The 230,686-nt window shown below is 66.1% G+C and carries 204 protein-coding genes, 4 tRNA genes and 1 riboswitch (2 of these 209 cut by a window edge); of the genes, 103 read left to right on the top strand and 105 right to left on the bottom strand.

Annotation, left to right across the window (positions count from 1 at the left end):
* The 6 genes from LZ586_RS16495 to LZ586_RS16470 all read right to left on the bottom strand — a co-directional run.
* Positions 1-375: the 5' portion of an extensin family protein gene (locus LZ586_RS16495; protein ID WP_235077403.1), read on the bottom strand. Its footprint begins 357 nt before the window's first position; the window shows 375 of its 732 coding nt (coding positions 1-375); its start codon is at positions 373-375; the stop codon falls past the left edge of the window.
* Complete coding sequence (locus LZ586_RS16490; RefSeq protein ID WP_235077402.1) at positions 372-1,118, bottom strand: NUDIX hydrolase; 747 nt, start codon at positions 1,116-1,118, stop codon at positions 372-374. Before LZ586_RS16490 ends, LZ586_RS16495 begins: the two co-directional genes overlap by 4 nt.
* Positions 1,119-1,188: 70 nt before the next feature.
* On the bottom strand, positions 1,189-2,145 hold the full coding sequence (locus LZ586_RS16485; protein ID WP_235077401.1) for an SMP-30/gluconolactonase/LRE family protein: 957 nt from the start codon (positions 2,143-2,145) through the stop codon (positions 1,189-1,191).
* 91 nt (positions 2,146-2,236) lie between these two features.
* Positions 2,237-3,571 carry an ATP-binding protein gene (locus tag LZ586_RS16480; RefSeq protein ID WP_235077400.1) on the bottom strand — a complete coding sequence of 445 codons (1,335 nt, stop codon included), beginning with the start codon at positions 3,569-3,571 and terminating at the stop codon, positions 2,237-2,239.
* A complete protein-coding gene (locus LZ586_RS16475) occupies positions 3,568-4,290 on the bottom strand; it encodes a response regulator (RefSeq protein ID WP_235077399.1) in 723 nt (240 codons plus the stop codon). The genes LZ586_RS16480 and LZ586_RS16475 overlap by 4 nt, the downstream gene beginning before the upstream one ends.
* A 161-nt stretch (positions 4,291-4,451) precedes the next feature.
* Positions 4,452-4,527: transfer RNA gene (locus LZ586_RS16470), tRNA-Ala, on the bottom strand.
* A 216-nt stretch (positions 4,528-4,743) separates the two neighbouring features.
* Here LZ586_RS16470 and LZ586_RS16465 point away from each other — a divergent pair.
* Positions 4,744-5,781, top strand: a complete 1,038-nt coding sequence (locus tag LZ586_RS16465; protein ID WP_235077398.1) for a DUF2171 domain-containing protein — start codon at positions 4,744-4,746, stop codon at positions 5,779-5,781.
* A gap of 58 nt (positions 5,782-5,839) precedes the next feature.
* Here LZ586_RS16465 and LZ586_RS16460 read toward each other — a convergent pair whose 3' ends face one another.
* The 4 genes from LZ586_RS16460 to LZ586_RS16445 all read right to left on the bottom strand — a co-directional run bounded on the left by LZ586_RS16460 (position 5,840) and on the right by LZ586_RS16445 (position 9,212).
* Positions 5,840-6,811, bottom strand: coding sequence for an alpha/beta fold hydrolase (locus LZ586_RS16460; protein WP_235077397.1), 972 nt, complete (start codon positions 6,809-6,811; stop codon positions 5,840-5,842).
* Positions 6,808-7,017, bottom strand: a complete 210-nt coding sequence (locus LZ586_RS16455) for a helix-turn-helix transcriptional regulator (protein WP_235077396.1) — start codon at positions 7,015-7,017, stop codon at positions 6,808-6,810. The genes LZ586_RS16460 and LZ586_RS16455 overlap by 4 nt, the downstream gene beginning before the upstream one ends.
* A complete protein-coding gene (locus LZ586_RS16450) occupies positions 7,014-7,421 on the bottom strand; it encodes a hypothetical protein (protein WP_235077395.1) in 408 nt (135 codons plus the stop codon). The genes LZ586_RS16455 and LZ586_RS16450 overlap by 4 nt, the downstream gene beginning before the upstream one ends.
* 366 nt (positions 7,422-7,787) lie before the next feature.
* The gene (locus LZ586_RS16445) at positions 7,788-9,212 is read right to left on the bottom strand and encodes a UDP-N-acetylmuramate--L-alanine ligase (protein WP_235077394.1); all 1,425 of its coding nucleotides are present in this window, start codon (positions 9,210-9,212) and stop codon (positions 7,788-7,790) included.
* Between the two features lie 39 nt (positions 9,213-9,251).
* Between LZ586_RS16445 and LZ586_RS16440 the strand changes: the two genes are divergently transcribed.
* The 8 genes from LZ586_RS16440 to LZ586_RS16405 all read left to right on the top strand — a co-directional run bounded on the left by LZ586_RS16440 (position 9,252) and on the right by LZ586_RS16405 (position 17,448).
* A complete protein-coding gene (locus LZ586_RS16440; protein ID WP_235077393.1) occupies positions 9,252-10,070 on the top strand; it encodes an LD-carboxypeptidase in 819 nt (272 codons plus the stop codon).
* A gap of 62 nt (positions 10,071-10,132) precedes the next feature.
* Positions 10,133-12,217, top strand: a complete 2,085-nt coding sequence (locus LZ586_RS16435) for a putative bifunctional diguanylate cyclase/phosphodiesterase (protein WP_235077392.1) — start codon at positions 10,133-10,135, stop codon at positions 12,215-12,217.
* 140 nt (positions 12,218-12,357) lie between these two features.
* The gene (gene thrS, locus LZ586_RS16430; RefSeq protein WP_413777347.1) at positions 12,358-14,352 is read left to right on the top strand and encodes a threonine--tRNA ligase; all 1,995 of its coding nucleotides are present in this window, start codon (positions 12,358-12,360) and stop codon (positions 14,350-14,352) included.
* Between the two features lie 24 nt (positions 14,353-14,376).
* The gene (locus LZ586_RS16425) at positions 14,377-14,946 is read left to right on the top strand and encodes a Uma2 family endonuclease (RefSeq protein WP_235077390.1); all 570 of its coding nucleotides are present in this window, start codon (positions 14,377-14,379) and stop codon (positions 14,944-14,946) included.
* Entirely contained in the window at positions 14,946-15,269 is a 324-nt protein-coding gene (locus LZ586_RS16420; protein ID WP_235077389.1) for a YnfA family protein, read from the top strand. The genes LZ586_RS16425 and LZ586_RS16420 overlap by 1 nt, the downstream gene beginning before the upstream one ends.
* Before the next feature lie 124 nt (positions 15,270-15,393).
* On the top strand, positions 15,394-15,930 hold the full coding sequence (gene infC, locus LZ586_RS16415) for a translation initiation factor IF-3 (protein WP_235077388.1): 537 nt from the start codon (positions 15,394-15,396) through the stop codon (positions 15,928-15,930).
* The gene (locus tag LZ586_RS16410; RefSeq protein WP_235077387.1) at positions 15,927-16,796 is read left to right on the top strand and encodes a family 16 glycosylhydrolase; all 870 of its coding nucleotides are present in this window, start codon (positions 15,927-15,929) and stop codon (positions 16,794-16,796) included. Before infC ends, LZ586_RS16410 begins: the two co-directional genes overlap by 4 nt.
* Before the next feature lie 139 nt (positions 16,797-16,935).
* On the top strand, positions 16,936-17,448 hold the full coding sequence (locus LZ586_RS16405) for a hypothetical protein (RefSeq protein ID WP_235077386.1): 513 nt from the start codon (positions 16,936-16,938) through the stop codon (positions 17,446-17,448).
* A 111-nt stretch (positions 17,449-17,559) separates the two neighbouring features.
* On the opposite strand, the gene LZ586_RS16400 is transcribed toward LZ586_RS16405, so the two are convergent.
* Genes LZ586_RS16400 through LZ586_RS16390 form a run of 3 tightly spaced genes read right to left on the bottom strand, consistent with a single transcriptional unit; the run spans position 17,560 to position 21,210 of the window.
* A complete protein-coding gene (locus LZ586_RS16400; RefSeq protein WP_235077385.1) occupies positions 17,560-18,027 on the bottom strand; it encodes a DUF1579 domain-containing protein in 468 nt (155 codons plus the stop codon).
* A gap of 38 nt (positions 18,028-18,065) precedes the next feature.
* Positions 18,066-18,449 carry a VOC family protein gene (locus tag LZ586_RS16395; RefSeq protein WP_235077384.1) on the bottom strand — a complete coding sequence of 128 codons (384 nt, stop codon included), beginning with the start codon at positions 18,447-18,449 and terminating at the stop codon, positions 18,066-18,068.
* Positions 18,450-18,462: 13 nt separating this feature from the next.
* Positions 18,463-21,210, bottom strand: a complete 2,748-nt coding sequence (locus LZ586_RS16390) for a [protein-PII] uridylyltransferase (protein WP_235077383.1) — start codon at positions 21,208-21,210, stop codon at positions 18,463-18,465.
* 114 nt (positions 21,211-21,324) lie between these two features.
* On the opposite strand from LZ586_RS16390, the gene LZ586_RS16385 reads away from it, so the two are divergent.
* Positions 21,325-21,804 (top strand): endonuclease domain-containing protein, encoded by a 480-nt coding sequence (locus LZ586_RS16385; protein ID WP_235077382.1) that lies wholly within the window; start codon positions 21,325-21,327, stop codon positions 21,802-21,804.
* Here LZ586_RS16385 and grpE read toward each other — a convergent pair.
* The 3 genes from grpE to LZ586_RS16370 all read right to left on the bottom strand — a co-directional run bounded on the left by grpE (position 21,749) and on the right by LZ586_RS16370 (position 23,999).
* On the bottom strand, positions 21,749-22,312 hold the full coding sequence (grpE, locus tag LZ586_RS16380; RefSeq protein ID WP_235077381.1) for a nucleotide exchange factor GrpE: 564 nt from the start codon (positions 22,310-22,312) through the stop codon (positions 21,749-21,751). The genes LZ586_RS16385 and grpE overlap by 56 nt on opposite strands.
* Positions 22,313-22,328: 16 nt before the next feature.
* Positions 22,329-23,372 carry a heat-inducible transcriptional repressor HrcA gene (gene hrcA, locus LZ586_RS16375; protein WP_235077380.1) on the bottom strand — a complete coding sequence of 348 codons (1,044 nt, stop codon included), beginning with the start codon at positions 23,370-23,372 and terminating at the stop codon, positions 22,329-22,331.
* 120 nt (positions 23,373-23,492) lie between these two features.
* A complete protein-coding gene (locus LZ586_RS16370; RefSeq protein ID WP_235077379.1) occupies positions 23,493-23,999 on the bottom strand; it encodes a DUF6438 domain-containing protein in 507 nt (168 codons plus the stop codon).
* Between the two features lie 92 nt (positions 24,000-24,091).
* Between LZ586_RS16370 and rph the strand changes: the two genes are divergently transcribed.
* Together rph and rdgB are read left to right on the top strand one after the other, a co-directional pair.
* Complete coding sequence (rph, locus tag LZ586_RS16365) at positions 24,092-24,805, top strand: ribonuclease PH (protein WP_235077378.1); 714 nt, start codon at positions 24,092-24,094, stop codon at positions 24,803-24,805.
* On the top strand, positions 24,802-25,446 hold the full coding sequence (rdgB, locus tag LZ586_RS16360) for an RdgB/HAM1 family non-canonical purine NTP pyrophosphatase (protein WP_235077377.1): 645 nt from the start codon (positions 24,802-24,804) through the stop codon (positions 25,444-25,446). Before rph ends, rdgB begins: the two co-directional genes overlap by 4 nt.
* A gap of 121 nt (positions 25,447-25,567) precedes the next feature.
* Here rdgB and LZ586_RS16355 read toward each other — a convergent pair whose 3' ends face one another.
* Positions 25,568-26,620, bottom strand: a complete 1,053-nt coding sequence (locus LZ586_RS16355; RefSeq protein WP_235077376.1) for a threonine aldolase family protein — start codon at positions 26,618-26,620, stop codon at positions 25,568-25,570.
* A gap of 53 nt (positions 26,621-26,673) precedes the next feature.
* Positions 26,674-26,786, bottom strand: a riboswitch (SAM-I-IV-variant riboswitch).
* 126 nt (positions 26,787-26,912) lie between these two features.
* Here LZ586_RS16355 and asd point away from each other — a divergent pair.
* Positions 26,913-27,776 (top strand): archaetidylserine decarboxylase, encoded by an 864-nt coding sequence (gene asd / locus LZ586_RS16350; RefSeq protein ID WP_235077375.1) that lies wholly within the window; start codon positions 26,913-26,915, stop codon positions 27,774-27,776.
* A gap of 50 nt (positions 27,777-27,826) precedes the next feature.
* Here asd and LZ586_RS16345 read toward each other — a convergent pair.
* A tRNA-Tyr gene (locus tag LZ586_RS16345) sits at positions 27,827-27,913 on the bottom strand.
* Positions 27,914-28,037: 124 nt separating this feature from the next.
* Here LZ586_RS16345 and LZ586_RS16340 point away from each other — a divergent pair.
* Together LZ586_RS16340 and rlmB are read left to right on the top strand one after the other, a co-directional pair.
* The gene (locus LZ586_RS16340) at positions 28,038-29,651 is read left to right on the top strand and encodes a M20/M25/M40 family metallo-hydrolase (RefSeq protein ID WP_235077374.1); all 1,614 of its coding nucleotides are present in this window, start codon (positions 28,038-28,040) and stop codon (positions 29,649-29,651) included.
* Entirely contained in the window at positions 29,651-30,400 is a 750-nt protein-coding gene (gene rlmB / locus LZ586_RS16335; RefSeq protein ID WP_235077373.1) for a 23S rRNA (guanosine(2251)-2'-O)-methyltransferase RlmB, read from the top strand. Before LZ586_RS16340 ends, rlmB begins: the two co-directional genes overlap by 1 nt.
* 105 nt (positions 30,401-30,505) lie before the next feature.
* Here the strand turns inward: rlmB and LZ586_RS16330 are convergent, their stop codons facing one another.
* On the bottom strand, positions 30,506-30,823 hold the full coding sequence (locus LZ586_RS16330) for a 2Fe-2S iron-sulfur cluster-binding protein (protein WP_235077372.1): 318 nt from the start codon (positions 30,821-30,823) through the stop codon (positions 30,506-30,508).
* A 63-nt stretch (positions 30,824-30,886) separates the two neighbouring features.
* Between LZ586_RS16330 and LZ586_RS16325 the strand changes: the two genes are divergently transcribed.
* Positions 30,887-31,510, top strand: coding sequence for a DNA-3-methyladenine glycosylase family protein (locus LZ586_RS16325; protein ID WP_235077371.1), 624 nt, complete (start codon positions 30,887-30,889; stop codon positions 31,508-31,510).
* Between the two features lie 5 nt (positions 31,511-31,515).
* On the opposite strand, the gene LZ586_RS16320 is transcribed toward LZ586_RS16325, so the two are convergent.
* From LZ586_RS16320 to LZ586_RS16300, 5 genes are all read right to left on the bottom strand, one after another.
* The gene (locus LZ586_RS16320; RefSeq protein ID WP_235077370.1) at positions 31,516-31,947 is read right to left on the bottom strand and encodes a hypothetical protein; all 432 of its coding nucleotides are present in this window, start codon (positions 31,945-31,947) and stop codon (positions 31,516-31,518) included.
* Positions 31,948-32,045: 98 nt separating this feature from the next.
* Positions 32,046-32,942 carry an ROK family protein gene (locus tag LZ586_RS16315; protein ID WP_235077369.1) on the bottom strand — a complete coding sequence of 299 codons (897 nt, stop codon included), beginning with the start codon at positions 32,940-32,942 and terminating at the stop codon, positions 32,046-32,048.
* Positions 32,943-33,338: 396 nt separating this feature from the next.
* Complete coding sequence (locus LZ586_RS16310; protein ID WP_235077368.1) at positions 33,339-34,580, bottom strand: cytochrome P450; 1,242 nt, start codon at positions 34,578-34,580, stop codon at positions 33,339-33,341.
* Positions 34,577-36,211: a Dyp-type peroxidase gene (locus LZ586_RS16305; RefSeq protein WP_235077367.1), complete on the bottom strand. Its 1,635-nt coding sequence runs from the start codon at positions 36,209-36,211 to the stop codon at positions 34,577-34,579. Before LZ586_RS16305 ends, LZ586_RS16310 begins: the two co-directional genes overlap by 4 nt.
* Entirely contained in the window at positions 36,193-37,818 is a 1,626-nt protein-coding gene (locus LZ586_RS16300) for a hypothetical protein (RefSeq protein ID WP_235077366.1), read from the bottom strand. Before LZ586_RS16300 ends, LZ586_RS16305 begins: the two co-directional genes overlap by 19 nt.
* Positions 37,819-38,121: 303 nt before the next feature.
* Here LZ586_RS16300 and LZ586_RS16295 point away from each other — a divergent pair, with 303 nt between their 5' ends.
* Positions 38,122-40,527, top strand: a complete 2,406-nt coding sequence (locus LZ586_RS16295; RefSeq protein WP_235077365.1) for a DUF3772 domain-containing protein — start codon at positions 38,122-38,124, stop codon at positions 40,525-40,527.
* Between the two features lie 86 nt (positions 40,528-40,613).
* Here LZ586_RS16295 and LZ586_RS16290 read toward each other — a convergent pair whose 3' ends face one another.
* Positions 40,614-41,633 carry an SDR family NAD(P)-dependent oxidoreductase gene (locus LZ586_RS16290; RefSeq protein ID WP_235077364.1) on the bottom strand — a complete coding sequence of 340 codons (1,020 nt, stop codon included), beginning with the start codon at positions 41,631-41,633 and terminating at the stop codon, positions 40,614-40,616.
* Positions 41,634-41,805: 172 nt separating this feature from the next.
* On the opposite strand from LZ586_RS16290, the gene LZ586_RS16285 reads away from it, so the two are divergent.
* A complete protein-coding gene (locus LZ586_RS16285) occupies positions 41,806-42,333 on the top strand; it encodes a DUF4142 domain-containing protein (RefSeq protein WP_235077363.1) in 528 nt (175 codons plus the stop codon).
* Positions 42,334-42,474: 141 nt separating this feature from the next.
* On the opposite strand, the gene LZ586_RS16280 is transcribed toward LZ586_RS16285, so the two are convergent.
* Together LZ586_RS16280 and LZ586_RS16275 are read right to left on the bottom strand one after the other, a co-directional pair.
* Positions 42,475-42,999, bottom strand: coding sequence for a ferritin-like domain-containing protein (locus LZ586_RS16280; protein WP_235077362.1), 525 nt, complete (start codon positions 42,997-42,999; stop codon positions 42,475-42,477).
* Positions 43,000-43,012: 13 nt separating this feature from the next.
* Positions 43,013-43,918, bottom strand: a complete 906-nt coding sequence (locus LZ586_RS16275; RefSeq protein ID WP_235077361.1) for a manganese catalase family protein — start codon at positions 43,916-43,918, stop codon at positions 43,013-43,015.
* Positions 43,919-44,152: 234 nt separating this feature from the next.
* Here LZ586_RS16275 and LZ586_RS16270 point away from each other — a divergent pair, with 234 nt between their 5' ends.
* Entirely contained in the window at positions 44,153-44,881 is a 729-nt protein-coding gene (locus LZ586_RS16270; RefSeq protein WP_235077360.1) for an SDR family oxidoreductase, read from the top strand.
* Positions 44,881-45,921, top strand: coding sequence for a patatin-like phospholipase family protein (locus LZ586_RS16265; protein ID WP_235077359.1), 1,041 nt, complete (start codon positions 44,881-44,883; stop codon positions 45,919-45,921). Before LZ586_RS16270 ends, LZ586_RS16265 begins: the two co-directional genes overlap by 1 nt.
* A gap of 40 nt (positions 45,922-45,961) precedes the next feature.
* On the opposite strand, the gene LZ586_RS16260 is transcribed toward LZ586_RS16265, so the two are convergent.
* Positions 45,962-46,900, bottom strand: coding sequence for a DUF808 domain-containing protein (locus LZ586_RS16260; protein ID WP_235077358.1), 939 nt, complete (start codon positions 46,898-46,900; stop codon positions 45,962-45,964).
* A 268-nt stretch (positions 46,901-47,168) separates the two neighbouring features.
* Here LZ586_RS16260 and LZ586_RS16255 point away from each other — a divergent pair, with 268 nt between their 5' ends.
* Positions 47,169-47,909 carry a hypothetical protein gene (locus LZ586_RS16255; protein WP_235077357.1) on the top strand — a complete coding sequence of 247 codons (741 nt, stop codon included), beginning with the start codon at positions 47,169-47,171 and terminating at the stop codon, positions 47,907-47,909.
* A gap of 33 nt (positions 47,910-47,942) precedes the next feature.
* Here LZ586_RS16255 and dacB read toward each other — a convergent pair whose 3' ends face one another.
* A complete protein-coding gene (gene dacB / locus LZ586_RS16250; protein WP_235077356.1) occupies positions 47,943-49,370 on the bottom strand; it encodes a D-alanyl-D-alanine carboxypeptidase/D-alanyl-D-alanine-endopeptidase in 1,428 nt (475 codons plus the stop codon).
* A gap of 69 nt (positions 49,371-49,439) precedes the next feature.
* On the opposite strand from dacB, the gene LZ586_RS16245 reads away from it, so the two are divergent.
* The gene (locus tag LZ586_RS16245; RefSeq protein WP_235077355.1) at positions 49,440-51,017 is read left to right on the top strand and encodes a class I SAM-dependent methyltransferase; all 1,578 of its coding nucleotides are present in this window, start codon (positions 49,440-49,442) and stop codon (positions 51,015-51,017) included.
* Here the strand turns inward: LZ586_RS16245 and LZ586_RS16240 are convergent.
* From LZ586_RS16240 to LZ586_RS16225, 4 genes are all read right to left on the bottom strand, one after another.
* The gene (locus LZ586_RS16240) at positions 51,014-51,652 is read right to left on the bottom strand and encodes a peptidylprolyl isomerase (protein ID WP_235077354.1); all 639 of its coding nucleotides are present in this window, start codon (positions 51,650-51,652) and stop codon (positions 51,014-51,016) included. The genes LZ586_RS16245 and LZ586_RS16240 overlap by 4 nt on opposite strands.
* A 46-nt stretch (positions 51,653-51,698) precedes the next feature.
* Positions 51,699-52,067 carry a hypothetical protein gene (locus tag LZ586_RS16235; protein WP_235077353.1) on the bottom strand — a complete coding sequence of 123 codons (369 nt, stop codon included), beginning with the start codon at positions 52,065-52,067 and terminating at the stop codon, positions 51,699-51,701.
* A 128-nt stretch (positions 52,068-52,195) separates the two neighbouring features.
* Positions 52,196-52,807, bottom strand: a complete 612-nt coding sequence (locus LZ586_RS16230; protein ID WP_235077352.1) for a TetR/AcrR family transcriptional regulator — start codon at positions 52,805-52,807, stop codon at positions 52,196-52,198.
* Positions 52,808-52,847: 40 nt separating this feature from the next.
* Positions 52,848-53,324, bottom strand: coding sequence for a MarR family winged helix-turn-helix transcriptional regulator (locus LZ586_RS16225; protein ID WP_235077351.1), 477 nt, complete (start codon positions 53,322-53,324; stop codon positions 52,848-52,850).
* Positions 53,325-53,421: 97 nt separating this feature from the next.
* On the opposite strand from LZ586_RS16225, the gene LZ586_RS16220 reads away from it, so the two are divergent.
* From LZ586_RS16220 to LZ586_RS16210, 3 genes are read left to right on the top strand one after another with little or no spacing between them, the layout of a single operon-like run.
* Positions 53,422-54,612 (top strand): HlyD family secretion protein, encoded by a 1,191-nt coding sequence (locus tag LZ586_RS16220; protein WP_235077350.1) that lies wholly within the window; start codon positions 53,422-53,424, stop codon positions 54,610-54,612.
* Positions 54,609-56,204, top strand: coding sequence for an MDR family MFS transporter (locus LZ586_RS16215; protein ID WP_235077349.1), 1,596 nt, complete (start codon positions 54,609-54,611; stop codon positions 56,202-56,204). Before LZ586_RS16220 ends, LZ586_RS16215 begins: the two co-directional genes overlap by 4 nt.
* Positions 56,205-56,213: 9 nt before the next feature.
* Positions 56,214-57,740, top strand: a complete 1,527-nt coding sequence (locus LZ586_RS16210; RefSeq protein ID WP_235077348.1) for an efflux transporter outer membrane subunit — start codon at positions 56,214-56,216, stop codon at positions 57,738-57,740.
* Positions 57,741-57,913: 173 nt separating this feature from the next.
* On the opposite strand, the gene LZ586_RS16205 is transcribed toward LZ586_RS16210, so the two are convergent.
* From LZ586_RS16205 to LZ586_RS16195, 3 genes are read right to left on the bottom strand one after another with little or no spacing between them, the layout of a single operon-like run.
* Positions 57,914-59,365, bottom strand: a complete 1,452-nt coding sequence (locus LZ586_RS16205) for an efflux transporter outer membrane subunit (RefSeq protein ID WP_235077347.1) — start codon at positions 59,363-59,365, stop codon at positions 57,914-57,916.
* 5 nt (positions 59,366-59,370) lie between these two features.
* On the bottom strand, positions 59,371-62,562 hold the full coding sequence (locus LZ586_RS16200; RefSeq protein ID WP_235077346.1) for an efflux RND transporter permease subunit: 3,192 nt from the start codon (positions 62,560-62,562) through the stop codon (positions 59,371-59,373).
* Between the two features lie 6 nt (positions 62,563-62,568).
* On the bottom strand, positions 62,569-63,762 hold the full coding sequence (locus LZ586_RS16195; protein ID WP_235077345.1) for an efflux RND transporter periplasmic adaptor subunit: 1,194 nt from the start codon (positions 63,760-63,762) through the stop codon (positions 62,569-62,571).
* A 103-nt stretch (positions 63,763-63,865) separates the two neighbouring features.
* Between LZ586_RS16195 and LZ586_RS16190 the strand changes: the two genes are divergently transcribed.
* The 6 genes from LZ586_RS16190 to nagE all read left to right on the top strand — a co-directional run bounded on the left by LZ586_RS16190 (position 63,866) and on the right by nagE (position 71,846).
* Positions 63,866-64,471: a TetR/AcrR family transcriptional regulator gene (locus LZ586_RS16190; RefSeq protein WP_235077344.1), complete on the top strand. Its 606-nt coding sequence runs from the start codon at positions 63,866-63,868 to the stop codon at positions 64,469-64,471.
* Positions 64,472-64,583: 112 nt separating this feature from the next.
* Positions 64,584-65,342 carry a copper homeostasis protein CutC gene (locus LZ586_RS16185; RefSeq protein ID WP_235077343.1) on the top strand — a complete coding sequence of 253 codons (759 nt, stop codon included), beginning with the start codon at positions 64,584-64,586 and terminating at the stop codon, positions 65,340-65,342.
* A gap of 38 nt (positions 65,343-65,380) precedes the next feature.
* A complete protein-coding gene (locus tag LZ586_RS16180; RefSeq protein ID WP_235077342.1) occupies positions 65,381-66,430 on the top strand; it encodes an SIS domain-containing protein in 1,050 nt (349 codons plus the stop codon).
* Positions 66,427-67,557 carry an N-acetylglucosamine-6-phosphate deacetylase gene (gene nagA, locus LZ586_RS16175; RefSeq protein ID WP_235077341.1) on the top strand — a complete coding sequence of 377 codons (1,131 nt, stop codon included), beginning with the start codon at positions 66,427-66,429 and terminating at the stop codon, positions 67,555-67,557. Before LZ586_RS16180 ends, nagA begins: the two co-directional genes overlap by 4 nt.
* 27 nt (positions 67,558-67,584) lie before the next feature.
* Positions 67,585-70,128, top strand: a complete 2,544-nt coding sequence (ptsP, locus tag LZ586_RS16170; protein WP_235077340.1) for a phosphoenolpyruvate--protein phosphotransferase — start codon at positions 67,585-67,587, stop codon at positions 70,126-70,128.
* On the top strand, positions 70,125-71,846 hold the full coding sequence (nagE, locus tag LZ586_RS16165) for an N-acetylglucosamine-specific PTS transporter subunit IIBC (RefSeq protein WP_235077339.1): 1,722 nt from the start codon (positions 70,125-70,127) through the stop codon (positions 71,844-71,846). Before ptsP ends, nagE begins: the two co-directional genes overlap by 4 nt.
* Positions 71,847-71,879: 33 nt before the next feature.
* On the opposite strand, the gene galA is transcribed toward nagE, so the two are convergent.
* The gene (galA, locus tag LZ586_RS16160) at positions 71,880-74,777 is read right to left on the bottom strand and encodes a beta-galactosidase GalA (protein ID WP_235077338.1); all 2,898 of its coding nucleotides are present in this window, start codon (positions 74,775-74,777) and stop codon (positions 71,880-71,882) included.
* A gap of 64 nt (positions 74,778-74,841) precedes the next feature.
* Positions 74,842-75,579, bottom strand: a complete 738-nt coding sequence (locus LZ586_RS16155) for a GntR family transcriptional regulator (RefSeq protein WP_235077337.1) — start codon at positions 75,577-75,579, stop codon at positions 74,842-74,844.
* 249 nt (positions 75,580-75,828) lie between these two features.
* Between LZ586_RS16155 and LZ586_RS16150 the strand changes: the two genes are divergently transcribed.
* From LZ586_RS16150 to LZ586_RS16115, 8 genes are all read left to right on the top strand, one after another.
* The gene (locus tag LZ586_RS16150) at positions 75,829-78,162 is read left to right on the top strand and encodes a beta-N-acetylhexosaminidase (protein ID WP_235077336.1); all 2,334 of its coding nucleotides are present in this window, start codon (positions 75,829-75,831) and stop codon (positions 78,160-78,162) included.
* Complete coding sequence (locus tag LZ586_RS16145) at positions 78,159-80,798, top strand: beta-mannosidase (RefSeq protein ID WP_235077335.1); 2,640 nt, start codon at positions 78,159-78,161, stop codon at positions 80,796-80,798. Before LZ586_RS16150 ends, LZ586_RS16145 begins: the two co-directional genes overlap by 4 nt.
* A complete protein-coding gene (locus tag LZ586_RS16140) occupies positions 80,795-83,356 on the top strand; it encodes a glycoside hydrolase family 3 C-terminal domain-containing protein (protein WP_235077334.1) in 2,562 nt (853 codons plus the stop codon). Before LZ586_RS16145 ends, LZ586_RS16140 begins: the two co-directional genes overlap by 4 nt.
* Positions 83,353-84,774, top strand: coding sequence for a glycoside hydrolase family 125 protein (locus tag LZ586_RS16135; RefSeq protein WP_413777300.1), 1,422 nt, complete (start codon positions 83,353-83,355; stop codon positions 84,772-84,774). The genes LZ586_RS16140 and LZ586_RS16135 overlap by 4 nt, the downstream gene beginning before the upstream one ends.
* Positions 84,771-87,089, top strand: coding sequence for a GH92 family glycosyl hydrolase (locus tag LZ586_RS16130; protein ID WP_235077333.1), 2,319 nt, complete (start codon positions 84,771-84,773; stop codon positions 87,087-87,089). The genes LZ586_RS16135 and LZ586_RS16130 overlap by 4 nt, the downstream gene beginning before the upstream one ends.
* 14 nt (positions 87,090-87,103) lie before the next feature.
* Positions 87,104-89,017 carry an alpha-L-fucosidase gene (locus tag LZ586_RS16125; protein WP_235077332.1) on the top strand — a complete coding sequence of 638 codons (1,914 nt, stop codon included), beginning with the start codon at positions 87,104-87,106 and terminating at the stop codon, positions 89,015-89,017.
* A 267-nt stretch (positions 89,018-89,284) separates the two neighbouring features.
* Complete coding sequence (locus LZ586_RS16120) at positions 89,285-90,307, top strand: N(4)-(beta-N-acetylglucosaminyl)-L-asparaginase (protein WP_235077331.1); 1,023 nt, start codon at positions 89,285-89,287, stop codon at positions 90,305-90,307.
* Positions 90,308-90,371: 64 nt separating this feature from the next.
* The gene (locus LZ586_RS16115; protein ID WP_235077330.1) at positions 90,372-93,374 is read left to right on the top strand and encodes a TonB-dependent receptor domain-containing protein; all 3,003 of its coding nucleotides are present in this window, start codon (positions 90,372-90,374) and stop codon (positions 93,372-93,374) included.
* Between the two features lie 112 nt (positions 93,375-93,486).
* On the opposite strand, the gene LZ586_RS16110 is transcribed toward LZ586_RS16115, so the two are convergent.
* On the bottom strand, positions 93,487-93,747 hold the full coding sequence (locus LZ586_RS16110; RefSeq protein ID WP_235077329.1) for a hypothetical protein: 261 nt from the start codon (positions 93,745-93,747) through the stop codon (positions 93,487-93,489).
* A gap of 91 nt (positions 93,748-93,838) precedes the next feature.
* The gene (locus tag LZ586_RS16105) at positions 93,839-94,048 is read right to left on the bottom strand and encodes a hypothetical protein (RefSeq protein WP_235077328.1); all 210 of its coding nucleotides are present in this window, start codon (positions 94,046-94,048) and stop codon (positions 93,839-93,841) included.
* 222 nt (positions 94,049-94,270) lie between these two features.
* On the opposite strand from LZ586_RS16105, the gene LZ586_RS16100 reads away from it, so the two are divergent.
* Positions 94,271-95,422: an alpha/beta hydrolase family esterase gene (locus LZ586_RS16100; RefSeq protein ID WP_235077327.1), complete on the top strand. Its 1,152-nt coding sequence runs from the start codon at positions 94,271-94,273 to the stop codon at positions 95,420-95,422.
* A gap of 101 nt (positions 95,423-95,523) precedes the next feature.
* Positions 95,524-96,372, top strand: coding sequence for a transglutaminase-like domain-containing protein (locus LZ586_RS16095; RefSeq protein WP_235077326.1), 849 nt, complete (start codon positions 95,524-95,526; stop codon positions 96,370-96,372).
* Positions 96,373-96,423: 51 nt separating this feature from the next.
* Here the strand turns inward: LZ586_RS16095 and LZ586_RS16090 are convergent, their stop codons facing one another.
* From LZ586_RS16090 to LZ586_RS16060, 7 genes are all read right to left on the bottom strand, one after another.
* On the bottom strand, positions 96,424-98,055 hold the full coding sequence (locus tag LZ586_RS16090) for an alkaline phosphatase D family protein (protein WP_235077325.1): 1,632 nt from the start codon (positions 98,053-98,055) through the stop codon (positions 96,424-96,426).
* An 11-nt stretch (positions 98,056-98,066) separates the two neighbouring features.
* Positions 98,067-100,442 (bottom strand): TonB-dependent receptor, encoded by a 2,376-nt coding sequence (locus LZ586_RS16085; RefSeq protein WP_235077324.1) that lies wholly within the window; start codon positions 100,440-100,442, stop codon positions 98,067-98,069.
* Between the two features lie 135 nt (positions 100,443-100,577).
* Complete coding sequence (locus tag LZ586_RS16080) at positions 100,578-101,930, bottom strand: Gfo/Idh/MocA family protein (RefSeq protein ID WP_235077323.1); 1,353 nt, start codon at positions 101,928-101,930, stop codon at positions 100,578-100,580.
* A 13-nt stretch (positions 101,931-101,943) separates the two neighbouring features.
* Positions 101,944-103,101 (bottom strand): Gfo/Idh/MocA family protein, encoded by a 1,158-nt coding sequence (locus LZ586_RS16075; RefSeq protein ID WP_235077322.1) that lies wholly within the window; start codon positions 103,099-103,101, stop codon positions 101,944-101,946.
* A gap of 9 nt (positions 103,102-103,110) precedes the next feature.
* Positions 103,111-103,557: a cupin domain-containing protein gene (locus LZ586_RS16070; protein ID WP_235077321.1), complete on the bottom strand. Its 447-nt coding sequence runs from the start codon at positions 103,555-103,557 to the stop codon at positions 103,111-103,113.
* Between the two features lie 85 nt (positions 103,558-103,642).
* Positions 103,643-103,930: a hexameric tyrosine-coordinated heme protein gene (locus LZ586_RS16065; RefSeq protein ID WP_235077320.1), complete on the bottom strand. Its 288-nt coding sequence runs from the start codon at positions 103,928-103,930 to the stop codon at positions 103,643-103,645.
* Positions 103,931-103,956: 26 nt separating this feature from the next.
* A complete protein-coding gene (locus tag LZ586_RS16060; RefSeq protein WP_235077319.1) occupies positions 103,957-104,877 on the bottom strand; it encodes an NADP-dependent oxidoreductase in 921 nt (306 codons plus the stop codon).
* Positions 104,878-104,946: 69 nt separating this feature from the next.
* On the opposite strand from LZ586_RS16060, the gene LZ586_RS16055 reads away from it, so the two are divergent.
* Positions 104,947-105,981 carry an AraC family transcriptional regulator gene (locus LZ586_RS16055; RefSeq protein WP_235077318.1) on the top strand — a complete coding sequence of 345 codons (1,035 nt, stop codon included), beginning with the start codon at positions 104,947-104,949 and terminating at the stop codon, positions 105,979-105,981.
* A 128-nt stretch (positions 105,982-106,109) separates the two neighbouring features.
* On the opposite strand, the gene LZ586_RS16050 is transcribed toward LZ586_RS16055, so the two are convergent.
* On the bottom strand, positions 106,110-106,667 hold the full coding sequence (locus LZ586_RS16050) for a TetR/AcrR family transcriptional regulator (RefSeq protein WP_235077317.1): 558 nt from the start codon (positions 106,665-106,667) through the stop codon (positions 106,110-106,112).
* Between the two features lie 168 nt (positions 106,668-106,835).
* Here LZ586_RS16050 and LZ586_RS16045 point away from each other — a divergent pair, with 168 nt between their 5' ends.
* The 4 genes from LZ586_RS16045 to LZ586_RS16030 all read left to right on the top strand — a co-directional run bounded on the left by LZ586_RS16045 (position 106,836) and on the right by LZ586_RS16030 (position 110,194).
* Complete coding sequence (locus LZ586_RS16045) at positions 106,836-107,870, top strand: aldo/keto reductase (protein WP_235077316.1); 1,035 nt, start codon at positions 106,836-106,838, stop codon at positions 107,868-107,870.
* Positions 107,871-108,392: 522 nt separating this feature from the next.
* A complete protein-coding gene (locus LZ586_RS16040; protein WP_413777299.1) occupies positions 108,393-108,647 on the top strand; it encodes a DUF3253 domain-containing protein in 255 nt (84 codons plus the stop codon).
* Between the two features lie 46 nt (positions 108,648-108,693).
* Complete coding sequence (locus LZ586_RS16035; RefSeq protein ID WP_235077315.1) at positions 108,694-108,948, top strand: hypothetical protein; 255 nt, start codon at positions 108,694-108,696, stop codon at positions 108,946-108,948.
* Between the two features lie 292 nt (positions 108,949-109,240).
* Positions 109,241-110,194 carry a DMT family transporter gene (locus LZ586_RS16030; protein ID WP_319938006.1) on the top strand — a complete coding sequence of 318 codons (954 nt, stop codon included), beginning with the start codon at positions 109,241-109,243 and terminating at the stop codon, positions 110,192-110,194.
* An 82-nt stretch (positions 110,195-110,276) separates the two neighbouring features.
* Here LZ586_RS16030 and LZ586_RS16025 read toward each other — a convergent pair whose 3' ends face one another.
* From LZ586_RS16025 to LZ586_RS15995, 7 genes are all read right to left on the bottom strand, one after another.
* Positions 110,277-111,173, bottom strand: coding sequence for a hypothetical protein (locus tag LZ586_RS16025; RefSeq protein ID WP_235077313.1), 897 nt, complete (start codon positions 111,171-111,173; stop codon positions 110,277-110,279).
* 29 nt (positions 111,174-111,202) lie between these two features.
* Entirely contained in the window at positions 111,203-112,570 is a 1,368-nt protein-coding gene (locus tag LZ586_RS16020) for a PQQ-dependent sugar dehydrogenase (protein WP_235077312.1), read from the bottom strand.
* Positions 112,567-112,986 (bottom strand): DUF2231 domain-containing protein, encoded by a 420-nt coding sequence (locus LZ586_RS16015; protein WP_235077311.1) that lies wholly within the window; start codon positions 112,984-112,986, stop codon positions 112,567-112,569. Before LZ586_RS16015 ends, LZ586_RS16020 begins: the two co-directional genes overlap by 4 nt.
* A gap of 218 nt (positions 112,987-113,204) precedes the next feature.
* Positions 113,205-115,730, bottom strand: coding sequence for a TonB-dependent receptor domain-containing protein (locus tag LZ586_RS16010; RefSeq protein ID WP_235077310.1), 2,526 nt, complete (start codon positions 115,728-115,730; stop codon positions 113,205-113,207).
* Between the two features lie 329 nt (positions 115,731-116,059).
* Positions 116,060-116,806, bottom strand: a complete 747-nt coding sequence (locus LZ586_RS16005) for a FadR/GntR family transcriptional regulator (protein ID WP_235077309.1) — start codon at positions 116,804-116,806, stop codon at positions 116,060-116,062.
* An 83-nt stretch (positions 116,807-116,889) separates the two neighbouring features.
* Entirely contained in the window at positions 116,890-119,775 is a 2,886-nt protein-coding gene (locus LZ586_RS16000) for a TonB-dependent receptor (RefSeq protein ID WP_235077308.1), read from the bottom strand.
* 54 nt (positions 119,776-119,829) lie between these two features.
* Positions 119,830-120,033, bottom strand: coding sequence for a hypothetical protein (locus LZ586_RS15995; protein ID WP_235079865.1), 204 nt, complete (start codon positions 120,031-120,033; stop codon positions 119,830-119,832).
* Between LZ586_RS15995 and LZ586_RS15990 the strand changes: the two genes are divergently transcribed.
* The 3 genes from LZ586_RS15990 (at position 119,947) to LZ586_RS15980 (ending at position 120,911) form a co-directional block, all read left to right on the top strand.
* Positions 119,947-120,177 (top strand): PfkB family carbohydrate kinase, encoded by a 231-nt coding sequence (locus tag LZ586_RS15990; protein WP_235079832.1) that lies wholly within the window; start codon positions 119,947-119,949, stop codon positions 120,175-120,177. The two genes, LZ586_RS15995 and LZ586_RS15990, sit on opposite strands and share 87 nt — an antisense overlap.
* Positions 120,105-120,293: a hypothetical protein gene (locus LZ586_RS15985; RefSeq protein WP_235079864.1), complete on the top strand. Its 189-nt coding sequence runs from the start codon at positions 120,105-120,107 to the stop codon at positions 120,291-120,293. The genes LZ586_RS15990 and LZ586_RS15985 overlap by 73 nt, the downstream gene beginning before the upstream one ends.
* Before the next feature lie 63 nt (positions 120,294-120,356).
* Entirely contained in the window at positions 120,357-120,911 is a 555-nt protein-coding gene (locus LZ586_RS15980) for a PfkB family carbohydrate kinase (RefSeq protein ID WP_235077307.1), read from the top strand.
* A gap of 40 nt (positions 120,912-120,951) precedes the next feature.
* On the opposite strand, the gene LZ586_RS15975 is transcribed toward LZ586_RS15980, so the two are convergent.
* The 17 genes from LZ586_RS15975 to LZ586_RS15895 form a co-directional block, all read right to left on the bottom strand.
* The gene (locus LZ586_RS15975) at positions 120,952-121,842 is read right to left on the bottom strand and encodes a rhamnogalacturonan acetylesterase (RefSeq protein WP_235077306.1); all 891 of its coding nucleotides are present in this window, start codon (positions 121,840-121,842) and stop codon (positions 120,952-120,954) included.
* 19 nt (positions 121,843-121,861) lie between these two features.
* Positions 121,862-122,614: an SDR family NAD(P)-dependent oxidoreductase gene (locus tag LZ586_RS15970; protein ID WP_235077305.1), complete on the bottom strand. Its 753-nt coding sequence runs from the start codon at positions 122,612-122,614 to the stop codon at positions 121,862-121,864.
* A gap of 1 nt (position 122,615) precedes the next feature.
* Positions 122,616-123,911: an MFS transporter gene (locus LZ586_RS15965; RefSeq protein WP_235077304.1), complete on the bottom strand. Its 1,296-nt coding sequence runs from the start codon at positions 123,909-123,911 to the stop codon at positions 122,616-122,618.
* On the bottom strand, positions 123,908-126,091 hold the full coding sequence (locus LZ586_RS15960; RefSeq protein ID WP_235077303.1) for an alginate lyase family protein: 2,184 nt from the start codon (positions 126,089-126,091) through the stop codon (positions 123,908-123,910). The genes LZ586_RS15965 and LZ586_RS15960 overlap by 4 nt, the downstream gene beginning before the upstream one ends.
* Positions 126,088-128,229, bottom strand: a complete 2,142-nt coding sequence (locus LZ586_RS15955) for a polysaccharide lyase 6 family protein (protein WP_235077302.1) — start codon at positions 128,227-128,229, stop codon at positions 126,088-126,090. The genes LZ586_RS15960 and LZ586_RS15955 overlap by 4 nt, the downstream gene beginning before the upstream one ends.
* A 401-nt stretch (positions 128,230-128,630) precedes the next feature.
* Entirely contained in the window at positions 128,631-129,680 is a 1,050-nt protein-coding gene (locus LZ586_RS15950; RefSeq protein ID WP_235077301.1) for a LacI family DNA-binding transcriptional regulator, read from the bottom strand.
* 83 nt (positions 129,681-129,763) lie between these two features.
* Complete coding sequence (locus LZ586_RS15945; protein WP_235077300.1) at positions 129,764-131,332, bottom strand: carboxylesterase/lipase family protein; 1,569 nt, start codon at positions 131,330-131,332, stop codon at positions 129,764-129,766.
* A 14-nt stretch (positions 131,333-131,346) separates the two neighbouring features.
* The gene (locus LZ586_RS15940) at positions 131,347-132,762 is read right to left on the bottom strand and encodes a glycoside hydrolase family 28 protein (RefSeq protein WP_235077299.1); all 1,416 of its coding nucleotides are present in this window, start codon (positions 132,760-132,762) and stop codon (positions 131,347-131,349) included.
* Positions 132,763-132,770: 8 nt separating this feature from the next.
* A complete protein-coding gene (locus tag LZ586_RS15935; protein ID WP_235077298.1) occupies positions 132,771-134,861 on the bottom strand; it encodes an acetylxylan esterase in 2,091 nt (696 codons plus the stop codon).
* Between the two features lie 13 nt (positions 134,862-134,874).
* Positions 134,875-136,317, bottom strand: a complete 1,443-nt coding sequence (locus LZ586_RS15930) for a glycoside hydrolase family 28 protein (protein ID WP_235077297.1) — start codon at positions 136,315-136,317, stop codon at positions 134,875-134,877.
* A gap of 59 nt (positions 136,318-136,376) precedes the next feature.
* A complete protein-coding gene (locus LZ586_RS15925) occupies positions 136,377-139,322 on the bottom strand; it encodes a TonB-dependent receptor (RefSeq protein WP_235077296.1) in 2,946 nt (981 codons plus the stop codon).
* A gap of 200 nt (positions 139,323-139,522) precedes the next feature.
* Complete coding sequence (locus LZ586_RS15920; RefSeq protein WP_235077295.1) at positions 139,523-140,584, bottom strand: fatty acid desaturase; 1,062 nt, start codon at positions 140,582-140,584, stop codon at positions 139,523-139,525.
* A gap of 250 nt (positions 140,585-140,834) precedes the next feature.
* Entirely contained in the window at positions 140,835-141,035 is a 201-nt protein-coding gene (locus LZ586_RS15915; protein WP_235077294.1) for a hypothetical protein, read from the bottom strand.
* On the bottom strand, positions 141,032-142,330 hold the full coding sequence (locus LZ586_RS15910; protein WP_235077293.1) for an Hsp70 family protein: 1,299 nt from the start codon (positions 142,328-142,330) through the stop codon (positions 141,032-141,034). Before LZ586_RS15910 ends, LZ586_RS15915 begins: the two co-directional genes overlap by 4 nt.
* 153 nt (positions 142,331-142,483) lie before the next feature.
* A complete protein-coding gene (locus tag LZ586_RS15905) occupies positions 142,484-142,876 on the bottom strand; it encodes an STAS/SEC14 domain-containing protein (RefSeq protein WP_235077292.1) in 393 nt (130 codons plus the stop codon).
* Between the two features lie 185 nt (positions 142,877-143,061).
* On the bottom strand, positions 143,062-143,289 hold the full coding sequence (locus LZ586_RS15900; protein WP_235077291.1) for an Arm DNA-binding domain-containing protein: 228 nt from the start codon (positions 143,287-143,289) through the stop codon (positions 143,062-143,064).
* 149 nt (positions 143,290-143,438) lie between these two features.
* Positions 143,439-143,514 (bottom strand) — tRNA-Thr (locus LZ586_RS15895).
* Between the two features lie 185 nt (positions 143,515-143,699).
* On the opposite strand from LZ586_RS15895, the gene LZ586_RS15890 reads away from it, so the two are divergent.
* The 6 genes from LZ586_RS15890 (at position 143,700) to LZ586_RS15865 (ending at position 152,891) form a co-directional block, all read left to right on the top strand.
* Positions 143,700-144,962 (top strand): hypothetical protein, encoded by a 1,263-nt coding sequence (locus LZ586_RS15890; protein ID WP_235077290.1) that lies wholly within the window; start codon positions 143,700-143,702, stop codon positions 144,960-144,962.
* Positions 144,963-145,034: 72 nt separating this feature from the next.
* On the top strand, positions 145,035-149,642 hold the full coding sequence (locus LZ586_RS15885) for an NAD-glutamate dehydrogenase (RefSeq protein WP_235077289.1): 4,608 nt from the start codon (positions 145,035-145,037) through the stop codon (positions 149,640-149,642).
* A 134-nt stretch (positions 149,643-149,776) separates the two neighbouring features.
* Positions 149,777-150,418, top strand: a complete 642-nt coding sequence (locus LZ586_RS15880; RefSeq protein ID WP_235077288.1) for a PepSY-associated TM helix domain-containing protein — start codon at positions 149,777-149,779, stop codon at positions 150,416-150,418.
* 13 nt (positions 150,419-150,431) lie between these two features.
* The gene (locus LZ586_RS15875; RefSeq protein WP_235077287.1) at positions 150,432-150,956 is read left to right on the top strand and encodes a DUF2271 domain-containing protein; all 525 of its coding nucleotides are present in this window, start codon (positions 150,432-150,434) and stop codon (positions 150,954-150,956) included.
* A gap of 19 nt (positions 150,957-150,975) precedes the next feature.
* A complete protein-coding gene (locus LZ586_RS15870; protein ID WP_235077286.1) occupies positions 150,976-151,872 on the top strand; it encodes a DUF4198 domain-containing protein in 897 nt (298 codons plus the stop codon).
* Positions 151,873-151,970: 98 nt separating this feature from the next.
* Positions 151,971-152,891 carry an FAD:protein FMN transferase gene (locus LZ586_RS15865; protein ID WP_235077285.1) on the top strand — a complete coding sequence of 307 codons (921 nt, stop codon included), beginning with the start codon at positions 151,971-151,973 and terminating at the stop codon, positions 152,889-152,891.
* Between the two features lie 81 nt (positions 152,892-152,972).
* Here the strand turns inward: LZ586_RS15865 and LZ586_RS15860 are convergent, their stop codons facing one another.
* The 7 genes from LZ586_RS15860 to LZ586_RS15830 all read right to left on the bottom strand — a co-directional run bounded on the left by LZ586_RS15860 (position 152,973) and on the right by LZ586_RS15830 (position 160,509).
* On the bottom strand, positions 152,973-153,212 hold the full coding sequence (locus tag LZ586_RS15860; protein WP_235077284.1) for a hypothetical protein: 240 nt from the start codon (positions 153,210-153,212) through the stop codon (positions 152,973-152,975).
* A gap of 116 nt (positions 153,213-153,328) precedes the next feature.
* Positions 153,329-154,012: a Fe2+-dependent dioxygenase gene (locus LZ586_RS15855; RefSeq protein ID WP_235077283.1), complete on the bottom strand. Its 684-nt coding sequence runs from the start codon at positions 154,010-154,012 to the stop codon at positions 153,329-153,331.
* Positions 154,013-154,104: 92 nt separating this feature from the next.
* Complete coding sequence (locus LZ586_RS15850; RefSeq protein ID WP_235077282.1) at positions 154,105-156,552, bottom strand: TonB-dependent receptor; 2,448 nt, start codon at positions 156,550-156,552, stop codon at positions 154,105-154,107.
* Positions 156,553-156,658: 106 nt separating this feature from the next.
* Positions 156,659-156,904 carry a ribbon-helix-helix domain-containing protein gene (locus tag LZ586_RS15845; RefSeq protein ID WP_235077281.1) on the bottom strand — a complete coding sequence of 82 codons (246 nt, stop codon included), beginning with the start codon at positions 156,902-156,904 and terminating at the stop codon, positions 156,659-156,661.
* Positions 156,901-158,727, bottom strand: a complete 1,827-nt coding sequence (gene cobT / locus LZ586_RS15840) for a cobaltochelatase subunit CobT (protein ID WP_235077280.1) — start codon at positions 158,725-158,727, stop codon at positions 156,901-156,903. The genes LZ586_RS15845 and cobT overlap by 4 nt, the downstream gene beginning before the upstream one ends.
* A gap of 8 nt (positions 158,728-158,735) precedes the next feature.
* Positions 158,736-159,740 (bottom strand): cobaltochelatase subunit CobS, encoded by a 1,005-nt coding sequence (gene cobS, locus LZ586_RS15835; RefSeq protein ID WP_235077279.1) that lies wholly within the window; start codon positions 159,738-159,740, stop codon positions 158,736-158,738.
* A gap of 73 nt (positions 159,741-159,813) precedes the next feature.
* Positions 159,814-160,509 (bottom strand): winged helix-turn-helix transcriptional regulator, encoded by a 696-nt coding sequence (locus tag LZ586_RS15830; protein ID WP_235077278.1) that lies wholly within the window; start codon positions 160,507-160,509, stop codon positions 159,814-159,816.
* Positions 160,510-160,592: 83 nt separating this feature from the next.
* On the opposite strand from LZ586_RS15830, the gene LZ586_RS15825 reads away from it, so the two are divergent.
* The 7 genes from LZ586_RS15825 (at position 160,593) to LZ586_RS15795 (ending at position 164,320) form a co-directional block, all read left to right on the top strand.
* Positions 160,593-161,030, top strand: coding sequence for a VOC family protein (locus LZ586_RS15825; RefSeq protein WP_235077277.1), 438 nt, complete (start codon positions 160,593-160,595; stop codon positions 161,028-161,030).
* A gap of 72 nt (positions 161,031-161,102) precedes the next feature.
* Positions 161,103-161,468: a DoxX family protein gene (locus tag LZ586_RS15820; protein ID WP_235077276.1), complete on the top strand. Its 366-nt coding sequence runs from the start codon at positions 161,103-161,105 to the stop codon at positions 161,466-161,468.
* An 11-nt stretch (positions 161,469-161,479) separates the two neighbouring features.
* On the top strand, positions 161,480-161,962 hold the full coding sequence (locus LZ586_RS15815) for a VOC family protein (RefSeq protein WP_235077275.1): 483 nt from the start codon (positions 161,480-161,482) through the stop codon (positions 161,960-161,962).
* A gap of 10 nt (positions 161,963-161,972) precedes the next feature.
* Complete coding sequence (locus LZ586_RS15810; RefSeq protein WP_235077274.1) at positions 161,973-162,644, top strand: glutathione S-transferase family protein; 672 nt, start codon at positions 161,973-161,975, stop codon at positions 162,642-162,644.
* Between the two features lie 12 nt (positions 162,645-162,656).
* Positions 162,657-163,007 carry a DUF1428 domain-containing protein gene (locus LZ586_RS15805; RefSeq protein WP_235077273.1) on the top strand — a complete coding sequence of 117 codons (351 nt, stop codon included), beginning with the start codon at positions 162,657-162,659 and terminating at the stop codon, positions 163,005-163,007.
* An 11-nt stretch (positions 163,008-163,018) separates the two neighbouring features.
* Positions 163,019-163,795 carry a VOC family protein gene (locus LZ586_RS15800; protein WP_235077272.1) on the top strand — a complete coding sequence of 259 codons (777 nt, stop codon included), beginning with the start codon at positions 163,019-163,021 and terminating at the stop codon, positions 163,793-163,795.
* Positions 163,796-163,837: 42 nt separating this feature from the next.
* Positions 163,838-164,320, top strand: coding sequence for an SRPBCC family protein (locus LZ586_RS15795; protein ID WP_235077271.1), 483 nt, complete (start codon positions 163,838-163,840; stop codon positions 164,318-164,320).
* Here the strand turns inward: LZ586_RS15795 and LZ586_RS15790 are convergent.
* Positions 164,317-164,934: a J domain-containing protein gene (locus tag LZ586_RS15790; protein ID WP_413777298.1), complete on the bottom strand. Its 618-nt coding sequence runs from the start codon at positions 164,932-164,934 to the stop codon at positions 164,317-164,319. The genes LZ586_RS15795 and LZ586_RS15790 overlap by 4 nt on opposite strands.
* Positions 164,935-164,969: 35 nt before the next feature.
* On the opposite strand from LZ586_RS15790, the gene LZ586_RS15785 reads away from it, so the two are divergent.
* The 5 genes from LZ586_RS15785 to LZ586_RS15765 are packed head-to-tail and all read left to right on the top strand — an operon-like array spanning position 164,970 to position 167,982.
* Positions 164,970-165,257 carry a BolA family protein gene (locus LZ586_RS15785; RefSeq protein ID WP_235077270.1) on the top strand — a complete coding sequence of 96 codons (288 nt, stop codon included), beginning with the start codon at positions 164,970-164,972 and terminating at the stop codon, positions 165,255-165,257.
* Positions 165,258-165,965, top strand: coding sequence for a glutathione S-transferase (locus LZ586_RS15780; protein ID WP_235077269.1), 708 nt, complete (start codon positions 165,258-165,260; stop codon positions 165,963-165,965).
* Positions 165,962-166,873 carry a pirin family protein gene (locus LZ586_RS15775; protein ID WP_235077268.1) on the top strand — a complete coding sequence of 304 codons (912 nt, stop codon included), beginning with the start codon at positions 165,962-165,964 and terminating at the stop codon, positions 166,871-166,873. The genes LZ586_RS15780 and LZ586_RS15775 overlap by 4 nt, the downstream gene beginning before the upstream one ends.
* A 3-nt stretch (positions 166,874-166,876) precedes the next feature.
* On the top strand, positions 166,877-167,074 hold the full coding sequence (locus LZ586_RS15770; RefSeq protein ID WP_235077267.1) for a hypothetical protein: 198 nt from the start codon (positions 166,877-166,879) through the stop codon (positions 167,072-167,074).
* A 20-nt stretch (positions 167,075-167,094) separates the two neighbouring features.
* On the top strand, positions 167,095-167,982 hold the full coding sequence (locus LZ586_RS15765; RefSeq protein ID WP_235077266.1) for an alpha/beta fold hydrolase: 888 nt from the start codon (positions 167,095-167,097) through the stop codon (positions 167,980-167,982).
* 15 nt (positions 167,983-167,997) lie between these two features.
* On the opposite strand, the gene LZ586_RS15760 is transcribed toward LZ586_RS15765, so the two are convergent.
* Both LZ586_RS15760 and LZ586_RS15755 read right to left on the bottom strand, forming a co-directional pair.
* Positions 167,998-168,375 carry a DUF6157 family protein gene (locus tag LZ586_RS15760; RefSeq protein ID WP_235077265.1) on the bottom strand — a complete coding sequence of 126 codons (378 nt, stop codon included), beginning with the start codon at positions 168,373-168,375 and terminating at the stop codon, positions 167,998-168,000.
* Positions 168,376-168,377: 2 nt separating this feature from the next.
* On the bottom strand, positions 168,378-169,460 hold the full coding sequence (locus LZ586_RS15755) for a DUF2332 domain-containing protein (RefSeq protein WP_235077264.1): 1,083 nt from the start codon (positions 169,458-169,460) through the stop codon (positions 168,378-168,380).
* A 48-nt stretch (positions 169,461-169,508) separates the two neighbouring features.
* On the opposite strand from LZ586_RS15755, the gene hisG reads away from it, so the two are divergent.
* From hisG to LZ586_RS15705, 10 genes are all read left to right on the top strand, one after another.
* The gene (gene hisG, locus LZ586_RS15750) at positions 169,509-170,159 is read left to right on the top strand and encodes an ATP phosphoribosyltransferase (RefSeq protein ID WP_235077263.1); all 651 of its coding nucleotides are present in this window, start codon (positions 169,509-169,511) and stop codon (positions 170,157-170,159) included.
* Positions 170,156-171,442, top strand: coding sequence for a histidinol dehydrogenase (gene hisD, locus LZ586_RS15745; protein ID WP_235077262.1), 1,287 nt, complete (start codon positions 170,156-170,158; stop codon positions 171,440-171,442). The genes hisG and hisD overlap by 4 nt, the downstream gene beginning before the upstream one ends.
* A 50-nt stretch (positions 171,443-171,492) precedes the next feature.
* Positions 171,493-171,954, top strand: a complete 462-nt coding sequence (nusB, locus tag LZ586_RS15740; RefSeq protein ID WP_235077261.1) for a transcription antitermination factor NusB — start codon at positions 171,493-171,495, stop codon at positions 171,952-171,954.
* Positions 171,955-172,099: 145 nt separating this feature from the next.
* The gene (gene thiL / locus LZ586_RS15735; RefSeq protein ID WP_235077260.1) at positions 172,100-172,954 is read left to right on the top strand and encodes a thiamine-phosphate kinase; all 855 of its coding nucleotides are present in this window, start codon (positions 172,100-172,102) and stop codon (positions 172,952-172,954) included.
* A 98-nt stretch (positions 172,955-173,052) separates the two neighbouring features.
* Entirely contained in the window at positions 173,053-175,233 is a 2,181-nt protein-coding gene (locus LZ586_RS15730; RefSeq protein ID WP_235077259.1) for a sodium-translocating pyrophosphatase, read from the top strand.
* 170 nt (positions 175,234-175,403) lie between these two features.
* Complete coding sequence (infA, locus tag LZ586_RS15725) at positions 175,404-175,622, top strand: translation initiation factor IF-1 (protein WP_184085582.1); 219 nt, start codon at positions 175,404-175,406, stop codon at positions 175,620-175,622.
* A 10-nt stretch (positions 175,623-175,632) separates the two neighbouring features.
* Positions 175,633-176,202 (top strand): Maf family protein, encoded by a 570-nt coding sequence (locus LZ586_RS15720; protein ID WP_235077258.1) that lies wholly within the window; start codon positions 175,633-175,635, stop codon positions 176,200-176,202.
* Positions 176,195-177,145 (top strand): ribonuclease, encoded by a 951-nt coding sequence (locus tag LZ586_RS15715; RefSeq protein ID WP_235077257.1) that lies wholly within the window; start codon positions 176,195-176,197, stop codon positions 177,143-177,145. The genes LZ586_RS15720 and LZ586_RS15715 overlap by 8 nt, the downstream gene beginning before the upstream one ends.
* A gap of 3 nt (positions 177,146-177,148) precedes the next feature.
* The gene (locus LZ586_RS15710; RefSeq protein WP_235077256.1) at positions 177,149-177,334 is read left to right on the top strand and encodes a DNA gyrase inhibitor YacG; all 186 of its coding nucleotides are present in this window, start codon (positions 177,149-177,151) and stop codon (positions 177,332-177,334) included.
* 30 nt (positions 177,335-177,364) lie between these two features.
* A tRNA-Phe gene (locus LZ586_RS15705) sits at positions 177,365-177,440 on the top strand.
* Between the two features lie 224 nt (positions 177,441-177,664).
* Here LZ586_RS15705 and LZ586_RS15700 read toward each other — a convergent pair.
* From LZ586_RS15700 to rclC, 5 genes are all read right to left on the bottom strand, one after another.
* Entirely contained in the window at positions 177,665-178,063 is a 399-nt protein-coding gene (locus LZ586_RS15700) for a hypothetical protein (RefSeq protein WP_235077255.1), read from the bottom strand.
* Positions 178,064-178,623: 560 nt separating this feature from the next.
* Positions 178,624-179,046: a GFA family protein gene (locus LZ586_RS15695; protein ID WP_261346014.1), complete on the bottom strand. Its 423-nt coding sequence runs from the start codon at positions 179,044-179,046 to the stop codon at positions 178,624-178,626.
* Between the two features lie 171 nt (positions 179,047-179,217).
* The gene (locus LZ586_RS15690) at positions 179,218-180,129 is read right to left on the bottom strand and encodes an SDR family NAD(P)-dependent oxidoreductase (RefSeq protein ID WP_261346013.1); all 912 of its coding nucleotides are present in this window, start codon (positions 180,127-180,129) and stop codon (positions 179,218-179,220) included.
* Positions 180,130-180,271: 142 nt separating this feature from the next.
* Positions 180,272-181,471: a YncE family protein gene (locus LZ586_RS15685; protein ID WP_235077252.1), complete on the bottom strand. Its 1,200-nt coding sequence runs from the start codon at positions 181,469-181,471 to the stop codon at positions 180,272-180,274.
* A gap of 333 nt (positions 181,472-181,804) precedes the next feature.
* On the bottom strand, positions 181,805-182,443 hold the full coding sequence (gene rclC, locus LZ586_RS15680) for a reactive chlorine resistance membrane protein RclC (RefSeq protein WP_235077251.1): 639 nt from the start codon (positions 182,441-182,443) through the stop codon (positions 181,805-181,807).
* Positions 182,444-182,756: 313 nt separating this feature from the next.
* Between rclC and LZ586_RS15675 the strand changes: the two genes are divergently transcribed.
* Positions 182,757-183,779, top strand: coding sequence for an AraC family transcriptional regulator (locus LZ586_RS15675; RefSeq protein WP_319938003.1), 1,023 nt, complete (start codon positions 182,757-182,759; stop codon positions 183,777-183,779).
* A gap of 54 nt (positions 183,780-183,833) precedes the next feature.
* Positions 183,834-184,553: a hypothetical protein gene (locus LZ586_RS15670; RefSeq protein ID WP_235077250.1), complete on the top strand. Its 720-nt coding sequence runs from the start codon at positions 183,834-183,836 to the stop codon at positions 184,551-184,553.
* Positions 184,554-184,677: 124 nt separating this feature from the next.
* Here the strand turns inward: LZ586_RS15670 and LZ586_RS15665 are convergent, their stop codons facing one another.
* Complete coding sequence (locus LZ586_RS15665; RefSeq protein WP_235077249.1) at positions 184,678-185,466, bottom strand: MBL fold metallo-hydrolase; 789 nt, start codon at positions 185,464-185,466, stop codon at positions 184,678-184,680.
* Positions 185,467-185,667: 201 nt separating this feature from the next.
* Between LZ586_RS15665 and LZ586_RS15660 the strand changes: the two genes are divergently transcribed.
* Together LZ586_RS15660 and LZ586_RS15655 are read left to right on the top strand one after the other, a co-directional pair.
* Positions 185,668-186,042, top strand: a complete 375-nt coding sequence (locus tag LZ586_RS15660; protein ID WP_235077248.1) for a winged helix-turn-helix transcriptional regulator — start codon at positions 185,668-185,670, stop codon at positions 186,040-186,042.
* Positions 186,043-186,168: 126 nt separating this feature from the next.
* Positions 186,169-186,873, top strand: coding sequence for a sensor histidine kinase (locus tag LZ586_RS15655; protein WP_235077247.1), 705 nt, complete (start codon positions 186,169-186,171; stop codon positions 186,871-186,873).
* A 27-nt stretch (positions 186,874-186,900) separates the two neighbouring features.
* On the opposite strand, the gene LZ586_RS15650 is transcribed toward LZ586_RS15655, so the two are convergent.
* A complete protein-coding gene (locus LZ586_RS15650; protein ID WP_235077246.1) occupies positions 186,901-188,517 on the bottom strand; it encodes an FAD-dependent oxidoreductase in 1,617 nt (538 codons plus the stop codon).
* 175 nt (positions 188,518-188,692) lie between these two features.
* Between LZ586_RS15650 and LZ586_RS15645 the strand changes: the two genes are divergently transcribed.
* The gene (locus tag LZ586_RS15645; RefSeq protein ID WP_235077245.1) at positions 188,693-189,127 is read left to right on the top strand and encodes a response regulator transcription factor; all 435 of its coding nucleotides are present in this window, start codon (positions 188,693-188,695) and stop codon (positions 189,125-189,127) included.
* A gap of 133 nt (positions 189,128-189,260) precedes the next feature.
* The gene (locus LZ586_RS15640; protein ID WP_235077244.1) at positions 189,261-190,583 is read left to right on the top strand and encodes an MFS transporter; all 1,323 of its coding nucleotides are present in this window, start codon (positions 189,261-189,263) and stop codon (positions 190,581-190,583) included.
* On the opposite strand, the gene LZ586_RS15635 is transcribed toward LZ586_RS15640, so the two are convergent.
* Entirely contained in the window at positions 190,560-191,762 is a 1,203-nt protein-coding gene (locus LZ586_RS15635; RefSeq protein ID WP_235077243.1) for a sensor histidine kinase, read from the bottom strand. The genes LZ586_RS15640 and LZ586_RS15635 overlap by 24 nt on opposite strands.
* 202 nt (positions 191,763-191,964) lie before the next feature.
* On the opposite strand from LZ586_RS15635, the gene LZ586_RS15630 reads away from it, so the two are divergent.
* Entirely contained in the window at positions 191,965-194,916 is a 2,952-nt protein-coding gene (locus LZ586_RS15630; protein WP_235077242.1) for a TonB-dependent receptor domain-containing protein, read from the top strand.
* A gap of 105 nt (positions 194,917-195,021) precedes the next feature.
* Here the strand turns inward: LZ586_RS15630 and LZ586_RS15625 are convergent, their stop codons facing one another.
* Positions 195,022-196,131 carry a phthiocerol/phthiodiolone dimycocerosyl transferase family protein gene (locus LZ586_RS15625; RefSeq protein WP_235077241.1) on the bottom strand — a complete coding sequence of 370 codons (1,110 nt, stop codon included), beginning with the start codon at positions 196,129-196,131 and terminating at the stop codon, positions 195,022-195,024.
* A gap of 526 nt (positions 196,132-196,657) precedes the next feature.
* On the opposite strand from LZ586_RS15625, the gene LZ586_RS15620 reads away from it, so the two are divergent.
* The 3 genes from LZ586_RS15620 (at position 196,658) to LZ586_RS15610 (ending at position 200,381) form a co-directional block, all read left to right on the top strand.
* Positions 196,658-198,370 (top strand): thiamine pyrophosphate-dependent enzyme, encoded by a 1,713-nt coding sequence (locus tag LZ586_RS15620; protein ID WP_235077240.1) that lies wholly within the window; start codon positions 196,658-196,660, stop codon positions 198,368-198,370.
* Between the two features lie 266 nt (positions 198,371-198,636).
* A complete protein-coding gene (locus LZ586_RS15615) occupies positions 198,637-199,689 on the top strand; it encodes a bifunctional helix-turn-helix transcriptional regulator/GNAT family N-acetyltransferase (protein ID WP_235077239.1) in 1,053 nt (350 codons plus the stop codon).
* Positions 199,686-200,381 carry an aspartate/glutamate racemase family protein gene (locus LZ586_RS15610; RefSeq protein ID WP_235077238.1) on the top strand — a complete coding sequence of 232 codons (696 nt, stop codon included), beginning with the start codon at positions 199,686-199,688 and terminating at the stop codon, positions 200,379-200,381. The genes LZ586_RS15615 and LZ586_RS15610 overlap by 4 nt, the downstream gene beginning before the upstream one ends.
* 561 nt (positions 200,382-200,942) lie before the next feature.
* Here LZ586_RS15610 and LZ586_RS15605 read toward each other — a convergent pair.
* From LZ586_RS15605 to LZ586_RS15595, 3 genes are all read right to left on the bottom strand, one after another.
* Positions 200,943-201,410, bottom strand: coding sequence for a DUF2721 domain-containing protein (locus LZ586_RS15605; protein WP_261346012.1), 468 nt, complete (start codon positions 201,408-201,410; stop codon positions 200,943-200,945).
* Between the two features lie 297 nt (positions 201,411-201,707).
* The gene (locus tag LZ586_RS15600; protein ID WP_235079829.1) at positions 201,708-202,538 is read right to left on the bottom strand and encodes an alpha/beta fold hydrolase; all 831 of its coding nucleotides are present in this window, start codon (positions 202,536-202,538) and stop codon (positions 201,708-201,710) included.
* Between the two features lie 143 nt (positions 202,539-202,681).
* On the bottom strand, positions 202,682-203,401 hold the full coding sequence (locus tag LZ586_RS15595) for a cysteine hydrolase (RefSeq protein WP_235077236.1): 720 nt from the start codon (positions 203,399-203,401) through the stop codon (positions 202,682-202,684).
* A 368-nt stretch (positions 203,402-203,769) separates the two neighbouring features.
* On the opposite strand from LZ586_RS15595, the gene LZ586_RS15590 reads away from it, so the two are divergent.
* A complete protein-coding gene (locus LZ586_RS15590; protein WP_235077235.1) occupies positions 203,770-204,195 on the top strand; it encodes a hypothetical protein in 426 nt (141 codons plus the stop codon).
* Between the two features lie 216 nt (positions 204,196-204,411).
* On the opposite strand, the gene LZ586_RS15585 is transcribed toward LZ586_RS15590, so the two are convergent.
* Positions 204,412-207,156, bottom strand: a complete 2,745-nt coding sequence (locus LZ586_RS15585) for a PAS domain-containing protein (RefSeq protein ID WP_235077234.1) — start codon at positions 207,154-207,156, stop codon at positions 204,412-204,414.
* 136 nt (positions 207,157-207,292) lie between these two features.
* Between LZ586_RS15585 and LZ586_RS15580 the strand changes: the two genes are divergently transcribed.
* Complete coding sequence (locus tag LZ586_RS15580; RefSeq protein ID WP_235077233.1) at positions 207,293-208,126, top strand: alpha/beta fold hydrolase; 834 nt, start codon at positions 207,293-207,295, stop codon at positions 208,124-208,126.
* A 2-nt stretch (positions 208,127-208,128) separates the two neighbouring features.
* Here LZ586_RS15580 and LZ586_RS15575 read toward each other — a convergent pair whose 3' ends face one another.
* The 3 genes from LZ586_RS15575 to LZ586_RS15565 all read right to left on the bottom strand — a co-directional run bounded on the left by LZ586_RS15575 (position 208,129) and on the right by LZ586_RS15565 (position 211,304).
* Positions 208,129-208,857 carry a glycine betaine ABC transporter substrate-binding protein gene (locus LZ586_RS15575; RefSeq protein WP_235077232.1) on the bottom strand — a complete coding sequence of 243 codons (729 nt, stop codon included), beginning with the start codon at positions 208,855-208,857 and terminating at the stop codon, positions 208,129-208,131.
* The gene (locus LZ586_RS15570; RefSeq protein ID WP_235077231.1) at positions 208,854-210,014 is read right to left on the bottom strand and encodes a major royal jelly family protein; all 1,161 of its coding nucleotides are present in this window, start codon (positions 210,012-210,014) and stop codon (positions 208,854-208,856) included. Before LZ586_RS15570 ends, LZ586_RS15575 begins: the two co-directional genes overlap by 4 nt.
* 336 nt (positions 210,015-210,350) lie before the next feature.
* The gene (locus tag LZ586_RS15565) at positions 210,351-211,304 is read right to left on the bottom strand and encodes a GlxA family transcriptional regulator (RefSeq protein ID WP_235077230.1); all 954 of its coding nucleotides are present in this window, start codon (positions 211,302-211,304) and stop codon (positions 210,351-210,353) included.
* Positions 211,305-211,414: 110 nt separating this feature from the next.
* On the opposite strand from LZ586_RS15565, the gene LZ586_RS15560 reads away from it, so the two are divergent.
* The 10 genes from LZ586_RS15560 to LZ586_RS15515 all read left to right on the top strand — a co-directional run bounded on the left by LZ586_RS15560 (position 211,415) and on the right by LZ586_RS15515 (position 218,793).
* Complete coding sequence (locus LZ586_RS15560; protein WP_235077228.1) at positions 211,415-212,209, top strand: SDR family NAD(P)-dependent oxidoreductase; 795 nt, start codon at positions 211,415-211,417, stop codon at positions 212,207-212,209.
* Positions 212,206-213,060 carry an alpha/beta fold hydrolase gene (locus LZ586_RS15555; RefSeq protein ID WP_235077227.1) on the top strand — a complete coding sequence of 285 codons (855 nt, stop codon included), beginning with the start codon at positions 212,206-212,208 and terminating at the stop codon, positions 213,058-213,060. Before LZ586_RS15560 ends, LZ586_RS15555 begins: the two co-directional genes overlap by 4 nt.
* A 40-nt stretch (positions 213,061-213,100) precedes the next feature.
* Positions 213,101-213,871, top strand: a complete 771-nt coding sequence (locus tag LZ586_RS15550; RefSeq protein WP_235077226.1) for an SDR family oxidoreductase — start codon at positions 213,101-213,103, stop codon at positions 213,869-213,871.
* Between the two features lie 61 nt (positions 213,872-213,932).
* Complete coding sequence (locus LZ586_RS15545; RefSeq protein ID WP_235077225.1) at positions 213,933-214,142, top strand: hypothetical protein; 210 nt, start codon at positions 213,933-213,935, stop codon at positions 214,140-214,142.
* A 106-nt stretch (positions 214,143-214,248) separates the two neighbouring features.
* Positions 214,249-214,959, top strand: a complete 711-nt coding sequence (locus LZ586_RS15540) for an SDR family oxidoreductase (RefSeq protein WP_235077224.1) — start codon at positions 214,249-214,251, stop codon at positions 214,957-214,959.
* A 15-nt stretch (positions 214,960-214,974) separates the two neighbouring features.
* Positions 214,975-215,526 (top strand): ester cyclase, encoded by a 552-nt coding sequence (locus LZ586_RS15535; protein ID WP_235077223.1) that lies wholly within the window; start codon positions 214,975-214,977, stop codon positions 215,524-215,526.
* A 23-nt stretch (positions 215,527-215,549) separates the two neighbouring features.
* Entirely contained in the window at positions 215,550-216,689 is a 1,140-nt protein-coding gene (locus LZ586_RS15530; protein WP_235077222.1) for a major royal jelly family protein, read from the top strand.
* A gap of 8 nt (positions 216,690-216,697) precedes the next feature.
* The gene (locus tag LZ586_RS15525; RefSeq protein WP_235077221.1) at positions 216,698-217,000 is read left to right on the top strand and encodes a putative quinol monooxygenase; all 303 of its coding nucleotides are present in this window, start codon (positions 216,698-216,700) and stop codon (positions 216,998-217,000) included.
* A gap of 374 nt (positions 217,001-217,374) precedes the next feature.
* The gene (locus LZ586_RS15520) at positions 217,375-218,205 is read left to right on the top strand and encodes a CPBP family intramembrane glutamic endopeptidase (protein WP_235077220.1); all 831 of its coding nucleotides are present in this window, start codon (positions 217,375-217,377) and stop codon (positions 218,203-218,205) included.
* A gap of 87 nt (positions 218,206-218,292) precedes the next feature.
* Positions 218,293-218,793: a cupin domain-containing protein gene (locus LZ586_RS15515; RefSeq protein WP_235077219.1), complete on the top strand. Its 501-nt coding sequence runs from the start codon at positions 218,293-218,295 to the stop codon at positions 218,791-218,793.
* A gap of 233 nt (positions 218,794-219,026) precedes the next feature.
* Here the strand turns inward: LZ586_RS15515 and LZ586_RS15510 are convergent, their stop codons facing one another.
* The 6 genes from LZ586_RS15510 to LZ586_RS15485 all read right to left on the bottom strand — a co-directional run bounded on the left by LZ586_RS15510 (position 219,027) and on the right by LZ586_RS15485 (position 225,903).
* Positions 219,027-220,769 carry a sensor histidine kinase gene (locus LZ586_RS15510; RefSeq protein ID WP_235077218.1) on the bottom strand — a complete coding sequence of 581 codons (1,743 nt, stop codon included), beginning with the start codon at positions 220,767-220,769 and terminating at the stop codon, positions 219,027-219,029.
* A 3-nt stretch (positions 220,770-220,772) separates the two neighbouring features.
* Positions 220,773-221,438, bottom strand: a complete 666-nt coding sequence (locus tag LZ586_RS15505; RefSeq protein ID WP_235077217.1) for an MEDS domain-containing protein — start codon at positions 221,436-221,438, stop codon at positions 220,773-220,775.
* A gap of 153 nt (positions 221,439-221,591) precedes the next feature.
* Complete coding sequence (locus LZ586_RS15500; RefSeq protein ID WP_235077216.1) at positions 221,592-221,939, bottom strand: carboxymuconolactone decarboxylase family protein; 348 nt, start codon at positions 221,937-221,939, stop codon at positions 221,592-221,594.
* Between the two features lie 31 nt (positions 221,940-221,970).
* Complete coding sequence (locus LZ586_RS15495; RefSeq protein WP_235077215.1) at positions 221,971-223,302, bottom strand: c-type cytochrome; 1,332 nt, start codon at positions 223,300-223,302, stop codon at positions 221,971-221,973.
* Positions 223,299-225,455, bottom strand: coding sequence for a xanthine dehydrogenase family protein molybdopterin-binding subunit (locus tag LZ586_RS15490; protein ID WP_235077214.1), 2,157 nt, complete (start codon positions 225,453-225,455; stop codon positions 223,299-223,301). The genes LZ586_RS15495 and LZ586_RS15490 overlap by 4 nt, the downstream gene beginning before the upstream one ends.
* Positions 225,448-225,903: a (2Fe-2S)-binding protein gene (locus LZ586_RS15485; RefSeq protein WP_235077213.1), complete on the bottom strand. Its 456-nt coding sequence runs from the start codon at positions 225,901-225,903 to the stop codon at positions 225,448-225,450. Before LZ586_RS15485 ends, LZ586_RS15490 begins: the two co-directional genes overlap by 8 nt.
* Before the next feature lie 188 nt (positions 225,904-226,091).
* On the opposite strand from LZ586_RS15485, the gene LZ586_RS15480 reads away from it, so the two are divergent.
* On the top strand, positions 226,092-227,498 hold the full coding sequence (locus tag LZ586_RS15480) for an NAD-dependent succinate-semialdehyde dehydrogenase (protein ID WP_235077212.1): 1,407 nt from the start codon (positions 226,092-226,094) through the stop codon (positions 227,496-227,498).
* 34 nt (positions 227,499-227,532) lie between these two features.
* Here LZ586_RS15480 and LZ586_RS15475 read toward each other — a convergent pair whose 3' ends face one another.
* Positions 227,533-228,189: a response regulator transcription factor gene (locus LZ586_RS15475; protein WP_235077211.1), complete on the bottom strand. Its 657-nt coding sequence runs from the start codon at positions 228,187-228,189 to the stop codon at positions 227,533-227,535.
* A 243-nt stretch (positions 228,190-228,432) separates the two neighbouring features.
* Between LZ586_RS15475 and LZ586_RS15470 the strand changes: the two genes are divergently transcribed.
* The 3 genes in view from LZ586_RS15470 to LZ586_RS15460 are tightly spaced (at most 9 nt apart) and all read left to right on the top strand, a layout consistent with a single transcriptional unit that may run on beyond the window.
* On the top strand, positions 228,433-229,527 hold the full coding sequence (locus LZ586_RS15470; RefSeq protein ID WP_235077209.1) for a Zn-dependent alcohol dehydrogenase: 1,095 nt from the start codon (positions 228,433-228,435) through the stop codon (positions 229,525-229,527).
* Between the two features lie 9 nt (positions 229,528-229,536).
* Positions 229,537-230,169 (top strand): glutathione S-transferase N-terminal domain-containing protein, encoded by a 633-nt coding sequence (locus LZ586_RS15465; RefSeq protein ID WP_235077206.1) that lies wholly within the window; start codon positions 229,537-229,539, stop codon positions 230,167-230,169.
* 8 nt (positions 230,170-230,177) lie between these two features.
* Positions 230,178-230,686, top strand: partial view of an alpha/beta fold hydrolase gene (locus tag LZ586_RS15460; RefSeq protein WP_235077205.1) — the 5' portion only. It continues 382 nt past the right edge of the window; 509 of the gene's 891 nt are visible here — the first part of the coding sequence; its start codon is at positions 230,178-230,180; its stop codon lies off the right edge, out of view.

Raw genomic sequence — 230,686 nt, 5'->3', positions numbered from 1 at the left:
CCATTCCCATTTCGCGAGCCCAGCGGCCACCGGGCAGGACGTGCCAAGCCGCGCCGGACTATAGTCGATCGTCTGGGCGCCACCGGTCTGGAAGCGCACCGCATCGTCATAGCCGCAGCGTTTCCCCGAACGCACCGCCGGCAACCGGGTATAACGCACCCCGGCGGCATGCAGCAGCGCCCGGCATTCCCCCGAATGGCCGGCAAGTCCCGCCAGCTTGCGTCCGGTAAACGCGCCGATCGGCTCGCTCAGGTCGAGCCTGGTCCAGGGCACATCCTGCGGTCGATTGCGCAGGACGGCGTACAACGCAAAGGCGATGCCCAGCAGCACGGCGAGCGTGACCAGCACGCGCAGCAGCCGGCGCACCGCTTTCATGCACGAACCGCCTGGTCGAGCCGCTCGGCGGTCATGGGATAGCCCGCGTCATCGGGAATGCAGAGATAATCGCCATCATCGCGCGTCTCGATCCAGGGCGTGATGGTGCGGACCGGGTGGGCCTGGGCGCTAGCGACGGCGTCATCATACGAAGCGAATGTCGCCAGCCGTTCCAGGTTTCGCCGGGTCGGAAAGATCAGCATCGCCTCGCCGGCGTCCGCCGCGGCAAGCACCTCACGCGCGGTGGCCCAAAAGGCGCGAACATTCTCGCTGCCATCGACCATCGGCTCGACGCCCTCGGGCGCGCGGGCGAGATAGAAGCGCGTGTCGAAGATGCGGTGCGGAACCCCCTGCGGCAGCCACCGCGCGAACGCCACCAGCGCGTCCAAGCGCAACGCGCCGTCATGTTCCTTTAGAAGTCCGCTCAGCCCTTCCCCGGCATGAAGCCGCTCGCGCACTGGCGACGCGGCGCCGAGACCAAGGTCCAGCCCGACGATGATCCCCGCTTCCTCCAGCGTTTCGCGGATCGCCGCGATCCGCGCGGCCATGTCCTCCGCGTCACCCTTGAGCAGCGCGGCGGCGGCACGATCCGCCGGGTCCACGCGCCCGCCCGGAAACACCAGCGCGCCGCCCGCAAAGACCATCGCGCGCGCTCGCTCGACCATCAATATCTCGGGCGGGCCTGATCGCCCCTCGCGCATCACGATGAGAGTGGCGGCGGGGATAGGCTCGGGCTCAGGCATGCCACCGATCTAGGATGCCGCGTGCGGGAAAGGAACCGGTGCGATCCCCTGCCCCACTGCGGATCTTCACTCACCAGCCCGAGATGTTCAGCCTGATGCGCGCCACGCTGTCGCTCGAGGTCAGGAACAGCGTCCGGCCATCCTCGCCGAAGCAGCAATTGGCGATCGCCTTGCCGGTCGAGATCAGCCCCAGCCGGCGCCCGTCCGGCGCCAGGATATGGATGCCGCCAGGCCCGCTGGCGAACAGGTGGCCGCTTGCCCCCACCTTCATGCCGTCGGGGAGCCCCGGGAGCTTCGCGTCCACACCGCTTCGGAAATCCGCGAGCACGCGCGAACCCTGCGGCAGGCCCGCGGGGTCGAGAGCATATGCCAGGATCACCGGGTGCTGCTCATCGGACTGCGCAATGTAAAGCGTGCGCTGGTCGGGCGAGAGGCCGACGCCATTGGGCCGCGTCAGGCTGCCGTCGATCTGCACGACGCTACCGTCAGGGTTCAGCCGATACACGCCGTTCGCCTTCATCTCCTTGAGCGGCGAAGCATCCCCTTCGGTCAGCCCATAAGGCGGATCGGTGAAATAGATCGCCCCCGAGCGCGCGATCACCAGGTCGTTGCAGCTGTTGAACCGCTTGCCTTGATAGCGGTCGGCCAGGATCGTCTTGCGCTTGGTCTTCAGGTCGACGCGCGCGATCGCGCGGGTGCCGCTGTCGGCCATCACAAGCCGTCCTCGTCCGTCGATCACCAGGCCGTTCGAACCGGCCTCGCGGATCGACGCCGGGATCGGCCCGGCCAATCCCGAGGGCGACAGGAAGGGCGACGCCCCGCTTGCGCGACTCCAGCGATGCACGACATTCGCCGGCACATCGGAGAACAGCAGATAGTCGCCGTCGCGCACCCAGGCGGGGCCCTCCGTCCAGCGATAACCGCTCGCGATCACCTCGAGCTTGGCGTCGACCGACACGATGCGGTCGAGTTCGGGATCGAAGCGCTGTACTGCCGGCGCAGCGAACGCCGCGGCCCGGGTTGCCACCGGAATGGCTGCGGCCGCTGCAAGGCAGGCCCGACGCGTCAGTTGCACATCCTCTCCTCTTCTCGTTGCCGACGCTTGTCGCGGCTATCGGTCAGCCGGGCAAGGTCACGCGTGCGCAAAGGCCCCCTGTCTCGACATTTTCCACGACGATGTCGCCGCCATGCGCGCGGGCGACCGCACGCGCGCTGGCTAGGCCCAGCCCGATTCCCCCGGTGTCGCGGTTGCGTGACCGCTCCCCGCGAAAAAACGGCTCGAAAACATGATCGATGTCTTCCGGCGGGATACCGGGGCCGCGGTCGCGCACTTCCACCCGCACCTCGCCGTTATGGCGTTCGAGCGAGACATCGGCGCAACCGCCATATTTGAGCGCGTTGGAAACCAGATTGGTGATCATCGCCTTGAGCGCCGCCGAGTCGCCCTCGATCACCACAGGGTCTCCGAGCGCGAGCGTAACAGGCTCGCCGCGGTCGCTCAGGTCATCGGTCACCGTCTCGGCCAGCGACCGCAGGTCGAGCGGGCGGCGCGCCGCGGGTTGGCCGCTCTCGCGCACATAAGCCAGGGTGGAGGTGATCAGCGCCTGCATGTCGCGTATGTCGTTCTCACACGCGCTGCGGACGCCATCCGGCACCGCCTCCAGGCGAAGCGCCATGCGCATCAGCGGCGTGCGAAGGTCGTGCGCCAGCGCACCGATCACCGTGGTGCGATCATCGACATAGCGGTTCAACCGCGCCTGCATCTGGTTGAAGGCGGCGGCCGCCTCGGCGATCTCCGATGGCCCGCTCAGCGCCAGCGGCTCGGTATGGGGATTGCGGCCAAGCCGCTCGGCCGCGGCGGCGAACGCGCCGAATGGCTTGGCGATGCGGTGGGCGAGCGCCCAGGCGAAGGGCGCGACGGCCAGCACTGACATCAACAGCCACAGCATGCCGAACCAGCGCCAGGGCTCGACCACGCCGGCGGGCTCGACGCGCAGCCAACGCCCATCGGTGCGCTGCACCCACACACGAAAGGTGCCGAACACGTACACCGCGCGGGCGGCGGTTGAATCGGCGAACGGCAAGGCGCGCGGCAGGTTGCGGCTCTCGTACACCGGTCGGCGCGCCAGCAATCCCGGTGGAAAGTCGAACCGCACACGCGAAGGATCGACTTGCAGCACCATGCTGAGCGCCAGCCCGAGCCGCTCGGCCCGGGGATTGGCCGGCACCGTGGGTATCTTGGAAGCCGGGGCGACGGTGAGCGCGTCGGGCTCTCCGGGCCCCTGCCGGACGGCGTCGGCAATCTGGCCGATCGTATGCAGCTTCTGCTCGGGCGTCTGCGCGGCCACGACCAGGATCAGGTTCATCAGCTGGACCACGCCGACGCACAGCAGCATGAACACGAAAACCCGCAGGAACAGCGGCGACCCGGCCGCGCTCCGCGGTTCGTTCACAGCCGCGTCACGCGCGGCACGAACAGATACCCTTCGTTGCGGACGGTGCGGATGATCTCGTCCGCGCCCGAGCGAAGCTTGCGCCGCAAGCGGCTGACCTGGACGTCGATCGCACGATCATATGCGTCGGAGTCCGGCCCACGCGCGGCCTGGAGCAGCACTTCGCGCGACAGCACCCGCCGCGGCCGCTCGATAAACACGCGCAGCACCGCGAACTCCCCGTCGGTGAGGCCGACCAACACGCCTTCGGGATCGAAGAGTTCGTGACTGCCGAGGTCGATGTGCCACCCCTCGAAGGCGAACATCTCGTTCTTCGGCGCGGCGATCGAGCCGCGCCGCCGCAACGCCGCGCGCACCGTCGCCAGGATCTCGCGCGAACTGCACGGCTTCGCCAGATAATGCCCCGCGCCGCCTTCCAGCCCCAGGATGCGGTCGGCCTCTTCGCCGAGCGCGCTGAGCATGATGATCTCGGGACCATCGGCGCGGGCTATCCGCCGGCACGCGGACAGGCCGTCCTCGCCGGGCATCATCACGTCGAGGATCACCAGGTCCACCGGCGTGCTGGCCAGGATCTCGTCCATGTCGCGCGTGTTGGCGGCGGTTTCGACACGGTAGCCACGCCCGCCCAGGCTGTTGGCCAGCAGGAGGCGGATGTCGCGGTCATCATCGACGACCAGCAGCGTGGCGGTGTTCTCGGCGGTTTCGGCAAGCTGGAGCATGGGTGCACTGATACGCCAAAAAGGTCTGCAATACTTCCCTATTTTTTCTTGCACTTAGGCAAGTGGCCATAGGCGCTGTCCCCGTGCCGGCCAGGGTCTTCTAGGCCTTCCGAATGCGGCGGCGACTGGATGCAGGATGTTGAGACGTTCGTTCCGGCGGCTGGTGGAGCTGAGGGGAATCGAACCCCTGACCTCTGCAGTGCGATTGCAGCGCTCTCCCATCTGAGCTACAGCCCCGCCGGCGCGTCCTGCTAGTCCAGAACGGCGAACCCCTTAACCACGCTCGCACGGCAATGCAACCGTTCGCCCGATCGGTGGAGCGACGCGCCCGCGCGCCGGGTTCCCTCACCTGGCGGAACCGCATTCCTTCCAAATCGCTGAAGCATCCGGAAGGCGCGACCAGCCGCGTTCTGCGCGGTGCCGTGCCTGCCCAGACGAGCAGGAGAGACGAACATGGACGATCGCAACAACCGCTACGGCCGTGGCGGCGCGAATTATGGCCAGGATAGCTCCGATCGCGACCACCGCTATTCCAGCGCGCGCGACTATGCCGCAGCCGGCATCCGCGGTGACGAGGGACGCGGCCGCGGCGACTATGCCGGGCGCGGCAACCGCGACGACGACCGTTGGAACGAACGCTCCGGCCAAGGCGGCCAGACCCGCGACTGGAGCGGCGACCACGGCTATTCGGGCGGGCCGCAGAACACCGGATATGGCGCCTATCAGGGCAGCAACTACAGTCCGTATCAAGGCGGCGGCTATGGCTCCTATCAGGGTAGCAGCTATGGCGCGCACCGCGATCGCGGCCAAGCGTTCGGCGGCGCGCCGCGCGACTACGGCCAGGGTCAAGGCGGGCGCGACTATGGATGCGGCCGGGACGATGACCGCGGCTTCTTCGAGCGTGCCGGCGACGAAGTGCGCTCATGGTTCGGCGACGAGGAGGCCGAGCGCCGCCGCGAGCAGGACCAGCGCTATGACGAGCGCCAGAGCGGCCAGGAGCGCTGGGCCGACCGTGGCCCCAGCGACACCCATTATCACCAGTGGCGCCGCCAGCGCATCTCCGAGCTGGACCGCGACTATGACGAATATCGCCGCGAGAACGCGCAGCGCTTCCACAACGAATTCTCCAACTGGCGCAGCGAACGCCAGGGGCAGCGCGACTCGCTCGGCCGCGTGACCGAGCACATGGAAGTGCTCGGCTCGGACGCCACCCATGTCGGCACCGTCGACAAGGTGCGCGGCGACCGCATCATTCTGACCAAGAGCGACGCCGCGGCCGGCGGTCATCATCACTCGATCCCGTCACGCTGGATCCAGACCGTCGATGACAAGGTGACGCTGCGCAAGACCGCCGACGAGGCGAAGGCGCATTGGAAGGATGAAGAGGATTCCGGCGCGGCGTTCGGCGAAGGCCGCAGCGAAGACCGCGACGCCGGTGAGAATTGGCGCGGCGGCGGCAACCTGAACCGGAGCTTCTCCGGTACCTACTGAGCCGACTCGGCGCAGGTGAGCGAACCGGGCCCGGGAATCATCCCGGGCCCCTTTCCTGTCAGCCGGCGAATGCCGCCAGTGCTCGCGCGAACGCCTCGGGCTGGTCGAGCATGATGAAGTGGCCGCTGTCGCCGATCGCGACGAAGCGAGCGCCCGCCGCCCCAGCATATTGTGCCCGAAAGAACGCCTCTGCCTGCGCCCCACGCGGATAGACGTCATTCCATGCATAAGCGATCGTCAGCGGCGCGCGTATCCTGGTCAGTTCAGGCCGCATATCGGTCGTAAGATCCTCGTACATCGCTTGTGCGCTGACGCGAGGGTCGGCAGCCATCGCCCACGCCTTCATCTTCGCCAGGCTGCGCTCGGGCTTGCGCGTCAGCCCGGCAACATTGGCTTCAGCCGCGGCGGGATCGGGCGCCTTGCCATAGCCCGCGGCTACCGCGTCGCGCATCTGCGCCGCGCGCGGCTCGACCATCGCGACGCTGACCTCGCTTCCTGGAGGTGCCATCATCACCGAGAAAAACGGCAGCGCGTCGACGACCATCAGCTTGCCAACGCTTTCAGGATGCCGCGCGGCGAGCATCATTCCCGCCAGGCCGCCCATCGAATGCCCGACGACCGCCGGCTTGCGCAGCTTCCGCTCCGCGATCAACGTCCGCAGGTCGGCCACGATTCCATCCAGGATGCCAGGCCGAAGGTTCGCCCGAGGATCGTCGCCGCCAAAGCCGTTCACCTGGACAAGATACACCGTGTGATTGCGCGCCAGTTCGGGCGTCACCCCCTCCCACGCCGCACGCGGGCTCGACAGGCCCGGGATCAGGATCACCGGGCTGCCCTTGCCCACTATCTGCACGGAAATGTGATCCATCTGGATGAGGCCGGTCGGAGCCGAGGCCGCCGCCTGCTGCGCAGGCAGGATCGGCGCGCCGACTCCGGGCGAGCCGTTCGCCGCCCAGATCGCCACCAGAATGGCGAACAACGGAAGCCGGCCGCCGCGGCGGCACGCAATTGTGCGGAAGAAACGAGTCATTGGTCCTGCTCCTTGGCGGGATTGACGAAGATGTTCTCGATGGCGAGATCGAACAGGTCGGCGATCTTGAAGGCCAGCGGCAGCGACGGATCGTAGCGGCCGGTCTCGATGGCGTTCACGCTCTGGCGCGACACTGTCAGGCGGTCGGCCAGGTCCTGCTGGCTCCAGCCACGCTCGGCACGCAACTCGCGAAGGCGATTGTTCATGCCGCCCGCCGCTCGATCAGCCGGTTGATGCAGTCGCCGAGCCCCAGCCCGCCGAACCACACGACGACGATCCAATAGCTGTCGACGTGCGGCGCCAGATCGGAGCTTTCAAGGAAGCCCCAGACGGTCGCCAGGCTGAGCGCCAGTCCGGACGCGACCAGCGTCTGGCGAACCATCAGCATCCGCAAATACTCGTCCGTCTCCTCGACCAGATAGCGCCCGATCACGAAGAACATCGCGAGGACCGGCAACGCCGGCGCGATTGCCGCGGCATAGGCGGTCGCATGATGCGCGCCCGGATGATTGTGGAGATACGCCTTCCCGCCGAACAGCGCCAAGGCGTATCCGGCCGAACAGAAAAGTACCGCGATATTGTAGCGACGTAGTGCTGCGCTGGCGGCCATGGTTGCTCTCCCTTGTTTGTAAAGGGAGCTTTACGTAAAGCACCCTTTACGTGTCAAGAGTGCTTTACTTCGCTTAGGAACGTCACTCCGGGCTCGCTTCCCCCTCCGTCAGCTCTTCCCGATGGTGCCCCTCTGGCGGTTTCCGCACATGCGCCTCGACGCGCCAGCCTGAATAGTGCCGCCGCAACTCGCATCCGCAGCCCGTGCACCAGGAGGCGTACCGGTCTCCGTCACGCCAGGCGAGTTTGCGGTCGCGGCGATGCCGGCCGATAGCGCAGCTGAAGAGTTGCAGGACGTTCATGGCCGCCTCCATTGCCTCAGGACGAGTCCCGGCATGGTGGAGAGTGCCAGTTCGGTACGGCGAGTCTAGCTGCTATCTCGCGAAGCCGTTGCGCGTTCGCGCAACTGGCTGACCATATGCGCCGCCAGCAGGCTGAGCGTGTCGTCGCGCGCGCCCATCACCACGATGCGGTCGCCAGGCCGAGCCCGCGCCACCAGGTGCGCGGCGGCGGCGTCGCGTTCTGGAACGTGAACCGCCGTCTTTCCTGTCACCGCGATATCGGCGACGATGTCGGCGCTGGTGACTTCGCGCGCGACCGTGCCGCCATGATATACCGGGTCCGGCAGCACCAGCATATCGTCGGCGTGCAGCTTGTCGGCGAACATTGCCACCAATTCGCGCCGCATCACCTTCAGCGGACCATAGCCATGCGGCTGGAACAGCAGGAGCAACCGTCCCGGAAAAGCATGCAGGGTGTCGAGCGTGGCGGCGATCTTGTCGGGATTGTGCCCGAAATCGTCGATCACCGCGACGCCGCTTGCCTCGCCCACCAGTTCGAAGCGGCGTTTCAGTCCGGCAAAGCCTTCGATCGCCCGTGCCGCTTGCGCGATCGGCACGCCGGCAGCCCGCGCGGCGCCGATCGCCGCGAGCGCGTTGGCGACGTTGTGCCGGCCAGGCACTTGCAGGGTCGTGCGGATCGGCTCCTCGCCGCGCGCGATCAGATCGAAGGCGATGCCGAACGGCGTCGGTGCCAGGTCGCGCGCCACCAAATCGGCTTCGCCGTCGATCGCGAAACTGGTCACGCGCTCCGGCGGCACCGTCATCGCCAGCGCCGCGCCCTCGCCATTGTCGAGGTTGACCACCGCCGTGGCGGCCTTGGCGATGAAGCCGCCGAACAATTCGCGCAGCGCTTCCATCGACAGGTGGTCCAGGCTGACATTGTTCAGCACCGCGATCCGGGGCCGGTACAAGGCGATCGATCCGTCGCTTTCGTCCACTTCGCTGACGAACGCGTCGCCCTGCCCCACCAGCGCGCTCGCAAACGGCGCCTCCGCGCTGGCGAAGTTCTTCATCACCGCGCCGTTCATCACGGTCGGATCGCGCCCGCAGGCGTGCAGGATCCAGCCGATCATGCCGGTCACCGTCGATTTTCCGCTGGTCCCGGCCACGCCGATCGACAGCGGTGCGGCGTTGAACAGCTGCGACAGCAGCTGCGGCCGGCTCATCCGCTCGGCGCCGACCCGCTGCGCGGCGATCATGTCGGGCACGCTGGCTTCGATCGCGGCGGAGGCCACCACCACTTGCTCCGGCGAGGTGATGCCGCTCCCGTCCTGCGGAAACAGTGCGACGCCCTTGGCCCGAAGGTCGTCGAACTTGGCGGGCAGGCGGCCGGAGTCCAGGCTGCGGTCCGATCCCGCGACGCGGGCGCCCTGCCCGGCCAGGATCATCGCCAGCGGCATCATGCCCGAGCCACCGATGCCGACGAAGAAGTAAGATTTGCCGTGCTGCATGGCTGCGCGCTATCGACGTTTCGGCAAAAAGGGGCAAGCATGCGCATCGGAGTGGTGGCACCGGCACGGCCGGTTCGTCGGGAGGGTTCGGCCCGCATGGCGGCGCTGATGGCGCTGACCTACCCCGCGCACGAGATCGTGTTCCACCCGCAATGCTATCTGGAGGATGGCCATTTCGCCGGACCGGACGATGTACGGGCGGCCGCGTTCCTGGAATTCGCCAACGATCCCGGGTTCGACGCGATCTGGTTCGCACGCGGGGGCTATGGCGCCAACCGCATTCTCCAGCGCGTCGTCCCGCAGCTCGGCCCGGCGGCCAACCACAAGATCTATATGGGCTTTTCCGACATGGGGTTCCTGCTCGGCGCGCTTTATGCCCGGCGGATCGGCAAGGTATGCCACGGGCCCATGGCGAGCAGCCTGGGGATGAACGACGCCGGCGAGTCCACCGGCTGGGCGCTGGGCTGGATGATCGACAAGGATCGCCGCGGGCTCGAGCCGAGCCTGGCCGACGGCAAGCCCGCGGTCGCGTTCAACCTGGCGATCCTGGCGGCGTTGATCGGCACGCCCTGGCTCCCGGACCTGACCGACCATGTGCTGATGATCGAGGAAGTCGGCGAGCCGCTGTACCGGATCGATCGCATGCTGTTCCAGATGGCGCACGCCACGCAGCTGAAGGGCATCGCCGGCGTCCGCCTGGGCACGATCAGCGAAGTCGTGCCCAACACCCCCGAATTCGCCGAGGGCCCGGAACAGATGATCGTGCGCTGGTGCGCGGAGATGCGCGTGCCCTATCTCGGCCGCGCCGAAATCGGCCATGTGGAACGCAACCGGGTGGTTCCGTTCGGCGTCGCGTGAACCGCGCATCATACTAACGTTGCAGTAACTCTTGGCGCCTAACCCGGCTTCCGGAGGTGCCGGTGCGACTGTCGATTGCTACCCGCGTGACGCTCGCTTGTGCGGCGCTCATCGGGGTTTCTTTCCTGTTGCTCCTGCTTGGCTTGCGCGTCGCCGACGGCATCCACGATGCCAACGCGCGCGTCGCAGGGCTCAGCCATGAGCTGCAAATCGAGGGCGAACGGAACGCCGCACAACAAAAGCTCCGGCTCGCCGTCGGCGATCTCACCCGCCGGCGCGAACAAGGCGTGCCGGTGTCGGACGCCGAATGGACCAGGTTGTCGCATCAGATCGACGGGTTCGCGTCGCTCAATATCCGCCTCGACCTGCCCGATGAAGGCAGCGCTGCCGCAGCCGACGCCGCGTCGCGCGATGCGTCCTTTGACTTGGTACGGGCCTCGCGGTCGCTGGCCGCGGTTGCACGCACCGATCCTCGCCAGATCAAGAGGGCGATGCCGGACTATCTCACCGCGCTGAAGCGGCTCGAAAGCATGCAGTTCGTCGAACAGGAAAGGCTCGCGCTCGAGATCAGCGAGGCGGTGGGCCAAGCGGCGGAGATGAGCCACCGCGACATCAAACGCGTGCTCGGTGGCGGGCTGCTGATCGTCCTGATCGTCATGGCGATGGCGACGTGGCTACGCACGCACTTGCTGTCGCCGATGGTCGGGATCGCGGCGCGCCTGCGCGAATTCAATGCCGACGCGCCGATCGGGCCCATTCCCGGGCTGACGCGCGACGACGAGCTCGGCGACCTCGCCCGCGGACTGGCGGAGTACCGCTCGGCGGTGGAGGAACGCAGAGTGGCCGAGCGCAAGGCCGACTATCTCGCCCGCCACGACGTGCTGACAGGGCTCGCCAACCGGCTGCAGTTCGAGGATCGGATAGATCGCGAACTGGCTCATGGCCGCGCCAGCGGCACCGCGCTCGCCCTACTCGCCATCGATCTCGACAACTTCAAGGCGATCAACGACCGCCACGGCCATGCCGGCGGCGACCGGGCGCTGAAACGCGCCGCGGACATTCTAGAATCCTGCGCCGGCGACAACGATCTGGTCGCCCGCCTCGGCGGCGACGAGTTCGCGATACTCCAGATCGGTGCCCCGCAACCCGCCTCCGCCGAGGCGCTGGCACAGCGCCTCCTCAAGCACGCCGCGGCGACCGCGCAGGAACCGATCGAAATCGGGATGAGCATCGGCATGGCGGTGGCCAGCGGCGATCTCGGCCGCGAAGACCTGCACAACGCCGCCGATCTGGCTTTGTATCGCGCCAAGTCCGACGGGCGCAGCCGCGCGCGGCTCTTCGACGCTGCGCTGCGGGAGCAGGAACGGATGCGCGTTCGCCTGGCCCGCGACCTCGAGCATGCGATCGCCAGGCGCGAGCTTCATCTGGTTTATCAGCCGATCGCCGATGGCGCCACGCTGCGGGTGATCGGATATGAGGCACTGCTGCGCTGGCGCCACCCGGTCATCGGCGAGATCTCGCCGAACCTGTTCGTTCCCGTCGCGGAAAGCGCCGGACTCATCGAGGAGATCGGGCTTTGGGTGGTGGACCAGGCGTTCGCCGCCGCCGCCGCTTGGGACGATCCCCTGTGGCTGTCGCTCAATCTTTCGCCACTGCAATTCCGCAAACCCGGATTCGCCAAGGCGGTGTTGATGCGCGCGCGGCACCATGGCCTCCCGCTGGACCGGCTGGAGTTCGAAGTGACCGAAAGCGCGATGCTGCTGGGCGTCCAGCGCGGCGAGGTGCTGCAGGCGCTCCAGGTGTTGCAGGCCGCCGGCGCCCGGATCGTGATGGACGATTTCGGCACCGGCCACTCCACGCTCAGCAACCTCAAGGATTTCAACTTCGACAAGCTCAAGATCGACCGGAGCTTCATCGCCGAGCTGCACGATCACGAATCCTCCGCGCTGATCGTCAAGACCACGATCGCCTTGGCCAAGAGCCTGGGGCAGATCGTCGTCGCCGAAGGCGTGGAAACCCCCGCGCAGCTCGCCGAGTTGAAGCTGTGGGGCTGCGATCAGGTCCAGGGCTATCTGATCGGGCGTCCCCAGTCCCGGCCAGAGCCCGGGGAACCGACCCAGCTCGCGGCTTTGTCGCTCGCGCGCTGAGCCGGTTCGCGCGCATCGGCGCGGCGCGGGTCAGAAACCCTCCAGCGGCTGCACTTTCGCGGGCGCTTGCCTATATCGCACCCGCGCGGGCATAAGCCCGCGCCTATACCTTTCATAAAGCGAGTGTCCCCGTGTCCGAGATGTTCCGTATCACGCTGCCCGACGGTTCCGTCCGCGAGGTAGCCCCGGGGACTACCCCGGCGGACATCGCCGCGGCGATCGGGCCGGGGCTGGCCAAGGCGGCGATCGCCGCGCGGGTCGATGGCGAGCTGCGCGACATCATGCGCCCGCTCGAAGGCGACGCCCAGCTGGCGCTGGTCACGTCGAAGGACGAGAAGGACGCGCTCGAGCTCGCCCGCCACGATTACGCGCACATCCTCGCCGAAGCGGTGCAGCACCTGTTCCCCGGCACCCAGATCACCTTTGGACCGTCGACCGACGACGGCTTCTACTACGACTTCGCGCCCAAGGACCGCCCCTTCACCGAGGAGGACTTGCCGGCGATCGAGGAGGAGATGCGCCGCATCATTGCTCGCGACGAGCCGCTGATCCGCGAAGTGTGGAGCCGCGCCGACCTGATCGCGCGCTGGGAAAAGGAAGGCGAGACCTTCAAGGCGCAATGGGCGGCCGAACTGCCCGAGGGCGAGGAACTGACCGTATACCGCGCCGGCAAGGGCGAGGACGCCTGGCTCGACATGTGCCGCGGGCCGCATCTGGCCTCGACCGGCAAGGTCGCGCCGGACGCCTTCAAGCTTACCCGCGTTTCGGGTGCCTATTGGCGCGGCGACCAGAAGAACGCGATGCTGTCGCGCATCTACGGCACGGGCTGGCTCAACAAGAAGCAACTCGCCGAGCATCTCACCCGGCTCGAGGAAGCCGCCAAGCGCGACCACCGCAAGCTGGGCCAGGAAATGGACCTGTTCCACTTGCAGGCCGAAGCGCATGGCTCGGTGTTCTGGCACCCCAACGGCTTCGTGATCTGGCGTGCGCTCGAGGCGTATATGCGCCGCGCGATCGACGCCGCCGGCTATCAGGAGGTCAAGACCCCGCAGGTCATGGACGCGCGCCAGTGGGAGCAGTCGGGCCATTGGGGCAAGTATCGCGAGAACATGTTCGTGATCCCCGACGAAGTCCCCAATGTCGAGGATGAGGGCCCGATCGTCTCGAACGACGCGCAGTGGATGGCGCTCAAGCCGATGAACTGCCCGGCGCACGTGCTGATCTTCCGCCAGGGGATCAAGTCGTACCGCGACTTGCCGCTGCGCCTCTACGAGAATGGCTGCTGCCATCGCAACGAGCCGCACGGCGCGCTGCACGGGCTGATGCGCGTGCGCCAGTTCACCCAGGACGACGCCCATATCTTCTGTCGTGAGGACCAGATCGTCGAGGAAGTGCAGGCCTTCTGCCGCCTCGCCGACCGCATCTATCGCGACTTCGGCTTCACCTACGCGATCAAGCTGGCGCTGCGCCCCGACAAGCGCTTCGGCACCGACGAGATGTGGGACAAGGCCGAAACCGAATTGCGCGACGCCGTCGTCCGCGCCGGCCTTGCGACCGAGGAATATGGCTGGGAGGAACTTCCCGGCGAAGGCGCCTTCTATGCGCCCAAGCTCGAATGGCACCTCACCGACGCGATCGGCCGCACTTGGCAGGTGGGCACGATCCAGTCGGACCGCGTCCTCCCCGAACGCCTGGACGCCAGCTATGTCGGCGAGGATGGCGAGCGCCATCGCCCGGTGATGCTCCACCGGGCGATCTTCGGCTCGTACGAGCGCTTCATCGGCATTCTGGTCGAGCATTTCGCCGGCAAGCTGCCGGTGTGGCTCGCCCCGACTCAGGCGGTGGTGGCGACGATCGTCTCGGATGCCGACGGCTATGCCCAGGAAGTGGCCGCCAAGCTACGCGCCGCGGGCATCCGCGTCGAAAGCGACCTGCGCAACGAGAAGATCAACTACAAGGTGCGCGAGCACTCGGTCGCCAAGGTCCCCAACCTGCTGGTGGTCGGCAAGCGCGAAGCCGAGGAAGGCACCGTCGCGCTCCGCGTTCTCGGCAGCCAGGGCCAGCAGATGCTGACGCTGGACGAAGCGATCGCCAAGCTGAAGGCCGAGGCCACGCCTCCCGACTTGGTGCACTGACGCCAGCATGGTAGTTCAGCAGGCATGACGCTGTTCCAGAACATGCGCAAAGGCCTGCTCCCCGCCCGCCTGACGGTGGCTGAGATCTACGATCTCACCGCCGCGGGCGTGCTGGCGGAAAATGAGCCTATCGAGTTGATCGAGGGAGAGGTGATACCCATGGCGGCTGCCAAGGTGGACTGGCACTCGATCATGGTGTCACGCCTCATGCACGGCATCATCCCGCGCTTGTCAGGTGACCCGCGCTTGTACGCCGAAGCCTCGGTAACGCTTTCCCTAGACACGCTGGTCGAGCCCGACTTGGCGATTTGGAGCCGGCGAATCCTGCCGCGTCAGGTGCGCGGGCCCGATCTGTTGCTGTTGATCGAAGTCTCCGACAGCTCGATTGCCTACGACCTTCACGTAAAAGCCCCGCTCTACGCGGCGCACGGCGTCCGCGAATATTGGGTCGTCGATGCGGTCCGCCAGACGATCCGCGTGCATCGCGCGCCACAGGGCGGCGTCTATAGCGACGTCGAGGAATATGAGGCACACGACTCGGTAACCGCGCTGCTGCTGCCAGAGGTCTGCGTCCGTCTCGACACGCTGGACTGATGCCGGCGACACTCGCGATCTACGCCGCCGCCGCGTTGGCGGAGATCGCCGGCTGTTTCGCTGTCTGGTCGGTACTGCGCCTCGCCAGATCGCCCTGGTGGCTGGTCCCCGGCGGCCTCTCGCTCGCGCTGTTCGCCTGGCTGCTCACCCTCAGCAGCGCCGACGCGGCGGGCCGCGCCTATGCGGCCTATGGCGGCATCTACATCCTCGCCTCGCTGGGCTGGATGATCGTGGTGGAACGCGTGCCGCCGACGCGCTGGGACCTGCTCGGCGCCGCGCTGGCGGTGCTCGGCTGTGTCGTCATCTTGGCCGGGCGGCGGTAATCATGTCACAGCGCCACGATTTCATGACGCCGCGGAACCTCTGCGCCTTCCAAATCTTACCGCGAAAGCCTATATTGGCGGCTGCAAGCTAAACGATTCAGGAGCAAGTCTTATACGTCCTCCCATGGCCCGGCGCCCGAACGCGCCCCCGATGCCGACGAATGGGCCTCGGTTCAACGAATTCATTCAGTCCCCGAAGGTCCGGGTGATTGATCAGGACGGCGAGAATCTCGGCGTGATGTACACGCGCGAGGCGATGGAGCAGGCGCGCGAGGTCGGTCTCGACCTGGTCGAAGTGTCGCCCAACGCCGATCCGCCCGTCGCGAAGTTCCTCGACGTGGGCAAGTTCAAGTACGAAGCCCAGAAGAAGGCGAACATCGCCCGCAAGTCGCAGAAGACGCAGGAGATCAAGGAGATCAAGATGCGTCCGAACATCGACGATCATGATTATGATACGAAGATGAAGGCGATCCACAAGTTCATCGGCGAAGGCGACAAGGTCAAGGTGACCCTGCGCTTCCGCGGCCGCGAGCTTTCGCACGGCCAGCTCGGCATGGCGCTGCTCAAGCGCGTCCAGGAGGACACGGTCGAGATCGCCAAGATCGAGAGCTATCCGCGCATGGAAGGCCGTCAGATGCTGATGGTCATCGCCCCCAAATGACGCTTTGGCGAGGGCTGCTGCCAGCGGCCCTCGCCGTGCTGTTCCCGGCCGGCGCCGCTGCGCAGACGACGCACAATCCGCCGATCACCGCCGGCACCGACGAGCCGCTCGTCCTGCCCCAGGGGTACACCAAGGCTTGGTCCGACGAGTTCGACCGTCCCGGCCTGCCCGATCCCGCCAAGTGGCGCTACGACACCGCCTTCAACAAGCAGGGCTGGTTCAACGACGAACTGCAATATTATGCCGACGCCCGGCGCGAGAACACGCGCGTCGAGGGTGGCCGCCTCATCATCGAGGCACGCCGCGAGCGGCTGTCCGACAAACCGGATTTCGGCGGCCAGGATTATGCGTCGGGCAAGCTGGTCACGCGCGGCGTTGCCGACTGGCAATATGGCTTCATCGAAGTGCGCGCCAAGCTCGCCTGCGGCGGCGGCGTGTGGCCGGCGATCTGGATGCTCGCCTCGGACGGCAAGAGCGGCTGGCCGGCGATGGGCGAGATCGACATCATGGAGCATGTCGGCTGGGATCCCGGACGCGTCCACGGCACGATCCACACCAAGGCATATAACCACAGCATCGGCACTCAGAAGGGGTCCAACCGCATCGTGCCCGATGCCTGCACCGCCTTCCACAACTACCAGCTAGACTGGACGCCCGAGCGCATCCTGATCGGCATCGACGGCCGCGCGCACATGCGCTTCGACAATGACGGCAAGGCCGACGCAGCAACCTGGCCCTTCGCCGCGCCGCAATACCTGATCCTCAATGTCGCTATCGGCGGCTGGGGTGGCCAGAAGGGCATCGACCCCACCGCCTTCCCGGCCCGCATGGAAGTCGACTATGTCCGGGTGTGGCAGAAGCACTGAGGGATCGTCCGCGGTTGGTGGAGAGCGGCTGGTCCGCTTTCGAGTTTCCCTCGATTTGACAACCAAGACCTCACCTTTGCGGCAAGCGGGATCGTCACTACACCCATTACGGCGAGCAGCGGAATCTGAGGAGAGCGTGATGCGTCATTGGACTCTGTCGGCGGCGATCGGAGCTGCCTTGATCTCTGGCTCAGGCTCAGCGAGCCCGGCGCAAGATGTGGTTTCAGGCAGCTATGTCCGGGACGAAAAACATAGCGACGACGCCTTTCAAGCGATCGAGAGCGCTATTGCCGACGTTTCCAACGCCAAGCGCCCTCTCGCTCGCATGAGGCTGCGCAAGTCCATTGCTACAACTAGATTCAGAATCTCGAGTTCAGGCAGTCGATTCTCGATCAAATACGATGACAAAACACCTATCGTCGTCTGGATCGGCGGAGAGCCGATCAAGTGGAAGCTCGTGGAAGGGCTCGTTTTCGATGTGTCGGCAAAAGGGAATGGTGAAGCCGTTTCGCTAACATTCCGTGGGGACGACATCGAGCGGACCACAGTGTATCGTAGCATTGGGCAGCAGTTGGTGGAGGAGACTACCATCATCAGTCCACTGCTCTCTACACCGATTGTCTATAAGCTCGTCTATAATCGAGCGAACTGACAGGATCGACGAGTCGGACCTTCCGGTGAGAAGCCGTTGAACGATCTTCGTTTCGTAGATGAGGATGCCGGTTCAGATGAAACGGCTCGACCCGGTTTCGATGCGATCCCCTCAGTCACATACGCGTTCGAACTGCATGATCCAGTTCACTTCCCATGTCGTGCCGTCGAGCGAGAAGGCCTGCTCCCACCGCGCTTGCGTCGCGCTGATTTCCGACCAGAGGAAACGCACCTGAACTTCGCGCCGGCCCTCGATCGCGACGCCCAGGAACATGCCCACTCCATCCTCGAACCGGCCGCGCATCGGCGGATCGAGCCCCTCGCGGCGGGAGTCGGCCCAGAATATCGACCAGTCGCCGTCGGGCTCCCGGCGCCGGAACGTCGCTGCCCGATAGGAGCCGGCGGGATCGTCGATGACGAAGTCGTCGACATTGCCCGCGCCGCCAAGCAGGGGATACGCCCGGCAGCTTCCGTCGAACTCGATCCAGTGCGTGTCGCCGAGAAGACGGCGGCTGAGCCGTCGATGCCGGACGCGCCAGGTCCCGGTCTGGAATGCAAAGGCGGAAAGCGGATCGTCCATGCGTTGTCCTGTCAGCCCAGGCGTTCTCGAAAGCGATGTCACTCCAGCGGCGGTTCCCAAAGCTCGATCGGATTACCCTCGGGATCTTGGATGCGCGCAAAGCGGCCCGTCTCGGGCGTATCCCATTCCGCCTTGGTGACCACCGCGACACCGGCGGCGTGCAGCTGTTCCAGCAGTCCGTCGAGATCGCGCACCCGAAAGTTGAGCATGCATGCCTTGTCCGCGGCGAAATAGTCGCTGTCGGCCTTGAACGGCGCGAACATCACCGGTCCGGGCTCGGGGTGCCAGAACCAGTCGCTCGACTGGCCCTGCTCGTCCTTGCCGCAACCTGCCCCGACGCCGAGCATGTCGCGGTACCAGGCACCCAGCTCTTCGGGGTCCCGCGCGCGAAAGAAGAAACCGCCCCACCCGATCACCGGCATACCATCCCTCCGTTTACGCGGCCTGGGCGATGTCCTGCCCCGCAGCCGCTTCCAGCAGGCGCCGCTCGATCGTCTTGAGCCGACCCGCGCTCTCGATCTTATCACCGATCAAATCGGTCAGATAGAAGGTGTCGACCGCGCGCTCGCCATAGGTCGCGACATGCGCCGAATGGATCGTCACCTTCGACTGGAACAGCGCGTGGGCGAGGTGGAACAGCAGCGCTGGCCGGTCGCGCGCGTTCACTTCAATGACGGTGAAGCGGTTGGAGGCGTGGTTGTCGATCAGCACATTGGGCTCGATGTGGAAGGCGTCGGCGCGCAGCCGGGGCAGCGGCCGCGCCTTCAGCCGCTCCTGCAGCTTGGCGCGGTTGGCGAGCGCGTCGGCGATGCCGGTCTTGATCCGCGCGAGCCGGGTTTCCTCGTCGAAAGGCTGCCCCAGCGGATCCTGGATCAGGAAATTGTCGAGCGCCATCCCGTCGCGGGTGGTGTGGATCCGCGCGTCGATGATGTTGCCCCCCGCCAGGTGGATCGCCCCGGCGATGCGGTAGAACAGCCCCGGATGGTCGGAGGCATAGACCGTGACGAGCGTGGCGCCGCGCTCGGGATAGACCTGCGCCGCGATCGACAGCTGCGAAAGGCCGGCCGCGTCGACTTGCCGCGCGTTACGCTCGAGCACGTCCAGCGGCTCGGCGATCCAATATGCATCGGTCTGCCGACCGGCGAAGGCGGCGAAGCGCTCCGCTTCCCAGCCCAGCAGTTCGGCCAGGGCCTGTTGCTTCGCGACGATGCGCTCGCCCCGCCCCTTCTGCTTGTGCCCGAGCTGGAGCACTTCCTCGGCGGCATCGTACAGGTTGGTGAGCAGCTGGCGCTTCCAGCTGTTCCACACGTTGGGACCCACCGCGCGGATGTCGACGATGGTCAGCACCAGCAGCAGGCGCAGCCGTTCGGGACTCTGCACCCGCTCGGCGAAATCCAGGATCGTCTTGAAGTCGCTCAGGTCGCGCTTGAACGCCGTGTCCGACATCAGCAGATGCCAGCGCACCAGCCATGCCACCGTCTCGGTCTCCGCCGCAGTCAGCCCCAGGCGCGGGCACAGCCGCTCGGCCACTTGCGCGCCCAGGATCGAGTGATCGCCGTGGCGCCCCTTGGCGATGTCGTGGAGCAGCACCGCGACATATAGCGCGCGCCGCGACACGATCCGCGGGAACAGCGCGGTGGCAAGCGGATGATCGTCGCTCAGCGCGCCGCGCTCGATCCGGCTGAGCAGGCCGATGGCGCGGATCGTGTGTTCGTCCACCGTGTAGTGGTGGTACATGTCGAACTGCATCTGCGCGACGACCCTGCCGAAGTCGGGCATGAACCGGCCGAAGACGCCGGCCTCGTTCATCCAGCGCAGCACCGTCTCGGGGTGGCGTGGGCTGGTCAGCACGTCGAGGAACAGCGCGTTGGCACGCGCATCGCCGCGAACCTCGTCGACCAGCTTGGCGTCCCTGGCGGCGGCGCGCATCGCCAGCGGATGCACCTCCAGCCCGTGCAGGTCGGCCAGCTGGAACAGCTCGATCAACCGCGTCGGATCCGCCTGGAAGAACCCGTCGCCGGGCAGCGCCAGCCGTCCACGGTCCAGCACGAAGCCATGCAGCTTGCGCGGCCGCCGGCGCATCGTCGGCAGGCCGAAGCGGCTGCCCCGCGCGGCGAACTTCTCGTCCAGATGCGCCAGGAACACGCCGGTCAGGTCGCCGACCTTCTTGGCCTGCAGGAAATAGAATTGCATGAAGCGCTCGACCTTGGACTTGCCCGGCCGGTCGGCAAAGCGCATCCGCTCGGCGATCTCGCGCTGCACGTCGAAGGTCAGCCGGTCCTCCGCCCGCCTCGTCAGCACATGCAGGTGGCAGCGCACCGCCCACAGGAAGTTCTCGGCACGACGGAACTGGCGGAACTCCAGCTTGGTCAGCAGCCCCTTTTCGACCAGCTCGGAAGGCTCGCCGACATTGTAGGCATATTTGCCGATCCAGAAGAGCGTGTGGAGGTCGCGCAGCCCGCCTTTGCCTTCCTTGACGTTGGGCTCGACGACATAGCGGCTGTCGCCCATCCGGCGGTGGCGCGCGTTCCGCTCGTCCAGCTTCTGGGCGATGAAGGTGCGCGCGGTGTCGTGCTGTATCTCCGCCTTGAAGCGCCGCGCCGCCTCGTCATACAGGGCGGTGTCGCCCCACACATAGCGCGCCTCCAGCAGCGCGGTGCGCACCGTCACATCGTCCTTGGCCTGGCGCACCATGTCGTCGAGCGAGCGCGACGAATGCCCCACCTTCAGCTGCAGGTCCCACAGCGAATAGAGCATCGATTCGATCACCTGCTCGCTCCAGCCGGTGACCTTCACCGGCGTGAGGAAGCCGATGTCGATGTCCGAATGCGGCGCCATCTCGCCGCGCCCATAGCCGCCCACCGCGATCAGCGTCATGCGCTGGGCGGTGGTAGGATTGGGATTGGGGTGCAGCCGTTCGACTGCAAAGTCCCACAACAACCGCAGCAGCTGGTCGATCAGGAACGCCCCCGCCGCCGCCGCCTCCAGCCCGCGCGAAGGATGCTCCTCCAGCCGCCGCGCGATCTCGGCACGACCGCCGGCAAGCGCGGCCTTGAGCTCGGCAGTCGCGGCCTTGCGCATCGCCGAGGCTTCGCCCTGGGGAATGGCGGCCAGCCGCTCGGCAACGGCCCGCCGCTCGATCAGCGCGCGGCGGTTCGGGACAGAGTCAAAGCGGCCAGACATGCGCGTGAGATAGAGAGGTTATGCGCGGCACGCCACACCTCCCCTTATTCTTAGCCCTCTCCCGCATCGCGGGAGAGGGTTGGGTGAGGGCCCTTATTCTTGTACCTTCGCGAAATGCTAGATCCGATCCACCGCCGGACCAGCCCTCACGCCGCAACTCTGCGCAAGAACGCAACGGACGCCGAACGCTTGCTGTGGCGCCATCTACGCAATCGCCAGCTCGGCAACTTCAAATTTCGCTTCCAAGCCTCGATCGGCACCTACATCGCCGACTTCCTCTGCAAAGAATCGGCTCTGATCGTAGAATTGGATGGAAGCCAGCATTCGGAAACCACCGATGCCATCCGCACACGCTTCTTGGAAAGCGAGGGCTACCAAGTCCTACGCTTCTGGAACACCGAGGTGCTCGAAAATCTCGACGGCGTGTTGCTCACCATCAAGGCAGCCGCCGAGGCGAGAACCTGGCGAAAACCAGAAGAAGAAGACGCCCCTCACCCAACCCTCTCCCGCGATGCGGGAGAGGGTAAAGAAGCAGAACTCAGTCCGGCTTCTTCGCCACGCCGACCAGCGCAGGGCGCAGCAGCCGGTCCTTGATCATGTAGCCGGTCTGGATTTCCTGCACGACCGTACCGGGCTCGGCATCCGCGCTCGGCATTTCCATCATCGCCTGGTGGCGGTTGGGATCCAGCGCCTCGCCAACGGCAGAGATCTTGGTGATGCCGTGCCGGCCGAACACCGACTCCAGCTCGCGGCCGGTGGCTTCGAGCCCGACGACCAGCCCCTTCAGCCTGTCGTCCTCGCGCAGGTCCGAGGGGATAGCCGCCAGCGCGCGCGACAGATTGTCGGCCACCGACAGCACGTCGCGGGCAAAGCCAGTCGCGGCATAAGCGCGCGCGTCCTGCGCTTCCTTCTCGGCGCGGCGGCGGACATTCTGCGTCTCGGCCTGCGCGTACAGCACCTGCTGCCGGGCTTCGGCGAGCTGCGATTCCAGCTCGGCGGTGCGGTCATGCTCCGCCACTTCGGGTGCCGCCTCCGCGGTTTCCTCGCGAAGGTTGGTGTCCGCGTCCTGCACGTCCGCGTGGTTGTTGTCGTTCTCGGTCATAATTCCCTGTACGTCTTCAAGCGAGCAATCGGGCCAAGGTCGCGGCCGTGAAATCCACCATGGGCACGACGCGGGCATAGTTCAACCGGGTGGGGCCGATCACGCCCACCACGCCGACCACGCGTCCGTCGAGCGAACGCACCGGCTTGGCGATCACCGACGACCCCGACAACGCGAACAGCTTGTTCTCGGATCCGATGAAGATCCGCGTCGCCTCGCCCTCGCGCGCGCTGTCGAGCAGCCGGGCGATCTCCTCCTTGCCCTCAAGCTCGTCGAGCAGCTGGCGCACGCGGTCCAGATCCTCGGTCGCGGTGGTGTCGATCAGCCGCGCCTGGCCGCGCACGATCAGCACCGGGCGATGGTCGCCATCCTCGCTCCACACCGCCAGCCCGCGCTCGACCAGCGCGGTGGCCGCGCTGTCCAGCGCCGCGCGGTGCTGGTTCAAGTCGCGCTCGATCCGGGTGCGCGCCTGGGCGAGCGTCAGTCCGGCCAGCATGCTGCTCATGTAATTGGCCGCCTGCTGGAGCGCGTGCGAGTCGATCCCGCCCGGCAAATGAACCACGCGGTTCTCGACCGATCCGTCCTCGCCCACCAGCACCGCCAGCGCGCGGTCCTGGCTCAGCGGCACGAAGCCGAACTGGCGCAGCACCGGCTCGGCCTTGGGCACCAGCACCAGCCCGGCACAGGCCGACAGCCCCGACAGCGCGGCGGTGGTCCGCGCCACCGCCTCCTCCACTGGCCCGCCCTGCCCGGCCCGCCCCTCGATCGCCGCGCGTTCCTCGGCCGAGGGTTCGTTCGCCTGCATCATCCCGTCGACGAACAGCCGCAGCCCGCTTTCGGTCGGCATCCGCCCCGCGCTGGTGTGCGGCGCGGCGAGCAGCCCGAACTCCTCCAGGTCCTGCATCACGTTGCGGATCGATGCCGGCGACAGATTGAGCGCCGAGATCTTCGAGATCGTCCGCGACCCCACCGGCGCCCCGGTGTCGAGATAGGATTCCACCACGATCCGGAACACGTCCCGCGCACGATCGGTCAATTCGGAGATCGGGGGGATGGTCATGCACCGTATGTAGCGCAGCGAAGCCGCGTCTCAACCTGCCAAAAAGATCCTCCTCTGGAAGGAGCACGGGGTTGGATCGTCCGGGGGACGATCCAACCTACCACTCCCTCCGGGGGGATTTCAGCGCCCCTTCCCGATCATCGCGCCGATCGGCAGCAGCCCCGGCGCGTCGCGCAGCGCCTGCGCCAGCGCGGCATTCTCGCTCCGGCATCCGTGATAGAAATGCAGCTTCTGCCCGTCGCCGATCGCGCGGGTCCAGCGCACCTCGGTGCTCGGCATGTCGGTCGGCGCATTGCCGCAATTGGGCGAACCCATCTCATAGCGGACGTCGCCGCTGGCGGGCCGGTAGGGCGCCAATGCGCCGGCGAACGCGTCATACTGCGCCCTGCTCAGCCTGAAGCTGCGCTCGCCGCTCACCGCAGTGAAGCGCTTGCCCTCGAACACCCCGGTCCCGTCGGGCTTCACCGTCACTGCATAGACCGGGCACGCGCCGAAGCACGGCCCGGTTTCGAGCGTGATCGAATCGCCTTCGATCGCGACCGGCGTGCCACCCGGCCGCGCCTGATCGCTCGCGCATCCCGCCAGCACCAGCGCCGCCGCGCCCATCGCCATCCACTGCTTGCCCATCTCGCACTCCCTGTTCGGATCACCCGCCGCCACTGGCGCGTTTCCCACGCACGGTCTACTTGGCGCGACCAAGTTTGCAGGAGAATGAACCGATGCGCCCATCCGGCCGCGCCCCCGACGAAATGCGTGCGATCACGATTACGCCCAACTTCACCCGCCACGCAGAGGGTTCGGTGCTGATCGGCTTCGGCGACACCCGCGTGCTGGTGACCGCCAGCATCGAGGAGCGCATTCCGCCCTGGCTGCGCGGCAAGGGCGAAGGCTGGGTCACCGCCGAATATGGCATGCTCCCCCGCGCCACCCACACCCGCGGCCAGCGCGAAGCCGCCAAGGGCAAGCAGTCTGGCCGCACCCAGGAAATCCAGCGCCTCATCGGCCGCTCGCTGCGCTCGGTCACCGACCTGAAGCTGCTCGGCGAGCGTCAGATCACCCTCGACTGCGACGTGCTCCAGGCCGATGGCGGCACCCGCACCGCCGCGATCTCCGGCGCCTGGGTCGCGCTGCGCCTCGCGGTCAACAAGCTGATGGCAGAGGGCAAGCTGACCGCCGACCCGATCACGCAGCAGGTCGCGGCGGTGAGCTGCGGCATCTTCCAGGGCAACCCGGTGCTCGACCTCGACTATGACGAGGATTCGAACGCCGACGCCGACGCCAATTTCGTGCTCCTGTCCGACGGCAAGATCGCCGAAGCCCAGGCCACCGCGGAAGGCGCGACCTATGACGAGGAAGGCCTGCTCCGCCTGCTCCGCCTCGCCCGCATCGGCTGCAACCAGATCTTCGCCGAACAGCTAAAGGCCGTGCAATGACCGGACCCAATGAAGGTGTGGGCGGCGACGCCCCCCAGGCCATCCGCAAGCTCAAGCCCGGCAAGCTGGTGATCGCCAGCCACAATCCGGGCAAGGTGCGCGAGATACGCGCGCTGCTCGGGCCCTATGGCATCGAGCCGGTCTCCGCCGCCGAACTCGACTTGCCCGAGCCCGAAGAGACCGGCACCACTTTCGTCGCCAATGCCGAGCTCAAGGCGCTCCAGGCCGCCGACCTCTCAGGCCTGCCCGCGCTGTCCGACGATTCCGGGCTGTGCGTCGAAGCCCTCAACAACGAACCCGGCATCTTCTCCGCCCGCTGGGGCGGCGAAGCCAAGGACTTCGACCTGGCGATGCGCAAGGTCGAGGACCGCCTTGCCGCGCTCCCGCCCGAGACCAGCCGCGCCGCGCACTTCATCTGCGCGCTCGCGCTCGCCTGGCCCGATGGCCATGTCGAATGGTTCGAAGGCCGCGTCGACGGCACCCTCGTCTGGCCCCCGCGCGGCGACAAGGGTTTCGGCTACGACCCGATGTTCGTCGCCGAGGGCAAGGACGAAACCTTCGGCGAGATGGACCCCGAAGCCAAACACGCCATGAGCCACCGCGCGCATGCGTTCCGGCAACTGGTGGCCGCGGTGTTCTGAGCTGAGCCGGCCACTCGAACCACTCCCTTCGTCATCCCGGCCTAGAGCCGGGATCCCGCTTCTTCTTCTGTCCTGGAAAGGCAGCGGGACCCCGGCTCAAGGCCGGGGTGACGAAAGGGCCTCAAGCCCCAACCAGCTCCGCCGAAGCCACCTCGCGCACATCGCGCACCAGCGCGTCCACCCGCGCCACATCTGCGTCCCAGGCGAACATGAACCGCGCGCCGCCACCGATGAAGGTGTAGAACCGCCACCCCCGCGCCCGCAGTCCCTCCAGCACCGCCTCGGGCGCGCGCAGGAACACCGCGTTGGCCTCCACCGGGAACATCAGCTCGATCCCGGGCAGCCCCGCCACCGCCTGCGCCACCCGCTGCGCGCAGTCATTGCCATGCTCGGCGTTGCGCAGCCACGCGCCGCTCTCCAGCAGCCCGACCCACGGTGCCGACAGGAAGCGCATCTTGGACGCCAGCTGCCCGGCCTGCTTGCAGCGATAATCGAAATCCTCCGCCAGCGCGGCGTCGAAGAACAGCACCGCCTCGCCCACCGCCATGCCGTTCTTGGTGCCGCCAAAGCACAGCACGTCGACGCCCGCCTTCCAGGTGATCTCGGCGGGCGAACAGCCCAAAGTCGCACAGGCATGCGCGAACCGCGCGCCGTCCATGTGCAGCCGCAGCCCCAGTTCGCGGCAGGTCGCCGACAGCGCCTGCACTTCGCCAATGGTGTATACCTGGCCCGTCTCGGTCGGCTGGGTGATCGTCACCACCCGCGGCTTGGGGAAATGGATGTCCGACCGGCTCGTCGCCAGCGCGCGCACCGCCTCGGGGGTCAGCTTGCCGCCCGCGGTCTGCGCCACCAGCAGCTTGGATCCGTTGGAAAAGAACTCCGGCGCGCCGCACTCGTCGGTCTCGACATGCGCCGAGGAGGAACAGATCACGCTGTGATAGGATTGCCCAAGCGATGCCAGCGCCAGCGAATTGGCCGCCGTTCCGTTGAACGCGAAGAACACCTCGCACCGCGTCTCGAACAGCGCGCGGAACGCGTCGGAAGCCCGCTGCGTCCAATCGTCATCGCCATAGGCCGTGGCAGAGCCCGTATTCGCCTGCGCCATCGCGTCCCACGCTTCGGGGCAGATCCCGGCATAATTGTCGCTGGCGAATTGCTGAGCTTGATCGGTCACGCGTGCTGCCTCTTCAACTGGTTACAGCACCAGAAGACAGGTCGACACGTGGCTTGGAACCCGATGGTTGCCGGTCCGGCCACATCCCTCCGCTTGGTTAGCGGAGGCACCACCTTGCTCGGGAGCAGGTTGGTGCCAGGCGTCGGCCCGACTCTTGATGCGCGGCCCCGTTAGCGCGGGGAGGCGAGCGGTTCAACCCGCTGCGGTGCAGCAAACGACAAGCGGTGTCGCAATCAGTCGACCTATCCGTTCATGCCATTAAAAGACCGATTCAGGGGAGGATCAAGGTTCCATGTCCGATCGTGTGAAGGTGCTGCTGCAATATGTCCTGCCCAAACAGGGCATCAGCACCCTCGCGGGCCGCTTCGCCGGCGCAAAGGCAGGCGGCCTGACGACCCGGGCGATCCGCTGGTTCGTCGGCGCTTACGCCGTCGACATGGCCGAAGCCGCGGATCCGGACATCGGCAGCTACCAAAGCTTCAACGAATTCTTTTCCCGCGCGCTGCGGCCCGGTGCCCGTCCCCTCGCCGACACCGCTTTCGTCAGCCCGGTCGACGGCGCGATCAGCCAGTTCGGCGCCATCGACGATCACCACATGCTCCAAGCCAAGGGCCACCGATTCACCACGACCGACCTGGTGGGCGGCGATCACACGCTTGCCGCGCAGTTTCGCCACGGCAGCTTCGCCAACCTCTATTTGTCGCCAAAGGACTATCACCGCCTGCACATGCCGTGCCGCGGTACGCTCAAACGCATGATCTACGTGCCGGGCACATTGTTCTCGGTGAACCCCGTCACCGCGCGCGGCGTGCCGAACCTGTTCGCCAGAAACGAACGCGTCGTGTGCGTGTTCGAATCGCCGGAACACGGCCCGTTCGTCATGGTGCTCGTCGGGGCGACCATCGTCGGCAGCATCGCGACGGTGTGGCACGGCGTCGTCAATCCGAAGCGCACCGGGAAGCCGTTCGAATGGAGTTATGCCGAACAGGACATCACGCTGGCAAAGGGCGACGAGATGGGCCGCTTCCTTCTTGGCTCCACGATCGTCATGCTGTTCAGACAGGGCGCCATCCGCTTCAACGAACACTGGGCGCCGGAAAGGTCCGTCCGCTTGGGTGAGGCTATGGGCGACCGGCCGTCCTCGCCATCGCCATGACCCGCTCTGCGTGAAAGCGCCTGGATGGAGGTTTCCGCTCGACGCGGCGGTGGTGGACAGGGCTGGATTCGAACCAGCGTACGGGAAACCCGGGCAGATTTACAGTCTGCTGCCTTTAACCACTCGGCCACCTGTCCAAACAGGCGCCGCGTCGAGCGAGGGCGGTCCAATGCCGAAGCGGGCCCGCCCTGTCAACGCCTTGCGTAGCGCTTCCTTGCCGCATAGCGTCGCCGCCACCCTTTCTCCGTTCCAAGGCTCTCAATGCGCAAAGCACTTGCCCTCTCCGCCGTCGCTCTCGTCGCCACGCCGCTCGCGGCCCAGCAGGTCGACCGTTCGGAGATCGCCCGCATCATCGATGAAGGTATGAACCGTTCCGAAGTGATGCTGACCGCCGAGCACATGACCGACCGCATCGGGTCGCGCCTGACCAACTCGCCCGGCATGCGCGCCGCCGAGGAATGGACGCTGTCGCGCTTCCGCGGCTGGGGCCTCAAGAACGCGCACAAGGAGGGCTTCGATTTCGGCCGCGGCTGGTGGGCCGAGCGCCAGAGCGCGCGGATGATCAGCCCGCGCCCGATCGATCTCACGGCGATGGCGATCACCTGGACGCCGGGCACCGCGGGCAGGATCAGCGCGCCGGTCGTCGTCGCGCCGATGACCGACGAGGATCATTTCGCCCGCTACCGAGGCAAGCTCGCCGGCAAGATCGTCCTGGTGACTTTGCCCAATGACGGCTCGGAGCCCGGCGAAGCGCCGTTCCGCCGGCTGAACGGCGACGATCTTGCCAAGCTCGACGTCTATCAGCAGCAGAATTACGATCCCGAAGGCGCCGACCGCCGGCTCAAGCGGCTCGACTTCTCCAAGAAGCTCGACAGCTTTCTAAAGGCCGAAGGCGCCGTCGCCTATGGCACGATGAGCCCGCGCGACGGCAAGCTGCTCCACGGCAGCGGCTATCTGTTCGGCGTCGGCGAGACCCAGCAGGTTCCCGGCTTCGAATTCGCCGCCGAGGATTATCGCCGCCTCGCCCGCCTCGCCAAGATCGGCCCGGCCCCGGTGGTCGAGCTCGAAAGCGTCGTCCATTTCGAGGATGCCGATACCAAGGCGTACAACATCCTCGCCGAAATCCCCGGCAGCGACCCGAGCGGCAGCTATGTCATGGCCGGCGCCCATCTCGACAGCTGGACCGCGGGCGACGGCGCGGCCGACAATGTCGCGGGCAGCGCGGTGGTGATGGAAGCCGCGCGCATCCTCCAGCGCATGGGCGTGAAGCCCCGCCGCACCATCCGCTTCGCATTGTGGTCCGGCGAGGAGCAGGGCCTGCTCGGCTCGATGGCTTATGTCGAACAGCATATCGCCACCCGCCAGCCCAAGCCCGGCGCGCCGGCTACCGGTCTCGCGCGTTTCTATGGCTGGGCCAATCGCTGGCCGATCGTCCGCCAGCCGGGCTGGGACAAGCTCACCGCCTATTTCAATCTCGATAACGGCTCGGGCAAGATCCGCGGCATCTATTCGGAGAACAACGTCGCCGCGGTGCCGACGCTGCGCGAATGGATGGCGCCTTTTTCGGCATTGGGCGCGAACACCGTGGCGCTGCGCACCACCGGCGGCACCGACCATGTGTTCTTCTCGGCCGTCGGCATCCCGGCATTCCAGTTCATCCAGGACCCGCTGGACTATGGCAGCCGCCTCCACCATACGAGCGCCGACACCTTCGACCACCTCAAGCCCGCCGACATGCGCCAGGCCTCGGTGATCCTGGCGGCATTCCTGCTCCAGGCCGCCAATTCCGAAAAGCCGCTGGCGCGCGCACCCTTCCCCACCGAGCCGACGGTTACCGACCCGTTCGCCTACCCCGATCCGGATGATCTCGACTGATGGCACGCAAAGGACACCGACCCAGCAAGGCACCCGCGTCGCGGCCCCGTTTCTACGGCCGCCACGCAGTGCTCGCCGCGCTGGACAACCCCGAACGCAAGATCCGCAAGATCTGGGGCACGCATGAGGTGCTGGCCGGCATCGTCATTCCCCCCGAGATCCAGGTGACCTTCGCCGAGGCCGCCGATCTCGGCCGGCTGGTGCCGAACGACGCGCCGCACCAGGGCATCGTCGCCGAAGTCGACCCGCTCGAGGAAATCTGGCTCGGCGACCTGCTCGAACAGGGCAAGGGCGACAATCGTCCGCTGATCATCCTCGACCAGGTCACCGATCCGCACAATGTCGGCGCGATCCTGCGCTCGGCAGCGGCGTTCGACGCGCTCGGCATCATCACCCAGGACCGCCACGCCCCGCCCGAATCGGGCTCGCTCGCCCGCTCGGCCTCCGGCACGCTGGAAACCGTGCCGTGGGTGCGCGTCGTCAACCTAGCCCGCGCGCTCGACGAGATCGGCGAGGCCGGCTTCTGGCGCATCGGCCTGACCGGCCATGCCGAAGGCACGCTGGCGCAAGTGATCGGCGACGCCGCCAAGGTCGCGCTCGTCCTCGGCGCGGAAGGCGAAGGCATGCGCCAGAACACCGAACAGCATTGCGATCAGCTCGCCAAGCTGCCGATCTCGTCCAAGGTCGAAAGCCTGAACGTCTCCAACGCCGCCGCAGTCGCGCTCTACGCGGTGACCGTCCGCGGTTAGGTCGAAGCACCTCGTCACCCCGGCCTTGAGCCGGGATCCCGCTTCTTCTTCAGCTTCGAGGTAGCGTCACCCCGGCTCAGGGCCGGGGAGCGCCGTGCCCCCCCCTCAATCCTCTTCGGCGATCCGCACGCGCAGCCCGTCCAGCGCGTCGCCGAACGGGATCTGGCACGACAGCCGCGAAGTTTCGTCCCGCGTCAGCGCGCTGTCGAGCAGGTCGTTCTCGTCTTCGCTGATCGGCGGGAGTTTGGCCGCAAATTCCGGGTCGACATGGACGTGGCAGGTGGCGCAGCTGCAGCAGCCGCCGCAAATCGCCAGCAGCTCGTCGAAGCCGTTGTCGCGGATCACTTCCATCACGCTGAGGCCCGCATCGCCCGTGACCGTACGTTCTTCCCCATTCCTGGTCACGACGGTAAGCTTCGGCATGGCAATCTCCTTTGTCGGCGGCGTCCATGCCGCGCAACTTGGCGCTCTGCAAGGATCGACGCGATGGGCTTAGGTGCCGAACAGTTGAAGGCATCGATCGATGCATTGGCGCAGCTCGAGCCCGGCTTTGCCGCCGCCCTGAAGCGCGCCGGCTACCCCGCCCCGCGCCTGCGCGATCCCGGCTACGAAACGCTGCTGCGCACCATCGTCGGCCAACAGGTCAGCGTCGCCGCCGCGGCCTCGATCTGGAACAAGCTGTCCGCCGCGCTGGGCGACCCGGCCGATCCCGCCACCGTCGCCCGAGCCTCGGACGAAACCCTGCGCGCGGTAGGCCTGTCACGCCAGAAAGCCAGCTACGCCCGCAGCCTGGCCGAGGAAGTCGCCACCGGCCGCCTGGACCTTCACAACCTGCCCGCCGACGACGAGGAAGCCATCGCCGCGCTCACCCGCATCAAGGGCATCGGCCGCTGGTCCGCCGAAATCTACTTGCTCTTCGCCGAGGGCCGCCCCGACGTCTGGCCCGCCGGCGACCTGGCCGTCCAGATCGAGATCGCCCGCATCCTCGGCCACCCAGAACGCCCGTCCGAAAAGCTCCTGCGCAGCTGGGCCGAACCCTGGCGCCCCCACCGCGGCGCCGCGGCGATCTTCGCCTGGCACCATTACAAGACCGACATGGACGTGATCTGACGCAATCAGCGTACGCTGACGATCTGGCTTTCCAACAGGATCTTCACGGTGTGCTGCCAGCGGTTGAAGTCGACGACCCGGCCGTTCTTTGTGTTGACGATCATCTGGCGCGCGACGGTACCCTTCACCACCACATGCTTGCCCCGCAAATAGGTTTCCGGGGAGGCTCCATAGCGCCGTTCCAGCGCCTTCCGAACATTGGGAGCAATGCGGAACGTCAAGGCGTCCGGCGAACGATAGTCCGCTTCGGAGTTCAGAAACACGACGCTGCCGATTCGGCCGGTGCCCTTGACGTCCATCTCGAAGACGCCTTGCTTGCCGCGCTTGCTTGCGTCGGCGAGCGCGACCGCTTCGGCGGCAGAATACACCTTGTCATTGGAATGGGCGGCAAGCGGGGAAACCAGCAAAGTCACGGCAGCAACAAATCGCAAGAACATAATACCTCCCTACAGGCACGTTCTTACTATCATCGCCATCTATACTGAACAAGCGACCACTATTGTCATGAAACTGCAAGACAAAGGCGTGGCCGCTATCAGCCCCCCAATGCCTCCAGCCCCATCGCCACCGCGCCCAGCGGCCCGGCCATCGTCCCCAGCCCCGGCGCGCCCAGCCGTCGGTCCAGCTCGCCGGCATAGCTCGCGATCGAGCCATAGCCGCCCAAACTCTCCGCCAGCCGCGTCCGCAGCCGGCCGAACAGATGCTCGCGCGCCGCGATCACGCCGCCGCCGATCGCAATCCGCTCGGGCGCGAAGCCCATCACCAGATTGTGCAGCAGGCCGGTAAGGTCGTGCACGAACAGGTCCCATTGCGGCCCGTCCTGCGGCAGCTCCTGCCCCGGGCAGCCGAACCGCTCGGCCAGCGCCGGGCCGGAGATCAGCCCCTCGACGCAGTCGCCATGAAAGCGGCACCAGCCCGGAAAAATATCGCCCGGCGCACGCGGCACCCGCATGTGCCCGGCCTCGGCATGGGTAACGCCCTGCACCGGCTTGCCGTCGACCACCAGCCCCACGCCCACGCCGGTGCCGATCGTGATATAGGCATGGCTGTGCAGCCCGCGCGACGCGCCCCAGCGCGCCTCGGCGATCGCCGCGCCGTTGACGTCGGTCTGGATCGCCAGCGGCTTCGAATAACGCGCGCGCAGCCGCTGCACCAGGTCGGTGCCGGTCCAGCCCGGCTTGGTCGTCGCGGTGATCGATCCGAAGTCGGGCGCGGCGGGATCGAGCTGCACCGGCCCGAAGCTGCCGATGCCGATCGCATCGAATCCCCACCCGTCGAGCACCCGCTCGATCGCGGCGAGCGTCGCATCGGGGTCCGAGCCCGTCGGGATCGTCTGGGTTTCGCGCACGTCGTCCGGCCCGGTGGCCAGAAGCGCGATGCATTTGGTGCCACCCAGTTCCAGGCCGGCGATCAGTGGTGCGGTCGAGGTCATGGCGCCCGGCTAGCCCAAGCTTCCGCCAAACGCCACTGGTTGCGCTACCGTAACCCCCCGGAGCCGCGCACCGCCTTTCGAAATATCCTCCGAAGGGAGGGTAGACCCAAGCTTCATAGGCTGGCCCGTCGGATACCGCTCCAACAGCGACCATTCGCCTCCCCCCGCCTTCACCCCGGCGAAGGCCGGAGCTCAGCTGCCAGGGTGCCGAGACGGCAGGACGCCGCCTTGCGTCGAAACTTGCGCCCGCCGGCTTCAAGATCCTCCCCCGGAGGGGGAGGTGGCACGCGCAGCGTGACGGAGGGGTATTCTCCTCAGGGGACATAGCTCGCGGAGACTACCCCTCCACCAGCTTCGCTGGTCCCCCTCCCCCGCCGGGGGGAGGATCTAGGCTCCTCAGCCCCCGCCAAACTCTACCACCAGCCGCTCGGCGAAGGCGCCGTTCTTCGACAGCTGGCCCGCGCTCCCCGGCGCCCGCTTCAGCCCCGGCTGGCGCAGCAACGGCTTCAGCATCAGGTGCAGCGTCGCCAGGTTGATGTGCAGCCCGAAGCATTGGTGCAGCCCATAGCCGAAGTGGATATAGTCGCTCGCCGGCCGCGCCGGATCGAACCGCCTGGGGTCCGCCACCCGCCGCGGGTCCATCATCGCCGACGCGAACGCCGCGAGCACGGTCTCCCCCGCTGTAACCTTCGCCTCATGCGGGGTTCCCCGCGCGATCACGCCGTCCTGCAACACGGTGCGCGGCAGCCCGGGCGCCAGCGGATCGAACCGCATCGCCTCCAGCACATAGCCGCGCAGCCGCGCATCGTCGTCGGCCAGCGCCGCGGCCCGCGCCCCGGCCAGCGCCTCGGGGCGGCGCAACAATTGCTCCATCGCCTGGGGCACCACCATCGGCGGCTGCGGCGGCCCGCCGACGATCATCCCCATCAGCGCGGTGCGGATCTCGACATCGCAGAACCCGCTTTCCCCCGCCGCCTGCATCGCCAGCGACCGCGACAGCACGTCGTCCTTGCCCGGCGCGCTTTTGCGCAGCGCGATCTGCGCGTCGATATGCGCCCGCAGCGCCGGCGCGATCACGTCCACCTCCGCGCGCAACGCCGGGTCGTTGCCCCCATCGGCGAACTGGAACTCGAACAGCCGCGTCGCCCATACGCGCAGGTCGCCGCTTGCGGGCCAGGGCACGCCCAGATAGTCGCTGAACAGGTCGAACGTGACTTGGCGGACCAGGCCGTCGACCACGTCGATCCGCCCGCCACAGCCCGCGACGATCACGCCCGCCCGCCGCTCCGCCTGCTCGGCCAGCATGCCCAGGTCGCCCGCGCGCACCACCTTGCGCATCGCCGCCACATCATGCCGGTATCGCGGCGTGTCGCCCATACCCAGGAAGAACGGCTCGCCGCCCATGATCACGTCGAGCTTGGACGCGTAGGTGACTCCGAACACCGGATCGGTCAGGAACACCTCGCGGACATCGTCATAGCGCGAGGTCAGCACCATCTTCCCCACCCGCGCCACCGGCTTCCACCGCCGCAGGAACGCGAAGACATAGGGCATGCCGGCAAAGAACAGCTGCTGCGTCCACCGCTTGAACCCCTTGGGGCCGGGCCGCAGCACATCGTTCGAAGTGAGCGGGTTCACAGCGCCTCCAGATACCGCAGCGCCGGCATGCTCGGCAGGAAGAAATACTCGCCCCCCGCCATCTGCACGAAGGTCTCGACCTCGACGATCCGCCGCAACGGCGTTTCCGGAATGGTCAGCTGCCCCTTGGGCCCGATCAGCGGATCGGTCTCGTCATACAGCGTCGCGAAGTTCGGATTGAGCACCCAGGTCTGCTGCACGAACTCGAATTGCCGGGTGATGTCGGTGTTGAGGCAGATGAACAGCAATCCACGGTCGACGCCGTCGTCCTGCATCGGATCGGCGATCGTCGGCCCGAATTTCCGCGCCCGGCGCAGGATGCGGTGGTTCTTGGACGCGTCGAGCAGCGTCTGCTTGTCGGCCACGGTCGGCGCCAGCCCGTCGCGCGGGTTCCCGCGCCGGACATGGCTCCCCATCGGGCACCCCTGCCCCACCCGGTCGCGGTCCCAGAATCCGAACGCATTGTCCGGCTGGTCATATTGGTTCGGCGGCAGCGCGCCTTGCGGGCACAACAGATTGCCGTCCAGATCGCGCCCCACCACGCGCGACGCGATCCAGTTCTGGTCGATATGCGCGCTCTTCTCGGGATCTTCCTCGGCGATCCGCGCCGCGTTGTCGCGCATCGACGTCCAGAACGCCGCGACATCCTGCTTCAGCTCGCGCACGACCATGTAGCTGCCGTCCAACCCCAGATCGAGGAACCCCTCGCCGCGCGGATGCTCGGCCAGCCCGGCGGCGCGCCCCTGGGGCGTATCGGGCACCACCGGCCCCGCCGCGACTTCGTTATGCCCGTTCCTGTGGCCCATCAGGACCTCGCCCAGCGGCACGCCGTTCCAGAAGTCGTTGGGCGCGTCCTGCCCGCTGATCGTCACCACGCCCGGTTCGAACGGCTGGGGCTGCGACACCCCGTCGGCGAAACCGAAATGCTCGCGCGCGATCCCGCGCGCGTCGAGCCGCAATTCCAGCGGCAGGCGGTGCACCACGCGCACGCCATGCTGGTCCAACACCGCGCTCACCGACGCGCACCAGGCGTCCGCCGTCGCCTCGTCGGCCTCGTACAACAGCAACAGCGCGTGCACGGTGATCGGCGTCGCGATCCGCTGCTCGGGCACGTCGGTCCCGTCTTCGGCGAACGCCCGTGCATCATCGTCGGCGGCCGCGCCGTCCAGCGGCGTGTTCCCGCCCCATTTCGGCCCGCCGGGGATCACCGTCTCCAGCCATGCGCCTTCGCGCCGGTCGCCCAGCCGCCGCAGCCGGTCTTCCTGGAACATGCCCTCCTGAAAGGCGCGGTCGAACGAGGCGAGCGTGTTGGCGCCCAGCCCCATCTTGCGCAGGCCTTGGCAGGTAAAGCCGATCGCCGCCGATCGCGGATCCCTGCCGTCGGCGTCGGTGATCGGCGCGATCGCCTGCAGCGCCTTCAGCCATTCGCCGCCGCCCGTCTGCGGCGCCCCCGCCCAGCCGAACTCCAGGAACAGCGCGCGCCCGGTCGGCAACGTTCCGAAGCCGCTCACCACCAGCCCCTGCGTCATCGCGTCGTGCGGCGCCGCCAGCTTCCAGCTTGGCGGCCCCCCGCCGGCCCCCGCGCCATCTCCCGCGCTGCCCGGCCCCACGCTCACAGGTCCTCGATCCACAGCGCGGCCTCCTTGTCGGTGAGGGTGGGTTTCCGGAGCCCCAAAGCGATCCGGTAATTGCGTTCGATCTGGTCGGCGGTCAGGTCCTTATACGCCGAATACCAGAAGCGGCTGACCGTCATCGAATGCCGCGCCCATTGCTTGAACTGGCTGCCATGGCTCGCCCCGTCCTTGACCAGGAAGCGAGTCGGCGGAAACCCCACGCCGCAGCACCACGCCAGCGTCAGCCCGGCATGCGCCTTCTCGATGAAGTCATCCAGATAGCTTTCCCAGGTCTGGTCGAAGTTGGAAAAGAACATCAGCCGGCTGCCGTTGTTCACGCGTGCCCAATGCGCGAAATGGATGGTGCGCATCGATCCCAGATAGCCGTTCCGCGCGATGATCCGCAGCAGCAGGCCCAATCCCAGATGCCCCACGCGGATCAGGATCGCGCGCAGGATGCCGGGCTTGATCAGCACGATCGATCCCATGTGGTTCTGCGGGATCCAGTCCTCGCGCCGCGCCATCTCGCGCAGCATCTTGGGGTCGACCGGCGGCGCGTCCTGCGACGAATCGCCGCGCTCCAGCACCCGTAGCCAGAACACGACCGCCGCGACCGTCACCGGCAGGCTCACCAGCCCCCAGCCCAGCCATTCCAGCATGCCGCGCCACGCGGCGCCCGGTTCCCTGCCGGTCAGCAGGATCGACAGCGGCGTGCCCGCCGCGCCCACCACGATCAGGTAGGCAAGCAGGAACAGGCCCAGCGGCAACAATTGCTTGAAGAACAGCCTCAGGAAGCTGAACCGGGTCGGCGTCGCGGTGCCCGGCAGCGCCACGCCGATGCGCTTCAGTGCCGCCGCGAACCCGGCGAACAGCACCGCCATCAGGATCAGGTAGCGCGGCCACGGCATCTCCAGCACCAGGATCAGCCCCGGCAGCGACAGCGCGAATACGGTTGCCAGCACGAAACCGGTCATCCGCGCCCAGTCGCCGACATTCTCGGCGGTGGTGATCCGCGGCGGCGCCTTGTCGGCCAGCCAGCCGAAACCGGGCAGCAGCGCGGACCGCAGCCGCTGGTGTATCTGCGCCGGGGTCATCCGCCGGTACGGGTTCGGCCCCGCGCCCGGGGTGCCGGCCAGTTCCACGCGCGTCGCGCCGAACAGCGCCGCCTCGCGCAGGATGCGGTCGCGCGGCATGCCGCGATTGCCATGGTGGTACACGCTGGGCGTCAACGTCCGCGCTTCCAGATAGGGCGCGATCGGCGCGCGCGACCCGGGATCGGTGATCGCCTTGAACAGCGCGCCCGCCCCGGTCAGCGGCTGCTTGCAGCAGCGCAGCATGACACGCAGGTCCTCGCCGATCGCCGCTTCCAACTGGCTCCAGAACGGCCCGCGCTCGCCGTCGAAATTGGCTTCGATCACGAACAGCGGGTCATAGTCGAAGCCCGGAAACACGCTCAGCGACAGGAAATGGAGCGCCGGCACCCGCGTCAGGAAGTCGGCGAACGGCCCCACCCCGCCCACCGGATCGGTGCTGCGCTTGTCCCGCAACTGGTCCAGCAGGCTCGATAGATGGTCGTAACTCTCGGGCTTAACCTCGAGCGCCACCGACAGCGTCGTCTGCCGCATGTGCCTGTCCCCCCTGGCGCCGGCGGTCCCCACCACCCGCGATCCGACGCAACTGTTCCACGTCAAATCCTACAAGAAAAGGACCAATCGCAAGTCCCGGCCAAAAAAGCCAAAGATGCCGCCACGCCGCTCGAAATACGACGCCGCGGCGTCAACTATAAGATCAACTAGCCACGCACTTGGCAGGATCGCGCACCATGTCTGGATCGTCCCCGCCGTTCGACGGTCCACAAGGACCGTTCCGCCGCGCCGGAACCGCTTTGGGACTTGCGGGCGCATGCCCAACCCGTTCACTCCGGAACCATGACCACCTTGCTCAGCCTCATACTGGCTCTCCTGTTCCTCGCGGGCAGCCCTGCGGCATTTGCCCAGAGCACGCCCATCGCGGCGCTCTCCAATCAGATCGCGCAGGCCGAAACCGATCTGCGCAGCGTCGACCGCGCGCTCGACCAGCGAGTCGAGGATGACGAACGCTCGGCACTGCGCGCCAAGGCGCTTGCGGCGCAGCAGGCGGCCCGCGCCTCAGCCGGCCAGCTGGAGGAACAACTCGACCTGATCGACGCCCGCATCGACGGCTTGGGGCCGGTCGCCGCCGGGACGACCGAAGCGCCCGAGATCCAGCGCGAGCGCGCCCGCCTCGGCCGCGAGCGCGCCGCCATCGATGCCGCCGCCAAACGCGGCCGCCTCGTCGATGTCGAGGCCCAGCAGCTGATCGACGAGATGGAGCGCAGCCAAGCCGAACAGCTCAACGAGCGACTGTCCACGCGCATCGCCTCGCCCACCACGCCGACCTTCTGGCGCGCGGTGGTGACGGCGGTTCCGCGCGACCTGCGCCGTATCGACCTGTTCCTCTCGCAGGGTGCGGACCAGATCCGCACGCAGTGGCGCGGCGGCCTGCCATGGCAGGCGGTGCTGGGCGCGGTGCTCGCGTTCCTGTTCTTCCTCCCGCTGCGGGTGCTTCTCCGCCATCTGGGTCAGCGATACCTGATCGGCAGCGCGCCCGGTCACCGCGTGCGCCGCTCGGCATTCGCGCTTTGGCGGGTGCTGGTCGGCACGGTGATGCCGCTGCTCGGCGCGCTGTTACTCGTACAGGGCTTCCGCTGGGCGGGGCTGTTCCCCGAGCGGTGGAGCACGCTGCTCGATGGGCTGGTCATGGCCACCGGGTTCAGCGCCTTCACCGCGGCGCTCGCCGGCGCGTTGCTGATGCGCCGCCAGCCTTCGTGGCGCGTCGCGCCGATCGCCGACGAGACCGCCGACCGGGTGCGCCCGCTATCCTGGGTGCTGGCGGCGCTCTCCTTTGCCAGCATCCTGATCGAGACCTTCAACCAGACCGTCGGGGCCAGCCACGCCGCGATCGCCGCGACCCAGGCGCTCGAAGCGCTGCTCCACATCCTTCTGATCGGCGCGTTCCTGTTCCTGCTCGGGCGGCTGCGTGCCGAACGCGCCGGGCAGGAAGACGCGAACAGCCTGTCCACCAGCGCGGGGCTGGGCATCGTCACTCTGGTCGCGTGGATGCTCGTCGCCGTCGCCGTGGTCGCATTGCTCACCGGCTATGTCAGCCTCAGCCTGTTCGTCGCCCGGCTGATCATCTGGATGGTGGTGCTGGGCGCCGCGCTCTACCTGCTGATGGGCGCGGCCGACGACATGGCGACCACCGTCTTCACGCGCAACAGCCGCCTGGGCATGACGATGATCCGCAGCATCGGCCTGCGCGGCAGCGTCGTCGACCAGTTCGGTGTGCTGCTTTCCGGTGCGCTCCGGCTGGCGCTGGTTCTCGTCGCGCTCGGCCTGTTGATGACGCCGTTCGGCGGCGGCGACGGGCTCGGCAGCGTGTTCGGCCGGCTCGGGACCTTCGCCCAGGGGATAGAGGTTGCGGGCATCGCGATCTCCCCGGGTGCCATCCTCCGCTCGATCGTCGTCCTCGTGATCGGCCTGGCGCTCGTCCGTGCGTTCATGAGCTGGCTGGAGGGGCGCTATCTGCCCGCCACCGATCTTGACGGCTCCGGCCGCAACTCGGTCGGGCTGGTCGCGCGCTATGTCGGCGTCGCGCTCGCGATCATCTGGGCCCTCGCCTCGCTCGGCATCGGCGTCGAGCGCATCGCCCTGCTGCTCTCCGCCCTCTCGGTCGGCATCGGCTTCGGCCTCCAGGCGATCACGTCGAACTTCGTGTCCGGCCTCATCCTGCTCGCCGAGCGCCCGATCAAGATCGGCGACTGGATCCGTGTCGGCACCGACGAAGGCGATGTGAAGCGGATCAGCGTGCGCTCGACCGAGATCACGCTTGCCGATCACTCGACGTTGATCGTCCCCAATTCCGAGCTGATCACCAAGTCGGTGCTCAACAAGACCCTGTCCAGCCCGCTCGGGCGCATCCAGATCCAGTTCTCGGTGCTGCTGGGCACCGACGTCGAGCGCGTTCTCCGTATCGTCCTGGACGCCTTCGCCGCCGAAGCCGCCATCCTCGACGACCCCGCGCCCGTGGCGTTCGTCGACGCGATCCTGGACGGGCGCATCCTGTTCAACTGCTTCGCCCACGTCGCCTCGCCCCGCGATGCCTATGGCGCACGCAGCAACATCTTCCTGGTTCTGCTCAAGCAGTTCCGCGACGAGGGCATTGACATCGGCACCGTCCCCCAACGCCTCGAACTCGCGCCCGGCGAGCCCTCGCCCTTCTCTCCGCCAACGCTGCAAGACCAGCCGAAACCCTAAGCCCTTCTCCCTCTCCCGCATGCGGGAGAGGGCCGGGGTGAGGGTTTGGCGCAATGCACGCCGAGAGAGGAGCTTGGGACCAAACCTTACTTCGGCGCCCTCTCGCGAGCCTCGTCCTCGGCCTTCATCCGCGCCCGAACACCCCCATCCACGCTACGCCCGGCGGCCATTGGCTCATGCATCGCCCCGGGCCCCGGCGCTTGCGGCCCCGCTTTCCGCATCTGCTCGGCATGGGCGATGTTGCCGGAAACCTCCTCCACCAGGTCGGGCATGATCGTGTGAAAGGTCGACACCGCCTGCGCTTTCCACCCCACCGGCACTTCCTCGCGCGGGTGAAGCGATGCCCAGACGATCGCCTGCACGACCTTTTCGGGCGGATCCAGGGCCGCCATCCGCCCTGCACGGCCGCTGTAATTGGCGGCGTGATCCCAGAACGGCGTGTCCGCGGCCCAGGGCATGATCGTAACCACCTGGATCTTCTTCTTGTAACCGGCCTTGCGCAGTTCCTCGTTCATCGCGCGTCCCAGCGCCCAGATGCCCGCCTTGGTCGCGGCATAGCTGGCGTGATAGGCCAGCGGCACCTGGCTCTCCACCGATCCCAGGTTGATCAGCACGCCCCGCCCCTGCGCCTTGAACTGGCGCACCGCGTGATGGCTGCCATAGATCACGCCCTTCAGGTTCACGTCCACTGCGCGGGCGTGGTCGGCGATCGGGATCTCCTCGAACCGCCCGATCGTGCCCACCGCGGCATCGTTGATCCACACGTCGATCCGCCCGAACCGCGCCACCGTCTCGCGCGCCAGCCGCTCGACCTGCGCGGGATCGGACACATCGGTGGGCATCACCAATGCCTGGCCGCCCGAGGCGCGGATCACCGCCGCCACTTCCTCCAGCACGTCCGCCCGCCGCGCGGCGACTACCACGTTCGCTCGCTCGCGCCCCAGCATCTCGGCCACGCCGCGCCCGAAGCCGCTCGACGCACCGGTCACGACATAGGTCTTGCCCGCGATCCGCTGCAGGTCGCGGGTGCCGAGATGGGTGTTCACCGCGCAGCCGGACAGCGCCGGCACCAACAGCATTAGGAGCAGGATGAAAACCTTGCGCATAAGGCAGATCCGCACAGTTAGAGGATGTCCTCGTCACAAGAAATCGACCAATCGAATGTTCCAGCATTCCTACCTATGTTGGCAGCATTCCAAGTTGATACAAACATAAGTCAACATGCGGAACCATGCCGGCAAGTTGCCGTTGGCCCCGGGTACAGCATGGAGTACCACGATGAAGCATCTTCTTTTATGTTCCAGCCTCTTGGCTGCTGCCGTGGCCGGCCCTGCATTCGTCGGCGCACCGGCCGCTGAGGCTCAGTCCAGCCGCACCCCGACCAGGGCCGCACAGTTCGTCCCGATGGCCGCCTCCAGCGACATGTACGAGATCGAGTCGTCCCGCCTCGCTTTGGAACGGTCGCAGAGCCCGGCGATCAAGCAATTCGCCCAGATGATGATCGACCACCACACCATGACGACGCAGCAGGTGACGCAAGCCGCCCAGGCCTCGGGCATGACCCCGCCGCCGCCGGCGCTCTTGCCGCCGCACCGCGCGCTGCTCGACAAGCTCCAGCGGGCGCAGGGCCGCGACTTCGACCGCATGTATCTCGACCAGCAGCGTACCGCGCATCGCCAGGCGCTGGCGCTCCACCAGACCTATGCGCGCCGCGGCGACAAGGAACCGCTGCGTCAGGCCGCGAGCGGCGCCGTGCCGGTCGTTCAGCGCCACATCGACCAGCTCAAGACTCTCTCCCCGGCCTGAGCCGTCTCCTGGCCTCCAGGCCGACCTGAAGGGCGGGCGCTGTTCCCTCCGGCGCCCGCCCTTCTCTTGTGCGCGCCGCGGAAGCCGGACACGAAAAAGGGCGAGGCCGTCAGGCCCCGCCCTTTCGCAATTCCCCAAGCCTTAGTGGCTCGCGGTTTCCCCCGACTGGCGCAGCGCCAGGAACTTGCGGATCACCAGCGGCTGGGTGTCGATCACCCATTGCTGCATCGCAATCTCCTCGCGCAACGTCTCCTCGAGCAGCGGCACCGCCTCGCTGAAGCCGGCCGCCTGCGCCATGGTGATCAGCGCTTCATAGCTCGCCCGTTCGAAGCTCTCGAACGCGTAGTTGGCGAAGCTGTTCTTGATCACCTCGTCCGGCGCGAAGGTGTGCGCCAGCGCCGCCATATTGCCGGTAAAGGTCAAGGCGGCGTCCTTCAGTCCCGACGGGCTCTCGCCCAGATTGGTCAGGATGGTCTCGAGCCGCTGGATCTGGCCTTCGGTCTCGCCGCGATGGGCGCGCAGCTGCGCTTCCACTTCGGCATAGTTCGCCAGATGCTCGATCTGCCGGTCCATCAGCGCCATCGCCTGATGCTCCAGCGCGTGGGCGTTCTTCAGTCCCGTCACGAACACTTCGCGCGCGGCATTGTCGTCGATGTTGGTCGCCATGAAGCTGGGTTCCTTATTCCGCCGATTCGAGGTGCTTGGTGCGGCCAGCGCCCGGTCCTGCGCCCAGGTCGGTGCCGGTGGTCGGGTCCTTGGTCACGTCGGACTTCAGGCGCGTAGCCATCTTGCCCAAAGCCGCCATGTCGCTGCTGCTCAGCTCGACACTCGCCTTGCCGTCGCCCTCGTCGATCGGCATCGACTGTTCCAGGTCGTCGATCCGCTCCCATTGGTCGCCCGAGTTCCACGGCCCGGTCATGTCGCCTTCGCCCTGCGAGGCGTTGACGTACACGCTGGCATATTGCTCCATCCCCGGCAGCTTGCCCGGCGGGAAGTTGTTCTCGATCGAATACAGCGCCTTTTCGAACGACTTCTGGTGCGCCACTTCGCGCGTCATCAGGAAGTTCAGCGCATCCTTGATGCCGGGATCGTCGGTGATGTTGATCAACCGCTCATAGACGATCTTGGCCCGGCTCTCGGCGGCGATGTTGGAGCGAAGGTCCACTGTCGGCTCGGAACGCGTGTCGACATAGGCCGCCGTCCACGGAACGCCCGCCGAATCGATCAGCGCGGGCCCGCCGCCGAACAGGATCGACTCCTTGGCGCTCGTACCGGTCTGGCCGACCATCGCGAACAATTCGGCTTCGGACTGCTGCGCTTCGGAAAGCTGCGCCTTCACGCCCTTGTTGAGCATGGTGACGATCGTGCCGATCACTTCCAGGTGGCTCAATTCCTCGGTGGCGATGTCGAGCAACAGGTCCTTGCGGCCCGGATCCTCTTCGCCCAGCCCTTGCGTGAAATAGCGCATCGCTGCCGCCAACTCGCCGTCCGCGCCGCCGAACTGCTCGAGCATGAGGCAGGCGAGCCGCGGATTTGGCTCCGACACGCGAACCGTATATTGCAGGCGTTTATTGTGCATGAACATGCGGGGGCACTCCTTCTTCTCTCTGCAGCCAACCGATCGTCCGGGCTTGGAGTTGCGCAACGTGCCCGCCGCTTCATAATACAAATATACATCTGTGTTATCGTCGGTCCGAAAGCCGCCTCTCGTGCGGGTCGTTACGGCATCATCCGGGGGGTCACGCCGCGCCATTGATCGATTGTCCCGATCACGGGGACCAAGTCGGGAGTCGGGCGTTTGGGGCCGCGGAGGCTCGACATGATTGATCTCAAAGGAAAACGCATCCTCGTCACCGGCGGCACGACGGGCATCGGCCGGGAAACGGTGAAGCTGCTCGCCGCCCAGGGCGCCCGAGTTCTGACCTTCGGCCGCAGCCAGGAACCGCTGGACGAAGTGGTGGCGCAGGCGGGCAGCGGCGACGGCGAAGTTTTCGGCATAACCGCCGACGCCGGCACGCGCGAAGGTCTGGACGCGGTGTTCGCCGCGGTAGACGAGAAGCTGGCCGGGCTCGACATGCTGGTCGCGTGCGCCGCGCTCGGCGCCGATCCGCTCACCGAAATGGCCGAGGACGATTGGCGCTACGTCATCGAAACCAACCTGGTCGGCTATCTCGCCAGCGCCCAGCGCGCCATCCAGCGGCTGGACCAGGCCGGCGGCGGCCACCTCCTCTTCGTCGGATCGATCAGCACCGAGATCAAGGCCGCCGGCGAAAGCGTGTACTCCGCCACCAAGGCGGGCATCCAGGCCTTTGCCGAGACGCTGCGCAAGGAGATCTCGGCGCAAAAGAACATCAAGGTCTCGGTGATCCAGCCCGGTTCGGTCGAAACCGACATGCAGGAATGCAGCGACGACGAGAAAGCCGAAGCGGTCGAAAAGCAGCAGATGCTCCACGCTCAGGAGGTCGCCGACGCGATCATCTGGACCCTCACGCGCTCGGCGAACATCGTTAACCTGCGCATCGAACCGCTCGACCAGAAGACGAGTTGATGCCGACCGGAACCGCACTGATCCTGGGGGGCGGCGTCGGCCTCGGCGCCTATCAGCTCGGCGCCTATGCCGCCCTGGAAGCCAGCGGCGCGATCGAGCTTCAGGCCGTCGCGGGCTCGTCGATCGGCGCCATCAACGGCGCGATCCTCGCCGGAAATCCGCCCGAGCAGCGCCTCCCCAGGCTGCGCAGCTTCTGGAAACGCGTCGAGCGAGAGGCCGCACCGGACGAATGGGTCGATCCGCTCGCCCTAGCGCGCACCGGCCCGCTGCGCCACTTGCGCAACTGGGGCAACATCCTCGCGACCCGGACCACCGGCACGCCCGGGCTGTTCCAGCCGCGTCTGCCAGGCATGGGCCGCAGCCGCGTGCCGAGCCTCTATGATGCCGGCCCTCTCGCCGAGTCCTTGACCGAGCTGGTCGACTTCGACCTTCTCAACCAAGGCCCGGTGCGGTTCGCGATCGCAACCACCGATGTGGAAACCGGCGAGACCATCCTGTTCGACACTGCGCTTGGCGACCGCATCACCCCGGACCATATCCTGGCCTCCAGCGCGCTGCTGCCCGCGTTCGAGCCGGTGCAGATCGACGGCCGCTGGCTGGGCGATGGCGGCTTCTCCGCGAACGTGCCGCTCGAACCCGTGCTGTGCTCGGAACGGCCGTGCCCGGCACCGCCGCTGTGCGTGATACTCGATCTGTTCCCCCCCGATGGCCCGCTCCCCGTCGGCCTGGAAGCCACGGTCGAGCGCGCCACCGACCTGAAATTCGCCACCCAGACCACGCTGCGCCTCGCGGGCTTGCGCCGCGAGCGCGCGCTGGAAGCCCGGCTCGAAAGCGCGGAAGCCAGCACCGTCCTGCACCTGAGCTATCGAGGGCCGGCGCACGAGGCGGGTCAGGAAAAGACCTACGACTTTTCGCCCGCTACCTTGCGTGATCGCGAGCAAAGCGGCGCGGACGACGCCCAGGCCGCTCTGGCGCTGTTGCGGACGCTTCCTGAAGAAAGCGCCCCGGGACTGCACATCCACCGCGTCCGCCGCCCATAAGGGCCAAGGGCGCATCTACCCGGGAAGCATGCGGGCGACTTCAGCCATGGGCAGCCTTGCGCGGCACCAGGTGCAGCAACCCGACGATGATGCCCCCGACGATCAGGCCCAGTATCGCCGCTGCGATTGCGTTCACCAGCCAGACGACCACGCCCTGCCCCGCGGGCACGCCGTGCGCCACTTGCTCGGCGAAATGCTCCACGGCGTGCGGGATCGCGCCCAAGCCAAAAATGTCCAGCCCGTGCAGCAGGATGCCGCCGCCGACCCACACCATCGCCGCCACGCCGATATGCGACAGCGCCTTCAGCAGCACCGGCATCGCCTTCACCAGCCCGCGGCCCAACGCCCGGACGCCCGACGACGCCCGCCGGCTCAGATGCAGTCCGATATCATCCATCTTCACGATCAAGGCGACGACGCCATACACGCCGATCGTGATCGCCACTGCGACCACCGCCAGCACCAGCGCGCGCGTCCCCAGCGACATTGCCGGAAGATCGGACAGCGCGATCGCCATGATCTCGGCCGAGAGGATGAAGTCGGTCCGCACCGCCCCGCTCACTTGCCGCGCTTCGAGTTCCTTGGGGTCGGAGATCGTCTCGACTTCCTCGGCATGGTGGTGCCCGCTCAATGCCTCGACGATCTTCTCGGCTGCCTCGAAACAGAGATAGGCGCCGCCCACCATCAGGATCGGGGTGATCGCCCACGGCGCCAAGGCGCTCAGTGCCAGCGCGGCCGGCAGGATGAAGAGCAATTTGTTGCGCAGCGATCCCAGCGCGATCTTCCAGATGATCGGCAGCTCGCGGTCGGGCGACAGCCCGACGACGTAGCGCGGCGTCACCGCGGTATCGTCGATCACCACGCCGGCCGCCTTTGCGCTTGCCCGTCCCGCAGCAGCGGTCACGTCGTCCACCGACGCTGCGGCCAGCTTCGCAAGTGCCGCGATATCGTCCAGCAGCGCGACCAAACCACCTGCCATTGGCATTCCCCTTTTCCGATGTGGCGCTCTCGCTAGCGCGCTGCGGGGGAATATGCACGGCGCGATCGTCCTGTTCCCGCGCTCCTGCTGCGGCGCCGGGCGCATGCCGCGCTCTGGCGCCTGGGAATCCAATCGCTGAACGCCGGAGGGAGGCAGTCTTGCCTCGCTCCGGCCGATCGGCCTCGGAAGAGCAACGCACGGCAGCTTATGAAATCTCGGACGCGAACTATCGTTTCTTTGATGACGATAGAACATGCCATCTATTTACTTGTCCGTAGCGTTTCTGAGTTATCGCCGGGCAATGGCAAACTCCATCCTGAATCGTCTGCAAGGCCGCTCGCCGACAGAGATCTGGCGATTGGCGATCCTCAACATCCGCCATCGGATCTTTCAACTGTCTCCGGCGGCCAGATCGGCGATCGCGTCCGACCGCGCTTTCGATCGACGCTGGGGGACGGACACCAGCGAGGGGCAGAGCACGCGCGACCTGGGGTATACCGGCGATCTACTGGAACATTCCAAGCGCTATGACCCCAGCAGCGAAGAGATGCTTCGCACTCCGGTGAAGGCGCTGGGGCTCGATCCCGGCGAACACGACTTCATCGACTATGGCGCAGGCAAGGGCCGCGTTTTGATGATGGCGATGGAGATGGGGTTCCGCTCGGTCACCGGGATCGAGCTTTCCCAGCGGCTATGCGACGTGGCCGAGGCCAACCTTGCCCGTTTTTCAGCCCAAAATCCCGGGTTGAAGCCGGCCCGCATCATTGCCGCGAACGCGGCCACCCATCAGCCGGCAGGCACCTCGATCGTCGCTTATTTCTACAATCCGTTTGACGCGTCGGTCATGGAGCAGGTCCGCACCTGCCTGGAGCAGGCGGTGGATACCGGCAACGCCCGTGTCACCGTGATTTACGTCAATCCAGAGCATGAAACGGTGTTTTCCGACGCACCGCGCTGGATTCGCGGCCCGAAATTGCGCGGTATCGCCACGTTCAGCCTTCCGCACTGACCAAATCGGACCAGTCTTTGCCGGGCGCCGATCTCAGCTCCCCTCCGCCACGGTGAGCAGCGCCGCCTCCATCACGCGCGACACGTCGCCGTCCTGCGGAATGTCGTTTGCGATCAACGAAAAGCTCAACGTCCTGCCGCTTCGCGCCACCAGATAGCCCGACAGCGCACTCGTGCCGTTCAGCGTCCCGGTCTTGGCGAACACCCGCCCCTCCAGCGCCGTGCCCTTGAACCGCCGCGCGAGCGTGCCGTCGACGCCGCCGATCGGCAGCGTCGCCCGCCATGCGCCGCCCCAGGGCTGCGCCGCGATCCAGCGCAGGAGCGTCACCATGCCACGCGGCGCGATCCGGTTGTACGTGGACATCCCCGATCCGTCGGAAAAGTCATAGGCCGTGCGCGGCAGCCCCGCGCCGCTCAGCATCGCGTCGATGCGCACCTGCCCGTCGGCAATCGACCCGGATCCCGTTTGGAGCGCGATGCGCCGCAGCAGCAGTTCGGCATGGAGGTTCTGGCTCGTCTTGTTGGTCGTCGCCACGTCGCCCGCCAACGGCGGCGGAGTCAGCCTTGCCAGCACCGGCAGCGTTTGTCCCCGGACCGGCAGCGCGTTGCCGCGGACGGCGGGGTCATCCTGTGGCGTCAGCGCACGGTGCCGCACGGTCACTTGCCCCGTCACTCGCACGCCGCGAGCCTCCAGCAGCGTCTTCAGCCGCCACGCGGCATAGTGCGCGGGATCGTCCAGCCCCAGCCGCAGCGTCCTGGGCGGTGCGGTGACTGCGATCTGCCCCGAGACGCGAAGCAGCTTGCCGTTCAGATCCCGGTCGTAGCTTATCGTGGTGGGCCCGGATGCGACGGTCACCGCGCGGTTCTCGACCTGGTAATAAGGCAGCATCTCCACCACCGGCTGCCGTCCTGCCGGCCCTGGCGACACCTTCAGCCGCACTTCGTTGTCATCCAGCGTCAGGGCCGACACGCCCGTTCCGGACCCGCCTGGGATGTTGTTCCAACTCATCCCTGGGCTCCACCGCTGGTCGGGAAGCGCCGTGTCGTCGCCGATGACATTGCGAACGGACCTGGTTCGTTTGGCAACCGCATCCGCAAGCACCGACAGGCAGTCGGTCATGCAATCGGGGGTGCTCGACAGCCGCGCATCGCCATTGCCCTGCAGCACGACATCCTGTCCTTCCAACCGCACCGCCGCGCCGCCCGTCGTGTCCGGCCGATCGATGCCAGCCAGCACCCAATACGCGGCGGCGGTGGTGACGATCTTGGTGTTGGACGCCGGCATGAAGCGCCCGTCGGGGTTCACGGCAACGATCTCGCGCCCCTTTTCGTCCACCACGACGAACCCGAAGCGCGTGCCGCGCGGCGCCTCCGCCAGCGCCGCCTCGGCCTTGCGCTGAAGGCTCTGGGCAACGGCGGGGGTGGCGAAGAGCAGCGCGAGCGCGAAGGCGATACGGATCATGGTTACTTCTACGGGCGCCGGCCGTTCGCGGCAATTGTCCAGGATCACCGCTGCGCTTATCGTGCCGCGATGCACGCTCCCGCGCTCTATCTTCAGGCTCAGGCTCATCTTCGCGCCGATCGCCCGCAGCAGGCGCTCGACGCGCTCACCGCCTGCGTCGATCGCCATCCGGCGTTCGGCCCGGCCTTTCTGACGCTCGCCGAGTTGGTGGAACCGACGCAGCCGGGCGTCACAATACAGCTGTTGACGCACGCATTGGACAAATTTCCCGAATTTCGAGCGCAAATCACGCCGATTTTGCGTGCAACGCTACCAAAACTCACGCCGAAAACGTGGCATTTGAGCCTGGAGCGGGCCGTGCTCGCCTGCATGGACGACCCACAGCCGCTCGCCCGCTTCGCGGCCCGCCTGCTCCTGCTAAAGCATTCTGAACCCGACATAATGTTGGCGGAACAGGATCCGCTCTGGCACGCCTTCCTGACGCGCTGCATCAATGTCGATCCGGCAATGGAGGCGCGAATTCAACAACTTAGGCAAAAGGTCGGCGCAGCCTCGCCCCTCCTCCCCGCCCTCGCCTTGCAGGCCTTCTCAAATGAGTATCTCCAGCGTCAACAAGAGCGTCCAGCAACCCCCCTCCACCAACTCCTCGACACCCCCCTCATCGACCTTCCAAACCTAGAGTTTCCAGATGGCGAACCATGGAACGAACTAGCCCGCCGCACGCGCGAAGACCTGATCGAGGAGCGTCGGCTCGCAGCCGCGCTCCCCAGCCTGGCACCGCTCGCCGACGCAACCTCCCTGGCAGTCGCCGCGCAGTACGAGGCCAATCCCTATCCGCGCTGGCAAGCCCCGCCGGCGCCTGCGCCACGCGACCTTCGTGCCTTCGTTCAGAGCTTCGGCGCGAAACTCTCGGCCACGTTCCAGGTCCTCGTCGCCGGCTGCGGCACGGGGTTCGAAGCGATCGATCTGGCTCGCACCGATCCGACCGTCACCGTCACTGCCCTCGACCTCAGCCGCGCCAGCCTCGCCTACGCCCAGCGGATGGCGAATGAACTTGGCGTAACAAACCTCCGCTTCCTGCATGGCGACCTGCTCGATCTGCACTTGCTCGACGAACGCTTCGACTTCGTCACCAGCACCGGTGTCCTCCACCACATAGCCGATCCGGCGGCCGGCCTTGCCGCGTTGGTCGCGGTGACCCGCCCCGGGGGGCTGTTACGTCTGTCGCTCTACAGTCACCGCGCAAGGGAGTTGGTCCGGACCGCCCATCGCCTGATCCTCGACCGCGGCTGGCAGCCCGTACCTGACGACATCCGCGCTTTTCGCCGCCACGTGCTCAGCCTGCCCTTGGAGGCCCCGCTCGCCCTCCTGCGCGAAAGCGACGACTTCTACACGCTCAGCGGATGCCGCGACCTCGTCTTCCACGTCCACGAGCGCCAGTTCACGTTACCCGAGGTAGCAGCGCTTACTGGCGCGTTGAACCTCGTCGGGTTTGATGCCTCGCAGGACGCGCTGTCGATGTTCCGAGACCGCTTCGGCGATGCTGACCGACTGGACCTGAGGCTCTGGGGTCAATTGGAGCAGGAGCACCCAGCACTTTTTGCCGGCATGTACCAACTCCTGGTTCGGGCGCCGAGCAGCACCTAGCGTAAGCCCAGCGTCCAAGGCTTGGGCAAGCCGGTAGGTCGGGGTGTGCCGTCCAGACGCTGCACGCGGATCAACTTCACGGGAGGCTGGATCATCTGGCCGCGCATCGCGTCGCGTCCGCAGCAGGTCGACTTGCCGAGAATACGCTTCACCACATCCATTCCGGACACCACATGCCCGAAGGCGGCGAACCCTCGCGAACCGGGTTTCGCGTCCAGCCCCGGATTGTCGCCCACCATGATCGAGAAATTGCCCGTGGCGGAATCCGGGTTGCTGCCATGTGCCATCGAAATGGCGCCACTCAAGTGGCGTATGCCGGTCTTATCGGTGGGCTCGAGCGGCGGCGACGGCAGGATGCGGCGCGCATCGGTTCCGATCCCGCCCTGGATGAAGCCGAACTTGGGATCCGCTTTTCGGCGGGCGGAGCGATAGATGGAAGTGCCGTCGAAGCGCCCGTCATCGACATAGGCGAGGAAATTCGCGGTGGTCTTGGGCGCGCGGCCAGCCTCCAGCGCCACGACAATCGGACCTTCCGAGGTCACGATCCTCACGCGAACAAAGGCCGACGGCGGCGGAGAGGCGGATGCCGTAAGGCAGAACAGCAGGAGGGTAGCAGAGGCAAACAAATGGCGCATGGCCGGCCTGCTACCGAAAGCTAGGTCGGCATGCGAGTGCTTTAGATCAGTTGGCGCGACCGCGGCTGATGCTGGCGAGCAGCGTGTCATACTGCTCGGGCGTGAAGCCCGCTTTGTGAAAGGCGCGGACTTCATGCGGTGGAAGCGCCGGGCCGCGGCGCCAGGCGATCACGGCGGCGCGGCGGAGTGCTTCGAGCCGTTCGTCGGCGAGGCGGGGGCTGGTGCGCTGGCCGCCGAACACGACGCCGAGCGCCATCGACAAACGACCGGGGCGGCGGAGCGACGAGAGGCCGTCGCGCTGCGCGATGGCGACTACTTGCCACTCGAGTGCCGAGAAGCCGGTTGCGGCGCGCTTGGTCGGAATCGCGTCGGCGAGGGGTTGGCCCTGGAGGGGGCTGAAATTCAGATAGGCCATGAAAACCTGCCATTTTGGAAGTTGGCGAAAGTTGTGCGGAATGCTGGTCTTCCAGCTTCCATACCGGGCGGTATATTAACCGCGGATTACCGGGTCAAGCAGGTTTTTGTACCGTCCGGTATTTTTATCTAGCGCGTGGGCCAGACCGCCAGGCTGGTTTCCACCAAGCCCGACAATTCGGCGCGGCTGGCACCGGCACCGGCCTGGAGCGACATGCCCTGGACCAGGGCGATGAGGTAGGACGCCAACCCTTCCGCGGTGAGCGTATCGGGCAGCTCGCCGGCGTCCTTAGCCTTCTGAAAACGCTCGATAAGCAGCCGGCCGGACGACTTGCGGCGTTCGATCACCTCGGCGCGGATCGACTCCGCCTCGACACCGCACGCAACCGAGCTGATCACCCGCAGGCAGCCCTTGGGCTCCCCCTCACTGGCGTGCATCTCGAGCGCGCCGAGCAGGACGCGTTCCGCCACGCCGCGGGCGGTAGGCGCGTCGAGCGCGGGCTGCATGTAAGCGAGCTTCTCACGCTCGTAGAGGTCGAGTGCCTTGCGGAACAACGACTCCTTGTTGCCGAAGGCAGCGTAGAGGCTGGGACGCGTGATCCCCATCGCCTCCGTCAGGTCGGTCAGCGAGGCGCCTTCATAGCCCTTGCTCCAGAATACGCGGAGCGCCGCTGCAAGGGCATCGTCAACGTCGAATTCACGCGGGCGACCCTTGCCACCAGGACATAGGGAAAGTTTCATAACTGTCGGTACATAAGCATAAATATCGGAAAATCCATAGCTAATCCCGAACGTCGCGTTCCGGATCGGCGCAGCCGAGCCCGGCGCCCTCCTCTTCCCGCGCGACGGCGGCAGCCAGCTTCGCCACGATGCCCGAGAGTTGCGCGGCTTCCTGAGGATCCAGCGTGCCGAAGACGAGATCCACCAACTTCGCGCGCAGCGGCTCGGTCGTCTCGATCGCACGCTTGCCGGCCGGAGTGATCGAGATCCGCTTCACCCGGCGATCGCGTGCGTCGGGTTCGCGCAGGACCAAGCCGTCGCGCTCCATGCCGTCCAGCGCTTCGGTGACGGTGCGCGGCGCCAGCCCGAACAGATCGGCGATGTCGGCGGCGCGCGCCGGGCCGTGGCGATCGACATACATCAGCAGCTTGGTGCGGGCGAGCGAGGCTCCCGACGCGCTCATCCGCCGGTCGAGCAGCCGGTGCATGCGCAGGAACAGGCTGCCGAATTCGGTGGATAGCTGATCGAGGTCTGTCATAACTTATGAGGGCCCTCAATAAATGGTCTTGCGCTATCCCGCAAGCGCGAGCATTAGCCGCTGCCATTGTCGCATTTGACAGGGATCACACCGTCCGATGTCCGAACAGGATCAGCGCGAGAGCGCAGAGGCTGACGCCGCCAACGACCCATCCAACGCAGAAGATGCAGCGCCCGTTAAAAAGTCGCCGCTCAAGAACCCGCGCGTCCGCATCATCCTGTTGCTGATCGTCGCGGCAATCCTGGTGCTCGGCGGGCTGTGGTTCGCGCGCTACCAGAGCCGCGGCAAATATCTGCAAGCCACCAACGACGCCTATGTCCAGGCGGACGCGGTGGTCGTGTCGTCGCGTATCTCAGGCTATGTCGAGAAGGTGCTGGTGGCCGAGAACCAGCAGGTGAAGGCGGGCCAGCCGCTGCTCCAGATCGATGCGCGCGATTACCGCGCCCAGGCCGAGCAGGCCCAGGCGCAGATCGACGTCGCCGCCGCCAACGCCGAAGGCGTGCGCGCGCAAATCCGCGAACAGGGTGCCGCGATCGACCAGGCGCGGGCGCAGCTGTCGGCGGCGCAGAGTGCCCTCACCTTCGCGCGTTCGGAAGTGGCGCGCTACACGCCGCTGGCGGCGACCGGCGCGGAAACGCGCGAGCGGCTGTCGCAACTGCGCGACCAGGAGCGCCAGGCCGCCGCGCAGGTCGCCACCGCGCGTGCCGGGCTGGACGCGGCACAGCGGCGCGTCGGCACGCTGCGCACCCAGATCACCCAGGCGCAGTCGCAAGGCCGCGCGGCGCGGGCGCAGCTTGCCGCCGCGAACGTCAACGCAACCTCGTCGATCCTGCGCGCCAGCCGCGATGGCCGCGTCGGCGACAAGACGGTGCAGCCGGGCCAGCTGGTCCAGCCGGGCGTGCGGCTGATGTCGATCGTTCCCGACCAGCAGCTCTATGTCGAAGCCAATTTCAAGGAGACGCAGATCGGGCTGATGCGAGTCGGCCAGCCGGTGACGGTGAAGGTCGATGCGCTGGACGGCGTCGAGATCCATGGCCGAGTCGAGAGCTTCTCGCCCGGCACGGGCGCGCAATTCTCGCTGTTGCCGCCGCAGAACGCGACCGGCAATTTCACCAAGATCGTCCAACGTATCCCGGTGCGCATCGCGATCGACCTGGGCCCGACTGCGCGCAAGCTGATCCTGCCGGGCATGTCGGTGGACGTCACCGTCGACACGATCGCCGCCAAGAACCAGCGCGAGGCGATCGAGCGCGAGCAGAAGGCGCATAACGAGGCGCGCAGGAAATGAGCGCGGGCGCGACCTCGGCCGATCCCGCCGCGGTCGGCAAGCCCAAGGGCGGTGCCCGCAGCGGCGGCCAGGTGCAGAAGGCGGACCTCGGCGCGTGGCTGGCGGTCGCGGCCGGCAGCCTGGGCGCGCTGATGGCGACGCTCGACATCTCCATCGTCAACTCCTCGCTGCCCACCATCCAGGGCGAGATCGGCGCGAGTGGCACCGAAGGCACCTGGATCGCGACGAGCTATCTGGTCGCGGAGATCATCATCATTCCGCTGTCCGGCTGGCTGGAGCGGATGCTGGGGCTGCGCACCTTCCTGTTGATCGCCACGGTGCTGTTCACGGCGTTTTCGGTGATGTGCGGGCTATCGACCAGCCTGTCGATGATGATCGTCGGGCGCGTCGGCCAGGGGATCACCGGCGGTGCGCTGATCCCCACCGCGATGACGATCATCGCCACCCGGCTACCGCCGCAGCAACAGCCGATCGGCACGGCGATGTTCGGCGTGACCGCGATCCTGGGGCCGGTGCTGGGGCCGCTGATCGGCGGATGGCTCACCGAGAATATCAGCTGGCACTACGCCTTTTTCCTCAACGTGCCGGTGAGCGCGGTGCTGATCACGCTGCTGCTGGTCGGGCTGCCCCATCAGAAGGCGCGGCTGCATGAGATCGTCCAGGCTGACTGGCTGGGAATTGCCGGGCTGGCGCTGGGGCTGGGCGGGCTTACCGTGGTGCTGGAGGAAGGGCAGCGCGAGCAATGGTTCGAAAGCGCGCTGATCCTTCAGCTGAGCGCGGTGTCGCTGTTTGGGTTCGTGCTGCTGTTCGCCGGGCAGTTCGTGGCGCAGCGGCCGGTGATCCGGCTGAAGCTGTTGCTCGACCGCCAGTTCGGCAGCGTCGCGGCGATGGCGGTGGTGCTGGGCATGGTGCTGTACGGCACGTCATACGTCATCCCGCAGTTCGTCGCGATCATCGCGGACTATAATGCGTTGCAGGCCGGGCATGTCGTGCTGCTGGCGGGTATTCCCAGCCTGATCCTGATGCCGTTCACGCCCTTGCTGATGCGCTATATCGACATCCGCATCGCCGTGGCGTTCGGACTGTGCGTGATGGCGCTCAGCTGCTGGATCGACACCAGCCTGACCGGCGATTCCACCGGCAGCGCCTTCACCGATTCACAGCTGATGCGCGGCGTGGGCACGATCTTCGTGATGCTGTTCCTGAACCAGGCGGCGATCCGATCGGTGCCGCCCGAACAGGCCGGCGACGCGGCGGGATTGTTCAACGCCGCGCGCAACATCGGCGGATCGGTCGGGCTGGCGATGCTCGCCACCGTGCAGGAGCAGCGCAGCTATTTCCATGCCCGCCGGCTGGAGGAGTCGCTGTCCGCCAATTCGGTAGCGGTGCAGGACTATGTCGCAGGGATGGCGCAATCGGCCGGCGGCCAGACCGCGGCGCTGCGCAATCTGGGCGGCATGATCAGCCAGCAGGCGCTGTTGATGACGTATAACGACATGTTCTGGCTGCTGGCCGTCGGCATCCTGTGCGTGACGCCGCTCGTCCTGTTCCTCCGCCCGCTTCCGCAGGGCGGCCCCATCGCCATGCATTGAGGCTTGCGAATGCGCAAACTTGCCCCCTTCCCCCTCCTCTCGCTGGTGCTGCTCGGCGCTTGCACCCTGGGCCCGGACTATGCCGGGCCGCCGCGCGTCGGCAGTGCCGGACAGCCGCCCGCCAGCTTCGTGCGCGGGGGCGATGCCGCCACGGCGGCGGCGCCGCAGCCGGCGCGGTGGTGGACGGCGTTGAACGACCCGACTTTGGACATGCTCGAGACTCGTGCGCTGGCGTCCAATCCCAGCGTGGCGGTGGCGCAGGCGCGGCTGCGCCAGGCGCGCGGCGCCTTGCGGGTGGAGCGGGCCAACCAACTGCCCCAGGCGGGCGCGTCGGGCATGTACGTCCATGCCGAGTTGCCCGGCATCGACCTGGGCAGCCTGACCGGCGGCTCGGGCCAGGGTGGCGGCGGCGCGGCCGGGGGCGGTGAAGCGGGTGCCGGTGGCGGCGCGGCTGGCGCCGAAGTGCCCGACCTGGGCTCGCTCGACTTCTTCAACGCGGGACTCGATGCGAGCTGGGAGATCGACCTGTTCGGCGGCCAGCGCCGCACGGTCGAGGCGACGCGCGCCAACGTGCAGGCGGCAGAGGCTAATGTCGCCGACGCGCAGGTGCGGTTGGCCGCCGACGTCGCCAACGCCTATGTCGGCCTGCGCGACCGGCAGCAGCGGCTGGAACTGTCGCGGCAGTCGGGCGTGTTGCAGCGGCAGATGTTCCAGCTGACCGAGCAGCGCGCGGCGCGGGGCACGGCGTCGGCGCTGGAGGTGGAGCGGCTGCGCACCCAGCTGGAGGCGACGGAGGCCGAGCAGGTGCCGCTCGCCGCCGAGATCGAGGCGTATCTGAACGCGCTGGCGGTGCTGACCGGGGCGGAGCCCGGATCGCTCGACACGGTGCTGCGCACGCCCGCGCCGACGCCGTTGCCGCCCGCGCAAGTGGCGGTGGGCGATCCCGCGGCGCTGCTCCAGCGGCGGCCCGACATTCGCGCGGCGGAGCGGCAGCTGGCGGCCTATACCGCGCGGATCGGCGTGGCGGAGGCGTCGCGCTTTCCCCGGTTGAGCCTGATGGGGATGCTGGGGCTGGGCGGGACGTCGCCCGAGGCGCTGGTCGACCTCGACAATCTCGCGGCGCTGGCGATGCCGCGGCTGCAATGGAGCTTCCTGGATTTCGGGCGCGGGCGCGGGCGCGTCGAGCAGGCGCAGGGCGCCCGCGACGAAGCCGAGGCGCAGTATCGCGGCGCGGTGCTGCGGGCGTTGCAGGACGCCGAGGATTCGCTGTCGCGCTTCGGCCATCGCCGCGCGACGGTGGCGAGCCTGGTGCGGGTGCGCGCTTCGGCGGTGCGTGCGGCGGGGCTGACCCAGCAGCGCTATCGCGCGGGGACGGTGCGGCTGATCGACGCGCTGGATGCCGAGCGGCAGCGGGTGTTGGCCGAGCAGAATCTGGCACAGGCGACCGCGGCACTGACCGGGGATTATGTGGCGCTGCAAAAGGCGCTGGGGCTTGGCTGGGAGCCGGTGGCGGGTGGCGCGTCCAAGGATCGGTAAGCAGGGATAGTCCCCCTCCCTGTAAGCAGGGAGGGGTCAGGGGTGGGTGCGCGCGTCTGCGCGCCCAAGAGACTCACGGCTTGACGATTTAAAGCAGAAGCCGGGGCATCGAGCCCCGACTTCTGCAGAACCCACCCCCCTGCCCCTCCCTTTCAGGGAGGGGAGAAAGGGGCCTAGTTCAGCCCGCCGCCGAGCGAGCGGTAGAGTTCGACCAGGTTGTTCGCCTGAGTGAGGCGCGTGGTGACCAGCTGTTGCTGGGCGGCGTAGGCCGTGCGCTGGGCGTCTAGGGTGTTGAGGAACGAGTCAATGCCGGCGCGGAACCGGGCTTCGGACAGGCGCGCGGCGACCTGCGCGGCGTTGGCGCGCTGCGACTGGGCGCTGACCTGTTCGCCGATGCGGCCGCGCTGGGCGAGCGCGTCGGCGACTTCGCGGAACGCCACCTGGATGGTGCGCTCATAGGTGGCGGCGGCGACCTGTTGCGAGGCGCGGGCATATTGGAGGTTGCCCGAGCGGCGGCCACCGTCGAAGATCGGCAGGCCGATGGACGGCCCCGCCTGGTAGGTGAAGCTGCCGCCGCCGAACAGGCCCGAGAGCGCGGTGCTGATCGTGCCGACCAGGCCGGTCAGCGAGATCGTCGGGAAGAACGCCGCGCGGGCCGCGCCGATATTGGCGCTTTCGGCGATCAGCTGGTGCTCGGCGCGCAGCACGTCGGGACGGCGCAGCAGCACTTGCGACGACAAATTGGCGGGGAGCGCGTCGCGGGTCACCGGCTCGGCGCCGAAGCTGGCGGGGAGCAGTTCGCTCGGCACCGTGGTGCCGGCGAGGAGGTTGAGCGCGTTCTGGTCCTGCGCGATGCGGGTCTCGAGCGCGGCGATGTCGTTGCGCGCGGCCTGGTAATTGGTCTCGGCCTGGCGGACCTCGAGCTCGGAGCCGACGCCGACGCGGAACTGCTCGCTGGTGAGGCGGAAGGTTTCCTGGAACGCCTTGAGCGTCTCGCGCGAGAGGCGAAGCTGTTCCTGGTCGGAGGCCATCTGGAGCCAGGCGTTGGCGATCTCGGCAATCAGGCTGACGCGGGTGGAGCGCTGGGCCTCCTCGCTGGCGAACACCTGCTCCTGCGCGGCCTGGGTGAGGTTGCGGACACGGCCGAACAGGTCGAGCTCATAGGCCGAGATGCCGGCGTTGAGCGAGTAGATTTCGAGGTTGCTCGAGCCGCCGGTGCCGACTCCTGCGCCGGTGCCGGCGCCGGCGCCCGCCCCCGCTCCGGCGCCCCCCGCGCCGATATTGTTGGTGTAGGTGGCGCTGCCGTTGACCGACGCGGTCGGGAACAGCTCGGAGCGCTGGGTGCGCAGCTGGGCGCGCGCCTGGAGCACGTTGCCCGCGGCGATGCGCAGGTCGCGGTTGTTGGCGAGCCCAGTGTCGATCACCTGGCGCAGGCGGGGATCGAGGAAGAAGTCGCGCCAGCCGACCGCGGTGATGTCCGGCGCGTCGGTGGCGGCGCGCGGGTAGATGCCGCCCTCAGGGAGCGCGGCCGGCACCGCGCCTTCGGGACGGACGTATTTGGGCGCGAAATTGCAGCCCGCGAGCATGGTCGCGCCTGCCAGGAGCGCGAGGATGGGTTTCGTCATGATAGTCATGCTCCCTGCGGCGGACGGCCGCCATCGGAGGATTTGTTGCCGGCGTCGGGCGCGACATCGGTCGCGGCGCTCTCTCCCTGGCCGTGTCCGAACAACCGGCTCACGACCACGAAGAACATCGGCACGAAGAAGATGGCGAGCACGGTGGCCGACAACATGCCGCCGACCACGGCGCGGCCGATCGCGTTCTGGCCGCCGGCACCCGCGCCGGTGGAGACCGCCAGCGGCATCACGCCGAAGATGAACGCAAGGCTCGTCATCAGGATCGGGCGGAGCCGGAGCTTGGCGGCTTCCACCGCCGCGTCGAAGGCGTTCATGCCGTCGCGCACCCGCTCCTCGGCGAACTCGACGATCAGGATCGCGTTCTTCGCCGAGACGCCGATCGTGGTGATCAGGCCGACCTGGAGGTAGATGTCGTTGTTCAGCCCAGTGAACCACGCCGCCAGCATCGCGCCGAGCACGCCCAGCGGCACCACCAGCAGCACCGCGATCGGCACCGACCAGCTTTCGTACAATGCGGCCAGGCACAGGAACACGATCAGCAGCGACAGGGCATAGAGCGCCGGAGCCTGTCCGCCCGACAGCTGCTCCTCATAGCTGAGCCCGGTCCAGTCGAGCCGCGTGCCCGGCGGCAGCTTAGCCTGCATCTCCTGCATCGCCTTCAGCGCAGCGCCGGACGAGACCCCCGGCGCCGGCTGGCCCAGGATTTCCATCGACGGCTGGCCATTGTAGCGAGTCAGCTGCATCGGCCCCTGGCGCCAGGACAGCGTGGAGAAGGCCGTGAACGGCGCCATGGTGCCGGTTTCGCCGCGTACGTACAGGTCGCCAATGTCCTCCGGCGCCATGCGATAGGGTGCATCGGCCTGGAGATACACGCGCTTGACCCGCCCGCGATCGATGAAGTCGTTGACGTACGACCCGCCCCACGCCGTGGCGATGGTGCTGTTCACCGTCGCCAGATCGAGCCCGAGCGCGCGCGCCTTGTCCTGATCGACGTCGACCTTGAGCTGCGGCGCGTCGTCGAGCGCGTTGGGGCGCACGCCCACCAGCAACTTGTTCTGCGACGCCATGCCGAGCAACTGGTTACGCGCGGCGAGCAGCCTGTCATGGCCGATGCCGGCTTCGTCGACGAGCTGGAGGTCGAAGCCGGTGGCGTTGCCCAGTTCCTGGACCGCCGGCGGGATCACCGCGAAGATCAGGCCGTCCTTGTACTGCGAGAACGCACCCATCGCGCGGCCGACGATCGCCTGCGCCCGGTTCTCGGCGCCGGGACGGTCCTTCCACTCCTTCATCGGAATGAACGCGATGCCGCTGTTCTGGCCGGTGCCCGAGAAGCTGAAGCCGTTGACGGTGTAGACGCCCCGGATCGCGCCGCCGGCATTCTGCAGGAAGTGGTCGCGAACCAGGTCGAGCCCCTTCTGGGTCCGCGCGGTGGTGGCGCCCGACGGCCCCTGCACCAGCGCGATCATCACGCCCTGATCCTCCTCAGGCAGAAAGCCGGTCGGCAACCGTGCGAACAGGAAGGTCAGCCCCGCCAGGATCAATGCATAGGCGATGAGCGAGCGGCCCCATCGGCGCGCGGTCGAGCGGGTGCCTCGCTCGTAGCGATCGCGTCCGCGGTCGAACGTGCGGTTGAACCAGCGGAAGAAGCGCGCAAGCGGACCGTTCCCCTCGCCCTTGTTAGGATCATGAGGCTTGAGGATGGTCGCGCAGAGCGCCGGGGTCAGGATCAGCGCGACCGCGACCGACAGCACCATGGCCGACACGATGGTGATAGAGAACTGGCGATAGATGACGCCGGTCGAGCCCCCGAAGAATGCCATCGGCAGGAACACCGCCGAAAGCACCAGGCCGATGCCGATCAGCGCACCGCTGATCTCGTCCATCGACTTGCGGGCCGCCTCCCTGGGCGACAGGTGCTCGTCGGTGATCAAGCGCTCGACATTCTCGACCACGACGATCGCGTCGTCGACCAGCAACCCGATGGCGAGCACCATGCCGAACAGAGTCAGCGTGTTGATCGAATAGCCGAACATCGCGAGCACGGCGAACGTGCCCGTCAGCACCACCGGCACCGCGATCGTCGGGATCAGCGTCGCACGGAAGTTCTGCAGGAACAGGAACATGACGAGGAAGACGAGCACGACCGCCTCGACCAGCGTCTCGATCACCTGCTCGATCGACAGCCGCACGAAGGGCGAGGTGTCGTAAGGGAAGATGACCTTGACGTCGGACGGGAACTGCTTGGCGAGTTCATTCACCCGGTCCTTGACCGCAACGACGGTGTCGAGCGCGTTGGCCCCCGGGGCCAGCTTGACCGCGATGCCCGATGCAGCCTTGCCGTTCCACTGCGCGGAAAAGCCGTAATTCTCCGAACCGATCGCGACCCGCGCGACATCGCCGAGGCGCACGACCGATCCGTTCGTACCGCTCTTCAGCCGGATCTTCGCGAATTCTTCCGGAGAGGTCAGCCGCGACGAGACCGACACCGTCGCGTTGAGCATCTGCTCCTTGGGGGCGGGCTGGGCGCCGATCTGACCGGCGGAAACCTGCGCGTTCTGCGCCGTCACCGCAGCGGTAACGTCAGCCATGGTCAGCGCGTAATTGTTGAGCTTGATCGGATCGACCCAGATGCGCATCGCATATTGCGAGCCGAACACCTGGGTATCGCCCACGCCGGTAACGCGCGAGAGCGGATCCGCAATCCTGGTGGCGACGATGTCGGCCAGGTCTTCGTCGTTGTGCGCTCCATTTTCCGAATAGAGGCCGACGAACAGCAGGATGTTCTGAGTCGCCTTGGCGACGATGATGCCCTGGCGCTGCACTTCCTGCGGAAGCAGCGGCGTCGCCGCCTGCAGCTTGTTCTGCACCTGGACCTGGGCAGTGTCGGGATCGGTGCCCTGCTCGAAGGTCAGGGTGATCGAGACGGTGCCGGCCGACGAGGACGAGGACGAGAAGTAGCGAAGGTGATCGATCCCCTTCATCTGCTGCTCGATGATCTGGGTCGTGGTGTTCTCCAGCGTCTGCGCGTCGGCACCAGGATAGGTCGCGGTGATCGAAACCGCTGGCGGCGCGATCGCCGGGAACTGTGCGATGGGCAAGGTGCGCACCGCCAGAATGCCGGCGATGAGGACCATAACCGCCAGCACATAGGCGAAGATCGGGCGATCGATGAAATAGCGTGACATGGCTGGTTACTTCGCCTGACTTTGAGCCTGTGCCTGAGGCTGGGTTCCACCCGGCGCCGCGGCATTCGGGTTCCAGGGTTTCGGCTGCACGGCCATGCCGGGGCGCAGCATCATGCCGCCCTCGACGATCACCTTGTCACCCGTCTTCAGGCCGCCGGTCACCAGCCAATTGTCGCCGACCGTGCGGTCGGTCTTGAGCGCACGCGGCTCGATCTTGCCTCCCGCACCCACGACCATCGCCGTGGCGTTGCCGCGCTCATCGCGGCTGACGGCGCGCTGCGGCACCAGGATCGCGTTCGACTTCGTGCCCTCAGCCAGCTGGGCACGCGCGAACATGCCCGGCAGCAACAGGCCGCGCGGATTGGAGAAGACCGCCCGGATGACCTGGCTGCCCGTAGTCGGATCCACGGTCACGTCGGTGAACTTCAGCGTGCCTTCCGACGGGTAGGTCGAGCCGTTCTCCAGCTTCAGGCGCACGCGGGCGGCGCCGCTGCCACGGCTGAGCTGCCCGTCCATGATCTGCTGGCGCAGGTTCAGCACCTCGGCGCTGGACTGCTGGATGTCGACGAAGATAGGGTCGAGGCGCTGGATAGTGGTCAGCGGTTCGGTCTGCGAGGCCGAGACCAGCGCGCCGGTGGTGAAGGTCGACCGGCCGATCCGTCCCGAGATCGGGGCGCGGATGGTGGTGCGTGCCAAGTCAATCTGTGCCGAGCGCAGCGCCGCCTGCTGTGCGGCAACGTCGGCCCGGGCCTGTTGCGCACCGGTCACGGCGTTCTCCGCCTCCTGGCGCGAGATCGCGTTGATGCGAACCAGCTCGTTGTAGCGGCGCGACAGCGCGCCGGTGGAGGCGATCGCCGCACGCGAGCGGGCGAGCGCCGCCTGGGCGCTGGCGACCTGCGCCTGATAGGGCGCGGGATCGATCTTGTAGAGCGGCTGACCGGCGCGAACCATGTCGCCTTCCTCGAACAGGCGCTGGAGCACGATGCCGTTCACCTGCGGACGCACTTCCGACGTCTCATAGGCTGCAGTGCGTCCCGGCAGCTCGGTGCTGAGCGTCACCGGCTGCTCCTGCACGGTGATCACACCCACCTGGGGCGGAGCGGCAGCCGCCGCGGCAGCTTTTTGCTGCTCCGCAGCATCATTGCCGCCGCAGCCGCCCAGAATCAGCGCCACGCCAAAAGCTGCCGTAAGTTTTTTCATGCAATCACCGGAGGATAGGAGTTGTGAGTGAACGCTCACACACATATGGTGGGCGGGCTTATATGGAGAGGACCCCGGCTTGGCAACCGGAGAAAGATACCGAATGGAACAGAATGCATTGCAGCCGACCCGCGCGGAGACGCGGCGCGAACATCTGCTTGAAACCGCCCGCACATTGTTCATCGAACATGGCTTCCACCAAACGGGAATGGCGCAGATCGCCGCCGCCTCGGGGATCAAGGTCGGCCAGATCTATCGCGACTTCCATAGCAAGGAAGACATCATTGCCGCAATCTGCGAGCGCGACGTGTCCGAATGGCTGGAAGAAGAAATCCTTGCCGCGGCAGTAGCGGCGGGTGACTTGAGAGCGGTCCGCGACTGGATGGACCGATTTCTGTCCTGCGACGAGCCTGTCGAGGAATGCCGGCTGATGAGCGAAATCGTCGCAGAGGTCGGCCGCAACGTGCGGATTGCCGAGTTCAACCGTTCGATCGACGTCCGGATCCGCACCAGTCTTTCCGCGGCACTGCGCGCGATCGCGTCGCGAGAAGATTGCGAGGAAGATCGCGAGTGTCTGATCGACCTCATCCTGGCCCTCGGCATTGGGGTGATGATGCGGCGTGGGTTCGACCCGGACCTGAAGATCCAGCCGCTGTACCGGTGCGTGTCGGCGATCATCGACGAGCGCATCGACGCGCTGGCGCGTTGATGCGCATCTGTTAGGTATCGATTGGTATCTGGGATGATGTTCCAGGCCACCCGCACGCGGTGGCTGCGGACGGATCCTGCGGCAACGGCGTAGCTGAAGGTTTTAGAGCAAGATGCTGGAAATTTGCGTGGAGACCACGGCGGGGATCGACGCGGCGATTGCCGGTGGCGCCGATCGGATCGAGCTTTGTTCCGCGCTTGCCCTGGGCGGGCTGACGCCGCCGCAGTCGCTGATCCGATATGCCGCGGCGGCGCCCCTCCCCGCGCACCTGTTGGCGCGTCCGCGCGACGGCAATTTCCGCTATGGCGCTGCGGAGGCCGCGCTGGTCGCCGAGGACATTCGAGCGACCGCCGAGGCGGGGCTTGCCGGCGTGGTGATCGGCGCGAGCGACCCCGACGGGAAGCTCGACGGCGGGTTGCTCAAGGACTGGGTGGCACTGGCGCGGGCCGAGGGCGAAAAGCGCGGCCGGCCGCTGTCACTTACGCTGCATCGCGCTTTCGACCTCTGCCCCGACCTGATCGATGCGTTGGACATTGCCATCGACCTGGGCTTCGAGAGGATCCTCACCTCCGGCGGGCAACCCCGCGCCGTGGACGCATTGGGAACGCTGGCATCGCTGGTGCAACGCGCGGACGGACGCATCCTCATCCTGGCGGGTAGTGGCGTCGATGCGGCGACGCTTCCTGCAATCCTGAGCACCGGAGTACCCGAAGTGCATGCCTCCTGCCGCGGCCCGGACGGCGACGCGAGCGAGGCGGAGCAACGCTTCGGCTTCCAGAGCGGCCCCACGCTTCGTACCGATGCCGGCAAGGTCGCGGTGTTGCGGGCGTATTTGGACGCTCATAGGACCTTGAACAGTACCAATATATAACTTACCCATCGTACAACACGGAACGAAAGAACGGGGCGATGGGGGCTGAGCAGCAGGCGGTCGCAGAGGGCGCGACGCTGATGAAGAGCGAGGCGGCGGAGGCTGCCGAAGTGGTACGTCGGCTGACGCAAGCGAACGAGCCGGCGCTCAAGGCGCTGGCGGCCAAGCTGCGCAGCGACCCGCCCGCGCGGATCGTCACCTGCGCGCGGGGTTCGTCCGACCATGCGGCGAGCTATGGCAAGTATTTGATCGAGACGCTGATCGGCATTCCGGTCGCCTCGGCGGCGCCTTCGACGGCGTCGGTGTTCGCGGCGCCGGTGGCCACGGGCAACGCGCTGTGCATCGCGATCTCGCAGAGCGGGCGCAGCCCCGACCTGCTCGCCACCGTCAAGGCACATCAGGAAGCCGGCGCGCAGGTCGTCGCGTTCGTCAACGACGAGGAATCGCCGCTGGCGGCGCTGGCCGACACCTGCATCGGGCTGAAGGCCGGACCCGAGCGATCGGTGGCGGCGACCAAATCCTATATCGCCTCGCTGGCTGCGTTCGTGGCGCTGGTGGCGGAATGGGCCGACGATGACGCCCTGCGCACTGCGCTGGCGGAACTGCCCGCGCAGCTCGAACAAGCCGGCGCGATCGACTGGAGCGACGCGGTGCGGGTGCTGCAGGATGCGACCAACCTGTTCGTGATCGGGCGCGGCTACAGCTTCGGCATCGCCCAGGAAGCCGCGCTGAAGTTCAAGGAAACCTGCGGATTGCACGCCGAGGCGTTCAGCGCCGCCGAAGTCCGGCACGGGCCGATGGCGATCGTCGGCGAGGGCTTTCCGGTGCTGGCGTTCGCGACTTCCGACGCCGCGGGGGACAGCGTGCGCGAGGCGGCGGCCGAGTTCGCCGAGCGCGGCGCGCGGGTGTGCCTGGCCGATGCCCGGGGCGGGTCGACTGCCACCCTGCCGGCGTTGCGCGCCCATCCGGCGATCGAGCCGATCCTGATGGTGCAGAGCTTCTACCACATGGCCAATGCGCTGTCCGTGTCGCGCGGGCATGATCCCGACCGGCCACTTTACCTAAAGAAGGTCACCGAAACGCGATGACCGCGATCCGCTTTACCAACGGGCATGTCGTCACGCCCGCCAGCGTTCTGGCGAATGCCACCATCGCCGTAGAGGGCGGCCGCATCGCCGCCATCGACGACCAGACTTCGTTCGAGACGGTCGACCTGGATGGCGGCTGGCTCGTCCCGGGCTTCATCGACACCCAGGTCAATGGCGGCGGCGGGGTGTTGTTCAACGACGCGCCGACGGTCGAGGGCATCGACGCCATCGGCCGGGCGCATGCGCGCTATGGCACCACCGGCTTCCTGCCGACGCTGATCAGCGATTCGCCCGAGGTGATCGCACGCGCGCTCGACGCTACCGACGCCGCGATCGAGGCGGGCGTTGCGGGGTGCATCGGCGTGCACATCGAGGGGCCGATCATCAGCGTGACCCGCAAGGGCATCCACGACCCGGAGAAATTTCGCCGGCTAGACGAGGATCTCCTGGCGCTGCTGACACGGCCGCGCCGGGGCAAGGTGATGCTGACGCTGGCGCCCGAAATGGTGTCGCTCGAGGATATCCGCCGGCTGCACGCCGCAGGAGTGATCCTGAGCATCGGCCACAGCGACGCCGATTACGACACCGCCAAGGCGGCGATCGCCGCGGGGATGACCGGGGTCACGCACCTGTTCAACGCGATGTCGCCGCTGCTGCACCGCGCGCCCGGCGTGGTCGGCGCGGCGATCGAGGACCAGGCGATCTATTGCGGGCTGATCCTGGACGGCTTCCACGTCCATGACGCGGCGGTGCGCATCGCGGTGCGCGCGCGGCCGCACGACCGGTTCTTGCTCGTCACCGACGCGATGCCGAGCGTGGGCGCCGATGTCGCCGAGTTCGACTTGCACGGCCGGCGCATCCTGGTCGAGGGCGGGCGCTGCCTGGGCGAGGACGGGACGCTGGCCGGATCGTCGCTCGACATGGCCGGCGCGTTCCGCAATGCCGTGACGCGGATCGGGCTGTCGCACGCCGACGCCGCCGCGATGGCCGCGACCAGCCCCGCCGCGTTCCTGGGCCTGCGTGGCGAGCGCGGCGCGCTGGCACCCGGCCTGACCGCCGACTGGGTTCAACTGACGCGCGATCTGCAGCCCGCCGGCACCTGGATCGCCGGCATCCGTACCGCCTGAACTTTCGCCGAGAGACCAGCCCTGAGCATGATTTCGCCGCTTCCCAACGACGACAATGCCGGGGCGAGCATCGCCATCGGCGCGCCCCTCACCGGCTGGCTCTCGGGGCTGGACGAAGTGGCCGATCCGGTCTTCGCGCAGCGCATGCTGGGCGACGGAGTGGCGATCGACCCGACCGAGGGCTGCCTGGTCGCGCCATGCGACGGCGAAGTGAGCGTGCTCCAGCCGAGCGGCCATGCAGTGACGATCATCGCGGCCGAGGGCGCGCAGATCCTGATGCACATCGGCCTGGATACCGTCGCGTTGAACGGCGAGGGCTTCGCCCCGTGCGTCGCGGTGGGCGACCGAGTGCGCAAGGGCGATCCGCTGATCCGCTTCGACCTGGACGCGGTGGTGTGCGCGGCGCCCGCAGTGATCACGCCGGTGCTGCTGCTGGAAACGCCGGGCTATGCGCTGGTGCGCACCCGCGAGGACGGGGCAGTGACGGCGGGCGACGACATCTTCGCGTTGCGGCCGCGCCGGGTTGCCGATGCGCCGCGCGCAGTGGCGCAGGCAGCAGGTGAACGCGCCGAGCGGATCGTCGTCGTCCCGCTGGCGCACGGCATCCATGCCCGCCCGGCCGCGCGGCTTCGCGATGCCGTCGCCGGGCTGTCCGCCGACATCACCCTGCGCAAGGGGGGCCGTAGCGCCGACGTGCGGAGCCCGGTGGGGCTGCTCACGCTGGCGATCGGTTTCGGCGATACGATCACCATCGCCGCAGAGGGGCTGCAGGCCGAGGAAGCGGTGGCCGCGCTGGCGGCGCTGATCGAGAGCGGCATGGGCGAAAAGGGCCATGCGCCTGCTCCCGTACAAACCAGCGCGGCACCGGCGATCGCAGCGACCACGCTTCCGGCCGACGGCAAGCTTGCCGGGGTGACCGCGTCGCCGGGGCTCGCGGTCGGCCACGCGCGCCGTTTCGTGCTGCCGGATGTCGAGGTACATCCCGTGCGCGAGGACGCCGCCGATGCGCAGGCACGGCTCGACGCCGCACGGGCTACGCTGGCGGCGCGGCTGGACGCCGAGGTGGCGCATAGTAGCGGCGCACAGCGGGCGATCGTCGAAGCGCATCGCGCGATGCTGGACGATGCCGGGCTGCTCGCCGCCGCGGCGGAAGCGATTGGCGGCGGCGCGAGCGCGGTCGAGGCCTGGCGCGCGGCGATCCGGCCGCAGGCGGAGGCGCTGCGGGCTGCGGGCGATGCCCGGCTGGCTGAGCGCGCCGACGATTTGCGCGATCTGGAACGGCGCGTGCTGCTGATCCTCGCCGGACGTGAGGAAGCGCCGCTAGCGTTGCCGGCCGGAACGATCCTGATCGCCGAGGACCTGCTGCCCTCGCAACTAATGGCGATCGATCCGGCGAATGTTCTGGGCCTGTGTGTCGAGCGTGGGGGGCCGACCTCGCACGTTGCGATCCTCGCCGCTAGCATGGGGCTCCCGATGCTGGTCGCGCTGGGGCCAGTGTTACGCCAGATCGACGACGAGACTGCGCTGGTACTGGATGCCGGACTGGGTCAGTTGCATGTCGGCCCCGATGACGCGGCACTCGCGCAGGCGACCGCGACCGTCGCGGAACGCGCCGCGCGCCGCGCTGCCGCCAAAGCGACCGCAGCCAATCCCTGCCACATGGCCGACGGCACGCGGATCGAAGTGTTCGCCAATCTCGGATCACGCACAGATGCCGAGCTGGCCGTCGCCAACGGGGCCGAAGGCTCGGGGTTGCTGCGCACCGAGTTCCTGTTCCTCGACCGCGATACCGCGCCGAGCGTCGACGAACAGACCGCCGACTATCAGGCGATCGCCGACACGTTGGACGGTCGCCCGCTGATCGTCCGCCTGCTCGATATCGGCGGCGACAAGCCAGCGCCCTATCTGCCGATCGCAGCGGAGGAAAACCCGGCGCTCGGCCTGCGCGGCATCCGCGTCGGCTTTGCGCATCCGCAGCTGCTGGAAGACCAGATCCGCGCGATCCTGCAGGTCCAGCCGGTCGGTCAATGCCGGATCATGGTGCCGATGATCGCAGGCGTCGACGAACTGCGCCAGGTACGGACGGTGCTGGAGCGGATCCGCGTCGAACTGGGCATCATCGGGCGGATCGAGCTGGGAGTGATGGTGGAAACGCCTGCCGCGGCGGCCACGGCGGACCTGCTGGCGGCAGAAGCCGATTTCCTGTCGATCGGGACCAACGATCTTACTCAGTACACCCTCGCCATGGACCGCGGAAACGCGGCGGTGGCGAGTGCCGTCGATGGGCTGCACCCGGCGGTGCTGCGGCTGATCGCCGACACATGCCGCGGCGCGCGGGCCCATGGCCGGTGGATCGGTGTGTGCGGCGGGCTGGCATCGGATCCACTCGCCGTGCCGATCCTGCTGGGCCTGGGCGTCACCGAACTGTCCGCGACGCCAGCGATCGTTCCCGACATCAAGGCGCTGGTATCGAGCCTGACGCGCGAAGCGGTCCGCTCCCATGCCGCTGCCGCGCTCGGCTGCGCGACCGCAGCCGATGTCCGCTCGCTTGCCCGGGAGTTCACCGCATGAAGTCGATCCTGGAACTGCTGCAGCCGCTGGGCCGTGCCCTGATGCTGCCGATCGCCGTACTGCCGGTCGCAGGCCTGTTGCTGCGGCTGGGTCAGCCCGATCTGCTCGACATCGCCTTTCTGAGCGCCGCCGGTGACGCGCTGTTCTCTCACCTGGGCCTGTTGTTCGCGATCGGTGTCGCCACGGGCTATGCCAAGGACGGCAACGGTGCCGCCCCCCTGGCAGGCATCGTCTGCTTCCTGGTCGCGACTGAATCCGCCAAGGTGCTGATGACCGTGCCCGCCGACATCGGCGCCGGACTGAGCGGACCCACCCTCGACATCACCGTCGCAGCGTGGAAGGCCAAGGCGATCTCGCGGCTCGACGTGCCGATCGGCATCCTGTCGGGACTGATCGGCGGCACCTTCTACAATCGTTTTTCAACGATCAAGCTCCCCGAATATCTGGCGTTTTTCGGCGGTCGCCGCTTCGTGCCGATCGTCAGTGGTCTTGCCGGGGTCGCACTGGCGCTGATCTTCGGGCTCGGCTTCTCGCACCTGAGCGCCGGGATCGACGGGCTTGGCCGCGGTATCGCGGGTTCGGGCAGCCTGGGCCTGTTCCTGTTCGGCCTGCTCAACCGGCTGCTGTTGGTCACCGGCCTTCATCACATCCTGAACAACGTGTTCTGGTTCGTGCAAGGCGACTTCCACGGCGTCGGTGGCGACCTTCGCCGCTTCTTCGCCGGTGATCCTACTGCGGGAAGCTTCATGGCAGGTTTTTTCCCGGTGATGATGTTCGGCCTGCCCGCCGCGTGCCTGGCCATGTACCGGTCGGCGCTGCCCGAACGGCGCAAGGCAGTAGGCGGACTGCTGTTCAGCCTGGCGCTCACGTCGATGCTCACCGGGGTGACCGAGCCGATCGAATTCAGCTTCATGTTCCTGGCGCCGGCGCTCTACGCCGTGCATGCGGTGCTGACCGGCGTGGCGATGGTGCTGATGGACCTGCTGGGCGTGAAGCTTGGCTTCGGCTTCTCGGCGGGGCTGTTCGACTATGTTCTGAACTTCGGCAAGGCCACCCGGCCGCTGCTGCTGCTGCCTGTCGGCGCGGTCTATTTCGCGCTGTATTACGGCATCTTCAGCTTCGTCATCCGGCGCTTCAACTTGCAGACTCCCGGCCGCGAGCCCGAAGCGGCGGTCCCAGTGGCGGCGGCGGTGACCGCCGGTGAACGCGGCGCAGCCTTTGCCCGGGCACTTGGCGGCGCGGCCAACCTGACGAGCGTCAACGCCTGCACCACTCGGCTGCGGCTGATGGTCGCCGACCAGGCGAAGGTCGACGAGGCGGCGCTCAAGGCGCTGGGTGCGCGCGGGATCATCAAGCCTTCTGCGCATGCGCTGCAGGTGGTGCTGGGCCCCATCGCGGACTCAGTGGCGGTGGAAATTCGCGACGCGTTGGCAGCGGGTGGTGGGCAGTTGGCCGTGACAGCGGCGGCAACGCCGACGGCGCTCTCGGCCTCCAGCGCAGCGCTCACTCCGGAGGCGCTGAGCGCGCTGGGTGGGGCGGACAATGTCTGCGGCGTAAGCGTATACGGATCGCGCGTGCGCGTGGAACTGAACGATCCCGCCAAGGCCGTCGAGACGGCGCTGACGGCGCTAGGTGTCCGCTCGGTGGCCCGTCCCGGCAACGGGCTGGTTCACCTGCTGCTGCCTCCCGGCACCATGAACGCCGTGCTGACCGGATAACGCATTCCCCTCCTCACACGGGAGGGGAGCAGTTCACGGCACGATCGTCACCGGCCCCAGGAGCCCCGAGCGGGCACCCGCCGGCGCCTCGACCAGCAGAACGATCGTACGGGTTCCCTGCCCCGCTGCCAGCGGGGCGCGCAGCGGACCCGGCGCGGCGTCGGCCTTGTGCGCCAGCTTGCGCCCATCGACCCACAGCTCGGCGCGGCCGCCCACGCTTTCAAACAGGATCGTTCCTCCCTGTGCGGCGACGCGCTTCCACGGCGTCGCGCGGGTGCGGTAGGCGCGCCAGCCGGGCTGCGCATCGGCAGGTGTCGCCGTGCCGCTCTTGACGAAGTCCCAACTGTTGTTGTCGCCGTCCGCCGGAGCCAGCGTCGGCGCGGGCTGATCCGTGAAGCGGGCGGAGCGCCGCCAGTCGGTGAGCGCCTGGACCTGCGGCATCACCGCCACCTGAAGACGCGGCGCGATGTCCGCGCGCGCGATCGTCAGCGTCGCTGGTTTCAATCCATTCGCCATCGCTTGCACGGTGATGCTGCCACGCCCCTTGCCTGCGCGCACGATCAGCTGCGCAAGACCGTTGAACAGCGAGCGGCTGCCCGCGCCAGGCGCGACCTGCTCGGGCTCATGGCTGTTGGGATCCCCATTCCCAACGCCCAGGATCGTCGCGCCGGAAACCGTGAAGCGCGTCATCAGGTTCGCGGTGGGCACGTGGCGACCGCGGGCATCCACGGCGCTGATCGTGATCGGCTGGCTATCCTCATCATCGCCGGCCATTGCGGTTCGCGCCGGCGTCAGTCGCAGCGCGACCGGAGCGCCGGCGGTCTCGTGCACCGCATGCGCGACGACCTTGCCGCCGCGCATCGCCAGTGCTTCGATCCGGCCGGGCGCGTAGGGCACGCTCCATTCGTTGCCCATGATGCGGTCGACCTTCTGGACTCCGAGTTCGCGTCCGTTCAGCCGCAAAGCGACGGTTTCGGCATTGCTGCTCACGAACACCTTGATCGGCTGTCCCTCGCGCCCCGGCCAGGTCCAATGCGGGGCGATCGCCACCACCGGTTTGTCGTCCATCCAATGCGCGCGGTGGATGTCGAACGCAGTCTTGGGGAAGCCGCACAGATCGAGGATACCGAAGAAGCTGGCGATCGTCGGCCAGTCATGCGGCGTCGGTTCGCCATGATAGTCGAACCCGGTCCACACGAACCCGCCCGCGACGAACGGCCGCGCAGCGATGTTCTTCCAGGTGTCGCGGTGAGTCGCGCCCCAGCTCGTCGCCTCGGTATCGTAGGAAGTGATGACGTGGCCGGCAGCGTTCGTCTCGAACGCGCCACGTGTCTCGTAGGCGCTGGTATCCTCCGAGCTGGTAATCGGCTTGGTGGGGTTGAGCGCGTGGAACTTGTCGTAGTCGGCCTGATAGTAATTGAACCCCATCACATCGAGTTCGCTCGACACGTTGACCGGGTTGTAGAAGGATCCGTTCATCGCGCCGGTGACCGGCCGGCTGCCGTCGAGGCGATGCACGGCGGCGGCCATGCGGCGGACCATCTCGACACCTGCTTCGGTGCCCTGCATCGGCTCTTCGTTGAACACCGACCACAGGATCACGCTGGGCCGGTTGCGGTCGCGCCGCACCAGCCATTCGAGCTGCGCCATGTAATCGGGCGCTGGATTGAACAGCCGGTTCTCGGCCATGACCAGGAAGCCCATCCGGTCGCACCAGTCCATCAGCTCGGCAGTGGCGGCATTATGCGACATGCGGATCGCGTTGCAGCCCATCGCCTTCAGCCGCTCGAGCCGCCAGGCGATCAGCGCATCGGGCAGTGCCACGCCGACGCCGGCATGGTCCTGGTGCAGGCAAACGCCCTTCAGCTTCACAGGGGCATCGTTGACGAACAGACCCTGGTCGGGATCGAAGCGGATCGTGCGGAAGCCGATCGCGACGCGGCGCTCGTCGACCACGACGCCGTCGCGGAGCACGCGGGTACGCACGGTGTAGAGCGCCGGGGTCTCGACCGACCACAGCCGCGGCGTTCCGGGATCGAGGGTCAGCTGGGCATCGGCGCGGCCGAGCGCGGAGACGCTGGCGTCGGCCCGTGCGGTGGCGATCTCACGACCTTCGGGATCTAACAAAGCGGCCTCGACCGTCACTGCCGCAGCCTCACGTCCGACGTTGCCGAGCGTCGCGGTCACGGGGACCTGCCAGCGGCCACCGACGAGCCTGGGGTCGCAATGCACCCCGTCACTGACGATCGATACCGGCGCGCGGCGGACAAGCCAGGCGTGGCGATACAGCCCGGCGCCCTCGTACCACCAGCCCTCCTTGGCATCGGCGTCGACGCGGATGGCGATGACGTTCATTTCCTGGGCGAAGCGCGCGAACGGGGTCAGGTCGACATGGATGCTGTTATAGGCGGACCAATTATGCGCGACGATGCTGCCGTTGACCCAGATCGTGGCGTTGGTGGCGATGCCGTCGAAATGCAGCTCGATCGTCTTGCCGCGGTCGGCGGGGTCGAGGCGCAGCGTGCGGCGGTACCAGCCGATGCCGCGCGGACGATAGCCTTGCGAGACATTGGCGCTCTCGACGAACGGCTGCGCCGCCGCCCAGTCGTGCGGGAGCCGGACCTCGCTCCAGTCGCTGTCGTCATAGCCCATTGCCGCCGCGCCCAGCGCGTTGCCGGCCTTGACGCTCAGATAGGTCTCGTGATGCCCCTGCGGCTCGGCGGTGCGGATGTCGCCTTCGTGGAAGCGCCAGCCAAGCTCCAGCAACGTGCGCGACGGGTCGGATCCGGGAAGCCGTGGCCGTGGCCCGGGTACCGGCTGCGGCATCGGGAAGCCATCGTCGCGCAGCGCCGCGGCGGATGCCTCGCGGAGCGGAACCGCGACCAGGGCGCCGGCACCCACGCTCCCGCGAAGGACTTGACGACGATCCATGGCGAAACTCCGACTGGGCCGCGACACTGCGCGGCCTGAAACAAGAACAGGATTGCGTTGCGCGTTAGATGTCGCTCAACTCGGCAACGAAATCATAGGCGTCGCCGCGATAATAAGAGCGGGTGACTTCGGCCGGGCGACCGTCACGCAGGAACGCACGCCGCTCGATCAGCAGGCCGGCATGGCCGGGGTCGACGCCGAGCATGCGGGCGTGCTCGCCGCCGAACGGCACCGCACGCAGCCGCTGGAGCGCGCGCACGGGGCGGTTGCCGATCTTCTCGAGCGCTCCGTAGAGCGAGTCCTCGACCGCCTCGACCGAGGCCAGGCAATAGCCCGGGATCGTCGTGAATTCGAGCGCCATCGGCTCTTCGTCGGCATAGCGGATGCGGGCGAACCGCAAGACCGGCGCGCCGGGCGAAAGGCCGAGCATCATCGCTTCCTCCGGGTTAACCTGGCCCGGCGCGCGCGAGATCCAGCTGCTGCTCGCCTTGCGGCCGCGCGCGGCCATGTCCTCGGTGAATGAGGACAGCTTGGAGAAGCTCTTCTCCACTCGTCCGGCGACGAAGGTGCCGGCGCCACGACGGCGGGTGAGCAGCCCCTCCTCCACCAGACCGCCGATCGCCTTGCGCACGGTGATGCGCGATACGTCATACTCGATCGCCAGATCGCGCTCGGGTGGAATGGCGTCGCCCTGGCTCAGGACGTTCGCGCCGATCCCGTCGCGGATCAGCTGCTGGAGTTGAAGGTAGAGGGGGGACGGATTATCCTCGCGGAAACGCCCCACCTGATCCGAAAACGTCATCGATACTCCCCTACGCGCCGCCCCTTGCGCGGTTCTTTGGCTGGCGAGGCTATCGCAACTGCGCGCAGGTAACAACGGGCATCGTGGTGGATCCACATTGGTATGCGGAGAGCTCGGAAGGAGCTCAGCTGAATTGTAAGGATATGTCGCTGACGGCGACCGGTGCAGCATCATGCTATTGTGCCTAAGGACTTATATTGGTTACACCCGTTCAGGCCGCGGGCAAGCGGTGCTGCGGGAGGCGATAACATGCGCAAGGTAGTGGTAGGACGGGTTCGGCACCTTGGCTGGGCCGCGTTGCTGGCAACCTCGTCCGCATTCGCCCAGAGCGCCGCTACGCTTCCGCTGACGCCGCTACCGGCTTCGATCACGCTGGGAACCGGATCGTTCACGGTGCGGGATGGCGATGGTATCGATATCCTCGCAAGCGATGCCGGCATCGCGGCTGCAGCACGCGTGCTTGCTGCCCATGTAAGGACGGAGCGCGGGCTGAACCTGGTGGCGCGGCCCGGAGCGGGCGCGATCCAGTTCGTGCGGGATGCCTCGGTCGGGGGCGACGAAGCCTACCGCTTGAAGGTCGATGCACAGGGCATCCATATCACTGCATCGAGCGATCGCGGGCTGCTCTACGGCACGATGAGCGTCGCGCAGCTGCTCAGCCCGGACCGCGCCTATGGCAGGCCGGTCAAGGTGCCGGCGATGACGATCGAGGACGCGCCGCGCTTCGCCTGGCGCGGGCTGCTGATGGACGTCGCCCGACACTTCCAGCCGATAGAAGAAGTGTACAAGGTGGTCGACCAGATGGCCTCGGTGAAGCTGAACACGCTGCACCTCCATCTGACCGACGATCAGGGCTGGCGCTTCGAGGTCAAGCGCTACCCCAAGCTGACCGAGATCGGCGGCTGGCGCACGCCGCCGTCGAGCGGCGGTCCGGCCGGGCCGAAGCATGGCGGCTTCTACACCCAAGACCAATTGAAGGCGCTGGTCGCCTATGCCGCCGAACGCGGCGTGACGATCGTTCCCGAGATCGACCTGCCCGGCCACGCCCAGGCCCTTGCCGCCGCCTATCCCGAATTCAGCGTGTTCGCCGACGCGCCCGAAGTCGGCCACGACTGGGGCGTGATGCCCTATCTGTTCAACCCGGCGCCCGAGGGCATCCAGTTCGTCAAGAACGTGCTCGACGAACTGGTGGCGGTGTTCCCGAGCAACTTCATTCATCTGGGCGGCGATGAGGCGATCAAGGACCAGTGGGAACGCTCGCCCAAGGTGCAGGCGCAGATCAAGGCGCTGGGCCTCACGAGCGAGAACCAGCTGCAAAGCTGGATGATCGAGCAGTTCGGCGCGTATCTCGCCGGCAAGGGGCGTCGGCTGATCGGCTGGGACGAGATCCTGGAAGGCGGCCTGCCCGCCTCGGCATCGGTGATGTCATGGCGCGGTGAAAAGGGTGCGGTCGAGGCCGCCAATCAGGGGCATGACGTGGTGCTGAGCCCCGCGCCTTTGCTCTATCTCGACCAGTTGCAGAGTGGCCTTCCCGACGAGTTCAACGGCCGCCTGGCAGTCCAGTCGCTCGAGAAGATCTACAGATACGAGCCGGTGCCGGCCGGAATCGATGCGGAAAAGGCCAAGCATGTGCTCGGCGCGCAGGGCAATGCGTGGAGCGAGTATCTGATCACGCCGGGCCAGGTGCAGCACGCCTATTTCCCGCGCGCCGCCGCCATCGCCGAGATGACCTGGTCGGCCAAGGACAAGCGCGACTTTTTCAGCTTCCTCGAACGCGTCCAGCCGCAGATCGGACGATGGGAGCGATCGGGCATGCATGTCGCCGATGGCGCCTTCGCGGTCGGGTACCAGCTTCAGGGCAGCCGCGGCGATGCGTTGCGCGCCGGCAAGGCGGTGGTCGCGCTATCGACCCAGGCGCCCTACGGCACGATCCGCTACACCACCAACGGCAGCGAACCGACGGCGAAGTCGCCCGCCTATAAGGGGCCCCTGACGCTCAAGCCGGGTGCGAAGATACGCGCCGCTGCGTTCGACAAGGCGGGCAATGCCACCGCCGCCCCGCGCGCCTTTGACACCAGCCGCGCCGCACTGCTCACCCGCACCACTTCGGACATGACCGCTTGCCCGGGCGGTTCGCTTTATCTGCGGGTGCCCCTCACGCCGGATCAGGCCGCCACTGCGCCGGTGTACAATGTCGACCTGTTCAACACCTGCACCGCCTACCCCGCCGCGCCGCTCGATGTCGCCAAGGGCTTCACCGTCAGCGTCGCCCGGCTGGCGCGGCATTGGGGGCTGGCACACGACACCGGCCGGCGCCGCGATCCGTATCCCGCCACCCTGCATGGCGAGCTGGTGATCAGCGCGCGCTGCACGGCGGCTGCTACCGACAAGACCATCAAGCCGATCGTGATCGGCAGCTTCGCGCTGCCCGACCCCGCAACCGCCCCCACTCAGTTCAGCTTCTCCGGGACGTTTCCCGAGATGCAGGGAGACGAAGACTTGTGCTTCCAGTTCACTTCGCCGGCATCCGCTCCCTTCTACACGGTCGAAAAGGTCGTGCTGAGCGAAGGGACGGCCAAGTGAAGGCACGCATCCTCCCCCTGCCGCTGCTGTTTGCCGCCCTCCCTGCGCTTGCCGATCCGCGCGAGACGCTGTCGCTCGACGGCGCGTGGGAGGTCCGCATCGATCCCGCTGACAGTGCCGCCGCCAAGGCGCATCCGGGCGAGGCGGCGTGGTTCGCCGCGCGCGTGCCCGGCAGTGTCCAGCAGGATCTGATCGCCAGCGGCCGCGCGCCCGATCCGTTCAAGGGTATCAACCAGGCGCCGATCCAATGGGCTGGCCTGACCAGCTGGCAGTTCCGCAAGGTGATCCAGGTCACCCCGGCGATGCTGAAGCGCGATCATCTCGAGCTGGTGTTCGATGGGCTCGACACCTTCGCCACCGTGTCGCTCAACGGGCGCCGGCTGCTCGCCGCCGACAACGCGCATCGCCGCTGGCGGGTGGATGCCAAATCGGCGCTCAAGGCCGGCAGCAACGAATTGATCGTGTCGTTCGCGTCGCCCATTCGCACGCTTCAGCCGCGGGTGCTGGCCGAGGCGAATCCGCTGCCTGGCGAGTATGAATCCGAATTTGGCGACGAGCCCAAGGGCAAGCAGACGTCGCCTTATATTCGCAAGCCGAAATACCATTGGAGCTGGGACTGGGGTCCGCGGCTGGTGAATATCGGGCTGTGGCGGCCGGTGAAACTGGAGGCGTGGGACGCGGCGCGGATCGACGGGTTGCGGGTGGAGCAGGAGGCGATCAACGCGGAGGAGGCGCGGTTGGTGGCGCGGTTCCGAGTGGTGGCCGACCGCGCGGCCAGGTTGACGTTGAACTTGACGCTGACGACTCCCGCCGGAAAGAAGCAAAGCGTCAAGCGCAGCTTTGTAGTTTCGCCTGGAATCAACGACTTGAGCATCCCGCTTAGCGTCAACAAGCCGCAGCGCTGGTGGCCGGTCGGATATGGCGCCCAGCCGCTCTATCAGGTCGCCGGTGTACTGGCCCAGGGCAGCGAAACCAGTGACCGCGTCACCCAGTCGATCGGGCTGCGCAGCGTCGAGCTAATCCGCAAGGACGGCAGTTTCGGCTTCAAGGTCAATGGGATACCAATCTTCGCGAAGGGCGCGAACCTGATCCCGTTCGACAATTTCCCGGCCCGCGTGCCGCGCGCGCAGATCGAGCAGATCCTGCAAAGCGCGCGCGACGTGCACATGAACATGATCCGCGTTTGGGGCGGCGGATACTATCTGGAAGACGTTTTTTACGAAATTGCCGACAAAATGGGCCTGATGATCTGGCAGGACTTCATGTTCGGCGGCGCCGTGACGCCCCCCGACGCGGCGTTCCGCGAGAATGTCCGGATCGAAGCCGAGGAACAGGTCGAGCGGCTCCAGCCGCACCCGTCGGTGATCGCCTGGTCGGGCGGCAACGAGATCCTGGCCGGCTGGGAGAATTGGTCGGACCGCAAGGCGTTCAAGAAGCGCGTCGGCGCGGACGAGCAGGAGCGGATCGGTGTCGGCATGGCCGTGCTGTTCGACCGCGTGCTGCGCAACGCCGTGCTGACCCGTTCCCCGGGTACGCCCTATTGGAACAACTCGCCCTCGACCGATTATGAGGGGCAGATCGACACAGAGACGAATGGCGACCGCCATTTCTGGGATGTCTGGTCAGGCTCCAAGCCGGTCGAGCGCTATCTGGACGGCTGCTCGCGCTTCATGTCCGAATACGGCTTCCAGGCAATGCCGGACATGTCGACGGTGCGCGGTTTCGCGGGCGACGGGCCGCTGACGCTGGAGAGCCCGGTGCTCAAGGCGCACCAGAAGTTCCTGGCGGGCGAAGGCAATAGCCGCCTGAAGCTGTACATGGACCAGCGGCTGCGTGCGCCCAGGGACTTCGCCGACACGGTGTATTTGACCCAGGTCAACCAGGCGCAGGCGATCGACATGGCCGCGCGGCACCACCGCGCCTGCCGCCCGACGACGATGGGCTCGCTATACTGGCAGCTCAACGACACCTGGCCGGCGATCTCGTGGGCGAGCGTCGATTATTACGGCCAGTGGAAGCTGCTCCATTACGCCGCGCGCCGCTTCTTCGCGCCCCAGGCGATCGTCACCGAGCATCGTGACGGCGCCACCCGCGTCGCTCTGGTGTCCGACGCGACTCAGCCGATCGCTGCGCAGTGGCGGATCCGCGCGTTCGACATGGCCGGCAGGCCGATTAGCGAGCGCGGCAGCGATGCGACGCACACGCCTCTCGACGCGGCGCTTGGCGCGGGTGGCGCCGCGGTGACGCTGACGCCGCTCGGTGCTCAGGAAGTCGCCAAGATCGCCGACGCGGACCTGTTCGGCGGCGCGCCTGCGAACGCCAGCTATGCCGTCGCCGAACTGATCATCGGCGGGCGCAGCGTGTCGCGCACGATCGTCGAGCGCGCGCTGCCCAAGGACATGGCCTATCCCGCGCCGGGCCTGACCACGCGCTGGGACGGCAACCGCGTGACGATCACTGCATCGGCACTCGCCCGCGCGGTGATGCTCGACTTCGGCAGTGTCGCCGCCCAACCCTCCGACGACGGGTTCGACCTGTTGCCCGGCGAAAGCGTGACCATCGAAGTGCGGTCAGCCGCGGACCCGCAAGCGCTGCAACGCGCCCTCACTCTTCGCACGCTTGGACCCCAGCAATGATCCCGTTCCTGCTTCTCGCCGCCGCCGAGCCCGACCCCGACGCGCTCGCCAAGGCGATCGCGACGATGACGATCGAGGAGAAGGCCGCGCAGCTGCAAAGCACCGCTCCCGCCGACAAGGAAGCCGGGCTGCCGGCGTTCGATTGGTGGAACGAGGGCCTGCACGGCCTAGCCCGCAACGGCCACGCCACGGTGTTCCCGCAGGCAATCGGGCTGGCCGCGACCTGGGACGTCGACCTGATTGGCAAGGTGGGCAACGTGGTCGCCACCGAGGCGCGGGCGAAGTTCAATGCCCGGCCGCTGAACGCCGACCGGCGGATTTACGAAGGGCTGACGATCTGGTCGCCCAACATCAACATCTTCCGCGATCCGCGCTGGGGCCGTGGCCAGGAGACCTATGGCGAGGACCCGTATCTGACGGGGCATCTGGGCGTCGCGTTCATCCGCGGGCTGCAGGGACCCGATCCGAAATACCCCAAGGTCATCGCCACCCCCAAGCATTTCGCGGTGCATAGCGGCCCCGAGGCCGGGCGCGACGGCTTCGACGTCGATCCCAGCCCGCAGGACCTGGAATCGACCTACCTTCCCGCCTTCCGGCTGGCGATCACCGAGGGCAAGGCGCGATCGCTGATGTGCGCGTACAATTCGATCCACGGCGTGCCGGCGTGCGCGCTGCCCGAGCTGATGGTCACGCGGTTGCGCACCGACTGGGGCTTTAACGGCTTCACCGTGTCGGACTGCGACGCGGTGGCGAACATCCACATGTTCCACCATTACCGGCTGGACGGCGCGGCGGCCTCCGCAGCGGCGATCAAGGGCGGCAACGACCTGAACTGCGGCAACACCTTCGCCGCGCTGCCCCAGGCGGTCGCGCGCGGGCTGGTGAGCGAGGCCGAGGTCGACACCGCACTGACCCGGTCGCTGGCGGCGCGGCAGGCGCTGGGCACGATCCTGGGCGCGACCAGCCCGTGGAACCGCATTCGCCCGAGCGAAGTCGGTACGCCGGCCAACCGCGCGCTGGCGCTGGATGCCGCGCGCAAGGCGATCGTGCTGCTGAAGAACGATGCCGACCGGCTGCCGCTCAAGGCGGGCAGCCGCATTGCGGTGGTCGGCGCCGACGCCGACGACCTGGGCGTGCTGGAGGGCAATTATCACGGCACCGCCAAGGCGCCGGTGACGCCGCTGGACGGCATGCGCCGCCAATTCGACGCGGCAAACATACTTTATGCGCAGGGATCCGTGCTCGCCGATGGCGCGCCGGTGGTGATGCCCGAAACCGCATTCATGGCCAACGGCAAGCCGGGACTGAAGGGCGAGTATTTCGCCAGCCCGACGGTGACCGGCACCCCGGTCAGCGTGCGGCAGGACCGCCGGATCGACTTCAACTATACGCGCGCCGCGCCGCTCGACGGGCTCGATCCCAAGGGCTTCGCAGTGCGCTGGTCGGGCGAGATCGTGCCGCCGGGACCCGGGCGCTATACGCTGGCGATCGACATTCCGGCGTGCTGGAAGGACTGCAAGACGCATGACAGCGTGCGGCTGTGGATCGACGGCAAGCCGCTGCACGAAGGCCTGCTGGGCAAGGCGCGGGTGGAAGTGCCGTTCACGACGGACGGCCGCCGCCATGCGTTTCGCATGGAGATCGACCATGCCGGCGAGGATGAGGGGCTTCGCCTGCTCTGGCTGCCGCCCGCCGAACCGTTGCTCGCCCAGGCGGTGAGCGCGGCAAAGGAGTCCGATGTTGTGGTCGCGGTGCTTGGCCTGTCGCCGGACCTGGAGGGCGAGGCGCTGCAAGTGACGGTGCCCGGCTTTGTCGGCGGCGACCGGACCGAGATCACCCTGCCCTTCGCACAACAACGTCTGCTGCAAGCGCTGCGCGACACCGGCAAGCCGGTGGTGGTGGTGCTGACCAGCGGCAGCGCGGTGTCGGTCGATCCGGCAATGGCCGATGCGATCCTCGCGGCCTGGTATCCCGGCGAATCCGGCGGCACGGCGATCGCCGAGACGCTGGCCGGGCTCAACAATCCCTCGGGCCGATTGCCGGTGACCTTCTACAAGTCCGCATCGGACCTGCCGGCGTTCGTCGATTACGGCATGAAGGAGCGGACCTACCGCTTCTTCACCGGCACGCCGCTATGGGGCTTCGGCCACGGGCTGAGCTATACCAGTTTCGCCTATGATGCGCTGAGCGCCCGAGCGGGCAGCACGGCGGCGCCGGTCGAAGTCAGCGTGCGCGTGCGCAACAGCGGCGCGCGGGCGGGCGAAGAGGTGGTGCAGGCCTATCTGGTGCCGCCCAAGGGCCAGGGCGCGGGCATGACCACGCCGGTGCTCCAGCGCGCGCTGGCCGGCTTCCGCCGGGTGGCGCTCAAGCCGGGCAAGGCGTCGACGCTGCGCTTCACGCTCGATTCCCGCAGCATCAGCACGGTGGCGCGTGACGGCACGCGGCGGGTGGTGCCGGGTGCGTACCGGCTGTGGGTTGGCGGTGGCCAGCCGGGCACCGCGCCGGGGCAATGGGCCGACTTCACGCTGAGCGGCGAAGCGCAGGAGCTGCCGAAGTGATAGACCGCCGTGGGATCATGGGCGCCGGGCTCGCGCTCGCCGCAGCGCCCGCCTTTGCGCAGACGACCGCGTTCGCCAGCAACCGCCCGGAGCCTAGCGCGCGCAAGTTCGTCAGCAAGTCGGTCGAGCGCGAGATCGTGCGGGTGTCGCTGAAGATCGGCGATCCCAAGCTGCGCTGGATGTTCGGGAATTGCTATCCCAACACACTGGACACCACCGTGGCGATGCGGACGATCGACGGCGCGCCCGACGCGTTCGTGCGGACCGGCGACATCAACGCGCTGTGGCTGCGCGACAGCTCGGCGCAGGTGAAGCCGTATCTGCATCTGGCCAAGGGGGACGCCGATCTGCGGCGGCTCTACCACGGGCTGATCGCGCGCCAGTCGCGGTCGATCCTGATCGATCCGTACGCCAACGCGTTCATGGAGGACCCGACCGCCAAGACCAATCTGAGCTGGTCGCTGGACGACCGCTTCCCGCTCAAGCCGGGCGTTGCCGAGCGGAAGTGGGAAGTGGATTCGCTATGCTATCCGATGCGGCTGGCGCATGGCTATTGGCAGGCGACGCGTGACAAGACGCCATTCGACGTGCGCTGGGCACAAGCCGCGCGGCTGAGCATCGCGACGTTCCGCGAGCAGCAGCGGAAGGACGGCAAGGGGCCGTATCGCTTCCAGCGCAAGAGCAACATCCCCGGCGAATCGCTGATGCTCGACGGCTATGGCGCGCCGACACGGCCGGTGGGGCTGATCCATTCGGGCTTCCGCCCTTCGGACGACGCGTGCGTGTATCCGTTCCTGATTCCGTCCAATTACTTCGCAGTGACCGCGTTGCGCGAGCTGGCGGTGGTGGCGGACGCCGCGCGTGGCGATGCGGCGCTGGCGGCGGACGCAGTGGCGCTCGCCGACGAAGTGGACGCGGCGCTGCGCAAGTACGCGCGGATGCGGCTGCCCGATGGCAGCGAGGTCATCCCGTTCGAAGTCGACGGCTATGGCAACGCGATCTTCATGGACGACGCCAATGTGCCGTCGCTTTCGGCGCTGGCCTATCTGGGGTGCCTGCCGGCGAGCGATCCGCTTTTCCAGCGCACCGCCGCGGCGGCGTGGAGCGAGCACAATCCCTATTGGTCGCGCGGGCGCGTGGTCGAGGGGATTGGCGGGCCGCATGTCGGGCTGGGCCAGGTGTGGCCGATGTCGCTGGTGATGCGGGCATTGTCGTCGAGCGACGACGCGACGATCCGGCAATGCCTGCGCATGATCCGCGACAGCGATGGCGGGACGGGCTTCATTCACGAAGCGGTCGACCATGATGATCCGAGCAAGTTCACCCGCGAATGGTTCGCCTGGGCCAATGGCCTGTTCGGCGAGCTGATCGTCCACCTGGCCGACACTCGGCCCAAGCTGCTGGCGGAAACCCTGTGACTCCTACACGCCGTCAACTTCTCGCCTCGAGCGCGTTCGGGCTCGCTGCCTCTGCCCTGCCGGCCAGCGCGCGGGCGCGGCAGGCGGGTGCGGCACCCAATCTGTTCATCGGCACGGGTGGGACCGGGCACACCTATCCCGGCGCGACCGTGCCGTTCGGGATGGTGCAGCTGAGCCCCGATACCGGGGTGGAAAGGTGGGAGACGTGCTCGGGCTATTACCGCACCGACACGTCGATCCTGGGGTTCTCGCACACGCATCTGTCGGGCACTGGGATCGGCGACATGCTCGACGTGCTGGTGGTGCCTTCGGCCGGGCCGGTGCAGTTGCAGCCCGGCACGCTGGAAGACCCCGACGCGGGGTATCGCCAGCGCTTTTCGGGCGAGCATGCCGAGCCGGGCTATTACCGGGTGGCGCTGGAGACCGGGGTGCAGGCCGAGCTGACCGTGACCGAGCGGACGGGGTGGCATCGCTACCGCTTCCCCAAGGGCGCGGGGCATCTGCTGATCGACTTGTCGCACCTGGTGCTCGAGCGGGCGGGATCGCGGCCGCTGATCGACGAGGCGCTGCTGGCGCTGGAGGCCGATGGCACGCTGACCGGCACGCGGCGGGTGTTCCGCTGGGCCAAGGGACGGCGGATCTTTTTCGCGATGCAGCTGTCGCGCAAGCCGGACCGAGTGACGCTGGTCGGCGATGGCGATGTCGCGCTGCCCGCCGGGTCGACGCGGGCGGCGGGCAAGCGGCTGAAGGCGGTGCTGCATTATGACGATGCCGGGGCGGCGCCGGTGGTGGTGCGGTGCGGGATCTCGGCAGTGGATGCCGCGGGCGCGCGGGCGAACCTGGACGCCGAGGCGCGGCATTGGGACTTCGACCGGGTGCGCGGGGCGGCTTCGGCGCGGTGGAAGGCGGCGCTGGGCGCGGTGCAGGTCGAAGGGGGGACCGCGGATCAGCGGACCATCCTGTCCTCGGCGCTGTACCATGCGCAGGTGGCGCCGACGCTGGTTTCGGATGTGGATGGCCGCTACCCCGCGCTCGACGGCACGGTGCGGGCGGTTCCCGCCGAGGGCGCGGCGTTCAGCAGCTATTCGCTGTGGGACACCTATCGCGCGGTGCACCCGCTGCTGACCCTGGTGGCGCCCGAGCGGACCAAGCTGCTGGTCGACGACCTGATCCGCCAGACCGCGCAGTCGCCGTTCGGGCCGCTGGTGTGGCCGCTCCAGGGCAAGGAGACCGGGACGATGATCGGCTGGCACGGGGTGGTGCCGATCGCCGAGGCGCAGGCCAAGGGGATACCGGCCGATTATGCCGCGGCGTGGCCGGCGATCCGCAAACGCAGCTTCGACTTCGGCGCGCGCGACCTGGAGAACAGCCGCGGGCGCAGGCTGTACGACAGCCTGGGCTATGTGCCGGCCGACAAGGTCAATGAGAGCGTCAGCCGGACGCAGGAATATGCCTATGACGACTGGGCCTCGGCGCGGCTGGCGCGGGTGGCCGGCGCGGGGGCGGACGCCGAGCGGCTGCGCAAGCGATCGGGCAATTGGCGCAACGTGATCGACCCGAACATCGGCTTTGCGCGGCCAAAGTTCGCCGATGGCCGCTGGTGGAAGGACTATGATCCGATCCAGTTGGGGCACATGCCCGAGCCCGACTGGCGCGACTATACCGAGGCGAATGGCTGGCAGGCGACGTTCCTGAACCAGCATGACGTCTATGGCCTGATCGCGCATCTGGGCGGCGACGCGAAGTTCGAGGCGAAGCTCGACGCGCTGTTCTCCGCGCCCTCCACCCTGCCCGCCAACGCGCCGCCCGACATTTCGGGGCTGGTGGGGCAATATGCGCACGGCAACGAGCCGGACCAGCATGCGCCTTACCTGTACGCCTATGCCGGGGCGGCGTGGAAAACGCAGGCGATGGTGCGGCGGCTGTGCACCGAGATGTACAAGAACGACCCCGACGGGATCATCGGCAACGACGATTGCGGGCAGATGAGCGCGTGGTTCGTGTTCTCGGCGCTGGGCTTCTATCCGGTCGATCCGGTGGAGGCGGCGTACGTGTTCGGATCGCCGCTGTTCACCCGCGCGACGCTGAAGCTGGGCACCAGGAAGCTGGTGATCGAGGCGCCGGGGAACGGGCCGGACACGCCCTATGTCGCGGCGGTGACCTGGAACGAGAAGCCATGGACGAGGAGCTGGATCTCGCACCGCGACCTCGCCGCGGGCGGCACGCTGCGCTTCACCATGTCGCGTACGCCCAACCGCGCCTTCGGCCGCGCGCTTGCCGACCGGCCGCCGTCGTTCGGCCATACGCCCGCTTGAACCTGAGGATTTCGATGACTGCATTTTCCCGGCGCACGCTGATCGCCACCGGACTGGCCGGCGCAGCCCTGCCCGCCGCCCCCGCGCTCGCCGCCGAGCCTGGCCCCAAGCCGTTCGGCGCGACGCCGCACCCGCGCCAGTGGCGCTGGCATGGGCGCGAGCAATACGCGTTCGTCCATTTCTCGATCAACACCTACACCGACAAGGAATGGGGGTTCGGCGACGAGAGCCCCAAGCTGTTCGACCCCAGCGACTTCGACCCCGACCAGATCGTCGCCGCGGCGAAGGCTGGCGGGCTCACCGGGCTGATCCTCACTGCCAAGCATCATGACGGCTTCTGCCTGTGGCCGACGCTGCTGACCGAGCATTGCATCCGCAACAGCCCCTACAAAGGCGGCAAGGGCGACATCGTCCGCGAGATGGCCGACGCGTGCAAGCGCGCCAAGCTGCCGTTCGGGCTGTACCTCTCGCCCTGGGACCGCAACCATGCCGACTATGGCCGGCCGGCCTATGTCGACTATTACCGCGCGCAGCTGACCGAATTGTGCACCCGCTATGGCGAGCTGTTCGAAGTGTGGTTCGACGGCGCCAATGGCGGCGACGGCTATTATGGCGGCGCGCGCGAGGCGCGGAAGATCGATGCGCCGCGCTATTACAACTGGCCCTCGATCGTCGCGCTGGTCCACGAGCTGCAGCCGAACGCCTGCACCTTCGATCCGCTGGGCGCCGACATCCGCTGGGTGGGCAATGAGGACGGCGTGGCGGGCGATCCGTGCTGGCCGACGATGCCCGACGAGCCCTATGACCAGAAGAACGGCAATGCCGGGGTGCGCGGCGGCGCGATCTGGTGGCCGGCGGAAACCGACGTGTCGATCCGGCCGGGCTGGTTCTATCACGCCGACGAGGACTCCAAGGTCAAAAGCCCCGAGCGGCTGATCCGGCTGTATGACGAGTCGGTCGGGCGCGGCACCAATCTGAACCTGAACATTCCCCCGGACCGTCGCGGCCGCATTCCGGACCAGGACTTCAAGATCCTCAAATCGTTCGGCGACGCGATCCGCGCGACCTTCGCACGCGACCTCGCCAAGGGCGCAGTGGCGAGCGCCAGCCACAGCCGCGCAGGCTTCGCGCCCGCCCGCGTGCTGGACGGCAATCGCGAAACCTATTGGGCCAGCCCCGATGGCGTCGCGAACCCGACGCTGACGCTCGACCTCAAGCCCGGCACCCGCTTCGACGTGATCCGGCTGCGCGAGTATCTGCCGCTCGGCGTGCGCGTGACGCGGTTCGCGGTAGATGCCGAGATCGGCGGCAAGTGGCAGACGCTGGCCGAACACGCGTGCATCTCGGCGCAGCGGATCATCCGCCTGCCCGCGCCGATCGCGCCGCGCCGGGTGCGGCTGCGCGTGCTCGCCGCGCCGGCCTCGCCGGCGATCAGTGAGTTCGCGCTGTTCCAGTCGGTGGCGCCGGTGCCGGTGCCGGCGATCGTCTCGACCGACCCGACCGTGCTCGACGTGACCAAGTGGCGCATCGTCGAGGCGAGCGCGCCGGGGGCCGAGAAGCTGCTGGACAACGAAGCCGGCACGATCTGGGCACAGCCGAGTCCCACTCCGGGCAAGCCGGCCCGCGTCGTCGTCGACCTGGGGGCAGCCACGCAACTGGCCGGTTTCAGCCTGACGCCATCGCGCCAGGTGATGACCGGTGCGGCGCCGCCCCGCGGCTATGACGCGGAGACCAGCGCCGATGGCATGCATTGGGAGCCGGCCGCCAAAGGCGAGTTCTCCAACATCGCCTATGCCCTCTCTACCCAGCGCGTCGTCTTCGACCGGGCTCGCACATCACGCTATCTGCGGATAACCTTTGCAGAGACAGCGGTATCTGCCACTCGCCTGGCGATCGCCGGCATTGGCGGCTTCACGCCCAAGCAGTGAAGCCGCAGTTCGGCACGCGTTAATCGTTGAAGCGTCATGAGTTAGCGGATCGACGCCCGCGGGGCTGCGCCCTGCGCCGGCGACCGACGCCTGCCGATCTTTCGACACTGGTATGCAATATGCGACAGTCCGATAGCACCAATTTCGTTTTTGGTATTGAAGTGATATTTCACCTGTGACAATCTGGTTGCAAGGCGAGGACGTTCGGGTGACGTAGGCGCCGGGCTCAAGGCTGCATGAGGCAGCCAAGCCTTGAGGATTGCATCGATGGACACGTCTCGACGCGGAGCATTGGCATTGGGGATCGGCGCAGCGGCCGCCGCCGGTGCAACTGCCACTATCGCCCAAGCCCAGACAAAGCCCTCCACACCGATCAAGGGACGAGCGCTGATCGTCTCGACCTGGGATTTCGGTGCCGCCGCGAATGCCGCCGCTTATGCCCAGTGGAAGAAGACCGGCAACCTGGTCGACGCGCTCGAAGTCGGCGCCTGGGTTCCCGAAGCGGACCCCGAGAACCACTCGGTCGGCTATTCCGGCTATCCGGACCGCGATGGCCATGTGACCCTCGACGCGATCATCATGGACGACCGCGGCAATGTCGGCGCGGTCGCCGCGCTCGAAGACTTCATGCACCCGATCTCGGTCGCGCGGCGCGTGATGGAGAAGACCCCGCACACCTTCCTGGTCGGCGAAGGCGCGCACCAGTTCGCGCTCGAGCAGGGTTTCGAAAAGACCAAGCTGCTGACGCCCGAAGCCGAAAAGGCGTGGCGCGAATGGCTGAAGACCGCCAAGTACAAGCCGGTCGCGAACAGCGAGAACATCCGCGGATCGGCGCTGGACCATGACACGATCGGCATGGTCGCCTGCGGCCCCGACGGCCGGCTTGCCGGCGCGTGCACCACCTCTGGCATGGCGTTCAAGCTGCGCGGCCGCGTCGGCGATTCGCCGCAGGCAGGCTCGGGCCTGTTCGTCGAGGCCGGCGTGGGCGCCGCCACTGCCACCGGCGTAGGCGAGGAAGTCACGCGCATTGTCGGATCGGCACGTGTCGTATCGTCGATGCGCGGCGGCATGTCGCCCCAGGCCGCGTGCCGCGAAGCCGTGCTGCACATCGCCAAGCTGCGCGGCGACGCCATTCGCGACGCGCAAGTAGGCTTTCTGGCCATCAACAGCCGCGGCGAAGTGGGCGCCTTCGCGCTCCAGCCCGGCTTCACCTTTGCCGTGACCGACCTTCAGGGAAGCACGCAAGTCCGAGCCGCCGAAAGCCTAAAAGGGCACGGCAACACCAAGTAAGTCATCCCAATTGGGGGAAGTAATGAAGAACGCGCTTCTACTGAGTTCGACCTGTTTCGCGGCGATGTTTGCAGTCCCCGCGATGTCGCAGGAAGCCAACACTACCGGCGGCCCGGTTGCCGAAACCACCGCCACCGCCGACCTGAACACCGACGATCAGAGCGGCGAAGGCCAGGCGATCGTCGTCACCGGTTCGCGCATCAGCCGCCCGAACGTGGCCGCCGCAGCGCCGATCACCTCGGTGACGTCCGAAGCGATCCGTGCCCAGGCAGCAGTGAACATCGAGGAAGTGCTCAACCGCATCCCGTCGATCGCACCCGACAGCCAGCAGAACTATCAGGATTCCGACGGCCGCCAGCGCATCAAGCTGCGTAACCTCGGTTTCGAGCGCACGCTGGTGCTGGTCGACGGCAAGCGCCTGGGCACGGTCAACGGCCTCGACGCCAACATGATCCCGACCGCGCTGATCTCGCGCGTGGACGTGCTGACCGGCGGCGCTTCGGCCGTTTACGGTTCGGACGCAGTTGCCGGCGTGGTCAACTTCATCCTCGACAATGATTTCGAGGGCATCCAGGCCAACGCGAACTACAACTTCTACGCGCACGAGAACAAAGCGGGCCTCGTCTCGCAGGTGGCAAGCCAATATGGCTTCCGCCAGCCGACCACCGGCAACGCCTTCGACGGCGGTCGTGTCGACCTGTCGCTGACCGCCGGCAAGAAGCTGTTCGACGACCGCTTCCACGTCTCGGGCTACGTCAACTATCGCAAGGCGGACCTCGTCCCCTTCGGCGCGCGCGAAACCTCGGGGTGCCAGCTGACCGAAACGGTCAAGGACGGCCCGCTGAGCTGCACGGTTTCGACCTACACCAAGACCGGCTACATCTCGCCGCGGACGGGGCCCAGCTCGGGCAACGCCTATGTCAACAATCCCAATGGCACGCGTACGTTCGTGCCCTATTCGGATGCCGTCGCCGAGAATCCGTATGACGGATACTCGTTCCAGCGCGCCGATGAGCGCTGGAATGCAGGCGGCTTCGCCTCGTTCAAGATCTCGGACGCCGCCGAAGTCTATGCCAATGCGATGTGGTTCCGCGACGAGTCCGTGAACCTCTATCCGGCGCGCGTGCTGAGCTCGAGCAACTACTCGCAGGGTGCGTACCAGCTGAACTGCGCCAACCCGTTCCTGTCGGCCGCACAGGCGGCGACGGTGTGCGGCGGTGCCGCCGGCACCTCCACCTTCGTGCCGATCGAACTGCGCTATCGCTTCACCGGCGTCGCCGACCAGGAAGATCGCTACCTGAACCAGGGCGTGCGCATCACCGGCGGCGTCCGCGGCGAATTCGCCAAGGGCTGGAGCTACGATGTCGGCGGCGTCTATGCGCGCAACCGCATGGACACCAGCTGGGCAACGCCGGACTGGGATCGCGTCAACAACGCGCTGAACACGGTCAACAACAACGGCACGATCAGCTGCGTCAACGACGTGGCCAATGGCTGCGTGCCCTTCGATCCGTTCAGCGCCAATTCGGCGACCAACAACAGCGCGCTGTTCAATTACCTGCTCGAGGGTACCTACGGCACCACGACGACCACCAACACGCTGTATAACGCCATCGCCACCGTTCAGGGCGACCTGGGCACCTATGGCATCCAGAGCCCCTGGGCCGAGCAGGGCCTGGCGATCGCGTTCGGCGCCGAGTTCCGTGAGGACCAGCTCAAGAGCTATGCCGACGCCAACTGGCGCGAGCAGAATGGCGGCAGCGACTCCGACCTGTCGCAGCATGTCTGGGAAGGAAACGTCGAGGTCCAGGCCCCGATCGCCGAGCACAAGCCGTTCGCCGACCTGCTCCAGGTCAACGGCGCGTTCCGCCTGTCCAAGTACAGCAGCAACCCCAACACCTTCTCGACCTGGAAGGCCGAGGCGATCTGGGCACCGATCCCCGACATCACCTTCCGCGGCTCGATCAACCGCGCCCAGCGCGCACCGACGGTAGTCGAGGCGTTCCAGGCCTCGAACACCAGCTATGGCCGGATCACCACCGCCTATAACGACATCTGCGCTCCCGCCATCGTCGGCACCACGACCAACGCGGCAGGCCAGCAGGTTCCGGTTTATGGCGCCCCGGCAGCTTCGCGTGAGGCATGCGCGGCAACCGGCCTGGCGGACAATCTCTACGGCAGCGCTACCCTGCTCTGCCCGACCGATGTCGGCTGCACCTACCGCGCCGGTGGCTTCACCGCCGATCCGGAAACCGCGTACACCAAGACCTTCGGTGTCGTGCTCAAGCCGCGCTTCCTGCCCGGCCTGATCGTGTCGGTCGATCGCTTCATGATCGATCTGGACGATTCGATCGGCTACAACGACTACAGCTACTTCTCGCAGGGCTGCCAGCAGACGGCGGATCCGTTCTTCTGCAGCATGTTCGTCCGCAATGCGAACGGCACGCTGTTCAGCACCCCGGGCGACAATCCCGCAACGGGCTTCATCCGTCAGGGCACGACCAACTATTACCAGAGCAAGTCCTATGGTTGGGACTTCCAGGGTCAGTACGCCCTGCCGCTCGGCGCTGCCGGCCGGCTGGACTTCGACTTTGCGGGCTCGCTCACCACGCTGGCGGGTGCGCAGGACGCGGAGTTCCTGAACCAGCGCAACTGCGTGGGCTATTTCGGCGGTGCTGGCTGCAGCCAGTTCATCCCGAAGTGGACGCACAACCTGCGCACCACCTACACCACGTCGGACCAGTTCTTCAGCGCTTCGCTGAACTGGCGCCACCTGGGCCCGCTGACGCGCACCTCGAACTCGGGTGATCCGACGCTCGGCTGGACCCAGGCGGGCGAGCGCGAGACCTTCTACAGGATCGGCGCGTATGACTACTTCGACTTGTCGCTGAACTTCCGCGTCCAGAAGAGCTTCTCGTTCCGGATCGCGGCAAACAACATCCTCGACAAGACCCCGCCGATCCTGCCGAACTCGTACGATATCGGCCTGTCGCGGGCGAACACGATCTCTGCGCGGTACGACTCGCTCGGCCGTCAGATCGCGTTCGGCACCACCATCAACTTCTGATCGCTCTCCCTTCCCAGGGAAACTTGGGCCCGTCTTCTTCGGAAGACGGGCCTTTTTTATGCGCCATGCGATCCGGCCGTGAGGCGCGATCGATGCGAGGGCACGGTGCTTATTAGTGGTTCGCCAAGCCGCGGTCGGGGTTCTCGCTGAACATCGATGCTTCGAAGAGGAGGGCGTCTTCGAGTTCGATCCGCTCGGCGGTTTCGCGCGCGTGGAGCTTGCGTGTTTCCCGCTGCTCGGCAGCATGGGCTTCCTTCGCCCAGGCCGCGGCGGCGGCGTTGGCGACCAGCTTCACATTCTCGAGCGTGGCGGACGATGCCAGGGCGCGCTGATGCGCCTCCTGGGTGCGGCACAGGGCCAAGGTAGGCTGCATGATATTGTCCTTTCGTCTGGGGGACCGGGTCAGGCCAATGGTTCGTGCAATGCGTGCCGGCAGGTGCGGGGCGCGTGCCGGCGGCGCGGAGTCAGGTCTTCTTGGACGGTGCGGCAGCGGCTGGCGTGCCCTTCTGCGAGGGGGCGGAAGCGTTCAGCTTGGGAGGCTGCGGCTTTTTGGGCTTGCGCAGTTCCTTGCTGCTCTTTTGTTGACCCTTGGCCATGTCCGGTTCCTCTTCGGTTGATGTCGTCGTCGGTGCGGCAATGCCGGCACGCCGCGCGCCAGGTCGGAGCGGGAGCATGAAGAGACTCTCAGCCGCGCTCCTGCTCGTGGCGAACGGCGCGATAGGCTCTAGATGGGGAGTGCAGGCGGTGCGCGCCACCCCATGGCCCCCGAAATTGGCGATCGAGGCAGCGCGCATCTTGCCGCAGCCGGCGACTGCCCCGATATTGTGCAATGCAGCATGGCCGGTTCGGCGGGTTGCGCGTTGGTGCGGCTTCCGCCGTGACCCCGGGGATCCGCGATGCGAAGCTTGAACGACACGATCCGCCGGCTCGGCGCTTTACGGGAACTTACCCCGGCAATGCCGGCCCGGCAGGGCGACGACCGCCTCGCCGATCTTACGGGGTTCGGCTCCAACCCTGGTGCGCTGCGGGCGCGGTATCACGTGCCTGGCGAACTGCGTGCGGATGCGGCGCTGGTGGTGGTCCTGCACGGCTGCACCCAGAGCGCGGCGGGGTATGACCACGGCTCGGGCTGGTCGCGGCTTGCCGACGAACATGGTTTCGCGGTGCTGTTTCCCGAGCAGCAAAGGGCGAACAACGCCAATCTGTGTTTCAACTGGTTCAGCCCGGAGGATGTCCGGCGCGGCTCCGGCGAGGCGCTGTCGATCCGGCAGATGGTCGCGGCGATGATCGCGGCGCATGGGCTCGACGCGTCGCGGGTATACGTCACCGGGCTGTCGGCGGGCGGGGCGATGGCGTCCACGTTGCTCGCCGCCTATCCCGACGTGTTCGCCGGCGGCGCGATCATCGCCGGGCTGCCCTTCGGAACCGCGCGCTCGGTTCCCGAGGCCTTTGACCGGATGCGCGGGCATGGCGGCCCTGCCGGCGGTGCGCTGGGTGCGCTGGTGAGCGCAGCATCGGAGCACGGCGGGCCATGGCCGACGGTGTCGGTGTGGCATGGCGGCAGCGATGCGACGGTGGCCCCGGTCAATGCGGGCCTGATCGTCGAGCAGTGGCGCGGACTGCACGGCGTCCCCGCCGAGCCGACCGTCAGCGACGTCGTCGATGGCCATGCGCACCAGACATGGCGCAACGCCGAGGGCCGCACGGTGATCGAGGAGTACCGCATCGCCGGCATGGCGCATGGCACGCCGCTGCACACGGCGGGGTCGGACGGATGCGGGGTTGCCGGTCCGTATATGCTGGAGGCCGGCATCTCCTCCACGCGCCGGATCGCGGCGTTTTGGGGTCTGTTGCAGGGCGAGCCCATGCAGCGTCCGCAGACCGGCGATACCCGGCAAGAAGGCGCCACGCCCGCCATTGCGCGCGAACTTGCCCAAGCTCCCGAACGCTCCGAAAACAGCGGCACGGCGGAGCATGGCTTGGGGAAGCGTAGTGGCGTGACACAGGTGATCGAGGACGCGCTTCGCGCCGCGGGGCTGATGCGCTAGAGCCGGGCAGCGGGCACTATGATGCGGCATGGGCATTTACCCAAGTTGTTGCGGTTTCAGGCGTTTCCGACGCTTGCTCGTGAGCAGATCAGGATATTTCGATGCGCCTCAAGGTAGAAGCAACGCTTGCCTATCACATGCCGCAAAGCGCCGACGTGCTGCTGGCGATCGAGGCCGCGCCGATGGACGAGCAGCGTCTGGTGAACGACAAGCTGACCGTCAGCGGCACCGGCCCGCTGCGCACGGTGCCCGGTGACGACGGGATCGGGCGCAGGACCTGGGCGCGGGCGCAGGGCGATTTCCTGGCGACCTATTTCGGCGTGTTCGATGTCGAGCGCGGCCGGGATTCGCTGTCCGGCCTGCCGACCGCGTCGCGGCCGGACCTTCCGGCGCACGTCATCCCCTATCTGTGGCCCAGCCGCTTTTGCGAGTCGGACCGCTTCGTGTCGTTCGTGATCCGCGAATTCGGGCATCTGGAGGGAGGCGCGAAGATCGACGCGATGGCCCGCTGGATCCGCGGCAATATCGATTATCGCCTGGGCACCAGCAACGAGAAGACCAGCGCCGTCGACAGCTTCATCGCGCGCGAGGGGGTCTGCCGGGATTTCTCGCACGTGATGGCGGCGTTCGCGCGCGCAGCCGGCATCCCTGCCCGGCTCGTCTCCGCTTATGCCTGGCGGCTCGACCCGCCCGACTTCCACGCCGTGGTCGATGTCTGGCTGGGCAATGGGTGGCATCTGGTCGATGCGAGCGGGCTGGCGCCGACCGAAGGACTGGTCCGCATCGCGGTGGGGCGCGATGCCACCGACATCTCGTTCATGACGATCTTCGGGTTCGCCCAGCTGGTGAACCAACAGGTTCGCGTCACGCGGCTCGATACCCCCGATGCGGACGATGCCGCGTCGCTTCCGGTCGAGCCGGATGGCGACGCGCCTGAACATTGGGGATGAGTTGGTTGGCGCCAGCGCGGCCGGATGTGGCCGCGCCGGCGCCTGACCCGTCTAGACCCGCTGGAGCGGCCCGTGGCGCTCCCCCGGCGCCGTACGATAGGTCGCGACGACCTTGCGGCCGAACGGCTTGGAGAGGATCGTGGAGACCGTGATGAACTCCGCGGTCGCCGCCGCCGGAGTCAGCGTCATCAGAGTATAGCCCTTGCCGTCCTGGTCGCAGAAGGCGACCTCCTTGTTGGCCTGTGCCAGTGCCGTGCCGAGGCCGGGCAGAAGCGAGCCATAAGACGGGCTGGTGATCGCCGTCGCGCCGAACTCCGACGCCACCAGCGTTCCGGCATCGTCGTACAGGTCGTTGGCCCAGGCGGCATGGCTGTCGCCGGCCAGCACGATGGGCTTCGATCCCGCGCGGCGGAACGCGGCGTAGAGACGTTCGCGCGCCGCGGGATAGCCGTCCCAAGCGTCGAAGTTGAACGGAAGTCCCGCCTTGTAGCCCGCCGCGGCCTGCTCCAGGCGGCCGCGATAGACAGCCGGGAGCTTCGCGATGCGATCGGAGAACCCGCTCAGGTCGGGTCCGGCGACGCGCGCCATGACCACCTGGTTGCCCAGCACCTGCCACGGCTGGTTCGCGCGGACCGAGCCGGCAAGGACGCCCTCCAGCCAACGCTGCTGATCGGCACCCAGCATCTCGCGGTCGGGACGGGCACGCTCTGCCATCACCGCGGCATATTCATCGGCGCCGGGGGTGCCCCCCTTCACCTCCGCCTGCTCGGAGCGCGCGAGCAGCCGCGTCTCTACCATCGCCAGCGTGGCGAGGTCGCCGAATTCGAAGCTGCGGTTGATCGCCTCCCACGGCCGGCCGCGCTTGGGGTCACGAATGGGCATCCATTCGAAATAGGCCTGCATCGCCGCGGCCTTGCGCGCCTTCCAGTCGCCTTCGGTCGCAGGATCGTGGTTCTCGGCACCCCCGATCCAGCCGTCATTGGCGACTTCGTGATCGTCCCATACGCAGATGAACGCGGCGCGGGCATGCGCGGCCTGCATGTCGGCATCGGCTTTCACCTGGGCGTGGCGGCGGCGATAGTCGGCGAGCGTGAGGATCTCGTGCGGCGGATCGGGCAGCCGCCCGAGCTTCTGGCCGACATCGGCGCCATATCCGTCGGCGCCATATTCATAGATATAGTCGCCCAGATGGAGCACCGCGTCGAGCCGCGGCAGCGCGGCCATGTCGGCATAGGCGTTGAACAGTCCGCCGGGATAGAGCTGGCAGGATGCCACCGCGAGCACCAGCGACTCCACCGATCCCTTGGGGAGCGTACGGAAGCGGCCGACGGGCGAACGCTCGTCCGCGGCGGTGGTGAACCAGTACCAATATTCCTGCCCCGGCTTCAGCCGCGCGACTTCCACCTTCACCGTGTGATCGGCGGCGGCGCGCGCCGTCGCCTTGCCACTGGCGAGCGGCCTGGCATCCGCCGCGATGGCGACGTGCCACGTCACGGGCACATCCCCACGCGTATCGGTGCTGATGCGGGTCCAGATCACGGCACCGTCCGTCGCCGGATCGCCACTGGCGACGCCGTGTGCGAAGCGGCCCGCCGCAGTCTGGCTGGCCTGCGCGGCGCCCGGGATCCCGAGCGCCGCGCCGCTGCCGAGCAGCGCAAGCGCGCTGCGCCGATCAATCGTCATGTCGGCGTTCCTTAGAAGCGCGCGGTCAGCTGGGCGCCATAGAAGCGCGGCTCGGCCGGGATGAAGGTAGGCGTACCGAAGCTGCCGCCGGTGTTGCCGGCATCGAGCAGATAGCGCTCATCGGTAGCGTTGCGAACATAGCCCGCCAGTTCGAAGCGTTCGTCCATGAAGCTGACGCCGGCGCGGGCGTTCACCAGCGTGACCGGACCCTGCGACAGGGCGATGTTGTTCGGCACTTCAAAGAAGATGCGGCTGCGATAAGTGACGCTGGGCGTCGCGAAGAACCGCATGCCGTTGCCCAGCGGCGCGTCGACGGTGAAGCCTGCCGCCGCCTGCCATTCGGGCTGAAGGCGGAAGCGCGCGCCCGAGAACGTGGACGCGAAACGGCTATTCTCGTCGATGCCGCCATTGATGTAGCCGACATTGCCGAACAGGTTGAGCCACGATCCGGCACGCACGTTCAGTTCGGCTTCGACGCCGAGATTGCTCGCGGTGCCGGCGCTCTGGGTCAGCGAGGTGCCGTTGGGCTGCTGCACGCTTACCTGGAAGCCGTCATATTTCTGGTAATAGACGCCGAGCGATCCCGAAACCGGACCGACATTGCCCTTGAGGCCCGCCTCGTAGTTCCAGACATTCTCCTCGGGAACGAGCTGGAGGTTGGCCGCCGGCGCCCCGGTCGCCAGCCGTCGCGCGTTGAGCTGCACGACCGGGGAGCGACGCCCCTTCGAGATCGTGGCGAACACGTTCACATCGTCGCCGAGGCGATACAGGATATTGAAGCGCGGCAGCACCGCCGAATAGGATTGCCGGGCGGTAAAGGTCTGGCCGCGCGTGTCGATCTGGCCCGGCAGCAGCGAGGGGCCGATGCCCACCGCCAGCAGCGCCGCACGCGCCGCCGCCGGAAGCAGGCTGGGGAGCAACGGCACCGGCACGTCCGCGCGGTAGCCGGATTTGCGCTGCTCGATCAGGATGCGCACGCCTGCCGTCAGTTCCAGCGAGGGCGTAGGGATCCAAGTGGTGTCCGCGAACATCGAATAGCTGTCGTTGCGGCCCTGATTTTCATAGACCGACCGATACGGGACCTGCGTCAGGCGGCCACCGGTCGCCCCGGCGGTCGCAAGTGCCGCCGTCACCACGCCAGTTGGGCTGATGCACGGCAGGCCGGGGATCGCGGGTGCGCCCCGAAGCGCGGTCAGGCACTGGATGAAGGTCCCCTCCTCGGTGGAGAAGGGAACGTTCTGAAAATTGTCCTCGACGAACACGTTCCAGCCGAACGATGCGCGCCAATGGGGATCGCTGTACGAGAAGCGGCCCTCATGGCTGGCCTGCCAACCCTTCGAGATTTCGGCGAATTCCAGGAACCACGCGGCGGAGCCGTCGGCGTCGAACACTTCGCGGCTGTCGAACTTGCGGTAGCCGTTGACCGTGGTGAAGGTGACGCCCGAGCCGAAATCATAGCTTGCGGTCAAGTTGACGTCATAGACTTCGCGGTTGAGCCCAAGCTGGTCGTCGCCGAGCACCTGTGCCGATAGCGGCGAGCCGCCGAGATTGGCCTTGCCGAACGGATCGCCCGGGCCTGCTTCGGTCGGCAGCGCGCGCGAGATGAACGGCGTGCCGCCATTGCGCTGCTGGTCATAGGTGCCGATCAGGTCGACGCTCAGCGCGTCGGTGGGCGTGTAGCGCAGCGATGCGCGGACGCCGAGCTGGTCCTGCGAGTAGAGTTCCTTGTCCTGGCGCGGAGACAGGTTCTCGACATAGCCGTCGCGCTTCTTCCATTCGAACGCGACGCGGCCGGCAAGCGTGTCCGAGCCGGCATTGAGAAAGCCCGAGAGCAGGGTGGAATCGAAATTGCCATAGCCGGCGGTCAGCGCGCCGGAATAACCCGGCTTCGGGCGGGCCGAGGTGAGGCTGATCGCGCCGACGGCGGAGGCAGTGCCGAACAGTGTGGCCTGCGGCCCCTTGATGACTTCGATGCGCTCGAGATCGTAGATCGCCTGGTACGAGCCACGCGAGCGCGAGATGTCGACGCCGTTATAGTAGAGCGTGACGCGCGGCCCCTGCTGCGACGATCCGGAATCCGAGGTGATGCCGCGAATCACGATGCCGGGATTGTTCGCGCTCTGCTCCTGGATGTTCAGGCCCGGGATGTAGTTCGACAGTTCATCAAGGTCGCTCACGCCGATCTGCGCCATGCGCTCGCCGGTGATCGCCGAGATGGTGATCGGTACGTCGGTCGCGCGCTGCTCGATCTTCTGCGCGGTGACGATGATGTCGCCATGATCCTCCTGCGCGGTGGCAGGATCCTCGATCGTGCTCTGCGCAAACGCAGGCGCCGAGGCAAGCGCAGTGGTGGCGAGCAAGGCCGCCAGCGACGTCCGGTACATCATGTTCGTGTTCCCCCGAGTTTGGTCTCAGGGCTGCTGGACAATGGATGTGAAGCGTTCGTGACAGCCACGGATACTAACATGCATCGCACGCCGATCTGCGGGACCCCAACCGTGATCGAAGTTCCGAGGTCGTCGCTAGATCGCGTATCGCGCCCGTTGCGGGCGGCTCAGCATCGCATTGGCGGCGTCGTCGCCTGAGAAGCGCTCGGCCTTCGGATCCCATTTCAGGCGGCGCTGGGTCTTCATCGCCGTCCAATGCAGCAGGCAGGTCGACAAGGAGCGATGGCCGATCTCGGCAGGCGCACTCAACGGAGCGCCGGTACGGATCGCGTCGAGCCAGTTGCGGTGCTGTTCGGAAACCTTGAGCAAGTGCACTTCGTTCGGGCCGATCACGCTGGTCAGGATCTTGGGATCGGACGCGTGAAGCGGTTCGACCTGCGCCGCGCCGGGATCGCTGGCCGTCACCGCGCCGCTTCGGGTGACGAAGATCCACCCCTTGTCGCCGATGAACTTGATTCCGTTGGGCAGCGCGCCCGACACGGTCATCGTAACGCCATTGGCGTAGCGCGCATGGGTTTCGAACGCGCCATGAACGTTCCACAGCCCGCTCTTCGGGAACTCGGCCCTGCCCCAGATCTCGATCGGGCCCGAATGCTCCATGTCCATGCCCCAATGGGCAGTGTCGATATGGTGCGAGCCCCAGCCAGTAATCATCCCGGCGCCGAACTGCTCGAGGCGCAGCCAGCCCGGACGACCCTCAAACGAGTCCTGCGGATGCACGCCGATCTCGGTATATGGAATCTCGGGCGTGGTGCCGAGCCAGGCGTCGTAGTTGAGGTTCGACGGCACCGGTTCCGGCGGCGCCGGCGGACCCGAAGGATCGCCCGGCAGCCCGACTTCGACATGGCGGATCCTGCCGATGCGACCGTTGCGGACAAGCTCGCAGGCGCGGTGGAATTGCGGCCACGGGTCCTGCCCACGCTGCTGCGAACCGATCTGAAGGACCTTCCCGCTCGCCTTGACCGCGTCGGCCATCGCCCGGCCCTCGGGGATCGTTAGGGCGGCGGGCTTTTGGAGATAGACATGCTTGCCGGCACGCACCGCATGCACCGCCTGGGGCGCGTGCTGATGGTCGGGCGTGGAGATCAGCACCGCGTCGATGTCACGGCTGGCGAGCAACTCGCGATAGTCATGATACATCCGCGTGCCCGAATAGGGCTTGCCGGTGCTCGCGGTATAGCGCGCGTCGACCAATTCCTTGCCGGCGCCGAGGCGGATCGTATCGACGTCGCACACGGCGACGATCTGCGCGTCGGCATGTTTGTGGACTTCCTTCATGTCGTGGATGCGCGAGATACGGCCGACGCCGATGGCGCCGATGGTGATCCGGTTCGAGGGCGCGTTCTGGCCGAACACGCTCGCCGGGACGATGGTCGGCGCAGCGAGCGCTGCGCCGGACTTCAGGACTCCGCGTCGGGAAAACTGCATGTTCCTCTTCCCTTCAGGACAATTTGGGCCGGGTGGCATTTTTTTGCGCAGTGAGCACCAGTTCAGCGGCGAGCAGCGCCTGCGCCTGGTTCTGGGCGGTCGACGTGCGTTCGACCACGTCGGTCACGAACTGTGCGCCGAACGGCAGGGGCACCTTCGAGCAATCGATATAGCGCACGCCCGTCTTGTCCGTGAGGAACAGGTGGTTGCCACCCGGCCTTCCGGCCACATCGACATATTTGCGCAGCTCGATCGAACCCTCGGTCCCGACCAGGAACAGCCGCCCGTCCCCCCAGGTCGGAAGTCCATCGGGGGTGAACCAGTCGACGCGGATATAGCCGGTGCCGCCATTGCCGGTGACCATCATGTCGCCGAAATCTTCGAACTGCGGCTTGCCCGGCCAATGGAGGTTGCCGGTCTGCGCGGCGACCACCTGCGCCGAGGTCGAGCCGGTGTAGAACAGGAACTGGTCGGCCTGGTGGCTGCCGATGTCGGTCAATATGCCGCCATAGCGCGCCTTGTCCCAGAACCAGTCCGGGCGGGTGGGCGCGCTCACGCGGTGCGGCGCGAGATTGACGGCCTGGATGACCTTGCCGATCGCACCCTGCGCGACGAGGTCGCCGGCATGCACCGCCGCGCGCACCTCCAGCCGCTCGGAGTACATGATGGCGAACTTGCGGCCCGTTTCGGTGACCGCGCGGCGAACGTCGGCAAGCTGCTCCAGGCTGGTGATCGCGGGCTTGTCCCCCAGATAGTCCTTGCCCGCCCGCATTGCGCGGATCCCGAGCGGCGCGCGCAGATCGGGGATCGGCGCGCCGACGATCAGCTGGATCGCCTTGTCGTCCAGAATCTCCTCTTCGGTTCGAGCGAGCTTTACGCCGTTGCCGTATCGCTTCTGAAACGTAGCGATCTGCTTGGGATCGGTGGCGAAGAACGCGGCCGGGGTTCCGCCGCCGCGGATCATCGCGTCCGTCATGCCATAGATGTGGGCGTGGTCGAGACCGATCACGCCAAATTTGATGCGGTGCTTCGCGGTGGGCTCCGGCTGGGCCGGCGCGGCATCAGCCGACACGGCATTGCCCTGGCTCACGGACTGGGCGAGCAGTTCGGCAGGAAGCGCGGCGGTGATCCCCGCCATTCCCACCCCCGTGAGCATCGTGCGACGGTGCATGCAGGTCTCCTAGCGCGCGGGCGTGGCGGAAGTCTTCCAGTTGATCACGTGATACGTCGCCGGGGTGCCGCCGACATTGCGCAGCGCGTGGGGCGAGTTGGACGCGTTGAAGATCACCGAGCCTGGGCCGATGCGCTTCCAAGCGCCGCCGCTGAGAACCTCGACCGTACCTTCGCGAACGATCACCAGCTCCTCGTTGGGGTGGGTGTGCGGCGGGTGGGATGCGCGTCCCGGGTTCAGAGTCGTGACGTGCATCTCGAGCTCGTCGAGCGTCGCGGTGGGCTGTCGAACGAGGTTGCGGACGGCGCCGACATCCGTCGTCTGCACCGCCATCGTGCGCCAGTCGAACACCGCCGGTCCAAGCCTGGCGGGCGCGGTCTGCGCGACTGCAGCCATGGCGCAGGTGGCCAGTGCGGCGCCCGATGCCACTGCCACGTCGCGACGCGTGATCCTCATCGCCTCTCTCCCTTCGCGTGGTCTTCGCCACGTCGCCTGGAGCTTACCGCAAAGCGAAAGCGTGTGAACCACATTCGTCCGAGATTTATTTCCCTGGGGTCGACGCGCAGGGGCCTTCCGCCCCGGCGGCGCGCCAATAGTCGTTTGCGGCGGCGATCGTTGCGAACTCGACTGCGATGACGTGGCTCGCCGCGATCAGTCCGAAAGGGTCGTGCGCATATTGCGAACGGCCATTCTGCAACACTTCCAGTTCGTGCTGCATCGCGTGCACCGAGTGCCTGGCGAGCATCATCGCCAATGCGCGTCCCTCTTCAGGAGACGCCGTCAGCAAACTGTTGCCGGGGACAAGCGGTGTCGTGGGAACCTGGGTCATCGGGTTTCCTTTACAGCAAGCGACGTTCAGGGGACGAGCACCAGCTTGCCCGGCGGGGCCGTGCCGGCCTCGATCATGGCGTGGGCGCGGCGCGCGTCGGAAAGTTCAAGCACCGCACCGACGCGCGCCTGCAGGTCCCCAGCGGCGAACAGGTCTGCGAGCTGGATCAGTTTGTGGGTCGTGACCGCGACCAGCATGAATTGGGCGCGGACCTTATGACGCCTCGCGAGCTCCTGATCCGGCTCCGCGACTGAGGAGACGAGTACGCCGCCCGTGCGCAGCCACGCGAACGCATCCGCCAGCGAGTCGCCCCCCACGGTATCTATCACGGCGTCCGCGGCGCCCATGAAGCGCTCGGGTATGGCAGTGCCGGCTTCTACTGCGACGGCACCCGTTGCCGCGATGCGGTCCAGTTCGTGGGCGCGGCCGATTGCTACGACCTGCGCGCCAGCGAGAAGCGCAAGCTGGACTGCATAGGCACCCACATTGCCTGCGCCGCCGATCACCACCACCGTCTGACCAGCGTCGACGCCGGCATGTTCGAACACCATCTGGAGCGCAGTGCATGCGATGACCGGCACCGACGCTGCTTCCACGTCGCCAAGCGCTATCGCGCGCTCGGCGATCATGCTCGCGTCGGCAATTGCATATTCGGCATAGGCGCCCGTGAAGCGCGCATTGGTCGCGCCATAGATTGCGGACCCCGGCGCGAAGTTCGTGACGCCGGCTCCGGTCGCCTCGACGACGCCCGACAGGTCTGCGCCCAGTGTAAGTGGTAAGGGCTGGGGCAGCACGCTGCGTCCTGAGCGGACCCAAAGGTCCCAAGGCCCAACGCCCGCCGCGGCAACCTTGACGAGGACCTGGCCTGCTCCCGGGATGGGTCGCGGCACTTCCTCATAGATCATGGCTTCAAGCCCGCCGAATGCGTGTACCCGGACAGCCTTCACCGCAGTCGCTCCCCCTTTTGGCTCAAGGCAATATCGACGTGTTGCGAAACCGCAGCCATTCGAACCTCCTTGACGAAGATCGGCTTTAGTCTTTTCCAGCACGTGCTTCTGTGGCTCGGCTGCGGTCCTTTGTTCCCAAATTGCGTTATTTCGCAGGCGACCCAAAGAGCGGATGCGCATCTCTTGCTTTACTGTCACGATGATAGCGCGATGGATCTCTATGATCATGGTCGCCGCAAATACGGCGCTGGGGTGCTTGGCACCGCTCTGGGCTGCGCCTGGTCTGGAGTGGCAGCCGAATTGCGGCATCATCCCGCCGGAGACATTCCCGCTTTCGACTTGGCACAGACAGAAATCGGCATTGCCATCGACAGCCATCCGGGCGCGGTCGTAACGCGCTGCGGCAACGGGCTCAGGCAGAGGACCGCAGTCACCCGCGGCACCATCTGGACGTGTCCGGCAGGCGTGCGCGAGGAGGAGATCTCGCTGGTCGAATGGCACGACTGCCTGCACGTCTATCTTCCGTCGGCACGCTTCGACGATCTGTCGGATCTGCTCGGCGGCGCGACAGTGCGCGCCGACCACATCCGCTATTTGGCGGACGTCAACGACAGCCTGATCCGAGAGATCGGGATGACCCTTCTCAACGAATTGCGCGCGCCCACGGCAGCGGGACGGGTGTTGGCAGAGTCGCTCGCATTGTCGCTCACGACGAGGCTGGTACAGTCTTATTCCGAAACCGGCATCGACCGGCTGACCAGACTGGAAACCCGGCACGGGCTCGACGACCGGCGCCTGCGACGTGTGCTCGACTACATGGCTGCACATCTGGATGCCGAACTTGGTATCGAGGATCTTGCCGCTGTTGCTTGCCTCAGCCAGTTTCACTTCATCCGCATGTTCCACAATCGGGTCGGCACGACCCCCGGCCGCCATCTCGCTCGCATGCGCCTGGAGCATGCAAAGGCGCTACTCGCCTCCGGCCACGCAAGCCTCTACGAAGTTGCGCTATCCTGCTGCTTCTCCTCGCAAGCCAACTTCACTCGGGCATTTCGGCGAGCCACGGGTACGACGCCCCAAAAATATAGGCGATCTTGTTCGTGACGGCCGAGCGACGCGCCGCCAGCCCGCGCGCCTTGCGGTCATAGAAATGGAGTAGCGGCCGCTCACAGTGCGCGCTGGTCAAGATTCAACTGTGCCCAGGCAACCGTGTCGAACCGCGAACCGGCAATTTAGGCGCCGTCTTTCACGCCATAGCGGAGCCCATTTACGAGCGTCGCGACCACGCGTTGCGCGGCTTCGGTATGACCATCCCGTGCGGCCATGCACAGGCTCGCCGCGGCGTTGAGGAATTCGTCGGGCTCGATCTCGCTTGCGATGACTCCCGCCGCCGCTGCCGCTTCGAACAATTTCCGGAATGCGGGCCGGAGACGTTGCTCGCGGCGCGCGGGAAGCGCGTCGAAGGCGGGATCGCCGGAGTGCAGCGCCTGCGCAAGGCCGTGTTTGGTGGCCGCGAGATCGACGAAATTGCGCATCCACAGCGCGAGCGCCTCAAACGGGGGATGGGTCGCCGCGAGAGCATCCGCCGCATCGGCGCAGCTGTCCAGTTCCTGAGCGAAGACGGCGGCGATGAGATCGGGGCGGCGCGGAAAGTGCCGATACACCGTGCCGACGCCGACCCCGGCCCGTTCGGCAATGTCGCGCACTGGCGCATCGACGCCGCCCTCGGCGAACACCTCTTTGGCGGCCTTCAAAAGAGTGACCAGATTCCGTTGTGCATCGGCGCGCACGCGGCGCCCAGCGGGTCGCGCATCCCCGGTATCTCGGTCGGTCGATCGGTCGGCCATCGGATTCCACTTACTAAACGGAACACGTTCCGTATTAAGTGGATCGCGTTCCGTTTACCTGCTACCGCACTGGAGCGATGGCGGCAAGGATCGCCAGCACAGGAGATTGCCGTGCAATACCGCCCACTCGGCCAGACCGGCATCAAGGTCAGCCCCTATTGCCTCGGCGCGATGATGTTCGGGGGGATCGGCAATCCCGACCATGACGAGTGTACCGCCATGATCCACAAGGCGCTCGATGCCGGGATCAATTTCATCGACACGGCCGACCGCTACAGCGCGGGCGAGTCGGAGGAGATCGTCGGCAAGGCGCTGAAAGGTCGGCGCGACCGCGTCGTGCTCGCGACCAAGGTCCACGGCCCGATGGGCGACGACCCGAACATGCAGGGCAACTCGCGGCGCTGGATCACCCGCGCGGTCGAGGATTCACTGCGGCGGCTGCAGACCGACCATATCGACCTCTACCAGATCCATCGGCTCGCGCCCGACACCGACATCGAGGAGACGCTGTCGGTGCTGACCGACCTGATGCGCGCCGGCAAGGTTCGCGCGATCGGCGCCTCGACCGTTCCGGCTTCCGACATCGTCGAAGCGCAATGGGTCGCCGAGCGCCGCGGCCTTGCGCGCTTCCGCACCGAGCAGCCGCCTTATTCGATCCTCAACCGCTCGATCGAGCGCGAGGTACTGCCGGCCTGCCAGCGCTACGGCATGGGCATGATGGCGTGGAGCCCGCTTGCCAAGGGGATGCTGACGGGACGGTATCGCAAGGGACAGCAGACGCCGGACACGACCCGGGCGAAGTTCTTCCCCAAGGCGATGTCCGACTCCGGCAGCCTCGATGCGGTCGAGCAGCTGATCCCGCTGGCGGAGAGCGCAGGCATGTCGCTGATGCACATGGCGCTCGCCTTCGTGGTGGCGCATCCCGCGCTCAGCGCGGCGATCATCGGCCCGCGGACGATGGAGCAGCTCGACGGGCTACTCGACGGTGCGGGCGTCGTGCTGAGCGATGACCTGCTCGACCGGATCGATGCGATCGTCCCGCCAGGCGTGGACGTCGCACCGCTGGAAGCGGCCGCCTATTCGCCGCCGCCGATTGTGCAGCCCGATCTGCGCCGCCGCCCGCTCGCCGGGCGCAGCGCTGCCTGATCGGCTCCTATCCACCACGGAGGGGATTTCCTTACGGCCGATCAGGGCGTTGCGCGCTCGACCGTGATGTTCAATCGGAACCTTCACGGGATGGGAAACCGCCACCATTCCACGGCGACACAGGCGGGCTGCAATCGGCCGGTTGCAGCCCGTCTCGGATGGCGACTTCGGAGACGGGCCTTGCGTGCTGGCGCAAGCGCGTACCGAAATGCGCCGCGACTGCCAGTCGGCTTATCGCTCCTCGCTCATCGGACAACGCTCCCGAGCGGAACCGCGAGACGCTAGGCCGGTTCCCGTTACTGAGGCGCACCCTGGAGCGGAACTAACTATGTCCGAGGTTCCAATGATGAACCGGAAAGACCGCCGTGCGCAGGCAGCGCGGTCGAAAGATCGTCGACGCGTGCAATGCTCCTGCGGCGTCGATCACACGCATTCGTCCGGCCTTAACCCAGGCGGGACGGAGCGTGAGCGCCACGATTGAGTAGGTGCTTGGCTCCACTGGCGGCTTGACCGAGGGTGTGCGTGACCGACGTAATCCGCATGACCGACCCGAGGGCCGCCACGTTGTCCCTGCTCGCGAGCCGCGCAGCGGACGCGACGATCTGCCCGAGCGAGGTAGCGCGTGCGATGGCGCCGGACTGGCGCGGCGCGATGCCCGCGGTCCACGCCGCGATCGACGGGTTGGTCCGCGACGGGATGGTGCGGCTGAGCTGGAAGGGACGACCGCTGGCAACGCGATCGGGACCGTATAGGATTGGCCGGATCGGCGACGATTGAGGCCTGCCCTCTCCCACAGCCTCCGCCACTGCGCTATCGCGCGGCGATGGCGAGGAAGAAGCGCTACCTAACCGCGACGATGGCCGACGGCTATGTGAAGACGATCGGCCCCACCGCCGCGCCGTTCACGCATTACTGGCGCATCGTCGCGCATCTGCACGACGGCAAAACCGAGGTGTTCTGGGGCCACGCCGCATCCGCGAAGGAGGCCGCGGGCAAGAAGGCGCTGACGGAACAAGCGGCGAGGCGGCACGGGTGGAAGCGGTTCGATTTCGAGGTGGTCGAGCTTACGGAGCACTGACGGCCCGTGCCGTCCGGCAGGTCGATCCAGGCTGCGAGGCCGCTTCCCGCGAAGTTCGGACGTGCCACCCACGGTCACGCCAGTTCTGCGATGATCATCGAAGCGAGCGCCAAAACTGCGGCATGGACGATCCCGCGAAGAAGCGATCTCCGGCGCGTATTGGCTCTAGGAGCAGCCGTGGCCAAAACGCTCGTGCCAGACCGCTTGTTCGGCTAGTCGCTGCCGGCAGCAAAGGACCGTTCATGCACCCTGCCCTGCCCTCAATTGCTCCCGAGCCGAGTCCGGTCGCTTCTTGAGGACGAATGTCACACACCCGCCCGCGTGGCGGATCACTGGCTTTGCGTTGTCGGCGGCCGGCGCGATGCTGTTTGCGATCAAGGGCGTTCTGATCAAGCTGATCTACCGCTATGGCATCGACACAACGAGCCTGCTTGCGATGCGCATGGTGGTGGCCGTGCCGGTGTTCGCATTGGTCGGGGTACAGCAGTGGCGGCGGCTGGAGCGAGATGCCCGCCCGGACGCGCGTACGGTCGGGTTGGCGATGCTTGTCGGCGTCCTTGGCTATTACATTTCGTCCTGGTTGGACTTTCAGGGGCTGCAGACCCTCGATGCGCAAATCGAGCGGCTGATCCTGTTCACTTATCCGTTCCTGGTGATCCTGTTCGGACGATTGCTGTTGGGGCATCCTCTTCGTCCCCATGCCCTGCTTGGTGCTGGGCTCAGCTATGTCGGTCTGTTCGTGATGTTCGCAGGCGAGCCGACCCGGCTTGGAACGGCGGCGCTCATCGGCGGTGCTTTCGTCGCGATTGCGGCGGTCACCTTCGCCCTTTACCAACTGTTCGCGCGCGAACTCATCCTGCGCTGTGGAGCACCCTTGTTCACCGCAATCGCGATGAGCGCGGCTGGAGGGATGGCGCTGCTTGGCTTCTTTCTGACGCACCCCGCAGCAGCGCTGATGCCACCGCGCGGCGCATGGACGCTGATCCTGGCACTGGCGGTCTTCTCGACGATCGTTCCGGCGTTCCTGATGTCAGCAGGTACTGCAAGGATCGGCGCGCAGGGCACGGCCATTGTTTCGACGATCAGCCCGGTAGTGACGATCGTTGTCGCGGTCATGGTGCTGGGCGAGCCGTTCGGCTGGCCGGAGGCGGTCGGCACGCTCTGCGTCCTTGGCGGCGTCGGCTTCTTCAGCGTCATCGAGAGCCGCCCACGTTCGTATCAGGCCGGCGAGGAAGGGCCGGCGTGAATGTTCGGAGGGGGATCAGCGGCAAGAACGCCCGGATCTCCCGATATGGTCGAGGCCGCGAAACGACATGCCGGTTAGGCGATCAATAAGCGAGGCGAAGGCTCACCGTCGCGATGGGCACCACCGTACCGTGCTCGGCATCCGGACCACCGAGGTGCCGCAGCCTATCGCTCCGCAAGACGGCGAGCGCCTCGGCGCGCAATTGCCATTTGACGCCCGCCGCTTCGAACGGGTGCGAGTAGGCGCCGCCGATACTCCCATAAGCCGCGTCGCCGCTGCCTGCCTCGTAGAAATCGTCCCAACCGATGCCCACCAGCGTGGGAAAGCTGATCGCGGGACCATCGTCCTGCTGCGTCAGCGCGATCGAAGGCTCGATACCGATCTGAGTGAAGAGACCACGCCCACCCTTCGGCCGCCAGGTCACCACCGCAGTCGGCGACAAAGCGCCCAAAGGGGATTCACCACCTAATGCGCTGGTCAGGCTCAACTCATGGGTTGTTGAGGATACGCCGTTCGGGCTGGTCTTGATCGTGTAGACGATGCCAGTCCGCAGGTCCCTTGCGGGAGACAGCACAAGCGCCACCGCGTTGTTGCTTTCATACCATGCACCCGGAGACGCGCGCTCTGCCGACACTGGGGCGTGGAAGCCGTTCGAGCTGTTGAACACCAAAAAAGCGTCCGCTTCGTTTTCGGCGTTCCGGTGGAGTTCGGCCGCAAAGCCAAGCTGGAAATGAACAGGCAGCCGATCGAGGTCCGCCGCGTCGTCATCGAAATTGCCGCGGGCAAAGTCACCGTTCCGCAGGTCGATGGCCAGCGACGGGTGCACGCGGCCGCTACCAACTGACGCCGAACCAAGCGAGGCATCCTCTGTGTCGATGGTCGGCACCTGCTGGGCGATCGCGGGTGACGACGCCGCCATCACCGGCGCGAACCCTAGCGCTATCGGGACGAACCTTCGAGGCGCGATGCCCGACATCATGATTGCCGAGGATGCACCACCCCAATCCGCTACCGCGAGATCGCGCCCGACGCAGGCGGGAGCGGCGATGCCCCTCCGGCGCCAGTATAGCTCACGCGCCAGACAGTGTTGCCGACGTCGTCCGCGATCAGCAGCGCTCCCGTCCGATCGATCGCGACCCCGACGGGGCGGCCGTGCGCCTTCCCGTCCTTGAGGAAGCCCGTTACGAAATCCTGCGGTATGCCGGTCGGGCGCCCGCCTTGGAAGCCGATGAAGGCGACCTTATAGCCATGCGGTTCGGTGCGGTTCCAACTGCCGTGCTCGCCGATAAAAGCACCGCCACGGAAAGAGGCGGGAAAGCTTGTACCCGTGTAGAAGGTCAGCCCGAGCGCTGCGACATGCGAACTCAACGCGTAGTCGGGCCGGATCGCGCGGGCGACGAGATCGGGACGCTGCGGCCGCACGCGGGGGTCTACATGCTGGCCGTAATAGCTGTACGGCCAGCCGTAGAAGCCGCCTGGGCGAACCGAGGTCATGTAATCGGGAACGAGGTTGGGACCGAGTTCGTCGCGCTCGTTGACCACCGTCCACAGGGTATTGGACCCTGGGTAGAAGGTGAGGCCGTTCGGATTGCGCAGGCCGGTGGCAAATGTCTTCATCAATCCGGTCTGCGGGTCGACCTCATGGATCGCTGCCCGATCGCGCTCGGCGTCGGACCCGCGCTCCATGGCATTGCTGTTCGAACCGACGCTGACAAAGAGCCTCGACCCGTCGGGGCTGGCCGTCAGGCTCTTGGTCCAATGGTGGTTGATCGAGCCTGCGGGGAGATCGGCCAGCCTCACGCCAGGCGCAGTGATCCGCGTATCACCCGTCGTAAACGGATAGCGGACGATCGCGTCGGTATTCGCCACAAACAGGAAGCCGTTAAGCACCGCGATACCGAAAGGCGCGTTCAGATGATCGACGAGCACCGATCGGAGCTCGGGCCGACCGTCGCCGTTCGCATCGCGAACTAGCGTGATCCGATTGCTCGCCTGTGATGCTTGCCCGCTCTTCGTCTGCGAATGCGCCCGGGACATGATCCAGTCGCGGATCGGATCCTTAGGCCGTTGAACCGGCTCGCCACCCTCGTTGCGCGATTCGACGATCAGGACGTCGCCATTGGGCAGCGCCAGGACGTTGCGCGGATTAGCCAGACCTTGCGCAACGGGCGCAATCCGGAAGCCGGCTGGGACAGTTGGCGTTTCTCCGCGTTGCCAGCCGACTGTCTCGAACACGCCAACGTCTGCCACGAGCTGCTCGTGCGGCTCAGGCAGCATTGGATTGGCGCCATATTGGCTGTTCGGGTCGATTGCTTGGCCGCCGCCGCACGCCGCAAGGGGCAGCAGACCGAGGATCGCGATTAGGCTGCGAGTCATTGTGAAACTTTCGCCGAACGGTGGTACGCCGATTGCCAGAACCACCCAGCCAACAGGCCGAGCACCGCGGCGACGATGGAAAGCGATAATCCCGTCGGTACGACGGCGGTCCACCCATCACGCGCGTGAATGAACGAGTTGAAGACCTCGATCACCCAGGCCGCGAGCAGGAAGAGGAAGTGCGGCAAGAGCGCGCGCCGATCGTGTGCGCGGATCAATTCGACGACCAGCAAGGCACCCGCAACGCCGCCCCCGATCAGCCCGGCGAGTAGCAGCCAGGACGAGAAGTCGAGCCACATCATCTCGGCGCTGGCGATATAAGCCAGATCGGTGATCAGCGCGCCGAAGAAGCAGATGATCGGGATCGGAAAAAGTGCTGGATACAGCGGATGCGCTCTAGGCCCGAGAAGCCTCACCTGGGTTGGAATTGGGCTTCTCCCCATCGTCTGCGTCCTCACCGTGGAGCTGCCGAGAGTACGACCGGCGGCAACGACAGTTCCCGAACTGCCGTGATATTGGTTTGGAAGCGCCAGTTAGCCTCTGCCGACCAACTCATGATGCTTATTGCGCCGTATACGGCGACCGGCCGAATCCGCGAGATTTTGCACTGCGCTCAACACTTAGATCGACAAGCCTAGAACAGCTTGCGGAGCGACACCGTGACCGTGCGCCCGATGGGATCGAGGTAATCGGCCTGGAAGCGGTTGGGCGTCTCGCCATTGCCGTCGCGCACCCGCTGCCGCGCATCTCCGATGTTGCTAGCATCCACCCGCAGCTGCAGCTTCTCCGTCCATTTTGCGTGCTTGGCGAAGTCGTGCAGGTCCACGAACGCACTGACGTTCAGCCGCAATAGTGCGCCGAAGCGGAAGTCTGCTGAAGGATCGCCGCTCCGCACGCGGCTGGTGCCGCTATACCATCCGTCAAATGTCAGGCCGCTTCCCTGATGGGTGAGCCCGCCATAGACGTAACCGGACAGGCGGGGCGCGCTTCCCCCCGTTACCGTGTCGCCGCGCAGCAGGTCCAGCTCGGCGGTGCCGCGCCGCAGCTGCAAGAGGTCGCTGAACTTGTAGGTTGGACCTGCGCCGACATACAGGGTCGGGCGCGGCGGCGGCGGACCGGGGCGCGCTGGATTCGGCGCTGTCGGCCTGCCGAGCTGGCTGAAGACGCTGACCACCAGGTTGAGTGAACGGATGCGCTCGCGGTGGAAGTTAAGCGGCCGGAACTGCACTTGGGTCAACCGCCCCGCAGCATCGCGGGTGAACAGGTCGGGCAGCAGCGCCTCGGTCTGCGGCGTGATGGCGTAGACCGAGCCGGTCTGGTTGCGCACGTCCGTCGCTTCATACGTCGCGCTCAGGCGCCATTCGCGACCGGCGAACGGCTTGAGGGTGACCGCCAGCGATCGCACCAGACGCTCCTCCGCCCGGAGATCCGGATTGCCGCCGGTGATCAGCGTGACCAGCTCGGTGCGGCCATTGCCGAAATCGAGCACCGGCACGTTCGCTACGCGCACTTCGGGATTGGATTGCTGCGCCAGATCGGGTGCGGCCTCGCTCCGCTTCACCGATGCAGTCAGCTGCACGCCACTCGCTACGGTCCACGCCAGCCCTGCGCTTGCATCCTGCAACTGCCCGAACCCGCTCACATGTCTTTCCCGGAATGCCGCATTGGCGGACAACTGACCCAAAGACGACAGCGCGTCGGTTCCGCTGATCGGCACGTCGATCGCCACGCCGCCTTCCGAACGGGTCCTGCCCAGTTCCAGGCTGAACGGATTGGGCCCGCGGGTCGCGGACGCAGCGGTCGCCCGGCCGAGCTCGGCGGTGGCGGTCACCGTCACCGCGCCCGCCGGCAACCGCAGGGGCGAGCCGGTCGCCACCAGCTTCGCCTCTCCCGTACGCGTGCGCAGCCGAGCGACATCGACCAGCCGATCGGTCAGCAGCGCGGGCGTCAGCGGCGCGAAAGGATCGGCCCCGCCGGCAAGCGCGGCGTTGGCCGCGGCCAGATCGATCCCGCGCTCGCTGCGCCCGTCGATCTGCTTCTGCTCGAACGCGCCGCTGAAATCCCAGCGCCAGCGCGCAATCGATCCTCGCAGGGTCAGACCCGCCTTCAGCGTGGTCGTCTTCTGCCATTGCCGCAGCGGCGCCGCCTCAGTCAGGTACCGTGCCAGCCGCACCGGTTCGGCAAAGGGCGACAAAGGATTCGTTGCCGGCACGTTCAGGTAAACCGGCGCGGGCCCGGCGATGCCGCGGTCCAGGCTTTGCTCGGCGTTCAGCGTGAGCGAGCCGGCAAGCGCGGGCGTGATCCGGTCGGCAAGCACCGCCTGCGCCTTCACGGCGCGCGTATCGGGCGTCAGCGTGCGCAGCGGCCCAAGATCGAACAGCCGCGGGCGGTTCGCCTCCGCGGCATAGGCGGACAGCGTGCCGCGATCCTCCGCCCGCTCGGGCACCGGCGCGATCGTCACCGGAAAGCCGGCCGCGGCCGAAAGCGCCGGGTCGACTTCTCCGCTCGACAGTCCCAGCACGTTGCCCACCGCGTCGAACGGCACGTCCGGATCGGGCAGCAGGTCGCGGTCTGACTGCAGCAGCGCATCGGCATGGCGCATCTCCAGCGTCAGGCTCATCCGGCGGTCGCCGCGCAGGCGAGTAAGCCCGACATTGCCCTTTTGGCTCAGGCTGCCGCGGCGCGTGGTGCTGCCCAGGGCGCCGCGCAGATCCAGCTGGTTGAAGCGCCGCTTGGTGATGAAGTTCACCACGCGCTGCGTCGGCGGATAGCCGAACTTCAGCGCCGCGAGTTCGGGCAGCACTTCGACTTTCTCGATCGCCTCGGGCGGCAGCGTCCCAATCTCCTCATATCCCGATACCCGCTGTGCGTTCAGCAGGAAGACCGGGGGAGATCCGTCTGCGGATCGGGTGCTTCCCTGGATAGCCCGGAGCAGCTCGTCCATGTTCGAGGCGCCGAGCGCCGCTACATTGTTCTCGTCCAGCGTGAGCAGCGGCGCGATGTCGGTCACTGCCGATCCGCGCGTGCCCAGGATGACGACTTCCTCTTGCCCGCGCTGCGGCTCCGCGTCCGCGGCGGGGGGCGACGCCTCCTGCGCCCATGCCCCCGGGCCGCAAATCACCGCGCCGACACCCGCCGTGCCGAGCAAGACGCGCCGCACTAAAGGTCGGCGGCGCTGCCCCCTCGGCATGTACATCCCCTTTGATCCTCCACAACCGAAGGCGAGCATATGAAGCAACTTTCAGGAGCGCCAGTCCGAAAGTATCCAGTTCTCTAGAAGATGAGTAGGTTCCCTGCGGTCCGACGGGATTTTTATTGGCCTTTGCTGGGGAAAGCTTGCCGCGGCACCGTCGCGTTATTGAGCCATCTTCCCTAGAAATGGTCAGATCGTCCGGCCAGGCAAATGGACATAGGCCCGCGAGATTGCCCCCTTCCCGAGACAAGTCACCTGGTAATCAAAACGTACGGAGCCCGTTCGGCTAAATCGCTTCAGCTCAACCTCGTGGTGAGCGTAAAGCGTGCCCGGCTCTGCGCAGCCCGCTCTTTGAGTTCGGCGATCTCTCGCTGTTCGGTGGCGTCGAGCATCGCTTCGAGCAGGCGGCCGAAATGTTGCCGCATGGCCAAGCGGGCCGACTGGGCGTCACGGCGGGCTAATGCTTCGACGATCGCGCCGTGCTCGTCATGGCGCTGCGTACTGTCGTGATGGCACACGGAAGAATGCGTCCGGCGAACCTCTGGAAGTTCGGTGCGCAGCCGCCACAGTGTCTCGATAACATGGATGATTGCCTTGTTGCCCGAGGCGGAGGCGATAGTGAGATGAAAGGTTTGGTCGATCGCCGTCAATGCCGCATCGTCCAGACCATCGCGCGACATCTGTTCCAGGAGGTCGCGCAGCACGGCGATGTCACCATCCGAGATGATCGGTGCGGCCAAAGCCGCGGCTTCCGATTCGAACAACGCACGCGCTTCCGTCAGCTCGAACGCGCTGACTATGGGAAGATGGTCGCTCCCACCCTTTGGTCGGTCGGCGACATAGACGCCGGAGCCGGTCTTGATCTGAAGGCGCCCGCTCGCTTGGAGCGCGATCTCGGCTTCCCGGATCGTCACCCGGCTGACTCCGAACCGTTCGGAAAGCTCGCGCTCGCCCGGCAGGCGCGAGCCGCGCGGGAACGCGCCCTCTTCGATCAAGGCGACTATCTGCTCTGCAACGTCCTGAAAAAGGCGGCGGTTCGTCATCAGGACTAGCAATTCCCTCGTTTTCTGTTGGAATTGTCATACCACCTGTCGGAGCGGAGGCAAGCCGCCCCGACAAGCTCAGGTTAAAGTCTTACACGCGCGCCGATGAAGTATTTCGGCCCGTAGAAGTGGTACTGCCGGCTGCTGCCATAGACGGGCATGTCGGTCACCTTTGGATCGTTGAACACGTTGAGCGCCTCGAACCGCAACGCCACGTTGCGATTTAAATTAAAGGACGCACGCAGGTTCACCAAGTTGGAGGGGCGAACGAAGCGAAGCTGAGAATTTCCGCCGACGAAATCCTGATAATAGCTGGAGCGATAGGTGTAGATGCCTTCGAGCGACACCGGACCGTTCTGGTAATAAAGCTGACCAGAAGCGACATGCTTTGACGATCCCGATAGCCCCGCCGGCGGGATGATGCCCGGCGTGACGGTGCCGGTATCCGGATCCGCGACGTCGCCCAGACGAATGTCGTAGTTGCGGAAGTTGAGGTCGGCATAGCTGTAGCTGATCTTGGCGCCGAAGCCGTCCAGTGGCTTGGGCAGCCAGGAGAAACGGTTCGACAGCGTGACTTCGAAGCCGATGACCCGGCTTTGCTCGTCGCTGTTTTGGCGCTGCGTGACAGGCACGCTGACGTCATCGCCGTCGATCTGGAAGCTTTCATCGATCCGCACCGGCACGAAACCGCCGCCGAACTTCTTGTAGAAGAAGGTACCGGCCAGGATCGTATCGCGGTTGGGATACCATTCGAGCGACACGTCGCCGTTCCACGACATGATCGGCTTCAGGCTGGGCGAGCCGTCGGCGACGATTTCGGCAATGGCGTCCTCCACCGACGTGAAGGCGGTTCCGTCCTCCAGGGTGATGGTTCGGCCGGCCGCAAGGTCGCTCGGCGCCGGGCGGGACATGCCGCGATAACCGGCCACGCGGGCGATCACGGTGGGGGTCAGTTCGAAATTGGCGTTGATGCTGGGCAGCGCCCGGAAATAGCTGTTCGTCAGGATCTGCGTTTCGAAGTCGCCATTTTCGACGAGGCGGACCGATCCATCGGAGTTGGTGACGACATCCAGGCCGGCGCGCAGGCCAACGGAGCGCAGATCGGTCTGCACCACGCGCAACCCGAAATTACCGCGGACGGGCATCTCGCCCAGGCGGCTCTCATACGTGCCCATGGCGTAGCCGGCCCACACCTTTTCGGTCACGTCGGCATTGTCGACCGAACGGGTATCGTCATTGGGACCTGGATCGGTGGTGCCGAGATAACCCTCGAACTGGCAGAGGGTATCGAACGTCGCCCAGCTGTTGATCGACTGGTTCGGCGCGTCCTCAAGGTAGCCCTGCTGCGGAAAGGGCCGGCGACAGGCGAGGTTGACCGAACGATCCACGGTACGGACATCCTGTGTGATCTCGACCAGATCGTTGATGTTGCGGTAGCGACGATGCGAGTAGCGAGCCCCAATGTCGAAGCGCTTCAAAAACGTGCCTTCGAACTCGTAGCCAGCGTCGACACGCGCGGCGAAAATCTTGTCTTCTTTGTACTCGTCATCGCGGCGCAAGCGGGCGTCGTCGCTGTAGAGCGCCCAATTGTTGACGTCGAACCTCGGATCGAGCGTTATCACGGCGGCATAGCCTCCGCTCGCATCGTAAGTGAACGGCACGCGCTGGTTGTTGAGCGGCGTACGCACATTGTCGATGTCGAACGGATCGGTCCGCAGGCGGGTGCTGCGCTGAAGCGTGTCCCGCTTGGTCTGCGAATAGGAGACGTCGGTGCTGAGGGTCAGGCGGTCGTTCGCCTTCCAGGCGATCGAGCCGCCGCCGCCGAGATATTCTTCGCTGCGATCGAGCACGGTGCCGTTCGCCTCGATCGACGTCAGGCCGCTCATCGATAACAATCGATGCTGATCGTCATAGACCAGGTTGCGCAGCTGGTACCGGGTTTCCGACAGGTTCAGATCGTGCCGATCCTCGCGGTAGTCCCGATTGGAATATTGCAGGTCGAGATTTACGTCGATGCTGTCATTCGGCTGCCACTGGACCGACCCCATGAAGGCGTCGCGGGTGTCGCGCTCGGTGATCTGGCGGAAGGTGATCGAGTTCGGCACCAACACGAACGGCGTACCTGCCGCCCCCTGAGCCCGTGTGACCTCGGTGCAATTGCCCGATACGTTCAGCGAAGGATTGCAGGCTACCCAGGTGCTGCTCGCCGCATAGGTCTCCTCTGGATTGTTCACATCGTTGCGCTGGAAGCCGAGGGCGATGCCCAATTCACCCAGTCCCCCCAGCTTGAACTGGTCGACATAGCTGATCGTGCCGCGCCAACCCCAGGCGCTCTCGCCTGTGATCTTGTCCTGGTAGGGGTTGTACGACGCCTTCACCTCAGCCTGGAGCGAGCGCTTGCCATAATCGAGGGCGCGCAGCGTGCCGAGCTCGATGGTACCCGATACCCCGCCCTCGACGAGGTTCGCCTGTTGCGACTTGTAGATCTTGATGTCGTTGACCAGCTCGGACGGGAACTGGTTGAAATTCACCGCTCGGTCGCCACTGCCGTTGCTCGCCTCGCGGCCGTTGAAGGTGGTCGCGCTGAGGAACGAGCCCAACCCGCGTAAAGATATCTCGGTGGCGCCACCCTTTTCCTGGTGGCTAGTCGCGCCAGTGATGGTCTGGATCGCCTCGCCGATCGACAGCGCTGGCAAGTCGCCGATCTGCTGCGAACTGAGCGCGTCGACGATGGCGTTTTCGTTTCGCTTGACCGAGATCGAAGTCTCGATCGTGGCCCGAATGCCGGTAACGACGATGTCCTCATCCTGTTGCGAGCCGCTTTCCGCAGGCGGGCTTTCCGCAGGCGGAGCCGATCCAGTCTGAGCCAGCCCGGGCAGTGCCGCAACAAGGCACCAAAGCGCCGCACCGCCAGCCAAAAAGGCTTTGCCGCCGGCACAACCATGCAGAACGCGCGTGTCGCCCCTCATCCAATCCTCCGTTTATATTTATGAGCACTGGATTGATCAAAACACAAAGCACTGTCAAGGCGGATGTACATACCACTTTGCTGACAATCTGGTCTGGTAATCGGAGAAGTCGTCGTGTCCGCCATCCTCTGCTTCGGTGAAGTGCTGCTTCGACTCAATCCGATCGAGCATGTGCCGCTGGCGCAGGCTGATCGGCTCCACTTGCATGTCGGAGGCGCCGAGGCGAACGTTGCCGGCGCGCTGGCATCGCTGGGGCATGCGGCTGGGATGGTGAGTGCCCTGCCTGATCAAGCCCTCGGGGAGGCCGCACTGCGCGCGCTGCGTGCTGCGTGCTGCGTGCTGCGGGCATCGATACCAGTAGGATCCGGCAGGGTCCGGGGCGGCAGGGACTGTATTTCCTGACGCCAGGCGCATCGCTTCGCGCATCGGAAGTGCTTTACGACCGCGAGGGCAGCAGCTTTTCGCGCGTCGACTGGGCCAATGCCAACTGGTCGACCCTGCTGGCCGGCCAGGACTGACTCCACGTTTCGGGAATCACGCCGGCATTGGGTCCAGACCTGGCCGAGGCGACACTGGCAGCGATGCGCGCGGCGCGTGCCGGCGGGGTGCTAGTTTCGTATGATGGGAATTTCCGGCCGCAACTTTGGGCACGCTGGTCCGATGCTCCCGGTCGCGTCCTGCGGATGCTCGTCGCCGAGGCCGACCTGCTGTTCGGCAATCACCGCGACCTGAGCCTGTTGCTCGAAAAGCCGTTCTCCGGCGATGGCCCTGGTCGTACGCGCGAGGCTGCCAACGCCGGTTTCGCCGCGTTTCCCAACCTGCGCTGGATCGCATCAACGGCGCGCCAGACAGCCTGTGTCGACGAACACCGGCTGAGCGCGCGTATTGATACTCTGGCCGAGGCATTTGAAGTGACGGAACGGACGATCCCCGGAGTCGTCGACCGGATCGGCACGGGCGACGCGTTCGCGGCCGGGGTGCTGCACGGACTAATGAAAGGGCAGGACGCACAGGCAGCCGTCGATCAAGGCCTGGCCCTCGCATGTCTGAAGCACAGCGTACCCGGTGACATGACGCTGTTCGGGCCGAACGCCCTGGAAGCGTTTCACCTTGGCGGGATGGATGTGCGGCGCTGAGCCGACAAACCGAGCGACGATACGCCGCCGCCCGATCGGATCAGGGGACCAATTGACTGCGCAAGGCAGGCACCGCCCTGGCCAAAGCGTGGGCGACGACCCGAGCGAACACCCGTGCACCGGCGTCGCCGACATGGGTGTAGTCGAACTTTCGCGTGATCTGGCCGCGAGGGCCCTCGGCGGTGGTGGGCAGCACGTCCGGCAGCCGTGCAGCTTCTGCCGGCCGCGCCTTCAGGGTCGTGCCGGCCTTGGCTGCTGCAAGCTCCTCCGCATTCGGATCGGCCTGGGCGAGCTTGGCCGCCGCTACCGGCCCGAGCTTCTGGACCAAGGCGGCGCTGTCGGCATTCAGGTCGACCAACGGCGTTGCAGTGGCGGTGGCTACTTCGCGCACTTTGGCGGACCAGACATCGAGGGTGTTCTGGAGTTTTCCATCCTTGAAGTCCCGCCGCGACAAAGGCGTCAGCAGCACCGGGACGCCGCCTGCCGCACGCACTTCCTGGACATAGCGCGCCAGGTTAGCCGGAAACTCGGCCGCCATGTCGGTCCAACGTTCGCTGCCCGAAGACTGATCGTTGTGCCCGAATTGGATCAACACGTAGGTGCCAGCGTAGCCCGCGGCCTTGATTTCGTTCTGGACGATGGCCCACGAGCCTTCCTGACGGTAGCTACGCGTCGAGCGCCCGCCACGCCCCATGTTGAGGCACGCGACGCTCGACTTCACATGCTCCGCGCAGAACACCGACGCCCAGCCGCTGCCGGGCGCCATTGTGGAATCGCCGACCAGGATCAGCTTGTAGGCCTTGATCGGGGCGGCATCGGTGCGGGTCTTCGGCACCTCGCCGGGCACCCTGGGGTGAGTCAGCTCGGTGTCCTGAGCATGAGCAACTGGCGCCGCAAGCAGCGCCAAGGCGACGAAAGCGTTCCGCATCATTTCTCTCCCACGCCCGTCCTCAGGAGAAGAACAGGCCGCCATTGATGTCGAGGTTCACGCCAGTGAGGAACGACGCATCCTCGGACAGGAGATACGCCACCGCAGCCGCCACTTCATCCGGATGGCCCTCGCGGCGCAGCGGGGTGTTGCCCGCCACTGCCTTGCGGCCCTCCGGCTTCGAGAAGGTGTCGTGGAAGCTGGTACCGATCAGTCCCGGGCATAGTGCGTTGACGCGGATGCCCTGCGGCCCCAGTTCCTTCGCCCAGCCGCGAGTAAGCGTCATCAGCGCGCCTTTGGCAGTCGCATAGACCGTAGCGCCGGGACCGCCGCCGTCGCGGCCTGCCAGCGAGGCCAAATTGACGATCGCGCTACCCTGTTTGAGGTGTGGCAGCGCCGCCTTGGTGACGAGAAAGGCGGACTTGAGGTTCAGGTCCATCAACTGGTCGTAAAATGCCTCGTCCATCTCGGCGAGCGTCTTGCGCGCGACCATCCCGCCGGCGCAATTCACCAGCAGATCGATCGTCTCGCCATAGGCCGCGGTAGTCGCGGCGATCAGACCGGCGACATCTTCGGCCTTGGTTACATCTGCCGGGTGGAGCAGCGCGATCCCGCCCGCATTGGCGATTTCGTCTGCGGTCGCCTGTGCCGACGCGGCATCGCTGCGATAGTTGATGACAACCTTGGCGCCTTCCGCTGCCAGTCGCATCGAGATCGACTTGCCGATATCACGTCCGCCGCCGGTTACGACGGCAACCTTGTCCTTGAACTTCACTCTACTGCCCCTTGGTTGGAATGGTGATGGGTCCCGCGACCGGCGCTTCGCGGCCGCCCAGGATCCAGATTGCGAGCACGCCGAGCGGCACGATCGCCGCCGCCAGCGCGAAGATCGGCGCATAGCTCTGGGCGGTCATCGCCGGCACGAGCCAGGTGGTGATCAGCGTCCCGGCTACCGCGGCGGTGCCGCCGATGCCGGCGAGCGAGCCGACGGCACCTCCGGCAAAATAGTCGCTCGGCAGCGTCTGGATGTTGTTGATTGCGACCTGGAAGCCGAACAGGATCACGGCGATCAGCAGCACCGCATAGAGCGGGTCCGCCGCCTGCATGGTGAGCAGCAGCGGCGGCAGCATGATAATCCCGCCCGCGATGATAGCGGCGCGGCGCGCCTTGAGCGCGGGCCAGCCGCCGCGGATCAGCGCGCCCGAAGCCCAGCCGCCGGTAAGGCTGCCCAGCATCGCGCCGACGAAGGGCACCCAGGCGAAGAGCCCGATCTGCTTGACGTCGAAGCCGAACGTCTCGGACAGATAGATCGGCAGCCAGGATACGAACAGCCACCATACCGGATCGAGGAAGAAGCGGCTGATCAGGATCGCCCAGCTCTGCTTGTGGCGCAGGAGCGCGCCCATACCCGGCGCATAGCCGGCGACCGGCTGCATCGAGCCTTCGGCGCCTTCGCCGGCGATGTGCGCGCGCTCGGCTTCGCTCAACCAAGGATGCGCGTCGGGATCGCTGCGATAGACGAACAGCCAGGGCAGCAGCCAAAGAAAGCCGAGCACGCCGATCACGACGAAGGTCGCGCGCCAGCCGATGCTGACATAAAGCACCGCCACCAGCGGTGCCGAGACGATCGCGCCGATCGCCGCGCCCGAATTGAAGATCCCCTGCGCCAAGGCCCGCTCGCGCGCAGGGAACCATGTTGCATTGGCCTTGGCGGCGCCAGGCCAGTTGCCCGCTTCGCTCACGCCCAACGTCAGGCGCAGCAGCGTCAGAAGCCCAAGCGAGCGGACCAGCGCATGCCCTGCGATCGACAGCGACCAGATGCCGATCGAGATCACGAACCCCAGCCGCGTGCCGATCACGTCCAGCATGCGGCCGAACAGCGCCTGGCCGACCGCATAGGCGACCATGAACATGGTCACCAGCAGTGCATAGTCGTTCTTGTCGGCGCCGATGTCCTTCGAAACTGCCGGCCACATCACGGCGAGCGCGTTGCGGTCGATGTAATTGATCACGGTGGCAAGCGCGATGAGGCCGATGACCAGCCAGCGGAGGCCGGCAACTTGACGCTTCATTTGGCCTCTCCGTCAATGCGCGCGAAGTGCCCGGTCCAGCGGATCGTGTGCCCGTCGATCACTGCGCTGTGCGATTTGGCGGGGTCCATATCGTCCGCGATTGCCACGATCACGGCGGCTCCCTTCACCGGCTGGATCCGCACCAGGTCGCCATCGCTGCCGCGCACATGGTGCAGCGCCTTGACCTGACTTTGGCTGGCGACGGTGGTTTCTGCGGCCGGGTCATAGGCGCCGTGCGGCTCCAGCAGCGACACGAATGCGGCATTCGCCTTGCCGGCGGCGCGCTGGATTAGCACCGGCTCGCGGCGCAGGTTGAAGCGTGGATCATTGGCGCCGCTCTCGCCCAGGATCAGCGTCGCGCCCTCGGGCGGCAGCATCCGGTAGGTGTAGAAGCGCTTGTCGGTGATCCAGGTGAGCGTGGCGCCGTTCGCACCCAGCGTGCCGGTCGCGTCGACCCAGATATGTTGGTAACCGTTGGCTGGCCCCAGCACCGGCCGCGCGGCCGCCTCGGGGGTGGCCGCGAACCCCATGTCGATGACGTGCCCGGCATAATGGAGCGGCAGATCATAGGTCGCCGGCTTGTCACCGGTCACACGCAGCAGGTCGAGCACCATCGGGCCGCCCTTGCCGAGCGGCAGCTGGACGAGGGTGCGGCGAAATGTGACGCCGGGATAGGCGCCCACCATCTCGGCCGTGCTGACCTTCGTGGCACCTTCACCCGAGAAGAACAGCTGTCGCGGCGCATGTTCTTCGCCGTCGCGCCACTTGCCGTCGAAATGTGAGGTCTGGTTCACCACCAGCGTGTTGTGGGCGATGGTCTGCTTCGCCCAGCTCTCGTTTTCCTTGAGGTAGCGGCCGCCGTCCTTGCTCTCGATGTTGAGGAAGCGCGCCGAGCCGTAATCAGAGACGATAGGGTTGCCGGCGTCGTAGAGAATCCAGTTGAGCTTGTCGAAATGGCCATGGCCCATGCCCATCGCGCTGTTCTTGGCGACAAGTACTTCGGCATCGTCGCCCTTCCCGCTGCGGAGCACCGCCAAGGCGCCTTGATCGCCCTGGGAACCGTCGCGGAACAGCTGCGACGCGAATGGAAATGGCCGCGCCATGCCCGACGCAAGATCGCGCGCGACGGCGATACCGTCCGGGGTCAGCGTCGAGCGGCCCTGCCACTGGGCTATCGACAGGAAGGTGGGATCCCGGGTCGCAGCATAGCCGATTGCGACGGCCTGATAGAGCTCGTCGGTCTTCAGGCTCTTGTCCGGCATCGCATCGTTAAGAGGGAAAAAATAGCCGCGATGGGTCAGCTGGATCGTGCTGCGGATTGCCTTGAGCAGCACACCGTCGCGGCGTTCCCAGATCTTGAGCTGCGGCTGGTTCGCCGCGATGGCATGCGCGAACACCACGAACGGCTGCAGTGCATATCGTTGGTAGTAAGGGCCTTCGGTATAATAGCCGTCGGGGGAGAAAAGCTGGTCGACCTGAGCCAGGAAGCCTGCCTTGCCGCTCTTGTCGGTGCCCCTGAGCGAGCGCGCGACCAGTTCTGGATCGCGCAGCACATAGCCGGTCATGCCGACGCCCGCTGCGGCCCAGGTGGCGTGGTTGTGGATACGGTTGAAGCTGGCCGCGTTCCCGACCGACAGGAACTCCGCCATGCGCCGGAACACCTGATCGTCGATCGTCTTGCGGTCCGCCACGCTCAGCGTGTCGCGGATCGCATCATAGCCCTGCACCCCGTAGACCAGCCATACGCTGTCGTTCAGGCTCTGCCAGAACAGCCGTCCTGCCGCTTCGTTGGCTTTGGCCGGATGCGGCCCGAGCGTGGGATAGAGCGTGGCATAAGCGAGTAGCAGGCGGCGGGCATAGTCGGCATAGGCCGGCTCGCCGGTGATGCGGTAGAGTAGCCCGGCGCCGTAGAGCGCGGTGTAGTTCCGCTTATGCTGCTCGTGGGTGTAACCGCCGCCAGGATCCTTGGGAACCGGCACGTCGATCGGGGTGGCCATTGCCTTGTCGACCAGTGCCTTGACCCGCTTGAATTCGCCCGTGAACAGCGGTGGCTGGGCCGCTGCTCCGCGCACGCCGGCATAGCCCGACGGGTCGAGCAGCACGGGTGCGGCAGACTGCGCCAGAGCTGCCGGCATAGTCGCGACCAGCGCCGCGAAGGTCCAAGCCGCCGGCCGGATCACAAGCTGTTCTCCATGAGGTTGTTGACGATCACCGCGCGCGGCTTGCCCGCATAATGAAGCTCGCGCACGCTGGCGGGCGGGGTGGCGACGAACTGATTTCCTTCGATCCGCGTAGACGGGGCGCCCACGCTATGAACCACAATCACGCCCTTGCTGCGGGCGAAGCGGTTGCCGCGCACCTCCGTGTCCTGCACGCCGGAGAGCAGCAGCGGGCCGCTGTCGGTCACAGTCGAGCCGATCATCGCGAAGCGCGGCCCAAAGGTGCTTTCGTCGGTGCCGCCGCGATACAGGTCAGCCACCGTGCCGACGTTGGCGAAGCGGCTGTCGGCGACGCTGACCTGCTCGGCGCTGTAGAGGCCCGCAGTGCCCGTTTCGGCGTGGGCGGCGATAACAGTGCCCGCGATCCGTTCGAACGCGCTGTTCTCGACGCGGATGTCGCTCGCGAGCGTGGCCGGCGTGGCGGCGATCACGTCGCCATGCAGGTCCGTGACACGAGCATGGGAAAGAACCACGCGGTAATTTGCCAGCATCGGCCGTGCACTCGCGCGGACCACTGCGCTGCCCAAGGGCGCATCACGGCCGTCGATCGAGACCCCGTCGATCCGCAGCGCGCCGCCGTTCTCGAGCTGGAACAACGTGGGCGCCCTCATCCGTATTGTCGCGGTTCCCGGCGCGGCACTTACAGTCAGCGGCCGGTCGACCAGGATGGGCCGCGCCACGGTATAGTTGCCGGGCGCGAGCCGGACCGCGTCCCCTGCCCCGGCCTTGGCGATCACCTCTCCCAGCGACTGCCCGGGGCGCGCGCTGATCGTCTTGCCGCTACCGAATGCCACCGGCCGATGCGCGGGCTTGGGGTACCAAGCGACGCCGACCGCCTCCCGCGCGACCGGGCGCAGGCCTCGATCTGCACCGGCCGTCAACATGGCCTTGGGATAGAGCAGGCCATTGGCGGCGCGTTCAAGCGCTAGGTCGCGGGCGGCGATGCCGCGAGTGGCGCTTGCCTTGCCAGCAAGCACATTGTTGGAAAAGCGCACACCGGACGCGTCGGCTTCGATCTGCACCGGATCCCCGCGCCCAACCCCTGCTATGAGGTTGCCCGTAAACCGGACGTCCCGCGGCGGCTGCGACCGTTCGGCGTCGGCCCCCGCTCCAACCGTGATCCGCGCAACATCGACGATCGTGTTGCGCTCGATCGTGACGTCGCGAACGGGCATGTAGCGGTTCACGGGCGAGTTCGGCACGCCGTTCATTATCGCGACGGCGCTGGTGAAGTCGGTACCCGCTAGGCCCTCCAGATAGTTGTTCCGAACAGTCTGGCGTTCGTTGATGATGCGAATGCCGCCGCTATTTGAAACGCCGTGGCCTAGGAATATATTGCTTTCCACCAGGTTGCCGCTGCCGTGACGCAGGACCACCGAACCTTGCGATTCCAGAAAAGTGTTTCGGCGAATGATATTGCCACCCGACTTAATCGAGACAATCTCGACTTCGCCATCGCAATGCTCGAACAGATTGTCTTCGACGATCGTACCCGAGTCACTGCCCGACTCCGCGCTGGTGCCGATCCGGATGGTCTCGCCGCCGTTGGACCCTAGCGGGGGTCTAGGGCCGAAGTAATTGTGATCGACAAGGGCGCGGTTATCGAGTGGCATGCCCTTCTGCCGCACGACGACGAGCATCGCGCCGTTGTTCGACTTGCCTTCGAAATGCGAATGATCGACGCGATTGCCGCGGCCATAGATGGCGACCCAATGGTCCTCCTTGCGTCGATCCGGCTGATTAAATCCGTCGATCACCACGCCCGTGATGCGACTGTCCTCGGCCCACGCCTTGGAGCTGGTCCGAAAGGCCACCACTTCATCGTCGGGCGAATGACCGTCTCGGAATACCAGCCCAGACACTTCGAGATACCGGCCGCTGAGCCTGAGGCTCGAGAGGCCCGTCAGGATGACCCGGCCAGGAGTTTGTGCGGCGAGTCGAATTGTAGCTTGAGGCCGCCCCTCTCCGGTGAATACCACCTGGAAGTCCTTCCACTCGCCGTCAGCCAGCAAAATAACGTCTCCGGGCGCGGCCTTGGGAACGGTGGCGTTGAACTCTGCCTGGCTGTGCACCAGCCATTCGCGCGCCTGCGCTGGCATTGTTGCACAAGCTATGCACGCGGCCACAAATGAAACCCTTACCAGCACCGACGTCCTCTCTTTCGCGGCTTATCAGCCGTCTTCTCCCTGAGCGACCACAGCTATCATCAATATGCGACCAGATGTCCATACCACTCGGCAGATGATCTGGCATGCTGATCCTCTGCCGCATGGCGGAGTAAGTTCCACCTTTCGCCGCCTGGATGAAGATCGCTTTATCGCGAAGGAGCACGCTCGGAGTGGTCGATCGACTAAGGCGCAGATCGCCGCCTTCGAGACGTTCAAGGAGTCACCCGTCCGTTTGGACAAAGCGATTTCAGACCATGCAGGTCTCGCCTCAAGCTTCAGCTCGGCAGTGCCGCAGGCGGGTGTTCTATGATGTTGGTTGCGGGGACAGGGCCCTAACCCTCCCAGGGAACCACAGAATCCCGCATCACCAGCACTGGACGCACCTCCGATTGCTGTTGATCCGGACTTTGCTGGTTACCCATTGTTGCAAGTAGCTTTCGTGCCGCTAACTGTCCCATTTCTCTGATCGGGAGGCGGACTGACGTAAGATTTGGCCAGACGCGGGCGGCCATTGGGAGATCGTCGAAGCCGATCAGCGAGAGATCGCGCGGAAGTTCCAGTCCTCGCTCCCGCGCCGCCTGCATGACACCCAATGCCATCTCGTCGTTCATGGCGAAGATTGCGCTGGGGGGGGCGGGCATCGCGAGCAAGCGGTGGCCGGCGTCGAGCCCGGACTCGAACGTGTAGGAGCCCGCGACGTCCCGGGCCGGATCAACGGTGATGCCATGTTTCAGCAGCGTATCCAGAAATCCTTTAGCGCGGACGTCTGCGGAACGGAACGACGGCGGACCCCGGACCAATCCGATGCGGCGGTGCCCCAATTGGGCGAACTGCTGGGCTGCTTCCTCCGCGCCAAGGTGATCGTTCGTAACGACCATCGCAGGCGGCTCATCCAGGGCAAGTGAGGAGATACGGACATAGGGACATGCCTTGACGCGCAGCAGGCCGACTAGCATCTCGTTTTCGGAAAGCGGCGGCGGCAGGATCACCCCGGCGAGCCGCTGGCGCTCTACGAACTCCTCGACATTGTCGAGAAGCGTCGTGGACTGGTGGTCGCAAGGATGAACGACAAGCTCGAAGCCAGAGCCTGCCAGCGCGTCGAGGATCCCCTCCAGCAGGTTCACGACATAGGCCGGGCTCGGATTGTCGTAAACCAGTCCCACGAGAAACGAGCGACGGAAGGCGAGGCTGCGCGCCTGTGGGTTTGGGCGAAAGCCGAGTTCGCGGATCGCGTTTGTCACACGGTCGCGAATTTTCTCGTCGACGGTGGGCACTCGATTGATAACGCGCGAGACAGTCTTCTTCGATACTTGAGCTCGCAAGGCGACGTCATTGATCGTCGCGGGCTTTTCGATCTCGCCCCGATCGACGTCTTTCGTCAAATTTCGCCCTCCCGTTTTCGTTTAGCTGTCTCGAAGCATCACTCGCCAAGCCCCGGCATTTTGTCGCAGTTCAGCGTATCAGATCAGGTGCCCGGCTGGACATAGGGCACGCGTGCGAACAGTTGTCGCTCGGATCCACGCGGATCGCTGACTAGCTGGGGCTCGACATCCATTACCATCGTCTGGCGGCGGGGAAGCGTATAGCGGTCCCAGCGCGGCAGGCCCTTGTGGTTGGGATCGCCCGTCCGTGCAAAGGCGGTGAAGGCGCCGTTGAACGCCGCTACCATTCGCTCCGCGCCCGGCTGTTTCGATGCACTCGACGCGTCTAGATTGTCGAAGACGAAGGCGATGTCGGAGCCATGCGGCGCGCCCCGCCTTCCATCGCGCATCGGCACCGCGAAATCCTGTTGGTAGACGAAGGCCGGGGCCCCTGCCTTGGCGCGCTCCTCCGCCTCGATGACTGCGCCGCGCCACGAGCGACCGGCGGTCGTGGCCGCGATCAACACTTCGTCGGGCGTCATGTTCGGATAGAGCCGACGATATTCGGCGATCACCGTCTCGGGCGCGATGTCGATGCGCATCGCGGATGGAGTCATTCGGCTCGGCAGCCGATTCCAGTCCAGGCCGCTATTGTCCGGGCCGCTGACGAAGCCAAGAGTCTCCTGCTTGGTGTTTCCGATCATCATTGGCACCTTGAGCCCTTGCGGAGCGGCGTCTGGATAGAAAGGATGTCGATGGAGCACGCGATCGTCGAGCACCGGGCCGAAATAGAGGCCCCCATAGCCAAGGATCGGATCTTCCGCAGTCGCCGCGTCGAGCAGCTTGGCGGTCGGCAACTCGCGTACGCGGGCTGCGGTTTCGGCAGTGAGGCCGAGGATCTGGAGCCAGGCGAGCGTGCGGCGCGTGGCGTTGATCGGGCCCGACGCAGTGACTTGCTGCCCGCTCATCGTGGCGGCGCGGTGGAATAGCCCCTCGGCGGCGGGGGTGGCGAGGAGCGTGGCGATCTTCGCGCCGCCGCCGGATTGACCGAAGACCATGACGTTGTTCGGGTCACCGCCGAAGTTGGCGATGTTGTCGCGGACCCACTGTAATGCGAGGACCAGATCGAGCTGCCCGGCATTGCCCGACGCCTCGAAGCCGGGAGCCAATCGGGCGAGATAGGCGTAGCCGAACAGGTTCAAACGGTGGTTCAAGCTTACGACCACGACATCCGAGCGGCGGGCCAGGCGGGTGCCCTCGGTGACTGCGTCGGAGCCCGAGCCATTCGAATAGGCGCCGCCATGGATCCAGACCATCACCGGGCGGCGGGCGCGATCGAGGCCGGGAGTCCAGACGTTGAGGAACAGGCAGTCCTCGTCCTGGTCGGGGGTGGGGCTGCGCTGGGGCGCGGCGTGGCCGTAGCGCAGCGCCTCGACCGGGCGCGTCCAGGGTTCGGGCTTGCGAGGTGGGGCGAAGCGAGTCAGTCGGGTGTCGGCGCCGTAGCGTATCCCCTTGAAAACAGAGATGTCCCGGTCACGCGCGCCGATCACCGGACCAGATGTCGTTCGCGCGACTGGCGCGTCTCGATCGGCCGCCCAGGCCCAGCCGGGCGAAACCAATCCGCTCGCGCCGATCGCTGCCGCGCCGGTGAGAACCGTCCTGCGTGTCGTCATGTCGAGGTCCTTCTTCAGTTCGGCGCGCCCGGGCGCATGCCCAGGACGAAAGGCGTGGCGCTCGGCACCACCGCCGGCGGACGCTCGGTCGGCACCAGTTTCGCCGCGCCTTCGAGCCCCCGCCCGGTGACGTTCACCGCTGCCAATTTGGGCCCGGAGAAGACGTTGACGTTGATCCCCTCCAGCGTGACGTCGCGCATGTTCGCAAGCGTAATGCCGTGGCCGCAGGTGCCCGTGATATCGCGCAGGACGAAGCCTTGCAGCGGCTTTTCGGGGTGGATGTTTACGGCCTCCACCAGGATCGGCACGTCCTTCACGCGGATCCGCTCGAAAACGAAGTTGCCGACCCGCGGAATCCCCTCAAATCCCGGCACCGGAAACTGGTCCTGCTTGCCACTGTCGAGGAAGTTCAGCCGGAGGAAGCCATAGCCCGCACCCGATACGTCGAGATCGCGCATCGTGATGTCTTCGATGAACGCGCCGCGGCCCGGGCGGCTCTTGAGATAAACGCTGAAGGTATGTGCCTTGAGGAACTGGCAGCGCTCCACCAGCACGCGGCGCACGCCCCCGCTGGTCTCGCTGCCAATGCCGATGCAGGCCCAGCGATGATCGCGGAAGGTGCAATCGGTGATCGTCACATCCTCCGTCGGGCGCCCGATCGTCGTGCCCTCCAGCCCCCGTCCCGACTTGAGCGAGATGCAATCGTCGACCGTGTCGAAATTGCATTTGTCGATCGCCACGCGGCGGCACGAGTCCACGTCGATGCCGTCCGCCTTGCCGTTGACGGTGACGCCGCGGAACAGCACGTCGTCGCAATACACCGGATGGATCGACCACATGTCGTTCTGCTCGGTGTGGAGATCGGTGACGCTCAGGCCGCGCACATCCACGAACTCGAACAGGGCGGGATGCCGCAAGCCCGACTTCGCGACGCGGCCCGGGATCGCCGACGACGCTACGATGCGGCCCTTACCGCTCAGGCGGATGTTGCGGGCATCCTGTGCCCAGACAAGCGCGGTGTAGCCGGGGACCCAGCGCCCCTCCCACCGCACCTGGACCACTGGATAATCGGCAAGGTCGCCCGATCCCTGGAGCGTCGCGTCGGCATCCACCCGCAAGGTCGTGTTCGAACCGATGCGGATCGCGCCGACCAGGAAGGTGCCGCGAGCCAACACCACTTCGCCGCCGCCCATCACGGCGCAGCGGTCGAGCGCCTGCTGCACGGCGGCGGTGTCCTTGGTCGTGCCGTCGGCCTTGGCGCCGAACTCGCGCGGATCGACTCGGACACCGTTGGCCAGCGGCGGCGGCAGCACCGGAAGCGCCGGGATCGCCGGTTTGGCATTGCGCTGGAGCGGCGCGGCGCGCGCGGACGTGGCCGCCATTGCGCCCAGGCCTGCGGCAGTCAGGAAGGAACGGCGATCGGTCGACATGGACACCTCTAGCGGCGGGAGAAGGAAGGCGGCGCGATGGGATCGCGCGCGGAGCGAGTGATGACGCGAACGGACTGGGGCAGCGCGGTCCGCTGTTCGAGGCGGAGCGGCTCGCCGACCGCATTGACCGGATTGATCAGGGTCAGCCGGGTGCCGAGCACGCTCATCAGGTCCGGCAGATCGTAGCGCGAAAGCACATCGGGCACGCTCACTTCGGCGGCGTTGCGGCTGATCGGACGTTCGGCGATCTCGCGGAAAGACGTGATCGCGCCGTCGCTGAACACCTGCGTCACGCGGGCATCCAGAACGCCGACATGGAGTGCAACCGGGCCCAGCGCACCGGCGCCATGTACGGCGAGATGCCGCCGATCGACTTCGGGACGCCTCGCCAGCCAGTTCAGTGCGGCGAGAGCATCGTCGGCGCGCATGCCCAGCGGCGTCTTGCCGACCAGCAGCGCGCGCAGCGACAGCAGCGTCCAATCGCCGGTCAGCGCCGACTTCAGCTCCTCGCTGCCCCCCGCCCCGCGCGGCTCGAGCGCAAGGACGTTCCAGCCAGCCTTGGCCCAGCGATCCAGCAAGCCCCCGGCGTTTGCCGCGCCCTGCAGCCCATTGGAGGCGAGCAACAACAAAGTCGGATGACTGCCCTTGCCCACGGCGCGGGCGTAGAGCCCGTCGACCCGCAGGTCGGCCGCCGCCGCGAAACCGAGCGGCTGGAGGGTATAGCCTTCGCGCGGTGCGGCGGCGCCGAGCGTCATTTCCGGCGCTTCGCTGCTAGGGGCGACGCTGATGCGTGCGCGCTCTCGTACAGCTTGGCGCAGTTCCCCGACATTCCCGCCGGCGGCCGGTCGCACTGCATTTGCCACTGCTGCGATTACCCGAGCGAGCGAGCGGCCGCCAGGCGTGCTGCCGGGGGCAGCATCGGGGAAGACAAGCAGCCGCGCGGGGTCGCCCACAGGCTCCGGCACGAACGGCCGCTCGGTGGTGTCGTTCTTGAGCCAGCGGGTGAAGAAGGCGACGATCTTGGGCATGATCGGCGCCAACGCGCCATGGCCGCCCGGCCCCTCGATCATCGTGAGGCGGTCTCCCGCGCCGAGCACGCCGTAGAAGCGGCTCGCTTCGGCATAGGCTTCGCGCGCGCCGGCGATCGGGAACATGTCACTGGTGGTGGACACCACTGCATAGGGGCGCGGCGCGACCGCCTCGATCCAATCGGGCAGATCGAGGCCGCGCTCCAGGAAGAACGGGATCGACTGCTCGGCATCCTGGGGTCCCGGCCCGCCGGGCGCCAGGAGGTGATCATAGGTGTTGGTGAAGCAGCCGATCGCCGTTGCGGCGATGCGGGAGTCGAACGCTGCGAGATAGGCTGCCGCCGTCCCGCCGCCCGAACAGCCGAACGCGCCGATCCTGCCGCCGTCCACGTCCGCGCGGCTCATCAGATAGTCGACGCCGCGGATCGCATCCTGAAGGAAGAAACGGGAGACGTGGCCGCCGGCAGGCAGCGCCTGGGCGAACGCCATGGAATGCTCGCCGGTGGGGCGGCCGACCTTGGACGCGCCAACCTCCGGATCATGGAATTGCAGCCGTTCGCCCTCACCCACAATGTCGATCGACAGCACGACGAAGCCTGCGCGGGCGAGTTGGGCAGCGATGGCATGGTCACCGAGCTTGCCATCCACTCCATGCCCGGGCTGGACGATGATCGCAGGGAACGGACCGGCGCCGTTCGGCCGATAGAGATCGGCGGTGACACGGTAATCGGGAAGGCTCTCATACCAGAGCGCCTCGATTGTGTATCCCTCGCCCTTGCCAGTGTGCGTCACGGCGGAGCGGACGGTTCCCGCCGCATGCTCGGGGCGGATGAGGTCGGCGAGCGCCGCGCGGACGGCGACTTGCCGTTCTCGCGCCTGCGCGGGGGTCGTGATCGCGGCAATCTGCGCGGCGCGCGCCGACGTCTGCGCATCGGCCAGCCGCGTGAGATGATCGATCAGCCGGTCGCGCGCGCTCGGCTGGGATGGCGCCTGTTGCCCGCTGGCCGGCAACGCGAGCGCGATGGCCGATGCGCCCACCGCGCATCCGAGCCAGCGGCAAAAACGAGTCATGCTCATGCTCCTATCAACCGCCGCCATCAGCTGGGCGCGGGATGCCGCCCGGGGTCGGGCCGCTCACCGCCCTGCCGTTGCGGCGGACATTGTCGTATCGCAGGCCCTCGACATGGAGGACGAAGTCGGGTTCTGCCGCGCGCACGAAAACGCAGTCGCGCAGCACGATGTCGCGGATCGGGGCGGCCTTGAAGCCCTGGAGGTTCAGGACTCGCTGGCATTGGCCGACGAGCAGGCGCTCGATCGTCAGGCCTTTGAACACCGGGGTGAAACCACCCTGCGCGCCCTCGCCATAATTATAGTCGATCGTAATCGCCGCCCTGCCGACCTGCCCCACCGTCACGTCGCGGACATGGATATTCTCCAGCGTTCCGCCGCGGGCGGCATTGTTCTTGAAGCGGATCGCGGTGTTGAGCCGCGGGCTGTCCATCCGGCAATTTTCGACGAAGACGTTGCGCACGCCGCCCGTGATCTCGCTGCCCAGCGTCACACCGCCATGGCCATCGACCATCGTGCAGCCGGCGATGACGACATTCTCGGTCGGACGCTTCAGCCGACGGCCGTCGGCATTGCGGCCGGACTTGATCGCGATGCAATCATCGCCGGTATCGAACAGGCAATCCTCGATCAGCACGTCGCGGCAGCTTTCGGGATCGCACCCGTCATTGTTGGGGCCGTGGCTGGAAATCGTCACGCGCCGGACGGTTACGTTCTCGCACTCGACGGGGTGGATCTCCCACATCGGCGAGCGGAGGATCGTGACGTCTTCGATCAGGACGTTGCGGCAGCGGTAGGGCTGGATGAACTGCGGGCGGATCGTCGAACCCGGCCCGAAGACGCGATTGCGGACGGGCACGCCCTCTTCGGCCAGCCGCTTCAGGCGGGCGCCATCGCGCTCAAGGCCATCGCGCGGCGAATGCGCCCAGGGCCACCAATGCGCCTCGCTCGCCTGACCATCCAGCGTTCCGCCGCCGGTGATCGCAATGTTCTCGCACTCCAGCGCGTAGATGAAGGGCGAGATGCCCATCAGCTCATTGCCCTCCATCCGCGTCAGGACCGGCGGGAAATACAGCGCGGGATCCGGGCTGAAGCGGATGGTGCTGCCGCGCGCGACGTGGAGCTCGACGTTCGAGCGCAAATGGATGGGGCCGGTGAGCCAGATGCCGCCATCGACCAGCACGCGTCCGCCCCCGGGGATGCGCGAGGCGGCGGCGATCGCGCGCCGGAATGCCTCGGTCGCCAGCGTGCGGCCATCGGGAACGCCCCCGAATTGCTGGGGCGTGACCGCCCGTGCCCGCGCAAAGCTGGGCGGGCGAATGCGGGCGCGTATCGCCTGTGCCTCGGCCCAGGGATCGGGTGCATTGCGCCCCTGCGCCGTAACCGGGACGGGCAGCGACAGGCAGGCGCCGCCGGCCAGCACTGCCCGCCTGTTCACTTCAAAGCCGTGTCGTTCCATGCGCCAGCCTCCGTCTGGACCGGCAGTCCGCCCGAGACGGACTGCCGGCCATGCCACGATCAGAAGCTGTAGCGGATGCCTGCGTAGAACTGCCGCCCGCTCTGGAAATAGTCGCTCACGCGTTCCGCCACCGAGTCCGTGTAGCTGATGGTCGGTTCGTTGGTGAGGTTGATGCCCTCCAGGCTGAGCGTCATGCTGTCGCCCAGACGGTAGGAGATCGAGAAGTCGACATAAGTCGCCCTGCGCGTGCCGCCGACATCGGTGTTGTAGCTTGCGGGTACCGAGGTGAGGAACTTGCTGCGGTAATTGCCCGAGACGCGCGCCTGGAACGGTCCCTGCTCATAATAGAGCGTGGCGTTGAAGGCGTTCTTGGACAGGTTCAGCAGCGGCTGGGTGCTGGTCACCTGCGTCGTGGGAGTCGCGCTCACGATATAGTCGATGTCGGAGTCGACATAGGTGTAGTTCGCCAGAACGCCGAAGTTCTTGAGGAACCCGGGCAGGAAGGTCAGCGCCTGCTGCACGTTGAGTTCCAGCCCCTTGAGCGGGCCGCCGGGCGTGTTCACGACGTTGGAGATCTGGAACTCGGTGGTGCCGTCATAGCCGGTGCCGGCCAGGAGCGAATCCGGCAGCCCGGTGGTCGAGAACGGCGCGGTGTTCGTCAGGTTCTGCACATAGGTCGAGATGTCCTTGTAGAAGAACGCCGCGGAGATGATCGAGCCGCGCATCGGATACCATTCCGCCGCCAGATCGAGGGTCTTGGCGCGATAAGGCTCCAGGTTCGGGTTGCCCGTGGAGACCGAGCGCGAGGCGCCGGCGACCGAGACGTTGGTCGCCGCCGAGATGCTGCCCAACCCCGGGCGCGCCATGACCTTTGCCGCGCCGATGCGCAGCAGGAGATCGCGGCTGGGCTCGATCACCAGGTTGAGCGAGGGCAGATCGTCGTCATAGGAGCGGCCCACTTCGGTCCATTCGAACCCCGATGGGTTCACCGCCGTCGGAACGGTCGAGTAGAAGCCCGATTCCTGCTTGGTATGGACGCGGCGATAGCCGATGTCGCCGCGGACGGGCACGCCGCCGATCTCGAAGTTAAAGGCGGCCTGGATATAGCCGCCTGTATCGTTCTCGCTGACCGTGCGGTTGTCCCCACGGGCGCTCGCGCTGGTCTGCGAGAGCAGGAAGCGCCCCGAATTGCTGAACACGCCATAAGCGCTGGCAAAGGCGTCCAGGTTAGGCGTGGCCCAGCAGCTATCGGTGCCTGCCGGCAGCGCGAGCCCGCGGAAGCCGCAATATTGCTCGGTGATGCTCGCCATCGTGGTGCCCGCGGGAAGCGCCGGGATGTTGCCCTCGCCGCTGGCGAACCGCATGCCGCGGCCGACGAATTCATAGCTCTTGCGCTGGAAGCCGCCCGTCAGGGTGACCCGGTCGTTGACCTTGAAGGTCAGATCGAGCTGGCCGGTTTTGTAGACATTGTCGTTCCAGTTCGGGCGCAGCCGGATTTCCGGGCCGCTGGCGCCGGTGCCGCCGCCCGGCGCCACGCGCGACGGGCCAACATACCAGTTGTTGGGATCCTTCACGTCGAAGTTATAGTTGATCGCCGGAAAATACTGTCCGGAACCGCGGATGTCGTACGAGTAACCGTCGACATTCTGGCGATCCATCTGAGCGATGTAGTCGTAGAAATTGTTGAAGTCGTTCTTGACGTAACCGCCCAGGACACTGGCCTTGAACCGGTCGCTGAACTCATGTTCGACGTTCAGCGTATATTGCTGGAACATCGTGCTGTACTTGTCGACATAGTTTTCGGACCGGATGTCCATATTGTCCAGCAGCATGTACGTAGCGGTGCCGTTCTCGTCGACCGCGATGTCGCGCACCACCACTTCGGGCTTGCCGCCGGTCGCGGCGGGGCGGCTCAGCGAGATCGCCTCGAGCTGGCGCTCGTTGCGATTGCCCTTGAAGCGCGAGATCAGCGCGTCGAGCGACACGGTCGTCGCCGGTGACGGCCGCCACTGGAACGAGCTGGTGATGCCGAGCCGCTCGGTCTTCAGGTTCTGGTCCTGATAGCGCAGGAAGCGCGGGTAGCGAGTCGTCGGCTGGCCCGCCAGCGCATAAGCGGCGGGATTGGTCCCGGCGCAAAGCGCGGCGTTGGTCGCCGGATTGCAGAAGCCGCCGTCGGAATTGCCCTGCTGCCAGCCGACGGTGGAGACGCCGTTCTGGAGCGTGGTCTTCTCCGAATAGGCGATCGAGGCGGCGAGGCCGATCTCGCCAATACCGGTCTCCCAACGGTCGCTGGCAAGCAATGCGAAGCGCGGATCGATCTGGCGGGCGAGGTCGTTATAGCCGGCCTGCGCCGAGATCGCGAGGATCGGCTCCTTGCTGTCGAACGGCCGGCCGGTGTGCAGGTCGACGGTGGCGCCGAGCGAGCCTTCCTCGACATTTGCCGAGGGCGTCTTGCGCACGTCGATCTGGTTGAACAGCTCGGACGCGAAGACATTGAAGTCGAAGCCGCGGCCGCGGTTCGATCCGGTCGTCGCCTGCGCCTCGATGCCGTTGATGCGGACGCGCGTGAAATCGGCGCCGAGCCCGCGCACTGAGATGTTGCGGCCTTCGCCACCATCGCGGGTGATCGTCACCCCCGGCACGCGCTGGATCGACTCGGCCAAGTTGTTGTCGGGGAACTTGGCGATGTCCTCGGCGACGATGCTGTCGACGACCGAGTTGCTGTTGCGCTTGAGTTCGAGCGCCTTCTCGATACTGCGGCGGAAGCCGGTAACGACGATCTCGTCGCCTACTTCGTCCTGCGCGGCATCCTGAGTGATCGACGCGGAAGGCTCCACCGGCTGAGTCATCTGAGTGGCGGGGTCGGCAGCGGGCGCGACCTGTGCGCCAGCACTGGTCGCACTTCCTGCAAAGAGGATCACCCCCAGAGATACCAGGGCAGAATTGTTTAGAAGGCACGACCGGTCGAACGCCATCGGATGGATCTCCTCTCCACGTAGTTTCACCGGTCTGGTCCTTCGTGCTCGTGAGGAGCGGACTTCTGAGACACCGGTGTCTCATTTGGAAGATGCCTCAACTTGAAGGATTGTCAACCTGCTCGTAAGCTGGACCCCGTCGCGGACATGCCTCACGTGGCGCATCTTGGTTCAAGCCCGCATGGTGGAGCCAGCATGTTCGCAACGAGCACGGGCGAACTGAACCTCTCTCATCGCTGATGCCCCCGGCCGGTTCGGGCCTCTCGGAACGAGATCAAGCGGCCAGCCGCCTCGTCCCACAGAACGAGTCTCACCGACCCTAAGCTTTGACGGACTGTCAGGCGGTTGACAGCCGCGAGCTCGGGTCGCGCCTCAAGCGCTGCAGAAAGGCGGTAGAAGGGGATGTTACTGCAGAGGTGATGAATGTGGTGCATGCCGATGTTCGCGGTAAACCAGCGCAAGACGCCAGGCAGTGCATAATGCGAGCTTCCGCGTAACGCGGCTTCGTGGAAAGCCCAGTCCTCGCCTTTGCTCCAATGCGTCTGCTCAAATTGGTGCTGAACGTAGAACAGCCATACGCCTGCGGAGGCTGCGATCAGGGTGATCGGTAGTTGGATCAGCACAAAAGCCCGCAATCCGACCAGGAGCATCAGACCTGTCGAGACAAGTGCGATCGCACAGTTGGTCCCCATAGCACTGGCCCAAGGGCGCCAACCCTCGCGCATGTGACCGAGCGGCAGCCGATACCGTAAGAAAAACAGCCACGCCGGGCCTAGCCCAAACATCACCGCAGGATTCCGATACAACCGGTAGCGCAGTTGGCCCCAGAAGCCGAGCTCCCTGAACTCGTAAACAGTGAGCGTGTCGACGTCGCCCGTGCCACGCCGATCAAGGTTTCCTATTCCCGCATGGTGTGTCGCGTGCCCCCGACGCCACAGATTATATGGGCTCAGCGTCAGCACTCCGATGCAACGGCCCACCCAGTCGTTCGCACGCCGGCCCTTGAAAAACGCACCGTGCCCGCAATCGTGCTGGATCAAGAACAGGCGCAGGAGAAAGCCGGCCGCGGGAAGTGCCAGGAGCAGCGTCATCGCGTAATGGATGTGCAGCGAGCGCCACATCAACAACCACAGAAGCGCCAGCGGTATGACGCTTACCGCAATTTCGAAGAGCCCGCGCAAGTTGCTGGGCTGGCGAAAAGTGGCGAGATGGCGCGCGATCCCCCGAAGGTCACAAGGCGCGCTCACGGGTATTTGCCCCGCGCTGGCCGATAAAGCTTCACTGTATGTCATGGTTCAGGCCGGATCTGTCTTCGTCAAAGCGGGATACGCGCAAGCTCGAAATTTTCGTGTCGCGATCATGGCGCTGAGGAAATGGGTTAACGATCCATGACGCTATAAGGATGCTTGCGGGTCAGCCTTTCGGTTCCGGTTCAACAACTTGATGTTCGGGAGGACGCTCGATGCTCCTGCCGGTCCTGATCGCTCCCTCGCCGGCTCGCGACCACGGCGGGGTAGAGGCGGTCGGCCGCGCGGAGCTGATCTATGGCTTGCAGAACAAGTTAAGATCGAACCACAGCTTCAGCTCGGCGACGACGACGATGGGCGGCTCCACGTCGCGGATGCCGGCGACGCCCGTTCCGCACACCTCGCCTTTCACCTCGAAACCTTGCGCTTCGAGACATGCCTTGATGAGTCCGCAGAGTGCCGTCCCGCTGAAGGCCGCCTGAGACGCGGCCGTCATGCCGCCCAGGCAGACAGGTCCGTTTCCTGCGCAAGCAGTCCGAGACCATGCGCGATGGACGTCAGCTCGCCACCGGACTCGATTCGCTCAACGCCGAAGCGGCTCGTGAAGATGGCGCGAACGGCCGGCACCAGCGATGTCCCGCCCGTCAGGAAGACACGGTCGATCTCCGCGTCTCCGACACCAGCCTGCACCACTGCCTGATCAACCGCAGCCGCCATGCGGGCCACGTCATTGGCGATCCAATCTTCGAAGTCGCTGCGCGCAACCTCCGCCTCGATTTCCACCCCCGCGCCGGAGAAGCGGAAAGTCGCCTGCTCCTGTTCCGAAAGCGAGCGCTTCAGCAGCCCGACAGCATCATAAAGGAGAAAGGCGAGTTCGTTCTCGACCATCGCTATCAGGCGCCCAATGGCATTCGGATCCAGAGCGCTGCGCCGAAGGCGCTCCAGCTCCTCGAGCGTGCGTCGGTTGCGCATCAACGCGAGTTTCGACCAGTCGGAGAAGTCCGCGAAGTAGCCACCCGGGATTTCAAGCACCTTGCCGAAGGAGCGGTACTGCGACCCCTTCCCCAGCATCGGCAACACAAGGCGCTCAACGATGCGCTGATCGAACCGATCTCCGGCAATCCCGACGCCGGCATGGCCAAGCGGGGTGCAGCGCTGCGCCGCACCCGGCGCCTCGACCCGAACCACGGAGAAGTCGCTCGTGCCACCCCCGAAGTCGGCGACGAGAAGCGTCGCCGGAGACTTCAGGCAGGTTGCATAGCTGAAGGCCGCCGCCAGTGGCTCGTAGACATAGTGAATCTCGCCCGCGAAGCCCGCGAACATGGCATCGTAACGCTGCCTGGCCAGCGCCGGGTCTGAACGGGCACCAGCGTAGTGGACCGGTCTTCCGACCACGACCCGTTCAAGCCGATCGAGGCTGCCCGCGGAATGGGAGACGAGCTTCTCGAGAAAGATGCGGCCGAGCTCTTCGAAGCGTAAACGCCTGCTGAAGATCGAGGCGCTTTCGAAGATCGGGCTGGCCGCGACCGACTTGAAGGATTGAAGGAAGCGACTGTCGCTGGGGAACTTAAGATATTCGCGAATTGCCGCCGGTCCCGCTTCCGCGGCGATCCCGCCGGGCACTCCTTCGTCCTGCCAGAAGCAAAGAGCCGAGCGGAAGACCTCGTCGCCTCCATCGGGCCCATCCAGCCGAACCAGTCGCGACAGGTTGCCGCCATCAGCAAGCGCCGCGACGGTGTTGGTCGTGCCGAAGTCCAGGCCTGCAAAGCGGCCAGCTTGAGCGTGCTTCATTTCTTGATGCCAGAGATACGAGCGTCGGAGCGCGCTAGGGTCAAGGTGCCCATAGGACAAGCCCTTCTACCTCGACGCGCGGACGCTTCACGCTCTCGCGCGCGGCAGGCAGCGGCCTACCAGGAGGCAGAGCCGCTCAGATCGAGCCTAAGCTCACGAAGCTGACGCCTCACCCCCAGAAAACAGCCATTCCTCAGCCTCGGTCGCATCCGTGAACACCCGAGCGTTGCGGTCTCCGATGATGCGCTGCAGCTGCATCCGGCCGAGGGCTGAAGCAACGACGAGTGCCAACCGGCGGGAGCGATGTGTAGGATTCCTCAGGAACTCATCCCAGCGAGCGAGAACCTCCTGGCTCTGAATGGACATTCCGGTGAGATCATTCAGCGTCAGAGGTCCGCCTCTGCGACTGCACCCGAGCCTGCGATGCTCACGTTGCAGTTCGGCTTCGAAGTGGTCAATTTCCTCCGTCGTGAAGAAGCCGGAGAGGCGTACGCGGACCAGATCGCGCGACGGATCAACGTCTATCGAGTAGTTCGCGGAGGACATGCCAGGCGACTAGCTAGGTGACGACGCAAATCCGTTAAGGCGAGCCTCCGGTCATATCCTGATGTGCGGGCGAAGGCGCGGCAGGGTGACGGACGAGACCACGAGCACGTGCTGCGGCGCTATTCGAAGCACGCATCAAGAATCGCATGTCAATGCCGGCAACGGCCGGCGATCGAGAACAAATCTCAGGAAGTTGCGCCGTGCGGGCCTTCGCGCTTCCGGCGCGCCTGCGACAGGGTCACCTGAGGGAAGCTGCCGAGCGAGAGCTTCCGCTCGATCCCACAGCAACGATAGCGGAAGCGCCAGAGCAGCGCCCCGGACGGCTGGACGAGCAGGTAGAGGCCTGCCGAATCGAAAACCTTGAACGGCCGGGCTGCCGGTTTGAGCGCCTGAACCTGCACCACGGCAAGCATGGCGCCACGCCTCCTTGCATGTTCGTGGCCCACGTTTTGTGGCCCCTTTTGCGTGGGCCACGGCGAACCATAATGAGAAAATATGGGACCGCGTAGCGCCCATACTACCGCAGAATTGCACGGTTTCTAGAGATGTTCTAGTTATGTGCTGGTGCCGCTTACAGGACTCGAACCTGTGACCCCCGCATTACGAATGCGATGCTCTACCAACTGAGCTAAAGCGGCCTGCCGGACACGATTGCGTCCGGAAAGAGCGGCGCGCTTACCAGCATGAATCGGCGCTGACAAGCGGCCCGTACGCTGATCGTGCTCCGTAACTTTCGCCCGCGCGCTTTACGCGTCATTTACCACGCAGCGTGCACAACCCGCCGACTAGGTTAGCGGGCGGTTGCCCGGAGTGGAGCACGTGCATGGATATGGCCCGCGGCATGAACGATCCTTTCGACTCGCATCCCGATGTCGAAACGGACGAAGCCGTCACGGATCGTCCGCTGGAAATCGGCACCGACGAGCGGCGGATGCATGTCCGCGCCTATAATTACTGGGTGTCGCTGCTGCACGGGCGTTCCTATCCATCGATCGAGGACCTGCACCCAGGCAACATCGCCGATTTCGGGCCCAACAGCGTGCTCCTCGACTTCAGCCGCGGGGTGGAGGATCCCGAAATCCGTTATCTCGGGACCGCGCTGCGCGAGGAGTGCGGCTTCACCCCGTCGATCCGGCGCGTTGCCGAAGTACCGAGCCGGTCGCTGCTGTCGCGGCTGACCGATCATTATCTCCAGATCATCGCCAATCGCGCGCCGATCGGCTTCGAAGCGGAGTTCGTCGGCCAGCGCGGACACAACACGCTGTACCGCGGCATCCTGATGCCGTTCTCGTCGGATGAGGACACAATCGACTTCATCTATGGCGTCATCAACTGGAAAGAGCTTGTCGACGCCGAGACGCAGGCGCGGCTGAATGCCGAGGTCGATGCCTCGCGCCGCTCCGCGCCGAGCATGCCGGTATCGGCTCCCGTGTGGGCGGATGGCCCCAGCGCCGGGATCGACGCCGCGGATGACCAGCCGCTCGCCGAAAGTGCACCTGAGTCGCTGACCGATCAGCTGATGGTGGCCCGCGAATCGGCCGCGGCGGCGCGGACTTCGGACACGCGCAGCCGAGTCGCGCTGTATCGCGCGCTCGGGCATGCCTATGATTTCGCACTCGCCACCGAACGCGACCGCGACGGATATCTGAGGCTGTTGAAGGATGCCGAGCTGACCCTCCAGTCCCGCGCGCCGATGACCCCGCCGATCAAGCTCGTCTTCGGATCAGAATATGACAAGACGCGGGTTACCGAGTTCGCCGCCGTGCTGAGCCACGCCAAGCGCAACGCGATCCCCTTGCGCGGGCTGCGCGGGTTCCTGGAAAACGCCGAGGGCGGGATCAAGGCGATCGTCAAGGCGGAACGGGAGCACCGCCGGCCCGCAGCCAAGACCGACCTCTTCGCCCGCGCCGCTGCCGAGCTGCGGAGCCGCCCGCCCCTCGCCCATGTCGAGATCGCCTCTGATGGAATGGCCGGCGACTTCGTGGTGCTGCTGGCGCGTGCCGGAGAGCGGGGCTTGGACATCGTCGCGAAGATGGAGGACGACGCTGCCCTCACTCAACGCGTGATGCGCACGGCAGCCGCCTAGCGCCCCTCGCGCGGACCTTTTTCCGCAGCTCAAGCCTTGAGGTCCAGAATCCAGGGGAGCATAGCAGCGCGCATGAAAAACATGATGACGTCGCTGACGCAGGCGTTCGAGGCACGGCTGCTCGAGGGAGCGTTGCCGGGAGAGTTGGAAGGACTGGACGAGGGCGAGCGCGCCGATGCCGCGCTGTACGTCGCCGAGACGGCGGCGGTCCGTCCGCCGGGAAAGCCGCAGATCCGGCTGGAGACCTATCTGGACGAAGAACGGCGCCGCATGCGCCTGGCGGTGGTCAATGACGACCGCCCGTTCCTGGTCGATTCGATCGCAGCGGCCATCGCCGCGCACGACATCGCGATCTACCGCATCATCCACCCAGTCATCCCGGTCGAGCGCGATGGCGAGGGCAAGCTGATCTCGATCGGAGGCGGCAGCCGCGAATCGATGATCTACATCGAAATGGAGCGCGGCGACGCCCGCACCCGGCGCGCGCTGATCGCCGAAATCGAACAAACTCTCGAACAAGTGCGCAGTGCGGTGGAAGGCTGGCGGCAGCTGCAGGCGACGATCCTGGGCGATGCCGCGCGATGCACCACGCCCGAGGGCGCGGCGCTGCTGCACTGGTTTGCGAACGGCGCGATGACGCTGCTCGCACATGAGCAATGGCACGCGGACGGCAGCGTGTCGGACCAGCTCGGTTTGGCTCGCCACCCGCTGGAAACGCCGATCCTCGCCGAACCGTCGCGCCTGGCGGCGCTCGCCTATTTCAACGCTGGCGGTGAAGCGCCCCTGCTCCTCAAGTCCAACGCCATCTCCACCGTGCATCGCCGGGTGCCGCTCGACATCGTCGTGCTTCCGGTCGCCGATGGCGCGAAGGCGACGGGACTTTCGATCCACGCCGGGCTGTGGACCAGTGCGGCGCTGTTCGCCTCCCCCGACGAGGTCCCCGTGCTTCGGGCCCGCCTGAAGACGCTCGAAGGAAAGTTCGGCTTCGACCCGAGGGGACATACCGGCAAGGCGATGGCGCACGCGATGACCGCGCTGCCGCACGACCTGACGACGGCGTTCGACGTCGACTCGCTCGAACGGCTGGTGTTGACGACCATGTCGGTCGCCGACCGGCCGCGGCCCAAATTGTTGCTGGTCCGCTCGCTGCTGGGACGGCATCTGTTCGCCTTTGTGTGGTTGCCGCGCGACGACGTTTCGACCGGCCGGCGCGAGGCGATCGGCGAGATGCTGAGCAACGCCGCGAATGCCAAGGTGATCAACTGGTCGATCGCGCTGGAGGACGGAGTAGTCGCGCTGCTGCGCTACACGCTCGATCTGCGCGGTGGCGGCACCGTGCCCGATGAGGAGACGCTCGACGCACGGCTGAAGCGCATGGTGCGCGGGTGGGTCCCCGCCGTGGAAGCGGCGCTCGCGGAACAGGCGGGCAGCGCGTCGACGCGGCTGGCGCTGCGCTTCGCCCAGGCTTTCCCACCGGTTTATCGCACAACGAGCACGCCCGAAGAGGCAGCGCGTGACATCCTGCGCATCGCCACTCTGGATGCGCCCGGCAGCCGTTCGGTGCGCATTGCCCCGCACCCGCGCAACCCAGGCGAGTACCGCGTCAAGCTGTATGCCCAGGGTGGCGCGCTAGCGCTATCTGACGCGGTGCCGGCTTTCGAGAATTTCGGCTTCCGGGTAATCGAGGAAGTGCCGACCGAGCTCAGCAATGGTGTGTTCCTACACGACTTCCACGTGGCGCTGGCGACGACGTCGCGCGTGCTGGCGAGCGAGCCCAAGCTGGTCGAGGACGCGATCGCGGCGGTGCTGCAGGGCAGCGCCGAGAACGATACGTTCAATCGGCTGATCGTCGAAACCGGGATGCCGCCGGCCGCGGTGATTCTGCTGCGCGCGTGGTTCCGCTATCTGCGCCAGACCGGCCTCAGCTATGGCATGGCGACAGTGGTCGATGCGCTTCGCCGCGCACCTGCAGTTGCCGCTGCGCTGATCGACCGGTTCGCGGCTGCGCATGATCCGGCGCGGGGGCAGGACGAAGCGGCGATCGAAGCCGCCACCCGCGCGATCGATGCCGGCCTCGACCAGGTCTCCGCGATCGACGACGACCGAATTCTTCGCACGCTCAAGGGCGTGGTGGCGGCGACGCTGCGCACCAACGCCTTCGCACCCGCCGCGAGCGAAGCGCTGGCATTCAAGCTAGACTCGAAGCTGGTTCCAGGTCTTCCCCAGCCGCTGCCCTGGCGCGAAATCTGGGTCTATTCGCCGCGCGTCGAGGGCATCCACCTGCGCGCTGGCCCGGTTGCACGCGGCGGCCTGCGCTGGTCCGATCGTCGCGACGATTTCCGCACCGAGATATTGGGGCTGATGAAGGCGCAGCGCGTGAAAAACGCGGTCATCGTCCCGACCGGAGCGAAGGGGGCCTTTTATCCCAAGCTGCTCCCCTCCCCGGCCACCAACCGGGAAGCCTGGTTCGCCGAAGGAACCGAAAGCTACCGCATCTTCATCCGCGCGCTGCTGTCGATCACCGACAACATCGTCGGCGGTGAAGTCGTGCATCCCGATGGCGTGACGGTTCTGGACGGCAACGATCCGTATTTCGTCGTCGCAGCCGACAAGGGCACCGCGACCTTCTCCGATGTCGCCAATGCGATCGCTACCGACCGCGACTTCTGGTTGGGCGACGCCTTCGCGTCGGGCGGAAGCCACGGCTATGATCACAAGGCGATGGCGATCACTGCGCGCGGCGCCTGGGTCTCGGTCCGCCGCCACTTTCTAGAGATGGGTGTCGACGTGCAGTCCGAGCCGGTGAAAGTCGCCGGCTGTGGCGACATGTCGGGCGACGTGTTCGGCAATGGAATGCTGCTCAGCAAGGCGATCAAGCTGGTCGCCGCGTTCGACCACCGCCACATCTTCCTCGATCCCGATCCCGATCCTGCCGCGAGCTGGGCAGAGCGTAGCCGCATGTTCGCTCTGCCACGCTCGAGCTGGGCCGACTATGATCCCAAGATGATCTCGCAAGGCGGCGGCGTGTTCGCGCGTACCGAGAAAAGCATCCCGCTCAGCCCGCAGGTGCAGGCGCTGCTCGGGCTCCACCAGGACGAGATCGATCCCACTGCGTTGATCACAGCGATCCTGAAGGCGCAGATCGACCTGCTGTGGTTCGGCGGTATCGGCACCTATGTGAAGGCGGCGAGCGAAAGCCATTCGGACGTGGGTGACCCGGCCAACGACCGGCTGCGGGTCAACGGCGAGCAAGTGCGGGCGCGCGTGATCGGCGAGGGCGCCAATCTGGGCGTGACTCAAGCCGCGCGCATCGCCTTTGCTGGACTGGGCGGGCGCATCAATACCGACTTCATCGACAACTCGGCAGGCGTCGATTGTTCGGACAACGAGGTCAACATCAAGATCGCGCTGAACCGCGAGGTTATCGAAGGCAGGCTCGGCTTCGAGGATCGTAACACACTGCTCGCGGAGATGACCGACGACGTCGCGCAGTTGGTGCTGGAGGACAATCGCCTACAGACGCTGGCGCTATCGTTCATGGAGAATGACGGCGCCGTGTCGCTGCCCAGCTATGTGCGGGTGATCGAGATACTCGAAGCGTCGGGACGGCTCGACCGGGCAGTCGAAGGCCTGGGCTCTAACGAGGAACTGCTTCGCAGAGCGCAAGACGGTCGCGGGCTGACGCGGCCCGAGCTGGCGGTGTTGCTGGCGTCGACCAAATTGGCGCTGCAGGATGCGATCGAGACGCGACAGCTGTCGGACGATCCGGAACTGGAAGGCGATCTGCTCGCGGCGTTTCCGCAGGCGATGCAGGCTCGCTTCGCCCCGGCGATCAAGGACCACCGGCTTCGCAACGAGATCGTCGCGACCAAATTGGCAAATCGCCTGGTGAACCGGCTGGGCGTGCTGCATCCCTTCGAACTCGCCGAGGAAGAAGGCGCGGCGATGGGGGATATCGCCGCGATGTTCGTGGTCGCCGAACGCCTGTTCTGCCTGAGCGATACCTGGGAGGCGGTGGAAACGGCGGCGATAAGCGAAGGCGCACGCCTCGCATTGCTCGACGAAATGGCGGTCGCGGTTCGTGGGCAAGTTGCGGACCTGCTGCGCGCATCGCCGCCAGGGGCGAGCCCGCGCGAAATGATCGAGCGGCTGACGCCGGGCATCGACGCGCTCGACCGGCAGGCCAAGGCGCTGCTGCTTGACGAGGTGAAGGCACAGAGCGGGCGCATCGCCGCCAGGCTGGAGGCCGCCGGTGCGCCGGCGGAGCTGGTCGGCAAGGTGGTACGGCTGTTTGAAATGGACGGCGCGGTCGGTCTGGCCGATCTGGGGGTTCGCCGCGCGATCGACGAAACCGAGCTTACCCGCGCCTTTACTCATCTTGGTCAGGTGCTGGGGCTCGACTGGGCGCAGGCGACGGCCGCGCGGATCAGCACGGGCGACCCGTGGGAGCGGTTGCTGATCGCCGGGCTTGCCCGCGACTTCCAGCAGCTTCGCCTGGATTTCCTCAGCCGATTGCCGGATGGCGATCCCCAGGTCGGAGTCGAGGCGTGGCTCAAGGCACATGCGCCGCGGGTGGAGCAGTTCGCCGGATTGGTCCGCCGCGCGCGACAGGCTGCGACGCCGAACGCGGCAATGCTGGCGCAGATCGCCGGGCAGGCGCGGGTGCTGCTGGGGCGCTGAACCCCGCAGCATCCGCAGCATCGGAAGTTTAGAAAAGTTACGCCAAACCAGTGAGGAGCAGAGGGAAGCGTTTGCAATTGCGAATCGTTCGCGTTACCGATGGATACCCGAAACGAACGAGCAACGTCCCCTCGATGCAAGCAAGCGCCGCCCCGGCTCCCCGCAAGCGTAGCCGGAAAAGCTTCTGGCTGAAGCAGCTCCATACCTGGCATTGGATGAGCTCCGCTATCAGCCTGATCGGGCTGCTGCTGTTCGCGCTTACCGGCTTCACGCTGAACCACGCCGCCGACATCGAGGGATCGCCGCAATCGGTGGAGCGAAAGGCCCAACTGCCGGCGCCGCTGCTGACACAGGTGCGCCCCGACAATGCCGCCGACGCGAAGAAGCCGCTTCCCGGCGAGGTCACGCGCTTCGTCGAAGGCGCGCTCGACATGCCCGCCCAGGGGACCGCGGAATGGTCGGCGGACGAAATCTACCTTGCCCTGCCCCGCCCCGGTGGTGACGGTTGGGTGGCGATCGACCGGGAAACCGGTGCGGTGACCAGCGAGCGCAGCTCGCGCGGCTGGATCGCCTATCTCAACGACCTCCACAAAGGGCGCAACGCCGGCACCGCGTGGAAGTGGTTCATCGACATCTTCGTGCTCGCCTGCATCATCTTCACGATGACCGGACTGGTGCTGCTGCAGATGCACTCGAAGCATCGCAAGAGCACCTGGCCGCTGGTCGGCATGGGGCTCGTCATCCCTGCGCTCATCGCCATTTTCCTCATCCATTGAACGAGGCCGAACCATGCATATCCGCCTGACCGGACTTACCGCCGCCGCGATCGGAGCCGGCAGCCTGTTTCCCGCCGCAGCCGGTGCGCAGACGCTCGACCTGTCAGTCGAGATCCCGCGGCTGCGGGTCGCCGAGTACCACAAGCCCTACGTCGCGGTGTGGCTGGAGAAGACCGGGACCACGCCGCGCACGCTGTCGGTCTGGTACGATGTCGACAAGCGCGGTGGCGAAGGCACCAAGTGGCTGCGCGATATCCGACAGTGGTGGCGCACCAGCGGGCGCGGCATGACCTTCCCCGCCGACGGAGTGAGCGGCGCGACCCGCGCCCCCGGCACGCAGCGGCTGCAACTGGTCGGCGGGCGTGGCAGCATGCCGCGGCTGACCCCGGGCGAATACACGCTGGTGGTCGAGGCCGCCCGCGAAGTCGGCGGCCGCGAGATGGTACGCCTCCCGTTCAGTTGGAACGGCACCGCCGCCAAGGGCGCGCTCAAGGGCTCGACCGAGCTGGGCGCCGTCTCGTTTACGCTCAAGCGCTAACCCGGAAGGACCGTATCCCATGAACCTTCGCACTCCCCTTCTCGCCGTAGCTGCGATGGCAGCGGTCGCGGCGCCGGCGGCGCTGGCCCACCGCATGTGGTTCCTGCCCTCCTCGACCACGATCTCGGGCACCGACAATTGGGTGACGGTCGACGCCGCGGTGTCGAACGACCTGTTCTATTTCGACCACCAGCCGTTCCGTGCGCTACCGACCGTGACCCAGCCCGACGGCAGCGAGGGCAAGGTCGAGAACCACAGCATTGGCCGCTACCGCGCGACCTTCGACGTGCACCTGACGCAGCAGGGCACGTATCGCATCGGCACGGTCAACCAGGGCGTGTTCGGCAGCTACAAGCTGAACGGCGAGACCAAGATGCTGCCGCGCGGCACCACCCACGACACGCTGGCCAGCGCGATCCCGGCGGGCGCCACGGACGTGCAGACCAGCGAAAGCTATGCCCGCAACGAGATCTTCGTGACGCAGGGCGCGCCGACCAACACCGTGTTCAAACCCACCGGCAAGGGCCTGGAGCTGGTGCCGGTGACACATCCCAACGACCTGGTTGCTGGCGAGGCGGCAACCTTCCAGTTCCTGGTCGATGGCAAGCCGGGGGCGAACCTGTACGTGACCGCCATCCCCGGCGGCATCCGCTACCGCGACGCTCTGAAGCAGATGGACCTGCGCACCGACGCGCAGGGCAAGGTGAGCATCACCTGGCCGCAGGCGGGCATGTATTGGATGAACGTCACGCCGAACGCGCCCCGCCCCGAGGGCGAAGGTCCCGGTGCCGGGGGTCCTGGTGCTGGCCAGGGCGGACCCGCTGCCGGCCAGGGTGGTACCGGTGGACCCGGTCGTGGCATGCCGCGTGGCCGCCGGATCAGCTACACCACCACGCTCGAGGTGCTCGCCCCCTGAGCGCGCAACCGCGCATCGCCCTTCCCAGCAGCCTGTCGCCGGCGGCGTTCCACCGGCGGCAGGCCGCTGCGCAGGTGGCGGCGTTTGCCGGGGAGACGATGGGAACGACTTGGTCGGTTCAGGTCGTGCGGCCAGTCACGTCACCAGAGGTTCGACAGCCGCAACTTGCGTTGAGCGACGCCGAGATCCTTGCCGAGATCGAGGGCGTGTTGGCCCGGGTCGTTGCCGAAATGAGCCATTGGGAACCGGGTTCCGACCTGAGCCGGTTCAACCGCTCGGACCTCGGCCGCTGGCAGCCGCTGCCGCCTGGCTTCGCCGAGGTGCTCGCCGCCGCGCTGAAGGTGGCCGAGGCGAGCGACGGGGCCTTCGATCCGGCGATGGGGCGGCTTGTCGACCTTTGGGGGTTCGGGCCTGCCCGGCCGCGAGACGGCGTTCCCAGCGAAGCCGCGCTCAACCAGGCGCTGGCCGCTTCCGGACGGCGCCATGTCGAGCAGGACGGCCTCCGGGCGCGGCGGCTCGCCCCGGCCACGCTCGATTTTTCCGGGATCGCCAAGGGCTATGCCGTGGATGCGGTCGCGGAGCGGCTACGCGGCCTCGGGCTGGCCGACTTCCTGGTCGAGATCGGCGGGGAGCTTCGCGGCGAGGGGATCAAGCCGGACGGCCAGCCCTGGTGGGTGGACCTGGAGCCGGCCCCAGGCGTCGCGGCCGCGCCGATCCGCGTGGCACTGCACGGCTTGTCGATCGCGACCTCGGGCGATTACCGACGCCGCTTTCGCCACGGCGCGCGTGAATATGCGCACACACTCGATCCGCGCAGCGGACGTCCGCTCGAAAACCGTGTCGCGTCGCTGACGGTGCTGCACCCAAGCTGCATGCTGGCCGACGCCTGGGCCACCGCGCTGACGGTGCTGGGTACGGAGGGCATGGCGGCGGCCGAACGCGAAGGGCTGGCCGTGCATATGGCGGTACGCGGGAGCGGCGAGCTGCTGTCGTCGCGGCTGACGGGGATGCTAGGCTGACGCACAGACAGGCGCGTCGGAGGTGCGAGGCGCGTCAATCAGCGCAGCTGTCGACGCTCGCCTCCTCAGGTCATCGTGTCGTCAGATCCACGTGCGGCCATCGGACGCGCCGCATCCGTAAGGCGGCAGCTGGCCGGGAAAGCGCGCCTGCATCTTGTGGCAGCCCCAGGCGCGCACCGGTGCCGGCGCATAGCCGTTGAGCGCAATGCCGACCTCGTCATACGGGCTGTCGGCATATGCGACGTACATATACCAGCGGCCGCCGAACATGATCGTGGCCGCGATCAGCACCACGCAGACGAGCTGTACTAGTTTTTTCATTTGCACCCTTATTCAAGCGAACGCCGCGTCTGGCAGAGGGAACCTCAACGTTCAACCACTCGGCAGCAGTGCGTTTACGCGACGCTGCGATAAGCCGGGTAAGGGGACCGGAAGGCTCAGGCGTCGGCCCAGCGGCGCAGCAGATTGTGGTAGACGCCGGTGAGTTCGATCACCGAGCGATCGGCGGCGCCGAGCTGAGCGGTGAGCCGCTGGACTGATTGGTCGAGGTCGAACAGGATGCGGCGCGCGCTGTCGTCCCGGATCATCGACTGCATCCAAAAGAACGACGCGACCCGGACACCGCGGGTGACCGGGGTGACGTGGTGGAGACTGGACGAGGGATAGAGCACGGCGTGACCGGCGGGAAGCTTCACCCGCTGGACGCCGAAATGGTCCTCCACCACCAGCTCGCCGCCGTCATAGCTCGCGGGATCCTCCAGGAACACGGTCATCGACAGGTCGCTGCGGATACGGAACTCGGTGCCGCGCTGGATGCGGATGGCGTTGTCGACATGGGTGCCGAAGGTTTGGCCTTCGCCATAGCGGTTGAACAGCGGCGGGAAGACCTTGAGCGGCAATGCGGCCGCGAAGAACAATGGCGACTTGCCGAGCGCGTCGAGCACCATCGCACCGGCTTCGCGCGCGGCGGGGCTGTTTTCGGGCAATTGTTCGTTCTTTTTCGCGAGCGCCGACTGGTGGCCCGACGTAGCGTTGCCGTCGATCCATTCGGCGGCGTCGATCAGCCCACGCAACCGCGCCACCTGGGCGAGATCGAGCAGTTCGGGGATGGCGATAATCATGGGTGTTCGGCCTTGCGTGGCGGACGGTGCGGGGAGGCTAGCCGGGCGGAGGGTCCCTGGGGAAGACCCTCCGCCCGCGCCTTGCCGCTCCGTCAGAAGCGGTAGTTGATCGTCAGCACCGCCGAGCGCGCATCGCCCGGGGTCGCCCAGCCATTGTTGCGGATACGCGTGAAGTAGAGCTCGTCACCGATATTCTTGACGTTGAGTTGTGCCGAAAGCGTCTTGGAGAAGTCGTAGGCGAGATAGGCGTTGTGGACGAGATAGTCGTCGGCCTCATACACCGTCCGCGCCGTGGCGGTGGGCAGGTTGAAGGCGATCGCCCCCTGATAGGTCAGGCCGTAGCCGATGCTCAGCCCGAAGGGCAGCTTGTAGGTGGTGAACAGGCTGCCCGAATGCTCGGGCGTGTTCTGAAGCCGCGCGCCGGCACCCGGGTCCGGGAATGCAACGCTGTTGCCGCAGTTCGCCGCGCCGGGATTGTTCAGGCAGAAGTTGGAGACCGACTGGATCAGCTTCCCGTCGAGATAGGTGTAGTTGGCAGTGATCGACCAGGCGTTGGTGATCCGCCCTACTGCGCCGATCGCGATGCCGTCCACCCGCGAGTGGCCGTCCATCTGCTGATCGGGAATGCCGGGTTCATTGGAAGCGACGCGGTAGCTGTCGCGCTCGTTGCGGAACACCGAGGCAGTGAGCAGCAAGCGGCCGTTCGCCAGCTCCGCCTTCGCGCCGATTTCGTAGTTCTTGGCGCTTTCCGGAGTGGTGATGCAGGTGGTGGCAGTGGCGCCGTTGACGCCCGCGACGGTGCACGACCCGTTAACGGCGGATTGGGACGGGGTCTTGGAGTTGCCATAGGCGGCGTAGAGGCTGACCGCCTCGACTGGCTTGTAGACCAGCCCGACCCGGTACGAGAGCAAGTCGTTGTCGTTGTACAGGCGCGTGGCTCCGACCGCGCTCAGGTTCGATCCGTGGTTGCTTTCCCAGCGCAGGCCGGCGTTCAGTTCGACCTTGCCCAGCCGCATCGTGTCGAACAGGTACACCGCATAATTGGTGACTTCGCCGACCTGCCGCCCGGTATAGGTGTAGTTGATCGGGCCGGTATAGGTGTTGCTGCCATAGACCGCGCCGGGGAGCGCCGGCCCCTGGACCACCTCATACGGGTTGGCGATGTTGATATAGGGGTAATGCTGGTTCGCGCTGGGGGCGGCGGGGTTGAAGGCGTAGGGATTGCCGCCCCCTGCGTCGCGAAGCGCGTTGCCGCTGCGCAGCGTGTACTTTTCCCAGCTCACCGAGCCGCCGAGCGTCGCGGTATGCTCGATCGCGCCGGTGTTGAACGTCGCGCGCAAATCGAGCTGATCGTACATCAGCTCGTTCTTGGAATTGCGCAGGTTCCCGCGCGGGCCGCCGATCAGGTAATAGCCGGCGGGTACGGTGATGTTGAGCACCTGGCCCGGGCCGGTGCGGGTGTCGAGATCGACGACGCAGCTGCCGCCGGTGGGCGTGCGGTCGTTGTCGAGGCAATAGGTGCCCTGGGGCGGCCCGACGGTGGTGAGCTGGCTGACCTGCTGCCAGCGCGCGAGGTTACGCACCGAGACGGTGTCGCTGATCTCATGGTCGAAGATCATCGTCGCCTGGTCGACGTCGATGTCCTGCCGGTCGACGTTGCGGTAGCCATAGTAATTCTCGCGGTCGACGCCCGGAATCATGCCGTCGTACAGGTCGTTCTGGAAGTACGGAATGCCATATTGGGGGATGTTGCGGTCCTCCTGGTGGAGGTATTGCAGCGTCAGCTTGGTCGGGCCGTCGATGCCGATCGCGACCGAGGGGGCCACCCCCCAGCGCTTGTTGTACTCGACGTCGCGTCCGGGCACGTCGTTGCGGTGGACCATGGCGTTGAGGCGGACAGCGATCAGCTCGCTGGCGCGCAGGTTCGCGTCGATCGTGCCGCGATAATATTCCGGCGTGCCGACGCCGCCGGTGACAGTGACGCGCGTGTCGCCGAGCGGGCGCTTGGTGACGATGTTGATCGATCCGCCGGCCGAGCCTGCGCCATTCTGCACCGAGTTGGCGCCGTTGACGATCTCGAGCTGCTCGAGGTTGAACGAGTCCGAGCGGCTATAGGCCGCACTGTCGCGCACGCCGTCCTGGGTGATGTCGCTGGAGGCCGAGAAGCCGCGAAAGTTGATCTGGTCGCTCGGCGGCGTGCCGCCCTCGGCCGCGCCGAAGGTGATTCCGGGGACCGTCGAGAGCATGTCGCGCAGCGTCAGCAGGTTCTGCTGCTCGATCGTCTCGGCGGTGATGACGGTGATCGTCTGCGGAGTGTCGCGGACGGGGCGCGTGGCCTTGGGCGTCTCCTGGTGCGGCTGATACGCCTCGCCGGTGATGATCACGTCCTCGCGGTCCTGTTCGCGCGCAGTCTGGCTCTGGGCCTGGTCCGTGGTCGGATCCGGGGCGGCAGCGGCAGGCGCGCTCGCAACGAACCCGACGCAAGCGAGCGCGAGGAAAGCAGGCGCGTTGGCGCGGCCCGCGGACTGGGATCGGTTCACTGATAATGCCCCTTTGCTGAATTCGTTGCAGGGGCGATTATTGCGAGCCGTTCGCAGAGTCAATGCTAATGCGAATGTATCGCAACTTTGTCGCGAATTGTATCGTTCAGCCGGGCAGGGTCATCAGCCAGGTGCGCAGCGCGCTCGCGAGGTTCGGAGGATCCTCCCCCTGGATACGGGCATGGTCGATCGCCGCGACAAGGGCGCTGAGCGGCAGCGCGTGCGACCCCGCCGCCGCTTCCAGCGCCTGCCAGAAGACGGGTTCGAGGCTGATCGAAGTCTGGTGGCCGGCGATGGTGATCGAGCGCTTGACCGGCCCCCGGAAGCCGCCGGGGGGAGGGTCGACGGTCATTCGGTGTCGAACAGCGATGCCAGCTGTTCGACCATGGTGCCGGCCAGCTGCTCGGCATCCATGATGGTGACGGCGCGGCCATAATAGCGCGTGACATCGTGGCCGATGCCGATCGCGACCAGGCTGACCGGCGAGCGTGCCTCGATCCAGCCGATCACCTGGCGCAGGTGCCGCTCGAGATAAGAGCCCGAGTTCACCGAGAGCGTAGAATCGTCGACCGGGGCGCCATCGGAGATGACCATCAGGATCTTGCGATCCTCGGGGCGGGCGATCAGCCGGCCATGCGCCCATAGCAGCGCCTCACCGTCGATATTCTCCTTAAGCAGCCCTTCGCGCATCATCAACCCGAGCGAGCGCTTTGCGCGGCGCCAGGGTTCGTCGGCCTGCTTGTAGACGATGTGGCGGATGTCGTTGAGGCGACCAGGCTGCGCGGGCCGGCCCTCGGCGAGCCACTTTTCGCGGGACTGCCCGCCCTTCCAGGCGCGCGTGGTGAAACCGAGCACTTCCGTCTTGACCCCTACCCGCTCCAGCGTGCGCGCGAGGATGTCGGCGCTGATCGCGGCGATCGAGATCGGTCGTCCCCGCATCGAGCCGGAATTGTCGATCAGCAGGGTGACGACCGTGTCCTTGAACTCGGTGTCGCGCTCGATCTTGTAGCTGAGCGACTGGGTGGGGTTCACCACCACGCGTGCCAGGCGGGCCGCGTCGAGCATGCCCTCGTCCTGATCGAAGTCCCAGCTGCGCGACTGCTGCGCCATCAGCCGGCGCTGGAGCCGGTTGGCGAGCTTGGTGACCGCGCCCTGAAGGTGGACCAGCTGCTGATCGAGATAGGAGCGCAGCCGGTCGAGCTCCTCGGTGTCGCACAGATCGGTGGCGGCGATCACTTCGTCGAATTGAGTCGTGTAGGGGCGATATTCGAACTGCGGCGGCAGATCGCTCCACGGGCGATTGGGCCGGTTGGGCGCCATGCCCTCCTCGCCGTCGTCGCCGGGCTCGCCCTCGCCATCGTCCATCGCTTCGGACTGCTGCTGCTCGCCATCTTCGGTCTCGTCGGAGTCGCGTTGCTCGCCGCGCGCTTCGATTTCGCCCTCACCCTGCTCGGACTGGCTGTCGCCTTCCTCCTCGCCGGGCTGCTCCTGGTCATCGGTGCCTTCATCCTCGCTGCCGCCTTCATCGGCCTCGTCGGGGATCATGTCGCCTTCGACGAGTTCCAGTTCCTGGAGCAGCTTGGTGGCGAGCGCGGCATAGGCCCGCTGGTCGTCGATCGCGAGCGCCAGCGCGTCCAAGTCTCCGGCGGCTTTCTCCTCGACCCAGTCGCGGACAAGCGCGAGGCCCATCGCCGCGCCGGCGGGCGCCTGGCGGCCGGTCAGCCGCTCGCGGACCATCAGCCCGAGAGCGGTGGAAAGCGGTACCTCCTCACGATTGCGCGCACGCGCGATCGGATCCGAGCGCAGGCGGACGTTGAGCGCGTGATCGAGATTGTCGGCAATGCCGGCATAGCCGCGTCCGCCCAGCGCCTCTATCCGCGCGGTTTCCACGGCGTCGAACACGGCGCGGGCGACCGGTTCCGAAGGCGAGGCACGCAAATGCACGGCATTGTCGTGATGCCGCATGCGCAGGGCGAAGCTGTCGGCGAAGCCGCGCGCTTCGGCCACCTGCTCGGCCGGCAGCCCGCGGGGCGGCATCGGCACCTTGATGCTGCGCCCATCCTGTCGCGGCGGATCGGCGGTGAAGCTCAGCTCCGCTTCCGCCTCGCCCGAAAGCGCACGCGCCGTGCCGCCAAGCACGGCGCGGAACTGTTCAAGGGGCGTATCGGCGGCCACGCGCTCGCTCAGACTTTGCCCACCACGCTTTCGGGCAGATCCTTGCCGAAGACGCGCTGGTAGTATTCGGCGACCTGGGCCCGCTCGGCTTCGTCGCACTTGTTGAGGAACGAGAGGCGGAACGCGAAGCCGACATCCTTGAAGATGTCCGCGTTCTGCGCCCAGGTGATCACCGTGCGCGGGCTCATCACTGTCGAGATGTCGCCGTTGACGAAGCCGCGGCGGGTCAATTCGGCCACGCGGACCATGTTCTCGACCAGCTCCTTGCCGCCTGGCTTGTCATAGTCGCCAGACTTGGCGAGCACGATCCGCGCCTCGGTCGCGGCGGGCAGATAGTTGAGCGTGACGACCACGTTCCACCGGTCCATCTGGCCCTGATTGATCTGCTGGGTGCCGTGATAGAGCCCACTGGTGTCTCCCAGGCCGACCGTATTGGCAGTGGCGAAAAGGCGGAACCACGGGTTCGGGCGGATCACCCGGTTCTGGTCGAGCAAAGTCAGCTTGCCCTCGGTCTCCAGCACGCGCTGGATCACGAACATCACGTCGGGGCGGCCCGCGTCATATTCGTCGAACACCAAAGCCGTCGGGGTCTGCAACGCCCAAGGCAGCAGGCCTTCGCGGAACTCGGTGACCTGCTGGCCGTCGCGCAGCACGATTGCGTCGCGGCCGATCAAGTCGATGCGGCTGATATGCGCGTCCAGGTTGATGCGGATGCACGGCCAGTTGAGCCGCGCCGCGACCTGCTCGATGTGCGACGACTTACCGGTGCCGTGATAGCCCTGGATCATCACGCGGCGATTATGCGCGAAGCCCGCCAGGATTGCGAGCGTGGTATCGGGATCGAACACATAGGCCGGGTCGAGATCCGGGACGCGCTCGTCCGCCTCGCTGAACGCCGGCACTTCCATGTCGATGTCGATGCCGAACAGGTCGCGCACGCTTACGCTCTTGTCGGGCGCGTCGAGGATCGTGGTCTCCCGGCTGTCGGGCTGGGCGTTGGAAAGATCGGCCATCAATGCAATCCGGTCACTAGGGTTCGCCTCCGCCTAAGGCTTGGTGGCGTGCACCGCAACATTTAGGCTTTGCTCAGGCGTTGATGAACGCAGGAAGCCGGAAAAGGTCGATGAAGCGCTGCGCCAATTTTACATCCCCGGTGACGAAGACCTTTCCCGCCGCCTGGGACTCGGTGAGCGGTGCCGGGCCGTAGAATACCGAAGCCAACGCTGAGGGCTGCCCTTCGAATATGATTTGAGCGTCCGAGACTTCCGCACGACGCACGTCGAGCCGGCCTTCGACGATGGCGCCGCGAAACGGCTCGCCGCCCACCCGGAAGCCCAGGTCTACCGCCAGGTCCCTGGATCGTTCGGGATCCATCATCGTCCGCAGCGACAGCATGAAGGCGGTGTTGCTGAGCGGCATGGTGACGTCGTGCGCCGGCGAACCCGCCGCCCAGCGGCTGAGCGCGAAGATCGGCTCCTCCAGCGCCCTGCCCCAGGCCGTGAGCGCATAAACCTGGGCGTTGGCCGGTGATGGCAGGGCTTCGCGGCGCAGGATCCCCCCCTTCTCCAGCCCCTCGAGCCGCTGAGTGAGGATATTGGCGCTAAGCCCGACCAGCGCGCCACGTATTTCGCCGAAACGGCGTGGCCCCAGCAGCAATTCGCGTACGATCAGCAGCGACCAGCGTTCGCCGATCAGATCCATCGCCAGCGCGGTGCCGCAGGCGTCCTGATACCAGCGCCGTGCCTTGTTGAAATCGACTCCAGTTATTTTTTGTGACTCCATAGTTGCTTTAAGTAACCATCACGGGCATCAAGTTCAACAAGACGATTCGCGACACAGCGTTTTCACATAATGGGAGAGAACCGATGCCGAAGACGATCTTCGTGAACCTACCCGTGGCCGACGTCGCCCGGTCGACTGCCTTCTACGAGGCGATCGGGTTCACCAAGGACGACCGGTTCAGCAACGAACAGGGCTCGGCCATGAAATGGTCGGATGAAATCTCGATCATGATCCTAAGCCACGAACTGTATCGAAGCTTCATGCCGCACAAGGCGATCGCCGACACGTCGGCGGCCAGCGAAGTGATCCTGTGCTTCTCCTTCGACAGCCGGGAGGCCGTGGACGCGATCGTCGAACAGGCGGTTGCCGCGGGCGGCAAAGGCGACGTCAGCGCGCCGGACGATCACGGCTATATGTACGGCCGCTCGTTCGAGGATCTCGACGGCCATAGCTTCGGCCCGTTCCACATGGACATGGAAGCCGCGATCGCCGCCATGTCCGCCCAGACGCAAGTGGCCTGAACGATGGCGAGCCTTACTCAAGATGCTTCCGAAGCCCATGCCGGAAAGCGCGACCAATGGGCCGGCCGAGCCTTGAGCGGCCTCGCTATCCTCTTCCTCGCGATGGATGCAGGCGGCAAGCTGATCGTGCCCGAGACGATGATCGCCAACAGTCCGCCAATCGGACTGCCCGCGGATGCCGCGCTCTACCGTCTCCTCGGCACCATCCTCGGCGTGGCCACGCTGCTGTACGCGGTTCCGCGCACTGCGTTCCTCGGCGCCATCCTGCTCACCGCCTATTTGGGCGGCGCCGTCGCCATGCAGTTGCGTGTCGGCAGTCCATTGTTCAGCCACACGCTGTTCGGCGTCTATCTGGGACTGTTGGTATGGGCCGGGCTTTGGCTGCGCGATCCGCGCGTCCGGACGCTCGCACCGCTTCGCACCCTGCCCCTGCGATAAGGACGACCGACATGCCGCAAAAGATCATTCCCAGCCTCTGGTTCCACGGCGATGCCGAGCAAGCCGTGTCCTTCTACGTGACGCTCCTGCCCGACAGCCGGGTCGACAGGATCGTTCGCGCGCCGGCCGACACGCCCGCGGGTCCCGAAGGCAGCGTGCTGGTGGTGGAGTTCACGCTCGCCGGCCAGTCCTACCTGGCGCTGAACGGCGGGCCGGAGTTCCGCTTCACCGAAGCCGTGTCGTTCCAGATCCTGACCGACGACCAGGACGAAACCAACCGCCTGTGGGCGGCCATCACCGGCAATGGCGGCGCGGAGAGCATGTGCGGCTGGTGCAAGGACCGCTGGGGCCTGTCCTGGCAAATCACGCCGCGCCGATTGATGGAATTGAACACCGGCCCGGACCGGGACCGCGCGCGCCGCTCGATGCAGGCGATGATGGGCATGCACAAGATCGACATCGCGACGCTCGAACGCGCCGCCGACGGCAACTGAGGAAAAGGTCATGCCCATCGATCCCCATAGCGACATCGAAGTCACCGCTTTCGAGTGGGTGCCCGATTTCGCCCGCACCTATGTCCGCGATTTCCGCGTGCGCTGGGCATTGGAGGAAGCCGGTCGGCCCTATCGCACGCGGCTGATCAGCGCGGTCGATCGACCGCAGGACTATTTCGCCGAGCAGCCCTTCGGCCAAGTTCCGGCGTATCGTGACACCCAGGTCCAATTGTTCGAATCAGGCGCGATCGTCCTGCATATCGGCAGCAGTTGCGAGGCGCTTCTCCCGGCAGACATCGTCGGCCGGACCCGCGCCACCGCCTGGCTGGTCGCGGCGCTGAACAGCGTCGAGCCGATGCTGATGGAACTGGCGACGGTCGACCTATTCGCTGCCGGCGAGCCCTGGGCGGCGCTGCGCCGGCCCAGTCTGGTCGAAGCGATCGACAAGCGGCTCGGCCATATGTCCGACACGCTGGGCACGCGCGATTTTCTGGAAGGCCGGTTCACTGCTGGCGACTTGATCATGGCCGCGGTGCTTCGCGGGCTGGACGCCACCGATCTGCTGGCCCGCCACGCGAATCTCGCGGCATATCAACGGCGATGCCTCGATCGCCCGGCTTATGCCGCGGCGATCGCCGCCCAGCTGGCGGACTTCCGCGCCGACGCACCCATTGCAGCCTGAGGAGAGACGCACATGAGCTATATCGACGGTTTCGTGGCCCCGGCCAAGGACAGGCAGGCCTATCTCGACATGGCGGCCAAGGCGGCGCCGATCTTCATCGAACATGGCGCGCTGCACGTGGTGGAAGGCTTTGGCCACGACGTGCCGCGAGGCGAAGTCACCGACTTCTACCGGGCGCTCAAGGCAGAGGAGGGCGAGACCCCGGTCTTCTCCTGGATCATCTGGCCCGACAAGGCGACACGCGACGCCGGCTGGGAAAAGGTGATGGCCGACGAGCGGATGAAGCCGCCTGCCGAGATGCCGTTCGACGGCAAGCGCATGTTCTGGGGCGGGTTCGAGCCGATCGTCGACCTCAAGGCTTGAAGGAGCCACGCATGAGCAATCCACATGGCACGCCGATCTGGTATGAGCTGATCACCGGCGATCCCGACGCGGCACAGGCTTTCTACACCCAAGTGGTCGGCTGGAGCGTCAGCAGCTTCGGCGGGACGACAATCGATGGGCCAGGTGATTACCGCATCCTGAGCGCCGCCGACGGCCAAGGCATCGGCGGCCTGATGCGGACCCCCGCCGAAGCCCCGCCCGAGCCGCGCTGGTTCGGCTATATTGGCGTCGACGATGTCGATACGGCGTTCGCCAAGGTGACGGAGGCCGGGGGCAGCACACTGATGCCTCCCACGACGCTGGATGGCGTCGGTCGTTTGGCCCTGGTCGCCGATCCGCAAGGCGCGCCCTTCTACTTGATGCGCGGTGAGAGCCCGGAGCCGAGCCACGCTTTCGATCCGAAAGCCGAGGGGCATTGCACCTGGCACGAACTCACGACCGGCGACGATCAGGCGGCACTCACCTTCTACGGCGAGCAGTTCGGCTGGAGCAGGGCCGGAGCGATGCCCATGGGCGAAATGGGCGACTACAGCTTCCTTGCCCTTGGCGACGTGACGATCGGCGCGGTGATGCGCGCGCCTTCGGGCGAGCGCCCGAGCTGGCAATACTATTTCCGCGTCGGTGACATCGACGCGGCGCACGCGCGGATCAAGGCTGCAGGGGGCATCGTCCATATGGGCCCGATGGAAGTTCCCGGCGGCGACTGGATCGTCGTGGCGAGCGACCCGCAGGGCGCGCGTTTCGGGCTGGTGGGCAGCAAGGGCTGAGGCCCGTTCTTGCCCGTTTTCGAAACAACCGGAGGAGGAAAGATGCAGGATCGGAACGACACGCCCGTCCTTGAACTCGTGACCGAGCGGCTGATCGACGCGCCGGTGACCGCGGTGTGGCGCGCCTATACCCATCATCTCAGCGAATGGTTCTGCCCGGTGCCGTGGCGCGCCGAGGTGGTGGCAATGGACCTGCGCGCCGGTGGCCGCTCGGCGGTCACCATGTACGGGCCGGAGGGCGAGGTGATGCCGAACGAGGGCGTGTACCTGGAAGTCGTGCCCGAACGGCGGATCGTCTTCACCGACGCCTTCACCCACGGCTGGACACCGGCAGGTCCGTTCATGGTCGGCACCTTCGAGTTCGAGCCCGAAGGCGACCGCACCCATTATCGCGGCACCGCCCGCCACTGGACGGCGGAAGCCAAAGACCGGCATGAGGCGATGGGTTTCGCCGAGGGCTGGGGCAAGGTCGCAGAGCAGTGGGAAGCCGTAGCCAAGCGGATCGCCGGCCAAGCGACCGCTTAGGTGAAGGCGGGCGACCCCTTGAGCTGTTGATACGCCTCGATCACGCGGCGGAGCCGGCCCTCGTTGCTGCGGTCGCCGCCGTTGCGGTCGGGGTGGAATTTGCGGACCAACTCCGAATAGCGCTTCCTGAGCATCGTGCGGTCGGCGTCGATCTCCAGGTCGAGCGTCTTGAGCGCTTCGCGATCGGGGCCGGACAAGGACCGGCCGTCCTTGCGCTCGCCATGGTCTTTCATCCGGTCCCGGAAACGCGCGCCGATCGCATCGAGCGGATCGGCGAAATCGGCCCAGCGCGGCGGCCGATCAGTGCCGCCCGTCGCGTTGAAGGCGCGGGTCTCACGTTCCCAGCCAGCCAGGGGCCGCTGCGCGTCGTGGATCTCGTCGGGGCTCATGCCCTTGAAGAAATTATATCCCGAGTTGAACGCGCGGACATGCTCGAGGCACAGCCAGCGGAACTGCGGCGGCCCATCGGTGGCGTGGCCGCTGCCGGCAAGCGGGGGCGCGCGGAACTCGCCCGCCTGGTCGCAGCCGGCTTCGGCGCACAGCCGCCCAGGCGCTTCCACTCGGCCGTGGAAGCGGGCATTCGGACGATCTTTCTTGGGCTGGCTGCTGGCCACGCGACTCCCTCGGAAAAACGGCTTATATAGGCGCGATGACCATGCCTTCCAGCGCCCCGTTGGCCGATCAGATCGCCGCTCGTCTCACGGCTTCCCTCAACCCGACGCAGCTTCACGTTTCCAACGACAGCGCCCAGCACCGCGGCCATCTCGGCGACGACGGCACCGGCGAGACTCACTTCACCGTCACCGTGGAAGCTCCTGCTTTCACCGGACTTTCGCGCGTGGCCCGCCAGCGGCTGGTGAACCAGGCGCTGGCCGACCTGCTCGCCGAGCGCATCCACGCCCTCGCGATCAAGGCACGCGCGCCGGGAGACGCGTAGATGCCCTACGACCTTTGGTATTGGCCGAGCATCCAGGGTCGCGGCGAGTTCGTCCGGCTCGCGCTCGAAGCCGGCGGGATCGCGTACCGCGACCGCGCCCGCGAGGAGGGTGCCGAAGCACTGATGGCGGACATGCGCGCGCGGGGGCCTCGCGGTCCGTTCGCGCCCCCATATCTGGCGCGGGACGGAGCAACGGTCGCGCAGGTCGCCAACATCCTGCTGTTCTTGGGCGAGCGCGAGGGGCTGGCGCCGTCCGAGCCGGGCGACCGGCTCTGGCTGCACCAGCTTCAGCTGACGATCGCGGATTTCGTGGCCGAGGTGCACCAGGTGCATCACCCGGTCGGCACCAGCCTGTATTACGAGGACCAGAAGGCCGAGGCGGCGCGATTTGCATCCGAGTTCCGCGAGGAGCGAATGCCAAAGTTCCTCGGCTATTTCGAGCAGGCGGCGCAGGCTAATCCGGGCGAATGGCTGGTCGGCGGGCGCTGGACCTATGGCGACACCTCGCTGTTCCAACTGGTCGAAGGCCTCCGCTATATGTTCCCGCGCCGCATGCAGGCGATCGAGCGCGACTATCCCGCGCTGCTGGCGATCCATGACCGCGTCGGCGACCTGCCCGGCATCCGCGGCTATCTTGCCAGCGAACGCCGCATCCCCTTCAACGAAGACGGCATCTTCCGCCGCTATCCGGAGCTCGACGCGCAATGAGCGACCTCGCACCCGCCGACTTGATCCTGCAGACGATCGAGCCCACCACCCATGATCTGGGCGGGTTCAAGGTCCACCGCACCCTGCCTTCCAAGCCGCGGACGATGGTCGGGCCGTTCATCTTCTTCGACCAGATGGGCCCGGCGCGGCTCTCGGTCGGCAATGGCATCGACGTGCGCCCGCACCCGCATATCAACCTGGCGACGGTGACGTACCTCTATGCCGGGGCGATCGACCATCGCGACTCGCTCGGCACTTTCGCGACGATCGCGCCGGGCGCGGTGAACCTGATGACCGCCGGGCACGGCATCGTCCATTCGGAGCGCTCACCCTCCGCCGAGCGCGCGGTGGGGCCCGAACTGTCTGGCATCCAGACCTGGCTGGCGCTGCCCGAGCGCAACGAGGACATGGACCCGGCGTTCGAGCATGTACCCGCCGGCGACTTGCCCGTCGTCGAGGCGGGCGGCGCGACGGCGCGGGTGGTGATGGGCGAGCTGTGGGGCGTCTCCGCGCCGACCACCAACTACGCCCAGACCATCTATGCCGACATCATGCTGGAGCCCGGCGCAAGCATCCCGATCGACCCGGCGGCGGACGAGCGCGCGCTGTATGTCGCGATGGGCGACGCCAATCTGGACGGGCTGGAGCTGGCGCCACTGCGACTCTACGTGCTGCGCCCCGGCACCTCCGCCACCCTGCGTTCCGAGCGCGGCGGGCGAGTGATGCTGTGCGGCGGCGAAGCTTTTACCACCCCGCGCCACGTCTGGTGGAACTTCGTGTCCTCAAGCCGCGACCGGATCAACCAGGCTAAGGAAGACTGGACCGCCGGCCGCTTTCCCAAGGTGCCGGGCGACGACAAGGAGTGGATCCCGATTCCCCAGGTGCCCAAGACCGTCAGCTATCCCTGATCGATGCGCACCCGGCTCAGCATATGCAGCAGGAAACGGCGCTATGCCTCCGAAGCCGAGGCAGCGGGCGCCGCGGCCAAGGCCGACGTCGCGCTGCGTCCCTATCGCTGTGACCGGTGCGGCCAGTTCCACCTGACCGGCCGCACCAAGGGCAAGCGCCCGCCCGGGAACGCGCCCCCGGTCCCTGCGTCTATGCCCTGAATTCGGGAACAGGAGGTTTCATGGACTTGCAGCGCATCGCCTTGTCGAGCGGCGTCGAGCTGGACGTCGCCATCGCCGGCGATCCGGCGAACCCGCCGATAATCCTGCTCCACGGCTTTCCGGAATCGCACCGCACCTGGCGCCACCAGATCCCGGAGCTGGCACGCGACCATTATGTGATCGCGCCGGACCAGCGCGGCTATGCCGGGTCTTCCAAGCCCGAAGGAGTCGAGAACTACAAGGCCGACAAGATCATCGCCGACCTGATGGCGCTCGCCGACGCGCTGGACGTGCAGCACTTCACCCTGGCCGGCCATGACTGGGGCGGCGCGATCGCCTGGGGCGCGGCGATCCTACATCCGCTGAGGGTGAAGCGGCTGGTGATCCTGAACGCGCCGCACCCGCACGTCTTCCAGAAGAGCCTGTACGACGACCCGGCCCAGCGCAAGGCGAGCCAGTACGTCAGCTTCTTCCGCTCGACCACGATCGACCAGGGCATGACCGGATCGGCGCTCGAGCATTTCTTCGCGTCCAACTTCGCCCAGCATGTGGTGGGCGGAATCGCGGGCGACGAGAAGGCGATCTACATGGCGCAATGGGGCCAGCCCGGCGCAATGACGGCGATGCTCAACTGGTACCGCGCGAGCGGTTTCGACGTGCCCAAGCCCGATGAGGAAGTGGCGCGCCCAGCCACGCTGGATGGTCCCTTCCCGCCGGTGACGCAGCCGACGCTGGTGATCTGGGGCATGCGGGACAAAGCGTTGTTGCCGATGCAGGTCGACGGCCTCGACCCCTATGTCCCCCACCTCACCCGCGTGAAGATCGAGGATGGCGGACACTTCATCCCGTGGGAGAAGCCCGAGGCGGTGAATGCCGCGTTGCGCGACTGGCTGGCCGCACAAACCTAGGATGCTCGCAGAGCGTCAGCGCTTGCTGCGCATGCCCGGTGTCTTGCGAACAGCGGGATCGTCGAGCAGCCGCTGGTAGCTCGCACTCTCCATCGCCACCAGGGACACCCTGCCCTCGCCGTCATGATGGAGACCCCAGCCGAACTGCTTCACCAGCGGCGAAGCGCGAAGGCAGGCCTGGGGCTTGGCAAAAAACGCCTCGCGGCTTTTCTCGCCGCCGCGTGCCAGATGCGCGGCGTGCAGCAGATCGTCGCTGGTCCGGGTATAAGGCTCGGCGAGCAGCGCATGCTGGACGGCAGCGACGCTACCCGGCTTTTCCGGAACGATGCCCGTCGACACCGGGCAGTCGGACGACACGGTGATCAGCGTGTCGCGATAGTTGGTGCTGTGCATCGTCAATCCTCCCGCATGACATAGGCACGCGACTCGTAGGGCGGCGCGCATGCCTCGACCCAGGCGCCGTGCGCGTGGGTGAGTGCGACGAGCTGCATCGGCGTGTCACCCGGCCAGCCGAGCACGCGAACCTCCTGCCGGTGGAGGTTGCGATTGGGCTCCATCATCACCCAGCCGACCGGGCGATCGGACGTGGCGCGGGCGCCGGCTGCCTGCATGCCGGCAGCGATGCGGTGCTGGGTCGCTTGCGGCAGATACTGCCACACCACCGAGTGCATCAGTACGCGCGTTACGCCGGGCGCCTGCGGCTCGGCAAGCCGCGCCTCGAGCCAGTCGGCGGCGTCGCCCTGCGCCAGATCGACGCCCTCGGCGCGTACCATCGCGATCGCCTTTTCCAGCCGCGCCTGACGATCGGCATTGTCGACCCAGCAATAGGCCTGAAGCCGTTCGGCGTCGCGGTCGGTGAGGAGGTCGAGCGGCTGAATGTCGACGCCGCGCGCCGAGACGATCTCGACCGGCGCATCCGGCGGTGGCGGTCCGCGCCACTCCGGGCGGATCTCGACGGGCGAGGCCTCGGGGCCGAAGGTGACGCCGCCGAGATCGAAGCGGTAGCGGCCGACCAGCAGGTTGAGCCCGGCGCTGGAGCCGATCTCCAGCACTTCGATCCTGGGCCCGTATCGCCGGGCAAGGTGGAGGATCCCCGTCATCAGCCCCGCCGAGCGACCGGCCTCGTTGGTCTGGGGCGGGCCATCGAGCCAGGGCAGCAGATCGCCGTCATGCGCTGCCACGACCTGCTGCAGGATCGCGGCGACGCGCGCCTCGCCTGTCTCAGCACCCGTGAATACCGGCGCCAGCGCCGCAACGCCCCGGCGATGCAGCGCGTGGAAACCTCCGACCAGCCGGAGCACCAGCGCATCGGCAACGGGCTCGCCCGGCCAATCGAGTACCCGGCGCCCGGTCCGGCTGTCGCGGCTGAGTGCGGTGCCCAGCACGCGCGAGACGCGGGCGGTGATCGGCGCCGCCATTGCAGTGCAATACTCGGCCTGGATGCCGAAGCTGGCACGATTGGTATGTTCGTCCGCCATGCCACCTTGTTGCGCCCGGGCGAGGGCACAAGTAAAGCGCGGCCTCCCATGCAAGAACCCTTGATCCTCGCCGTGCCCAAGGGCCGGATTCTCGAAGAAGCGTTGCCGCTGCTGGCTGCCGTCGGGATCGTCCCCGAAGCGGCGTTCAGCGACGAGAACAGCCGTGCGCTGCGTTTCGCGACCAACAATCCCATGATCGACCTGATCCGCGTGCGCGCGTTCGACGTGGCGACCTTCGTCGCGCATGGCGCCGCACAGCTGGGGATCGTCGGATCGGACGTGCTGGCCGAGTTCGCCTATTCGGAGCTCTACGCCCCGGTCGACCTGGGTATCGGGCGCTGCCGGGTGTCGGTGGCCGAGCCAGCTGACATGGCCGAGCGCGACGATCCGCGCGGCTGGAGCCATGTGCGCATCGCCACCAAATACCCGCACATCACCCGGGCGCATTTCGAGGCGCGGGGCGTTCAGGCCGAGTGCGTGAAGCTGAACGGCGCGATGGAGCTCGCGCCGGTGCTGGGCCTGGCGCCGCGCATCGTCGACCTGGTGTCGTCGGGCCGCACGCTGAAGGAAAACGGACTGGTGGAAGTGGAAGTGATCGCCGAAGTGACCAGCCGTCTCGTGGTGAACCGCGCGGCGTTCAAGACCCGAGCGGCCGAGGTCGTGCCGCTGGTCGACGGCTTCCGGAGGGCTGTGGCATGATCCGGCTCAATTCCACTTCGGCTGACTTCGCGGGCGCCTTCACCGAACTGGTCAATGCCCGCCGCGAAGCCGATGCCGACGTCGCGCGCGATGTCGCGGCGATTGTGGCTAAGGTGCGCGACGAAGGCGACGCGGCGCTCAAGGAACTGACCCAGCGGTTCGACCGCTTCGACCTCGACGCTTCGGGGTGGACGATCGACCGGGCGGAATGCCTGGCGGCGTATGAGGGGCTGACCGACGAACTGCGCGAGGCGCTGGAACTCGCCGCCGAGCGGATCGCCGCCTACCACATCAAGCAGGTTCCCGGGAACAGCGAGAGCGTCGAGCAGGGCATCCGCCTGGGCGCCCGCTGGCGGCCGGTGGATGCCGCGGGCGTGTATGTGCCCGGTGGACGTGCTGCCTATCCGTCTTCGGTGCTGATGAACGCGATCCCCGCGAAAGCGGCGGGAGTGAAGCGGCTGGTGATGGTGACGCCGACCCCGAACGGTGACGTGAACCCGCTGGTGCTCGCCGCCGCGCATATCGCCGGCGTGGACGAGCTGTGGCGCCTTGGTGGCGCGCAGGCGATCGCCGCGCTGGCGTATGGTACCGAGCGGATCGCGTCGGTGGACGTGATCACCGGCCCCGGCAATGCGTGGGTCGCCGAGGCCAAGCGCCAGCTATATGGCGTGGTCGGCATCGACATGGTGGCGGGCCCGTCCGAAATCGTCGTGGTCGCCGATAGCAAGAACGATCCCGACTGGATTGCCGCCGACCTGCTCAGCCAGGCCGAGCATGACCCGACCAGCCAGTCGATCCTGTTCACCGACGATCCGAGTTTTGCCGATGCGGTCGCGGCCGCGGTGGACGCGCAGATCGAGACGCTGGCGACGCGCGACACCGCGGCCGCGAGTTGGGACGCGAACGGGGCGATCATACTGGTGCCGAGCCTGGTCGAGGCAATCCCGCTGGTCGACCGGCTGGCGCCCGAGCATCTCGAGCTTGCCTGCGACGAGGCCGACGTGCTGTTCGAGCTGGTGCGGCATGCCGGATCGGTGTTCCTGGGGCGGCATACGCCAGAGGCGGTGGGCGATTACGTCGCCGGGCCGAACCATGTGCTGCCGACCGGTCGGCGCGCCCGCTTCGCGTCGGGGCTGTCGGTGCTCGACTTCATGAAGCGGACCAGCTTCCTGGGATTGGACGAAACCGGACTCGCTGCTATCGGACCCGCCGCGGTAGCCCTGGCCAAGGCCGAAGGGCTTCCCGCCCACGCTCATTCGGTTGCGATCCGCCTGGGTCGCTAATATCCTCGGCCCCGCGCGTTGTGGCGTGGCCGAGACAAGAGGATTTTCCAATGCCCAGTCCCAAGGCCCGCACGCGTTCCAAGGCCCGCGCCGCCGCGCGGCTTGCCGCCGTGCAGGCGCTGTACCAGCATGAGATGGAGGGCACGCCGATCCCGTCGCTGCTCCACGAATTCCACCAGCACCGGCTGGGCGCGACCATCGAGGACGAGGAATATGCCGAGGCGGACAACATCCTGTTCGACGACATCGTCCAGGGCGTGACAGCGCGGCGCAACGAGATCGACCGCGTGATCGCTTCCAAGCTGTCGGCCGACTGGTCGCTGGAGCGGCTGGACAAGCCGATGCGGCAGATCCTCCGCGCGGGCACATATGAATTGATCGCGCGTGCGGACATCCCGGTGGGCGCGGTGATCAACGAATATCTCGACGTGACCGACGCCTTTTACGACCGGCGCGAAAAGGGCTTCGCCAACGGGCTGCTCGACGCGGTGGCAAAGGAAGTGCGGGGTTGATCCCCTTCAATCCTCCCCGGCACGGGGAGGGGGACCGCGCGACGCAGTCGCGGGGTGGAGGGGGCGTGCCGCGAGCGCATCCTTTGTGGCACGCCCCCTCCACCATGCTGCGTGTGGTCCCCCTCCCCGTTCCGGGGAGGATTTGATGTTGGAGGCGGATTTCATCGCAGCTCTCCGCACCCTCCCGCTGCACCCCGGCGCGCAGGAGCTGCGCGACGATTGCGCGCTGCTCGAGGTCGGCGGCGAGACGCTGGTGCTGACCTATGACGCGATCGCCGAGGGGGTGCATTACCTGCCGGGCACCGACCCTGCCGACATCGCCTGGAAGCTGGTGGCGGTGAACCTGTCCGACCTCGCTTCCAAGGGCGCGGAGCCGCTGGGCGTGCTGATCGGCGCGGCATTGATCGAGCACAGCGAGCGGTTCGTCAGTGGGCTTCGCGCGGTGCTCGAGCATTTCGGCGTGCCCTTGCTTGGCGGCGACACGATCCGCCCGCACGGGCCGGCGACCTTTGGCTGCACCGCGATCGGACGCGCGATCATCACCCCGGTGCCGCTGCGCACCGGCGCGCGGGTCGGCGACGCAGTGTATGTCGCCGGGACGGTCGGCGAGGCGATGCTTGGCTTCAGAGCCGGAGACGGTCCTGCTTATCTCCGCCCCCAGCCCTTGCTGGCCGAGGGTCGCGCGTTGGCGCCCCACGTCCACGCGATGATGGACGTGTCCGACGGGCTGCTGCTCGACGCCAGCCGGATGGCCACGGCGAGTGCGTGCACTGCGTCGATCAAGCTGAACGCGATCCCCTTCCCTGCCGGTCTCGGCTCGGACGACTGGGCGGCGGCGGCAAGCTGGGGCGACGATTACGCGCTGCTGTTCACCGCACCCGTCGATGCGGAGCTTCCGGTCCAGGCGACCCGGATCGGGACGATGCTGGCGCCCGGCGACGCGCCGCTGCTGCTCGACGGCAAGGCGCCCGAGGGACCGCTCGGATACCAGCACGGCTGAGCGGGTTGCGCTGGCCGGCTCCCGTGTTACCCTCCCCGTCCGTTTCGCAGCCTGGCGAAGACCGGCGCGGAGCCCAAGTCTCAGGGAGGACTTAGCTGATGACGTTAGTCTATTTCGCCATTGCGTGCGGCCTGGTGGCCGTGGCTTATGGCTTTCTGACCAGTGGACAGGTTCTGCGCGCCCCGGCGGGCAATGAGCGGATGCAGGACATCGCCGCCGCCATCCAGGAAGGCGCCAAGGCCTATCTAGGCCGGCAATATCTCACCATCGCCGTCGTCGGCGCGATCGTCGCGGTCGTGCTGTTCTTTACCTTGGGCTGGCTCTCGACGTTGGGGTTCCTAATCGGCGCGGTCCTCTCGGGCGTGACCGGATTTATCGGCATGAACATTTCGGTGCGCGCCAATGTGCGGACCGCCGAAGCGGCACGGACCTCGCTGCAAGGCGGGCTGACGCTGGCGTTCCGGTCGGGCGCGGTGACCGGCATGCTGGTCGCGGGCCTGGGGCTGCTCTCGATCGCAGTGCTGTTCTGGTATCTGGTCGAAGTCGCCGGGCACGCGCCCAACTCGCGCGAAGTGGTCGCCACGCTTACCGCGCTGGCCTTTGGCGCATCGCTGATCTCGATCTTCGCGCGGCTGGGCGGCGGCATCTTCACCAAGGCTGCCGATGTCGGCGCCGATCTGGTCGGCAAGGTCGAGGCCGGCATTCCTGAGGACGACCCACGCAACCCGGCGGTGATCGCCGACAATGTCGGCGACAATGTCGGCGACTGCGCGGGCATGGCCGCCGACCTGTTCGAGACCTATGTCGTCACGCTGGGGCTCACCATGGTCTCGATCGCGCTGCTCATCCGCGGAGTCGATACCGAATTGCTCACCACGCTGATGGCGCTGCCGTTGATCGTCGGCGGCGTGTGCATCCTGACGTCGATCATCGGCACCTACATGGTGCGGCTGGGCAAGGGCCAGTCGATCATGGGGGCGCTGTACAAGGGGTTCTGGACCACCGTGCTGCTGTCGGTGCCGGCAATCTGGCTGGTCACCCATTACGCGCTGGGCGACATGAACGCGCTGATCGGCGGTGCGCCGGATACGAGCGGGTTCCTGAACGGCACGTCGACGGCGCTCACCGACGAAGCCAATCTCGGGCTCGCAAGCGGTCCGCAGTTCACCGGCTGGGACCTGTTCTATTGCATGTTGATCGGGCTGGCGGTCACCGGCCTGCTGGTCTGGATCACCGAATATTACACCGGCACCAACTACCGCCCGGTGAAGTCGATCGCCAAGGCCAGTGTCACCGGGCACGGCACCAATGTGATCCAGGGGCTGGCGATCAGCCTGGAATCGACCGCGCTGCCGACGCTGGTGATCGTGGTGGCGGTGGTCGCGACCTATCAGATCGCCGGGATCATCGGCGTGGCGTTCGCCGCCACCTCGCTGCTCGCGGTCGCGGGCATGGTGGTCGCGCTCGACGCTTATGGTCCCGTCACCGACAATGCCGGCGGCATCGCCGAGATGGCGGGGCTGGACGACGAGGTCCGCCACCGCACCGACGCGCTCGACGCAGTGGGCAACACCACCAAGGCGGTTACCAAGGGTTATGCGATCGGCTCCGCCGCGCTCGCGGCACTGGTCCTGTTCGGCGCCTACACCACCGACCTGCGCGAATTCTTCCCCAACGCGAATGTCGATTTTTCCCTCAGCAATCCGTATGTTATCGTCGGGTTGCTGCTCGGCGCGCTGCTCCCCTATTTGTTCGGCGCGTTCGGCATGACTGCGGTGGGCCGCGCGGCGGGGCATGTCGTCGAGGATGTCCGCGCCCAGTTCCGCGACAATCCCGGGATCATGGCGGGCACCAGCCGGCCCAACTATGCGCGCACCGTCGACATCGTGACACGCGCGGCAATCAAGGAGATGATCATTCCGTCGCTGCTGCCGGTGCTGAGCCCGATCGCCGTGTACTTCATCGTGACGGCGGTGGCGGGGCAGAATGAAGGCTTCGCGGCACTGGGTGCGATGCTGCTCGGCGTGATCGTCTCGGGCCTGTTCGTCGCAATCTCGATGACCTCGGGCGGCGGCGCCTGGGACAATGCGAAGAAGTATATCGAGGACGGCAATCACGGCGGCAAGGGATCGGAGGCCCACAAGGCGGCGGTGACCGGCGACACGGTGGGCGATCCGTACAAGGACACCGCCGGCCCGGCGGTGAACCCGATGATCAAGATCACCAACATCGTCGCGTTGCTGCTGCTCGCCGCGCTGGCGGGACAGGCCGTCGGCTGAGACTATACGGCCCCGGTGTCGGGCACCGGGGCCATTTCTTGCCGCGCTGGACTCGTCGCTCGGCCACCTCCATACGGATCGTGGAAGCCGTGCGTGCACAGCTTTCCTTTCGCTGCTTGTCCATGTAAAGGCACCGCCGATTTCCGGGCGCTCACTTCAACGAGGCATTTTTGGCCAAAGAAGAACTTCTCGAATTGCGGGGCCAGGTGGTTGAGCTTCTGCCCAACGCCATGTTCCGCGTGCGGCTTGAGAATGATCATGAGATTCTGGGCCACACTGCCGGCAAGATGCGCAAGAACCGCATCCGCGTGCTGGTAGGCGACGAAGTGCTGGTCGAACTGACTCCCTACGACCTGACCAAAGGCCGCATTACTTATCGCTTCAAGTAACGACCGCGGGATGCGGCTGGTATTGGCTTCGACATCGCCGCGACGCCTGGATCTGCTGACGCGGATCGGCGCCGCGCCCGACCGTGTTGCCGCCCCGGATGTCGACGAAATTCCACGCCCCGCCGAGGTGCCGCGCACCTATGTACAGCGCATCGCCGCCGACAAGTGCCGGGCAGTATCCCGCGCCGAAGACGAGATCGTCTTGGCCGGCGACACAAGTATCGCCGTCGGCCGCCGTATTCTGGGCAAGCCACAGGACGAGGCCGATCTGCGCCGCATGCTCGCCCTGTTGTCCGGGCGGCGCCATCACTGCCTGTCGGCAGTGTCCGTGATTGGTCTCGACGGCAAGCTGCGCAGCCGGATTTCCGATACTGTCGTCGCCTTCAAACGCCTGACCCCGGCGGAGATCGACTGGTATGTCGCCTCTGGCGAGGGAATGGGCAAGGCGGGCGGCTATGCCATTCAGGGCAAGGCCGAGGCGTTCGTACGCTTCCTTTCGGGTAGTCATTCGGGCGTCGTCGGGCTGCCGGTATTCGAGACGCGCGCGCTGCTGGAAAGCGCCGGCTACCCGCTTGGCTGAGTGGCTATACGAGGCGGGGATCGGCGAGGTCCGCGCGGCCCTAGTCTCGCGCGGCGGCATCTGGAAGGCGCGGATCGAACTGGAGGGCAGCGGCCCGCGCGTCGACACTGTCGCAGTGGCCCGGCTGGTCGATCGCAGCACCGGCAAGGTGACGCTGGACGGCGGCGAGGACGCGCTGTGCGACCCACTGCCCAAGGGCGTAACTCAAGGGGCGCGCTTCAAGGTGCGGATCGTGCGGGAGGCGATCCCCGAGCCGGGCCGGCCCAAGCTGCCCAAGGCGGTTCCGGCACCCCCGGATGCGCCGGTCGGGCTCGGGCCGGATCTGATCGCCCGGATGCACGCCACTGGTCTTCCGGTTCGGCAACTGCGCGCGCATGAAGCCGATGCGCTCGAAGAAGCCGGCTGGTCGGAGATACTCGACGAGGCAATGAACGGGGAGATCCGCTTTCCCGGCGGGGCGCTGCGGCTTTCTCCCACCCCCGCGATGACGCTGTTCGACGTGGATGGCCCCGCCCCGCTCGAGCCGCTGGCCGTTGCGGCCGCGCATGCCGTGGCGCGAGCGATCGAGCGGCACTGTATCGGCGGCTCAATCGGGATCGACTTTCCCACATTGGCGGGCAAGCAGGCGCGCCAGGCGATCGCGGAGGCGATCGACGCCGCGCTTCCTCAGCCGTTCGAACGCACCACGGTCAACGGTTTTGGCTTTCTCCAGATCGTACGGCGGCGGCGGCGCCCTTCACTGCCCGAATTGCTGCGCGCCGATCCGATCGGGGCAGAAACGCGCGCCGAACTACGCCGGCTCGAGCGGCTTCCCCCGCCGCCCCCGGCCACCCATATGGTAACCCAGCGAATTGGCCGGCGCTTGGCGCAGCGCCCAGACTGGAGTGCGGAACTGGCGCGGCGCACCGGTGGTGCGGCGGCGTTCACGTCCGCAAAGGAGTGAGCATTGGCAAAGCGTAATGGGTGCCCACTGTGCGGCAAGCCGACCGACCAGGAACACCAGCCCTTTTGCAGCCGCGGCTGCCGCGACCGCGACCTGCTGCAATGGCTGCGCGAAGGGTATCGAGTGCCCGGAGACCCGGTGGATCCGGAGTCGCAAACTGGGCTGGACAGCTACGATTCGCGCGACTAAGAGGCGCGCTCCCGCACTCGTCGGGACCTTGCCCGGGTAGCTCAGTTGGTAGAGCATGCGACTGAAAATCGCAGTGTCGGCGGTTCGAATCCGTCCCCGGGCACCACGCCTCTTTAATCGCACCCTCTAAGGTGCAGCATTTGCCCCGCTAACGAAGCCACAGACATCATTAAGGGCTTACGGTCGCGTTCGACCAAGTTCGCGAGCTGCTCAGCCGCGCGATCCAGCCGGCACGTGGCGCGAAAGGTTCGCCGTCCCGCCTGACACAGAATCGCGAGTGGAAAAGCCCAAGCGCTTTAATGCACCCCCCTGATCAGGCATGAGCAGGCATCAGCACGTCGCCTCTGCTTCGATAATCGACTGAACCCACCAGCTGATTGCCAGGCGCCGACGCCGATGCTCGTGCCGGGCGCTCCGCCATATCCTCGAAGCCGCCGTGTCCCAACAACTGCCGCGGCTCACCTGCAGCAATTCCTGCGGGTTCATGGAGAAGCTCTTGGGATACATCCGGCTCACGCGACCGCGATAGTTCGGGTCCTTGCCGCGGCCATCGCCGTTGTTGCACTTCTCGCAAATGTATCTGGGCTCGAAGCGGATCAGGCTCCTTGCCTTCAGATCAGCTGCGTTGACCTGCCAAAGGCGACTGTGCTCCACATCGCGACCCTGAGCGCGCAACCTCCTCAACAACAGCGCCCGGGCGTAATTCGCAAGGTGATCGTGATGCAGCACGATGCGTGCGGAGCCTGTCGAGCACCCGTTGGTGCTACAACGATCGCCACGTATGCCAGCCCAGGCACGGTGCAGAGACTTCGCCGGAATCCCACTCATCGGTTCCTCATGATCGAGAAGCGTTCATTTCGTCTGAATGGGGGAGCTTCGAAGGGTGCGAACGTCGCTTAGGGTCACCGGCACGCAGCCGGACCGCCTCGATACGGCAGCTGAGAGGATGAACGGGTGCTACCGCTTATACGGCGGCTCGCAGGCCTTGCGCCCGAACCGCCAGTCAGGGCGAAGCGACGCGATTCGCACCAGCTGGTCCACCGTCGCGAGCACCCTGTCACGCTCCTTACAACCCGTTGAAACCGCCACCGGTCCGCCCATCGAGCACGGCACTGCGGAGCTGCCGCCGAGAGGTCGGGCGTCGCTCCGTCAGCCGGTGCTGGGCGCGGCTGGGCCGTAGAGCCAGCGCGCCTCCACATTGATGCTCGAAGCAGTCAGATCTACGATCCACCGCCGCTGGTTTCGACCAGCTTTGCCCGCAGTCACCCCAATTCGACTTCAGTCCAGCCTCAAGAGGTTGCTGGCGGCGGCGGTGGCTGCCGCGTGTGCTGCTCAAGATCTGGGTCAATCAGCGCCCAATAGGGGGCTTCCTCCGTCCAAATCGCCATCGTAGGTCGCACCGAGCCAAGCACGTCGAGGAAGCCCAGCCTTATTGTGCGGAACTGTGGACGGGCGGAGGACTGGGCCATCACCGGCGTTCCACAAACCCCACAATAGCTCTGCAGGAGCGTGTTCCCGCTTGCCGCCACATAGGCGAACGTCGAGAGTTCGCCGGACAGTTCAACGTCTTCCGTCCGGAACATGGCATTTCGCGTGGGTCCGCCGGCAGCAAGTTGCTGACACTGCCGACACCAGCATTCGCGCACGGCCGCGGGTTCGCCCCGGATCTCGGCCCGAACCGCTCCGCATTGGCAACGACCATGATAGACCATACGTCAGCTCCTTCTTATCCGATATTCGGGGCAGAAGGACGGGCTGACAAGCGGAGAAGGGTATCGCCAAGGAGCGCGTGTCGAGCCACAGAAGGCGATGATCCAAGTGCCAGAGGCACACTGAAGTTTCCGAGGCAGTCGTTACCCTACGGTGCCTGTCGAAGTTCAAGATCACGTCTGATCAAAGCGACTTCCTTTCAGATAGGAGATGTCGCGGTGATCGAAGTCCGTTGATCGGCTAACGTCTTCCCACTCTTCCGCAGCCTTCTGACGTGCGGCTTCGCTGTTTGCGAGAACATGCAACGCGTCGCTGCCCAGAACCAGATGCATGGGCAGGTGCTCCTTGCGCGTGAGGTCGAACACCACCTTCGCGATCTTCGACGGGTCGCCCACCTCGTTTCCGACGAACTTCGTCATGAGATTGAGGAAGGCCCCGACGCTGGGGAGATACTCGGGCAGGAGTTCGGAGGTCTGCACTTGGGCTGTCGCACCCCAGTCCGTCCGCATGCCGCCTGGCTCCACGGAGATCATGCGGACGTCGAACGGTGCAAGCTCCTGGGACACCGACTCGGTGAACCCGCTGACCGCCCACTTCGCTGCCTGATACGCGCTGAGGCCCGGCGCTCCTGCACGACCGCCAACTGATGAGATGTTGATGATGTGACCGCCACGCTGGGCACGCATGATCGGAAGAGCCGCACGGGTCGTATTGACGACGCCGAAGAGATTCGTCTCGATCTGATCCCTGAAGCTCGCGGCGTCGGTCTGCTCGAAAGGGGCAATCAGGCCGTAGCCCGCATTGTTCACCAGAACATCCAAGCGGCCGAATGCAGTGAGTGCGGCGTCGACTGCCGCATCCGCCTGTTCCGGCTTCGTGACGTCGAGCGAAAATGTGCTCAAGGTGTCCGGGAACGCCGAGGCGAGATCGTCGAGGGTATGAAGGTTGCGGGCCGTAGCCAGCACCTTGTCCCCCTCGATCAGCGCCTTCTCCACGATGGCACGCCCGAGCCCCTTGGAGCTGCCAGTTACAAGCCAAGTCTTAGTCAAGGGTCTCAACCTCTCATCCAGTGGCTCTGCAGGCACCTCAAACCCCGTAGAAAAGCGGCGAATTGGTGCACAGGCAGCGCCGTGCGTTGGTCTCAAAACTATGCATTCACGTTGGCGCGGCTATCCCTACTTCGGTATGGCAGCGGCTACTAAGAAGCCGCATCTGCCCGAGACGCTATCAATGCGCGCCCGCTACCCGCCGCTTGTGAATGGAGGGAACGTAGATGAGCGCACTCGGGCCCTCCGGCAGTGCAAGCTCGGACACGACACCGACCTGGCCGGTATCAAGTCGAACCAACTTCCGAGCGGATGGAAGGCTTGCGTAGACGATGGTTCCGTCGCCTGAGGGATATACCCCGGCCGCTTCGGCCTCCAGCGTAACAGAGCCCACTTTTCTGAAGCTGTCGGCGTCGAAGACTCCGATCGTCGGCTCCTCGGTGGAGGAGATATAAGCGAACGGATCGTTCCCGACATGCACGAACGTCAGTGAACGCACTCCCCCTGCGGCATAGAAGGAGCGCTTGACCTTGAATGGAGGCTTCGTGGCGAACACCTCGATCCGCCCCGCTTCGTCGAACGCCCACACGAACTTGCCATTGGGCGTCAACGCAAGACGCTTGACCAGCCCTCCGGCCGTCGCGGCGCGGCTGATCTCGACCTTTCGTCTGGCGTCGATCGCCGCCAGTCCCTGACCATCAGATGTCGAAACAAAGGCGCGACGCCCATCTACCGACATGACGATCGCAGCAGGCCCTGCAGAGACCGCGACGCGCGCCACCTCGGCAAAGGTGCGAGTCTCGAAGACCGCTACCGCATTCTCCTCAGGCAATGCCACCCACAGCTCTTTACCATCCCGGGTGAACGCCAGGCTCGCAGGGACCGTCGCTAAGAGCACATTCCCGATGAGCTTGTTCGTAGCCGTTGCCGTGATCGCCACTTTCGGAAGGTCGGTTGTCGACGTCGCGATCAGGTCTCCCCTCCTGGTGGCCGTCAGGTGCGCTTCGATCGGATCGGCGGATTGCGGGGCAGCACCTCCCTCACCGCTAGGTGAGCAACCAAGGATGTCGTTCGCAGCCGGGTCGATCGCGCAGAAGCCACCGCTCCCGAGCAACGCGACATACAACCTGTCGCGGTGGCTGACTTGTATGTCAGGTCTGGCCCAAGGAATCTGAACGGCGTCCACGTCGATCGGAGTGGCATCGGACGCAGGAGCTGCTTGATTTTCCTGAGCCGAGGCAGCCGGCATGATCGCGGACATCCACAGCAGCAACACTGCCGCAAACTGTATCTTCATTTGGTCGGCTCCCCAATCATCATCCAATTGATAACTGCGTTCGAACGGCCCCTTCGACCCGGCTTCGATCTCGCGCCATGCCAAGCACCTGCGTCGATCGGCTGGCGGGGCGCTGCCACTCCTCCAGGTCATCGGTTGCCCATGGCTCCCGGGGCGGGTGGATTTCGATCCCAGGAACTGAACCGGGTCTCTCGACGCCCGTGCGCCTTGCAGACGGAGCGGCTCGCCCGAGTTGATCGCGGTGAAAGCTAGTCGCCGTCCGAGGTGCGCACCATCGCACCTCGGTCTGCGCAAGGTCATACGTCGGAAGGTGATCGTGCCGCTCAGAATAGGCTTCAGACCCGAACCGAGGGGCCCAAAGCAAAGCTCCCGGCCAGCCCTCGACGATGCGAAGGCCGGCCACCAACGGCTTCGCCTTCAGGCGGCGCGGCGAGCGATCACGACAGGACTGATCGCTGGCGCCTGGAGGACGGCCGCACTCGGGCTGTCGCTCAGGATGGCACGGGAGCTGTCGACCATGATCAGCCACGCGCCTGCCAGGAGGGCGACGTCCTTGAGGACAAGTCGGCCAGCACCTGAAAGATAGGGAAAGCCGTGATGCGCGTCCCCGATGGCCGGCACCCAAGCCTCGGGTGTCGTCACGAGAAAGGATAGGGTCACGAAGGGCGTGGCGAAAGCCAGCGCAGCACCGACGATCCCCACTCGATGCGACATGAGCCCGACCAGGGTCAGTCCTCCGATCACGATTTCGAGCGCTCCGAGCCCGGTGGAGAACCCATAGGTGTTGTTCGCATTCTGCCAGACGCGCTCAGCCGGCTTCAGCTCGCCTTCGTGCGTCATGTGCGCCTTGTACTCGCCCGGATGCTCATAGAAGAATGACATCACAGGGCTGTTCGCGACGAACGGGGTGATGCTGTCCGCCTCGTAGGGCACGAACTTGAGGGCGCCGATCCAGAGGAAGATTATGGCGACAGCGATCTTCATCGCGGCCATGCCAATCCGATTGGATCGGCGAGCGGCAATGGTCGAAAGACCGGTATGGATGATTGGGTTCATAGCTAGGTTCCTACGTAAGCGGCGTCAGACGCGCCCAAGGTCGGGATCGGAAGAGGGTGCAGCACCGGCGATGAAGCCCGCCGCCACATGATGATGAGATGTCCGTCGAGGCGGCGCAGTGATTACAGCCAGCTTCGAAGCATCTGCCAAACTCACCGGAGCATGACTGCCTACGGCATCAGTTACTCATCTCCATGCGCGACATCATCACGTCCTTTGGTTTAGTTGCTGAAGGCAATCTGGCGCCGGACAAGTCGCAGAGGTATGGCCGCGCGGCTCAACGGCATGATCGCGCGGATCAACTGGAGCTCCGATGCCCGAAGACACGTCAGAACTGCTCAAGGTAATGGTTCCACTCCTGCGGATACGACCGGTCATAGAGGACTTCTGCCGCTTCGGCGGTGGGTGGGCCGCCCCACACGAGCCGCTAGGCAGCGGCTGGGCGCAGTTCCACATAGTGACCCGCGGATCCTGCGTATTGGAGCGCACTGGACTAGGGGATCTCACCCTCAATGCCGGCGACATACTGCTGCTTCCGCACGGCGACAGTCACGTAGTGCGAAGCGCAAACAGGGGCGTGTTGCGCCCAATCGCCGTCGAGCTCCGGAACGGTGTGCGGGGGAAGACCACCCCGGGCACTCCGATGGAGACAGAGCTGCTCTGCGGAAGACTGCTGTTCGACGGGTGTGACGAAAATCCGCTGCTCGCGGCTCTTCCTGATGAAATCGTCATTCGAACCGCCGGCGAGCCGTTGCTGGAGCGTTTTCGTCGCCTCCTCATCGACATCCGCGACGAGTTGGATTCCGGCATGCCAGGATCGGACGTGATCGCGGCCGACTTCGCACGCGCGCTGTTCGTCATGATGCTGCGAGATCATCTTGGCACCATGGATACAGGGAACCCAACCTTGTCTCTCCTCCGCCATCGCAGCACAGCGCGGGTCGTTCTCGCCATCCTCAATGATCTCGCACGCGAATGGTCGCTTGAGGACATGGCTCAGGTGGCCGTCGCATCGCGCGCTACTCTGGTCCGCAGCTTCAGAAGGCATGGCGGGATCGCGCCGATGACCTTTCTAGCCGATCTGAGGCTCGCTGTGGCGCGGCAGCGTATAGCGGGAACGACCGAGCCGATCGCTCAGATAGCCGCTGAAGTCGGCTACGGCTCAGAAGGTGCGCTCAGCAAGGCCATCCTGCGCCGATTCGGGGTTCGACCCGGAGCGCTCAGGATGGACAAGCGCCCCCTTCGTGAAACCGAGGCGGAGGCTGGAACTCCCGTGCAAACGATAGCCCCGGACGACTTGCGCACTCCCGGCGAAGCAGCCCCTACTCCAGTATGATGTGCGGCATCGATCTTCGCCCTTAGCGTGGCCGCTGGAGAAACGGAGCACACCATGTCGAAGCTCAAGGATCAAATCATCGAAGCGCACGGCGGAATGGACCGCTGGAAGCGCTACCGTCAGGTGCGCGCAAGCCTCTCACAGGGCGGAGCGCTGTGGGCGCTGAAAGGCCAAGGCGGCGTTCTGGACGAAACGACCGTGACCGTGTCCCTCACCGACCAGCAGGCCTCGCACTCCCCGTTCGGCATGTCGGACCGGCACTCCTTGTTCACACCGCAACGCGTGGCGATCATCGGGAGCGGCGGCACCGTCGAGCAGGAGCTTGAGAACCCGCGCGCGTCATTCGCCGATCACTCGCTGGAGACTCCGTGGAGCGAACTGCAGCTCGCATACTTCGCCGGCATCGCCATGTGGACCTATCTCAACATGCCCTTCCTGCTCGACTGGGATGGCGTCGAGACCGATGAGATCGGAGGCTGGGAGGAGCGCGGCGAGACCTGGCAGCGCCTCTTGATCCGCTTCCCGTCATCCATTCCGACGCACAGCAGCGTGCAGACCTTGTATGTAGGCGACGATGGACTGCTTCGGCGCCACGACTACGACGTCGAGATCGCAGGCAACACTCCAGGCGCTCACTACGTCTCCGACTATGTCGAGGTCGGAGGGCTGCAGTTCCCCACCAGGCGTCGGATCTACCCTCGCCAGCCAGACGGGCATCCGATGGCCGAACCGCTGGTCGTCTCGATCGATCTGGATGCGATCGAACTGAGCTAGAGCGCGTCACCAGGTAGATCCGATCTCCCTTCCTGCGGCAACGTCGTCCAACAAAACGACGGTTGAGAGGAGCCCGATGCGGGTGGCGCTGGATATCCTCCGCCACCCGCATCGCGAGATCAAGCTACCGCGCCTGTCCAACGAGTTCGTAATCGAACCCGCCTGCCGACCGCGCAAGACGGCCGAAGCCGGGAAAGCCGACGTGCATGCCTGCGAAGAGCGCATCGTCGGCTGCAACCCGATCGAAGATCTGGTGGCGCATCAATCTCGCCTGATCAGGATCGAGATCGGCGACCACGGTAACGTCAGGGTCCCGCGTCTGAACGGCAATATCGTGCACTGCGTCGCCCCAGATGATCAGCTGGGAATTGCCTCCTCCATCGAGGTGGAAGCCGCTGTGCCCCGGCGTGTGTCCGAACAGGGGCAACGCCTCGATCCCGTCGATGATCTCGCCGCCGTCGAAGGGAGTGATTCGACCAGCGTACGGCGCGAACGCCTGCTGGGCCCACTGGAACTGGATCCTGAGTGCCTCTGGCGCACGCGCCATCTCCTCGTCACTCAGCCAGAAGTCGAGGTCGTTCCGAGGAGCGAAGACCTGCGCGTGCGCGAACTGCGCCGCTCCCGAAGCATCGATGAGGCCGTTGGTGTGGTCCGGATGAATGTGCGTGCAGAGCACGGCGTCGATGTCCGATGGACTCTTTCCCGCAATCGCGAGCTGATCGACCAGATTGTTGACCGTGGGCCCAAGGAGCGAGCCGCAGCCCGTGTCGATCAGGATCGTGCGGCTCCGCGTGGTCACAAGAAAACCGTTAATCTCGAGCCGCAGCGTCTCAGGTCCGTTCGCGAGCGACTGACCGTCCTTCATGAGGAATGGCGCCGGTATGTCGAAGAAGCCATCCGCGAGGGCCGTCACGGTGAAGTCTCCGATCCGGACCGCCGGCGAGGGCGGGCCTGAAGGCTTCGCAGGGCTGGTCGGAGGTGCAAGCGTCGTCATGGCTATACCCGTTCATCTGTGAACTCCGGATGCCCGGAGAATGCCCCTCTACTATCGATTGGAAACTAGGTGTAAATTACGCACTATTCTGTTATCTGGTAGCCTGGAGGTAACCGACTCATGAGACCGGACCATGATCTCGACGGCGTGCGGGTTCTGATCGAACTGCTTGCGGACAAGTGGACGGTGCCGGTTCTCGGCGCCCTATGCGCGGGCGGCGGGCGCAAGCGCTTCAACGCCATCCGACGCGAGTTGGCCGAGATCTCGCCGAAGAGCCTGACCGTCTGTCTCCAGCGGCTCGAGTTCAACGGACTGGTCGAGCGGCACGTCGCGACCTTTCGCCCCTTGGCCGTCGAATACCGCGTGACCCCCCTGGGACACACCCTGGAGCTGCCCGTCGGAGCGCTCCTGGCATGGTCCGACGATCATGCGGGCGCGGTCAGATCGGCACGCTCCGCCTTCCTCGAACGCGAGCAGGCTGCGGAAGTGAGCTGAGGGTCCGCAAGACGCGCTCGGAGGACATCCTGGAAGGAGGGGCACCCCATACCTGCGCCTGTGTTGAGGCAACCCGTTCCGGGAGGCAGGATGATGCCGCCGCACATGCCGCCTTGAGGTCCAAACGTGTCCCATCTCCAGCATTCCCCTTCTCAGCCGCTGCAGGCAATCGTAACCGACCTGCGCCGCAAGATGGCCGGAACCGGTCACGATCTGATGCAGCCTCTCCAGGTCGTCAGCCATGCGCTGAGGCGGATGGACGGCTCTAGCCTCGCGGGAGGCGATCGGATGTGGCTCGAGGCTGCGATCGCCCAGGCCGATCGGATCGCCGGCGGCCTTTCCGATCTCATAGCGCATTCGGTGGCCGCTCCCGAAGGCGACCTGCGTCCGGTGGCGCTGCGGCCGCTTCTGAATGAGGTGGCCAAGGCGTGGTCTGCAACGGCGGCGACGCAGAACGTGCGCCTCTCGGTCGTAACGGCGAACGGATCCATTATCTCGAACCATCAACGCCTGCGCTCGATCGTCGACAACCTGGTGGTCAACGCGATCAAATACAGCCCGGACGGAAGGGTCGTCGTCGGCCTTCGGCGCAGAGCCGGCCAGCTCGTCGTCGACGTCGTCGACAACGGATGCGGCATCGCCGACGACGACCTCGAGCGCGTCTTCGCGGCGTTCTGCCAGGTCAGCAGTGCGGCACAGGGTATCGGGCTCGGCCTGTCGCTCGTGCGGGACCACTGCACGGCGCTTGGCCACCGGATCGAGCTGAAGTCGCAGTTCGGAAGAGGCTCGCGCTTCAGCGTCTACCTCGGAACGCCGGTCGCCGACTCCTGACCCGCGAGCCTCAGCCCGGGCGCAACGTCATCTCTGCAAATGCTGCCATACGCTCGAGATCACCACGGATCCCTCACCGACCGAGGAGGCCACCCTCTTGACCGATCCGGAGCGCACGTCGCCGACGGCAAAGATGCCGGGGCACGATGTCGCATATTCGGAATGCCCATGCGCCGCTTCGCCGGTCAGAACGAAACCCTTGTCGTCCAGCGCCACGAGACCCGACAGCCAGTCCGTGTTCGGCTCGGCGCCCACCATGACGAACAGAGCGCAGGTCGGCAGGGTGCGCGTCGATCCGTCAGCTAGATCGCGGACCGTCAGTTCGCGAAGGTGGGGACCGCCATCCGCAGCGACGACCTCGACCCCATATTCGATGGTTATCGCCGGATCCGCCTCAAGTCTGCTGGAGAGATAGCTGCTCATGGAGGCAGCCAGAGACTTCCCGCGCACCAGAAGCCGCACGTGAGCCGCGCTCCTGCTGAGGAACATCGCAGCCTGCCCCGCGGAATTGCCGCCGCCGATCACCGCGGTGTCCGCACCCCTGCAGAACCTCGCCTCGTTCTCGGTCGCAGCATAGTAGACGCCGTCGCCCTCGAATTCGGCGAGACGGGCAATGGGAAGGCGCCGATACTGGACGCCGGTCGCGACGACGACGGCACCTGCCCGGATGCGCTGTCCGTTATCGAACGTCGCGCAGAAGTAGCGGTCCTCCAGCTGCTCTAGCTTCGTCACCCGACGGGGCATGGCGAAGCGGGTGCCGAACTTCATCGCCTGCACCTCGCCTCGCCAGACCAGATCGGCGCCGGAGATGCCGGTCGGGAAGCCCATGTAGTTCTCTATGCGGCTCGAGGTGCCGGCCTGGCCGCCGATCGCGGTGTCCTCCACGACCAGCGCGCTCAGCCCCTCTGCGCCGGCATAGACGCCCGCTGCCACGCCGGCGGGACCGCCACCGACGATCAGCACATCGAAGGTCTCGTCTTCGACGAAGTCACGGTTCAGCCCCAGAAGCCGAGCGACGTTGTCCGGCGTCGGTTCGGTCACCACGTTGTCGCGGCCGAAGATGACGGCCGGCTGATCGCTCCTTATGGAACAGCTGGTCGCCACCCCTTCGGCTTCAGCCGTCCCCAAGGCGTAGGAGCTGTAGGGAAGCCGGTTCCGACTGGCGAACGCCGCGATCTGCCGAACCGCAGGGTCAACGTCCTCCCCAAGCAGCACGAGGGTGCCGTCTCCTGCTTCGAGCTGTCGCCGGCGACGCGCCGCGAGCACCGTGATGACGATGTCGGACATCTCCGGGATCTCCGACATCAGCCGCAGCATCGCGACCCGCGGGACCTCGATCACCTTCGTCTCGCTGACCGTCCGCATGGGCATCGACCAGGTTCCGCCGTCGAGGAACGAGATCTCCCCCATGAACTGGCTAGGGCCCAGCGTGGACGGCACATGCCGCTCGTCCGTGAAGGGGTTCACGACCTCCACTTCGCCCTCCACCACGTAGGTGAACCGGTCGACCGCCTCGCCGGCGCGGGCCAGGAAGGTGTTGGCCGGATACCGGACCTCTACGCCGGTCGCGCGAAGCGCCGCCACATGTGATGCCGCAAGCGGAACCCGCTGCATCTCGCGAAGATCTCGACCGATCGTTTCCATGCCCGCCTCGACCTTGGCAGCCTCTACGGCCCAGGATGAAGCCGGTTCGGCTCCGCCGTTTCCGCGAACAGCGCTACATCAGGATCAATCCTGCTCAAACGATACATGAGTATGGGCGCGCGTGGCAGCGGCGTGCGAGAGAGGGATCGGCGTCTGACCCCATACCACAAGATGCTTGCCGATCGAGCGACTTGGCCGCACCACACCGGCAATCAGTCTTGAATGGAAGAACGTGATGGGCTCCGCCCTACTAATCTCGGTGGTCGATGACGACGAGGGCATCCGCATATCCCTCGACGGCCTGCTGCGAAGTGCGGGCCACCGCGCGCAGACCTACGCCTGTGCCGAGGATGCGCTGGCGGATACGGAAGTCGCGCAAAGCGCCTGCGTCATCACGGATCTGCAGATGCAGAAGCTGAACGGCCTGGAATTCGCCAGGCAGTTGCGCGCCATTAATCCGGAGATCCCGATCCTGCTGATCACCGCCTATCCAACGGCGGAGGCGGAGCATCGCGCCCGTGAGACGGGCGTGCTGTTCCTAAGCAAGCCATTCGAGGCGAACGAACTTCTGAAGCTGGTCGACGAGATGATCGGTACGGGCGCCCGGTGAATACGCGTCCTCTCAAGACGATCTCAATGATGACCATACTTCCAGCGGAACTGCCGTGCCGCCTTCATCCCTCATGCCGCTAGTGACACGGTCTGCCTGCCGTAACCACGACGGCGGGCGCGAACAATCCAGAGTGCGTGTCTTCTGGGCCATCGCGGTGGGCAACTGTCTGGAGCTCTACGACTTCACGCTGTTCGGCTACTTCTCCGTGGTGCTGGCCAAAGTGTTCTTCCCCCAGGCCAACCCTATGACGGCGCTTCTGCTCACCCTTTCCACCTTCGGCGTCGGCTTCGTCACACGTCCCGTGGGAGGCATCCTCTTCGGCGCCTACGCGGATCGAAATGGACGCCGGAAGGCAATCGTGATGACGATGGGGCTCATGTCCCTGGGCACCGCCATCGTCGCCGTCTGCCCCGGATACGCAACCTTGGGCGTAGCGGCACCGATCATCCTGGTGATCGGGAGGCTGATCCAGGGGTTGGGCATGGGTGGAGAGGTCGGGCCAACGGCCGCCCTCCTCTTCGAGCTCAGCCGCGGCCGCCGGCGAGTTCTCTACGTGAGCATCTTCATGGCGAGCCAGGGCGTCTCCGCTCTCCTAGGAGGCCTTACAGGCTATGCTCTTAGCGCCACTTTCAGTCCCATGGACATCTCAGCGGGCTTGTGGAGGCTCCCATTCCTGATCGGCCTGCTCATCGGACCGGTCGGTCTCTACCTACGCACGACCCTGCAAGATCCCGACGATCAGGTCACCGAGCAGGAGTTTCCAGTCCGACGCGTGCTCGCCCGCCACAAGGCCCAGCTCGCATCCGGCTTCCTTCTGTTCCTGTCCGGAACTGCATCGACCTACGTGGTGATGTTCTATCTGCCGACCTATCTCACCGGGGTGGTGAACGCACCACCCAGGACGGCCTTCCTCGCAGGCTGTGTTGCGGGCCTGGTGATGGCCGCCGGATCACTCCTGGGAGGGCTTGTCGCAGACCGGTTTCAGATACGCCGACTGCTCGTCCTGATTGCCATCACCGGCTCTTCGCTCCTGATCATACCGGCCTTTCGCCTTCTGCACGATGCGCCGGGTCTCGCGGCGACCCTGACCATCGTAGCAGTGCTGGTCTCGTTCAACAGCCTCCAGGCTGGATCCGTCCTTTCGCTCATCCTGGAGTCCTTTCCAGCCGGCGTTCGGGCCACCGGGCTCGCCCTGGTCTACAGCACCGGCGTCATCGTCGGTGGTTTCGGGCAGCTGATCGTCACGGCGCTAATCCAGGCGTCGGGCGACCCGGCCGCTCCCGGCTTCTACATGATCGCATGCTCTGGCCTAACCGCCCTGTCACTCATCTTCGGGCGTTTTTCCGAAGCGCCTCGGCATGTAAAAACAGGAGTTGGCGGTCAGCGCGCCCGGGTTGCGGCTACCGCCGCGCCGGATCGAACCGGCAGCTTACTGCACGTGCGCCAACGGTAGAGTGAAGACCACTTCCGTGCCCGTGCCGCTGCTGATGATGCGCAGCTCACCACCGTGGTCCTCCACGATCCGCTTACAGATGGACAGCCCCAGACCCAGCCCTTCAGGCTTGGTCGTGAAGAAGGGTTCCAGCGCCCGGTCTACGTCGACGACGCCTGGACCAGTGTCCCTTATCCGGAACACGACGAATCGATCCTCCCGCTCGAGGGCGAACGAGACGATCCTGTCCTCGTTGGTCCCACCGTCCGTCGCCATCGCCTGAAACGCGTTTATCGCGACGTTCACGAGGACCTGCTTAATCTGAATGGGGTCTGCAGCAACCTGAGGCAGGAGCCCCTTCATCGTGAAATCGATGCGGATCGCCTGCCCTCGGGCCTCGTGCTCGATCAACGCGATGGCCTCGCCGACGAGCTTGGCAGGGGCAACCTCGACGAACTGGGTGCGGGAGGACCGCGAGAAGTCGCGGATGCTCCTGATCACCTGCGCCGCGTGGGTGGCGCTCGTGTTGATGCGGCCTACGAAGGTCCTCGCCTCCTCCAGGTTCGGGGGCGTCTGCGCGAGCCAGCGGCTCGCTGCTTCGGCGAAGACGCTGATCGAGCTGATCGGCTGGGAAACCTCGTGCGTCATCGATGCGACGAGTTCGCCCACGAGCGACAGGCGACCCGCGTGGTTCAGCGCCGCACGCGCGACATCCAGGGCCTCCTGCGCGCGCTTCTGCTCGGAGATATCCACTGCGAAGAAGTAGACCCGGCCGAAGTCCTCAGCCCGCTCCGGAAGCGTGGTCTGCCAGAGTATCGGCGTGCGCCGCCCATCTCCGCCCACGAGGTCTCGCTCGCCTCTGCATACCCGTTCGCCCCGCGCAATGGCGCGCACGACGGCGCCATTTGGATCAGCCGGCAGCAGCACGCCGACCTTCTCTTCGAGCACGGCGATGCTCGAGACGCCCAGCAGCCGAAGCGCCGCAGGGTTCGCATCCACGATGCGATGGTGATGGCGCAGCTTCCGGAGGTAATCGGGATCATCGTCGAGCACGCGCTCGAGCCCACCCTCGCCGGAAGCGCAGTCACGCAGAACCGCCGCGCGGATCTCCTCCCAATCCTCGCACAGGATCGCGATGGGAGATTCCAGGAAGACATCGGGATGCCTGATCTCAGGATCCGGTTTCGTGAAGTCCGGCAATCGCTACTGACCCTCGAAAAATACTGGAAGCCGCGAGCCTTCAACCAACTGGCAGAACGCGGGTGGCCGAACGTCGCCGAACCGAGTCCGACCCCCTCCTTAGAGCGTCGCGAGAGCGTCGCGTACCCCAACCATGTTATTGGTTGCCCAGGAGCAATTCGCTGCGAAACGTCCTGCATCGGCAAGCGTCGGGGGACGGAGAATGCGTAGTACGGTGTCGATCAGCCCATGGTTACGGGTGGATCTTGCATGGCTGTACGAGCGGCAGGACGTGTCAGCACGCGCTACCACCCAGCTCCTGCATTGGGCCGCCTGCGCGCCTTTCCTCCTGACAATCGTGGCCCACCCGGCTCATGCCCAGTCGGCAGGCCAGCAGGGCCTGCGCCTCGAGGCCCCCGCGGAAGCCGGCTCCGAAGAGCCGGACATCATCACCGTCACGGGCTCCCGGATCCAAGATGGCCGCGACCAGGCGGTGCCGGTGGCGATACTCGCAAGCAACGAGATCGAAGCGCAGAGTCCCGCCAACTTGGCGGACCTCGTGAACCAGCTTCCCGCGATCTCGCCGGGCAGCACCTCGGGCAACAGTTCGGGCAATCTGTCGAACGGACTCGCAGGCATCAACTCGGTCAATCTTCGTGCGCTGGGTGCCACGCGAACCCTCGTGCTCATTGAGGGCCGGCGGTCCGTGGGTTCGGCGATCAATGGCGTGGTCGACATCAACACCATCCCGCAGGCGCTCGTCAGACGCGTAGAAGTCGTGACCGGTGGTGCATCCGCGCAATACGGATCCGACGCAATCGGTGGCGTCGTGAACTTCATTCTCGACAAGGACCGAAGGGGCATATCGTTCAAGGCGGATCAGGGCGTGACCACCCGTGGCGACGGCGCATACCGCCGGTTCGAAGTAACCGCCGGCCTGTCGCTGCTGGATGGCCGGATGCAGGTGCTGCTCAACGGCGACCACTTCGAACAGGAGGGCGTCAGCTCGATCGACCGCCCGTGGAACGGCCGCGGATACTTCCAGATCAACAACCCGGCATACACTCAGACGAACGGCCAGCCGGAGCGGCTCGTGGGCGCCGGCGTCGCCCCCGCGACCTACACGTCTGGCGGACTGGTCGCATCCGGCCCGCTGCTCGGGACCTACTTTCTTGGCGATGGGCGCACAGGCCAGCTGGACTATGGCGCCTACGCCCCTGCGGTCGGCGGCTGGATGGCCGGTGGAGACACGGACGTCACGCTGTCGGGGCATCTGGGCTCGAACTCGCTCATCCCCGACGAGCAGCGGACCGGCCTGTTCGGCCGCACCTCCTTCGCGATCAGCAGCGCCGCCACCGTCTTCGGCCAGCTGTCGTGGAACCGCTATCGCGGACGAAGCGCATATCAGCGAACGCCGAGCACCGGTGTCGCCATTCGGCAGGACAACGCCTTCCTGCAGTCGCGATATGCCGCCTTCGCTGGAGCCATGAAGGAGCTCGGGCTCGCCTCCGTCTCGATCGGCACCAGCAACGCGAACCTTCCGGTCCCAGGCAGCGACAACCGGCGCGACGTCTACCGCTTCCTTGCTGGAGCGGAAGGGCACTCGAGGCTGCTGGGCCGGGATTGGAATTGGAACGGCTCATTCCAGCATGGCCTCACGGAGGCCCGGGAGGAGCTGGTCAACGTTTGGAACACCGCCCGCATGACGCTCGCTCAGGACGCCGTCAGCCTCAACGGACAAACTGTCTGCCGATCGTCGCTAGCGGACCCGCGAAACGGATGCGTTCCCATCGACCGCCTCCGTAGCGGCATCCCCTCCAAGGCGGCCCTCGCCTACATCTTCGGCCCTCAGCAACCCAGACGGGACGAGACGATCAGGCAAGATGTCGCCAGTATCGGCGCGGACGGTCAGGTCTTCCAGCTTCCCGGAGGCGCAGCGGGCCTTGCCGTGGGCGCAGAATGGCGTCGGGAGGGGATCCGGGCGACAGTGGATCAAGCGTATCGATCCGGCTGGCTATACGGGAACTATCAGCCGGCCGACGGCCACTACGAAGTCAAAGAAGCCTTCGCGGAACTCAAACTGCCAATCCTGTTCGATCTGGGTGTCGAGGGGGCAGTCCGCGTCACCGACTACTCGACCTCGGGCACGGTCGTGACCTGGAAGGCAGGTGCGACCTGGATACCTGTCAAAGGTCTGAGGCTGAGGGCGACCCACAGCCGCGACATCCGTGCACCGAACCTCTCGGACCTGTTCGCTGGAGCCACGTCGCGCACGAACACAGTCATACTCCCAAGCGCCGCTCCCATCAGCGGCTCGACGCAAGTGCTCGAGCAGACGCTCTCCAATCCGGATCTCAAGCCGGAGCGCGCGCACAGCTGGACGGCAGGCGCCGTCATAGCCCCTCGCTTCCTTGAAGGGTTCTCGGTTTCCTTCGACTACTTCTCGATCTCGATCACCGACGCGATAGGCTCCGTGACGGCGCAGAACACCGTCAACCTCTGCTACTCCGGCGCCACGGTCTATTGTCCCAACCTGGTGTTCTCCGACGCGACGCTCGCCTCCATCCTGGTCCGTCCGGTCAACTTCGCCAGCCAACGGGAACGCGGCTTCGATGCCGAAATCAGCTATAGCACGCCGCTCGCAGCGATCTCACCTGGTCTTCCCGGCGTCTTCCGGGTAAACGGCTCGATCACCCATTACATCAGCAACGCCGTCGACAACGGAGTCTTCCCGGTCGACTACGCAGGGGTGAACGGCGACAGCACGTTCGGCAGCCCCGCCGTGCCCAGCTGGACCTACCGCGTCAGTGCCTTCTGGGAGGCCGATCCCCTGACCTTGAACGTCGTCGCCCGTGGCTTCGGGTCCGGCGTCTACGGGAACGACTTCATAGAGTGTTCGTCCAGCTGTCCCGTCTCCACGACCCGCTATCGAACCATCAACGACAACCACATCGCGGGCGCGACCTATCTGGATGCATCTCTTCGCGTCCGCTTCAAATCCGGCACGCACGAAGGCGCCCTCACGATAATCGCGACGAACATTCTCGACGAGGCGCCGGTGGCCGTCGGCAACGGTCCCGACGGCAACAACTGGCCAGCATATGCTCAGACCAACCGATTGCTCTACGACGTAGTCGGCAGGGTCTTCCGCATATCGGCCAGCGTGAATTTCTGATCACGGCGGCCCTCCGGCAAGTGCACGGCGCAGCTCCAATGACGGGATCCCTCGTCAGTCGAACTTGAAGGCTTCGTCGCCAAGGCGACTGTCGAGACCGCCAGCCTACCCTTCCTTGCTCAGTGTCTCCAGCAGATGCCGGAGCTGGGGCAGCAAGTCGGCGTCGCCATCCGCCGAACTCTGAATCAGCGTCAATCGTCCTGCGTAGGTCGAGGCGGCGATTACGTCCTGTCCTCGGAAAGGCTTCAGAATGGGACCGAGAATTCGCAAGCAGCGCGGTCCGTCAATCGCGCGGGCGGCGGCGATCACGCCCAGATTCGTGACGATCGCGTCGTAAGGCCCATTCGCGATGAGCCGGTCCCTTTCCGCCTCATAATCGCCGGCCGACGCGAAGCGGTCCCCTATTGCCGACACGAACCCGGCGATGCTCTTGGGCGTTCGGGCGGCAGCGATGCCGTCTCCGATCCGGCGGGCATGATGCCACATGTCCTCTCCGGCATCCCGGACACTTACCGCAATCGTGACGAAGAGGCCGTCCGCCGCGGAGGCTTCGAAAAGCGGCCGGACATCTACTGGGGACATGACTCGAAGGGCGCTTCGGGCAAGCGCGGGCTGATGCGGTTCGGCAGTGGCAGCGACGAGAAGGGAGTTGAAGGTGACACCGTGTCTCTTGGCCAGTTCCAGGAAGGACCCGGTCTCCTGGGATGTGAAACAGTGACTCGCCACGGTGAAGCCCTTCTCGATCCTCGAAGGCTGAATGCTGCCGCGCAACAGAGGCGGCGTGGGATAGCCGACGTAATGATCCAGCGGGAGAAAGTCGGCCTTACCCGGCAGAGACTCACCACCGGTCGCGGCGAGAAGCTGCTTCAGGATCAGAAGCGCGCCCTTCGCGTCCGTCACCGCATGGTGAAAGACGCATATCAGACTGGTGGCCTCTCCCTCCGATATCGCCGTCACCCGCAGCAGAGGCCCGTCACCCAACGCGAATGGCTCTCCAAGGGCTCCCACTATCTCCTGGTCAAGATCCATCACGGGAACTCGCTTCGCACGCAGCGCGATCGGTCCGTCGCACCGAAGAAAACTCAGGCGCCCCTCGTCATCTGTCCCGATCCTGACCTGCAGCAGCGGGTGGACGGCCTGCACCGCTTTCAACGCGCTGACCAGCGCCTCCTGCTCCAGGATGCCGTCGAGCTCCGCAACCAGCGCGAAGGCCATCGCTCCAACCTCCGAATAGGCAGAGAACAGATTCTCTATGGCGCCAAGTGGACGAAGAACCGTTGATTCAGCCATTTTCGCAGACCTCTTGCATGATCGGAACGACGCTTTCCTTTTCGGCGCGCACCGATGCACCGGGACGCAACGCCGCCCGGGTGCCGATCCGGTTTCACCCTGGAGCTTACGTCTCGTCTAACCTGAGGGAGCGGGCGGCTTAACCCGGACATCAGTAGGTGTTCTGGTCTCCGTACCGCACAGGACGGGATGGCCTGGACGGACCGGTAGCGACCGCGCGGTCTCTGATCCTTCGCCCATCGAACCGCACCCGCTTCAAGACGGCGGCCAACATGGCTGGAGCTTAGAAGGCGTTCGCCTGCAGGTCTGCCGAGGCTGTCTGCCGCGTTGGGGACGTCGGATAAGGTCGTGCGAGCGGCTCCTGAGGGGGAGGCAAGCACTACCAGGGTATGACTATGGGACAGCGGCCACACTGATAGAAGAACCCGAACCCTCGCAGGAGCAGTCCGTCATGGCCCTTACCGTCGCGAACGTGATCATCGACACCCTTCGAGAGGCAGGCGCAAGCCGCTGCTACGGCGTTCCGGGCGACACGCTCAACCACGTAACCGACGCCATTCGCCGAAGCGACATGCGCTGGGTCCACGTCCGTCACGAGGAAGCCGCCGGGTTTGCGGCAGGTGCCGAAGCCATGCTGACCGGCGAACTCGCCGTATGCGCCGGCTCCTGCGGTCCCGGCAGCCTGCATTTCATCAACGGGCTGTTCGAAAGCCACAGGAACCGTGCTCCGGTCGTGCTGATCGCCAGCCAGATCGTCCGAGACGAACTGGGCTTCGACTTCCCACAAGAAGTCGACTTCAAGGCTATCTACGCTTCCTGCAGCGTGTTCTGCGAGGAGATCCGCACTCCAGCGCAGGCCCGTCGGATGACCGCGATGGCGGCACAGGCGGCCCTTGCCAAGAAAGGGGTCGCGGTCCTGATCGTGCCAGCCGACGTCGCACAGTCTCCAGCCTCCGGCCAACCTGGCTTCAAGGTTCATCGCGCCGACCCGCAGGTGATCCCTGCAGAAGAAGCCCTGATCGAAGTCGCAGCCATCCTCTCCCGCGGCGAACGCGTCGCGATCTACGGTGGCTCAGGATGCGCAGAGGCGCACGACGAAGTGGTCCAGCTCGCCCGGAAGCTCAACGCGGCGGTCGCGCACACCTCGCGGGCCAAGGACTTCTTAGAGTACGACAACCCCTTCGACGTCGGCATGACCGGCGTCTTCGGGTCCGAAGCCGGCTATCACGCGCTTACGAGTTGCGACACGCTGCTGCTTCTAGGCTGTGACTTCGCCTGGCGACAATTTTATCCGTCGGGTGCGACGATCATCCAGATCGACATCGACGGAACGCACCTCGGCCGCCGCCACCCGATCGACTTGGGCCTGGTCGGAGGTGTGAAGGAGACGCTTGGAGCCTTGCTGCCCCTCATCGGAGTGAGGACGGACCGCTCGTTCCTCGACGAGTGCCTGGAGCACCGGACGCGAGCCGTCGCAGCGCAGCGCAAGCACGCGGTCGTCGATGACGGACACCCGATCCACCCGCAATATCTCACCGAGAAGATCGCGGCACACGCAGCACCTGACGCGGTCTTCACCGCCGATGGCGGCTCTCCGATGGTGTGGTGCCTTCGACACGTCCCTGCGACGGGTCGGAACCGGACGGTCATCTCGCTCACGCATGGAACCATGGCGAACGCGATGCCTCAGGCGCTTGGCGCCCAGGCGGCGTTTCCGCACCGTCAGGTGATCTCGTTGTCCGGAGACGGCGGAATCGCGATGTTGCTGGGGGACCTGCTGACCGCGGTGCAGGAGGAGCTGCCCATCAAGGTGTGCATCTTCAACAACGGCACGCTCGGCTTCGTGGAGCTCGAGCAAAAGGTAGAGGGCCTTCTGGAGGCGTTTACGGAGCTCAAGAACCCCGACTTCTCTGAGGTGGCTCAGGCGATGGGACTATGGAGCCGCCGCGTCGAACGGTCGAGCGACGTGGATGAGGCAGTGCAGCAATGGCTGGCCGAGCCGGGACCCGCTCTTCTTGACGTGGTGATCGACAGGTTCGAACTCGTGATGCCGCCGAAGGTGGCACCAAGCCAGATCTTCGGAACGGCTCTCTACTCCGCCAAGGCCGTGCTCGCAGGCAAGACGGATGACGTTCTGCACCTGATCGGTGCAGCAATTGGTTGAACCCCGGTATCATCGAGTCCCGGGCCGCGATGTGGACGCAAGACCATGAAGCGGCTGGAGGCGCCCTCCGGCACCAGAGGATCAACGAAGTCTAGTCCGCGCTTTGGACCCAAACTGGGCTTTAGCGAGCGTCCAAGAGTGGGTGGCTTACGGACTGGCCGCTTCCGGGAAGAAAGATCGCGATAGCTGACATCGCGGAACGCTGCCGCCTCTCCCGAAGTCAATGGTGAATCGGGATAGCCCATGCCGTTCTCTGCGCATGATGCTTGGGATTTCCCGTATTCACCAATTCCACTTTCCTATTCATCCTGTCCCTATATAACGCGGTATATATCAGCTGTGGGGTTGCTATGGATGATGTGATTCGAGGCATGGGCAGCGCCTTCTTGGGAAGCCGGCTTAAGAGGCTTGGGGAGCGGATGCAGGCCGGTGCGGCGCGGGCCATCACTGCCGCTGGACTGGAGGTGCAGCCCGCCCACATGCCCCTGCTCGTAGCCCTGGACGGCCGCGCTTTGACGATCGGTCAACTCGTGCAGGTGGTGGGCGTTAGCCAGCCCGGAATAACGCGAGGTGTAGGCCAGCTCGGGGAGATGGGACTGGTGCGGGCTGAGACTGGAAGGGATCAGCGACACCGAACCATATCACTGACCGACAATGGTGCCGCCGCAATTGCCCGCGCCAAGCTGTTTGTCTTTCCCCAAGTCACCGAAGCTATCGATCGGCTGCTAGCCGGACGTGCCGACGAGCTTCTGGCGATCATCGCCGATGTCGAACACGCGCTCGCGGCTACCCCTCTCGATCAATTGGCGGCGCAAGCGCAGCCCAACGTGCTGTCCATCCGCGACTATTCCGACGATCTCGCCCGCGAGTTCCACGACATCAACGCGGAATGGATTTCCGACATGTTCCGCATGGAGGAGACGGATCGGAAAACACTGGAGAATCCGCGCGCCAGCATCATCGAAGCCGGCGGTGCCGTCCTGTTCGTCGAGGCGAGGGAACTGGGGATCATCGGAACGTGCGCGCTTCAGAAGACCAGCGCGACCGGCTTCGAGCTGACCAAGATGGGGGTCCGCAAGACAGCGCGCGGGCTCAAGGCCGGCGAGTTCCTTCTGAACGCCGTCATCGACAAGGCGCACGCGCTCGGAGCCGATCCCCTCTACCTGTTGACGAACAGCCGCTGTGCCGCGGCGATCCACCTCTACGAGAAGCTGGGGTTCAGGCATGATGCGGCCATCATGGCCAATTACGGCGCACGCTATGCGAGGTGCGATGTAGCTATGCGCTATGTCGGGGCCGAGACGGGTGTAGCGGCATGAAGATGATCGGCTTGATCGGCGGCATGAGCTGGGAGAGTTCGGCGGAGTATTATCGCATACTCAACGAGGGAGTCCGGGAAAGGCTCGGTCCGACCGCGTCGGCCCGGTGCCTCCTATGGTCGTTCAACTTCGCGGAGATCGAGGATTTGCAGCACAGGGGCGATTGGCCTGGCCTGACGACGCATATGGTCAATGCGGCACAACGCCTCGAGACGGCCGGTGCGGACGTGCTGTTGATCTGCACCAATACCATGCACCGCATGGCGTCCGACGTTCAGGCCGCGGTGGGCGTGCCCCTGCTCCATATAGCCGATCCCACGGCCGAACGCATCAAGGCGGCCGGCTTCAGGAAGGTAGGCCTGCTCGGCACGGCGTTCACGATGGAGCACGCGTTCTACAAAGGACGGCTTGCCGATCAGCATGGCCTCAGCGTCATCGCTCCAAACGATGAGGACCGCGCCACCGTCCATCGCATCATCTATGAAGAGCTAGTCGCTGGTAAAGTCTTGCCGGCATCGCGCGATGCTTACCGCGCAATCATCACCCGCCTAGTTGAGAGCGGCGCGGAGGCGGTGATCCTGGGATGCACCGAAATCATGCTGCTGATCCGGCCGGAAGATAGTCAGGTGCCGATGTTCGACACGACCGCCCTTCATGCGGCAGCGGCGATCGAGATGGCATTGGCAGGATAACCGCCGCATTTCGAGAACGAACCCTCACCGGTAAAGCGGGCTGCGCCTGCCGCCCAGGTGATCGGTTCTGGTTTCGCCGCCCCAAAACCTGTTCCCGATCGCTCTTTCCCGAAATCGCCGCGCGGAGATGGAAAAGCGGGTAAGATCGCGCTGAACGAATGACTGCTTTCAGTGTCTCGCAATACTCGACTGAATGGCTGAGATCGGGCGTAAGCAGACTTCCGCTAACACGCAACACGCTTCCACTCCCTCCAGCCAGCGTGCTGTCGGAGAAATCCTAAGTAAGGTGGGTTGCGATTCAGGGTAGAGGGCGCTCGACAACGGAACGCCTGCGGCCGCCCAAGCCGTGACGCTGCCGATGCGCATCAGGTCACCCATCCCTTAGTGCACGGCGGCATCGGCTCCGCAAGGTGAAGTGCCAACGGGCCGAATCCGGCGATGATCGGCGTCTAAGTGTAACCACGACCGCACGTGCATTGACCCGTTCAATCATTCGCAACGCAAGGACGCCTCTCTCCTCGCTGCGTTGAAGTTGCGCCGCAGCCGTCCGCAGGGAAGCCGCTAGCCTCCGCTGACGGTCAGCGACCCCTCAGATTGGGCGAGTTGGCCCGGGCGAACGACAGCGTCGGAGATCGTGGAGATCGTCTCATCGACTGCGCGGCGCAGACCTCGTGCTGCGAGCAGCATCTCTCCAACGAAGAAGAGTATTGCGAGCATCGTCAGGACTACCGCGCCGCCGAAGAGCGCGAACAGCAGCTCAGCCGCTGCACGGTCGCGCAAAGCGGCCAGGAACAGGACGAAGACGGAGCCGCAGGTCATCGCCGCCGCGACTGCGGCGGCAACGACCGCGAAGTCGAGGGCGCGCGAGCGCCGCCGGAGCCTCCGCAAGCGCGCGGCACGCGCCGGGTCGCACGGCTCCCGGGCAAGCTGATCCGCCTGATCGCCTACCCTCGCCAGCCGGGAAGCGAACACATTCAGAAGCGCTCCTATCCCCGAAAGCATGAAGACGGGAGCCAACGCCGTCTGCACTACATGCGCCGTCGCTGCGGCATTCAAGGCGCATCCGCCGGACACGGGACCTACTCGGAAGTCAGAAGCACGGCGCGAGGTTGCGCGCGCCGGCTACAGAGGGTCCCTGGCCCACCTCGTTCCGCGGATTTCGGCCGGGGGCGCAGAAGCAGGTCCATCCGGCGGTGGTGGTCGACGCGAAGGAGACCACGCGCCGCCTCCGCGCGCCCGACCGCTGAGCCGATCGCCAGCCGCTCCTCCGGTATGCAGCGGCAGCGGACGCCGAGGCCGGTGCACCGACGTCCACCACCGTGCTCCTCAGGATCTTACGAAGGCGAGCAGATCCGGGTTCAGCACCTCGGCGTGCGTGGTCAGCATCCCATGGGGATAGCCCTTGTAGACCTTGAGCGTGCCGTGCTTGAGCAGCTTCACCGAGAGCAGTGCGGCGTCGGCGATCGGCACGACCTGGTCGTCATCTCCGTGCAGCACGAGCGTCGGAACCGTGATCGCCTTCAGATCTTCAGTCTGGTCGGTCTCGGAGAAGGCCTTGATGCAGTCGTACTGCGCCTTGGCGCCGCCGATCATGCCCTGACGCCACCAATTCTGGATGGTGCCGGGAACGACCTTTGCACCCTCCCGGTTGAACCCGTAGAACGGCCCGCTCGCGACATCGAGGTAGAACTGCGCGCGGTTCGCCGCGAGCGCCTGCCGGAAGCCGTCGAAGACGGAAATGGGCGTGCCGCCGGGGTTCTTGTCCGACTTCACCATTATCGGTGGGATCGCGCTGACCAGCACCGCCTTCGCAACGCGGCCGGGCTTCGCCCTCGCCACATAGCGAGCCACTTCGCCGCCGCCGGTGGAGTGGCCGATATGAACGGCATTCCTCAGGTTCAGGTGGTCGGTGAGTTCGACGACATCCGCGGCGTAGGTGTCCATGTCGTTGCCGGTGTCGGTCTGCGTCGAGCGACCGTGACCGCGGCGGTCATGGGCGATCACGCGGTAGCCGTGGCCGAGAAAGAACAGCATCTGTGCGTCCCAGTCGTCGGCGCTCAGGGGCCAGCCATGATGGAACACGACCGGCTGGGCCTCCTTGGGCCCCCAGTCCTTGTAGAAGATCTGCGTGCCATCCTTGGTCGTGAACGTGGCCATGGTCATGTCTCCGTCTGCTAGGTCGTGGGAAAGGGGGGCGGCGAAGGCGGGAACGCCGGCGACCGCGCCTGCGGCGATCATTCCGCCAAGAAGCTGGCGGCGGGTCGGCTCCAGGAGCACGGCCAGATCCAGTTCACCTAGAGTCATCGCGCCGCCTCCAGCTTCTCGATGGTCTCCTCGGTCGACCACAGCGCATTCGCCAGCCACCGGAAGTTCAATAGTGCGGCGGCGTAAGCGTCGCCCTCGGGAATCTTGCTCCCGGCGGTCGCGTCACGGACGACCACGACCTCGAGACCATGTTCGACGAAATCACGAAGGTGTGACTCGACGCAGAAGTTGGCGGCCATTCCAGCCAGAATGACCTGCGTGGCACCAGTCTTGCGCAGCTGGAAGAGCGTGTCGTTGGTCTGCGGGCCAGCGATCTTGTGGGGCGAGCACACGACCGTCCGCCCGTCGTCAATCAGATCCTTGAGTTCAGGAAGCCAGTCCGCTCCCGAGCCGGTGAAGCCGTCGACTGAGAGCGGATCCCTCCGCTCGAACATTCCGAGCTTGTGCATCAATGCCTCGCCGGGCGCTTGGAAGCTCCAGCGATGATCGTGCGGATAGTAGTAGTGAGGGGAGATGATGAGCGGGAGGTCGAACCGCTTCGCCGCCTCGAACAATCGCCGCAGGTTGGGCACCGTCCCCTGCTCCGCGATGCTCTCGGCGAATACCGGATACGCCGCCCCCGCCGAGCCGAGAAAGTCGATCTGCGGGTCCGTGACGACGATGGCGACGCGCGCGAGGTCGAGCTTGAACGTGCTCGGTGGGAGCGCCGGCTCAGTAGGGTCGGCGTAGGCCGGATTGCTGGGCGTATAGGTCATCGATACCTCGGAGCGGGTGAGCGGCGAACAAGATCGCCGTTGCGCAATTCCTGCTCGCTCGATGGCGCCGCTTCCATTCTACGAGAGGAGGCGCGCACCCATACCAAGGCAGGGGCAGGAAACCTCCAGTCGTCGCCCCACGTTCCTCTCGCATGAGACCAGAAATCACGTTCAGGCCGCTTCCCCTCGCGTTCATCCTCGCGCTCGCCGCGTGCTCTCCCGGATCGGAAGGAGCGAATGTCACTGCGCCGCGAGGCGGCGAACCAGCCAAGGCTGATGCGGCAGCGTCTCCTATCCCGACCGAGGCCAGGCGGAAGGTGGAGCCTGCGAAGGCTGATGAGACTTCAGCAGGTTCTGTCGCGGCCAAGGTGATCGGGCTTGAGGGTCTCGGTGATCTGAGGATCGGCCAGGCACCTCCCGCTGGAGGATCATGGGCCGAGCGCGGCGCCCAGACCAGCGGCGCCTGCCGCACCGTCAGCTCGCCGAGATACCCCGGCGTCTATGCCATCGTCTCAGGTGGGAAGGTTCAGCGCATAACGGTCGGTCAGCGCTCCGATGTGAAGCTCGCTGAGGGACTTGGCGTTGGCGCAACCGAAAGGGACGTGAAGAAGTGGTTCGGAGGCTTCCGCGAGGAGCCGCACAAATACGAGAAGGCCCCGGCCAAGTATCTTACGGCTCCAAACGCGGCGAGCGGCGGCCCTGCGGTCCGGTTCGAGATCGGACGCGACGGAAAGGTGAGCCTGATCCACATCGGCCTGATGCCGGTGCTGGCCTATGTCGAAGGTTGCTCTTGATGGCTCCCTCCTTGGCCGTAGTTGAGAGATGGAAGTCCTAGAGCGGTGTAGAAGCCCCATGATCCGATGGCCGGCCGGTAAGTCATACTCCGCTGGGCTGCGTGTGGACCTCCCACGCACCTGACTGCTCGGCGACTTGGCTGCGGAACGACGGAAGTGTTTGGGCACACATCGGACCGGCTCTGAACCGATGCGCTGCTCAAGCAATGAACGGACTCATCCCCTGGGAGAGCCTGCTTCGAGAGACGGCAGCGTGAACGTGAAGAGCGCTCCACCTTCGGGGCGGTTCATGGCTGCCAACTCGCCGCCCAGCGCCTCCACCGCCGACCTGCATATCTGAAGGCCCATCCCGATGCCGGTCGGCTTGGTGGTGTAGAATGGCTGGAATAGCTTCTCGAACTCGCCTTCCGGTATGCCCGGACCCGTATCGGAGACCCGAACGCGGACGCCGTCCTCGGCACGCACCAAAGAAAGCGAGATGATGCGCTCGCCGGGCTGATCGCGCATCGCATCAGCCGCGTTGCTGACCAGATTGACGAAGATCTGCTGCAGATCGACCGGGTCACCCGAAACGAGCGGCAATCCGTCTTCGCAGTCGATCTCGAGAGCCGCCTCGGCAACTCGCATGTCGCGCTCAAGCAGATCGCGCGTCTCCGCGGCGAGTGCACACAGGTCGACCGGCTTAGCGACACGAGTTCCTGCCACGATGCTGTCGCGCGTTCGTTTGACGATGCCGGCCACCCGCTGCGTCGTGCGCGTCAGACGTTCGAGGCTACGCTCGGCGGAGCCGATATCCGGCTCCTCCCTTTGCAGCCATCTCAGGGCCGTCTGCGCGTCCATGACCATCGAGGCGATGGGCTGGTTCAGCTCGTGGGCGATAGACGCGGAAAAGGCCCCCACTGTGGCGACCCGGTTGGCGCGAGCGAACTCCTCCTTCGCGGCAAGCCGAAGCTCCTCGATCCTCTCCTGGGCCCGCAGATCCACATGGCTCGACAGGTGAAGGCCGTCGGCAAGACGATTGACCGTGAAGTACACGGGTATCCTCACACCGTTTTTCCCCATCAGGACGGTTCGTCCGTCTATATGGTCGATGCCGTAGTAATACATCTCCAGCTGCCGCAGCAGCACCTGAGGTCCGTCATCCGCATTCTGCGCCGGGGGATTGGAAACGAGCTCTGCGACATCCGCATAGCCCATCATCCGAGCCAAAGCCTCGTTGACCCTAGTGGTTCGGATGAGCGCCAGGCATCGCGCGAATACGTCCGGATTCTCCGTCATGAAGGCGCGAAGATCCGTCACACCCTTTTCGCGCAACTCGTCCAGCAACGGCTCGGTCGCGCTGAAGTCCATCTCCGCGAAGGTGATGTTGCTGACGTCGAACAGGCTCGCATACCGTGCTTCCGTCCGCAGGAGGTCTGCTGTCCGCTCTTCGACACGAGCCTCCAGGGTGGCATTCAGAAGACTGATCTGCTCGCTCGCGAGGACCTCATCGTGGATGTCGACGGTTCCCCCGTAGCGTCCCGTCATCCTTCCGTCGGCATCGAAGACCGGCAATGCATAGAGCGACATCCATCGATAGCTGCCGTCCGCGTGCAGCATCCGGAACTTGCAGCGAAGCGGCCCCTCTCCAGTTCTCGACTTAACCAGGGCGGCAAACGCCTGCTCGCGATCTTCCGGGTGGATAGTCTCGCGCCAGCTCTCCTTCGCGATCGCGTCTTCGACCGACTGCCCGGTGAGATCGGTGTAGCGGCGATTGAAATACTCCACGGGACCCTCCGGGCTCGCTCTCCATAGTATCTGGGGAACCGAGTCGGTGAAGTTCTGGAGTTCGGCCTGGCTCTGCTCTAGCTCGCCCCTCAATCGCTGCAGCTCCTGCCGCGCGAGCACATCCTCGTGAACGTCGGAGACCCCGCCGTAATAGCGCAGCACCTCCCCGTCCTCGGAGCGCACCGGCCTACCTACAAGCGACATCCACCGATAGCTGCCATCCGCGTGCCGCAGGCGAAAGACGGCCTGAAGCTCCGTGCCCGCCTCGAATGAGGTCCGAACCCGCTCGAGATACCAGTCGCGATCGTCGGGATGGAAGTCCTCGATCCAGTCCTGCCGCGCAATCGTATCGTGCCGGTCGCGACCGACGATCTCGTCGTATCGCTTGTTGTAGTAGTCGACATGTGCCTCGCGGGTCGAACGCCACAGGATTTGCGGAACAGAGTCCGCGAAGTGCTCCAGATCCCTTTGGGTGTCCTCCAGTTCGGAGCGGAGCCTGATCAGTTCCTGCTTGCTCTCGAACTCCTCGTGAACGTCGGTGGCGCCGCCAAAACGCTCGATCTCCCCGGTTATAGGGGAGCGGACAGGCTGGTCGAACAGGTGCATCCAGCGATAGCTACCATCGACATGCCGCAGACGAGCATAGATGCTCGAGGTAGTCTGCGCAGCGACGGCCGCGGCAACCGCCTCCGCGGTGGATGCGAGATCGTCAGGATGGATGGCCTCCATATAGCGCTGCGCGTCAAGCGCGCTCTCGCGATTCAGGCCGGTGACCTCGCTCACCCGCGCGTTGAAATACTGTATCTCCCCTTGAGCATTCGCCCGCCACAGGATCTGAGGCACTGAGTTGGCGAAATACTCGACTTCGGCACGACTGCGCTCCAGATCCCGGCGCGCCGTCTCCAGCTTCTTGCGGCTGATGAGCAGCGCTCCGGTCACGCTGATGGCCACGCAGGCGAAGGCGAGGCGCAAGACGCTTGCGACCGTCGGGTCTGCACCATGGACCACGTACCAGGAGGCAGCCGCCAGCATGGCGCACGCCAAGGCGCCGCCGCTGACTTCCCGTGCCGTCCCGGCGCGCGCGATCAGGACGAGGACCGCCAGATAGAGGATCGAAACGGAAACATCGAAGCCGGCGATGCTGTCTACGGCGAGAACCGAGAGCGCCAGCATGGTCGCGGCGACAAGCAGCACATGCCGGCTCCGTCTATTGCTCATGTCGACCCCACAACGCGCCCCAAATGTGACGACATGGCGCCACACCCCTACCTACGTCCATATCGCGCCGCCCCCGCAGCTTCTCCAAATCACGCATCGAGGAGAAGATCTCATGGACCGTCATTCAAGCGCCCCGACCCGATACGCCGATGTCGGCGACAAGCGATATGCCTATCGTCGTTTCGGAGCAAAGACGAACTTTCCCATCGTGCTGCTCCAGCATTTCACGGGCGGTCTCGATCACTGGGACCCACTCCTTACAGACGGCCTCGCTGAGCATCGGGAGGTCATTCTCGTCGACAACGCAGGCGTCGGGGCGTCAACTGGGCAGACGCCGACTACGATCGAAGGCATGGCGGATTGCATCCTCGAGTTCGTAGATGCACTCAAGCTGGAGAGCTTCGACGTTGTGGGCTTCTCCATGGGCGGCATGGTTGCCCAGGCACTCGCAAAGCAGCATCCAGCAAGGATACGGCGCCTGATCCTCGCGGGCACAAGCCCAAGAGGAGGCGACCCGACGCCCCACCAGGCAGAAGTATCCCGGCGCGCGTCCGGAAGCGCATCTCTCGACGACTTCCTCTGGTTGTTCTTCGGTCACTCGGAAGCCGGCAAGGCCGCTGGCCGCGCCTTCTGGAATCGCCGACACGCGCGAACGGAGGATCGCGATCCCCCAAGCGGCCGCGAGACGATCATGGCGCAGGTGGCCGCAGGGCGGGACTGGCTCCAGCCGCATGGGCAGCGCTTCGAAGACCTCAAGAGTATTTCCATGCCGACGCTGGTGGTGAATGGAAGCAACGACGTGATGCTGCCCACCATCAACTCGTATCATCTCGCACAGCACATTCCGAACGCCCTACTCATCCTGTATCCAGACGCAGGTCACGCGGCCCACTTCCAGTATCCGGAACTGTTCCTTTCGCACGCCAAGCTGTTCCTCGCCGGCTGAGGTCAGGGCGAGGCACGCACCAGGCGGTCCTCGAGCTCGCTGACCTTCGCATTACCGAGCTTCAACCCGGAGAGCTCATCAAGCGCGGCCGCGCCGACCTTCTCCTCGGCGTCTCTCCGAACGATGAGTGTCGCCTGGTCAGTGCCGCCAAGCAGGCCCTTCGGCTCCGAAAGGGCGCGTATCTCATGGCGCGCATGTAGGAACTGAGGGTGCCAGAGCGGCACCACGACCCACCTACCCTCCGCGACCGCCGCTTCGAAGCGCTCGAAGCACTCCGCCTCCGTGCCCGTCTCGAAGTGGTAGCCCGCGGCATCCAGGCCATACTGCTCGACTATCGCCTTCGAAAATCGGCTGATGCCTGCTCCAGGATTGATGCCTTGTATCAGTCGCTCCATCCGATCGACCGCAGGCGCGTGCAGGAGATCTTCAACGGCTGCCACTTCGTTCGCCGGAACATAATGCGGGACGCCCCAGATGCAGAAGGGCTCGTAGAGCACCGTGATCTTCCGGACCTCGTTCTCGAAGGGAGCAAGGTAGGCACCGTGGCTGGAGGGCAGCCAGGCGGAAACCAGCATGTCAATTTCGCTCTGCCCCATTCGCCTGAACATGTCCTCGTGGGGCGCTGCGGAGCGCTCCACCTCGTGGCCATGCCGCACAAGGACCGCCTCCACCTCTCGCGCACTGGCGTCATGGAAGCCGAGATCGATATGCCCGACACGGATCTTGCTCATTTCGTGACCTCCAATTTGTAGAGTCTGATCGGCCAGACGGTCTGCGATCTGCCGCTGTGGAACAGGCCGACACGATCCATCTGCGGAACCGGAAGGAAGAGGCAGCCGTCGCGAGTCAAAAAGGGTGCGTCGACCCAGTGAAGCGCCGGGTCGGAGATTAGCGTCTCGATTCGCCCGTCCGGATGGCGTCGCTTGATGCTGTTCGACGCGAGTTCGGCGAAGAACAGGGTTCCATCCGGCCCCATGACCGTTCCGCCCACCGGCGGAAGGTCAGCCCATGGCTCGATGGCCGCCGCGAGCGTATCGGGCTGGATCGCTGGATCCTCCAGCAGTCGCGTGGGAACGCGTGACCAAGGCCCCTCGAGCGGGCCGAAGAAGAGCCAAGCGCCGTCCGCGCTCACCTCCAGCGGGTCGGCGTGGACCTTGAGCGGCGCACCGCCAGGCCCCTTCACCGTCTCGCCATCCAGGACGATCGGACGGCCTTCGGGCGCGACGGTGGCTGGGTGACCATCGAGCACCCGCCGGCCCTTGCCACTCCGCAGATCGAGAACGATCAGACCGGGACGACCCGCATCCGTCAGATAGGCGCGATCGCCATTGAACCTGACGTCGTCGATGTAGCTGCCGTCGAGCGCCAGATCGGGTCCAAGCGGAACGATCCGATCGACCCGTCCGCTGCCCAGTGCGACACGGACCAGCTTCGCGCCTCCTGGCAGAGGGCTTCCGCCAAAGCTGGGGGAACCCGTGTCGACGATCCACAGGCCACCGCGTCCGTCCAGATGCAGCGCGTTTATATTGACGAAGGCCGAAGCCGGGTCGTCGCCCGGCTTCCAAGCGTTCCATGCCGCGTCCGGGTAGGGCCGCGGCTCGCCCCCATCGGCGAGAAGGCTGAGCTGGGGTCCTCGGCCTCCAGCCCAGCGCGGGCCGGATACGAAGATGCGGTTCCCGTCAACGGCGACCGCGTTCCAGATCATCGCGTCACTCTGCGCAACGGGCACGAGCTTCGGGGCATCGTCGGCAAGAGCGGCCGAGGACGAGGTGGCCGCCGCCAGTGCCACCAAGGCCCCGATGCCGACGCCGGCGACAATCGATCTTCTGATCATGGCGTTCTCCTCCCAGGCAGAATGCCACGCCACCCGTCCGCCGGGGACGGCCACTTCCGTATGCCGGTCATGCGCTCATGAATGGGCGAGCTCTCCCGGTCCCCCTACCAATGGAGGGGAGGCCCAGACCCGCGGACGCCTGTTCCGACGCGCGACCTCCGGACACAATCATCACGACCGGGCCGGCTGAAGCACTTGCCCTCCGGTGCCGCTGCCATTCCCCCCCAGGCAGCGCGCCGGCCCGGCACCTGGCTGGAGAAAGACGAGTGATGAACAGTTCGGGTCCAGTCAGACCGCAGCACCGGCATCGCCGCTGCGCAGGCACATCCGATCTTCCGTCGGCGCTGGCGACCTGGTGCCCGCTCCATGTCTGAGGCAGCCCTTCAACGCTCAGGCGTCGACAGGTTTCGACGCCGAGAGACCCTGCGCAGCGCGACGGATCATTTGAGGCGGCTGTCCGTAGGAGCGGAGGAACGCACGCCGCATCCGGTCCCGATCCACGAATCCCGTCTGCTGGGCCACCACGTCGATCGAGTGCGTCGTGTCCTCCATCAGAGCACGGGCCGCTTCTATCCTCAGGTGCTCGATCGCCTTTGCGGGGGACTGCCCGGTCTCGGACTGAAACGCCCGGCTGAACTGACGGGGCGAGAGATGGGCCACCTCCGCAAGGTCGTCGACAGAAAGTCTTTGGGTGAGGTTTCGCCGGGCGAACGTCAGCACCGCCTGCATCCGGTCCGACTTCGGCTCCAACTCGAGCAACGTCGAAAATTGCGACTGTCCTCCGCTTCGGCGATGGTAGACGACGAGCTTGCGGGCGATCTGACGGGCAGCCTCGATCCCGAGATCCTCCTCCACCAGCGCCAGGGCGAGATCGATCCCGGCCGTCATGCCGGCGGACGTCCAGATCGGTCCGTCAGCGATGAAGATGCGATCCTCCTCGACCTTCACCCGCGGATACCGCAGGGCCATCTCGCGTGCATACATCCAGTGGGTCGTGGCACGGCGCCCGTCGAGCAATCCAGCCTCGGCGAGCACAAGCGCCCCTATGCAGGGAGCGGCTATGCGACGGGCGAAGCCCGGCGCCTTGCGGACGAACGCCACCACCTCCGGCGTCGCTTCGTCCATGCTACCGCCGACGACCAGAAGATCGAGCGGCTCGCCACCGAACCTGGTCGTCATGACCTCGAAGCCGACCGAGGTGCGCACGGGGCCCCCGTCTTCGGAGAGCATGCGCAACTCGTAGAGCGGTTCTCCGGCCTGCAGATTGGCCAGCTCGAAGACCGTCGAGACCGCGAGACTCATTGGCGAATAGCCCGGGTGAAGAATGAATCCGACCTTGCGCACGCCTCAGATCCTGGAATGTCCGAAATCGACGCTTCTATGTCATTTCGGACGCGAACCAGCAAGCCTACCTTCCATGCATCCGCAAGGAGCGGCGAAACTGGAGACCTTCGATGATCAAGATGGGAACAGCCCTAGTGACAGGGGCTTCGAGTGGGATTGGCGCCGTCTATGCAGACCGTCTCGCACGCCGCGGCTACGACCTCATTCTCGTCGCGCGGAACACGAGCCGGCTGCAGGCGGTCGCGGAGCGGATCACCGACCAGACAGGACGGTCCGTCAACGTCGTCACGGCGGATCTTGCCGATGGCGATGACCTGTTCAGGGTCGAGCGGGTCCTGCGGGACAACGCCAGCATAACCATGCTGGTCAACAATGCCGGCTTCGGAGATGTCAGCCCCCTCCTCGAGAGCGACGTCGAACGCATGGAGCTGATGGTGGGCGTGAACGTCATCGCGCCCATGCGGCTGGCCTACGCCGCGGCTCCGGGCTTCGTCGAGCGCGGCCAAGGCTCGATCATCAACATCTCGTCGATCGTCGCGATCGGCCCGGAAATCCTGAACGGCGTCTACGGAGGCACGAAAGCCTTCGTGCTCGCCTTCTCGCAGTCGCTCCACCACGAGTTGGGCGGCAGGGGCGTGAGGGTGCAGGCCGTCCTGCCTGGCGGCACCGCAACCGAATTCTGGGGGATCGCTGGCTACGGCGACTACGCGGACAGCCCCAAGGTCATGGGTCCGGAGGCGATGGTTGATGCGGCATTGACCGGCCTAGACCTGGGCGAGGTTGTCACCATCCCGCCCCTGCAGGACGGCTCCCTCTGGGACGAATACGACGCGCAACGTCGCCGCATCACCGCCGATCTCGCCCATGCCAAGCCCGGCGCCCGCTACATCCCGGCGCACGCATGAGCGCCGAGCCCGAGGAGAGCGCCATGGTGGACCACCTTCCCACTCCCGAGTTCATGACCATCAACGGCAGGTCCATCCGACTCGCTCGCGGCGGAGCCACGGAAGGCGTTCCCATCCTGCTGACGAGCCCGTGGCCGGAAAGCATATACGCATTCCGAAAGATCTGGCCGAAGCTGGCGGAGCTCGGCCCGTTGATCGCGGTGGACCTTCCAGGCTTTGGGCGGTCGGAGGCTGGACCCTCCGATCTGACGCCCCAAGGCATGGGCACCTTCTACGTCCGCCTGCTGGACGAACTTGGCCTCGGCACCTGCCACGTGGTCGCGCCGGACGTCGGGACGGCCGCCTCACTGTTCGCTGCGGCTTCGGCACCCGACCTGTTCGCCACCCTGACCGTCGGCAGCGGCGCGACGGACATGTCCCTCGTGGGCGATCGCCTCCGCCAGATCATCGAGGGCCCGGAGGAAGCGATCAACCCGGGAGACGACGCGGCGCCTGTCGTCGAGGTCATCAAGGCGCTGATCGAAACGCAGCCCCCGCAGGAGGTGATGGAGGACTACCGGCTCTCCTCTGCAGATGGCCGATACATCGAAGCGGCCGCCTACGTGCGGGCCTATCCCAAGGACCTGCCCATGCTTCAAGGCATCGCCGAAAGCATCCGAACGCCCGTTCTGGTCCTCTCGGGCCGAACCGACCCGCTCGTTCCGCCCGCCAATGGCGACCTGCTGGAGCGCATCCTTCCCAACTGCCGCCATCTGATTCTCGAGAGCGGCCATTTCGTCTGGGAGGACGCGGCCGACGACTACGCCCGCCACGTCGCGAGCTGGATCGCAAGCAACGGCGCGAGCGCCTGATTTCACCCACTCAAACCAATCCACACGAAGAGGAACTACCATGAAACTCACCGACAACACGATCTTCATCACCGGCTCCACGTCGGGCATCGGCCGCGCGCTTGCTGAAGCCTTCCACGCCAAGGGCAACCAGGTGATCATCGCGGGACGCCGGCAGGCGCTGCTCGACGAAGTCACCGCGGCAAATCCCGGGATGGCCGGCATCCGTCTCGACATCACCGATCCTGCCAGCATCGAAGCCGCCGCCAGCGAACTGAAGAGCCGCTTTCCGACGCTCAACGTCCTCATCAACAACGCCGGCATCATGCCGTTCGACGACGCGTCGGGCGTCATCGACGATGCGGTGAGCCAGGCGATCCTCACCACCAATCTGCTCGGGCCGATCAGGATGTCCTCGGCGCTGATCGAGCAACTGAAGTCGCAGCCGCAAAGCGTCATCATCAACAACACGTCCGTGCTCGCCTACGTGCCGCTCGCGTCCACGGCGGTCTACTCCGCCAGCAAGGCGGCACTTCACAGCTTCACGCTTTCGCAGCGCTTCATGCTGCGCGACACCTCGGTGCGCGTGCAGGAGATCGCGCCGCCGTGGGTGGACACCGATCTCATCGCAAAGAGCGGAGATCCGCGCGCGATGCCGCTCGACGCCTTCATTGCCGAGACGATGGCGAAGCTCTCCAGCGACGCCGAGGAGGTCATCGTCGACTCCATCACCGCCTTCCGCGACAATCCCGGCTCGGGCGAGCATGCGGTGGTCAACGGCTTCAATGCCGCGATGGTCGAGAACCCGATCCCGACCTCTTTGGCCGCCTGAGCCGGATGCGACTCGGCTGGCTCAGCCGGCCGAGGCAACCCGCCATCTTCTCGAGGGTTCGATGTCCGGAAAAGCCGCCTTGGGCCAGATCGCAAGAGTCGCCGTCCTGCTCGCGCTCGGTGCTGCATTCTATTTGGAAACGATGCCCGTGGTGAAGGACAGCTACGTCGCGTCGATGCTGGGCGCTCTGGTCTTCATCATCCTCGCCCCCCTTGTGCTCGACCACCTCGGCAGCAGGCGTGGGGGCCGGACACGGGGCGAACGTGAATGACCATCGTCGCCGCCTGCATTCATCCGCGAATGACCGTCATGCGCAGCTGGCCGTGGAGCCGCGCAGCGCAAGCCGCCATGTCTGCGATCCATTGGAGGACAGCATCATGATCATCGGGCTAGAGAATGCCAGAGTGCTCGTCGTCGGCGGAAGCAGCGGGATCGGCCGCGCCACTGCAGAGGCATTCGCCCGCAGCGGCGCATCGGTCACCGTAGCCTCTCGCGGCGGCGAGACGCTGACCGAGGCGGCTGCAGCCATCCAGGGTCGGCCGGCTCCCTTGGACACCGGAGACAACGAAGCGATCGAGCGCTTCTTCGCCGAAGAAGCCCCGTTCGACCACGTCGTCGTCTCAGCCGCCAAGACGAAAGGAGGCCCCGTAGGGAAGCTACCCATCGCGGACGCGCAGGCATCCATGGAGAGCAAGTTCTGGGGCGCCTACCGCATCGCCCGTGCGAGCCGGATCGTCGATGGCGGCTCGCTTACGTTCGTGTCAGGCTTCCTCTCGCATCGACCGAGCCCGACCTCGGTTCTGCAGGGCGCGATCAATGCGGCAATTGAGGCGCTGGGTCGGGGCCTCGCACTCGAAAGAGCGCCGGTCCGCGTCAACACCGTCTCGCCCGGCCTGATCGACACGCCGCTGTATGCGGGCATGTCCGATCCCGATCGTGCAGCGATGTTCGACCGGGCGGCCGCGCGTCTCCCCGTCGGCAGGATCGGAAATCCGGAAGACGTCGCCGCTGCCATCCTGCTGCTCGCCACCAACCCGTTCGCCACCGGCACGACCCTGACGGTCGACGGCGGCGCATCGATCGCCTGAACAGGAGAAGCTCCCATGCGACGGAAAACCATCGGCCTCGTACTTGGCCTGCTTGCCGCACAGACGCCGGCGCAGGCGCAGACGCTGAGCGACACTGCTGCGATCGCAGCCACGCAGCCTCGCGAGTTGGTGTCTTCCAAAGACATCACGGATGCTCGCCGCCGCGAGATCCTGAAGCCCGTGGAGGCGTTCTACGGCTTCTGGGCGAATGGCAGCGAAGCGCTGATCGCGGCCGCGATCAGCTCAGACTTCGTGGACCACACGCTGCCGCCGGGGCGACCCCAGGGCCCGGCGGGCCCGATGGCGGCCTCCAAGGCGTTCCTCGGCGCAGTCCCGGACCTGCGGGTGTCGGTAGTCCAACGCCTGATCGTAGGCGACCGGGTCGTCTCGCATCTGCGCTTCACCGGCCACTTCACGGGGCACTTCGGCGACAAGGCCGGGACTGGCCAGGCGGTCGACTTCATCGCCACCGACATCGTTCGGGTGCGCGGCGGGCGGATCACCGACAACTGGCATCTGGAGGACAACCTCACCTTCCTTCAGCAGATCGGCATCGTCCCGCGCTGATCACACCTCCAAAGGAATTGCTCATGCCCAGACACTCGATAGCGGCCCTGACACTCACTGCTCTCACGATTTCGGCTCCCGTCTCGGCTCAGCAGAAGCCCGGCACCGTCGAAGTGGTCGCCGATCTGACGGGCGCCATGCCAACCGGCGTCACGGTCGCCCCAAGCGGGCGGATCTTCCTCAACTACCCCCAATGGGGAGACAAGGCGCCATTCGCCGTGGCCGAACTCAAAAATGGAAGGCCGACGCCCTATCCCAACCTTGACGCAAACGATCTGCGGAGCGGAACCGCACGAAGCCATTTCGTAAGCGTGCAGAGCGTCGTCGCCGACGGCGCCAATCGCCTCTGGGTCCTCGACACCGGTGCGCCCGGCTTCTCCGCCCCCGTGGCCGGAGGGGCCAAGCTCGTCGCTATCGACCTTGCCACGAACAGGATCGTGAAGACCCTGCTGCTCGACCAGCCGGACGTCGTTCTGCCGACGACCTACCTGAACGACGTTCGCTTCGATCTTCGGCAGGGCGAGCAGGGGGTCGCATACATCACCGACAGCTCGATCAAGGGGCCAGGCGGTCTGATCGTCGTCGACCTCGCGACCGGAAAGGCGCTCCGTCGCCTCTCCGGCCACGCGAGCACCATGCCGGACCCAGGCTTCAAACCGGTCATCGACGGACAGGTTCTGATGAACCGACCGGCCGGTGGTTCGCCGACGCCCTGGCTGGTCGGCACCGACGGCATCGCGATCTCTCCCGATGGCGCCACCCTCTACTATTGCGCCCTCTCCAGCCGCCACTTCTACAGCGTCCCGACCGCGCTGCTGCGCGACCCCAGCGTCACGGAGGCGCAGATCGCCGCTTCCATCACCGACCTTGGACCCAAGGCGCCTTCAGACGGCCTCGCCGAGGATGCGGACGGCAACATCTATGCCGGCGACTATGAACACGGCACGATCCGTCGCTTCGCCGAGGGCAAGTGGACGACAATCGCCCAGGATCCACGGATCCTCTGGCCCGACACGCTTTCGGTCGGAACGGATGGGTGGCTCTACTTCACGGCCAACCAGCTGCATCGCCAGGCAGGCTTCCACAAAGGCCGAGACCTGCGCCGGCAACCCTACCAACTGCTGCGCGTGCGTGTCGGCGCCGGCCCCGTGCTTCTGAAGTGAGAGCAACCATGACCGACCAGAACCAAATTCAACTTATCGCCCATCTCGTCGCCAAGCCCGGCAAGGAGCAGGCACTCGTAGATGCCGTTCTCGCGATCGTCCCCAAGGTTCGCGACGAGCCTGGATGCATCTCATACGAGCCACATGTAAGCCGCGAGCATCCCGGCACCGTGGTGATGTTTGAAGTCTGGAAGGATCGGGCGGCGCTCGATGCGCACGCCAAGGCCGCCAATCTCGAGGCACTCGCCTCAAGGTTCGAGGAACTCCTGAGCGAACCCCTGCGCCTCGAACCCTTGCGACGGCTAGACTGACGCACACCATGCACGCATCCAGCACCTACCATGTGGGGTGAGGCACGCCTCACAGGTCGTATGGCCAATTCCATGTGCGGCCGCCATCTCGTCGCAACAGCCGCGAGACGGCGGTCGACGCCCAGATGAAACAGAAGCGCCCTCGGCCAGAAGCACGGAATGCGCTTCGCCAGCGTCGGCAATGCACACCAGCAGCGCGATAGGCGGTCCGCGTTGCCTCCACCTCGTCGCACTCCAGCAAAGCGGATAGGATCATGCGAAGACCTCGTAGGCACTTGGTGCCAGCGCCCACCTCCGATCTCCTCGGCTGCAACCTGCCCGACGTCTCGGGGGTGCTCCGGGGCAAATGGCGACCGTTGCGATGCCTGCTGTGGATGATCCTGCTGCTCGCAGTTATGCTTGCGATCCTCTCGCTCCAGTCGGTGGTCCGCAGCTTCACGTCCAACGAGACGGTGATCCTGGCCATGGCCTTCCTCACCGTCATATTAGCATATGGCGCCTATGCGACGCTGGTGCAGTGGGGAGAAAGGCGCAGTCCCGCAGAACTCGCGCTCGGTCCTCTGCCGCGGGAGCTTGCCGCCGGGATAGCGATCGGTGCCGCGATCATGACAGCCACCGTCGGGGTCCTCTGGCTGGCGGGCATCTATTCCATCAGGGCCACCGTCTGGGCTGACTGGCCCCACGACGTCCGCGAAGCGCTCGGCACCGGGCTGCTCGAAGAGCTCTTGGCGAGGCTGGTGATCTTCAGACTGCTGGCGCGAGCGTTCCGCGTGGACGTGGCGCTTGCTCTTTCCGCCGCGCTGTTCGGATTGGCACACCTTGGCAACCCGGGGGCAAGCCTGGGGTCGGCGGCCGCCATCGCAGTGGAGGCGGGCCTGACGTTCGCCGGCTTCTACCTGCTCACGGGGCGGATCTGGATGTCGGTAGGCGCCCATGCCGGTTGGAACTTCGCGCAGGGGGCGGTCCTTGGCGCGAGCGTGTCGGGCATGCCGAGCACTGGAAGCCTCCTTACCACGACGCCCCTTCCGCATGCAGCCGCCTGGCTGAGTGGCGGCGACTTCGGACCGGAGGCGTCACCGGTTGCCGTCATCATCGGTCTCGCCGTCTTCCTCGCAACGATGCGCCTGACCCAAACGCATGCGCGATGTCGAACGTCTGATCACGCAGCGACCGGCGGCATCTCGCACCGACCAAGCCATAGCTGACGCTACGCTGCACCAAGGACGCGGAGCCGATAGCGTTGTCGCCGTCCATCCCACCCGTTCAGAAGAAGGTCACAGTCTATGCTCCGAATGATCACGTCGCTGATCGCAGGTGTCGCCGCGACGTCGAGCGCCGCCTTTGCTCAGACCGCGCCAGCTCCATCCATCAACGATGGGCCAATCGTGACCAAAGCACCTTCACGAGGCATGATCCCCTCCGTCAGCAATCATACTGCAGCCCTGCCGCTCATGTATGCGCTCGACGCCCAACCAAAGGAGCAGATCTCTCCTCTTGTTCAACGGCAGTATCTCAGCGGTGCACAGTCGACTTTCGTGAAATGGACGGTGAAGGCCGGTGGAGTCTTCCCGCTGCACCATCATTCCAACGAGCAGATCACCTGGATCGTGTCAGGCCGGTGCGACGTGTTCTCCCAAGGGCGCCGGTTCGTGATGACGGCAGGGACGATCCTGATTATCCCGCCCAACGTCCCTCATGAATTCCATTGCCCGGAAGACACGATCGACATCGACTTCTTCGCGCCCGGTCGACAGGATTGGGCAGACGGCGTTCCGTCGGTCGCGCAGAAATAAAGAGTCGGATCTCTCTAGTCGGCCACGCCACGTTGTCCCTCCGATCAGGCCATCAGCGTGGCGGCTGGCGTCCTTGAACCTGACGAGCGCAGCACGGCTTCGCCCGAGCGCTCGAAACGCTCGACGCGGTGGGAAGAGCGTCAGAGATTTCGGGGGCAGCCTGCGTCTGACCTTCGAAGTGCGAGCCTGCGCTCCGGCGTGTCCGCTTTGGGCCGGAGGTCATCGACGTGCGTTCAGCCGGCGGACGCGGCGTACGGCTCGAACTCCTGTGGAAGCGCGACCTTGAAAGCGGCTCCATGAGGCGCGGCCGGCGTCATGGTAAGGCTCCCGCCGTGCGCTTCGACGATCTCGCGGCAGATCGCGAGGCCCATGCCCATACCATCGGCCTTCGTGGTGAAGAATGCCTCGAACAGCCTTTCGCGCTGCGCCTCCGGTATGCCAGGCCCGTTGTCCCGCACCTCGATCACGATCGAAGAGCCGTCCTCGTCCCAGGTTTCCACCGTCACCTCCTTCTTCTCACCACCGAAGGTCGCAACCGCATCGATGGCGTTGACCACCAGGTTCATGACGACCTGCTGCACCTGAAGGCGATCGGCGACGATCGCGATGGAGCCGTTCAGGTGCGTCGAGATAGTGATGCCTCGCCGGTGCGCGTCCGAACCCACCAGAGCGACGGTGTCGTCAACGATGTCGTTCGGCGTCAAGGTCTCCCTCCTGACGAACGACTTCTTCGCGAAGGATTTCGTGCGGTCCAGTATGTCTATCGCGCGTCTTGCCCCGTTTATGACCCGGTCGATAGCCCTTCGAGCCGCAGCGACGTCAGGCGGTTCGGCAGCCAGCCAGTTGAGGCTCGTGTTGCCACTGAGCATGACGCTGGTCAGAGGCTGTCGGACATCGTGCGATATCGCCGCGGTCCATTGGCCCACCGTCGCCAAGCGGTTGGCATGCGCCAACTCATCGCGCATCTCGCTCATTCGAGTCTGGTAGGCGGCGGCAGCGGCCTCGGATTGCCTGCGCTCCGTCAGATCCTGAATCGCCGCGAGATACTCGAAATCCTCGGGTCCTTCGACGAGCGCTCGCCAAACCAGGCGCATGTAGCGAACATCCCCCGTGCGTCTCACGAGCCGGAACTCGTAGGCGTGATCCTCCATCGCCCCGGTCTTGGCCCTCTCTATCAGGGACTTGTATCCGCAGAGGTCGTCGGGGTGAATTCGGCTGTAGATGATGTCCGGGCTTGGTCCGTCCGTAGGCTCGATGTCGAAGAGCCGATACGTCTGCTCGGACCAAGTGATTTCGTCCCTGTCCGGTCGCCATGCAATGCTTCCGGTCAGGCTCAGCCGCTGCCCCTCACTCAGGAGCGCTTCGCTCCGCCTGAGCATCTTGTTCGTGACCGCGAGTTCCAAGGTTCGCTGGGCGACCATCCGATCGAGCTCCGCGGCCCTCGCACGCTGCTCCGCGAGCCGCGCGCTCTCCTGCAGTCCGATCAGCGCCTGGCTCACGGCGACGTTCACCAGCAACCGTTCCGTGGCGGTCGGGAAGGTCTCACGGCGCGCGCCGATCATCACCACTCCAAATTCGTCCCTGACGCCGAGGTGCTGAGCGACGAGAGTCACCGGCTCGCCCTCGACCACTCTGCTGGTTACGCCGATGCAGGGGTTGAGAGCGCCACCCATCCAATCGTCAAGAACGTCCGAGACCGCTCGGACCGTAAGGCGTTCCCCGGCTGATGGACCCGCCCGGAATACTTCCTGCCTGCAATCCCCGCCGCCTTGCACCAGTCGTAGGTAGACGAAGTCCGGCTCGAGAACCGCGCTCAGGGACTGGACGAGGACCTCGGCGATCCGAGCCGGCTCGCCGCCGGCCCAAAGAGCGCGCAGCGACAGCACGCCCACGAGGTCGTTGACGCAGCTCCTGAGACTGTCGGCTTCCAGATCGCCGGAGCTCAGCTTCGGCCCATCCCCTTGAGCGATCAACATGGCTCAGCAGCAACGGGCCGCCGACCGCTTACGTCGGCAGGCTGCCAGAATGTCCTCAGGCGCCTCGTAGAAGGCATTCTCCCGAAATTGCCCCCCCACAATGGCGTAGGGATGGGTCCGCAGCGCGTTCACGAGAACCTCGCCGCTCCATTCCGGCATCTTCAGCGCACAGATCATCACGTCCTGATCCTGCGGAGTTGGAAACGCGTGAGCTTGGAAGATCGCCTCGTATTCGAGCAGTTCATCGGGCGTGTGAACGGCCATTGCGTATTCGCCTTCCCAGATGAACCGTGTCCGCGGAAAGCCGAGCGATCGCCCGGCGACGCAAAGCGCCCGGAAGTTCTCAACCGTCTTCATGTTGTCCCAGTCGCCCGCGCCGAAGAAGGCCTCCTCCCAGTCGTGCACGACAAGCTGCCCCGAGGAGATCAGAGCCTCGACGTCGATGCCGAAGGCTTCGAGGCGACGAGCATGATCCAGCTTCCGGCGAGGATCGACGGTGTGCCAGGCACGCTCCCCACGGTCGAGCCCCTCCTTGATGAAGGGAAGAAGAACCTGATACTGTTCCTCCACGCCGCTGAACAAGCCGCAGACGTGCCCCCTCACGTCGAACCAGCCACCTGGAAGCGTAGTCTCCCCTTCCACCAACAAGACTTCGCTCAATTCAACCATTATAGAACCACCCGCCCAATTCGCCTCAGAGGCATGGCCAGCACTGTCCCGCCAGCACCTCGCCGAAACAACACATACCTCGGTCGATATTGACGGGCCCGCCCACACGTTCATTGCGGCGGACCCGCGGAGCGGACGGGCGAAGCCCTGTGCTCAGGCCTCTGCGACTGCGGAGAACGCATCCCTCGCCCGCGTAGAGTAGACCAGTCCGGCGCCTGCGTTCAGAGCGACCGCCACCCCCAGCGCCTCGGTCAACTCGTTCTCGGTCGCACCCGCGTCCCGTGCCGCCTTGGTGTGGACCGTGATGCAGCCGTCACAGCGCAGGCTGACTGCGCAGGCGACAGCGATCAGCTCCCGGGTTTTCTTGTCGAGATAGCCGGTCTTGTCGCCAGCGGCACTCAGGGCGGCGTAGCCGCGTGTCGTCTCAGGCGAGATCTTCCCGATCCCTCCGACGCCTGCGAGCACCTGGTCCCGATAGTTGTTCCAATCCATCATGTGCATAGATCTTCTCCTTATGTCGCAGCGCGCAGGACTATTCCTCGCGCATCTTCCGGACGTCCGCCGCAGTGACCCGCGACGGCTTCGCGCCGAACCTAGCCGTGACGTAGTTGGCCACCGACGCGATCTCCGCATCGGTGTAGGAGGCGCGGAAGCTGGGCATGAAGGCACCCGCATGTTCGGGTTCGCCGATGCCGTTGAGGATCATCATGGCGACGTTCGCCGCCGTCGCGTCGTTCACGGCGCGGTTCCCCGTCAGCTGCTGATCGGACGTGATCGCTCCGCGGCCGCTCCAGGCGTGACAGCTGGCGCAGGCGCCCTCGAAGATCCGCCTCCCTGCAGGATCGCCACCCGGTCCAGAAGCCGGGACCGCAGAGACGGGACCAGCCATCCGGGGAGAGGCCCTCGTGCCGACTGGCGGGACCGTGCGTAGATAAATCACCATCGCGGCGATGTCGGAGGGCGTCATGCGGCTGGTGCTCAGCTCGACCGCCTCCGCCATCGGGCCGGAAGCCACTCCGTGGCCAGGCGCATGCCCCTTGGACAGGTATGAGGCGAGATCTGCCGGCGACCACGCGCCGACTCCGCTCGTGCGGTCACCGGTGATGTTGTAGGCGTTCCAGCCTTCGGCCTGACCGCCGGCAAACTTGCGACGCGTGTCCATCGCCTGCATCAGCGTGCGCGGAGTGTGGCATTCACCGCAATGACCAGCAGCCTCGACCAGGTAGGCGCCGCGGTTCCACTGCGCACTCCGTTCGGCGATCGGACGGAACCGTTCGCTAGGGCTGAAGAACGTGCTCCAGATCGCCATCAGCCAGCGCTGGTTGAACGGGAACCTGAAGGTATTGGGAACATTCTCCTGCACCACCGCGGGCACGGTCGTCAGATACCGGCGGATCGACAGGACGTCGTCGTCGGTCAGGAGCGTGTAGGAGGCATACGGAAACGCGGGATAGAGGCGCTCCCCATTGCGCCCAATTCCCTTGTGGACCGCCCGCAGGAACTCCGCATCGGTCCAGGCGCCAATGCCAGTGGCTCGGTCGGGTGTGATGTTGGGGGTGTAGATGGTGCCGAAGGGGAGCTTGAAAGGTCGACCTCCTGCGAACGGCGTGCCACCCTTGGCGGTGTGGCAAGCTGCGCAATCGGCGGCTTCCGCGAGATATCTGCCCTTGGTCACGGGATCCGCGTGCGCGAGCTCGATGGGAACGCCGGTCACGGCAGGGCCGCTATACGCGGCTAGATCGACCTGCGTGCCGCCAGCGAAGGCGAGTGGTCCCGGGAGGATCAAGAGGCGCCATGCGACCACTGCGGCGAAGACGAGCGTCGCCGCGACAAGGAGAAGCCAACCGCGTCGCACCATGGTCATGCTCGAGCCCCCTTGGCGAGCAGGCTCGGGTCGATCGGCATCTGCGTGAGGTGGACGCCCGTGGCGGCGTAGATGGCATTGCACACTGCCGCCTGGACGGACACGGTGCCCGGCTCCCCTATGCCACCGGGCACCTCGGCGCTGCGCACGACGTGAACGTCGATGCGGGGCGTCTCGTCGATGCGCACCACCCGATAATCATGGAAGTTGGATTGCTGGACCCGGCCGCCCTCCAGCGTGATGCGGCCGTGCAGCGCGGCCGACAGCCCGAAGACAAGCCCGCCTTGGATCTGCGACACGATACCATCCGGATTGACGGGGGTCCCGCAATCGACGGCGGTCGTCATCCGGGTCACCGACACCGTTCCATCATCGGCGACGACCACCTCCGCGACGGTGCAGAGATACGTGCCGAACGCGTATTGCAGGCTGATGCCGCGCCCAGTCCGCGCGGGGAGCGGTCCACCCCAATCCGCCTTAGCCGCAGCCAGGTCCAGAACTGCACGTGCTCGTGGATGCTTGCCGATCAAGGCCCGCCTGAATTCGAGGGGATCCCTGCCGGCCTCCCGCGCGACGCGGTCGACGAAGCTCTCCGTCGCAAAGACGTTGAGATTGGGCCCGACGCCGCGCCAAAAGGCGGTCTGCACCCCACGGGGCTCGTGGCGCACCCAGTTCACGTAGCTGGATGGAAAGTCGTATGGCGTCTCAGCGGCCCCATCGACCGCATCGTTGTCGATCTTGCCATCGAAGGCCGGTGGGAGCCAACGCCCGACGACCGTCGGGCCTACCGTCTTGTGATACCATGCGACCGGCTTGCCGTCCTCCAGCTTCGCCTGCATCCAAGCTCCGTAGACGGAACGGTATGGGGCCTTGCCGATATCCTCCTCGCGGCTCCAGACGACCTTGACGGGTCCGTTCACGTGTCGGGCGATGCGAACGGCCTTGCGAATGCCGTCGACCTCGAGGCGACGCCCGAACCCACCTCCAATGAGGTGATTATGGACGGTCACCTGGTCGGGAGCGAGCCCGGCTTCCTCCGCAGCCGCGCGCTGCGCCATGGTCATGACCTGCGTTCCGACCCAGACCTCGCAACGCCCCGGCGTCAGATGCACCGTGCAGTTCATCGGCTCCATCGGCGCATGGGCGAGCAGAGGCAGTTCGTACGCGGCGGAGATGACCCCGCTACCGGTCAGCTTGGCGCGCGCTCCCGTATCGACCACGGTCACTCCCGGGGTGCTTCCAGCCGCATGCAGACCAGCACGGACAGTCTCTGTGGACACGTTCGCGAACGGTCCGTCGGTCCAGCGGACTTCCAGAGCAGCAAGCCCGCGAAGCGCCGCCCAGGAGGTATCCCCCACGACCGCGACGAGATCGTCCAGAACGATGATCTGCTGAACGCCCGGGAGCGAGCGAGCCTGCGCGTCATCGACCACGGCGACCCGGCCGCCTAGGACCGGCGACGAGGTGAGGCTCGCGAAGCGGACTCCGGACGGCATCGCGTCGATGCCATACTTCGTGGTGCCATCGACCTTGCCCGGAGAGTCGAGCCGATGGTGCGGGCGACCGATGAGGCGGAAGGTGGCCGGATCCTTGAGCTTAGGTTCCGCCGGGGGTCTCTCCCGCATGGCCGCACCTGCCAGTTCGCCATAGGTGAGGCGGCGACCGCTGAGGTCATGGATGACGGCTCCAGCCTCCGTCCGGCAGCCGGCTGGATCGGTCCGCCAGCGCCTCGCCGCCGCCGCGACGAGCATCGCCCGCGCGGTCGCACCGACCTTTCGCATCGGCAGCCAATACCCTCTCATGGAGGTCGAGCCGCCGGTCGCCTGCACCTTGAAGATCGGGTTGCCGTAGAGCTCGTCGCTCGCTGGCGCCGCTTCGAGCGTCACACCCTCCAGCGGAAGGTCGAGCTCCTCGGCGATAAGCATCGACAGCCCAGTGTAGATGCCCTGCCCCATCTCCGTCTGCGGCATGACCAGGGTGGTGTGTCCATCCGAGCCTATCCGGATGAAGGCGTCGGGCTCGAATGTTCCGGCCGCTCCGCCGGCAGCCGCGGCGATGTTCGACGAACGCAGATCTATGCCCAGGATGAGCGCCGTTCCGCCAAGAGCGCCGCTTCGCAGGATCTGGCGCCTCGATAGTGCAACCTCACCCATGGCGGGCAGCCCGCTTGATTCCGTCACGGATCCGCACATACGTTCCGCAGCGGCAGATGTTGCCCGCCATCGCAGCGTCGATCGCCTGATCGTCGGGATCCGGGTTCGCTGTGAGCAGCGCCGTTGCCGCCATGATCTGGCCAGACTGGCAGTAACCGCATTGGATCACCTCGAGATCGAGCCAGGCCTTCTGGACGCGCGCACCGACCGGCGTCGACCCTACGCCCTCGATGGTTCGGACGGCCCGATCGCCCACCTCTCCGACCGGCAGACGGCAGGATCGGACCGCCTCGCCGTCGACATGGACGGTGCACGCTCCGCACTGGGCAATGCCGCAGCCGAACTTGGTGCCCGTCATGCCGAGCAGATCGCGCAGCACCCACAGGAGCGGCGTGTCGCTGTCGGCCACCACCTCCCTCACTTCGTCGTTTATCCGCATGCTGACCATGGCGCCCTCCGCTTCATGGAACGGCTAGGCCGAGGCGACGAGCGGGGGCAGACCTACATCGGTATGGGACGCCCTACCTTGGTAGGTCCGATCCCTGCCAAGGTCGTCCTTCGCCCATACGCCAATGCAGTATCGGCAGCAGCGAAACGGCCCGATCCTACGGAGACTGCCTCTGGAGAAAACACGTCATGGCCTACCGCACGACAAACCCCGCCACCGGCAAGGTGGAGAAGAGCTTCGAGTCAATAACCGACGATGCACTCGCCGCGATCTTGGACGAGACGGCGCGGTGCTACCGGGACGATTGGCCGCACCGCGCCGTGTCCGAACGCGCCGCCATCCTCAAGCGGGCGGCGAAGATCATTCGCGAGGAGCAGCAGGTCCTCGCCGAGACGATGTCCCGCGACATGGGCAAGCTCGTACCTCAGGCGATCGGTGAACTGCAGCTGTCGGCGGCGATTCTCGACTACTATGCCGACACCGCAGCCGATTTCCTGGCTCCCAAGCCCCTTCCCGACGCGCCCGGAGCCACCCTTCACGCGCAGCCCCTCGGCATCCTGCTTGCGGTGGAGCCTTGGAACTTCCCCTTCTTCCAGCTCGCCCGCGTCGCCGGTCCTCAGCTGATGGTCGGCAACGTCGTCGTCGCGAAGCACGCCAGCAACGTGCCTGCGTGCGCACTCGCGTTCGAAGACGTTATGCGACGCGCGGGAGTCCCGGCGGGCGCCTATGCCAATCTGTTCGTGACCACCGACCAGATCGGAGCCATCATCGACGATCCCCGGGTTCGCGGCGTGACGCTCACCGGAAGCGAGAAGGCGGGCGCGAGCGTAGCCGAGCGAGCCGCACGAAACCTGAAGAAGTCGGTTCTCGAGCTGGGCGGGTCTGATCCGATGATCGTGCTTGAGGATGCACCCGTAGAGGCCACCGTGCTCAACGCCATGGTCGGCAAGATGAACAACACCGGCCAGAGCTGCGTGGCGACCAAGCGCATGATCGTGGTCGGAGAGGAGCGCGGGAAACTCTTCCTCGAAGCCATGAAGGCGGCGATGGGATCGCTGAAGCCGGGCGATCCGCTCGATCCGAAAACATCGCTGGGGCCGGTGTCTTCCGAGGGCGCCCTACAGGGGCTTCTGAAGCAGATCGAGGAGGCTAAGGCCGCGGGTGCCGAGATCGCGTTGGGCGGCAGCCGGATCGACCGGACAGGCAGCTATCTGGAGCCCACCATCCTCGCGAACATCGGCAAGGACAATCCGGTTTACTCGCAGGAGATCTTCGGACCGGTTCTCTCCTTCTACGTAGTGCCAGACGAAGCAGCGGCCGTGGCCTTGGCGAACGACGTCCCGTTCGGTTTGGGAGGGTCCGTGTTCACCGGGGATCTCAAACGCGGCGAACGCGTCGCGCTGGCGATCGAAAGCGGAATGGCGTTCGTCAACAATCCGACCTGGTCGACGCCACAGATGCCGTTCGGCGGCATCAAGAATTCCGGATACGGCCGGGAGCTCAGCCAGCTCGGCTTCGGCGAGTTCGTGAACTGGAAGCTGGTGGCAGTCTCTCCGCCCGGAGCACTCCCGCCTGGCGCCGACGCCGCGGGCTGAATGGTGGATCGGGGCCGCTGAAGCGGCCCCGAGACTACAGCGACAGGAGTTCCACCTTCCGGACCATGTCGGCGACCGAGACCGACTTCAGCTTCCGCCCGGCACTCGACCGGTGCATCTTCACGGTGATCTCGGTGATGCCCAGTTCGTAGGCGATCTGCTTGTTCAAGAGACCGCGCGCCACCCCGCGGAGCACATCCACCTCGCGGGGCGTGAGATGCTTGGCGAGAACCCGCACCTCGTTAAGCTCCACCTCTCCTAGCCGTCGCTCCCGGTCGCGACGCAGCGCCTCCGCGACGGCGTCGAGGAGCTCCTGCTCCCGGAACGGCTTCGGGAGGAAGTCCAGCGCCCCAGCCTTCATGGCGCGCACGGAAGTTGGCACGTCCGCATGGCCTGTGATGAAGATGATAGGGATGTTGACCCCATCCTCTGCAAGCCGGGCCTGCAGGTCCAGTCCGCTCGACCCTGGGAGCCGCAGATCCAAGACCAGACAGCTCGGACGGTCCGGAACCCCCTCCTGCAGCATCTCCGCTGTGGAGGAGAAAACCATCGCATCGATTCCTACCGAATTGAACATGTCGGTGAGGCTGGCACGGATGTCGGGGTCGTCGTCGACGATGAGCACGAGCGGCGAGTCATGCATCTGGTCAGAAGCGGCATTGCTCAAGATAGCCGGCGTTGCTGCTGTCACGAACGGCCTCCTTCGAACCGGTTGCTGGAAAGGAACACCTACGCCCGTGGCGCCGGAGGTGCCAGCAGATAGCGGGCGGACCGGCCCATACATGAGTATGGGGCCAGGCCATCGCGCACAGCATACCTCCAGGTCTCCGACCCATACCTGCGTACGGATGGGATCACGCGCGGAATCCAGCATCCTTATGCCACACGGACGCTCCCGACTTCGAGCGAACGAGCACCATCAGGAGCCTGGATCATGAAAGCCGCAGTTCTGAACGCAAACGAAGGCCGGTTCGACATCGAGGAGGTCAGCATCGACGCGCCCAAGGGGCGCGAGGTGCTCGTGGACGTGAAGGCCTGCGGCCTGTGCCATTCGGACCTTCATCTTGCGGAGGCGAACTACGGCACGCCGCTGCCCGCCGTCCTCGGTCACGAACTGGCGGGGATCGTCAGCGCAGTCGGCCCCCACGTCCGCGAACTCAAGGTCGGGGACCATGTCGTCGGTTCGCTCGTCCAGTTCTGCGGCCACTGCATCTCCTGCCTGTCGGGACGCACCTACCAGTGCGAGAATCCGCAGGAGACGATGCGAGCTTCGGAAGACGGCCAGCGGCTCACCCGCACGTCCGATGGCGCACCCGTCTACACCGGATGGGGTACCGCCGCGTTCGCGGAGCAGACGCTGGTGCACGAGAACCAGCTCGTGAAGGTGCCGGAGGAGGTGCCGTTCCCGCAGGCCTCCATCCTCGGCTGCGGCGTCATCACCGGTGCGGGCGCCGCCATCAACACCGCCGACATGAGGCCCGGCGAAACCGCCGTCGTGATCGGGGTAGGCGGCGTCGGGCTGAACGTGATTGCAGGCGCCAAGCTCGCGGGCGCGGAACGGATCATCGCCATCGATGCGCAGCCGCAGAAGGAGGAGCTGGCCCGCAAATTCGGAGCGACCGACTTCATCAACGCCAAGGACACCGACGCAGTGGCCGCAGTGAAGGCGATCCTCCCGCGCGGAGCAGATCACGCCTTCGAGGTGATCGGTCTGACCTCCACGTCGGAGCAGGCGATCCAGATGGTCCGGCCCGGCGGAGGCGTCTATCTGATCGGCCTGCATCGCCCCGGACAGACGTTCCCTCTGGCCGGACTGGACGTCATCGTCCGCCAGGTGGATCTGCGCGGCGTCTTCATGGGGTCGAGCAACATTAAGCGCGACATCCCCATGTATGCCGACCTCTACCTTCAGGGCCGCTTCAACCTCGACGACCTGGTTTCGCGCGAGGTGAACATCAGCGAGATCAACGAGGCCTACGAGGACCTGAAGCACGGCGCCATCGCGCGATCCGTGATCACGTCCTTCTGAGCGCAAGCCATGAAGCTCTTCACCCACCCGGGGGCCAGCTCCCTGTCGGTGCATGTCCTCCTTCGGGAGATCGGACTGCCATTCGAGCTGGAGGTGGTGAACGTGACGGCCAAGACCCGTCCCGACGGGTCCGACTACCGCCAGGCCGCGCCGCGGGGAATGGTTCCTCTGCTCGTCCTCGACGACGGAACTGCGCTGACCGAGAACGTGGTCATCGCCCAGTTCCTCTGCGATCGTGCAGAGCGTCACGACCTCATGCCGGCCCCAGGCACCATCGCCAGATACCGGGTGATGGAGTGGCAGAGCTACGTCGCGGCAGAACTCCACAAAAGCTTCGTCCCGCTGAACTGGCCGATTGACGACGCCATGCGAGGCCTGGTCATGGATCGCATAACCGGCAGGCTCGCATTCGTCGAACGCGACATGATAGGTCCATTCCTGACAGGTGAGACCTTCACGGCGGCCGACGCATACTTCTTCGTCATCGCGAGCTGGACACGCTTCTACGGCATCCCGACCGCTTCCCTTCCACGGGTAGCGGCGCTGCTTTCGCGTATCGCCGATCGCCCGTCCGTGCGCGCCGCGCTCACCGCAGAGGGGCGCGGCATGGTCGACCTGTCCGCCCCCGTTCCCCAACCGTAGAGGGTGAGATGAACCAAGGTTCGAAGGTGAGGACTTCCGCAGCATATGTCGATGGCGTGCGGATCCACTTCAGCACGGCGGGCGAGCAGGGTTCCCCAGTCCTTTTGCTAATCCATGGCTATCCCGAGATGGGGATCGCATGGCGCAAGACAGTGGAACCGCTGCTCGCCGCTGGCTTCCGACTGGTGATGCCTGATCTGCGGGGTGCGGGCGGCTCGGCCCGCCCACCGGCCGGCTACGACAAGCTGACGTTGGCCGGCGACCTTGCAGGCATGCTTGACCAATTAGGCGTCACAGGCCCTGTGACGGTGGTCGGTCACGACATCGGAGCGATGGTCGCCTACGCCTTCGCGCGCCGCTTCCCCGAACGCACCAGCCGGCTTGCGATCCTGGACTCCGTCATACCGGGCACCCGGATGTTCGACGAGGTCTCGCGCGACGGAACGAAGGTGTGGCACTTCCACTTCCACCAGGCGCCTGACCTGCCCGAGGCACTCACGCAGGGCCGCGAGGCCTT

Source organism: Sphingomonas sp. S2-65, from assembly GCF_021513175.1.
In the GTDB taxonomy this organism is placed as follows: Bacteria; Pseudomonadota; Alphaproteobacteria; order Sphingomonadales; family Sphingomonadaceae; genus Sphingomonas.
Note: the sequence above shows the minus strand (reverse complement) of the source record. Positions and strands in the feature narration are given on the sequence as shown.

Bases quoted from the DNA above. Each gene is read 5' to 3' on its own strand.
- LZ586_RS15465 (WP_235077206.1), top strand. From the start codon at position 229,537: ATGAAGCTCTTCACCCACCCGGGGGCCAGCTCCCTGTCGGTGCATGTC.
- rclC (WP_235077251.1), bottom strand. From the start codon at position 182,443: ATGAACCCAATCATCCATACCGGTCTTTCGACCATTGCCGCTCGCCGA.
- LZ586_RS16440 (WP_235077393.1), top strand. From the start codon at position 9,252: ATGCGCATCGGAGTGGTGGCACCGGCACGGCCGGTTCGTCGGGAGGGT.
- LZ586_RS15480 (WP_235077212.1), top strand. From the start codon at position 226,092: ATGGCCTACCGCACGACAAACCCCGCCACCGGCAAGGTGGAGAAGAGC.
- hisG (WP_235077263.1), top strand. From the start codon at position 169,509: ATGCAAGAACCCTTGATCCTCGCCGTGCCCAAGGGCCGGATTCTCGAA.
- rph (WP_235077378.1), top strand. From the start codon at position 24,092: ATGCGCCCATCCGGCCGCGCCCCCGACGAAATGCGTGCGATCACGATT.
- LZ586_RS15535 (WP_235077223.1), top strand. From the start codon at position 214,975: ATGCGACGGAAAACCATCGGCCTCGTACTTGGCCTGCTTGCCGCACAG.
- LZ586_RS16320 (WP_235077370.1), bottom strand. From the start codon at position 31,947: ATGTTCTTGCGATTTGTTGCTGCCGTGACTTTGCTGGTTTCCCCGCTT.
- LZ586_RS15675 (WP_319938003.1), top strand. From the start codon at position 182,757: ATGCCCGAAGACACGTCAGAACTGCTCAAGGTAATGGTTCCACTCCTG.
- LZ586_RS16105 (WP_235077328.1), bottom strand. From the start codon at position 94,048: ATGCTCCCGCTCCGACCTGGCGCGCGGCGTGCCGGCATTGCCGCACCG.
- LZ586_RS16065 (WP_235077320.1), bottom strand. From the start codon at position 103,930: ATGACCCAGGTTCCCACGACACCGCTTGTCCCCGGCAACAGTTTGCTG.
- LZ586_RS16405 (WP_235077386.1), top strand. From the start codon at position 16,936: ATGCGTCATTGGACTCTGTCGGCGGCGATCGGAGCTGCCTTGATCTCT.
- LZ586_RS15555 (WP_235077227.1), top strand. From the start codon at position 212,206: ATGAGCGCCGAGCCCGAGGAGAGCGCCATGGTGGACCACCTTCCCACT.
- LZ586_RS15885 (WP_235077289.1), top strand. From the start codon at position 145,035: ATGAAAAACATGATGACGTCGCTGACGCAGGCGTTCGAGGCACGGCTG.
- LZ586_RS16450 (WP_235077395.1), bottom strand. From the start codon at position 7,421: ATGGCCGCCAGCGCAGCACTACGTCGCTACAATATCGCGGTACTTTTC.
- LZ586_RS15770 (WP_235077267.1), top strand. From the start codon at position 166,877: ATGCGCACCCGGCTCAGCATATGCAGCAGGAAACGGCGCTATGCCTCC.
- LZ586_RS15940 (WP_235077299.1), bottom strand. From the start codon at position 132,762: ATGTCGACCGATCGCCGTTCCTTCCTGACTGCCGCAGGCCTGGGCGCA.
- LZ586_RS16100 (WP_235077327.1), top strand. From the start codon at position 94,271: ATGCGAAGCTTGAACGACACGATCCGCCGGCTCGGCGCTTTACGGGAA.
- asd (WP_235077375.1), top strand. From the start codon at position 26,913: ATGTCCGATCGTGTGAAGGTGCTGCTGCAATATGTCCTGCCCAAACAG.
- LZ586_RS15530 (WP_235077222.1), top strand. From the start codon at position 215,550: ATGCCCAGACACTCGATAGCGGCCCTGACACTCACTGCTCTCACGATT.
- thiL (WP_235077260.1), top strand. From the start codon at position 172,100: ATGTTGGAGGCGGATTTCATCGCAGCTCTCCGCACCCTCCCGCTGCAC.
- LZ586_RS15620 (WP_235077240.1), top strand. From the start codon at position 196,658: ATGGCCCTTACCGTCGCGAACGTGATCATCGACACCCTTCGAGAGGCA.
- LZ586_RS16210 (WP_235077348.1), top strand. From the start codon at position 56,214: ATGCGCAAACTTGCCCCCTTCCCCCTCCTCTCGCTGGTGCTGCTCGGC.
- LZ586_RS15780 (WP_235077269.1), top strand. From the start codon at position 165,258: ATGCCCTACGACCTTTGGTATTGGCCGAGCATCCAGGGTCGCGGCGAG.
- LZ586_RS16325 (WP_235077371.1), top strand. From the start codon at position 30,887: ATGGGCTTAGGTGCCGAACAGTTGAAGGCATCGATCGATGCATTGGCG.
- infC (WP_235077388.1), top strand. From the start codon at position 15,394: ATGGCCCGGCGCCCGAACGCGCCCCCGATGCCGACGAATGGGCCTCGG.
- dacB (WP_235077356.1), bottom strand. From the start codon at position 49,370: ATGATCCGTATCGCCTTCGCGCTCGCGCTGCTCTTCGCCACCCCCGCC.
- LZ586_RS15865 (WP_235077285.1), top strand. From the start codon at position 151,971: ATGGGAACGACTTGGTCGGTTCAGGTCGTGCGGCCAGTCACGTCACCA.
- LZ586_RS16150 (WP_235077336.1), top strand. From the start codon at position 75,829: ATGCGCAAGGTAGTGGTAGGACGGGTTCGGCACCTTGGCTGGGCCGCG.
- LZ586_RS15545 (WP_235077225.1), top strand. From the start codon at position 213,933: ATGTCCGGAAAAGCCGCCTTGGGCCAGATCGCAAGAGTCGCCGTCCTG.
- LZ586_RS16195 (WP_235077345.1), bottom strand. From the start codon at position 63,762: ATGAAAAAACTTACGGCAGCTTTTGGCGTGGCGCTGATTCTGGGCGGC.
- LZ586_RS15670 (WP_235077250.1), top strand. From the start codon at position 183,834: ATGTCGAAGCTCAAGGATCAAATCATCGAAGCGCACGGCGGAATGGAC.
- LZ586_RS16275 (WP_235077361.1), bottom strand. From the start codon at position 43,918: ATGTTCATGCACAATAAACGCCTGCAATATACGGTTCGCGTGTCGGAG.
- LZ586_RS15890 (WP_235077290.1), top strand. From the start codon at position 143,700: ATGGATATGGCCCGCGGCATGAACGATCCTTTCGACTCGCATCCCGAT.
- LZ586_RS16395 (WP_235077384.1), bottom strand. From the start codon at position 18,449: ATGCCGGTGATCGGGTGGGGCGGTTTCTTCTTTCGCGCGCGGGACCCC.
- LZ586_RS15755 (WP_235077264.1), bottom strand. From the start codon at position 169,460: ATGGCGGACGAACATACCAATCGTGCCAGCTTCGGCATCCAGGCCGAG.
- LZ586_RS15630 (WP_235077242.1), top strand. From the start codon at position 191,965: ATGCGTAGTACGGTGTCGATCAGCCCATGGTTACGGGTGGATCTTGCA.
- LZ586_RS15880 (WP_235077288.1), top strand. From the start codon at position 149,777: ATGCAAGCAAGCGCCGCCCCGGCTCCCCGCAAGCGTAGCCGGAAAAGC.
- LZ586_RS16230 (WP_235077352.1), bottom strand. From the start codon at position 52,807: ATGAAACTTTCCCTATGTCCTGGTGGCAAGGGTCGCCCGCGTGAATTC.
- LZ586_RS16330 (WP_235077372.1), bottom strand. From the start codon at position 30,823: ATGCCGAAGCTTACCGTCGTGACCAGGAATGGGGAAGAACGTACGGTC.
- LZ586_RS15825 (WP_235077277.1), top strand. From the start codon at position 160,593: ATGCCGAAGACGATCTTCGTGAACCTACCCGTGGCCGACGTCGCCCGG.
- LZ586_RS16245 (WP_235077355.1), top strand. From the start codon at position 49,440: ATGCACGCTCCCGCGCTCTATCTTCAGGCTCAGGCTCATCTTCGCGCC.
- LZ586_RS15515 (WP_235077219.1), top strand. From the start codon at position 218,293: ATGATCACGTCGCTGATCGCAGGTGTCGCCGCGACGTCGAGCGCCGCC.
- LZ586_RS15580 (WP_235077233.1), top strand. From the start codon at position 207,293: ATGGACCGTCATTCAAGCGCCCCGACCCGATACGCCGATGTCGGCGAC.
- LZ586_RS16295 (WP_235077365.1), top strand. From the start codon at position 38,122: ATGACCACCTTGCTCAGCCTCATACTGGCTCTCCTGTTCCTCGCGGGC.
- hisD (WP_235077262.1), top strand. From the start codon at position 170,156: ATGATCCGGCTCAATTCCACTTCGGCTGACTTCGCGGGCGCCTTCACC.
- LZ586_RS15575 (WP_235077232.1), bottom strand. From the start codon at position 208,857: ATGAGCAAGATCCGTGTCGGGCATATCGATCTCGGCTTCCATGACGCC.
- LZ586_RS16070 (WP_235077321.1), bottom strand. From the start codon at position 103,557: ATGAGGATCACGCGTCGCGACGTGGCAGTGGCATCGGGCGCCGCACTG.
- LZ586_RS15800 (WP_235077272.1), top strand. From the start codon at position 163,019: ATGAGCAATCCACATGGCACGCCGATCTGGTATGAGCTGATCACCGGC.
- nusB (WP_235077261.1), top strand. From the start codon at position 171,493: ATGCCCAGTCCCAAGGCCCGCACGCGTTCCAAGGCCCGCGCCGCCGCG.
- LZ586_RS16180 (WP_235077342.1), top strand. From the start codon at position 65,381: ATGGGGGCTGAGCAGCAGGCGGTCGCAGAGGGCGCGACGCTGATGAAG.
- rlmB (WP_235077373.1), top strand. From the start codon at position 29,651: ATGGCACGCAAAGGACACCGACCCAGCAAGGCACCCGCGTCGCGGCCC.
- LZ586_RS15870 (WP_235077286.1), top strand. From the start codon at position 150,976: ATGAACCTTCGCACTCCCCTTCTCGCCGTAGCTGCGATGGCAGCGGTC.
- LZ586_RS16115 (WP_235077330.1), top strand. From the start codon at position 90,372: ATGTTTGCAGTCCCCGCGATGTCGCAGGAAGCCAACACTACCGGCGGC.
- LZ586_RS15955 (WP_235077302.1), bottom strand. From the start codon at position 128,229: ATGCCAGCGCAGGCGCGCGAATGGCTGGTGCACAGCCAGGCAGAGTTC.
- LZ586_RS15805 (WP_235077273.1), top strand. From the start codon at position 162,657: ATGAGCTATATCGACGGTTTCGTGGCCCCGGCCAAGGACAGGCAGGCC.
- LZ586_RS15930 (WP_235077297.1), bottom strand. From the start codon at position 136,317: ATGGAACGACACGGCTTTGAAGTGAACAGGCGGGCAGTGCTGGCCGGC.
- LZ586_RS15900 (WP_235077291.1), bottom strand. From the start codon at position 143,289: ATGCTTGCCGTGGTGCAGGTTCAGGCGCTCAAACCGGCAGCCCGGCCG.
- LZ586_RS15625 (WP_235077241.1), bottom strand. From the start codon at position 196,131: ATGGCCTTCGCGCTGGTTGCGGAGCTCGACGGCATCCTGGAGCAGGAG.
- LZ586_RS15920 (WP_235077295.1), bottom strand. From the start codon at position 140,584: ATGACATACAGTGAAGCTTTATCGGCCAGCGCGGGGCAAATACCCGTG.
- LZ586_RS16285 (WP_235077363.1), top strand. From the start codon at position 41,806: ATGAAGCATCTTCTTTTATGTTCCAGCCTCTTGGCTGCTGCCGTGGCC.
- LZ586_RS15470 (WP_235077209.1), top strand. From the start codon at position 228,433: ATGAAAGCCGCAGTTCTGAACGCAAACGAAGGCCGGTTCGACATCGAG.
- LZ586_RS16090 (WP_235077325.1), bottom strand. From the start codon at position 98,055: ATGACGATTGATCGGCGCAGCGCGCTTGCGCTGCTCGGCAGCGGCGCG.
- LZ586_RS15730 (WP_235077259.1), top strand. From the start codon at position 173,053: ATGACGTTAGTCTATTTCGCCATTGCGTGCGGCCTGGTGGCCGTGGCT.
- LZ586_RS16025 (WP_235077313.1), bottom strand. From the start codon at position 111,173: ATGATGTCGGGCATCGCGCCTCGAAGGTTCGTCCCGATAGCGCTAGGG.
- LZ586_RS15855 (WP_235077283.1), bottom strand. From the start codon at position 154,012: ATGATTATCGCCATCCCCGAACTGCTCGATCTCGCCCAGGTGGCGCGG.
- LZ586_RS16300 (WP_235077366.1), bottom strand. From the start codon at position 37,818: ATGCGGCAGACGACGCTGTCGGTGGCGCTCGAGGTTAAGCCCGAGAGT.
- LZ586_RS15550 (WP_235077226.1), top strand. From the start codon at position 213,101: ATGAAACTCACCGACAACACGATCTTCATCACCGGCTCCACGTCGGGC.
- nagA (WP_235077341.1), top strand. From the start codon at position 66,427: ATGACCGCGATCCGCTTTACCAACGGGCATGTCGTCACGCCCGCCAGC.
- LZ586_RS16240 (WP_235077354.1), bottom strand. From the start codon at position 51,652: ATGCGCCATTTGTTTGCCTCTGCTACCCTCCTGCTGTTCTGCCTTACG.
- LZ586_RS15490 (WP_235077214.1), bottom strand. From the start codon at position 225,455: ATGGGTGAGGTTGCACTATCGAGGCGCCAGATCCTGCGAAGCGGCGCT.
- LZ586_RS15875 (WP_235077287.1), top strand. From the start codon at position 150,432: ATGCATATCCGCCTGACCGGACTTACCGCCGCCGCGATCGGAGCCGGC.
- LZ586_RS15560 (WP_235077228.1), top strand. From the start codon at position 211,415: ATGATCAAGATGGGAACAGCCCTAGTGACAGGGGCTTCGAGTGGGATT.
- LZ586_RS15860 (WP_235077284.1), bottom strand. From the start codon at position 153,212: ATGAAAAAACTAGTACAGCTCGTCTGCGTGGTGCTGATCGCGGCCACG.
- LZ586_RS16465 (WP_235077398.1), top strand. From the start codon at position 4,744: ATGGACGATCGCAACAACCGCTACGGCCGTGGCGGCGCGAATTATGGC.
- LZ586_RS15610 (WP_235077238.1), top strand. From the start codon at position 199,686: ATGAAGATGATCGGCTTGATCGGCGGCATGAGCTGGGAGAGTTCGGCG.
- LZ586_RS16110 (WP_235077329.1), bottom strand. From the start codon at position 93,747: ATGCAGCCTACCTTGGCCCTGTGCCGCACCCAGGAGGCGCATCAGCGC.
- LZ586_RS15775 (WP_235077268.1), top strand. From the start codon at position 165,962: ATGAGCGACCTCGCACCCGCCGACTTGATCCTGCAGACGATCGAGCCC.
- LZ586_RS16475 (WP_235077399.1), bottom strand. From the start codon at position 4,290: ATGCTCCAGCTTGCCGAAACCGCCGAGAACACCGCCACGCTGCTGGTC.
- LZ586_RS15915 (WP_235077294.1), bottom strand. From the start codon at position 141,035: ATGACGGCCGCGTCTCAGGCGGCCTTCAGCGGGACGGCACTCTGCGGA.
- LZ586_RS16185 (WP_235077343.1), top strand. From the start codon at position 64,584: ATGCTGGAAATTTGCGTGGAGACCACGGCGGGGATCGACGCGGCGATT.
- LZ586_RS15720 (WP_235077258.1), top strand. From the start codon at position 175,633: ATGCGGCTGGTATTGGCTTCGACATCGCCGCGACGCCTGGATCTGCTG.
- LZ586_RS15505 (WP_235077217.1), bottom strand. From the start codon at position 221,438: ATGGTTGAATTGAGCGAAGTCTTGTTGGTGGAAGGGGAGACTACGCTT.
- LZ586_RS16200 (WP_235077346.1), bottom strand. From the start codon at position 62,562: ATGTCACGCTATTTCATCGATCGCCCGATCTTCGCCTATGTGCTGGCG.
- LZ586_RS15495 (WP_235077215.1), bottom strand. From the start codon at position 223,302: ATGACCATGGTGCGACGCGGTTGGCTTCTCCTTGTCGCGGCGACGCTC.
- LZ586_RS16140 (WP_235077334.1), top strand. From the start codon at position 80,795: ATGATCCCGTTCCTGCTTCTCGCCGCCGCCGAGCCCGACCCCGACGCG.
- LZ586_RS16260 (WP_235077358.1), bottom strand. From the start codon at position 46,900: ATGGCAGGTGGTTTGGTCGCGCTGCTGGACGATATCGCGGCACTTGCG.
- LZ586_RS16370 (WP_235077379.1), bottom strand. From the start codon at position 23,999: ATGGGCAAGCAGTGGATGGCGATGGGCGCGGCGGCGCTGGTGCTGGCG.
- LZ586_RS15995 (WP_235079865.1), bottom strand. From the start codon at position 120,033: ATGCCCCAGCGATGCCAGCGCGCCGGCAACGTTCGCCTCGGCGCCTCC.
- LZ586_RS16085 (WP_235077324.1), bottom strand. From the start codon at position 100,442: ATGATGTACCGGACGTCGCTGGCGGCCTTGCTCGCCACCACTGCGCTT.
- LZ586_RS15845 (WP_235077281.1), bottom strand. From the start codon at position 156,904: ATGACCGTCGACCCTCCCCCCGGCGGCTTCCGGGGGCCGGTCAAGCGC.
- LZ586_RS16205 (WP_235077347.1), bottom strand. From the start codon at position 59,365: ATGACGAAACCCATCCTCGCGCTCCTGGCAGGCGCGACCATGCTCGCG.
- LZ586_RS15525 (WP_235077221.1), top strand. From the start codon at position 216,698: ATGACCGACCAGAACCAAATTCAACTTATCGCCCATCTCGTCGCCAAG.
- LZ586_RS15500 (WP_235077216.1), bottom strand. From the start codon at position 221,939: ATGCACATGATGGATTGGAACAACTATCGGGACCAGGTGCTCGCAGGC.
- cobS (WP_235077279.1), bottom strand. From the start codon at position 159,740: ATGGCCGATCTTTCCAACGCCCAGCCCGACAGCCGGGAGACCACGATC.
- LZ586_RS15980 (WP_235077307.1), top strand. From the start codon at position 120,357: ATGCGCGCGGCGCGTGCCGGCGGGGTGCTAGTTTCGTATGATGGGAAT.
- ptsP (WP_235077340.1), top strand. From the start codon at position 67,585: ATGATTTCGCCGCTTCCCAACGACGACAATGCCGGGGCGAGCATCGCC.
- LZ586_RS16235 (WP_235077353.1), bottom strand. From the start codon at position 52,067: ATGGCCTATCTGAATTTCAGCCCCCTCCAGGGCCAACCCCTCGCCGAC.
- LZ586_RS16125 (WP_235077332.1), top strand. From the start codon at position 87,104: ATGACTGCATTTTCCCGGCGCACGCTGATCGCCACCGGACTGGCCGGC.
- LZ586_RS16420 (WP_235077389.1), top strand. From the start codon at position 14,946: ATGCCGGCGACACTCGCGATCTACGCCGCCGCCGCGTTGGCGGAGATC.
- LZ586_RS15520 (WP_235077220.1), top strand. From the start codon at position 217,375: ATGATCCTGCTGCTCGCAGTTATGCTTGCGATCCTCTCGCTCCAGTCG.
- LZ586_RS16290 (WP_235077364.1), bottom strand. From the start codon at position 41,633: ATGCGCAAGGTTTTCATCCTGCTCCTAATGCTGTTGGTGCCGGCGCTG.
- LZ586_RS15935 (WP_235077298.1), bottom strand. From the start codon at position 134,861: ATGACTCGTTTTTGCCGCTGGCTCGGATGCGCGGTGGGCGCATCGGCC.
- LZ586_RS16270 (WP_235077360.1), top strand. From the start codon at position 44,153: ATGATTGATCTCAAAGGAAAACGCATCCTCGTCACCGGCGGCACGACG.
- LZ586_RS16215 (WP_235077349.1), top strand. From the start codon at position 54,609: ATGAGCGCGGGCGCGACCTCGGCCGATCCCGCCGCGGTCGGCAAGCCC.
- LZ586_RS15485 (WP_235077213.1), bottom strand. From the start codon at position 225,903: ATGGTCAGCATGCGGATAAACGACGAAGTGAGGGAGGTGGTGGCCGAC.
- LZ586_RS15765 (WP_235077266.1), top strand. From the start codon at position 167,095: ATGGACTTGCAGCGCATCGCCTTGTCGAGCGGCGTCGAGCTGGACGTC.
- LZ586_RS16400 (WP_235077385.1), bottom strand. From the start codon at position 18,027: ATGGACGATCCGCTTTCCGCCTTTGCATTCCAGACCGGGACCTGGCGC.
- LZ586_RS15760 (WP_235077265.1), bottom strand. From the start codon at position 168,375: ATGCACAGCACCAACTATCGCGACACGCTGATCACCGTGTCGTCCGAC.
- LZ586_RS15660 (WP_235077248.1), top strand. From the start codon at position 185,668: ATGAGACCGGACCATGATCTCGACGGCGTGCGGGTTCTGATCGAACTG.
- LZ586_RS15965 (WP_235077304.1), bottom strand. From the start codon at position 123,911: ATGAAGCGTCAAGTTGCCGGCCTCCGCTGGCTGGTCATCGGCCTCATC.
- LZ586_RS15600 (WP_235079829.1), bottom strand. From the start codon at position 202,538: ATGGCCACGTTCACGACCAAGGATGGCACGCAGATCTTCTACAAGGAC.
- LZ586_RS16020 (WP_235077312.1), bottom strand. From the start codon at position 112,570: ATGACTCGCAGCCTAATCGCGATCCTCGGTCTGCTGCCCCTTGCGGCG.
- LZ586_RS16385 (WP_235077382.1), top strand. From the start codon at position 21,325: ATGCTAGATCCGATCCACCGCCGGACCAGCCCTCACGCCGCAACTCTG.
- LZ586_RS16445 (WP_235077394.1), bottom strand. From the start codon at position 9,212: ATGCAGCACGGCAAATCTTACTTCTTCGTCGGCATCGGTGGCTCGGGC.
- LZ586_RS16315 (WP_235077369.1), bottom strand. From the start codon at position 32,942: ATGACCTCGACCGCACCACTGATCGCCGGCCTGGAACTGGGTGGCACC.
- LZ586_RS16280 (WP_235077362.1), bottom strand. From the start codon at position 42,999: ATGGCGACCAACATCGACGACAATGCCGCGCGCGAAGTGTTCGTGACG.
- LZ586_RS16190 (WP_235077344.1), top strand. From the start codon at position 63,866: ATGGAACAGAATGCATTGCAGCCGACCCGCGCGGAGACGCGGCGCGAA.
- nagE (WP_235077339.1), top strand. From the start codon at position 70,125: ATGAAGTCGATCCTGGAACTGCTGCAGCCGCTGGGCCGTGCCCTGATG.
- LZ586_RS16095 (WP_235077326.1), top strand. From the start codon at position 95,524: ATGCGCCTCAAGGTAGAAGCAACGCTTGCCTATCACATGCCGCAAAGC.
- LZ586_RS16035 (WP_235077315.1), top strand. From the start codon at position 108,694: ATGGCGAGGAAGAAGCGCTACCTAACCGCGACGATGGCCGACGGCTAT.
- LZ586_RS15795 (WP_235077271.1), top strand. From the start codon at position 163,838: ATGCAGGATCGGAACGACACGCCCGTCCTTGAACTCGTGACCGAGCGG.
- LZ586_RS15695 (WP_261346014.1), bottom strand. From the start codon at position 179,046: ATGGTCTATCATGGTCGTTGCCAATGCGGAGCGGTTCGGGCCGAGATC.
- LZ586_RS15945 (WP_235077300.1), bottom strand. From the start codon at position 131,332: ATGACGACACGCAGGACGGTTCTCACCGGCGCGGCAGCGATCGGCGCG.
- LZ586_RS16000 (WP_235077308.1), bottom strand. From the start codon at position 119,775: ATGAGGGGCGACACGCGCGTTCTGCATGGTTGTGCCGGCGGCAAAGCC.
- LZ586_RS16425 (WP_235077390.1), top strand. From the start codon at position 14,377: ATGACGCTGTTCCAGAACATGCGCAAAGGCCTGCTCCCCGCCCGCCTG.
- thrS (WP_413777347.1), top strand. From the start codon at position 12,358: ATGTTCCGTATCACGCTGCCCGACGGTTCCGTCCGCGAGGTAGCCCCG.
- LZ586_RS15905 (WP_235077292.1), bottom strand. From the start codon at position 142,876: ATGTCCTCCGCGAACTACTCGATAGACGTTGATCCGTCGCGCGATCTG.
- LZ586_RS16120 (WP_235077331.1), top strand. From the start codon at position 89,285: ATGGACACGTCTCGACGCGGAGCATTGGCATTGGGGATCGGCGCAGCG.
- LZ586_RS15510 (WP_235077218.1), bottom strand. From the start codon at position 220,769: ATGTTGATCGCTCAAGGGGATGGGCCGAAGCTGAGCTCCGGCGATCTG.
- LZ586_RS16410 (WP_235077387.1), top strand. From the start codon at position 15,927: ATGACGCTTTGGCGAGGGCTGCTGCCAGCGGCCCTCGCCGTGCTGTTC.
- LZ586_RS15815 (WP_235077275.1), top strand. From the start codon at position 161,480: ATGCCGCAAAAGATCATTCCCAGCCTCTGGTTCCACGGCGATGCCGAG.
- LZ586_RS15975 (WP_235077306.1), bottom strand. From the start codon at position 121,842: ATGATGCGGAACGCTTTCGTCGCCTTGGCGCTGCTTGCGGCGCCAGTT.
- LZ586_RS15650 (WP_235077246.1), bottom strand. From the start codon at position 188,517: ATGGAAACGATCGGTCGAGATCTTCGCGAGATGCAGCGGGTTCCGCTT.
- LZ586_RS16390 (WP_235077383.1), bottom strand. From the start codon at position 21,210: ATGTCTGGCCGCTTTGACTCTGTCCCGAACCGCCGCGCGCTGATCGAG.
- LZ586_RS15910 (WP_235077293.1), bottom strand. From the start codon at position 142,330: ATGAAGCACGCTCAAGCTGGCCGCTTTGCAGGCCTGGACTTCGGCACG.
- galA (WP_235077338.1), bottom strand. From the start codon at position 74,777: ATGGATCGTCGTCAAGTCCTTCGCGGGAGCGTGGGTGCCGGCGCCCTG.
- LZ586_RS16080 (WP_235077323.1), bottom strand. From the start codon at position 101,930: ATGCAGTTTTCCCGACGCGGAGTCCTGAAGTCCGGCGCAGCGCTCGCT.
- LZ586_RS15540 (WP_235077224.1), top strand. From the start codon at position 214,249: ATGATCATCGGGCTAGAGAATGCCAGAGTGCTCGTCGTCGGCGGAAGC.
- LZ586_RS16225 (WP_235077351.1), bottom strand. From the start codon at position 53,324: ATGACAGACCTCGATCAGCTATCCACCGAATTCGGCAGCCTGTTCCTG.
- LZ586_RS16490 (WP_235077402.1), bottom strand. From the start codon at position 1,118: ATGCCTGAGCCCGAGCCTATCCCCGCCGCCACTCTCATCGTGATGCGC.
- LZ586_RS15595 (WP_235077236.1), bottom strand. From the start codon at position 203,401: ATGACCTATACGCCCAGCAATCCGGCCTACGCCGACCCTACTGAGCCG.
- LZ586_RS16455 (WP_235077396.1), bottom strand. From the start codon at position 7,017: ATGAACAATCGCCTTCGCGAGTTGCGTGCCGAGCGTGGCTGGAGCCAG.
- rdgB (WP_235077377.1), top strand. From the start codon at position 24,802: ATGACCGGACCCAATGAAGGTGTGGGCGGCGACGCCCCCCAGGCCATC.
- LZ586_RS15810 (WP_235077274.1), top strand. From the start codon at position 161,973: ATGCCCATCGATCCCCATAGCGACATCGAAGTCACCGCTTTCGAGTGG.
- LZ586_RS16155 (WP_235077337.1), bottom strand. From the start codon at position 75,579: ATGACGTTTTCGGATCAGGTGGGGCGTTTCCGCGAGGATAATCCGTCC.
- hrcA (WP_235077380.1), bottom strand. From the start codon at position 23,372: ATGACCATCCCCCCGATCTCCGAATTGACCGATCGTGCGCGGGACGTG.
- LZ586_RS16460 (WP_235077397.1), bottom strand. From the start codon at position 6,811: ATGACTCGTTTCTTCCGCACAATTGCGTGCCGCCGCGGCGGCCGGCTT.
- LZ586_RS15830 (WP_235077278.1), bottom strand. From the start codon at position 160,509: ATGGAGTCACAAAAAATAACTGGAGTCGATTTCAACAAGGCACGGCGC.
- LZ586_RS16220 (WP_235077350.1), top strand. From the start codon at position 53,422: ATGTCCGAACAGGATCAGCGCGAGAGCGCAGAGGCTGACGCCGCCAAC.
- LZ586_RS15785 (WP_235077270.1), top strand. From the start codon at position 164,970: ATGACCATGCCTTCCAGCGCCCCGTTGGCCGATCAGATCGCCGCTCGT.
- LZ586_RS16265 (WP_235077359.1), top strand. From the start codon at position 44,881: ATGCCGACCGGAACCGCACTGATCCTGGGGGGCGGCGTCGGCCTCGGC.
- LZ586_RS16005 (WP_235077309.1), bottom strand. From the start codon at position 116,806: ATGACGAACCGCCGCCTTTTTCAGGACGTTGCAGAGCAGATAGTCGCC.
- grpE (WP_235077381.1), bottom strand. From the start codon at position 22,312: ATGACCGAGAACGACAACAACCACGCGGACGTGCAGGACGCGGACACC.
- LZ586_RS16075 (WP_235077322.1), bottom strand. From the start codon at position 103,101: ATGCACCGTCGCACGATGCTCACGGGGGTGGGAATGGCGGGGATCACC.
- LZ586_RS16340 (WP_235077374.1), top strand. From the start codon at position 28,038: ATGCGCAAAGCACTTGCCCTCTCCGCCGTCGCTCTCGTCGCCACGCCG.